At 58.4% G+C, this 210,585-nt stretch carries 209 protein-coding genes, 2 tRNA genes and 1 other RNA gene; 101 read left to right on the top strand and 111 right to left on the bottom strand.

Annotated features, from left to right (window positions below; all coding sequences use genetic code 11):
* Positions 1 to 159: 159 nt before the first annotated feature.
* On the bottom strand, positions 160 to 687 hold the full coding sequence (locus SHIM_RS14555) for a c-type cytochrome (RefSeq protein WP_054003401.1): 528 nt from the start codon (positions 685 to 687) through the stop codon (positions 160 to 162).
* 117 nt (positions 688 to 804) lie between these two features.
* On the opposite strand from SHIM_RS14555, the gene SHIM_RS14550 reads away from it, so the two are divergent.
* On the top strand, positions 805 to 1,638 hold the full coding sequence (locus tag SHIM_RS14550) for a prephenate dehydratase (RefSeq protein ID WP_054003400.1): 834 nt from the start codon (positions 805 to 807) through the stop codon (positions 1,636 to 1,638).
* Between the two features lie 17 nt (positions 1,639 to 1,655).
* On the opposite strand, the gene SHIM_RS14545 is transcribed toward SHIM_RS14550, so the two are convergent.
* Together SHIM_RS14545 and nudC are read right to left on the bottom strand one after the other, a co-directional pair.
* Positions 1,656 to 2,123, bottom strand: a complete 468-nt coding sequence (locus SHIM_RS14545; RefSeq protein ID WP_054003399.1) for a DNA polymerase III subunit gamma/tau — start codon at positions 2,121 to 2,123, stop codon at positions 1,656 to 1,658.
* Positions 2,124 to 2,168: 45 nt separating this feature from the next.
* Positions 2,169 to 3,140, bottom strand: a complete 972-nt coding sequence (gene nudC, locus SHIM_RS14540; protein WP_054003398.1) for an NAD(+) diphosphatase — start codon at positions 3,138 to 3,140, stop codon at positions 2,169 to 2,171.
* A gap of 207 nt (positions 3,141 to 3,347) precedes the next feature.
* Here nudC and SHIM_RS14535 point away from each other — a divergent pair, with 207 nt between their 5' ends.
* The 6 genes from SHIM_RS14535 (at position 3,348) to SHIM_RS14515 (ending at position 11,352) form a co-directional block, all read left to right on the top strand.
* Positions 3,348 to 5,252, top strand: coding sequence for a 5'-nucleotidase C-terminal domain-containing protein (locus SHIM_RS14535; RefSeq protein ID WP_082358410.1), 1,905 nt, complete (start codon positions 3,348 to 3,350; stop codon positions 5,250 to 5,252).
* A 62-nt stretch (positions 5,253 to 5,314) separates the two neighbouring features.
* An RNA gene (gene ffs / locus SHIM_RS19865) (signal recognition particle sRNA small type) lies at positions 5,315 to 5,411 on the top strand.
* 197 nt (positions 5,412 to 5,608) lie between these two features.
* On the top strand, positions 5,609 to 7,546 hold the full coding sequence (locus SHIM_RS14530; RefSeq protein WP_241488879.1) for an extracellular solute-binding protein: 1,938 nt from the start codon (positions 5,609 to 5,611) through the stop codon (positions 7,544 to 7,546).
* A 7-nt stretch (positions 7,547 to 7,553) separates the two neighbouring features.
* Positions 7,554 to 8,639, top strand: coding sequence for a microcin C ABC transporter permease YejB (locus SHIM_RS14525; protein WP_054003396.1), 1,086 nt, complete (start codon positions 7,554 to 7,556; stop codon positions 8,637 to 8,639).
* A complete protein-coding gene (locus SHIM_RS14520) occupies positions 8,639 to 9,757 on the top strand; it encodes an ABC transporter permease (RefSeq protein ID WP_054003395.1) in 1,119 nt (372 codons plus the stop codon). Before SHIM_RS14525 ends, SHIM_RS14520 begins: the two co-directional genes overlap by 1 nt.
* A complete protein-coding gene (locus tag SHIM_RS14515) occupies positions 9,754 to 11,352 on the top strand; it encodes an ABC transporter ATP-binding protein (RefSeq protein WP_054003394.1) in 1,599 nt (532 codons plus the stop codon). Before SHIM_RS14520 ends, SHIM_RS14515 begins: the two co-directional genes overlap by 4 nt.
* 59 nt (positions 11,353 to 11,411) lie before the next feature.
* Here the strand turns inward: SHIM_RS14515 and hemN are convergent, their stop codons facing one another.
* A complete protein-coding gene (gene hemN, locus SHIM_RS14510) occupies positions 11,412 to 12,767 on the bottom strand; it encodes an oxygen-independent coproporphyrinogen III oxidase (RefSeq protein WP_054003415.1) in 1,356 nt (451 codons plus the stop codon).
* Positions 12,768 to 12,825: 58 nt separating this feature from the next.
* Here hemN and fnrL point away from each other — a divergent pair, with 58 nt between their 5' ends.
* Positions 12,826 to 13,578, top strand: coding sequence for a transcriptional regulator FnrL (fnrL, locus tag SHIM_RS14505; protein WP_054003393.1), 753 nt, complete (start codon positions 12,826 to 12,828; stop codon positions 13,576 to 13,578).
* A 106-nt stretch (positions 13,579 to 13,684) separates the two neighbouring features.
* Here the strand turns inward: fnrL and SHIM_RS14500 are convergent, their stop codons facing one another.
* Positions 13,685 to 14,524, bottom strand: coding sequence for a universal stress protein (locus SHIM_RS14500; RefSeq protein ID WP_054003392.1), 840 nt, complete (start codon positions 14,522 to 14,524; stop codon positions 13,685 to 13,687).
* 223 nt (positions 14,525 to 14,747) lie between these two features.
* Here SHIM_RS14500 and ccoN point away from each other — a divergent pair, with 223 nt between their 5' ends.
* The 9 genes from ccoN (at position 14,748) to ccoS (ending at position 23,878) form a co-directional block, all read left to right on the top strand.
* Positions 14,748 to 16,349: a cytochrome-c oxidase, cbb3-type subunit I gene (gene ccoN, locus SHIM_RS14495; RefSeq protein WP_054003391.1), complete on the top strand. Its 1,602-nt coding sequence runs from the start codon at positions 14,748 to 14,750 to the stop codon at positions 16,347 to 16,349.
* 14 nt (positions 16,350 to 16,363) lie between these two features.
* A complete protein-coding gene (ccoO, locus tag SHIM_RS14490; RefSeq protein ID WP_054003390.1) occupies positions 16,364 to 17,092 on the top strand; it encodes a cytochrome-c oxidase, cbb3-type subunit II in 729 nt (242 codons plus the stop codon).
* A gap of 11 nt (positions 17,093 to 17,103) precedes the next feature.
* Entirely contained in the window at positions 17,104 to 17,289 is a 186-nt protein-coding gene (locus tag SHIM_RS14485; protein ID WP_054003389.1) for a CcoQ/FixQ family Cbb3-type cytochrome c oxidase assembly chaperone, read from the top strand.
* Positions 17,286 to 18,152 carry a cytochrome-c oxidase, cbb3-type subunit III gene (gene ccoP / locus SHIM_RS14480; protein ID WP_054003388.1) on the top strand — a complete coding sequence of 289 codons (867 nt, stop codon included), beginning with the start codon at positions 17,286 to 17,288 and terminating at the stop codon, positions 18,150 to 18,152. Before SHIM_RS14485 ends, ccoP begins: the two co-directional genes overlap by 4 nt.
* Before the next feature lie 375 nt (positions 18,153 to 18,527).
* Positions 18,528 to 19,523: an AraC family transcriptional regulator gene (locus SHIM_RS14475; RefSeq protein WP_054003387.1), complete on the top strand. Its 996-nt coding sequence runs from the start codon at positions 18,528 to 18,530 to the stop codon at positions 19,521 to 19,523.
* A 108-nt stretch (positions 19,524 to 19,631) separates the two neighbouring features.
* Positions 19,632 to 21,065 carry a cytochrome c oxidase accessory protein CcoG gene (gene ccoG, locus SHIM_RS14470; protein WP_054003386.1) on the top strand — a complete coding sequence of 478 codons (1,434 nt, stop codon included), beginning with the start codon at positions 19,632 to 19,634 and terminating at the stop codon, positions 21,063 to 21,065.
* On the top strand, positions 21,065 to 21,526 hold the full coding sequence (locus tag SHIM_RS14465; protein ID WP_193749933.1) for a FixH family protein: 462 nt from the start codon (positions 21,065 to 21,067) through the stop codon (positions 21,524 to 21,526). The genes ccoG and SHIM_RS14465 overlap by 1 nt, the downstream gene beginning before the upstream one ends.
* 2 nt (positions 21,527 to 21,528) lie before the next feature.
* Entirely contained in the window at positions 21,529 to 23,715 is a 2,187-nt protein-coding gene (locus SHIM_RS14460; RefSeq protein ID WP_054003384.1) for a heavy metal translocating P-type ATPase, read from the top strand.
* A gap of 4 nt (positions 23,716 to 23,719) precedes the next feature.
* Positions 23,720 to 23,878 (top strand): cbb3-type cytochrome oxidase assembly protein CcoS, encoded by a 159-nt coding sequence (gene ccoS / locus SHIM_RS14455; RefSeq protein ID WP_054003383.1) that lies wholly within the window; start codon positions 23,720 to 23,722, stop codon positions 23,876 to 23,878.
* Between the two features lie 63 nt (positions 23,879 to 23,941).
* Here ccoS and SHIM_RS14450 read toward each other — a convergent pair whose 3' ends face one another.
* Positions 23,942 to 25,261, bottom strand: coding sequence for a D-alanyl-D-alanine carboxypeptidase family protein (locus SHIM_RS14450; protein WP_054003382.1), 1,320 nt, complete (start codon positions 25,259 to 25,261; stop codon positions 23,942 to 23,944).
* Positions 25,262 to 25,553: 292 nt separating this feature from the next.
* Positions 25,554 to 26,255, bottom strand: coding sequence for an HAD family hydrolase (locus tag SHIM_RS14445; protein ID WP_054003381.1), 702 nt, complete (start codon positions 26,253 to 26,255; stop codon positions 25,554 to 25,556).
* 94 nt (positions 26,256 to 26,349) lie between these two features.
* Between SHIM_RS14445 and clpS the strand changes: the two genes are divergently transcribed.
* The 4 genes from clpS to hemF all read left to right on the top strand — a co-directional run bounded on the left by clpS (position 26,350) and on the right by hemF (position 29,515).
* Positions 26,350 to 26,688, top strand: a complete 339-nt coding sequence (gene clpS / locus SHIM_RS14440) for an ATP-dependent Clp protease adapter ClpS (protein WP_054003380.1) — start codon at positions 26,350 to 26,352, stop codon at positions 26,686 to 26,688.
* Between the two features lie 25 nt (positions 26,689 to 26,713).
* A complete protein-coding gene (locus SHIM_RS14435; RefSeq protein ID WP_054003379.1) occupies positions 26,714 to 27,697 on the top strand; it encodes a class I SAM-dependent methyltransferase in 984 nt (327 codons plus the stop codon).
* A 48-nt stretch (positions 27,698 to 27,745) separates the two neighbouring features.
* Entirely contained in the window at positions 27,746 to 28,546 is an 801-nt protein-coding gene (locus SHIM_RS14430; protein ID WP_054003378.1) for an SDR family NAD(P)-dependent oxidoreductase, read from the top strand.
* A 75-nt stretch (positions 28,547 to 28,621) separates the two neighbouring features.
* Positions 28,622 to 29,515, top strand: coding sequence for an oxygen-dependent coproporphyrinogen oxidase (hemF, locus tag SHIM_RS14425; protein WP_054003377.1), 894 nt, complete (start codon positions 28,622 to 28,624; stop codon positions 29,513 to 29,515).
* Positions 29,516 to 29,563: 48 nt separating this feature from the next.
* Here hemF and SHIM_RS14420 read toward each other — a convergent pair whose 3' ends face one another.
* Complete coding sequence (locus SHIM_RS14420) at positions 29,564 to 30,133, bottom strand: hypothetical protein (protein WP_054003376.1); 570 nt, start codon at positions 30,131 to 30,133, stop codon at positions 29,564 to 29,566.
* 103 nt (positions 30,134 to 30,236) lie between these two features.
* On the bottom strand, positions 30,237 to 31,196 hold the full coding sequence (hemC, locus tag SHIM_RS14415; RefSeq protein ID WP_054003375.1) for a hydroxymethylbilane synthase: 960 nt from the start codon (positions 31,194 to 31,196) through the stop codon (positions 30,237 to 30,239).
* A gap of 206 nt (positions 31,197 to 31,402) precedes the next feature.
* Between hemC and hemE the strand changes: the two genes are divergently transcribed.
* On the top strand, positions 31,403 to 32,437 hold the full coding sequence (hemE, locus tag SHIM_RS14410; protein ID WP_054003374.1) for a uroporphyrinogen decarboxylase: 1,035 nt from the start codon (positions 31,403 to 31,405) through the stop codon (positions 32,435 to 32,437).
* A gap of 189 nt (positions 32,438 to 32,626) precedes the next feature.
* Here hemE and SHIM_RS14405 read toward each other — a convergent pair whose 3' ends face one another.
* From SHIM_RS14405 to SHIM_RS14380, 6 genes are read right to left on the bottom strand one after another with little or no spacing between them, the layout of a single operon-like run.
* Positions 32,627 to 33,706 carry a CaiB/BaiF CoA transferase family protein gene (locus tag SHIM_RS14405; RefSeq protein ID WP_054003373.1) on the bottom strand — a complete coding sequence of 360 codons (1,080 nt, stop codon included), beginning with the start codon at positions 33,704 to 33,706 and terminating at the stop codon, positions 32,627 to 32,629.
* A gap of 55 nt (positions 33,707 to 33,761) precedes the next feature.
* Positions 33,762 to 34,586 (bottom strand): SDR family NAD(P)-dependent oxidoreductase, encoded by an 825-nt coding sequence (locus SHIM_RS14400; RefSeq protein WP_241488878.1) that lies wholly within the window; start codon positions 34,584 to 34,586, stop codon positions 33,762 to 33,764.
* A 10-nt stretch (positions 34,587 to 34,596) separates the two neighbouring features.
* A complete protein-coding gene (locus SHIM_RS14395; RefSeq protein ID WP_054003371.1) occupies positions 34,597 to 35,745 on the bottom strand; it encodes an acyl-CoA dehydrogenase family protein in 1,149 nt (382 codons plus the stop codon).
* A 23-nt stretch (positions 35,746 to 35,768) separates the two neighbouring features.
* Positions 35,769 to 36,182 carry a MaoC family dehydratase gene (locus SHIM_RS14390; protein ID WP_054003370.1) on the bottom strand — a complete coding sequence of 138 codons (414 nt, stop codon included), beginning with the start codon at positions 36,180 to 36,182 and terminating at the stop codon, positions 35,769 to 35,771.
* 12 nt (positions 36,183 to 36,194) lie between these two features.
* Positions 36,195 to 36,662 (bottom strand): FAS1-like dehydratase domain-containing protein, encoded by a 468-nt coding sequence (locus tag SHIM_RS14385; protein ID WP_054003369.1) that lies wholly within the window; start codon positions 36,660 to 36,662, stop codon positions 36,195 to 36,197.
* Positions 36,663 to 36,667: 5 nt separating this feature from the next.
* Entirely contained in the window at positions 36,668 to 37,852 is a 1,185-nt protein-coding gene (locus SHIM_RS14380) for a lipid-transfer protein (protein WP_054003368.1), read from the bottom strand.
* A gap of 105 nt (positions 37,853 to 37,957) precedes the next feature.
* On the opposite strand from SHIM_RS14380, the gene SHIM_RS14375 reads away from it, so the two are divergent.
* Positions 37,958 to 38,866, top strand: coding sequence for a LysR family transcriptional regulator (locus SHIM_RS14375; RefSeq protein WP_054003367.1), 909 nt, complete (start codon positions 37,958 to 37,960; stop codon positions 38,864 to 38,866).
* A 3-nt stretch (positions 38,867 to 38,869) separates the two neighbouring features.
* Here the strand turns inward: SHIM_RS14375 and SHIM_RS14370 are convergent, their stop codons facing one another.
* Together SHIM_RS14370 and SHIM_RS14365 are read right to left on the bottom strand one after the other, a co-directional pair.
* Positions 38,870 to 41,458, bottom strand: coding sequence for a hybrid sensor histidine kinase/response regulator (locus SHIM_RS14370; protein WP_054003366.1), 2,589 nt, complete (start codon positions 41,456 to 41,458; stop codon positions 38,870 to 38,872).
* 51 nt (positions 41,459 to 41,509) lie between these two features.
* Positions 41,510 to 42,031, bottom strand: coding sequence for a molybdopterin-dependent oxidoreductase (locus tag SHIM_RS14365; RefSeq protein ID WP_054003365.1), 522 nt, complete (start codon positions 42,029 to 42,031; stop codon positions 41,510 to 41,512).
* Between the two features lie 292 nt (positions 42,032 to 42,323).
* On the opposite strand from SHIM_RS14365, the gene SHIM_RS14360 reads away from it, so the two are divergent.
* Together SHIM_RS14360 and SHIM_RS14355 are read left to right on the top strand one after the other, a co-directional pair.
* Positions 42,324 to 42,935 (top strand): LuxR C-terminal-related transcriptional regulator, encoded by a 612-nt coding sequence (locus SHIM_RS14360; RefSeq protein ID WP_054003364.1) that lies wholly within the window; start codon positions 42,324 to 42,326, stop codon positions 42,933 to 42,935.
* A gap of 128 nt (positions 42,936 to 43,063) precedes the next feature.
* Positions 43,064 to 43,870, top strand: coding sequence for a DUF2092 domain-containing protein (locus SHIM_RS14355; protein WP_054003363.1), 807 nt, complete (start codon positions 43,064 to 43,066; stop codon positions 43,868 to 43,870).
* A gap of 134 nt (positions 43,871 to 44,004) precedes the next feature.
* On the opposite strand, the gene SHIM_RS20430 is transcribed toward SHIM_RS14355, so the two are convergent.
* Positions 44,005 to 44,154: a hypothetical protein gene (locus SHIM_RS20430; RefSeq protein ID WP_193749932.1), complete on the bottom strand. Its 150-nt coding sequence runs from the start codon at positions 44,152 to 44,154 to the stop codon at positions 44,005 to 44,007.
* A gap of 266 nt (positions 44,155 to 44,420) precedes the next feature.
* Here SHIM_RS20430 and SHIM_RS20200 point away from each other — a divergent pair, with 266 nt between their 5' ends.
* The 3 genes from SHIM_RS20200 to SHIM_RS14335 all read left to right on the top strand — a co-directional run bounded on the left by SHIM_RS20200 (position 44,421) and on the right by SHIM_RS14335 (position 47,459).
* Entirely contained in the window at positions 44,421 to 45,158 is a 738-nt protein-coding gene (locus SHIM_RS20200; RefSeq protein WP_152926559.1) for a peptidoglycan-binding domain-containing protein, read from the top strand.
* Positions 45,159 to 45,416: 258 nt separating this feature from the next.
* Positions 45,417 to 46,280, top strand: coding sequence for a lipid A-modifier LpxR family protein (locus SHIM_RS14340; protein WP_241488877.1), 864 nt, complete (start codon positions 45,417 to 45,419; stop codon positions 46,278 to 46,280).
* 108 nt (positions 46,281 to 46,388) lie between these two features.
* On the top strand, positions 46,389 to 47,459 hold the full coding sequence (locus tag SHIM_RS14335) for a Hint domain-containing protein (RefSeq protein ID WP_054003413.1): 1,071 nt from the start codon (positions 46,389 to 46,391) through the stop codon (positions 47,457 to 47,459).
* A gap of 227 nt (positions 47,460 to 47,686) precedes the next feature.
* Here the strand turns inward: SHIM_RS14335 and SHIM_RS14330 are convergent, their stop codons facing one another.
* From SHIM_RS14330 to SHIM_RS14300, 7 genes are all read right to left on the bottom strand, one after another.
* Positions 47,687 to 47,962, bottom strand: coding sequence for a D-lyxose/D-mannose family sugar isomerase (locus SHIM_RS14330; protein WP_054003360.1), 276 nt, complete (start codon positions 47,960 to 47,962; stop codon positions 47,687 to 47,689).
* A 67-nt stretch (positions 47,963 to 48,029) separates the two neighbouring features.
* On the bottom strand, positions 48,030 to 49,052 hold the full coding sequence (locus SHIM_RS14325; protein ID WP_054003359.1) for an ABC transporter ATP-binding protein: 1,023 nt from the start codon (positions 49,050 to 49,052) through the stop codon (positions 48,030 to 48,032).
* Entirely contained in the window at positions 49,052 to 50,317 is a 1,266-nt protein-coding gene (locus SHIM_RS14320) for an MGH1-like glycoside hydrolase domain-containing protein (RefSeq protein WP_054003358.1), read from the bottom strand. The genes SHIM_RS14325 and SHIM_RS14320 overlap by 1 nt, the downstream gene beginning before the upstream one ends.
* Position 50,318: 1 nt before the next feature.
* Positions 50,319 to 51,527, bottom strand: coding sequence for a carbohydrate ABC transporter permease (locus SHIM_RS14315; RefSeq protein ID WP_054003412.1), 1,209 nt, complete (start codon positions 51,525 to 51,527; stop codon positions 50,319 to 50,321).
* A complete protein-coding gene (locus SHIM_RS14310; protein WP_054003357.1) occupies positions 51,527 to 52,771 on the bottom strand; it encodes a carbohydrate ABC transporter permease in 1,245 nt (414 codons plus the stop codon). Before SHIM_RS14310 ends, SHIM_RS14315 begins: the two co-directional genes overlap by 1 nt.
* Positions 52,772 to 52,847: 76 nt before the next feature.
* Positions 52,848 to 54,200: an ABC transporter substrate-binding protein gene (locus SHIM_RS14305; RefSeq protein WP_054003356.1), complete on the bottom strand. Its 1,353-nt coding sequence runs from the start codon at positions 54,198 to 54,200 to the stop codon at positions 52,848 to 52,850.
* A 33-nt stretch (positions 54,201 to 54,233) separates the two neighbouring features.
* A complete protein-coding gene (locus SHIM_RS14300; protein WP_054003355.1) occupies positions 54,234 to 55,334 on the bottom strand; it encodes a LacI family DNA-binding transcriptional regulator in 1,101 nt (366 codons plus the stop codon).
* 445 nt (positions 55,335 to 55,779) lie between these two features.
* Between SHIM_RS14300 and rpsD the strand changes: the two genes are divergently transcribed.
* The 5 genes from rpsD to SHIM_RS14275 all read left to right on the top strand — a co-directional run bounded on the left by rpsD (position 55,780) and on the right by SHIM_RS14275 (position 60,155).
* Complete coding sequence (rpsD, locus tag SHIM_RS14295; RefSeq protein WP_054003354.1) at positions 55,780 to 56,400, top strand: 30S ribosomal protein S4; 621 nt, start codon at positions 55,780 to 55,782, stop codon at positions 56,398 to 56,400.
* Positions 56,401 to 56,620: 220 nt separating this feature from the next.
* The gene (locus SHIM_RS14290; protein ID WP_054003353.1) at positions 56,621 to 57,022 is read left to right on the top strand and encodes a hypothetical protein; all 402 of its coding nucleotides are present in this window, start codon (positions 56,621 to 56,623) and stop codon (positions 57,020 to 57,022) included.
* A 225-nt stretch (positions 57,023 to 57,247) separates the two neighbouring features.
* Positions 57,248 to 58,345: a histidinol-phosphate transaminase gene (hisC, locus tag SHIM_RS14285; protein WP_054003411.1), complete on the top strand. Its 1,098-nt coding sequence runs from the start codon at positions 57,248 to 57,250 to the stop codon at positions 58,343 to 58,345.
* Positions 58,342 to 59,265: a prephenate/arogenate dehydrogenase family protein gene (locus SHIM_RS14280; protein ID WP_054003352.1), complete on the top strand. Its 924-nt coding sequence runs from the start codon at positions 58,342 to 58,344 to the stop codon at positions 59,263 to 59,265. The genes hisC and SHIM_RS14280 overlap by 4 nt, the downstream gene beginning before the upstream one ends.
* Positions 59,262 to 60,155, top strand: coding sequence for an extensin-like domain-containing protein (locus SHIM_RS14275; RefSeq protein ID WP_054003351.1), 894 nt, complete (start codon positions 59,262 to 59,264; stop codon positions 60,153 to 60,155). Before SHIM_RS14280 ends, SHIM_RS14275 begins: the two co-directional genes overlap by 4 nt.
* Here SHIM_RS14275 and SHIM_RS14270 read toward each other — a convergent pair.
* The gene (locus tag SHIM_RS14270) at positions 60,152 to 61,156 is read right to left on the bottom strand and encodes a DUF2125 domain-containing protein (protein ID WP_054003350.1); all 1,005 of its coding nucleotides are present in this window, start codon (positions 61,154 to 61,156) and stop codon (positions 60,152 to 60,154) included. The two genes, SHIM_RS14275 and SHIM_RS14270, sit on opposite strands and share 4 nt — an antisense overlap.
* Before the next feature lie 105 nt (positions 61,157 to 61,261).
* Between SHIM_RS14270 and SHIM_RS14265 the strand changes: the two genes are divergently transcribed.
* The 3 genes from SHIM_RS14265 (at position 61,262) to SHIM_RS14255 (ending at position 65,341) form a co-directional block, all read left to right on the top strand.
* Positions 61,262 to 61,786 (top strand): gamma-glutamylcyclotransferase, encoded by a 525-nt coding sequence (locus tag SHIM_RS14265; RefSeq protein WP_054003349.1) that lies wholly within the window; start codon positions 61,262 to 61,264, stop codon positions 61,784 to 61,786.
* Between the two features lie 93 nt (positions 61,787 to 61,879).
* Complete coding sequence (locus tag SHIM_RS14260; protein ID WP_054003410.1) at positions 61,880 to 63,121, top strand: hypothetical protein; 1,242 nt, start codon at positions 61,880 to 61,882, stop codon at positions 63,119 to 63,121.
* A gap of 3 nt (positions 63,122 to 63,124) precedes the next feature.
* On the top strand, positions 63,125 to 65,341 hold the full coding sequence (locus SHIM_RS14255) for a peptidoglycan -binding protein (RefSeq protein ID WP_054003348.1): 2,217 nt from the start codon (positions 63,125 to 63,127) through the stop codon (positions 65,339 to 65,341).
* 6 nt (positions 65,342 to 65,347) lie between these two features.
* Here SHIM_RS14255 and SHIM_RS14250 read toward each other — a convergent pair whose 3' ends face one another.
* The 3 genes from SHIM_RS14250 to gloB form a co-directional block, all read right to left on the bottom strand.
* Positions 65,348 to 66,310: a M23 family metallopeptidase gene (locus SHIM_RS14250; RefSeq protein ID WP_054003347.1), complete on the bottom strand. Its 963-nt coding sequence runs from the start codon at positions 66,308 to 66,310 to the stop codon at positions 65,348 to 65,350.
* A 2-nt stretch (positions 66,311 to 66,312) separates the two neighbouring features.
* The gene (clpA, locus tag SHIM_RS14245) at positions 66,313 to 68,643 is read right to left on the bottom strand and encodes an ATP-dependent Clp protease ATP-binding subunit ClpA (protein ID WP_054003346.1); all 2,331 of its coding nucleotides are present in this window, start codon (positions 68,641 to 68,643) and stop codon (positions 66,313 to 66,315) included.
* A 172-nt stretch (positions 68,644 to 68,815) separates the two neighbouring features.
* Positions 68,816 to 69,583 (bottom strand): hydroxyacylglutathione hydrolase, encoded by a 768-nt coding sequence (gene gloB / locus SHIM_RS14240; RefSeq protein ID WP_054003345.1) that lies wholly within the window; start codon positions 69,581 to 69,583, stop codon positions 68,816 to 68,818.
* Between the two features lie 62 nt (positions 69,584 to 69,645).
* On the opposite strand from gloB, the gene SHIM_RS14235 reads away from it, so the two are divergent.
* Entirely contained in the window at positions 69,646 to 70,386 is a 741-nt protein-coding gene (locus SHIM_RS14235) for a class I SAM-dependent methyltransferase (RefSeq protein WP_054003344.1), read from the top strand.
* Between the two features lie 28 nt (positions 70,387 to 70,414).
* On the opposite strand, the gene SHIM_RS14230 is transcribed toward SHIM_RS14235, so the two are convergent.
* Together SHIM_RS14230 and SHIM_RS14225 are read right to left on the bottom strand one after the other, a co-directional pair.
* Positions 70,415 to 71,791: a hypothetical protein gene (locus tag SHIM_RS14230; protein WP_054003343.1), complete on the bottom strand. Its 1,377-nt coding sequence runs from the start codon at positions 71,789 to 71,791 to the stop codon at positions 70,415 to 70,417.
* Positions 71,792 to 71,869: 78 nt separating this feature from the next.
* A complete protein-coding gene (locus SHIM_RS14225; RefSeq protein ID WP_054003342.1) occupies positions 71,870 to 73,168 on the bottom strand; it encodes a hypothetical protein in 1,299 nt (432 codons plus the stop codon).
* 403 nt (positions 73,169 to 73,571) lie between these two features.
* On the opposite strand from SHIM_RS14225, the gene SHIM_RS14220 reads away from it, so the two are divergent.
* The 6 genes from SHIM_RS14220 to SHIM_RS14195 all read left to right on the top strand — a co-directional run bounded on the left by SHIM_RS14220 (position 73,572) and on the right by SHIM_RS14195 (position 78,875).
* Positions 73,572 to 74,132, top strand: a complete 561-nt coding sequence (locus SHIM_RS14220; protein WP_054003409.1) for a F0F1 ATP synthase subunit delta — start codon at positions 73,572 to 73,574, stop codon at positions 74,130 to 74,132.
* Positions 74,132 to 75,670, top strand: a complete 1,539-nt coding sequence (gene atpA / locus SHIM_RS14215; RefSeq protein ID WP_054003341.1) for a F0F1 ATP synthase subunit alpha — start codon at positions 74,132 to 74,134, stop codon at positions 75,668 to 75,670. Before SHIM_RS14220 ends, atpA begins: the two co-directional genes overlap by 1 nt.
* A gap of 12 nt (positions 75,671 to 75,682) precedes the next feature.
* Positions 75,683 to 76,555, top strand: coding sequence for a F0F1 ATP synthase subunit gamma (locus tag SHIM_RS14210; RefSeq protein ID WP_054003340.1), 873 nt, complete (start codon positions 75,683 to 75,685; stop codon positions 76,553 to 76,555).
* Between the two features lie 16 nt (positions 76,556 to 76,571).
* A complete protein-coding gene (gene atpD / locus SHIM_RS14205) occupies positions 76,572 to 77,996 on the top strand; it encodes a F0F1 ATP synthase subunit beta (RefSeq protein ID WP_054003339.1) in 1,425 nt (474 codons plus the stop codon).
* Positions 77,997 to 78,007: 11 nt separating this feature from the next.
* The gene (locus SHIM_RS14200; protein ID WP_054003338.1) at positions 78,008 to 78,403 is read left to right on the top strand and encodes a F0F1 ATP synthase subunit epsilon; all 396 of its coding nucleotides are present in this window, start codon (positions 78,008 to 78,010) and stop codon (positions 78,401 to 78,403) included.
* Positions 78,404 to 78,521: 118 nt separating this feature from the next.
* Entirely contained in the window at positions 78,522 to 78,875 is a 354-nt protein-coding gene (locus tag SHIM_RS14195; RefSeq protein ID WP_054003337.1) for an H-type lectin domain-containing protein, read from the top strand.
* 74 nt (positions 78,876 to 78,949) lie between these two features.
* Here the strand turns inward: SHIM_RS14195 and SHIM_RS14190 are convergent, their stop codons facing one another.
* Positions 78,950 to 79,966 (bottom strand): ribose-phosphate pyrophosphokinase, encoded by a 1,017-nt coding sequence (locus SHIM_RS14190; protein ID WP_054003336.1) that lies wholly within the window; start codon positions 79,964 to 79,966, stop codon positions 78,950 to 78,952.
* Between the two features lie 116 nt (positions 79,967 to 80,082).
* Here SHIM_RS14190 and SHIM_RS14185 point away from each other — a divergent pair, with 116 nt between their 5' ends.
* Both SHIM_RS14185 and SHIM_RS14180 read left to right on the top strand, forming a co-directional pair.
* Positions 80,083 to 80,682 carry a 2-hydroxychromene-2-carboxylate isomerase gene (locus SHIM_RS14185; protein WP_054003335.1) on the top strand — a complete coding sequence of 200 codons (600 nt, stop codon included), beginning with the start codon at positions 80,083 to 80,085 and terminating at the stop codon, positions 80,680 to 80,682.
* 3 nt (positions 80,683 to 80,685) lie between these two features.
* Positions 80,686 to 81,483 carry an alpha/beta fold hydrolase gene (locus SHIM_RS14180; RefSeq protein WP_054003334.1) on the top strand — a complete coding sequence of 266 codons (798 nt, stop codon included), beginning with the start codon at positions 80,686 to 80,688 and terminating at the stop codon, positions 81,481 to 81,483.
* Here SHIM_RS14180 and SHIM_RS14175 read toward each other — a convergent pair.
* From SHIM_RS14175 to SHIM_RS14150, 6 genes are all read right to left on the bottom strand, one after another.
* Complete coding sequence (locus SHIM_RS14175; protein WP_054003333.1) at positions 81,480 to 82,526, bottom strand: threonine aldolase family protein; 1,047 nt, start codon at positions 82,524 to 82,526, stop codon at positions 81,480 to 81,482. The two genes, SHIM_RS14180 and SHIM_RS14175, sit on opposite strands and share 4 nt — an antisense overlap.
* A complete protein-coding gene (locus SHIM_RS14170; protein WP_054003332.1) occupies positions 82,526 to 82,999 on the bottom strand; it encodes a YcgN family cysteine cluster protein in 474 nt (157 codons plus the stop codon). The genes SHIM_RS14175 and SHIM_RS14170 overlap by 1 nt, the downstream gene beginning before the upstream one ends.
* Positions 82,996 to 83,928 (bottom strand): bifunctional riboflavin kinase/FAD synthetase, encoded by a 933-nt coding sequence (locus tag SHIM_RS14165; RefSeq protein WP_054003331.1) that lies wholly within the window; start codon positions 83,926 to 83,928, stop codon positions 82,996 to 82,998. Before SHIM_RS14165 ends, SHIM_RS14170 begins: the two co-directional genes overlap by 4 nt.
* 51 nt (positions 83,929 to 83,979) lie before the next feature.
* Positions 83,980 to 84,423, bottom strand: coding sequence for a MaoC family dehydratase (locus SHIM_RS14160; protein ID WP_054003330.1), 444 nt, complete (start codon positions 84,421 to 84,423; stop codon positions 83,980 to 83,982).
* A 122-nt stretch (positions 84,424 to 84,545) separates the two neighbouring features.
* Positions 84,546 to 85,421 carry a TIGR01459 family HAD-type hydrolase gene (locus tag SHIM_RS14155; RefSeq protein ID WP_054003329.1) on the bottom strand — a complete coding sequence of 292 codons (876 nt, stop codon included), beginning with the start codon at positions 85,419 to 85,421 and terminating at the stop codon, positions 84,546 to 84,548.
* A 168-nt stretch (positions 85,422 to 85,589) separates the two neighbouring features.
* Entirely contained in the window at positions 85,590 to 86,318 is a 729-nt protein-coding gene (locus SHIM_RS14150; RefSeq protein ID WP_054003328.1) for a hypothetical protein, read from the bottom strand.
* A gap of 157 nt (positions 86,319 to 86,475) precedes the next feature.
* On the opposite strand from SHIM_RS14150, the gene SHIM_RS14145 reads away from it, so the two are divergent.
* Positions 86,476 to 86,934, top strand: coding sequence for a MarR family winged helix-turn-helix transcriptional regulator (locus tag SHIM_RS14145; RefSeq protein ID WP_054003327.1), 459 nt, complete (start codon positions 86,476 to 86,478; stop codon positions 86,932 to 86,934).
* Positions 86,934 to 87,839, top strand: coding sequence for an alpha/beta hydrolase family protein (locus SHIM_RS14140; RefSeq protein WP_054003326.1), 906 nt, complete (start codon positions 86,934 to 86,936; stop codon positions 87,837 to 87,839). Before SHIM_RS14145 ends, SHIM_RS14140 begins: the two co-directional genes overlap by 1 nt.
* 148 nt (positions 87,840 to 87,987) lie before the next feature.
* Here SHIM_RS14140 and SHIM_RS14135 read toward each other — a convergent pair whose 3' ends face one another.
* Both SHIM_RS14135 and SHIM_RS14130 read right to left on the bottom strand, forming a co-directional pair.
* The gene (locus SHIM_RS14135; protein WP_054003325.1) at positions 87,988 to 88,902 is read right to left on the bottom strand and encodes a manganese-dependent inorganic pyrophosphatase; all 915 of its coding nucleotides are present in this window, start codon (positions 88,900 to 88,902) and stop codon (positions 87,988 to 87,990) included.
* A 118-nt stretch (positions 88,903 to 89,020) separates the two neighbouring features.
* Positions 89,021 to 90,025 (bottom strand): TraB/GumN family protein, encoded by a 1,005-nt coding sequence (locus SHIM_RS14130; protein ID WP_054003324.1) that lies wholly within the window; start codon positions 90,023 to 90,025, stop codon positions 89,021 to 89,023.
* Positions 90,026 to 90,121: 96 nt separating this feature from the next.
* Between SHIM_RS14130 and SHIM_RS14125 the strand changes: the two genes are divergently transcribed.
* Together SHIM_RS14125 and SHIM_RS14120 are read left to right on the top strand one after the other, a co-directional pair.
* Positions 90,122 to 90,784 (top strand): DUF2161 domain-containing phosphodiesterase, encoded by a 663-nt coding sequence (locus SHIM_RS14125; RefSeq protein ID WP_054003323.1) that lies wholly within the window; start codon positions 90,122 to 90,124, stop codon positions 90,782 to 90,784.
* A 72-nt stretch (positions 90,785 to 90,856) separates the two neighbouring features.
* The gene (locus SHIM_RS14120) at positions 90,857 to 91,615 is read left to right on the top strand and encodes an NAD(P)H-dependent oxidoreductase (RefSeq protein ID WP_054003322.1); all 759 of its coding nucleotides are present in this window, start codon (positions 90,857 to 90,859) and stop codon (positions 91,613 to 91,615) included.
* Positions 91,616 to 91,619: 4 nt separating this feature from the next.
* Here SHIM_RS14120 and SHIM_RS14115 read toward each other — a convergent pair whose 3' ends face one another.
* Positions 91,620 to 92,504 (bottom strand): alpha/beta fold hydrolase, encoded by an 885-nt coding sequence (locus SHIM_RS14115; protein ID WP_054003321.1) that lies wholly within the window; start codon positions 92,502 to 92,504, stop codon positions 91,620 to 91,622.
* Between the two features lie 112 nt (positions 92,505 to 92,616).
* On the opposite strand from SHIM_RS14115, the gene SHIM_RS14110 reads away from it, so the two are divergent.
* The 3 genes from SHIM_RS14110 (at position 92,617) to SHIM_RS14100 (ending at position 95,016) form a co-directional block, all read left to right on the top strand.
* Positions 92,617 to 93,264: a sulfotransferase family 2 domain-containing protein gene (locus tag SHIM_RS14110; RefSeq protein WP_054003320.1), complete on the top strand. Its 648-nt coding sequence runs from the start codon at positions 92,617 to 92,619 to the stop codon at positions 93,262 to 93,264.
* An 81-nt stretch (positions 93,265 to 93,345) separates the two neighbouring features.
* Positions 93,346 to 94,323, top strand: a complete 978-nt coding sequence (locus tag SHIM_RS14105) for an oxidoreductase (RefSeq protein ID WP_054003319.1) — start codon at positions 93,346 to 93,348, stop codon at positions 94,321 to 94,323.
* 45 nt (positions 94,324 to 94,368) lie between these two features.
* Positions 94,369 to 95,016: a 2-hydroxychromene-2-carboxylate isomerase gene (locus SHIM_RS14100; protein WP_054003318.1), complete on the top strand. Its 648-nt coding sequence runs from the start codon at positions 94,369 to 94,371 to the stop codon at positions 95,014 to 95,016.
* A 39-nt stretch (positions 95,017 to 95,055) separates the two neighbouring features.
* Here SHIM_RS14100 and SHIM_RS14095 read toward each other — a convergent pair whose 3' ends face one another.
* Positions 95,056 to 95,763: a hypothetical protein gene (locus tag SHIM_RS14095; protein WP_054003317.1), complete on the bottom strand. Its 708-nt coding sequence runs from the start codon at positions 95,761 to 95,763 to the stop codon at positions 95,056 to 95,058.
* Between the two features lie 394 nt (positions 95,764 to 96,157).
* Here SHIM_RS14095 and SHIM_RS14090 point away from each other — a divergent pair, with 394 nt between their 5' ends.
* The 4 genes from SHIM_RS14090 to SHIM_RS14075 all read left to right on the top strand — a co-directional run bounded on the left by SHIM_RS14090 (position 96,158) and on the right by SHIM_RS14075 (position 100,347).
* On the top strand, positions 96,158 to 96,445 hold the full coding sequence (locus tag SHIM_RS14090) for a co-chaperone GroES (protein ID WP_054003316.1): 288 nt from the start codon (positions 96,158 to 96,160) through the stop codon (positions 96,443 to 96,445).
* Positions 96,446 to 96,483: 38 nt separating this feature from the next.
* Positions 96,484 to 98,130, top strand: a complete 1,647-nt coding sequence (gene groL / locus SHIM_RS14085) for a chaperonin GroEL (RefSeq protein WP_054003315.1) — start codon at positions 96,484 to 96,486, stop codon at positions 98,128 to 98,130.
* Between the two features lie 209 nt (positions 98,131 to 98,339).
* Entirely contained in the window at positions 98,340 to 99,431 is a 1,092-nt protein-coding gene (rsgA, locus tag SHIM_RS14080) for a ribosome small subunit-dependent GTPase A (RefSeq protein ID WP_054003314.1), read from the top strand.
* 82 nt (positions 99,432 to 99,513) lie between these two features.
* Positions 99,514 to 100,347 (top strand): DMT family transporter, encoded by an 834-nt coding sequence (locus SHIM_RS14075; protein ID WP_054003313.1) that lies wholly within the window; start codon positions 99,514 to 99,516, stop codon positions 100,345 to 100,347.
* Here SHIM_RS14075 and SHIM_RS14070 read toward each other — a convergent pair.
* A complete protein-coding gene (locus tag SHIM_RS14070; protein ID WP_054003408.1) occupies positions 100,344 to 100,793 on the bottom strand; it encodes an NUDIX domain-containing protein in 450 nt (149 codons plus the stop codon). The two genes, SHIM_RS14075 and SHIM_RS14070, sit on opposite strands and share 4 nt — an antisense overlap.
* 67 nt (positions 100,794 to 100,860) lie before the next feature.
* On the opposite strand from SHIM_RS14070, the gene SHIM_RS14065 reads away from it, so the two are divergent.
* Both SHIM_RS14065 and SHIM_RS14060 read left to right on the top strand, forming a co-directional pair.
* Positions 100,861 to 101,718, top strand: a complete 858-nt coding sequence (locus SHIM_RS14065) for an esterase/lipase family protein (protein WP_241488875.1) — start codon at positions 100,861 to 100,863, stop codon at positions 101,716 to 101,718.
* Between the two features lie 121 nt (positions 101,719 to 101,839).
* Complete coding sequence (locus SHIM_RS14060; RefSeq protein WP_054003312.1) at positions 101,840 to 103,087, top strand: glycerate kinase type-2 family protein; 1,248 nt, start codon at positions 101,840 to 101,842, stop codon at positions 103,085 to 103,087.
* A 14-nt stretch (positions 103,088 to 103,101) separates the two neighbouring features.
* Here SHIM_RS14060 and SHIM_RS14055 read toward each other — a convergent pair whose 3' ends face one another.
* The 3 genes from SHIM_RS14055 to SHIM_RS14045 form a co-directional block, all read right to left on the bottom strand.
* The gene (locus SHIM_RS14055; RefSeq protein ID WP_152926557.1) at positions 103,102 to 104,178 is read right to left on the bottom strand and encodes a 5-(carboxyamino)imidazole ribonucleotide synthase; all 1,077 of its coding nucleotides are present in this window, start codon (positions 104,176 to 104,178) and stop codon (positions 103,102 to 103,104) included.
* Positions 104,171 to 104,662, bottom strand: a complete 492-nt coding sequence (gene purE / locus SHIM_RS14050) for a 5-(carboxyamino)imidazole ribonucleotide mutase (RefSeq protein ID WP_054003310.1) — start codon at positions 104,660 to 104,662, stop codon at positions 104,171 to 104,173. Before purE ends, SHIM_RS14055 begins: the two co-directional genes overlap by 8 nt.
* A gap of 81 nt (positions 104,663 to 104,743) precedes the next feature.
* Positions 104,744 to 104,968: a YdcH family protein gene (locus tag SHIM_RS14045; RefSeq protein ID WP_054003309.1), complete on the bottom strand. Its 225-nt coding sequence runs from the start codon at positions 104,966 to 104,968 to the stop codon at positions 104,744 to 104,746.
* 201 nt (positions 104,969 to 105,169) lie between these two features.
* On the opposite strand from SHIM_RS14045, the gene SHIM_RS14040 reads away from it, so the two are divergent.
* Together SHIM_RS14040 and SHIM_RS14035 are read left to right on the top strand one after the other, a co-directional pair.
* Positions 105,170 to 105,583 (top strand): Hsp20 family protein, encoded by a 414-nt coding sequence (locus SHIM_RS14040; RefSeq protein WP_054003308.1) that lies wholly within the window; start codon positions 105,170 to 105,172, stop codon positions 105,581 to 105,583.
* Positions 105,584 to 105,587: 4 nt separating this feature from the next.
* A complete protein-coding gene (locus tag SHIM_RS14035; protein ID WP_054003307.1) occupies positions 105,588 to 105,830 on the top strand; it encodes a DUF1150 family protein in 243 nt (80 codons plus the stop codon).
* A gap of 103 nt (positions 105,831 to 105,933) precedes the next feature.
* On the opposite strand, the gene SHIM_RS20015 is transcribed toward SHIM_RS14035, so the two are convergent.
* Positions 105,934 to 106,209 carry an Imm27 family immunity protein gene (locus tag SHIM_RS20015; RefSeq protein WP_082358406.1) on the bottom strand — a complete coding sequence of 92 codons (276 nt, stop codon included), beginning with the start codon at positions 106,207 to 106,209 and terminating at the stop codon, positions 105,934 to 105,936.
* A gap of 160 nt (positions 106,210 to 106,369) precedes the next feature.
* On the bottom strand, positions 106,370 to 106,726 hold the full coding sequence (locus tag SHIM_RS14030) for a hypothetical protein (RefSeq protein WP_054003306.1): 357 nt from the start codon (positions 106,724 to 106,726) through the stop codon (positions 106,370 to 106,372).
* Between the two features lie 170 nt (positions 106,727 to 106,896).
* On the opposite strand from SHIM_RS14030, the gene SHIM_RS14025 reads away from it, so the two are divergent.
* The gene (locus SHIM_RS14025) at positions 106,897 to 107,397 is read left to right on the top strand and encodes a fasciclin domain-containing protein (RefSeq protein ID WP_054003305.1); all 501 of its coding nucleotides are present in this window, start codon (positions 106,897 to 106,899) and stop codon (positions 107,395 to 107,397) included.
* A gap of 65 nt (positions 107,398 to 107,462) precedes the next feature.
* Here the strand turns inward: SHIM_RS14025 and SHIM_RS14020 are convergent, their stop codons facing one another.
* The 4 genes from SHIM_RS14020 to trxB form a co-directional block, all read right to left on the bottom strand.
* Positions 107,463 to 109,538: a bifunctional sulfate adenylyltransferase/adenylylsulfate kinase gene (locus SHIM_RS14020; RefSeq protein ID WP_054003304.1), complete on the bottom strand. Its 2,076-nt coding sequence runs from the start codon at positions 109,536 to 109,538 to the stop codon at positions 107,463 to 107,465.
* 118 nt (positions 109,539 to 109,656) lie between these two features.
* On the bottom strand, positions 109,657 to 111,291 hold the full coding sequence (locus tag SHIM_RS14015) for an adenylate/guanylate cyclase domain-containing protein (RefSeq protein ID WP_054003303.1): 1,635 nt from the start codon (positions 111,289 to 111,291) through the stop codon (positions 109,657 to 109,659).
* 133 nt (positions 111,292 to 111,424) lie between these two features.
* Positions 111,425 to 112,765 carry a cytochrome P450 gene (locus tag SHIM_RS14010; RefSeq protein WP_054003302.1) on the bottom strand — a complete coding sequence of 447 codons (1,341 nt, stop codon included), beginning with the start codon at positions 112,763 to 112,765 and terminating at the stop codon, positions 111,425 to 111,427.
* 103 nt (positions 112,766 to 112,868) lie between these two features.
* Positions 112,869 to 113,810 carry a thioredoxin-disulfide reductase gene (gene trxB / locus SHIM_RS14005; RefSeq protein WP_054003301.1) on the bottom strand — a complete coding sequence of 314 codons (942 nt, stop codon included), beginning with the start codon at positions 113,808 to 113,810 and terminating at the stop codon, positions 112,869 to 112,871.
* A 216-nt stretch (positions 113,811 to 114,026) separates the two neighbouring features.
* On the opposite strand from trxB, the gene SHIM_RS14000 reads away from it, so the two are divergent.
* Positions 114,027 to 114,527, top strand: coding sequence for an Lrp/AsnC family transcriptional regulator (locus SHIM_RS14000; RefSeq protein ID WP_054003300.1), 501 nt, complete (start codon positions 114,027 to 114,029; stop codon positions 114,525 to 114,527).
* Positions 114,528 to 114,624: 97 nt separating this feature from the next.
* On the opposite strand, the gene SHIM_RS20425 is transcribed toward SHIM_RS14000, so the two are convergent.
* The 4 genes from SHIM_RS20425 to lgt form a co-directional block, all read right to left on the bottom strand.
* Complete coding sequence (locus SHIM_RS20425; RefSeq protein ID WP_193749931.1) at positions 114,625 to 114,762, bottom strand: hypothetical protein; 138 nt, start codon at positions 114,760 to 114,762, stop codon at positions 114,625 to 114,627.
* 179 nt (positions 114,763 to 114,941) lie between these two features.
* Complete coding sequence (pgeF, locus tag SHIM_RS13995) at positions 114,942 to 115,700, bottom strand: peptidoglycan editing factor PgeF (RefSeq protein ID WP_054003299.1); 759 nt, start codon at positions 115,698 to 115,700, stop codon at positions 114,942 to 114,944.
* Positions 115,697 to 116,752: a class I SAM-dependent methyltransferase gene (locus tag SHIM_RS13990; RefSeq protein ID WP_054003298.1), complete on the bottom strand. Its 1,056-nt coding sequence runs from the start codon at positions 116,750 to 116,752 to the stop codon at positions 115,697 to 115,699. Before SHIM_RS13990 ends, pgeF begins: the two co-directional genes overlap by 4 nt.
* Positions 116,749 to 117,630: a prolipoprotein diacylglyceryl transferase gene (gene lgt, locus SHIM_RS13985; protein WP_054003297.1), complete on the bottom strand. Its 882-nt coding sequence runs from the start codon at positions 117,628 to 117,630 to the stop codon at positions 116,749 to 116,751. Before lgt ends, SHIM_RS13990 begins: the two co-directional genes overlap by 4 nt.
* Positions 117,631 to 117,751: 121 nt before the next feature.
* Here lgt and SHIM_RS13980 point away from each other — a divergent pair, with 121 nt between their 5' ends.
* The 8 genes from SHIM_RS13980 (at position 117,752) to SHIM_RS13945 (ending at position 125,397) form a co-directional block, all read left to right on the top strand.
* On the top strand, positions 117,752 to 117,991 hold the full coding sequence (locus SHIM_RS13980) for an accessory factor UbiK family protein (protein WP_054003296.1): 240 nt from the start codon (positions 117,752 to 117,754) through the stop codon (positions 117,989 to 117,991).
* A 94-nt stretch (positions 117,992 to 118,085) separates the two neighbouring features.
* Complete coding sequence (locus SHIM_RS13975) at positions 118,086 to 118,814, top strand: ABC transporter ATP-binding protein (RefSeq protein WP_054003295.1); 729 nt, start codon at positions 118,086 to 118,088, stop codon at positions 118,812 to 118,814.
* A 4-nt stretch (positions 118,815 to 118,818) separates the two neighbouring features.
* Positions 118,819 to 121,182 (top strand): ABC transporter permease, encoded by a 2,364-nt coding sequence (locus SHIM_RS13970; RefSeq protein ID WP_082358405.1) that lies wholly within the window; start codon positions 118,819 to 118,821, stop codon positions 121,180 to 121,182.
* 5 nt (positions 121,183 to 121,187) lie between these two features.
* Entirely contained in the window at positions 121,188 to 122,423 is a 1,236-nt protein-coding gene (locus SHIM_RS13965) for an efflux RND transporter periplasmic adaptor subunit (RefSeq protein WP_054003293.1), read from the top strand.
* A 342-nt stretch (positions 122,424 to 122,765) separates the two neighbouring features.
* Positions 122,766 to 123,266 carry a YbjN domain-containing protein gene (locus tag SHIM_RS13960; RefSeq protein WP_054003292.1) on the top strand — a complete coding sequence of 167 codons (501 nt, stop codon included), beginning with the start codon at positions 122,766 to 122,768 and terminating at the stop codon, positions 123,264 to 123,266.
* 34 nt (positions 123,267 to 123,300) lie between these two features.
* A complete protein-coding gene (gene proC, locus SHIM_RS13955; protein WP_054003291.1) occupies positions 123,301 to 124,116 on the top strand; it encodes a pyrroline-5-carboxylate reductase in 816 nt (271 codons plus the stop codon).
* Positions 124,109 to 124,447, top strand: coding sequence for a tRNA-binding protein (locus SHIM_RS13950; protein ID WP_054003290.1), 339 nt, complete (start codon positions 124,109 to 124,111; stop codon positions 124,445 to 124,447). Before proC ends, SHIM_RS13950 begins: the two co-directional genes overlap by 8 nt.
* Positions 124,444 to 125,397: a 2-hydroxyacid dehydrogenase gene (locus SHIM_RS13945; RefSeq protein WP_054003289.1), complete on the top strand. Its 954-nt coding sequence runs from the start codon at positions 124,444 to 124,446 to the stop codon at positions 125,395 to 125,397. The genes SHIM_RS13950 and SHIM_RS13945 overlap by 4 nt, the downstream gene beginning before the upstream one ends.
* A gap of 47 nt (positions 125,398 to 125,444) precedes the next feature.
* On the opposite strand, the gene SHIM_RS13940 is transcribed toward SHIM_RS13945, so the two are convergent.
* Entirely contained in the window at positions 125,445 to 126,035 is a 591-nt protein-coding gene (locus SHIM_RS13940; protein ID WP_054003288.1) for a thymidine kinase, read from the bottom strand.
* A 121-nt stretch (positions 126,036 to 126,156) separates the two neighbouring features.
* Positions 126,157 to 126,969 (bottom strand): sulfotransferase family 2 domain-containing protein, encoded by an 813-nt coding sequence (locus tag SHIM_RS13935; protein ID WP_054003287.1) that lies wholly within the window; start codon positions 126,967 to 126,969, stop codon positions 126,157 to 126,159.
* 427 nt (positions 126,970 to 127,396) lie between these two features.
* Here SHIM_RS13935 and SHIM_RS13930 point away from each other — a divergent pair, with 427 nt between their 5' ends.
* Positions 127,397 to 127,855 carry a hypothetical protein gene (locus SHIM_RS13930; protein ID WP_054003407.1) on the top strand — a complete coding sequence of 153 codons (459 nt, stop codon included), beginning with the start codon at positions 127,397 to 127,399 and terminating at the stop codon, positions 127,853 to 127,855.
* Positions 127,856 to 127,932: 77 nt separating this feature from the next.
* Positions 127,933 to 128,748 (top strand): helix-turn-helix transcriptional regulator, encoded by an 816-nt coding sequence (locus SHIM_RS13925; RefSeq protein WP_054003286.1) that lies wholly within the window; start codon positions 127,933 to 127,935, stop codon positions 128,746 to 128,748.
* Positions 128,749 to 129,157: 409 nt separating this feature from the next.
* Here SHIM_RS13925 and SHIM_RS13920 read toward each other — a convergent pair whose 3' ends face one another.
* Together SHIM_RS13920 and SHIM_RS13915 are read right to left on the bottom strand one after the other, a co-directional pair.
* Positions 129,158 to 130,273: a beta-ketoacyl-ACP synthase III gene (locus tag SHIM_RS13920; protein ID WP_054003285.1), complete on the bottom strand. Its 1,116-nt coding sequence runs from the start codon at positions 130,271 to 130,273 to the stop codon at positions 129,158 to 129,160.
* Positions 130,274 to 130,403: 130 nt separating this feature from the next.
* Positions 130,404 to 132,230, bottom strand: a complete 1,827-nt coding sequence (locus SHIM_RS13915) for an ABC transporter ATP-binding protein (protein WP_054003284.1) — start codon at positions 132,228 to 132,230, stop codon at positions 130,404 to 130,406.
* A gap of 186 nt (positions 132,231 to 132,416) precedes the next feature.
* On the opposite strand from SHIM_RS13915, the gene SHIM_RS13910 reads away from it, so the two are divergent.
* Positions 132,417 to 133,613, top strand: coding sequence for a pyridoxal-phosphate-dependent aminotransferase family protein (locus tag SHIM_RS13910; protein ID WP_054003283.1), 1,197 nt, complete (start codon positions 132,417 to 132,419; stop codon positions 133,611 to 133,613).
* On the opposite strand, the gene SHIM_RS20420 is transcribed toward SHIM_RS13910, so the two are convergent.
* Together SHIM_RS20420 and SHIM_RS13905 are read right to left on the bottom strand one after the other, a co-directional pair.
* A complete protein-coding gene (locus SHIM_RS20420; RefSeq protein ID WP_193749930.1) occupies positions 133,610 to 133,780 on the bottom strand; it encodes a hypothetical protein in 171 nt (56 codons plus the stop codon). The two genes, SHIM_RS13910 and SHIM_RS20420, sit on opposite strands and share 4 nt — an antisense overlap.
* A gap of 105 nt (positions 133,781 to 133,885) precedes the next feature.
* Complete coding sequence (locus SHIM_RS13905) at positions 133,886 to 134,989, bottom strand: pyridoxal phosphate-dependent aminotransferase (protein WP_054003282.1); 1,104 nt, start codon at positions 134,987 to 134,989, stop codon at positions 133,886 to 133,888.
* Positions 134,990 to 135,112: 123 nt separating this feature from the next.
* Here SHIM_RS13905 and SHIM_RS13900 point away from each other — a divergent pair, with 123 nt between their 5' ends.
* Complete coding sequence (locus SHIM_RS13900; RefSeq protein ID WP_054003281.1) at positions 135,113 to 135,904, top strand: crotonase/enoyl-CoA hydratase family protein; 792 nt, start codon at positions 135,113 to 135,115, stop codon at positions 135,902 to 135,904.
* A 143-nt stretch (positions 135,905 to 136,047) separates the two neighbouring features.
* Here the strand turns inward: SHIM_RS13900 and SHIM_RS13895 are convergent, their stop codons facing one another.
* The 4 genes from SHIM_RS13895 to SHIM_RS13875 form a co-directional block, all read right to left on the bottom strand.
* Positions 136,048 to 136,374, bottom strand: coding sequence for a DnaJ family domain-containing protein (locus tag SHIM_RS13895; protein WP_054003280.1), 327 nt, complete (start codon positions 136,372 to 136,374; stop codon positions 136,048 to 136,050).
* Positions 136,375 to 137,090: 716 nt separating this feature from the next.
* Positions 137,091 to 140,102 carry a valine--tRNA ligase gene (locus SHIM_RS13885; RefSeq protein ID WP_054003278.1) on the bottom strand — a complete coding sequence of 1,004 codons (3,012 nt, stop codon included), beginning with the start codon at positions 140,100 to 140,102 and terminating at the stop codon, positions 137,091 to 137,093.
* A 277-nt stretch (positions 140,103 to 140,379) separates the two neighbouring features.
* Positions 140,380 to 141,003, bottom strand: coding sequence for an HD domain-containing protein (locus tag SHIM_RS13880; protein ID WP_054003406.1), 624 nt, complete (start codon positions 141,001 to 141,003; stop codon positions 140,380 to 140,382).
* Positions 141,004 to 141,017: 14 nt separating this feature from the next.
* Positions 141,018 to 141,878 (bottom strand): phytanoyl-CoA dioxygenase family protein, encoded by an 861-nt coding sequence (locus SHIM_RS13875; protein ID WP_054003277.1) that lies wholly within the window; start codon positions 141,876 to 141,878, stop codon positions 141,018 to 141,020.
* A 104-nt stretch (positions 141,879 to 141,982) separates the two neighbouring features.
* On the opposite strand from SHIM_RS13875, the gene SHIM_RS13870 reads away from it, so the two are divergent.
* Positions 141,983 to 142,873, top strand: a complete 891-nt coding sequence (locus SHIM_RS13870; protein ID WP_054003276.1) for a LysR family transcriptional regulator — start codon at positions 141,983 to 141,985, stop codon at positions 142,871 to 142,873.
* Here the strand turns inward: SHIM_RS13870 and SHIM_RS13865 are convergent.
* The gene (locus tag SHIM_RS13865; RefSeq protein ID WP_054003405.1) at positions 142,870 to 143,307 is read right to left on the bottom strand and encodes an Lrp/AsnC family transcriptional regulator; all 438 of its coding nucleotides are present in this window, start codon (positions 143,305 to 143,307) and stop codon (positions 142,870 to 142,872) included. The genes SHIM_RS13870 and SHIM_RS13865 overlap by 4 nt on opposite strands.
* A gap of 106 nt (positions 143,308 to 143,413) precedes the next feature.
* Here SHIM_RS13865 and SHIM_RS13860 point away from each other — a divergent pair, with 106 nt between their 5' ends.
* From SHIM_RS13860 to SHIM_RS13850, 3 genes are all read left to right on the top strand, one after another.
* Positions 143,414 to 144,544 (top strand): type III PLP-dependent enzyme, encoded by a 1,131-nt coding sequence (locus SHIM_RS13860; protein ID WP_054003275.1) that lies wholly within the window; start codon positions 143,414 to 143,416, stop codon positions 144,542 to 144,544.
* A gap of 73 nt (positions 144,545 to 144,617) precedes the next feature.
* Positions 144,618 to 146,918 carry a xanthine dehydrogenase family protein molybdopterin-binding subunit gene (locus SHIM_RS13855; RefSeq protein WP_054003274.1) on the top strand — a complete coding sequence of 767 codons (2,301 nt, stop codon included), beginning with the start codon at positions 144,618 to 144,620 and terminating at the stop codon, positions 146,916 to 146,918.
* Positions 146,908 to 147,966: a DUF2235 domain-containing protein gene (locus SHIM_RS13850; protein ID WP_054003273.1), complete on the top strand. Its 1,059-nt coding sequence runs from the start codon at positions 146,908 to 146,910 to the stop codon at positions 147,964 to 147,966. Before SHIM_RS13855 ends, SHIM_RS13850 begins: the two co-directional genes overlap by 11 nt.
* A gap of 37 nt (positions 147,967 to 148,003) precedes the next feature.
* Here SHIM_RS13850 and SHIM_RS13845 read toward each other — a convergent pair whose 3' ends face one another.
* The 8 genes from SHIM_RS13845 to SHIM_RS13810 form a co-directional block, all read right to left on the bottom strand.
* Positions 148,004 to 148,675, bottom strand: coding sequence for a nitroreductase (locus SHIM_RS13845; RefSeq protein WP_054003272.1), 672 nt, complete (start codon positions 148,673 to 148,675; stop codon positions 148,004 to 148,006).
* A gap of 18 nt (positions 148,676 to 148,693) precedes the next feature.
* Positions 148,694 to 149,800 carry a TFIIB-type zinc finger domain-containing protein gene (locus SHIM_RS13840; RefSeq protein WP_054003271.1) on the bottom strand — a complete coding sequence of 369 codons (1,107 nt, stop codon included), beginning with the start codon at positions 149,798 to 149,800 and terminating at the stop codon, positions 148,694 to 148,696.
* A gap of 10 nt (positions 149,801 to 149,810) precedes the next feature.
* A complete protein-coding gene (locus tag SHIM_RS13835; protein ID WP_054003270.1) occupies positions 149,811 to 150,953 on the bottom strand; it encodes an SPFH domain-containing protein in 1,143 nt (380 codons plus the stop codon).
* 24 nt (positions 150,954 to 150,977) lie between these two features.
* Positions 150,978 to 151,907, bottom strand: coding sequence for a DUF2927 domain-containing protein (locus tag SHIM_RS13830; RefSeq protein ID WP_054003269.1), 930 nt, complete (start codon positions 151,905 to 151,907; stop codon positions 150,978 to 150,980).
* Positions 151,904 to 153,103: a toxic anion resistance protein gene (locus tag SHIM_RS13825; RefSeq protein ID WP_054003268.1), complete on the bottom strand. Its 1,200-nt coding sequence runs from the start codon at positions 153,101 to 153,103 to the stop codon at positions 151,904 to 151,906. The genes SHIM_RS13830 and SHIM_RS13825 overlap by 4 nt, the downstream gene beginning before the upstream one ends.
* 29 nt (positions 153,104 to 153,132) lie before the next feature.
* The gene (locus tag SHIM_RS13820; protein WP_054003404.1) at positions 153,133 to 154,014 is read right to left on the bottom strand and encodes a 5-bromo-4-chloroindolyl phosphate hydrolysis family protein; all 882 of its coding nucleotides are present in this window, start codon (positions 154,012 to 154,014) and stop codon (positions 153,133 to 153,135) included.
* Positions 154,015 to 154,222: 208 nt separating this feature from the next.
* Entirely contained in the window at positions 154,223 to 155,050 is an 828-nt protein-coding gene (locus SHIM_RS13815) for a TerC family protein (RefSeq protein ID WP_054003267.1), read from the bottom strand.
* Positions 155,051 to 155,263: 213 nt separating this feature from the next.
* The gene (locus tag SHIM_RS13810; RefSeq protein ID WP_054003266.1) at positions 155,264 to 156,139 is read right to left on the bottom strand and encodes a pseudouridine synthase; all 876 of its coding nucleotides are present in this window, start codon (positions 156,137 to 156,139) and stop codon (positions 155,264 to 155,266) included.
* Between the two features lie 64 nt (positions 156,140 to 156,203).
* Here SHIM_RS13810 and SHIM_RS13805 point away from each other — a divergent pair, with 64 nt between their 5' ends.
* Positions 156,204 to 156,656, top strand: a complete 453-nt coding sequence (locus SHIM_RS13805; RefSeq protein WP_054003265.1) for a nucleoside deaminase — start codon at positions 156,204 to 156,206, stop codon at positions 156,654 to 156,656.
* Here the strand turns inward: SHIM_RS13805 and SHIM_RS13800 are convergent.
* Positions 156,653 to 157,357, bottom strand: coding sequence for a metal-dependent hydrolase (locus SHIM_RS13800; RefSeq protein ID WP_054003264.1), 705 nt, complete (start codon positions 157,355 to 157,357; stop codon positions 156,653 to 156,655). The genes SHIM_RS13805 and SHIM_RS13800 overlap by 4 nt on opposite strands.
* 60 nt (positions 157,358 to 157,417) lie before the next feature.
* On the opposite strand from SHIM_RS13800, the gene SHIM_RS13795 reads away from it, so the two are divergent.
* From SHIM_RS13795 to SHIM_RS13780, 4 genes are all read left to right on the top strand, one after another.
* A complete protein-coding gene (locus tag SHIM_RS13795; protein ID WP_054003263.1) occupies positions 157,418 to 158,071 on the top strand; it encodes a ceramidase domain-containing protein in 654 nt (217 codons plus the stop codon).
* 105 nt (positions 158,072 to 158,176) lie between these two features.
* Positions 158,177 to 158,836, top strand: a complete 660-nt coding sequence (pgsA, locus tag SHIM_RS13790; protein ID WP_054003262.1) for a CDP-diacylglycerol--glycerol-3-phosphate 3-phosphatidyltransferase — start codon at positions 158,177 to 158,179, stop codon at positions 158,834 to 158,836.
* Positions 158,837 to 158,841: 5 nt separating this feature from the next.
* Complete coding sequence (gene moaD / locus SHIM_RS13785) at positions 158,842 to 159,087, top strand: molybdopterin converting factor subunit 1 (protein ID WP_054003261.1); 246 nt, start codon at positions 158,842 to 158,844, stop codon at positions 159,085 to 159,087.
* Positions 159,088 to 159,101: 14 nt separating this feature from the next.
* Entirely contained in the window at positions 159,102 to 159,545 is a 444-nt protein-coding gene (locus SHIM_RS13780; RefSeq protein WP_054003260.1) for a molybdenum cofactor biosynthesis protein MoaE, read from the top strand.
* A 137-nt stretch (positions 159,546 to 159,682) separates the two neighbouring features.
* Here SHIM_RS13780 and SHIM_RS13775 read toward each other — a convergent pair whose 3' ends face one another.
* From SHIM_RS13775 to ubiA, 4 genes are all read right to left on the bottom strand, one after another.
* Entirely contained in the window at positions 159,683 to 161,197 is a 1,515-nt protein-coding gene (locus SHIM_RS13775; protein ID WP_275043955.1) for an amidohydrolase family protein, read from the bottom strand.
* A 105-nt stretch (positions 161,198 to 161,302) separates the two neighbouring features.
* Positions 161,303 to 161,629, bottom strand: a complete 327-nt coding sequence (locus SHIM_RS13770; protein WP_054003258.1) for a hypothetical protein — start codon at positions 161,627 to 161,629, stop codon at positions 161,303 to 161,305.
* On the bottom strand, positions 161,616 to 163,676 hold the full coding sequence (locus SHIM_RS13765; protein ID WP_082358402.1) for an OmpA family protein: 2,061 nt from the start codon (positions 163,674 to 163,676) through the stop codon (positions 161,616 to 161,618). The genes SHIM_RS13770 and SHIM_RS13765 overlap by 14 nt, the downstream gene beginning before the upstream one ends.
* Before the next feature lie 58 nt (positions 163,677 to 163,734).
* On the bottom strand, positions 163,735 to 164,700 hold the full coding sequence (gene ubiA / locus SHIM_RS13760; RefSeq protein WP_054003257.1) for a 4-hydroxybenzoate octaprenyltransferase: 966 nt from the start codon (positions 164,698 to 164,700) through the stop codon (positions 163,735 to 163,737).
* Between the two features lie 12 nt (positions 164,701 to 164,712).
* On the opposite strand from ubiA, the gene SHIM_RS13755 reads away from it, so the two are divergent.
* The 4 genes from SHIM_RS13755 to SHIM_RS13740 all read left to right on the top strand — a co-directional run bounded on the left by SHIM_RS13755 (position 164,713) and on the right by SHIM_RS13740 (position 168,299).
* Entirely contained in the window at positions 164,713 to 165,438 is a 726-nt protein-coding gene (locus tag SHIM_RS13755) for a 16S rRNA (uracil(1498)-N(3))-methyltransferase (protein WP_054003256.1), read from the top strand.
* Positions 165,435 to 166,340, top strand: a complete 906-nt coding sequence (locus tag SHIM_RS13750; protein WP_054003255.1) for a hypothetical protein — start codon at positions 165,435 to 165,437, stop codon at positions 166,338 to 166,340. The genes SHIM_RS13755 and SHIM_RS13750 overlap by 4 nt, the downstream gene beginning before the upstream one ends.
* Entirely contained in the window at positions 166,337 to 166,846 is a 510-nt protein-coding gene (locus SHIM_RS13745; RefSeq protein ID WP_054003254.1) for a hypothetical protein, read from the top strand. The genes SHIM_RS13750 and SHIM_RS13745 overlap by 4 nt, the downstream gene beginning before the upstream one ends.
* Before the next feature lie 82 nt (positions 166,847 to 166,928).
* The gene (locus tag SHIM_RS13740) at positions 166,929 to 168,299 is read left to right on the top strand and encodes a glutamate--cysteine ligase (RefSeq protein WP_054003253.1); all 1,371 of its coding nucleotides are present in this window, start codon (positions 166,929 to 166,931) and stop codon (positions 168,297 to 168,299) included.
* A gap of 175 nt (positions 168,300 to 168,474) precedes the next feature.
* Here the strand turns inward: SHIM_RS13740 and SHIM_RS13735 are convergent, their stop codons facing one another.
* The 3 genes from SHIM_RS13735 to SHIM_RS13725 form a co-directional block, all read right to left on the bottom strand.
* Entirely contained in the window at positions 168,475 to 168,933 is a 459-nt protein-coding gene (locus tag SHIM_RS13735; RefSeq protein WP_446740605.1) for a tRNA (cytidine(34)-2'-O)-methyltransferase, read from the bottom strand.
* A gap of 96 nt (positions 168,934 to 169,029) precedes the next feature.
* The gene (locus tag SHIM_RS13730) at positions 169,030 to 169,542 is read right to left on the bottom strand and encodes a glutathione S-transferase N-terminal domain-containing protein (RefSeq protein WP_054003251.1); all 513 of its coding nucleotides are present in this window, start codon (positions 169,540 to 169,542) and stop codon (positions 169,030 to 169,032) included.
* Positions 169,543 to 169,823: 281 nt separating this feature from the next.
* Positions 169,824 to 173,264, bottom strand: a complete 3,441-nt coding sequence (locus SHIM_RS13725) for a pyruvate carboxylase (protein ID WP_054003250.1) — start codon at positions 173,262 to 173,264, stop codon at positions 169,824 to 169,826.
* Positions 173,265 to 173,546: 282 nt separating this feature from the next.
* Between SHIM_RS13725 and SHIM_RS13720 the strand changes: the two genes are divergently transcribed.
* Positions 173,547 to 174,005 carry a rhodanese-like domain-containing protein gene (locus SHIM_RS13720; protein ID WP_152926554.1) on the top strand — a complete coding sequence of 153 codons (459 nt, stop codon included), beginning with the start codon at positions 173,547 to 173,549 and terminating at the stop codon, positions 174,003 to 174,005.
* A 10-nt stretch (positions 174,006 to 174,015) separates the two neighbouring features.
* On the opposite strand, the gene SHIM_RS13715 is transcribed toward SHIM_RS13720, so the two are convergent.
* The gene (locus tag SHIM_RS13715; protein ID WP_082358401.1) at positions 174,016 to 175,149 is read right to left on the bottom strand and encodes an alpha-hydroxy acid oxidase; all 1,134 of its coding nucleotides are present in this window, start codon (positions 175,147 to 175,149) and stop codon (positions 174,016 to 174,018) included.
* A 102-nt stretch (positions 175,150 to 175,251) separates the two neighbouring features.
* On the opposite strand from SHIM_RS13715, the gene SHIM_RS13710 reads away from it, so the two are divergent.
* Both SHIM_RS13710 and SHIM_RS13705 read left to right on the top strand, forming a co-directional pair.
* Complete coding sequence (locus SHIM_RS13710) at positions 175,252 to 177,687, top strand: ATP-dependent helicase (RefSeq protein WP_054003247.1); 2,436 nt, start codon at positions 175,252 to 175,254, stop codon at positions 177,685 to 177,687.
* A 195-nt stretch (positions 177,688 to 177,882) separates the two neighbouring features.
* On the top strand, positions 177,883 to 178,512 hold the full coding sequence (locus SHIM_RS13705; RefSeq protein WP_054003246.1) for a glutathione S-transferase family protein: 630 nt from the start codon (positions 177,883 to 177,885) through the stop codon (positions 178,510 to 178,512).
* Between the two features lie 459 nt (positions 178,513 to 178,971).
* On the opposite strand, the gene SHIM_RS13700 is transcribed toward SHIM_RS13705, so the two are convergent.
* Positions 178,972 to 179,190, bottom strand: a complete 219-nt coding sequence (locus SHIM_RS13700; RefSeq protein ID WP_054003245.1) for a DUF1127 domain-containing protein — start codon at positions 179,188 to 179,190, stop codon at positions 178,972 to 178,974.
* A gap of 249 nt (positions 179,191 to 179,439) precedes the next feature.
* On the opposite strand from SHIM_RS13700, the gene SHIM_RS13695 reads away from it, so the two are divergent.
* Together SHIM_RS13695 and SHIM_RS13690 are read left to right on the top strand one after the other, a co-directional pair.
* Entirely contained in the window at positions 179,440 to 180,528 is a 1,089-nt protein-coding gene (locus SHIM_RS13695; RefSeq protein WP_054003403.1) for an Mrp/NBP35 family ATP-binding protein, read from the top strand.
* A 187-nt stretch (positions 180,529 to 180,715) separates the two neighbouring features.
* Positions 180,716 to 181,534 carry a DUF2189 domain-containing protein gene (locus tag SHIM_RS13690; protein ID WP_054003244.1) on the top strand — a complete coding sequence of 273 codons (819 nt, stop codon included), beginning with the start codon at positions 180,716 to 180,718 and terminating at the stop codon, positions 181,532 to 181,534.
* A 62-nt stretch (positions 181,535 to 181,596) separates the two neighbouring features.
* Here SHIM_RS13690 and SHIM_RS13685 read toward each other — a convergent pair whose 3' ends face one another.
* The 5 genes from SHIM_RS13685 to ctaD form a co-directional block, all read right to left on the bottom strand.
* Positions 181,597 to 181,908 (bottom strand): EthD family reductase, encoded by a 312-nt coding sequence (locus SHIM_RS13685; protein ID WP_054003243.1) that lies wholly within the window; start codon positions 181,906 to 181,908, stop codon positions 181,597 to 181,599.
* 113 nt (positions 181,909 to 182,021) lie between these two features.
* Positions 182,022 to 182,510 carry a DUF2244 domain-containing protein gene (locus SHIM_RS13680; protein WP_054003242.1) on the bottom strand — a complete coding sequence of 163 codons (489 nt, stop codon included), beginning with the start codon at positions 182,508 to 182,510 and terminating at the stop codon, positions 182,022 to 182,024.
* Between the two features lie 94 nt (positions 182,511 to 182,604).
* Positions 182,605 to 183,228, bottom strand: coding sequence for a class I SAM-dependent methyltransferase (locus tag SHIM_RS13675; protein WP_054003241.1), 624 nt, complete (start codon positions 183,226 to 183,228; stop codon positions 182,605 to 182,607).
* Positions 183,225 to 183,464: a hypothetical protein gene (locus SHIM_RS20195; RefSeq protein ID WP_152926553.1), complete on the bottom strand. Its 240-nt coding sequence runs from the start codon at positions 183,462 to 183,464 to the stop codon at positions 183,225 to 183,227. Before SHIM_RS20195 ends, SHIM_RS13675 begins: the two co-directional genes overlap by 4 nt.
* A gap of 120 nt (positions 183,465 to 183,584) precedes the next feature.
* The gene (gene ctaD / locus SHIM_RS13665; protein ID WP_054003239.1) at positions 183,585 to 185,264 is read right to left on the bottom strand and encodes a cytochrome c oxidase subunit I; all 1,680 of its coding nucleotides are present in this window, start codon (positions 185,262 to 185,264) and stop codon (positions 183,585 to 183,587) included.
* 229 nt (positions 185,265 to 185,493) lie between these two features.
* Between ctaD and SHIM_RS13660 the strand changes: the two genes are divergently transcribed.
* Positions 185,494 to 186,351 carry an isocitrate lyase/PEP mutase family protein gene (locus tag SHIM_RS13660; RefSeq protein ID WP_054003238.1) on the top strand — a complete coding sequence of 286 codons (858 nt, stop codon included), beginning with the start codon at positions 185,494 to 185,496 and terminating at the stop codon, positions 186,349 to 186,351.
* A gap of 123 nt (positions 186,352 to 186,474) precedes the next feature.
* Here the strand turns inward: SHIM_RS13660 and SHIM_RS13655 are convergent, their stop codons facing one another.
* The 3 genes from SHIM_RS13655 to SHIM_RS13645 all read right to left on the bottom strand — a co-directional run bounded on the left by SHIM_RS13655 (position 186,475) and on the right by SHIM_RS13645 (position 188,629).
* Positions 186,475 to 186,936 (bottom strand): c-type cytochrome, encoded by a 462-nt coding sequence (locus tag SHIM_RS13655; protein ID WP_054003237.1) that lies wholly within the window; start codon positions 186,934 to 186,936, stop codon positions 186,475 to 186,477.
* A gap of 255 nt (positions 186,937 to 187,191) precedes the next feature.
* Positions 187,192 to 187,839: a lipoyl(octanoyl) transferase LipB gene (gene lipB / locus SHIM_RS13650; protein WP_054003236.1), complete on the bottom strand. Its 648-nt coding sequence runs from the start codon at positions 187,837 to 187,839 to the stop codon at positions 187,192 to 187,194.
* Between the two features lie 4 nt (positions 187,840 to 187,843).
* A complete protein-coding gene (locus SHIM_RS13645; RefSeq protein ID WP_193749928.1) occupies positions 187,844 to 188,629 on the bottom strand; it encodes a LytTR family DNA-binding domain-containing protein in 786 nt (261 codons plus the stop codon).
* Between the two features lie 95 nt (positions 188,630 to 188,724).
* Here SHIM_RS13645 and SHIM_RS13640 point away from each other — a divergent pair, with 95 nt between their 5' ends.
* A complete protein-coding gene (locus SHIM_RS13640) occupies positions 188,725 to 189,222 on the top strand; it encodes a DUF2306 domain-containing protein (protein ID WP_054003234.1) in 498 nt (165 codons plus the stop codon).
* 69 nt (positions 189,223 to 189,291) lie between these two features.
* Positions 189,292 to 189,378, top strand: a tRNA-Leu gene (locus SHIM_RS13635).
* Between the two features lie 459 nt (positions 189,379 to 189,837).
* Here SHIM_RS13635 and SHIM_RS13625 read toward each other — a convergent pair.
* From SHIM_RS13625 to SHIM_RS13540, 18 genes are all read right to left on the bottom strand, one after another.
* A complete protein-coding gene (locus tag SHIM_RS13625) occupies positions 189,838 to 190,407 on the bottom strand; it encodes a chemotaxis protein CheD (protein ID WP_054003232.1) in 570 nt (189 codons plus the stop codon).
* Positions 190,408 to 190,500: 93 nt separating this feature from the next.
* Positions 190,501 to 192,516 carry a methyl-accepting chemotaxis protein gene (locus SHIM_RS13620; protein WP_054003231.1) on the bottom strand — a complete coding sequence of 672 codons (2,016 nt, stop codon included), beginning with the start codon at positions 192,514 to 192,516 and terminating at the stop codon, positions 190,501 to 190,503.
* A 113-nt stretch (positions 192,517 to 192,629) separates the two neighbouring features.
* The gene (locus tag SHIM_RS13615) at positions 192,630 to 193,829 is read right to left on the bottom strand and encodes a PAS domain-containing protein (protein WP_054003230.1); all 1,200 of its coding nucleotides are present in this window, start codon (positions 193,827 to 193,829) and stop codon (positions 192,630 to 192,632) included.
* Positions 193,830 to 193,852: 23 nt separating this feature from the next.
* Positions 193,853 to 194,197, bottom strand: a complete 345-nt coding sequence (locus SHIM_RS13610) for a hypothetical protein (RefSeq protein WP_054003229.1) — start codon at positions 194,195 to 194,197, stop codon at positions 193,853 to 193,855.
* Positions 194,198 to 194,217: 20 nt separating this feature from the next.
* On the bottom strand, positions 194,218 to 194,604 hold the full coding sequence (locus tag SHIM_RS13605; protein ID WP_054003228.1) for a response regulator: 387 nt from the start codon (positions 194,602 to 194,604) through the stop codon (positions 194,218 to 194,220).
* Positions 194,601 to 195,509: a protein-glutamate O-methyltransferase gene (locus SHIM_RS13600; protein ID WP_054003227.1), complete on the bottom strand. Its 909-nt coding sequence runs from the start codon at positions 195,507 to 195,509 to the stop codon at positions 194,601 to 194,603. The genes SHIM_RS13605 and SHIM_RS13600 overlap by 4 nt, the downstream gene beginning before the upstream one ends.
* Positions 195,506 to 195,976 (bottom strand): chemotaxis protein CheW, encoded by a 471-nt coding sequence (locus SHIM_RS13595; RefSeq protein ID WP_054003226.1) that lies wholly within the window; start codon positions 195,974 to 195,976, stop codon positions 195,506 to 195,508. Before SHIM_RS13595 ends, SHIM_RS13600 begins: the two co-directional genes overlap by 4 nt.
* 1 nt (position 195,977) lies before the next feature.
* On the bottom strand, positions 195,978 to 198,206 hold the full coding sequence (locus SHIM_RS13590; protein ID WP_054003225.1) for a chemotaxis protein CheA: 2,229 nt from the start codon (positions 198,204 to 198,206) through the stop codon (positions 195,978 to 195,980).
* Between the two features lie 13 nt (positions 198,207 to 198,219).
* Entirely contained in the window at positions 198,220 to 198,582 is a 363-nt protein-coding gene (locus SHIM_RS13585) for a response regulator (RefSeq protein WP_054003224.1), read from the bottom strand.
* Positions 198,579 to 198,884, bottom strand: a complete 306-nt coding sequence (locus tag SHIM_RS13580; RefSeq protein WP_054003223.1) for an STAS domain-containing protein — start codon at positions 198,882 to 198,884, stop codon at positions 198,579 to 198,581. The genes SHIM_RS13585 and SHIM_RS13580 overlap by 4 nt, the downstream gene beginning before the upstream one ends.
* 315 nt (positions 198,885 to 199,199) lie before the next feature.
* Positions 199,200 to 199,862 (bottom strand): DsbA family oxidoreductase, encoded by a 663-nt coding sequence (locus SHIM_RS13575; protein WP_054003222.1) that lies wholly within the window; start codon positions 199,860 to 199,862, stop codon positions 199,200 to 199,202.
* Between the two features lie 96 nt (positions 199,863 to 199,958).
* Complete coding sequence (locus SHIM_RS13570) at positions 199,959 to 200,888, bottom strand: AEC family transporter (RefSeq protein WP_054003221.1); 930 nt, start codon at positions 200,886 to 200,888, stop codon at positions 199,959 to 199,961.
* Between the two features lie 30 nt (positions 200,889 to 200,918).
* Positions 200,919 to 201,725, bottom strand: coding sequence for an MBL fold metallo-hydrolase (locus tag SHIM_RS13565; RefSeq protein ID WP_054003220.1), 807 nt, complete (start codon positions 201,723 to 201,725; stop codon positions 200,919 to 200,921).
* Positions 201,722 to 202,528 carry a TatD family hydrolase gene (locus SHIM_RS13560; protein WP_054003219.1) on the bottom strand — a complete coding sequence of 269 codons (807 nt, stop codon included), beginning with the start codon at positions 202,526 to 202,528 and terminating at the stop codon, positions 201,722 to 201,724. The genes SHIM_RS13565 and SHIM_RS13560 overlap by 4 nt, the downstream gene beginning before the upstream one ends.
* 19 nt (positions 202,529 to 202,547) lie before the next feature.
* On the bottom strand, positions 202,548 to 203,696 hold the full coding sequence (locus SHIM_RS13555) for a DNA polymerase III subunit delta' (protein ID WP_054003218.1): 1,149 nt from the start codon (positions 203,694 to 203,696) through the stop codon (positions 202,548 to 202,550).
* A complete protein-coding gene (gene tmk, locus SHIM_RS13550; protein ID WP_054003217.1) occupies positions 203,693 to 204,331 on the bottom strand; it encodes a dTMP kinase in 639 nt (212 codons plus the stop codon). The genes SHIM_RS13555 and tmk overlap by 4 nt, the downstream gene beginning before the upstream one ends.
* A complete protein-coding gene (locus tag SHIM_RS13545) occupies positions 204,328 to 205,509 on the bottom strand; it encodes a D-alanyl-D-alanine carboxypeptidase family protein (protein WP_054003216.1) in 1,182 nt (393 codons plus the stop codon). The genes tmk and SHIM_RS13545 overlap by 4 nt, the downstream gene beginning before the upstream one ends.
* A gap of 27 nt (positions 205,510 to 205,536) precedes the next feature.
* Positions 205,537 to 206,436: an SPOR domain-containing protein gene (locus tag SHIM_RS13540; protein ID WP_054003215.1), complete on the bottom strand. Its 900-nt coding sequence runs from the start codon at positions 206,434 to 206,436 to the stop codon at positions 205,537 to 205,539.
* A 194-nt stretch (positions 206,437 to 206,630) separates the two neighbouring features.
* On the opposite strand from SHIM_RS13540, the gene SHIM_RS13535 reads away from it, so the two are divergent.
* The 6 genes from SHIM_RS13535 to SHIM_RS20190 all read left to right on the top strand — a co-directional run bounded on the left by SHIM_RS13535 (position 206,631) and on the right by SHIM_RS20190 (position 210,569).
* Positions 206,631 to 206,720 (top strand) — tRNA-Ser (locus SHIM_RS13535).
* Between the two features lie 149 nt (positions 206,721 to 206,869).
* Positions 206,870 to 208,042, top strand: coding sequence for a tyrosine-type recombinase/integrase (locus SHIM_RS13530; RefSeq protein WP_054003214.1), 1,173 nt, complete (start codon positions 206,870 to 206,872; stop codon positions 208,040 to 208,042).
* Positions 208,039 to 208,416 carry a hypothetical protein gene (locus SHIM_RS13525; RefSeq protein ID WP_054003213.1) on the top strand — a complete coding sequence of 126 codons (378 nt, stop codon included), beginning with the start codon at positions 208,039 to 208,041 and terminating at the stop codon, positions 208,414 to 208,416. Before SHIM_RS13530 ends, SHIM_RS13525 begins: the two co-directional genes overlap by 4 nt.
* A gap of 359 nt (positions 208,417 to 208,775) precedes the next feature.
* On the top strand, positions 208,776 to 208,988 hold the full coding sequence (locus SHIM_RS13515; RefSeq protein WP_054003402.1) for a MerR family transcriptional regulator: 213 nt from the start codon (positions 208,776 to 208,778) through the stop codon (positions 208,986 to 208,988).
* Positions 208,989 to 209,423: 435 nt separating this feature from the next.
* Positions 209,424 to 210,212, top strand: a complete 789-nt coding sequence (locus SHIM_RS13505) for a hypothetical protein (RefSeq protein WP_054003210.1) — start codon at positions 209,424 to 209,426, stop codon at positions 210,210 to 210,212.
* A gap of 168 nt (positions 210,213 to 210,380) precedes the next feature.
* Complete coding sequence (locus tag SHIM_RS20190; RefSeq protein ID WP_152926551.1) at positions 210,381 to 210,569, top strand: hypothetical protein; 189 nt, start codon at positions 210,381 to 210,383, stop codon at positions 210,567 to 210,569.
* Positions 210,570 to 210,585 lie beyond the last annotated feature (16 nt).

Genomic DNA, 210,585 nt, shown 5'->3' with positions numbered 1-210,585 from the left:
CTCCCTCCCTCCCCCAAAGGCTGAGGCCGACGCATCTGCTGTCTCTTTATGAAAAACTAAGGATGGCCTAACCCTGTGTGAAAATGGCAGGTTGGCTTTTCGGCAACAAAAAAAGGCCGCTGCGGAGCAACGGCCTTTGCAATGCTTTGGCGGGGTAACTTAGCCGCCGATTGTCTGGAGATAGGCAATCAGGTTTGCGCGGTCTGTGGCCTTGCGAAGACCCGAAAAGGACATCTTAGTGCCTGGTGCGTAGCTCTTGGGGTTTGTGAAGAAACCGTCGAGTGCTTCTGCAGACCAGCTGTCGGTCACTGCAACCAATGCGCCGGAGTAGTTAAATCCAGCAACCGATCCGGTTGCTCGGTCCACTACACCAAACAGGTGCGGGCCGGTGGCGTTGACGCCATCTTCGAGTTTGTGGCAGGCGCGGCATTTGCCGAAAACCTTGGCACCTTTGTCAACGTCAGCAGATGCCAGAAGTTCTTCGAGGGTTGGGCCCTCTTCGACTGCGGCGTCGGTGCTTTCGCCGCCTTCTACTTCGATCACATAGGCCTGCTCTGCATGGCCATCGCCGTGGCCCTTGGGGCCGGTGTGGTAAATGCTTTCAGCGGCCCAAGAGCCCAGCAGGAAGATCAGCAGAGCACCGCAAAGTGCGCCCACTACTTTGGTCATTGTCATCGTGTCGAACATGCTACGTTTCCGTCTCGTGGCGTTTGACGCGTATCTATCCGCTTCCCCTTGAAGAACGCAAGGTATAGTTACCGCGACGAAACGCCCCTTGGGGTGGGAAATGGGAAGGAAATGTCGATGGGGACCAACAGGATCGCGTTTCAGGGAGATCTGGGCGCCTATTCGCATGAAGCCTGCCAGCAGGCGCGTCCCGATATGGAAGCCATGTCCTGCGGCACCTTTGAAGAGGTGATCGACGCGGTAAAAAGCGGTGCGGCTGACCTTGCGATGTTGCCGATTGAGAACACGACCTATGGCCGCGTGGCCGACATTCACCGCCTTTTGCCCGAGAGTGGACTGCACATTATTGACGAAGCCTTTGTGCGGGTCCGGATTTGCCTTATGGCGGTGCCTGGTGTGGCGCTGGACGACGTTAAGTCCGTTCGGGCGCATCTTGTGTTGCTGCCGCAATCGGCTGCGTTCCTGAAGACCCATGGAATCGCCGGCATTTCGGCTGCTGACAGCGCTGGCGCGGCGCGGGAATTGGCAGAGGCCGGATCAACCGATCAAGGTGTTTTGGCGTCCGATCTTGCGGCGGAGACCTATGGTCTGAACGTTTTGGCCACCGACATCGAGGACCACGGGCACAACACGACGCGGTTTGTGATCATGTCGCGCGAGCCGGATCTGAGCCGCCGGTCGCATGGCAAGATGATGACCACGTTTGTGTTTGAAGTGCGCAACATTCCAGCCGCGCTTTATAAAGCGATGGGTGGGTTTGCGACCAATGGTGTGAACATGACCAAGCTGGAAAGCTACATGGTTGATGGGTCGTTTACGGCAACCCGGTTTTATGCGGACATCGACGGCCATCCGGACGATCGCAACGTGGCGCTGGCGCTGGATGAACTCAGCTACTTCACCAATCACGTAAAAATTGTGGGTGTTTACCCGTCTGCGCAGGACCGCTGAGGTCGCATTTTGGGTCGTTACACCATGCGGGAGTAGCGGTCTTCCATGTCCCGGCGCAGGTTAGACATGCGCTTGCCCAAACGGGTGTTGAGCGTGCCGCGCGCCAGTTTGAGCGATTGCAGCAGAAGTCTTGCAGAAAGCGTGTTGGCCGTGAAACCGCTCCAGAATTGCAGGCGCGTGCGGGTGCGTGACAGGGCCACAAGTTCGACTTTCATGTCAGATTCGATACCCTGGGTTTTGCCGTGCAGCGCGATTTCATTTGGCCGCTCAAACCCGGTGACTTCGAGATCCACTTCGCGCGCTTTGCCGCGGAATTCAAAGGCGATGCGCCATTTGGCTCCGACACCAGCGCGTGACAAGGAATCCAAGCGTGACACGTCAGCGCCGCGTCGCAGGGCGGATCGTTCGAAAACCTCAAAATCAGTTACCATTTCAAAGACTTGTTCGATTGGTACGTCAATGTCTTCGCGCGCAGTAAATTCCATTTTGGTTGTGTCCCGGCCCCAAGTGTTCGCGGCAGTATTGTTGCCTTAATCGAGCCGGTCCGCAAGCCAGTTGCGCAAAATGAAATGCGCAATCGCACCCTTTCGGGCGGGTTTGAGTACTGGATGTGCACCGGCGAAAGCTTGCATCATCTCTTCGCGGCTGACCCAGATTGCATCTTCGATTTCGTTTTTGTCGATGGTGATATCATCGTTTAACGCAACGCCGGCGCATCCAAACATCAATGAAGACGGATACGGCCAGGGTTGGCTGGCGAGATATGAGACCGGGCCAACGCGGATGCCGGCCTCCTCATAGACTTCGCGGCGCACGGCGGCTTCGAGTGTTTCGCCGGGTTCGACAAAGCCTGCGAGCAGCGAGTACATGCCCTCGGGCCAGCCGGGCGAGCGCCCCATCAGCACGCGGTTGCCGTGTGTGATCAGCATGATCACGACGGGGTCGGTGCGGGGGAAATGCGAGGTGTTGCAGGCTGGGCAGTCACGTTGCCAGCCGCTTTGGACCATACGGCTTTCCTGACCGCAGGCCGCGCAGAACCTGTGGGACCGATGCCAGCCATAGATTGCCTTGGCCGTTGCCGCGAGTTCTGCGTCGCGGGCAGACAGGCGAGCCATCACGCCACGCAATTCGCAGAATGCATGGTCCTCCGGAAGACTAGGGTGGGTTTGAATGCTGGCGTCGAAGAATTGCCCCAAGGTGTCTGCATCCAGATTGTCAGGCTTAAAAGCCGAGACATCGCGCGCAAACAGCGCTTGCCCGGCTTCGTTGAGACCAAGCAGGACAGGAGGCACGTGCATGTCTTCAAATAGAGCGTGATCCAAAGGCAGATGGACAAGGTGTTCTTTGGTTTCTCCCCGACACAGGGGTTTGCCTCGCCAAAGTGCAATCGCGCGGCTCTCCGGCGCCGCTAGAAATGCAGCAATTGCGGTTTTGTCGCCGCGCAGTTCCGCTGCTCTGTTGAGGTCAGAGCCTCCAAATGTAACTGTTTCCGCGTGTTGCATAAATTCCTCCGCACCTGAGGCTTGCCATGTCTTATGGATATGGGCAATCAAAAGCGGGCGAGATTTTTGTTGAGGCGCGTCCTAATGGCCGCCTTATCCTTAATAACCCTTTAAGTTGTGGATTTGATATTTGTTTCGGCTTATACATGCGTCTGTGCTGAGGGGCGCGCTGATAGTTGGAGCCGAAATACGGCTTCTGTTTAAAAAGTGAGGGTCAGTTTGCCTCGTTCTTATGAAGTTGGGACTGCGCCCAAATGCCTAACTGTGCGTTTGCTTGCCACAAGTGATGTACATGCTCAGCTGCTGGCGTACGATTATTTTAGAGAAACGCGCACCGATGGGCCGTCACTGGCCCGCCTAGCTTCGTTGATTCGAGAGCTTCGCGACGAAGCTGATGCGTCGATTCTGGTGGACAATGGTGACTTTCTGCAAGGCGGGCAGATTGCCGAAGTGAGCCTCACTGACGTCTCCGAAATAGGTAACCCGGTTATCAGTGCGATGAACGCCTTGGGGTATGATGCCGTGGGGCTTGGCAATCACGAGTTTGATGTGGACGAACCACTGTTGCGCAAGTCGCTGGAGCTGGCTGAGTTTCCGATTTTATGTTCCAATCTGACATCCACGGATGGCGAAGTCCGGTATCAGGGGCTCTGGCAGAAACGCGTGATTGTTCCGGTTCATGTCCTCACTGACGCGTGTGATGAGACAGTGAAGATTGGGGTTTTCAGTGTTTTGCCGCCGCAAGTCGTAGACTGGGCGGCGGTCCGACTTGCCAGAGGTGTGCGAGCTCGCGATATCGTTGCGACGGCGCGGGAGCAAGCGGCGGCATTGCGGGCCGAAGGGGCCGACATCGTTGTCGCTCTGGCGCATTCCGGGATTACCACTGTTTCAGCAGAGTATATGTCGGAGAATGCCGCACCGGAAGTTGCTGCGCTGGACGACGTTGATGTTGTCGTGGCGGGCCACATACATGAGCGGTTCCCCCGCGAAAGTTATCCGGACAGCGCGGCGATTGATGGCAAACGAGGCAGTCTGCATGGCAAGCCAGCTGTGATGCCCGGAGCAATGGCGGCTTTTCTCGGAAAAATTGACCTCCGGCTTGTGAAGGTCGAAGAGAAAATCGAGGGCGGCCGGACTTGGTGCATCGACGATTATAAATGCGAAACCGTCGCCGGGCGGGCCTGTGTCGAAGATCCGGAGATTGTTGAAGTTTTGCAACCCGCGCAACATGTTGCAATCAAACGGCTTTCCGAGGTCATTGGTCATCTCGCACGGCCTGTCAGTACCCATTTTTCCATGGTCAAAGACGGCTGCGCGACCCGTATTCTGGCGGAAGCCAAGCTTGCGGCTTTGCGCGAGGAGCTGCATGGCACAGCGCATGAACATTTGCCGCTACTGGCCTCCGTTGCACCAACCCGATGCGGCGGGCGGGCCGGTCCGCTCAATTATGTGGACATCGCGCCGGGGCCGCTTCTGGAACGCAGCATCGGACAGATGCAGCCATTCGCAAATTTCATAAGCCTGTTGCGTCTGAACGGAGCCGAATTGGTGGATTGGCTGGACATGGCTGCGAGCCTGTATGCCCAGATGGTGCCAAATCAACCGGACCAATTGCTTTTTGAGCGCGACACGCCGGCCTATAAACGGGAAACTGTCTATGGTGTGTCCTATGAGGTCGACTTGTCTGGACCGGCCCGTTTTTCGCTGGCCGGAGAAGACCTGCGTCCGGAAAAGACGCGCATCCGCAATCTGATGTGGCGAGGCGCACCAGTGCAGCCTACACAGGAATTTTTGCTGGCGACAAATGACTTCAGGGCGGGCGGTGGCGGCAATTTCCCCGGTGTGCGCCCGAGCAAGATCGTGCCGCTGCGGCCGATGCATATGCGCGATGCCTTGGTGAAATATTTGGCGACGGACACCGATTGTTCTGAACAGGTCATCCCTTCTTGGACGTTCGCCAGACTGAAAAATGTCTCAGCTGTGTTTGAGACAGGGGCCGCCGCAATGCAATATTTTGATCGTCAGGATCTGCCGCTCACACCGTTGGGGGCATCCGAGGATGGATTTTTGCGGTTCCGCCTGGATTTGGACAATCCACGTTGGCCGGGATGAGCGCGAAACTGCGCGGTTCTCACCGCTTGCATCCTGATGATGAGGGCACTATATCGACGCTTGAGAGGTTGGCGCGGGCGAGCGCCTCGCCAACCCGGTCAGATCCGGAAGGAAGCAGCCGTAACGAGACCCGCTTGGGTCGTTGTCCAGCCTCTCACCCTTCTTCCCCTGACATTTTTGCGGTGCTTGGTCCGGCTTTGGGCCGGCGATTTGACCATCAGTTCCTGATTGCTTGCCAACACACGGCGTTTTCACGCTGAGTTGACGCAATACGAACTTGAATGTTGCACACCCACGCCTTTAGCTTGAAGACAAAACAAATTGTGTGGATGACCGTGTCCGCAGGGGAGGCTTGAATGTCAGAAAAGACGATCAAAATTGCAGGTCCAATGTTTGACCGACGCGGTGTGCTGCGCGGCATGGGGGCTGCTGGGCTGGCTGTTGGTGCCGGATTGAAAGCCCCCTTGGCCTTCGCCAGCGAGGAAGAAATCATCCGCTCGCACGGATATTCGTTTTATGGCGATCTAAAATACCCCGCTGATTATCCACATTTTGACTATGTGAATCCGAACGCGCCCAAAGGCGGGCAAATCACGCTGAGTGCGCGCGGAACGTTTGACGGGTTCAATCGGTTCGCATGGCGCGGCAATGCGGAATCTGATTCCGGCGTAGTCGCAGAGGCGATGTTCGCGGAGATGCCTTGGGGCGGAGGCGCGCCAGCAGATTCGATCACGGACAGCTATTGTTTGATTGCGCGCGAAGTTGAGTATCCAAAAGACAAAACATGGTGCGTGTTTCACATGCGCGATGACGTGGTGTTTCGCGATGGATCGCCTTTGAGGGCGCAAGACGCGGCCTTTACCCACAACCTATTCCTTGAGCAAGGCATTCGATCTTACTCCCGTGCGGTAAAAGAGCGGATATCCGGTGTGGAAGTGATTGATGATCACACGTTGCGATATACGTTTGCCGACGGGATCTCTCGTCGCTCTCTGATCGGGCAGGTTGGCGGGACGCCGATTTTCTCGGAAGAGTGGTATGAAAAGACGGGAGAACGGCTTGATGAGCCGTCTGTGCTGTCACCGATGGCGTCCGGCCCGTACCAAGTTGGCGACTATGAATTCAACCGCTACGTGGTCTATGAACGCAACCCGAATTATTGGGGCTGGGACCATCCCGCCAACGTCGGGCGGCACAATTTTGATCGCATTCGGGTGGAGTATTTTTCGGATGCCACCGCAGAATTCGAAGCCTTCAAGGCTGGCGTTTACACATTCCGCACCGAAGGTTCGACCAAGCAATGGGCGACGGGGTATAATTTCCCGGCAATCGACCGCGGTGACGTCAAAAAAGAAGCGATCCCGCGCGGCACAGCGCCAAGCAACAGCGGTATCATTTTCAACACAATGCGTGCGCCGTTGGACAACCGGACTGTGCGCCATGCTTTGTCGTTGGCGTTCAATTTCGAATGGACCAAGGAATCGCTGCAGTTTGATTTGACCACACAACGAGATTCGTTTGTGCAGGGTCAGGATTGGGAAGCCAAAGGCGCGCCAGAGGGCGACGAATTGGCCTTCCTGCAATCGCTGGGTGACGTGGTGCCCGCCGAGATGCTGACCGAAGACGTGGTCATGCCGCATACATCCAAGGCGTCGACACCCATTGACCGTCGCAACAAACGTGCCGCGCTTAAGCTGTTTGAAGACGCCGGTTGGACGGTAAACGACGCGGGCCAGATGGTGGATGAAGCGGGCGCGCAGATGTCGCTTGATTTTCTTGTGTTGTCCTCGTGGGACGAAACCCGTCTTGCAAGCATTGACGCATTTGTCAAAACGCTGGCCAATTGGGGCATCAAAGTCAAAGCCGACAAAGTCGACAGTGCGCAGGGCCAGCAACGCTTTTTGGACAAGGACTATGATCTGATCCACACCCGCATCCTGTCCTTCTCGACGGCGAGCACCTCGTTGCGTCAGCTGTTCGGGTCCGAAACTGCGGAAGTGTCGTCCTACAACCCGTCGACGCTGCGCAATGACATGGTGGATGCCATCATCGACAAGGCGCTTGCAGCCACGACGCGGGCCGAAGAAATCACAGCGATGACTGCCTTGGATCGCGCTTTGCGTTATGAGCGGATCATTGTGAACGCGGGTTACGTTCCCGAAGCGTGGGTCGCGTATTACGACATGTTTGAGCGGCCGGAAAACCTGCCGCCTTATGCGGTTGGATTGCTGGATTTCTGGTGGCTCAATCAAGAAAAAGAAGCGGCCCTGAAGGCCTCGGGCGCGTTGAGGTAACTGACTTTTGGGCGCATATATACTTCGAAGACTGTTGCTTGTGATCCCGACGTTGCTTGGGATCATGATACTCAATTTCACGTTGGTGCAATTTGTGCCGGGCGGACCTGTGGAACAGGTGATTGCCCGTGTGCAAGGCGAAGGCGATGTGTTTTCAGGCTTTGCCGGAGGCAATGAGGACGTGGGCGAGGAGACCTTCGGGTCTGACAGCGATTATCTCGGCGCTCGTGGCTTGCCCAAGGAATTCATCGAGGAACTTGAGAAAGAGTTCGGGTTTGACAAGCCACCGCTGGAGCGGTTTTTGCTGATGATGGGCAACTATATGCGGCTCGATTTTGGCGAAAGTTACTTTCGCAAAATCAGCGTGATCGATCTGGTTCTGGAAAAGATGCCCGTGTCGATCACATTGGGGCTTTGGTCGACGTTGCTGGCTTATCTGATATCGATCCCGCTGGGCATCAAAAAGGCGGTCAAAGACGGCACGCCGTTTGACACGTGGACCAGTGGCGCGATCATCGTGGGCTATGCCATCCCCGGGTTTTTGTTTGCCATCATGTTGGTCGTGCTGTTCGCAGGCGGCAGTTATTGGCAGATCTTCCCGCTGCGGGGGCTGACGTCAGACAATTTCGAAGAGCTGACCACGGTTGGCAAGATACTCGATTATGCGTGGCACATCACGTTGCCGATCATCGCGTCGACCATCGCGGCTTTTGCGACGCTGACGCTTTTGACCAAGAACAGCTTTTTGGACGAGATCAAGAAGCACTATGTGATGACCGCTCGAGCCAAGGGTTTGAGCGAAAAGCGCGTGCTTTACGGGCATGTGTTCCGCAATGCGATGTTGATCGTGATTGCGGGTTTTCCTGCGGTTTTCATTGGCGTTTTCTTTGGCGGGTCTGTCTTGATCGAGACGATCTTTTCGCTCGACGGCTTGGGTCGTCTTGCGTTTGAGGCCGCCGTTGCGCGGGATTATCCGGTGATCTTTGGCACGTTGTTTGTGTTTGGCTTGATTGGCCTTGTGGTCGGTATCCTGTCGGATTTGATGTATGTGCTTGTTGATCCGCGCATTGATTTTGAGAAGAGGGCGGGCTGATGGCACTTTCCCCTCTCAATCAACGGCGCTGGAGCAATTTTAAACGCAACCGCCGTGCGCTTTGGTCGTTGGTCATCTTTTGCGTTCTGTTTGGTTTGTCGTTGTTTGCCGAATTGATCGCGAACGACAAGCCCATCATCGTTAGCTACCGCGGTGAGCTGTTTACGCCGGTCTTCAAGTTCTATCCCGAGACCACCTTTGGCGGGGATTTCAAAACCGAGGCGGTTTACAATGATCCGGTCGTGCAATGTTTGATCGCCACGGGTGGCGTTGAGGATTGTTTCGACATTCCTGAGGACATTCTGGAAGGTCTAGATGCTGGCAAATCGCCGGAAGAGTTGGAGCTTGTTGAATATCAAAAAGGCTGGGCGCTTTGGCCGGTCATTCCATACAGCTATGACACGCCAGTGGACCGTCCGGGCGCGGCACCCTTGCCGCCGGATAGTCAAAATTGGCTTGGAACGGACGACCGCAAACGCGATGTGGTTGCGCGGGTGATCTATGGCTTCCGGCTGTCGATATTCTTCACGCTGATTGTGACCGTGTCCGCCAGCTTGATTGGTATTATGGCCGGTGCAGTTCAGGGATACTTTGGCGGCTGGCTGGATTTGATTTTCCAGCGGGTGATCGAGATTTGGGGGGCCACCCCGAGCCTTTATATCATCATCATTATGTTCGCCATTTTGGGTCGAAGTTTCTGGCTGTTGGTCTTTCTTACGGTGTTGTTTGGATGGACATCTTTGGTGGGCGTTGTACGGGCTGAATTTTTGCGGGCGCGCAATCTGGAATATGTGCGCGCAGCCAAAGCGCTGGGTGTGTCCAACAGCGTGATCATGTTCCGCCATATGTTGCCCAACGCCATGGTCGCAACCGTGACGATGCTGCCGTTCATCGTGACCGGCACAATCAGCACGCTGGCGGGGCTCGATTTTCTGGGCTTCGGCCTGCCGTCTTCGTCCCCGAGCCTCGGTGAATTGACGTTACAGGCGAAACAAAACCTACAAGCGCCGTGGTTGGGGTTCACCGCCTTTTTCACCTTTGCGATCATGTTGTCGTTGTTGGTGTTCATATTTGAGGGCGTTCGGGATGCCTTTGACCCAAGAAAGACGTTTTCATGAGTATTCTTGAAGTCAAAGACCTGCGGGTGGCGTTTCAGCAGGACGGCAATCTGATCGAAGCCGTCAAGGGCGTTTCCTTTGCTGTGGACCGTGGTGAGACCGTGGCCTTGGTAGGGGAATCCGGATCAGGCAAGTCGGTGTCCGCCTTGTCGACGGTTTCCTTGTTGCCGGGAAGTGCACGGGTTTCGGGATCCGTAACCTATGACGGTCAGGAAATGGTCGGCGCGAAAGAGACCACTTTGCGCAAGGTGCGCGGCAACGACATCAGCTTTATCTTCCAAGAGCCGATGACGTCTTTGAACCCGCTGCACACGATTGAAAAGCAACTGGGTGAGAGCCTCGCGCTGCACCAAGGGGTTGTTGGCAGCCAGGCGCGCGGTCGCATTCTTGAACTGATGGAGAAAGTCGGCATTCGCGATGCCGAAAGCCGGCTGAGCGCCTATCCGCATCAGCTTTCGGGTGGGCAACGGCAGCGCGTTATGATTGCGATGGCGCTGGCCAACAAGCCGGATGTCTTGATCGCCGATGAGCCGACAACGGCGCTGGATGTGACCATTCAGGCGCAAATCCTTGAACTGCTGGCGGAGTTGAAGGAATCCGAAGGCATGGCGCTTTTGTTTATCACCCATGATTTGGGCATCGTGCGGCGGATCGCGGACAAAGTTTGCGTGATGAAAGACGGTGAGATCGTCGAAGCAGGTCCCGTGGCCGAGATTTTCGCCAACCCGCAACACGCGTATACCCGTGCGTTGCTGAGCGCGCGGGCGTCTGGTGCGCCTGAGCCTGTCGACGAGGCCGCGCCCACGATGGCGAAAACAGATGATCTGCGGGTCTGGTTCCCGATCCAACAAGGTTTTTTGCGCCGCACGGTGGGGCATGTCAAAGCCGTGAACGCCGCGACGATTTCGGTTCGCGCAGGTGAAACTCTTGGTATCGTTGGTGAAAGTGGGTCAGGTAAGACCACTCTGGCGCTGGCAATCATGCGGCTGATCGAGAGTGAGGGGGACATCACGTTTGACGGGGCGGATGTGCGTGCGTGGTCGACCAAACAATTGCGTGCGTTGCGCAAGGACATGCAGATTGTGTTTCAGGATCCCTATGGCAGTTTGAGTCCGCGCATGACTTGCGAACAGGTGATCGCCGAAGGACTGGGCGTGCACGGCAGCCCGGATGGGCGCGACGCGCGCGCGGTGGTGGCTGACGTCATGGAGGAAGTCGGGCTCGATCCGGCGACCATGGACCGGTATCCGCATGAATTTTCAGGCGGGCAGCGGCAGCGTATCGCGATCGCCCGCGCGATGGTCTTGCGGCCCAAGCTGGTGGTGTTGGATGAACCGACCTCGGCGTTGGATATGACGGTGCAGGTGCAGATTGTTGATTTGCTGCGGCGTCTGCAGCGCAAGTATGGCCTTGCGTATTTGTTCATCAGTCACGACCTGCATGTTGTGCGCGCCATGAGCCATAAAATTATGGTGATGAAAGCCGGTGACGTTGTTGAAAGCGGCGAAGCGTCTGCGCTGTTTGACAATCCTCAGACGGAATACACGCGCGAATTGCTGGCGGCAGCACCAGTTGTTGAAGCCATTCCGGTCTGATCCGAAAGAATGGCCGCAGCTGTGTGCTGCGGCCTGTGATGTGCGTCTGTTTTGAAGGATTAGATTGCAGCGCTGTGCTGTGCTTTGCTCATGTCATAGGCGTCAAAGGCGCGGGCGATCATGCGCGTCAGCGGGCGGGCACGGTCCGGAATTGACAGGCCGAAGGCGTCAATCGCCACCATATCCGGGAATTGGGTCGCCACGGTGGAGAACAGGTCACTAAGCCAGCGCTCGGACACGTCAAAGCGGTTTTGTATCTCGGCCCGGTCCACGCGGAAGTCGCACATCAACGCCTCGATTATGCGGCCGCGTACAAGGTCTTCGCCTTTGAAAACGTGCCCGCGTGACGTCGAGAATTTTCCGTCCCGAATGGCGCCGGTATGGGCGGATGTCGCAGGCGCGTTTTGCGCATAGCCCTGTGGGAAGCGGGCGATGGACGACGCCCCCACGGCCAGCAGAACGTCGGCGGCATCGTCTGTATAGCCCTGAAAATTGCGCCGCAAAGTGCCATTGCGTTGGGCAACAGAGAGCCCGTCTGTTTTGGTCGAGAAATGGTCGATGCCAATTTCGTCATAATCATCCCAAAGAAAAAGTTGGCGCGCTGTTTCATAGAGGGCGAGACGTTCTTGCGGCGTCGGCAGTGCGTCGGTCGGGATCATTTGCTGGCGCTTGGCCATCCACGGCACGTGGGCGTAGCCATAAAGAGCCACGCGATCAGGCGAGAGCGACAGCAGCTTTTGCACGCTTTCGGTCATACGAGACTGGGTTTGGTGTGGCAGGCCAAATAGGATATCGGCGTTCACGGACGCGATGTTGTGGGCGCGGATCATATCGACCGCGTCGCGGGTCACGTCATAGCTTTGGACGCGGCCAATTGTTTTCTGGATGTCGTCGTCAAAATCCTGAACGCCAATCGAAGCGCGATTCATACCGGCGGCGGCCAAGGCAGCGATGCGCGGGGCGTCGATTTCATTGGGGTCGATTTCGACCGAGAACTCGCCGTCCTGCGCCATCGGGGCGACGTCAAAAATCGCGCCGGCTAGGTCCTGCATCATGGCGGGGTCCAACAGCGTCGGTGTGCCGCCGCCCCAGTGGAGACGAGAGAAGGTCACACCGTCCGGCAGGTGGGATTTCAGAAGCTTGAGTTCGGTTTTGAGCGTTTCGACATAGGCCGCGACAGGCGACAGCGTCGAGGTGCCCTGTGTGCGGCAAGCGCAGAACCAGCACAGTCGGCGGCAAAACGGCACATGCACGTAAAGCGAAACCTGAGATCCGTCGGGAATTGCCTCGATCCAGCTTGCATAAGTGTCTGGTGTTACGTCATTTTTAAAGTGCGGGGCTGTCGGGTAGCTTGTATAGCGGGGTACTTTCGCGTCAAAGAGACCCAGCTTTGCCAATTGTTTTTCCTGTTCCATAAAATTAGGTATACTCAATGCAAGGGCCAGGAAACTTTGACCCAGATCAAGAGCGAACATGAACGAGATTAACTTAACATCCGCCCAAGTTCCGACTGGGTGTCAAAACTGTGCCATTCGGCATCAGGCCGTCTGTTCGCGCTGCGAGCCGGATGAGTTGGTTCGTCTGGAAGAAATAAAGTATTATCGTACAGTCGAAGCCGGTCAAACGGTGGTTTGGACCGGCGATCGCATGGAATTTGTGGCCTCTGTGGTGACGGGAATTGCGTCGCTCACGCAGACCATGGAAGACGGACGCACCCAAATGGTTGGTCTGCTTTTGCCCGGCGATTTCATCGGCCGTCCAGGGCGTGAATCTGCGGCTTACGATGTCGTTGCTACAACCAATCTTGTTTTGTGCTGCTTCCGCAGAAAACCCTTTGAAAACATGATTTTGCAGACGCCACATGTCGCACAGCGACTGCTTGAGATGACGTTGGATGAGCTGGACGCAGCCCGTGAGTGGATGTTGGTTCTGGGACGCAAGACTGCGCGTGAAAAGATCGCGAGCCTGCTGGCAATTGTGGCCCGACGCAATGCGGCGCTGACACTTCAGGGCACTGAACAGGAACTGCAATTTGATCTGCCTCTGACCCGTGAGGCGATGGCGGATTACCTTGGGCTGACGCTGGAAACTGTGAGCCGCCAAATCTCGGCGCTGAGGCGCGATGAGGTGATTGCGCTGGAAGGCAAACGACATGTGATTGTGCCGGATTACCGGCGCCTGCTGAATGAAGCGGGCGACGATTCGGACGGTGGGATGGTGATCTGAACGAAGCGTTCAGGTTGATTCGAAAAACGCCCGACAGCTTATGCCTCGGACGTTTTTATGTATCTGCATACCGGCGGTATCGCGTCGGTATGCCGTAGGTGCGATTTTAGTGTGCCATAAACACCGGCATTGTCGCCTGCTCCAGCATATTGCGAGTCGCGCCGCCCAAAATGGCCTCGCGGAAACGGGAATGCCCATAGGCGCCCATCACGATCATATCCGCACTTTTGTCATTGGCGTGGCGCAGCAGCACATCTGAGACGCGCGGCTGTGTCTTGGACAGCACGTCGACCTCGACATTTACGCCGTGGCGCGACAGAAATTGCGACAGCAACCCACCCGGATCAGAGCGGTTGAGGCCGTGAACCGGCGGGTCGATGACCACCACATGCACGGCTTCAGCGGTCTTCAGGAAAGGCAACGCGGCACGGGTGGCGACCAGCGCCTCAGCGCTTTCGTTCCAGCCTATGCAGATTGTCTTGGGTGTTGTCACGGGTGCCGGAATGTCTGGCACCATCAAAACTGGCGCTTGGCCTTCAAAAAGAGCAGCCTCGATTGTGGGCTCAAGTTCGGTGCCGTGTTTGGGGCCATACGGTTTGGGTAGAATAACGAGATCGGCGAAGCGGGCGCGTTGCGCCACATGGCGTCCAAGGTCGGCGATCTGGGCCACGCCCGAATCGCAAGCCCATCGCAAGTCGGATGCGCTGAGCACCTTTTTGCAGTTCTTTTCGATAGATTGAGCTTCGGAGCGGGCGCGGTTGAGCATTTCCTGCATCATCATTGCATCCGCACCGGCATAAAAATACCCGTTCTGGCTGCGATCAACGCCCAGGGTGAGGACATCCAAATGGGCATCTTGAGACCCGGCGAGGGCCATGCCTTGTGCAAGTGGAGCGTCGGAGAAATCTGTGTCAGTCAGGACGCAGAGCAAAGATTTATAGGCCATCTTTTTCGTTCCCGTGTTATTAAAGGTGCACGTCAGAGTTAGCTTTGATGCTGTGGACAATCTTCCACCGCGAGCTGGCTTGTCAAATAAGGAATGGATTGTTGGGGCTTCGCCTTGACCCAGATCAAGGTAGGGTCTCCGACAGTCGGCGATTAACAGCTTAGTCTAAATCCGTCCGGGCAGATTAACAAAAAAAGATCCGGGCAAGACAAAGGGACGAAAAATGGTGAATTACTTCAAGCTAATCGTGCTTGGCCTCATCACGCTATTCGCGATGATGGCGGCCAATTTCGCACGGGATTTGGCTTATATGGTGCACGCCTGGATTATTATGGCGGTGTCATTTGGCCTGTTTATCTGGACGTTGCGTGGCATGGGCAAAACGGTCCTGCATCCGCAAGATGAATATATGGATGGCGTGGTCCGATATGGTGTCGTCGCCACCGCATTTTGGGGCGTTGTCGGCTTCTTAGTGGGTGTCGTCATCGCCTTTCAGCTCGCCTTTCCGGTGCTGAATTTTGAATGGGCGCAGGGGTTTGCGAACTTCGGACGCCTAAGACCGCTGCACACGTCAGCGGTGATTTTTGCATTTGGCGGCAACGCTTTGCTTGCCACCTCGTTTTACGTTGTGCAGCGCACCAGCGCGGCGCGGCTTTGGGGCGGCAACCTCGCGTGGTTCGTGTTCTGGGGTTACCAGCTTTTCATTGTTCTGGCGGCGACCGGCTATTTGCTGGGCGGCACGCAGTCCAAGGAATATGCCGAACCTGAATGGTATGTAGATCTGTGGCTGACGGTTGTTTGGGTGGCGTATCTGGCCGTGTTCCTTGGCACAGTCATCAAACGCAAGGAGCCGCACATCTATGTGGCCAACTGGTTCTATCTGTCCTTCATCGTAACCGTGGCGATGCTGCATGTGGTCAACAACCTGACCATTCCTGTATCGATCTGGGGGTCCAAATCGGTGATTGTCTGGGCCGGTGTGCAAGACGCGATGGTGCAGTGGTGGTATGGCCACAACGCAGTTGGCTTCTTCCTGACCGCAGGCTTCCTCGGCATGATGTACTACTTCATCCCGAAACAGGCCGAGCGTCCGGTGTTTTCCTACAAGCTGTCGATCATCCACTTCTGGGCATTGATCTTCTTGTATATCTGGGCCGGTCCGCACCACTTGCATTACACCGCGTTGCCGGATTGGGCTTCGACCCTTGGCATGGTGTTCTCGATTATCCTGTGGATGCCCAGCTGGGGCGGCATGATCAACGGCTTGATGACGCTTTCGGGTGCATGGGACAAGCTGCGCACCGATCCGGTGATCCGTATGATGGTGATCTCGGTTGGTTTCTACGGCATGTCGACCTTTGAGGGTCCGATGATGTCGATCCGCGCGGTGAACTCGCTGTCTCACTACACTGACTGGACCATTGGTCACGTGCACTCCGGTGCGCTTGGTTGGAATGGCATGATCACCTTTGGCGCGCTGTACTATCTGGTGCCGGTTCTGTGGAAACGTGAGCGTCTTTACTCGCTGCAACTTGTGAGCTGGCACTTCTGGCTCGCCACCATCGGTATCGTGCTTTACGCGGCGTCGATGTGGGTGACCGGTATCATGGAAGGCCTGATGTGGCGTGAAGTGGATGCCAACGGCTTCTTGGTGAACTCGTTCGCTGACACCGTTGCTGCGAAGTTCCCGATGTATGTGGTGCGTGGACTGGGTGGGGTCATGTTCCTCGCTGGGGCACTTATCATGTGTTACAACCTGTGGATGACTGTACGGAAAGCGCCGGCCAAAGACGCCAGCCTGTCCGTCGCAGTCCCGGCTGAATAAGGAGGGCCGGAGCAATGGCAATTCTCGACAAACACAAAATCCTCGAGACCAACGCGACCCTCCTGCTGGTGTTCAGCTTTTTGGTTGTGACCATCGGTGGCATCGTGCAAATCGCACCGCTTTTCTGGCTGGAAAACACCATCGAAGAGGTGGAGGGCATGCGCCCTTACACGCCTCTCGAAATGACTGGCCGTGAAATCTACATTCGTGAAGGGTGCTACGTCTGTCACAGTCAGATGATCCGTCCGATGCGCGACGAAGTGGAGCGCTACGGTCACTACTCGCTGGCGGCGGAATCCAAGTGGGATCACCCGTTCCAGTGGGGCTCTAAACGGACGGGTCCTGATCTGGCCCGTGTGGGTGGGCGTTACTCCGATGAGTGGCACATAGACCACATGCGCAATCCGCAGAGTGTGGTGCCGGAATCGGTGATGCCCAAATATGGCTTCCTTGAGAAAAAGAAAATCGATGGGAAATACATCGGTGACCTTTTGAAAGCCAATGCGATTGTCGGTGTGCCTTACACCGAGGACATGATTGCAAGCGCGCAGGCCGACTTTGCTGCGCAGGCTGATCCGGACAGTGACTACGACGGGCTGCTTGAGCGTTACGGTGACAACGTCAACGTGCGCAACTTTGATGGCAATCCGGGAGTGAGTGAACTGGATGCACTTATCGCATACATGCAGATGTTGGGCACGTTGGTTGATTTCTCAACCTTCACGCCGGACGCATCGCGCTAGGAGGGGAGACAATGGAAACATATTCTTTTCTCAGAGAGTTCGCTGATAGCTGGATGTTGCTGTTCTTGTTCGTGTTCTTTCTTGCGATCGTTGCCTGGGTGTTCCGCCCAGGATCGACCAAGGAATACCGCGACACCGCCGACATCCCTTTCCGGCATGACGACAAACCCGCCACGGATAAGGAGGCGAGGCCATGAGCAAACCGTCAAAGAAATTCGACAATGATCCGTCGACAACAGGTCACAGCTGGGACGGCATCGAAGAATTCAACAACCCGCTGCCACGCTGGTGGCTGTGGACCTTCTATGCCTGCATCATCTGGGGTATCGGCTACACCATTGCCTACCCCGCATGGCCTGGCATCAAGGGGGCCACGACCGGAATGTTGGGCTGGTCGACACGCGCCAATGTGGCGGCTGACATCCAGAGCGCCGAAGACAAATTGGCGCCAATCAACGCCAAACTGGAAGCGGCGGAATTGACCCAGATTTCGGCGGATGCCGAGCTTGGGCCGTACGCAACCTCGGCAGGGTCAGCTGTGTTCAAGACATGGTGTGCCCAGTGTCACGGTTCTGGCGCGGCTGGTGCCAAAGGCTATCCTAACTTGCTGGACAACGATTGGCTGTGGGGCGGTGATATTGAGAACATCTATCTCACTGTCAAACACGGGATCCGCAACGAAGAAGACGACGATGCGCGCTATTCCGAGATGCCGGCCTTTGGCGACGACTATCTGGAAGACTCGGCCATCGACGCAGTCGCAAACTATGTGATGTCGCTGTCGGGTGATCCAAAAGATGCGTCTGTTGTTGCAGCGGGCGCCGAGGTCTTTGCCGAAGACTGTGCGTCTTGTCACATGGAAGACGGCACCGGAGATCGGGACCAAGGGGCACCTAACCTTGCGGACGCGATCTGGCTTTATGGTGGCGACTACGACACCATCGTCGAGACGGTTACCTACAGCCGTTATGGCGTGATGCCATCTTGGGGCAATCGCCTGAGCGAAGCGCAAGTGCGGGCCGTGTCTGCCTATGTGCACCAACTGGGTGGCGGCGAATAAAATCGCGCCACAGGGCAAACGATTTGGGCCATCCTTCGGGGTGGCCCTTTTTATTGGAGCGCTGCCGGGTTTGCGTAAAAAAAATGCCAAAAATTAGCAAGATTGACCGAGATCAATGTGGCAGGCGGGAATCAGGATTAAGCTATTGTTAAGAGTTTGCTGCACCTAGGTCTGGTGGCTCTTGGATGCCCTGTTTCAGGGCAATGGTATCGGTCTTTCCGTCCTGTTCGCGCGTTTCCTGGAAGGGCCGATACCCTATTTTCCTCACCCCATTTGAAAACGACTTGCGCATTGTGCCAAATCAATCACGCATTGTGCCATTTTGGCTGCGAGCGTGTCATAGTCGGCGTCGTTGTGACGGTCAGGGGATCATTAATGCAAAAGCAGCCACGTTATCCGATTCAGAAAATGTCGATGCAGATGTTTGAGCTTTTGGGTCTGCCCACCGAAAGGATTTTGCGCCGTGCGGGTATGCCTTATGATTTCATGCAGCACGATCCCCGAGGCATCACGGCGGCGCAGTTTTACGCGATTTGGGATGCCATCGAAGTGGAAACACATGGCCGCGACATCCCGATGCGTTTGGGGCGGGCCTTGGCCAAAGGACCGTTTGCTCCGGCGTTGTTCGCCTTTTCCTGCAGCCCCAACATCGCCGTCGGATTGGAGCGGTTGGCAGTGTTTAAGCCGCTGGTCGCGCCGATCCGGTTGATGATCAGTCAAACCAAGACACAAGTGAAGTTAGAGTTTGCCACCTTGGATCCGGCGTTTGTGATGCCAGACATCATGATTGCATTTGAATTGGTATATTTCCTAGAAATTTGTCGTAATTTCACCGGAGTGGACATCGTTCCCGAGGGCGTGCAGATGCCGCGTTTGCGGGAGGATCAGGGCGATTATGACCGATTTTTCGGACGGCGCGCAGGTGGAGGCGCGGGCCCCAGTTTGACGTTGTCGCGCGCCGATGCGTATCGGCCGTTGATCTCGGAAAATGCCGAACTTTGGGCCGATTTTGAACGGGAATTGACCAAACAGCTGGCCGAGCAGAAGCGCAATACGCCGATGGCACTTCGGGTGCGCAACGCGCTTTTGGAACTGATGCCTGCGGGGCAGGCGTCTGTGGATTCGGTCTGCGCGCGATTGCTGACGAGTCGTCGCAGCCTGCAGCGCCATTTGAGCGCGGAAGGCGAAACGTTTCAGAATGTTTTGGATGCGACGCGGTCGGATTTGTCGATGGTCTATTTGCGGCGCGGCGACATGAGCGTTGAGGAAATCTCCTATTTGTTGGCCTATCGTGATCCCAACAGTTTTTATCGCGCCTTTCACAGTTGGACCGGATTGACGCCCAGTCAGGCGCGACTGGAGGAAGTCTGAAAAACCAGGGCCTTGCTAAAAGTTGACTCAGGGATGTGTGATTTGACACAGGTCAAAGCTACAAAGTGCTAAGATGGGCGAAATACCGCTTAGATTTCATTGCCATGAGTGAGTGATTCCGTGACCACGCCCCCCGAGCCTTCGCTGTATGCGGCCCGCGAGCCGATTTTCCCCAAACGTGTGAAAGGCAGCTTTCGGAGCCTGAAGTGGTACATCATGGCATTCGCGTTGGGCGTTTATTACCTGACGCCGTTGTTGCGTTGGGACAGAGGCCCAAGCCTGCCGGATCAGGCGGTTCTGATCGACCTTGGTAGCCGACGATTTTTCTTTTTCATGATCGAGATCTGGCCTCACGAATTTTATTTCGTGGCGGGTTTGTTGATCATGGCGGGGCTCGGGTTGTTCTTATTCACCTCGGCAGCGGGGCGGGTGTGGTGTGGCTATGCCTGTCCTCAGACAGTCTGGACCGACTTGTTTATTCTGGTGGAGCGTTGGATCGAGGGCGACCGCAACGCGCGTTTGCGTCTGCATCGCCAGAAAAAACTCGATTTCCGCAAGGTGCGCCTGCGGCTGACCAAGTGGATTTCGTGGCTTTTGATCGGGCTTGCGACCGGCGGCGCCTGGGTGTTTTATTTTGCGGATGCGCCAACGTTAGCAAGGGATCTGGTAACCGGGCAAGCGCATCCAGCGGCCTATACCACGATGGCGATCCTGACGCTTACGACTTTTGTTTTTGGCGGGTTTGCGCGCGAGCAGATCTGTATCTACGCCTGTCCATGGCCGCGCATTCAGGCCGCAATGATGGACGAGGATACGCTCACCATCGGGTATCGCGAGTGGCGCGGCGAGCCGCGCAAAGCGCGTGGCGTTGATGAGGACACCCAAGGCGATTGTATCAACTGCATGGCCTGCGTGAACGTGTGCCCTGTGGGCATCGATATTCGCGACGGACAGCAGATGGAATGCATCACCTGCGGTCTGTGCATTGATGCGTGTGACGACATCATGGACAAGATCGGCAAGCCGCGCGGGTTGATCGATTATCTGGCCCTGACGGACGAACCTCGAGAACGCGAAGGCGGCGCTCCGCGCCCGGCCTGGCAGCATATTCTGCGCCCGCGCACGATCCTTTACACGACGCTTTGGTCCGTGGTTGGCATCGCGCTTGTGGTGGCTTTGTTTATGCGGTCAGACATTGAGTTGACGGTGGCGCCCGTGCGCAACCCGACATTTGTGACTTTGTCGGATGGATCTATCCGCAACACTTATGAGGTGCGCCTGCGCAACAAACATGGCGAGGATCGCCCGTTCCGGATTACTGTAAAAGGCGATCTGACCCTGCGTGTTGATCTTGAAGGCACCGCCTATGAAACGGTCACAGTACCTGCTGACCAGATGTTGAATCAGCGGGTCTATGTGGTCGCTCCGAAAGGGTCGGATCCGGCCAACGGCGATTTGACGCCGTTCCGGTTCTGGATCGAGGACATCAGCAACGGTGATCGTGTACACAAAGACACGGTGTTTAATGGAAAGGGCAATTGATGAGCGAACGTAAGTTCACGGGCCGCCATGCCTTGATGGTTTTTGTCGGGGCGTTCAGCATCATTATCGCGGTCAATTTGGCTTTGGCCTATAACGCGGTGGCGACGTTTCCGGGGTTGGAAGTGAAAAACTCCTATGTGGCCAGCCAAGAGTTCAACACAAAGAAAGCGGCGCAGGAAACGCTGGGATGGACCGTTGACGCGCGCGCCAAGGGTGGGCTGTTGATTCTGTCCATTACCGATGCACAGGGCAAACCGGTGCAAGTCAGCGCGCTGGATGCGGTGCTTGGTCGCGCGACCCATGTCAAAGACGACAAACGCCCTGATTTTCAGTTTGATGGCACTGCGTATGTGGCGCGTGAAGAGCTGGAGCCCGGCAACTGGAACATCCGCATGAAAGCGACCGCACTGGATGGCACCGCGTTTGAGCAACGTGTGGTGCTGCGGGTTCAAAAGGGCTGAGCATGACAGCAGCGCTGCGTCCCTCGATTTCTGCCTGTCCGGCCTGTGATGCCGCCCCTGCGGCGGCGGCCTTGGCGGAGGCTGCGCCTTTGCCGGATGCACGGATTGCCTTGTCGGTGCCTTCGGTGCATTGCGCCGCATGTATTGCCACAGTCGAAAGCGCGTTGGCCGCGCATCCGGGCGTGAAATCGGCGCGGGTGAACCTGACGCTGAAGCGGGCTTCGGTTGAGGCGGACGCGGAAATCACCGCAGTGGATCTGGCCAAGGTGTTGGAAGGCGTGGGGTATGAAGCGCATGAGCTGGATGCCGGCACGTTAAGCGCGACGGAGAATGACAAAGCAGGGCGCGATTTGTTGATGCGGCTGGCGGTGGCCGGATTTGCGTCAATGAACGTGATGTTATTGTCTATTTCAGTCTGGTCCGGAGCCGAAGCGGCGACGCGCGATCTGTTCCATTGGATTTCCGCAGCGATTGCCCTGCCGACGATTCTGTTCTCCGGCAAGCCGTTTTATGTCCATGCTTGGGCCGCGCTGAAACACAAACGCCTGAACATGGACGTTCCAATCGTGTTGGCGATTGTTTTGGCGGTGGTGACCTCGCTTTGGGAGACGTCACTGTCGGGCGAGCACGCCTATTTTGACGCGGCTCTGGCGTTGGTGTTTTTCCTGTTGGCGGGGCGGTATCTGGATCACCGCACACGCGCTGTGGCGCGGTCTGCGGCTGAAGAATTGGCGGCGCTTGAAGTGCCGCGCGCCACACGGATAGTCGATGGCGGCCAGGAGACAGTTCAGGTGAGCGCGCTGGCGGTGGGTGATCTGGTGTTGGTGCGGCCTGGTGGGCGGATGCCAGTGGATGGTGAAATCGTCGAAGGACGCAGCGAGTTGGACCGGTCGCTGCTAACGGGCGAAACCCTGCCCGTGTTTGCAGAGCCGGGCCTTGGCGTCAGCGCGGGTGAGGTCAATCTGACAGGACCGTTGGTGGTGCGCGCAACCGCCGTGGGTGAAAAGACGAGCCTTCACCGCATGGCCGATCTGGTGGCCGTAGCCGAAAGTGGGCGGTCCAATTACACGACACTCGCCGATAAGGCGGCGAAGCTTTATGCGCCAGGCGTTCACATCCTGTCGGCGTTGAGTTTTCTGGGGTGGTATCTTTTCACCTTTGATTTGCGCACGGCGCTGAATATTGCGGCTGCGGTTTTGATCATCACGTGTCCCTGTGCACTGGGTCTTGCTGTGCCTGCTGTGACCACGGCCGCTTCGGGACGCCTGTTTCGCAAGGGCATGTTGATCAAACATGCCACCGCGCTTGAGCGCTTGGCGCAAGTTGACACAGTGGTTTTTGACAAGACCGGCACATTGACGGCGGGGACGCCTGAGTTGACGAATGCGGATGCGTTTTCGCAAGAGGAAATGAGCGTTGCATTGGCGTTGGCGATAGGATCATCCCACCCGCTGAGCCAAGCGATTGCAAAGGCCGGGCAAGCGGCGGACATTCGGCCTGCGCGGCTGAGCGAGATCGAAGAGGTTCCGGGTTACGGCACACAAGGGCGGCTGGAAGGCACGCTTGTGCGGCTGGGACGGGCCACTTGGGTTGGCGCGGATGCGCAAGAGCAAACCTCGGCGCATCTGGCAATAGGAGTTGGCCCAGCCAAAGCGTTCCTGTTTGCCGATGCGTTGCGGGCAGGGGCCGAAGAGGCCGTGAGCGCGATAAAGGAAAGTGGTCGCGAGGTTGTTCTGATTTCCGGAGACACGACTGGTGCCGTAGAGGCTTTGGCGAACCGTTTGGGCATTGCCCGTTGGGTGGCAGAAGCGCTGCCAGAAGACAAAGCCCGTCGGGTGCAGGCGATGACAGACAACGGCCAACACGTTTTGATGGTGGGCGATGGCCTGAATGACACGGCGGCGCTGGCAGCAGCGCATGTGTCGATCTCGCCAGCCTCGGCGCTGGATGCTGCTCGGGTGGCGTCCGATATCGTTTTGCTTGGGGGGGACCTGTCGCCCATTCCCGATGCCCTGAGTACATCGAAATCTGCGATCAAACGTATCCGCGAAAATTTTCGCATCGCGACGGTTTATAACATCGTTGCGGTGCCGCTGGCGGTGGCAGGATTGGCGACACCGCTGATTGCTGCCTTGGCGATGTCGTTGTCGTCAATTACAGTCTCTCTGAACGCGCTGCGCTTGAGGTGATCCCATGCAAATCCTTGCTTATCTGATTCCGATATCGCTCTTTTTGGGGGGCGTGGGCCTTGTGGCCTTTGTCTATACCGTGCGTTCGGACCAATACAGCGACCCCGACGGCGACGCGCAGCGTATCCTGTCAGGGCAGTACGACGACAAACCTAAGACGTGAAATGACCGCGCCGAGATCCATGCGATGGCGGAGACGGTCAGAGGTGATCGCAACCGTGGCTGATCAAGATGGGCCGAGCGTGTAGCAGGTGATTTGGCGCGCTTGCAGGCGACGGCAGGCAAGGTCTGCGGTTTCTTGGGTCATGCCCATAAAGTTGGCCTCAAACCCACGTGAGTTTTTCACCACTTTGCGCAAAGAACCATCCAACGTCGACATTTCGGCCAGTGCGGTTTTCAGAAGCATTTTCTCGGCTGCATACCGGCTGCCATACCGTCCGATGTTGATGCCCCAATGGCGCCCGCCTGAGGTGGATATCCTGGTCACAACTTTGGGCTCGGGCGGGGCGGTGGGCGCAGGGTCGACACTGGCAAGAACCACGCCAGATTCTGTTTGCGCGGCCAGCAAAGCGGATTGAATGTCGTGCTCGATAACCTTGGCCTCGGCGACAATGGTCCCTTGGTTGTCCACGGTCACGGGCGCTGTTTTCGGCGCACCAATGCTTCCGGGACGCAGTTTGGGGCGGAGGGATTTCTTGACGGCGGTGGTGACGCGAATGGTTTTCCCAACGCTTTTCGCAGAACCAGTATAGTTGGGCATACTGGGTTTGCGTAGCGCCACGGCAGTGCCGGTGCGGGAGAATCCGAGATCCAAAAGTTCTTTGACACGGGCGTTGCGGGTCGCAGTCGAGCGGCCACCAAAGACAGTCGCAATCACACGTTTGTTGTCTTTTTTTGCAGAGGCCACGAGGTTGAACCCGGCGGCGTTGGTGTAGCCGGTCTTGATCCCGTCAGCACCAGCATAAGCGTTCAGCAACCGGCGGTTGGTGTTGTTCACGGTTGCAATGCCAACGTGAATGGAGCGGCGGTTGAACAGGTGATAATACTCTGGATAGTCGTAAAGCATGTGCCGACCGAGCGTGGTCATGTCCCGCGCAGTGGACAGATGTCCGGATTCGGTCAAGCCGTGTGCGTTTTTGAACGTCGTGTTGGACATCCCCATTGCCTTGGCCGTGCGGTTCATACGGCGGGCAAATTTAGCCTCGGATCCCTCGATGGCCACGCCGATGGCGGTGGCGGCATCGTTGGCGGATTTCACCGCTGCTGCACGGATGAGATACCGTAGCGCGATCCGTTGACCAGTCCGCAACCCAAGCTTGGAGGGCGGCTCAGCTGCAGCGTGTTTGGTGATTAACACTTTTTTGTCCAGTGAGATCTCACCGTTTTCCACCGCCTCAAAGGCGATGTAGAGTGTCATCATTTTGGTCAGAGAGGCGGGGTGCAGGCGGCTGTCGGCGTTGCGGGAATGTAGCACTTTGCCTGAGCGTGCATCGATCACCATCGCCGCATAAGGCGCAGCTAAAGACGCCACAGGCGTCATGCACATGGTCACTACAAGTAGAAAAACACCAAGCCCTGCGCGGGCCGGCCAAATATGCCGAACCTTCAAGAGAACTGCCCTTTTTATCTGCCTCAAGCCGCCGGTTTTCCGGTCTGGCCAATTATTATTGCAGCAAACGTAGCACAGGGTGCGTTTCAAATAAAGTCCATGTTTTCGAAGATTTGCGCGACTGACTTAAAGTTTTAAAAGTTCCTGTCGGCGCGGAAAGGACGAGATTTAGGGAGATGTCGAGTTCAGGCCACTACATCTGCGATGGTTGGCCGCCAAATGACCTGTTTTACCCAATATCAGAAATTAACGCGGGCAGATCACCTAGTCGTTTGATGACGTGAAATCGCTCGGTTTGCTTGGGGGCTGTGTCGGTTTCCAGTGCCCAAGGCACACCATGCGGGACATGCACTGCCCAGCTGCCGACGCTGATGGCAGGCACGATGTCGGAACGCATGCTGTCCCCCACCATCATTGCGTGCGCGGGCCCGTCACCATGTCTGCAAAAGGCGGTTCGGTAGACCGATGGCGTTTTATGGGACACGATTTCTACCCAATCAAACAAATCCCCAAGACCGGATTGCGCCAGCTTGCGTTCCTGATCGATCAGGTCGCCTTTGGTGATCAGCAGTATTTTATGTGTGGAAGCTGCAGCCTCGACCACCTCGGCGGCATCCGGCAACAGGTCGATCGGATGGCGCAGCATGTCGCGTCCGGCGGCCATGAGTTCGCTGATCACGGAGGCAGGAACTTTCTCCTCGGTCACCTCGATGGCGGTTTCAATCATCGAAAGCACAAATCCCTTCACGCCGAAGCCATAGTGCCCGACATTGCGGCGTTCTGCCTCCAAGAGCCGGTGTTCCAGATGTTCTGTGTCGGCATAATCGCGCAAAAGCTCGGCAAAACGGGCCTGCGTCAGGCGAAAGATCCGTTCGGTGTGCCAGAGTGTATCGTCGGCATCAAATGCGATTGTACTGAGATTTTGAGCCATTGTGGGGGTCCGATGGTGCGTCGCCCCTTTTCTACCGCGCGGATCAGTCTATATAAACACGAAACCGGAACCGCGAAACTTGCAACAGGTACAAATGTCTAAGTTCAACTTGGTGATGTCCAACGACAAGGACGATGACGGCGACGTAGGAGTCGCTGTGAAAACGCGTGCGAAAACCAAACGCCCGCCGATGTACAAAGTGCTGTTGCTGAATGACGATTACACGCCAATGGAATTTGTCGTGCATATCCTTGAGCGGTTCTTTGGCATGACTCACGCGCAGGCGTTTGAAATTATGCTGACCGTGCACAAAAAAGGTGTGGCGGTTGTTGGCGTCTTTAGTCATGAGGTTGCGGAAACCAAAGTCACGCAAGTGATGGATTTCGCCCAGCGTCACCAGCACCCGCTGCAATGCACCATGGAAAAGGAGTGATCCGCAGGTCGGATCACAGGAAATCATGTCCACATCCAGATTGACACTTGCTGTGCGAGAGCATGGCCTGACATTGCCGTCCGAAGGGCGGATTGCGGTCTTTGCACCCCGCCTTGACGCGGACCTCAGCGCGTTGGATCGCGCGCGGGTGGAGGTCATTCAACCGCTTAAGCCGGACCATGACGGTTTTGCACAGGCCGGATTTGAGACGGTGATCGAGGAAAGCGACCGGTATTGCGTTGCGGTGGTGTTCTTGCCCCGCGCCAAAGCGCAGGGGCGCGATCTGTTGGCCCGCGCCGCCGCCTGCGCTGATTTTGTCATCGTCGATGGACAAAAGACCGACGGGATCGAGAGTTTCTTGAAGGAATGCCGGAAACGCGCAGACCTCAGCGGGTCGGTGTCCAAGTCGCACGGGCGGATTTTCTGGTTCGAGGGTGGCGATTTTGAAGGCTGGCGCGCGGCAGAAACGCAGGACGCAGGCGAAGGGTTTGTGACCCGCGCCGGAGTGTTCTCCGCAGACGGAATCGATCCGGCCTCACAGGCTCTGGCAGAGGCGTTGCCGCCAAAGTTGGGTCGAGTGGTGGCCGATTTGGGCGCGGGCTGGGGCTACCTTTCGGCGCAAATTCTGAAACGGGACGGCGTTGAAGTGGTGCATCTCGTTGAGGCTGACCATGTTGCGTTGGATTGCGCACGGTTGAACGTGGCCGACGAACGGGCGCAGTTTCATTGGGATGATGTGCGGAGTTTTAAGCCGGGCAGTCGTGTGGACACGGTTGTGATGAACCCGCCTTTTCACACAAGCCGCAGGGCAGAACCCGATCTGGGCGTGCAATTCATTCGTACGGCGGCCAAGGTGTTGGCTCCGTCGGGGCATCTTTGGATGGTGGCCAACCGGCACTTGCCCTATGAGGCGGCGCTGCGGGAAAGTTTTGTTAAAGTGGACGAGGTTGCGGGCGACCGAAGCTTTAAAATATTGCATGCGCAGAGACCATCTCGCGTTAAACGCTAATTCGACGTAAGTTCGTGCGGAATCGCGACGGAGCTATGGGGATCGTTCATGTCATTTTCTATTGCCGGTAAAACGGCGATCATTACGGGATCGGCCAACGGCATTGGCCTTGCCATCGGGCGGCACTTTGTCGATCACGGCGCAAATGTGATGTTCGCGGATATGGACGAAAAAGGTCTGATTGCAGAGTTGGGCGAGCATAGCGATGAAGGCAGCGTGCGGTATTTTGCTGGTGATTTGCGCGAAAAGCTCACAATCAACAATCTGATCTCGGCAACGATCGACGCGTTTGACCAAGTGGACATCCTGATCAATGGCAGCCGGCAAGTGGTCGCGTCTGAAGCGCTTGATCCGGATGACGAAACGGTTGATGCGATGTTACAGCAGAACTTGATGACCTCGCTGAAGCTGTCGCAGATGGTGGCGCGGCGGATGATCAAGCAGGCTGAAGGGCGTGAGGAGGGGCAGGTCGGCTCGATCGTTAACCTCAGTTCCATTGCAGCACAGAGGGCGCATCCGGATTTGTTAGGCTATTCCATTGCAACGGCGGCTCTGGATCAGATGACACGTTCGATGGCGGTGGCACTTGCACCGGAGCGCATCCGTGTGAACTCGGTGGCGTTTGGATCGGTTATGTCCGCCAGCCTGAAGAATACGCTGAAGGAAAACAGCCGCTGTCGCGAAGAGATAGAAGATTGCACACCCTTGGGCCGCATTGCAGCGCCTGGCGAATTGGCCGATGCGGTACAGTTTCTGGCCTCCGAAGGGGCGGGGTTCATGACCGGCCAGATTGTGACGCTGGATGGTGGCCGATCGTTGATCGATCCGGTTTCTACGCCGGCGCATTGACGCGGGGTCTCTCTGCTACTGGCCTGCCGGCGTCGCGCCTGCTAAGCCTTGGGCAAGAGCGGAGTGAGGGGCAAAATGACCAACCAAATGGAAGATGAACGCGCACGTGCGAGCGCTTGGTTCCGCAGCTTGCGTGACGAAATTGTTGCGGTTTTTGAAGGGCTTGAAGACAGTCACGTCGAAGGTCCGTTTTCGGGGTCTCCTGCCGGTCGGTTCGAAGTCACCGAAACAAAGCGTGCGTCAGATGACGGATCAGACGCCGGCGGCGGCTTGATGTCGGTGATGCGCGGCGGGCGTGTTTTCGAAAAAGTTGGCGTCAATGTCTCCACCGTGTATGGCGAGTTGGGAGAGCGCGCGCAGGCGGCGATGGCCGCGCGCAAAGGCATCCCAGGCATGAAAGATGACCCACGGTTTTGGGCGTCGGGTATCAGCCTTGTCGCGCATATGCAGAACCCGCATTGTCCGGCCGTGCACATGAACACGCGCATGTTTTGGACCCCGCATGCGTGGTGGTTCGGCGGTGGATCGGATTTGAACCCCTGTCTGGAGTATGAAGCCGACACCGCGCATTTCCACGGCGTTCAACAGGCGCATTGTGACCGCCACGGCGCGGCGCACTATCCACGCCTGAAGGCGTGGGCGGATGAGTACTTCTATATCCCGCACCGCAAACGCGCGCGCGGCGTTGGTGGCATCTTTTTGGATGATCACAACAGTGGGGATTGGGAAACCGATTTTGCGTTTATTCAGGACATCGGGCGCGCCTTTCTGCCAGCTTTTGTTCCGCTGGTGGAAAACCGTCGTGTGGCGGATTTTGGCGACGCTGAAAAAGACGCGCAACTGGTGCATCGCGGTCTCTATGCGGAATACAATCTTGTGTATGACCGGGGCACCAAATTTGGTCTGGAAACTGGACACGACGCCAACGCGGTGTTGATGAGCCTTCCGCCTATGGCGAAGTGGGTGTGACAAAAAAAGGCGGGCCAGGGCCCGCCTTTGATTGGCTTTGCCTATGATTTAACGTCGTTTTTTGGCCATGCGAATGTCGCGGCACAAGAGGCCATGCGCCAATTCAATTTCATCATGGTCGCCGCGAATCGCGGTGATTTCAGCCGCGCTGTCATTCAGGCGAATGCGCAGGGCCGCTTGTCCTGCAGGCATATCGCTGCGGCGCACATAGATGCTTTTGACTTTGCTCAAGTGAATGCGTCGCACACCTTTTTGGCGGTCTTGGCGGTTGAGCGCAGAAACGATGACCTCACCCTTGGCGGGGTCATAGCGGATTTCGCTGCGGTGGCCGCGCACCGCAAAATGGTAGATCGCCATACCGACCAGAGAGAAACCGATCGATAGCAGTGCTTTGGTTGAATCATTGTCGCCGGCAAAGCTGATGTTGGGCAGGGCCCATTGCACCAGCGCGCCCATTACGAGGGTCAGTCCGACGAAACGCAGGATTGTCTCGCTGCGTCCGGAATGACGAAAGCGCCCGTCGGTTTCGCTAAAACTGTAGCCCGCGTCCACAGGAGCTGCGTTCAATGTGTTCCAGTTGTCGGCACCCAATGTGCCAAGTCGTGTCATCGCGTTCATCAGTCCATCCTCTGTTCACGCCTCGCAGTGAAGGTCGCCGCGAAACATGGCCAAATCGTGATGGGATTGGTGCGGAATGAAGGTAATTAACGTGGCGGAAAGATCAGGACCGCCAGGCGAAGAACCCGTCACCGGCTTGGGCGAGGACGTCGCGCGCCATGGCTTCGCCCAATTCAGCGCCGTCCTCAATGGGGGCGGTGCGGTCATCCGTGATGCTTTCGGACCCATCTGGGCGAAGGACTTCGCCCCGCAAACGCAGGGTCGATCCGTCCAGTTCTGCAAGACCCGCGATTGGGGTCTCGCAAGACCCGTCCAGCGCGGCAAGGAAGGCGCGTTCTGCGGCGAGACGCTGACCTGTCGGCGTGTCGTGCAGGGCTTCGAGAAGGGCCGCGGTGGCGCTGTCGTCGGCGCGACGTTCGATCCCAATGGCGCCTTGGGCGACGGCGGGCAGCATATCCTCGGGCTCGATTGCGGAGGCTGCGACATGCGACATGTCCAAACGGTTCAAACCCGCCATTGCAAGGAACGTACAATCCGCGACACCGGCCGACAGTTTTTTCAATCTTGTCTGTACGTTACCGCGAAATTCCACTGCGTTCAGGTCGGGGCGGAAATGCAACAATTGCGCGCGACGGCGAAGAGACGAGGTGCCGACGGTTGCGCCTTGGGGAAGTCCCGCAAGCGTGGTCACATCAGGGGACACAAAAGCGTCGCGTGTGTCTTCGCGGGGCAGGTAGGTGTCGAGCAACAGGCCTGCGGGCTGCGCAACGGGCATGTCTTTCATGGAGTGCACGGCAATGTCGATGCCGCCAACCAAAAGCGCTTCTTCGATCTCTTTGGTAAAAAGCCCCTTTCCGCCCAATTCCTTGAGCGGTTTGTCTTTGGCTATCAGCTGTGCATTGTCACCTGAGGTGGTGATGACCACGATGTCAAATGCATCTTCGGGCAGATCAAATGCCCCCATCAGACGGCGTCGGGTTTCATAGGCCTGAGCAAGGGCCAGCGGAGAACCACGGGTGCCGATTTTGAGAGGCGAAGCGGGGGAAGGCTTGGTTAAAGTCATGGGAATTGATCTAATCCTGAGCGGGCGGTCTGGCAAGCGCGGATGGGGTTGAGCAGGGTTTTCCAAGTGGGAGCGGACAAAAATGTGGGGTGGCGGGGACAGAGTGTCGCTGTGAAGATGTTTTGATGTGATAGGACATGCAAAAGCCTGCGATTCCTTGATACATGTCAACGAGATGCATTTTTGGCGCACATATGAGGGTGAGCATGACAAAAGAAAAAACAATCCTGCGGGCGTTGGCCGGTGAAACCCTTGAAACGCCACCGATCTGGATGATGCGCCAAGCGGGGCGGTATCTGCCGGAGTATCGTGCGACGCGGGCGCAGGCGGGCGACTTCTTGTCGTTGTGTTATAATCCGCAATTGGCAGCAGAGGTCACATTGCAGCCGATCCGGCGTTATGGCTTTGACGCATCGATCCTGTTCGCTGATATTTTGCTTTTGCCTCAAGCGCTTGGCGCGGATCTGTGGTTTGTGACAGGTGAAGGTCCGCGGTTGTCGACGATTGAATCACAGGCGGATTTTGACAAGCTGAATGGTGTCGGTTCCATTCACGAAACGCTCAATCCGATCTATGAAACCGTGCGAATTTTGCGCCGTGAATTGCCCAAAGAAACCACGCTGATTGGCTTTGCCGGTGCGCCTTGGACGGTGGCGACGTATATGGTGGCGGGGCGTGGCACACCGGATCAGGGGCCGGCCCACAAGCTCAAGGACGAGAACCCCGAAGTGTTCGACCAGATTATTGACCGGATCAGCGAAGGCACTGTGGATTATCTGTCCAAACAAATTGAGGCAGGCGCCGAGGTCGTGAAGCTGTTTGACAGCTGGGCTGGATCGCTCAAGGGCGCGGATTTTGACCGCTATGCGCTTGAACCAACAAAGAAAATCATTGCCGAGCTAAAGGCGCGCCATCCCGATGTGCCAGTGATCGCTTTCCCGCGGGGCGCGGGGGAACGCTATGTCGGGTTTGGCAAGGCGACGGGTGCGGATTGTGTGGCGCTGGATGACGGTGTGACGCCTCAGTGGGCCGCTGCCAACGTGCAAATCGATGGCTGTGTTCAGGGCAACCTGAAATCCAGCCATATGGTGACCGGCGGGCAGGATCTGGTGGATGAAACCCGCAAGATTGTGAAGGCTCTGGGCAACGGGCCGCATATCTTCAATCTGGGCCATGGCATCACGCCGGACGCGGATCCGGAAAATGTGCAGTTGATGATTGATACGGTGCGCGAGCGTTAACCACGTTTTTCCAACGTCGGTATCGCGTCAGTATCACGACAGTTTTGCGGAGGTGCGCCAAAGGCGCGCCTCCGTTTTCGTTAAGGGACCGCGCGTTGTGGCTTATGGCATTGAGGGGGCCAGCCCCCGTCCCGCCGCTGGCGGGACACCCCCGGGATATTTGAGGCAAAAGGAAGCGTTGGGTCGGCGCTAGATCGCGTTCAGATCGCGGAGGATCTCGTCCGTATGTTCGCCGCGTTTTGGGGCAGGGGGGATGGCTGCTGTTTGCCCGTCAAAGCGCGGGGCGGGGGCGGCTTGTAGGTGTCCGTTGGGGGTTTGCCATATGTTACGGGCTGCGGTGTGCGGTGCTTCGGCAGCTTCCTTGGGGGAGAGCACGGTGGCGACGCAGGCGTCGGAGCCTTCAAAGAGCGCTTCCCAGTGGCTGCGCGGTTGGCTGAGGAAGAGGTCGGTGAGGCGGGTGGTGAGCTTGGGCCAGAGCGCCTTGTCGTGCTGGCGGGTAAACTCGCGGTCGTCTGTCAGGTCGAGTTTGGCGAGGAACGCGGCGTAGAATTGTGGCTCCAGACATTGCACGGAGAGGTAGCCGCCGTCGGCGCAGGCATAACTGCGGGACCAGTGGGGGCCGTCGAGCAGAGATGTGCCGCGTTCCGTGGCGAGGCCGCCGGCCTGTTTCAGGGCCATCAGCAGGGTCATCATATGTGCGGAGCCGTCGACGATGGCGGCGTCAACAACGGTGCCTTGGCCGGTGCGTTGCGCGTTAAGGATGCCGGAGAGGATGCCGATGACGAGGTAGAGCGCGCCGCCGCCGATGTCGCCAACCAGCGTGGCGGGGGTGATCGGTGGCGAACCGGGTTCGGACGCGTAGTGCAATGCGCCGGATTGGGCGATGTAGTTGAGGTCGTGGCCTGCGGTTTGCGCACGCGGTCCGGTTTGGCCCCAGCCTGTCATGCGGCCATATACGAGGTGCGGGTTGTCTGACTGCAGGTCTTCGGGGCCGAGGCCAAGGCGTTCCATCACACCGGGGCGGAAGCCCTCGATCAGCCCATCAGCGGTGGCGATGAGTTTTTTGGCGGTCGCAAGGTCGTCGGGATCTTTGAGGTCGAGCGCAATCGAACGTTTGCCACGGTCCAGCACGGATTGATCCGCGGTGATCGCCGCGCCGCCTTTGCGGTGGATGGTGATGACGTCTGCGCCAAGGTCCGCCAGGTGCATGGCGGCGAAGGGGCCGGGGCCGAGGCCCTCGATTTCGATGATGCGGATGCCTTGGAGCATGGGAGATGTCCTTGAGGGAAGGGCGTGGCCCGACCTTGGCGGCCGGGCGCGTGGGTCAGAGGCCGTTCAGCCCGCCGCCGACGGTGAGAACCTGCGCGGAGACATAATTGCTTTCGGGACAGCACATCAAATAGACGCCGTCGGCGGCTTCTTCTGGTGTGCCGGGGCGGCCGAGAGGGATCACCGCAGCCGCGCCGGCGGCCATTTTCTTGGGGATGCCGATGCCGACTGTGTTGCCGTCGATCTCTATGGTTTTCTTTTCATCGGTGCCCTCGGTCAGGCGGGTTTCGATGAAACCAAAGGCCACGGCGTTCACGCAGACCTTTAGGCGGCCCCATTCCTTGGCCATGGTCTTGGTCAGGCCGAGAACCGCGGATTTTGCCGAGGAATAGTTGGCTTGGCCAAAGTTGCCGCCGGTGCCCGCGATGGAGGAGATATTGACCACCTTGCGGAAGACTTCCTGACCGGCCTCTGCCTCTTGTTTGGCCGCGCCTTTGATAAAGCCGGAGGCCGCGCGCAGGATACGAAAGGGGGCTTTGACGTGCACGTCCATCATGGCGTCAAACATGTCGTCGGTCATGTGGCCGATTTGGGCGTCCCATGTGTAGCCCGCGTTGTTGACGATGATGTCGATGGAGTTCCATTTTTCCACGCCTGCGCCGATGAACCGTTCGGCAAAACCGTCTTCGGTCACTGAGCCGACCACGGCGATGGCGGTGCCACCGGCGGCGGTGATTTCATCAACTACGGCTTGGGCGGGACCTTTGCTCAGATCATTGAGGACAACGTTGGCGCCTTCGGCGGCGAGTTTCAGAGCAACAGCGCGGCCGATGCCGTTGCCTGCGCCGGTGACATAGGCGGTTTTGCCGGTGAGTTTCATCAGGGTGTCCTCAGTCCAAGTCGAGCGATCGGGCGATCACTTCTTTCATGATTTCATTGGTGCCGCCGTAGATTTTCTGTACGCGGGCGTCGGTATAAAGTTCGCTGATCGGATATTCGGACATGTAGCCATAACCGCCGTGCAGTTGCAGGCATTCGTCGACGATTTCGCATTGGGTTTGCGTGCCCCACCACTTGGCCATCGCGGCTTTCTCCGGCGTCAGTTTGCCGTCGTCCAATTCCGCGAGGCATTGGTCACAAAACGCGGCCAGCAGTTCGATTTTGGTGGCGGCTTCGGCGAGTTTGAAACGGGTGTTCTGAAAATCCATCACGCGCTGACCAAACGCTTTGCGTTCCTTCACATAGGCCAGTGTGTGCTCGAGCGCGCATTGCGAAGACCCGAGCGCCATATAGCCAAGGATCAAACGTTCCCACGGAAGTTGCTTCATCAGCTGGATAAAACCCTGGCCTTCTTCGGTGCCGATCAGATTGGTGAGCGGTACGCGTACGTCCTGGAAAGACAGCTCGGCGGTGTCGTTGCGCTTCATACCCATTTTCTTGAGGCAGCGGCCGACCTCAAAGCCTTCGAGCCCTTCGGTTTCGACCACCACAAGCGACACGCCACGTCCCTTGGCAGAGGGGTCGGTTTTCGCGACCAGCACGATCAGATCGGCAGAGCCGCCGTTGGTGATGAAGGTTTTGGAGCCGTTGATCAGGTATTCGTTGCCGTCGCGGATGGCGGTGGTTTTGACCGCTTGCAGGTCTGAGCCGGTGCCGGGTTCGGTCATGGCGATGGCGGCAACTTTGTCACCCGATGCAAGGCCCGGCAGCCAGCGGGTCTTTTGTTCTTCGGTGCCAAAGGAGGTGATGTAATGCGCGGCGATGTTGTGAACGGACACGCCCCAACCGCTGTCGCCGGCTTTGGTTTGTTCAAGGAAAGTCACAGCATCGAAATGGCGCGACAGGCCGAGGCCGCCGTATTCTTCGGGGAAAGTGGCACCAAGGATGCCGAGCTCGCCGGCCTTCTTCCAAAGCGATTTGGGGACAGCGCCGGCTTTGGTCCAGGCGTCTTTGTTGGGGGTGATTTCCTCGTCAAAGAAGCGTTTGACGGTGCTGGCGAAGGCTTGCTGGTCTTCTTGCATCCACATGTGATTGGGCATGTTGGGCGTCCTTTGAATGGCGGTTAGACAGCGATGATCGCTTCGCCTTTGAGGGTTTGGGTGCCGTCGTCGATATGGGCTGCGAGTTTCAAGGTCAGCAGCGTTTCGCCGTCTTCTTCGCGGCGGTCTGTGACCTCGCCTGTGCAGTCGACAATCGCGCCCACCGGTGTGAGCGCGGTGAACCGCGTGTCGAGGTGGCGGACGTTGGCTTGGCCAGCAAAGTTGGTCACGAGGCGGCCGAGCTGCGCCATCGACAACATGCCGTGGGCAAAGACGTCGTCCATGCCAGCCTTCTTGGCGAAGTCCAGATCGATGTGGATCGGATTATGATCGCCAGAGGCACCTGCATAAAGCGCAAGCGATTTGCGGGTGACGGGGCCGAATTTGTGATCGGGGATCATGTCGCCGATTTGGGCGTTTTGAGGTGTAATTGTCATGGTCTGTCTCCCTTAGCCCAGCCGGTGAATGATGCCGCGGGTGGCGGTTACAATCGGGCCGCGCTCGGCGTGGGTGATACGGGTGGTGACATGGGCGATCTCAAGCTTGCCGCCTTTAGGGTCGGAAAAGCCTGTGACCTCGTTTTGCACCGACACAGTGTCGCCTGCGTACATCGGGCCGTGATAGTCGTAGGCCTCGGTGCCGTGCAGCAGCACGCGCAGGTCGCCGTTGATCAGCGTGAGCAGATCGGGCTGGTCTTGGCGGGCGGCTTTTTGCCCTGCAAAAGTGCCAACGACAACGGCGTAAGTGGCTGGGGCCAGAACATCGGGGTGGCCTGCGGCCTGAGCGGCGTCGGCGTCCAGATGCACGGGGTCGGCCTCGCCGATGGTTTCGGCAAAGAAGGCAATAGCGCCGCGTTCGAGTGTGACCTCGACGGGTGGCGTCACGTGGCCTTCGGTGGATCGGTCAAAAATTCCCATAACGTTTATGCTGCCTGATAAAGGGTCACGACGCAGGCGCCGCCTAGACCAAGATTGTGTTGCAGTGCGGTCTTGGCGCCGTCGACCTGACGGGCGTCGGCTGTGCCGCGCAGTTGGTGGGTGAGCTCATAACATTGTGCCAGACCGGTCGCGCCAAGCGGGTGGCCTTTGGACAGCAGACCGCCGGACGGGTTGGTAACATATTTGCCGCCATAGGTGTTGTCGCCATCCGCGATAAATTTCTGCGCGGTGCCTTCGGGCGTCAGGCCCAAGCCTTCGTACGTGATCAGCTCATTATGCGCGAAACAGTCGTGCAGCTCGACCACATCCACGTCGGCGATGTCGATGCCGGATTGGTCCTGCACCTGTTTGGCGGCCTCGGCGGTCATGTCGTAGCCGACGACCTGCATCATGTCGCGCGCCTCAAAGGTCGACGCATAGTCAGTGGTCATGGCTTGTGCTTTGATGCGCACGGTTTGGTCGATGCCATGTTTGGCGGCGAAGCTTTCAGAGCAGAGGATCGCGGCGGCGCCGCCGCAAGTGGGCGGGCAGGCCATGAGGCGGGTCATGACGCCATCCCACATGACGGGGGCTGCCATGACCTGATCGGCGGTGATTTCCTGATTAAACAGCGCCAGCGGATTGTTGGATGCGTGGCGGGAGGCCTTGGCGCGGATCTTGGCGAAATCGGTCAGCTCTGTGCCGTGCTTCTCCATATGCGACTTTCCGGCGCCGCCGAAGTAGCGCAAAGCCAAGGGAACTTGTGAATTGCCAACAAGGTCGTCGCAGGCCGCATCAAAATCATCAAACGGTGTCGGGCGGTCGGTCCAGTGGCTGCCAAGCGCGCCGGGCTGCATTTGCTCAAACCCTACGGCCAGCACGCAGTCTACGACGCCGTGTTCGATCGCTTGGCGTGCCAGAAACAGCGCGGTGGAGCCGGTGGAGCAGTTGTTGTTCACATTCACAATCGGAATGCCGGTCATGCCCACGTGATAGAGCGCTTTTTGTCCGCAAGTGCTGTCGCCGTAGACATAGCCTGCGTAGGCTTGCTGCACGTCGGCGTAACTCAGTCCCGCGTCTTTGAGAGCGGCGCCAATCGCGGTGGCACCCATGGCGTCGTAACTGTCGGATGCGCCCGGTTTGGCGAATTTGATCATGCCGACACCGGCAACGATGGCCTCAGTGGTCATGTGATGTCCTCCCTGATGTTGCGCGGAGTATCGGCTTGACGGGGGTATCTGGCAAATTCAATGTGAGCGTAAGGTATTCCATTTGTGAATACATGGAGGGACGACATGAACCTAACGAAGTTGCGCTATGTCGTGGCCGTGGACCGCCATTCTGCGATCACAGCGGCGGCACGCGCGCTGAACGTGACGCAATCCGCCGTGACCAAGGCGGTGGCTGATGTGGAGCAGGAGGTCGGCGCGGCTTTGTTTGACCGGCACGCGCGCGGCGTGGCGGCGACGGCGGCAGGGCGGGCGTTCATTGATCGGGCGGCGCGCATTCTGGCGGACATGGATCAGCTTGTGGCGGATGTTGGCGCAGGGCGGGAGAGTCGTGAGCAGGTGTTGCGCATCGGGGTGAGTTCAAGCTCGCTCGAAGGCTTGATGAGCCGCGCGATTTGGGCGCTTGTCGGGGCGCATCCCGAGGTGCGGGTGCAGATGCGTGGCGCACCGTTTGAAGCGGCGGTGCAGTTGTTCCGGCAGGGTGATCTGGATGCCATTGTCGGACCGGCGCGTCCCTTGATGGCGGAGGCAGGCGTGCGGTGCGATCCATTGCCGCCACTGGTGGCACAGTTTTACGTCAGGCGGGGGCATCCGTTGGCGGGGCGATTGGTGACGGCAGAAGAGGTGGCCGCTTTCCCGCTGATTGTGCCGGAATTGCGGGGGCCCTATGCGGATCCGATCCAACATTTGATGCAGCAAATCGACGGTGATCCGGCGCGGCGGCTGCATATCATGGAGGATTTCACCATGGCGGCTGGCCTGATCGAGCGCAGCGAGGCCATTGGCGTGGTGGTGGACAGTTATGCCAGGAGCCGACAGTTTCGGTCGCGGTTTGATGTGCTGGACTACGGCCTGCAAGAGCCGTTGCCGATGGCCGTGGCGTATCGCAGCAGCGGACGGCAGGATCGAGCGTTGGGCTGGTTTCGCAAGGCGGTTCAGGATTATCCGCCCACGTCCGACGGACCGTTGCCGTAGCGTTCAGGCGGCGGGGGCGAGGGAGGTCAACGCGGATTTGGTATCGCCCCAAATGGCGGGCAGTTGGTCCAGATGGTGGCGGGTGTCGGTTTCATTCTTGGCGTTGGCGCTGGCCTCGGCTTGCAGCAGCGTTTGGCGCAAGTGGGCTGCGCCGAAAACGGCAGCGCTTCCGGCGACGGTGTGCAGACGCGTCGCGATGGCGCCCAATGCATCGTCCTGCAAGGGCGCGGTTTCGGCGATCAGCGCCTCTGCCTCTGCGATAAAGCGGGTCAACAAACGGCCAAAGATGGCGTCGCCCATACCGTCGCGGTTGGCGGCCAGTTGGATGGTATCGATCAGCGGCGCGGTCTTGGCCTGCGGCGGCATCTGCATATCGGCCATCGCGCCGCGCATTTCCTGAAGGCTGAGCGGTTTGGGCAGAAATCCGTTCATGCCAGCGGCGATAAATCGGTCCCGTTCCTGCGGTTGGATGTTGGCTGATACGGCGATGATCGGGACATTCCGGCTGGCACCGTTGCCGCAACGAATGGCGCGCGTCGCTTGTAGCCCATCCATGCCGGGCATGGTGATGTCCATGAGAATGAGATCAAACGGGGTCTGCGCTGCCTGGTCAACGCCGGCTTGCCCGTCTGCGGCCGGGACGACGGTATGGCCGTCCTTTTCCAGCAGTTCAGTGGCCACTTCGCGGTTGATCGCGTTGTCCTCGACCAGAAGGACAGACATGCGCGCGGCGACGGCGTCTTCTTGTGATGAAGTCTTCGCGGTGCCTGGGGCGCGACCCTGTTCCATCGGCAGGCGGACCCAGAACGTTGCGCCTTCGCCCGGTGCCGTTTCCACGCCGATAGTGCCGCCCAGTCCCTGAACGATCCGGCGTGTGATGCCAAGGCCAAGGCCGGTGCCGCCTATGGCGCGGCCAAAAGATGTGTCGGAGGTGACAAAATCGTCAAACACATTGGCAACGTCATTGGGGGAGATGCCGATGCCGGTGTCGATCACACGGAATTCGATTATTGGCTTGTCACCCTCGAGGTCAGGCAGTTTTTCGATCTCTACCGTCACGCAGCCGTCGGGAGTGAACTTGATGGCGTTGCCCAGCAGGTTGAGAAGCACTTGTTCCAGTGCGGAGCGGTCGGTGCGGCCCCAAGGCATCGGCGCGCCGACCCAGTGCCAGTGCAATTCGGTGCCCTGATTGCCCGCCTGCCCGGATTGGCTGTCGATCAGTTCTGACAACAGCGCGTTGAGATCCGTGCTCGCGATGTCGAATTCGAGTTTGCCGGCCTGAAAGCGGGCAATGTCGAGCACGCTGTCGACATGGCGCATCAAGAGCCGGCCGGAAATGTCCATATTGCGCAAATATCGGGTTTGAGCCGAGGTCAGATCGGTGTCAGCCAGAAGGGTAAGATTGCCAAGCACCCCGTTGAGAGGTGTCCGGATTTCGTGGCTCATCATCGTGAGAAATTCGGCTTTGGCGCGCTCGCCCGCAAGCGCACGGTCGCGCGTTTCGAGCAATTCGTTTTCAGCAGAGACGCGTTTGGAGATGTCGTGAAGAAACGCGATGAACAGTTCTTGCTGGCCGTCATCAGCACGGTTGATCGACAGCTCAATAGGGAACAATTCGCCGCTTGCCCGTTTGGCGGTGAGGGTCACGCGCCCTTTGCCCTCGATGGTATCGGCCTCCCGATTCCGGATACGTTCGGCTGCGGCCATGTGGGTCTGTAGCATGTGGTCAGGTGATACCATTTCGATGATTTGACGTCCGCGCACCTCTTCAAAGCTGTAGCCCAAAATGCGTTCGGCTGCAGCGTTGAATTCCAGCACGCGACCGGTCAGGTCAGTCACGAGAACAGCATCCAAGGACGTTGTCAGGATTGTCTGCATGCGCTGATTTGCCTGTGCCAGCGCGATGCCACGGGCGCGGGATTTCCGGTAGATGGACAGCACGTAAACGGTGAGCGCGGCAAGCGTAACGAAGAGCGACAGGGCCAGCCCAGCCAACTGTTGCAGCATCGTCGAAATCGCCGCGCGATTTGCGTCTCCGGTCAAGGCAAAGAAAGTCAGGCCGCTGATGGACAGCGTGCGCGTGGTTTCGCGCAGATCTGCGGCGCGGCGGTCAAGCAGAGGCAGGGCCGCCACGAGATTGGCGTCCGATCCGTCGATCACCGGCACTGTGTCTTGCAAAATGTCCCATGTTCGGGCCAGCGCGTCGGGAAATTCAGTGATCTGATCCACCTGCCGGTAATACGGCGAGGTGCGCAGCGTGTTTACCCGACTGTAAAGGATGTCGAAACGCAACCGCAGGTAGCTAAGGTCTTTGTCTGACGAAAACAGGGCGTCGTTGACGGCGTTTTGAAAGTCGCTGGCTTCAACTTCGACTTGCGACAGAGACCAGCCGACGTTGTCTGATGCCTCGGGTTTGACGCCATCGAAATTGGAAATGACACGATAGGAAAGCGCCGCAGTCAAAACGATTAGCACCATGGCGCATAGGACAAGCGCGAAGCCAACAAGTCGGCGGGGATAGTTGGGGGCAGTGCTCGAAAGCGATGCGCGCAGCGACGAAATCGGAGTCGCGTGAGTGGCCGAAGACGTCATGTCATCAGATCCGAAAAGGCCAAGGGCGCGCGCAAAAACATGGGTGGAAGGTTAGTCTACGAGCTCAAGCCTGTCGAGTTGCCAGACACTGCGGGAATAGACCAAAGAGGTCTGGTAGTCAGTAGACGAATCGTAGGGGTAGATAATCCAAAGCGGGCCTTTATCGCGGCGGTGCATTGGCTCCCCGTTCATTTCATAGGCGAGGATGGGAGCCATTTCCCGTAAATCGGAGACCGGCATTTCGACCGCATAGTCGTTGATGGCCAAAGCCCGCAGCGTGCTGCTCGAACTCCCCAGTTCATCGAGCAGCAACGCTAGCGGTACACCCGTGAACACATGAACCCCTTCCGTCCATATGGTCGATGTCGACACCGTCTCTGCTGGCAATGCGCGCAGCATGTCGATGTCGAACTGAACCGTCTCGTCAGCGTTCTTGGCGCCGATTTTGCCTGACACGGTCAGAATGACGCTTCCGGAAGGTGCCGCCGGGGCGTCGTCGGCCGCTAGGGCCGTCGTGAGTGGTAGCAGCAGGCAAAATACGAAAGACACGGCAGTGCGAATTACGAAAGTCATGTCTTATTGTCCTGTTAGCTTACCTCGTTATTGCAGATGTTAGGCCACAACTGCACCGAGCAAAAGGATAGTTGCCTATCCATAAGGATAGGTTTTGCGTTCAGACGTGATGGAAATCAAAGTCACCGCGCACCGAAAATGGAAAACTTCGGTGGATGTTGCTGAGGCTTTTGGTATTCGGCCCACATGAAGTACACTAGAGATTGCCACCTGTGTCAGGTTAGGGAAACCCTGCCTTGCACCCCGGCGCCTGACGTGGGCAGTTGGAGGGGTAGATCAAAGGAAGTTCGTCGTGTTGATCCTCATCGCAGATGATCATGATTTGTTGCGAGACACGCTTGTTGCCTATGTGCAGACGGCGGGTGGAATCGACGTTCTAACTGCGCCGACTTTGGATCAGGCCATGGCCGTTATTCACAACGATGGACCGTTTGATCTTGTGCTGCTGGATTACAATATGCCCGGCATGAACCGGCTGGCGGGATTGCGGCGGGTGCTGGACCTGCCGGATGGACCCCGCGTGGCGTTGATTTCCGGCGAGGCGCCGCGGGCGGTGGTGCAGGAAGCCATCGACGCCGGAGCCGCGGGATTTGTGCCAAAAACGCTGCCGGCCAAGTCGTTGGTAAACGCCATCCGGTTTATGGCGGCGGGAGAACAGTTTGTCCCGCTTGACCTGTTGGCGCCGGCGGAACCCTCGACCCATCCGATGGCGAAGCATCTGACAAAACGAGAGTTGCAGGTTTTGGGGGGGCTGACCAACGGCAAGTCCAACAAAGAAATTGCCCGCGATCTTGGTCTTTCTGAGCCGACTGTGAAGCTGCACGTGAAAAACTTGTATCGTAAAGTAGGTGCTTCAAACCGCACGCAGGCGGCGCTTTTGGCGCGGGAAGCAAAGTTGTTCTAATTTTTCCCCCCATCAAAGGTTTGGGAACAGACGCGCATGCGGCTAGGGTTGGGTAACAGAAAGCCGTCGCCGGGCCGAGTCGCCTACATTTTCCGGCAGCGGATCCAGTTTTTAGAACAGGAGATTTCATGCGTCGGTTTTATGCTAAATGGTTGCTCGCTTTTGTTTTGGCGTTAAGCGCGGGGGCGGGCTTTGCGCAAGAAGCTCAGGAAGACGGTGGCGAGCCCGCCGATCCTTCGATGATGCGGCTCGATCCGCGCGCGATCGACATTGTCGAAAGTGTTGCCACGGTCCTGACGGCGCACGAGACGTTGGCGGTTAACTGGTTGGTGTCATATGATCAGGTGATTGACGGACGCGAAAAGATGACCCTTTTTCGCAGTGGGCGCACGATGATGGTGCGTCCGGACAAGTACTATGCCTATGTCGAGCAAGAAGAAGGGCTGCGGGAGTTCTTTTTCGATGGGTACGGGCTGACAGTGCATTTGCCTGAGTTGAACGCCTACACGCATATGCCGTATTTCGGCACGTTTGACGAGCTTACGAAAGCCGTGCGGGATGAGCACTCCGAAAGCCTTCCGGTCTGGAAAGTTTTTGTACCTGATTTTGCGGATCAGTTTTTGGGGGACATTACGGCTGCGGCCTATTTGGGGATCAAACGGGTCGCTGGAATAGAGGTGCACCACGTGGCCATGTCCAGTTATCAAGAAGACTTGCAAATGTGGATCACCACTGATCCGGTGAACCCTGTTCTCAAAATGATCGTTGGCACAAACCCTTATGAACAGGGGTGGCCGCAATATCGGGCGTATTTCAGTGATTGGGATTTTGCGCCGGAAATCGCCGAAGACAGTTTCACATTTTATCCGGACGATGAGGATGACCGATTGGTGTGGCCCAAGCGCAATAGTGATGTGACTGAGGGGGAGAATTAAGATGCGACGTCTGTTTGGATTTTTCCTGAGTTTTGTCATTGCCCTAACGCAAACGCCGGTGCCGTTTCTGTCTGGGTTTTCGGGGCCAGATGCGGCCTATGCACAGGCGCGGCGTGCCGGTGCGGGCGGCGGATTTAGCCGACAACCGACCGCGCGCCCCGGCGCGGCACGGACGCGACCGGCCATTCAGGCGCCAAGGGCGCGGCCGACGCCGTCCATTCAACCACGGCCTTCTGCGCCAAGCGCACGGCCATCGCGGCCTGCGACGCAACCAAGCCGGCCATCCACGCGGCCAAGTCAGCCGTCCACACGGCCGAGCCAGCCGTCAACACGGCCGAACCAGCCGTCCACGCGCCCGAGTCAGCCGTCCACACGGCCAAGCCAACCGGGAACGCGACCGGATCGTCCAGCGACATTGCCAAGCTTGCCAGGCAGCGGAGCGAGACCGCCGAGCACACGGCCGCCAGGCGTTAGACCGCCAGGTGAGCGCCCCGCTGGGTCCCGTCCGCCCGGCAACCGTCCACCTGGCACTCGGCCTCCGCCCTCACAATTGCCTGAATTCGGCAAGCCGGTGCGGCCACCCAAGCCGCCGGGATGGCGCCCGCCGGGGCACCGTCCGCCGGGATGGCGTCCGCCACATTATAACCCGCCCTACTATCGTCCGCCGCATTGGCATTGGGGCAGCTATTATTGGTATCCGGGTTGGGGATGGTATTTCACTGCTATCGTGGCAGGTTCGACGCTTGTCTATGTGACCTCTCTTCCGGACAAAAACTGTGAGAAGGTCAAAGACGGTTCTGAGACGCTCTATCTGTGTGATGGGGTGCTGTATCGTCCGACCTATCATGACGACACACAGGTCTATGAGGTTGTCACACCAACCGATGAGGAGGGTGCTGCTCAAGCCGAAACCATGCTCGGATTGTCGTTGACTTCGCCGATGACACGCGGACCTGCGGTGCGGGAATTGCAGACGCTGTTGGGTGGCTATGACTATGACGTCGGGGCCGTTGATGGTGTCTTTGGCCGGTCGACCGAAGCCGCGCTTTTGTGGCTGCAGTATGACTATGAGCTGGAGCAAACCGGTGCGGTAGACGAGCCCACGGCGCAGTTGCTGGGCATTTTGCCGCCGGATGAAGCGGAGACTTCTGAGGGTGATGCGGCCACGGCCGAGACAGCCGAAGGTGAGGAGGCTGAAGCGACGGAGGCGTCGGAAGGCGAACCGGACGCCGAAGCCGAGCCTGATCCCGCACCAGAAAGCGAAGAAGGCAGCAGCGCAGGAGATTGACGTCACGCGACTTTGAAAACCTATCAGGAGGGCGGTCACAGCGATGCGGGCCGCCCTCTTCATTTTGATCGCAGGTGTGGCGTGGTTGCACTAGCGGTGAACACGTCCAGCGGGTAGAGTCCGCAAGCTTGGTGGGGGCCAGAGCTGGGACGATTTGAGTTTATGGGCCGATTTGCCTCCACCGTTTTGGGCGCGCTTTGTATGTGCGCCTCCTATTTTCCAGCCTCTTTGCCTGCAGTGGCCGAAGACGGAGCGACCGTGCCTGTTTCAGAGGCGCGCGAGCGGCTCGGATTTGGCAATCTTTTTGTCAATGACGCGCTTGGCGACGGATACGACCGTTGGCGCAGCGGATCTTATAGCACGTCGCGCGTTTGGGGACGCGGCTGGGATGGGGCCTTGCCAGAAGAATTTGGCGATATTCTCGAGCTGCGGATTGGCGGCGAGATCATTTCACCTGCAAACCTTGTGGCGCCAGCGCCGGGCGATCGCCGGTGGGCGGGGTCGCTGTTTGTCGGGCTGCACACACATTTCCAGCGCGGGGGCACAGAATTTGCCTTGGGAGGCGATCTTGTCGCGATAGGCCCGATGACGCGGCTCGATCAGTTGCAAGGGGGTCTGCATGACTTGGTCGGCATTGATGGGCCGTCGGATGCCGTCCGGGCCGCACAGATTGGGGATCAGATTATCCCGCGATTTGTGGGCGAGATCGGACGCGATTTGAAAGTGGGCGAGCGGGGCACACTGCGTCCGTTTATGGAGCTGCGCGCGGGCGACGAAACCCTGGCGCGGGCCGGGTTTGATGTGACAATTGGCCAGTTCGGTCAGGGTGAACTTTTGGTGCGCGATTGGGTCACAGGGCACCGGTATCGGACCATTCGCAATCACCAAAAAAGCGTGTCTTTTGTTGCGGGTGCAGACATCGCCAAGGTCTTTGACAGCGTCTACTTGCCGAGCAGCGACGGCTATCAGCTGAGTGACGAGCGCAGCCGCGTGCGCGCGGGCATTCATGTGCGCGGTGAGGCGTATCACGTGTTTTACGGGGTAAGCTGGTTGAGCAAGGAATTTAAAGGTCAGAGCGACGATCAGTTGGTCGGTGCAATCAAGCTGGACTTTAACTTCTGAGGCTAAACGGTATCAGCCAATCACTTTTTTTAAATTCGGGCTAGGCACGTCGAATCGGCTTTGTTAACCTGTCGTTAATAAAAAAACTAAATGGCAGGTTATCGGGCAATGAAAACGGGCTTTCGTGGCACGTTCGTCATCTCCTGGTCGCAAACAGAAGTAGATGGTCTTAGGGCCGCACCGGTACAAACGCTGGAAACAGGCGTGGTGTGGTCGTGGACTGGGGATGCCGTCCAAGTGGACGGCTCCGGCACGCTTTTGCGTCTCGACCATGGGGAAGAAGGGACAAATATACGAAAACGGGCGGCGCGCATTGTGCGCCGTTTGGTAGGCGCAGCTGTAACCGGGGATGGGACATCAGTTGACCTTGGACATCTGGAGGGAGACGATCCGCTCATGGAGGGCGGTTTTGTCGTCACCGACGGAACGCACAGCTTTACTGCGACAGTGATCGAGGTGCCGGGCAGTGCACCTTTGTTGATGTTTTTGGACGAGCTTCCGCCAAAAGGGCGTGAGCTTTGGGTTGTGCATCATTCTATGGAAGCGCTTGAAACGCGCGCGCCGGGAACGGCGGGCGCCGGGGTGATTTGTTTCACACCGGGCACTATGATTGCGACCCCTGAAGGGCCACGTCGTATCGAGGATTTGCGGGAAGGCGATCGTGTGCAAACCCGCGACAACGGTGCGCAGGATGTTCAGTGGATTGGCAGCCGGCGTATGACCGGCGCGCGTTTGTTCGCGATGCCAAAGCTGCGGCCAATTCGCATTCGCGCGGGCGCGCTGGGCATTGATCGTCCGGACGAAGAACTGCTGGTTTCACCTGATCACCGTATGTTGGTGCGCGGGGCGGCGGCACGGGCGTTGTTTAATACAAATGAAGTCCTGGTAGCGGCGCGAGATCTGGTGAACGGGTCAAGCGTGGCGGTGGATCATGCGCTGCGGGAGGTGACATATGTGCACCTGTTGTTGCCAGGACACGAGATCCTGTGGGCCAATGGGGTTGAGAGCGAAAGTTTTCATCCGGCAAACGCCGCTATGGAGTCGCTTGCGGACAGTGATCGTGCACGGCTGTTGGAGAAGCTGCCGGAGTTGGAGATCAATCCGCACACCTATGGACCCTATGCGCGCCGAAATCTGACTGCGAGCGAGGCGGCGATACTGATGCACGACGCGGCCTGAGAATGTCGCAGTGTTAGAATGCAAAATGTCCTGATCCAACGGATCGGGGCGTTTTTTTGATGGCTTACGACTGCCGAAGATGGCGTGTTGGTTTGTCTAGGGAGCCATGCAGGAGCAGAGAATGGCAGGTTTGAGCCCAGATTTCCCATTTTCTGTATGACTGCGAACGGCCGCTTTTCGGAAAATCATGACTTTTCCAATATCGACCTGATCTAAAAGATAGATGCCTAGCTCAGCCAGTCACGATTGTTGCTGACAAGCAGAGGCGTCTGATCCGTATCTTCCATGAGGGTCACGCTGTCCCCTGGAGCAAGGCGCAGTATCTCGCCCGCAGCACAGGCATGCCGGATACCGTCACACCAGACTGTCCTGCCTTGGGCCACCGCGAAGCCACTTGCGTCATCGAAACCAAAAGCTCGACCACCCCGCAAGCCGTTGCGCAGTTCGAACAGGAACAGGCCCATCTCTTCGATGTTGCCCGTTTCGCAGTTGGTGATATCCACCGACAGCGGGAGGCGACCACATGTTTGGCTTTTCCCCAGCAGATCTGTTGGTTTTGAGGAGTGGAGGTCAGGGGGTCTTGAACGCGTGCCCCTCCGCATCGAAGTAGTGAAGATGAGTATTGTGGAACCGCAGACCAATTCTGTCCCCCGGCTTGAGGGGCGTGTCGCCATTAATCCGGAACGTCACTTGTCCGGCTTTGCCGCAATCCATGACCACGAACGTGTCGGCACCCAAGTATTCCAGCACGTCGACGGTTCCGTCAATAACTGCGGAGCCGTCAGGCGCCTGCTCGATATGTTCGGGGCGAATGCCAATGTGGCGAGTGCCATCGGGCATTCCCGTGAGCTCTACGTTTGAAACGTCTATCAGGTTCATGCGAGGGGACCCAATAAACTGCGCGACAAACAGGTTCGCAGGGTTCTCGTAAAGATCGCGCGGCGTGCCGATTTGCGCGACTTTGCCTGCCTCAAGCACGACGATCCGATCCGCCAGCGTCATGGCTTCGATCTGATCATGGGTCACGTAGATCATCGTGGATTTGAGCGACTGGTGAAGCTTGGCAATTTCGTAGCGCATTTCCACTCGAAGGGCGGCGTCTAGGTTTGACAGGGGTTCATCGAACAGGAACGCCGTGGGGTCACGTACAATGGACCGCCCGATGGCCACGCGCTGGCGTTGCCCGCCGGAGAGGTCCTTTGGTCTGCGGTCCATATAGGAATCCAGCTTCAGAACCTTGGCTGCAGCATCTACTTTTTCGGCCACTTCCGCCGCCGGAAGCCCAGCGGACTTGAGCGGGAAGCCCACGTTATCGCGCACCGACATATGCGGATAAAGTGCATACGACTGAAACACCATTGCAAGGCCGCGTTTGCTCGGCGGTTCCGCTGTGGCATCGCGACCTGAAATCATGATCTGGCCGCGCGATGTTTCTTCAAGCCCTGCAATCATGCGCAGGAGCGTTGATTTTCCGCAGCCAGATGGCCCAACGAAGATGATGAATTCCCCTTCGGCGATATCTAGATCTACACCTTTGATGACCTGAACGTCGCCGAACCACTTTTCGACTGCTTTGAGGGTGATTGATGACATCAGGCGGCCCCCCTTTGGGATTGCAGATCGTCCCCGGCCCAGCCGAGCCAGACGGCGGCGGTCCATGTAAAGGTGCCCCCGCCGGCGGGCGTGCCGTCATGTGGGTGATAGTATTCAGCAAAGCCGTTTTGCTGCATCAGTGTCGCGGTGTCTGAGCGGATACGCTGTGCGAGCGCTGTCACGCCTTGTTCTTCCATGCCCGACCCCACCAGATAGTTCATGATCGGCCAGGTTGGCCCTCGCCAGTAGCGCAGGGGTTCAAAGCCATCTGCGTCCGGATCGAAACTGGAAATGGCGTAGGTCACATTTTCGACCATTCGAGTGACCTCCGGCAAGGCGGCGGCGTTGTTGATGCCGCCGTACCAGCACAGCGCCGAGGCGTTGGAGAGCACGCCGTTGAAGTTTCCCGCACGGGTGTCGCGGCTGTCGTAGGCTTGAAGATCCTCGTTCCAGAGGGTTTTTGCCCCGTCCTCAAGGATCGCTATCCAATCTTCGATTTCGGTCACGTCGTGGCCAAACTTGCGGCCCATGTCGATCATATCGCGTTGGGCGCGCAACAAGGTGAAGGTCATCGTTGGATCGGCGACGCGAAACGGGTTGATGTCGCGCAGTTTCGCCTGATCCCAGTTCACCGACACGCCCAGTTGCACCAATTTGAGATAGCGGTCGTAATCATATTTCGTTGGGCGCATGGCCGGATCGACGTGGGATGTATCGCGGCGGGTGTATTCGCCGACGTCTGACGCATCGATCGCCTTCATCGGGCCATCCCAGTCGGGCGCATTGTCTCGACCTGCCTCCCACGGGTGGGTGACGCAGACGGCGCCACTGTCCAGCCGCCACTCCATGAACCAGCGATGCCAGGCGTTGAGTTTGGGCCACATCGCGCGGGCGCGTGGTTCTCCGCTCGGGTCCATCTTTAGCATTTTCGCCATGAAGGTTGCGGCGACGGGTGGCTGACTGATTCCAGAGGACGCGATTGGCCCGCGGCCAGACCAGACGTCCGGCCCGGGAAAATAGCCGGGATCAGAGCGGTGAAAGAGGATGTGTGGCACCATGCCGTCCTCCCATTGGCCCGACAGCAGCGTCTCCAATTCAGTCCAGCCACGATCGGCGTCGAAGGTCGTGAACCCCCAAGCGGCAAACGCGCTGTCCCAATTCCATTGGTAGGGATAAAGCCCGTGGGTCGGCAGGGTATATCCGCCCTTGTCGTTCATGCGCAGTATGTCGCGGGCCTGCTCGTGCAGATTTGTTTGGTCCATCATTTTATCCCTTCACCGACCCTGCGGTCAGCCCTTTCGTCATAAAGCGTTCCAATCCGAGGAAGATCACCATGATCGGCACCGTCGCGATGACGGCGCCTGCCATCAGGTGCTGGCGCGGAATTTCAGATGAGTTGAGCGACGCGATCCCCCGGGTCAGGGTAAATTTCGACGGGTCGTCCAGCAGCATAAACGCGAGCAGGAATTCGTTCCACGCGATCATGAAAACGTAGAGGGACACCGACGCCATCGCAGGCAAAGACAGGGGCAAAGTGATTTTCCAGATCACCTTGAGGCGCGAAAGCCCGTCCATCAGGCCTGCTTCTTCGACCTCTGCGGGAAGCCCGCGAAAATAGCCTTGCAGCATGTACAGCGCCACAGGAATTGTTGTGACTGGATAGATCATAACGATGCCACCAATCGTGTTGCGCAGCCCAGTCATCGAGTAGGCGATGTAGATCGGCAACGCGAGAACGATCATCGGCACCATGTAGATCAACAGGATCGCGCGTGAGAACGCGGCCCGCCCCCGGAACCGCAGTCTGGCCACGGCATAGGCACCAGGCACCGCGAACAGCAGCGTGATGAATACAGTCAGAACTGAAATAACGAATGAGTTGAGCAGATAGGTGCCGAAGTTGAACTGGTTGAACAGTTCTTCGTAAGACCGAAACAGCTCCCAGCCTTTGGACAGCTCGATACTAAAATCGAGCGGGTTTTGCATCAGCTCTGACTGGTTCTTCAGACTGGTAAGGACCATCACGTAAAACGGTATCAAGACGATTGCGGTGAAGAAGATGTAGCCAAAGCCAGAAAGAAACCGGATCACCGCCGCCTCGAACACGTGGCGGTTGTTTGCGCCCAGTGCCATGTCGTCAAGGATGATCCAGAGCCCGAGGACGGAAAACCCGGCTGCGGCCAGTGCCCCAATCACGCCCGAGAATACCGAAACGGTTTCAGCGATGACCAACGGGCCGTAGCCGAGATAACAGGCGATTGCGACGAGCATCGCCGCACCCATCGGTTTCCATTTTGGTCCCGGCAGGCACGCCAACCCAAGAGCGGCACCCCAAACCAGAGAACCCAGCAGGCTCGGACGGAAGGCTTCGCCGGTGGCAAAACTGAGAGAAACGGCGACGGTTGTGGCGATCAGAAACGTCCACAGAATTCCGATGATAACAGCGGTCACAGAGCCTTGGCGCAGCATGGTCATCATAGCCCTTCCTCGCGGCTGATGAAGCGGAAGAAGAACGCCGAGAACAGCAGTAGGCAGCCAAAGATCACGACGGCCACTGCCGCCCCCGCCCCGATATTGGAAATCGCAAAGGCCTGTTCATAGACGTTCACAGTCAAAGTCCGTGTTCCGGCATTGCCACCGGTCAGCAGGAAAATGTCGTCGAATTTGTTGAACGTCCAGATGAAGCGCAACAGGAACAGCACCGACAGAATGCCCAGCAATTGTGGCACAGACAAATACCAGAACTGCTGGAACGGGGACGCGCCGTCCATGTCGGCGGCCTCGTACATATCTGTATCAATCGACTGCATCCGCGCCAGAATGAACAGGAACGACAGCGGGAAATAGCGCCAGATTTCAAAGACCGTCACCATGATCAGTGCAAGCGGTCGCTGTCCAAAGAAATTGATGGATTGTTGCGTCACGCCCATTTGGATCAACAGCGCGTTGGCCGAGCCCGAGAAGGGATCGAACAGGATCACCCACGCAAAGGCCACTGCGATAACTGGAGAGACGTAGGGAAACAGATAAAGACCGCGCAGGATGCCCTGCCCACGGAAGGTCTTGTTCAGCAAAAGAGCGGCGAACAACCCAAAAAGGAGCGCGCCAATGGTTCCGAACACAGTGTAAAAAAGCGTAGTCCACAGCACTGTCCAGAATTCCTCGCCGTTGAAGATGCGTGCGAAATTATCGAGCGTGAACGTGGCGTTTGTCATCACATTCGACGAGCGGCCTTTAATATCAGGGTCGATGTCCTGAGGTCTAATCCCTGAGTCCAGATAGGCCTGTGCAACAATCACCGGCACCAACAGCGTTTCGCGATAGCCGCCTTCCCAGTCGCCAAGATCACAAGCGAAGGCATCGCCATCCAGAGTGCAGCGCGGGTCAACTTCTGTCACGGTAAGCCCAGCGGGGATCGTGTCTCGGAAAGACACTCCGGAGATGGGTTGATCCTTGGACGAATTGCGCAGGCGATACCGGATCGTGGCTTCGTCGCCCGCAACTTCCGGATTGCCGCGCAGGTCTTCTCGCAACACCACTTCAGGCGGGCGCAGGTCAGCCAGCGAGACTGGTTTCACGCTGATCCAGAAGATCGCGAGCAGTGGCAATATGACGACAAGGGCGACGATGCTGATCGTCGGCAACAGAAGACCCCACGCCAGTCGCGCTTCAAGACGCGCAAGGGGGCCGGTGCCCTTAGGGGGGACAGCAGCAGTCATGACGGAATGCTCCGGTTTGGTCGTATGAGGAAGCGCGGCGACACGTGGCCGCCGCGCAATTTTGGATCAGCGAAGTTTAATCAATCGCTGCAATCGCGTCGTTCAGTGCGGCGACAGTCGCCGGACCATCACGCTCACCATCGACATATTCACGCACCAGACGGTTGATCACCATGCTGTTGATGATCTTGGATGCGGCTGCCAATTGACCATCAGCCACGCCCCAACGCTGCGCCACGTCCAGACCGCCAACGATCTCCTCGATCATTGCCGCATCATAGAGGTTACCCAACGGCGCTTTGCGGTCTACACCAACGTCCAATGTCGCCCAAAGGTCGGCGAACTGCGTTGGATTGCCGGCCGTGCCGCGACGCACAGGGAACTTGCCCTCTGGCGCAATGGCAAGCGTCTGCCCATAGCCTTCGTTCATCGAATAGGCCACGAACTCCATCGCCGCATCAGTCTGTGCATCAGACGAGATACCAAAATAGCGGATGTCACCCCATGCCGCGCCATCAGCGTTGGACGGGCCCGCAAAGTTAGTTACGATACCTGTGGCAGCCGCCAGATCACGCGATGTCGGATCGTCATTGATCGTGGGTGGAGCGCTGTCACGCAGACCAGCCAGTTCATCAAGGATGAACGGTGACCAAATAATCATCGCCGCATTGCCCGAGAAGTAAAGTGTACGGGACTGATCCCAGTAAAGCTCACCTTCCGGAGATGCGTCCACGATGGCCTTATAGAATTCCAAGACTTCAATCGTCTTGGCTTCGTCCAGCGGCTGAACGCCATCTGCGCCCACAGGAGACACACCGTTGGCGAGGAACACATGCTCAAGCACTTGGCTCATGAAGCTTTCGTCGATCTTGGTCGGTGCAACGAAGCCATACATTTCAGGCGGGTTGTGCAAGGCTTCTAGCGCAGCGATGACATTGGCGTAGCTGTTTGGTGGCTCAAGGCCCGCCTCTTGGAACTTGTCAGCGCGGTACACGACCATCTGCGTCCAGCCATCAACCGGAACTGAGGCATAGCCGCCGTTTGAGGCCGCCATGTTCAACGCGCCGGGTGCAAAAGTATCAGCACCAAGGCCCTCGATGACATCAGTAGCAGCATCGGTATCCAGAATACCGTCCTCGGCCCAAGGCAGGGCATATTGCAGCGGGTGATAGATCACGTCAGGCAAATCGCCAGCAGCAAAAGCAGCCGTTGCACGGGTGCCAAGGTCGCTTTCGGTGACCGGGATCACCTCAACGGTGTGGCCTGACGCAGCGGCGAAATCAGCCGCCATCTGTTCCTGGCGCGCCAACCGCTCTGGCTGTTCTTCCGTTGTCCAGAAGCGCAACTCATCCGCACTTGCGGTCATTGCTGTAAGGGCAAGCGCTGTCGCGGCACCCGTCAACATGATGGATTTCGAGTTAAGATTCATTGTATTCCTCCCTTTTAAATCTCTATTTTCGTCTCAGTCCAACAACGCGATCCGCGCGGTCAGTTCTGTCGATGTAAGGAGCGGTGGTCCGGTAGACCCTCGCTCCTGTAGCGTTGCAGGAACAAGCTCCCGCAGCGTTTCAATGTCCTCACCGCCTATGCGGCGGATCAAGAGATTGCTCAGCCTACGGCCCGATGCGGTGTGATCGACGGCGAATGTCGTAAGTTGCGGCGTCACCATCCCGCCCTCAGGAATTCCGTCATACCCGATCAGGGACAGGTCAGCCCCGATCGTCAGCCCCAGATCGGCCGCGGTGCGATACACGCCGAGCGCTGCCATATCGACAGCGCAAACGATTGCCGTTGGCGGCGTGTCGGTGCTCAGCATTACGAGGCTTGCCGCCTCACCGCCTTCAATCGACATTGCGTCAGATTTCACATGCGCGGGGTCAGTCGTGAGACCAGCCTCTTTCATGCCCGCCAAAAATCCCTCAAGACGCAGGGCGGAATAGTTATACTGCACGCCGCCGTTAATGAATCCGATCCGGACGTGACCAAGCTTCACCAGATGCCGGACCGCATCGCGCATGGCGTCTTCACCAAGAATGTCATGCCAGGCACATCCGGCGGGATCGTGGCACCGTCCATACAAAACGAACGGGACGTCTGCATCGCGTAAGACAGTCACACGTGGATCATGGCGCAGCGTGCGCGGCAGGATAAAACCGTCGGCCTTGCGATCCTTGATCAGTGTTTTGATCGTGTCGATCGTCGCTTCGGGGCTGTCGGCTGTTGCGATCGTCATCGTCCAGCCTTCATCGCTTGCGCCCTGCGACAGGCCCGCAAGGAACGCTGCCAGAAACGGTCGGTGCGCGTCGTGGTCGGACAGCTGAACAACGAGGCCAAGCGACTTCGTTCGACCGGTGCGGATCGCCTGCGCATAGCTCAGGGGCTGATAGCCCATTTTCTCTGACATGCGCTGCACACGCAGCCGCGTACTTTCGGAAATATCGCTGTAGTTGTTCAGGGCACGCGACACGGTCGACTTCGTCAACCCAAGCGCATCAGAGACGTCTGAAATCGTCACACGCGAGCGTACACTCGTCCCTTCCTGCTGATCTATGCGTCTATTCATTTCGCTCCCCGAATCAAACTTGAGTTCCGAAACCGGTTTCGGCAAGGGTTTTGTTAAGTGATGCTCGAAGCGCACGAAACAGGGATGCGTCGCCGACGTGATGGTTTGAAGCCAGGCGAGGGCGAAAGAGACGTCGTTGTAAGCAACCCGTCTAACGCGCCTTACGCGTCATTTGCGTACAATCAAAACGACCCTTGGCACGGATCCAGCCTAGGTCTGATCCGTCCGCACGGCTGACATACCCAAGGGCAGGCGCTTTTGCGTCTCCCCCTTGGGTCGGCGCGGTGGTGCCGCGATTGAAATAAACCCCGCTTGACTCCCCCGCAAACGGGCGTATAAGCGCGGCTTCATTGGTGTTGGTGGCCCTCGCAAGAGGTTGCCTGTCATGTCGGCAAAATCCGGCAAGAGGACAACGCCCTTCTAAACCTTAAGAAGGAGAACAGCCGTGACTAAACGTACGTCTGCCAAACATAAAATTGACCGTCGCATGGGCGAAAACATCTGGGGCCGTCCTAAATCCCCAGTTAATCGTCGCGAATATGGCCCCGGCCAGCACGGTCAGCGCCGCAAAGGCAAGATTTCCGATTTCGGTACACAGTTGCGCGCCAAGCAGAAGCTTAAAGGCTACTACGGCGACCTGACCGAAAAACAGTTCCGTCGCATCTATGGCGAAGCCGAGCGTGTTAAAGGCGATACTGGTGAAAACCTGATCGGCCTGCTGGAGCGTCGTCTGGACGCGGTTGTGTACCGTGCCAAATTCGTTCCAACCGTTTTCGCAGCCCGTCAGTTTGTAAACCACGGCCACGTTCTGGTGAACGGCAAGCGCGTGAACATCGCGTCTTACCGCGTTTCCGAAGGCGACGTGATCGAAGTGCGCGAAAAGTCCAAACAGATGGTTGTTCTGCTGGAAGCTGTTCAGCTGACAGAGCGCGACGTGCCTGACTACATCGATGCGGATCACTCCAAAATGAAAGCGACTTTCGTGCGCGCACCTGGCCTGTCTGATGTACCGTACCCGGTTCAGATGGAGCCAAACCTGGTGGTTGAATTCTACGCGAAGAACTAATCTTCGCCGACATACCAAAGAGTTTTGCAAAACCCGCTGCCGCCGCGCAGCGGGTTTTCTTTTTGGCGAGGTGCGCCGTATGGCGGGGGGGGAAAACTGCCTACAACTCTAAGGGAAACGCGCAAAATTAACGAAAAATAAACCGCGGGATGCGCGAAATGCGGTTGGGGATTGGGCAAGAACTGCCTGCGTTCATTTCTGATTGGAAAGGTAAGATCGGATGGCAGTTACATTGCAACCAAATATGGTGTCGACCGCCCAGCAGCCGCGTGTGGTCGTTCTGACGTCTGTACAAAGCGCCATGGTGACGGCAGCTTTGACGAAATATGGCAGCAGGGACACCGGCAAAGTCGAGCAACCGGCCGTCAAGAAAGCCACGCACGAGGCAGATGCCCGTGAAGAGCAGGCGCTTGGCAACGAAGTGTCGGGTCAGTCGTTTGGCGCGGCGCAGCAGCGCGCGCTTGGGGCGCAGACGCTGGATGCATCGGTGATGACGATGATCACCACAGCTATCGCCCAGTTTGAGAGCGGCGGCGGCGGCGACTTTGCGCAGGTTATGATGGCAGAGCTTGAGGCCAACGGAGTGGACAGCACCAAGTCCTTCATCGATTTTTACGCCTGAGCGCACACAAGTCTGAAGACAGGCGGCAGGAGTGCGGATGATTGTTGTCGACCTATGGTTGGGTTTTGCTGTGGCAGGACCCTCTTTTGGCTATTTCTGCGGGTCTGCGCGACACGATGCATGGCCAAACGTTGCCTCAAGGGCGCATATTGGCGCAATGGGTCGCTGGTGGCTTTTCAATGGTGCACCGCACAGCTAAACACCTCTGCGTAAGTGGAGGATGTTATGTCAGTGATTTCGCCGCAGCCGGGCATTATGGATATCGACCTTTATGTCGGCGGCTCTTCAACGGTGGAAGGCGTGACCGATGTGGTCAAGCTGTCGTCCAACGAAAACCCTCTTGGATCGTCGGATGTGGTTAAAGTGGCCCACGCCAAAACCAGCCACAACCTGCATCGCTATCCGGCGACGGATCATGCCGGACTGCGGGCGGCGATTGCGGATGTGCATGGGCTGGACGCGGAGCGCATCATTTGCGGTGTTGGCAGCGATGAGGTGTTGCAGTTTGTGACGCAGGCATTTGCCGGCGAAGGCGATGAGATCGTTTATCCCGAGCACGGGTTTTCGATGTATCCTATTTTGGCCAAAATGGTTGGCGCCAAACCGGTTGCCGTGCCCGAGCGCGAACGCACCGTGGATGTGGACGCCATGTTGGCGGCCTGTACGAAAAAGACCAAAATAATGTTCATTGCCAATCCGGGAAACCCGACTGGCACGATGATTGGTGGCAACGAAGTGGCGCGGCTGGCGGATGGCCTGCCGAAAGGCTGCATTCTGGTACATGACGGCGCCTATACCGAATACGTCGAAGGCTTTGACGGCGGGGCATCCTTGGTCGAGTCGCGCAGCAACGTGGTGATGACGCGCACGTTCTCCAAGATTTACGGGCTTGGCGGATTGCGGGTTGGTTGGGGCTATGCCCCGAAAGAAATTATCGACGTGCTCAATCGGGTGCGCCAGCCGTTTAACCTGTCAAATATCCAGATGGATGTGGCTGAGGCGGCGGTGCGCGATCAAGAGTGGGTCGCGAAGTGCCGGACCGAAAATGCGCGTATGCGGGCGTGGCTTGCTGAGGCGCTTGCGGAAAACGGCGTGCCGTCTGACACTTCGACCAGCAACTTTATTCTTGCGCGGTTTGCGGATCAGGCCGAGGCGGAGGCCTGTGATAATCACCTCAAGGGTGAGGGGCTGCTGGTACGGCGGGTGGCGGGCTATGGTCTGCCCAATTGCCTGCGGATCACGGTGGGCGATGAACCGGCCTGTCGTCGGGTGGCGCATGCTGTCAAAAACTTCAAAGCCGAGTATCACGGCGGGTCCAAGTGAGCGCGCCGGTTTACGAAAAAGTCGCCCTGATCGGGCTGGGGCTGATTGCGTCATCGATGTTTTGGGCCATAAAGCGCGGCGGGTTGGCTGGCGAGGTTACCGGCTTTGCGAAATCTGCGGAAAGCCGCGAGACGGCACGCCGGATCGGTCTGTGTGACACTGTTTGTGACAGTGTGGCGGACGCCGTGGAAGGCGCGGACCTGATTGTTTTATGCGTGCCTGTGGGCGCGATGGATTCTGTTGCGGCAGAGATTGCGCCTGCGTTGAAGCAAGGCGCGACGGTCACGGATGTAGGCTCGGTCAAGCGCAGCGTGATTGACGCCGTGGCACCGCATTTGCCGGACGGCGTGCATTTTGTGCCAGCGCACCCGCTGGCAGGCACGGAACACTCCGGTCCCGAAAGCGGGTTTGCCGAGCTGTTTGACAACAGGTGGTGCCTGTTGGTGCCTGTGGAAGGCAGTGATCCGGCGGCAGTTGCGAAGCTGCGTCTGTTCTGGGAAGGCATCGGTGCCAATGTTGATGAAATGGCGGCGGATCACCATGATTTGGTGTTGGCTGTCACCAGCCATGCGCCGCACCTGATTGCTTATACGATGGTGGGTGTGGCGGATGATCTGCGCCGTGTGACCGATAGCGAAGTAATCAAATATTCCGCTGCGGGGTTTCGTGATTTCACGCGGATCGCGGCGTCGGACCCGACGATGTGGCGGGATGTGTTTCTCAATAACAAAGACGCCACGCTGGAAATCCTTGGGCGCTTTACCGAAGAGCTGTTTGCCCTGCAACGTGCGATCAGAACCGGCGATGGCGAACATTTGCACGACTATTTCAGCCGCACGCGCGCCATCCGGCGAGGCATCATCGAAGCGGGGCAGGATACGGCCGCGCCGAACTTTGGCCGCGAGGGTGGCAGCCGGTGACCCTGCGCGGTGTCATAGGGCTGGCTATTGCTGCGGCTGTAATCGCCATGGGCGGCATCGCAGCCGCCAATGCACCAAAATCCAGTCTGCGACCCGTTACACGCGAACATGTGTACCCTGTGGCGTTGCCGGCATTGGCGCCTGAACGGTCATTGCGACCTGTGCAACGTCCGGCGCGGATCGAACGCGCAGGCAGGAAAACGTCCCGTGCTGCGGAGGCTGCGGCGGCTGTTCCCACCGCAAAGTCCACGCCGAAACGTGCTGAGCCCAAAGTCACCCAAACGGCGATGGCGTCGGGACGGGATGGCGCAGAAAATGACACGGCGACACAGCGCAAAAGGCGCAAACGGTTGCCTGAGGGCATGAGTTACCTGTGCAAAAGCCGCAATATCATTGGCACATCCCATGCGCCGGTGCCGGGAAAACTGGCAGGTTGCGGTATTAAATCCGGCGCGATCAAGGTCTATCAAGTCAGCGACGTTGGCCTGAGCACGCCGGCGGTGATGACCTGTGACACGGCGTTTGCTTTGCAGCGATGGGTCGACAGTGGCGTAGCGGATGCGGTCAAGCATTTTGGCGGCGGTGTTGCCAAGTTGAAGGTGGCGGCGGGGTATTCCTGTCGTACCCGCAACAACCGCAAGGGCGCCAAAATCAGCGAACATGGCAAGGGGAAAGCCATTGATATTTCAGCGCTTTACACCAAAAGTGGCGACGAAATCTCGGTTCTGAACGATTGGGGCAAAGGCAAAAAAGGCCGGATGCTCAAAGAGATGCATCGCAGCGCTTGCGGGCCGTTTGGCACGGTTCTTGGCCCCAACGCCGACCGTCACCATCGCGACCATTTCCATTTTGACGTCGCGCGCCATCGCGGCGGGCCATACTGTCGTTAACGCAGCACGAGGCGCGGTGCCGGACCGATTGGGATCGGGCCAAAGCGGGTCGCGCCGCCTTTGAAGCTTAGCGGAATATCGATTTGCGCGCTGTTGCCTGACAGGCCAGCGACAAAAGTGAGCGCCTGTTCCAGCGTATCCAGAACGGCGGGGGCGAAATTTTCGTTGGCGCGGGCGACGGCGATCATGTCGCGCCAGTTCACCAACCGGATTGTGATCTTGCCGGTTGGATACCCTAGATTGTCGATGCGAACGGCGCCGGCGGCGTTGAATTTAAGATCCCCCCAGACGATGTCAGCGCGTTTCAGATCAAGGGCTGTGGGCTGAGGACGGGAGTCCTCGATCGCGGTCAGATCCCATGGACGGGAGAAGGTTGCCTCCAGATCGGCTTGAAACACCTCAAAGCTGCGCGGCAGATCGACGTCAGTGGGCACAAGGAAGGCAGCAGGCGGTGCGAGATCTTGGGCGCGCAAGGCGAGTCGGTAGGTGGCGCTGGGCGTGTCGCTGTTGTCGGGGGCGGGTTGTCGAAGCAGGGCGAGGTCGATGCCTGACGCGGTCAATTGCCAGTCCAGCGAAGAGGTCAGCGCCAGCGTGTCGATGTCGAGGTTGACGCGTTCCACCGTCAAATCAGAACCGGGTTCCACAACCAGAGACGCCTGCATGGTTTCGGTTTGGACGGTGAGTTTCTCGGAGGGCACAGCCAGCGTCTGGTCATTGGGCCAGGTCGCGATCAGGTGGTGCGGCTTGTAAGTCAGCGCAAACAGTTGAAAAAACGGTGCCTGCCACGCCACGCCGGTGTCGGGATCGGCCAGCGTGATGTTGTCGAAAGTGGCGTCGACGCGATAGGGGAAGCCTTTGATTGTCAAATCGTCATAGCCCGCCACCCAACCGTCGGCGCGACGGTCCTCAAACCATGTGGCAAAGCCGGTGCTAGCGCCACGTGAGCCGACAAACCACAGACCGGTTACGGCCAGCGCAACAAGCACCAGAAGTCTTGCCATCCATCTTGTTGTCCACTGGATCATCGCGCGCACCCTTTTCGTCGTCCTGTGTTTGGTGTTTAACCCGACCGCAGACAGGGAACCAGCAAAAGGCGCAATGGGCAGATGTGGGTATTCGGATACGGGTCGCTGTTGTGGAATCCCGGTTTTGAGGTCAGCGAACAGGCGGTTGGCACTTTGCACGGCTGGCACCGCAGTTTTTGCATGCGATCGATCCATCATCGCGGCACCGATGACCACCCCGGTCTGGTTCTGGCGCTGGACGCCGAGGCAAGCGCGCACTGTCAGGGTGTGGCGTTGAAAGTGGCCGCCGGGCAGGAGGCAGCAACGCTGGAATACCTGCGCGAGCGTGAACTGGTGAGCTCGGCCTATTTGGAAGAAACCCTTCCTGTTGTGCTGAGGGACGGTCGCGCTGTGGCGGCTGTGACTTATGTGATTGACCCCCACCATGTGCAGTACTGCCACCTGCATCTGGAAGAGCAGGCGCGCATTATTTCGACCGCCGTTGGCGGGCGCGGGCCAAACACGGAATACCTTTACAACACTGCCAGTCATTTGACCGAATTGGGCATAGAAGATGCGGACTTGGACTGGTTGTCGCTGCGTGTGCGCGAATTGGTGGCGACTTGAAGTAACGTCATGTGGCAGAGCTGAAATTTCTTGGCAGCGCGGGTGCTTGCCAGTAGGGTGGCGCCAGAAAAACAAGTGTCAGGACATGGGCTCATGGAGCAACCGGACCGTCAAGTCGAGCCGAAATTCAAAAGACCTGTAACCCAGATCCTTTACATGCTGGTCGTGTTGGGTGCGACCGGGTTGGGTGCATCCCTTGCGTTGCCAAGCGTGCTCGATGTGTTCCTGTCCAATGTCTATTTGAACGGGTTTATCTTTGTCGTCTTTTTGATTGGGGTATTAGCCACTTTCGGACAAGTGCTGTCATTGACGTCGTCGATCCGCTGGATCGAGGGATTTGTCGGGCTGCGGGATAATTATGACGTAAACGCGCCGCCCAAGTTGTTGGCGCCTTTGGCGGCTTTGCTGCGGGAGCGCGGCGCAAACGGGCAGATCAGCGCGTCCTCGACACGGTCTATTTTGGATTCGGTGGCGACGCGGATCGATGAAGGGCGCGAAATCACCAGATACCTCGTCAACACGCTGATTTTCCTAGGGCTTTTGGGGACGTTTTACGGGTTGGCGACCACGGTTCCGGCCGTTGTGGACACGATCAAGAGCCTCGGTTTGGCGGAAGGCGAAAGCAGCGCTGATGTTGTAGGACGCCTTTTGGATGGTTTGGAAAGCCAACTGGGCGGCATGGGTACAGCCTTTGCATCCTCGCTCTTGGGCCTGACGGGATCCTTGATTGTTGGTTTGCTTGAACTGTTTGCCGGCCATGGGCAGAACCGGTTTTACCGTGAGTTGGAAGAATGGTTGAGTTCGATCACGCGGGTCGGCTTTAGCTCGGGCGAAGGCGAGGGCGGCGACATTCACGTTCTGGGCGCGGCCTTTGAACATATGTCGTCTCAGCTTGATGTTTTGCGTGAAACCATGGTGGCCACGGCGCAAGAGCGCAACGAAGGCGGCGGATCGATGAACGAGCTGGTGGAGGCCATTCACCGCATGACCGACCGGATTGAAACGCAAGCGCCGGCCACGCAGGTTCTGCTGCGCGTGGCTGAGGGACAGGAACAGCTGATCCATCAGCTTGCAGCGCGGGGCGAAGACAGTGATGGCGGCGTGGATGCCGAAAGCCGGATGCGCTTGCGGTCGATCGACGTGCAAATGTTGCGGATATTGGAAGAAATCAGCGCGGGGCGTCAGGAAAGCATGGCGGAGTTGCGCACCGATCTGGCAGCGTTAAACCGCAACGTGCGGCAGTTGGGGCGCGTTCAGGACGGTGGCAAGGCCAGGCCGGTTGGCAAGGTCCGTCGGCGCGAACCGCCTGCGGGTGGCGGCGGGCAGGAGAGCTAAGCTATGGCCCTCAGTCGCCGCACGGGACAACGGTTCCAAGCCTCGATCTGGCCCGGTTTCGTGGACGCGATGACCGGGCTTTTGCTTGTGCTGATGTTTGTGCTGACGATCTTTATGATTGTGCAGTTCGTGTTGAGCGAGACCATCACCGGACAGGAGACCGAATTGGATGCGCTTCAATCCGAGGTGGCTGCATTGGCGGACGCTTTGGGGCTGGAACGCACGCGCACCACGGACCTCGAAGGCGAGTTGGGTGGGTTACAGTCAACATTGAGCGACACGCAATCGGCCTTGGTGGAACGCGATGCGTTGATTGCTTCGTTGACGGCGTCACGGGATCGGCAGGCGGCGGATCTGGATGCGGCACAAACCGCAATCACATCGTTTGAAGCTCAGGTTGCGGCATTGTTGGCGGATCAAGACAGGGCTGCGGGCGATATCGCCGCGCTTGAAGGCGCGCGAGATGCGTTGTCCGATGAGCGTGATGCTTTGAACCTTGCGTTGGCGCAGGCGCGAGGCGAGGTCGACGCGCAAGTTGAGCAAGCGCGGTTGGCGGCGGCCGAGGCGGACGCGATGCAGGCGTTGATCGAGAGTTTGCGCTCGGAAGTGACTGAGGGCGAGATCCAGATTGGAGATCTGGAAGGGCAGTTGTCAGATGAGGAGCGCGCCCGTCTGTTGCAAGCCGCAGCGGCAGAGGAATTGCGCACCCGATTGGAAAATGCTGACGCCGAGCTGACCGCGATGACCTTGGCGCTGGAGCAGCAGCGACAAGAGGCGGAAGACACGTTGACGTTGTTGGCCGCAGCGAAGGCAGCAGAGGACGACCTTGAGATCAAACTGGCGGCGGCGTTGGTTGAAGGACAGGACGTTGGCGCCGATCTGGCGGATACGGTGCTAAAATTGGCCGCGGTTGAAACGGAGCTTGAAACACGCGGCAGCGAATTGGCGTCGACAAAAGCCGAGCTGGCTGCGGCATTGTTGGGCGTGGAGAAAAGCAAATCCACCGTTGCGGAATTGTTGACGCAACTTGCGTCGGCAGAGGCGGCGCGCGCCGGGGCAGAGGCGCAGGTCGGACAGACCTCTGGCGATCTGGCGGTGCTTGAGGCGAAACTGGCCGAGGCTTTGCAGGCGAAACTGGCAGAGGAAAGCCGGGCGAGCGATGCCGAGGCAACGCGGGACGGGTTGCAAGATGTTGTGGCCACGCTTGAGGAGCAACTTGCAGCGGCGGTGGCCGCACGTGAGGCGGCGGAAGTTGCAGTGCAGTCGGCCGAGGACAATGGCAGTTCCCTGCGGGAACGGCTGGCGACGGCCTTGGCAGCAAAACTGACGGCGGAAAACGCGCTTGGCGATACGGGCGAGGTGCGTGAGCAACTGGCGGCGGCTTTGGCGGCAAAGCAGGCAGCGGAACTGGCTGAGCAGAATGCGATGACCGAGGCGGAGCGACGCGACGCGCTTTTGGCTGAGGCCAACAAGACGTTGGCGTCGGAGGAGGCCAAATCCGCGGAAAGCCTGCGCAAAGTGGAGGCGCTCAATCAGCAGATTGCGGCGTTGCGCACGCAGTTGGGCAGCTTGCAGGCGTTGCTGGATGATTATGCGGACCGCGATGTGGCCGCGCAGGTTCAGATGGAATCGCTTGGTTCGGACCTGAATGCTGCGCTGGCGCGGGCGGCAGCGGAAGAGCGCAAACGGCGTTTGTTGGAAGAAGCGGAAACGGCACGGCTTGAGGCGGAGAAAGCGGAACTTGAAGCGCAAACGCAGGATCTGGCGCAATATCGGTCGGAGTTTTTTGGCCGGTTGCGCAGCCTGTTGGGCGCGCAGGAAGGCGTGCGTATCGTTGGGGACCGGTTTGTGTTTTCGTCGGAAGTGTTGTTCCCGCCAGGTGGCGCGGACCTGTCGTTTGAAGGCGAGGCCGAGGTGGCGAAAGTCGCGGGCATTCTGTTGAACGTGATCGACGACATTCCGGAGGAAATCGACTGGGTGCTGCGTGTGGACGGGCACACGGACGATGTGCCAATTTTGGGCGGAACCTTTGCCGACAACTGGGAGCTCAGCCAGGCACGGGCGTTGTCAGTGGTGCGCTATTTGATTGACGCATTGGGATTGCCACCAGAGCGGCTCGCGGCCAACGGGTTTGGGGAATTCCAACCGTTGGATCGAACCGATAGCGCCGAGGCACGGGCGCGCAACCGGCGGATCGAGTTGAAGTTTACCGAGAAATAGGCGCCGTTAATTGACCGTCAAAGACGTCGTGGTCTGATCCAGAATTCGGCCTTCGCGCAGGAGTTTGATGTCTCCGGCATAGGTGCCTTTGGGCCAGCCGCGTTTTGGCGTGCGTTTGCCAGCCGCGCGGAAATACTGGGCCTGTTGTTTTTCGAGTGTCACGGATGTCGACAGTATTTCGCCCTTGGGGCCAGTGATTGTGATGTCCAAAATGTCGCCCGGGCGGCTGCCAAAGCCGAAGGCGAACACCACCATCGCGTCTGCGTCAAACCTAATTTCGGCGCGTCCTGCGGCGCCGGATTTTACGTCGGTGTAGTCGGGAACGCCGGTATCAAATCCCGCTCGGATCAGACCGCCGGGGACATATGCCAGTGGGTCGCCCCAAAGGGAATTCCCGCTTTCGCCGCATGTGTCCGCAGAGGCGTCTGGCGAAAACGGATCAACAACCCGGCCCTTGTGGCGCACCGAGATATGCAGATGTGGGAATTGTGTGCGGCCTGAGAGGCCGACATGGCCCAAGACCTGACCGGTGGCGACCACCTGCCCAGCAGCAACCTGTACCGAGCCTTGTTTGAGGTGGCAATATTGGGTTTCCCAACCGTCCCCGTGGTCGACGACCAGCCCGTTTCCGCAGTCGCGCCCTTTGACATAGTCGGCGTTTTCTTTGGTCAGAAGCTGGTCGCGCATGTCGTTGCGCGTGCCTTTGACCACGCCTGCTGCAGCGGCAAGTACGTCAACGCCCAAGGCCATGTCCTCCAAAGTGGGTAAGGCGAAATCCGTGCCTTTGTGGCCGTCATAGCTGAGCGGGCCACAGGAAAAATCGAGGAAGCCATCGGTGGAATTGTGATCGACGTAGTTCTGGATGTAGCAGGTTTCGCCCACGTCGCAATCAACGGGGGTCTGTAAAACAGGCGCGCCCGCGACCGGAAAGGCCGCGAGCGCGCAAAAAGTAGCCAGCGTCAGACGCACTGTCAGTCGGCGGTCAGCAGTGGTGGCTTGTCGCCGGAGATGCGGCGTTTTTCTGGGCCGGACATGTCCAGCACCAGCTTGCCATCCTTGACCTTGACCTTAACAAGCCCACCCTTGGCGAGTTTGCCAAACAGCAGTTCCTCGGCCAGAGGCTTCTTGATGTGTTCCTGAATGACACGGCCCAGCGGGCGTGCACCCATTTTTTCGTCATACCCTTCGTTGCCAAGCCATTCTGCGGCCTTGGGCGTCAATTCGATGGTGACGTTGCGGTCCAGAAGCTGCACCTCAAGCTGCATGACGAATTTCTCGACCACCTGCATGATGACCTCTTTGGGCAGCGGCGCAAAGGAGATCACCGCATCCAGACGGTTGCGGAACTCGGGCGTAAAGGTGCGTTCGATCGCGGCGGTGTCTTCGCCTTCGCGGCGGTCGCGACCAAAGCCGATCGCGGATTTGGCTTGTTCAACGGCCCCCGCGTTGGAGGTCATGATCAAAACCACGTTGCGGAAGTTCACGGTTCGGCCGTTGTGATCGGTCAACTCGCCGTGGTCCATCACTTGCAAAAGGATGTTGAACACATCGGGGTGGGCTTTTTCGATCTCATCAAGCAAAAGGACGCAGTGCGGATGTTGATCCACGCCGTCGGTCAATAAGCCACCCTGATCAAAGCCAACATAGCCGGGAGGGGCACCGATCAGGCGGGAGACCGCGTGTTTTTCCATGTACTCGGACATGTCAAAGCGCAGCAGTTCCACACCCAGCGTATCCGCCAGCTGTTTCGCCACCTCGGTTTTGCCAACACCGGTTGGACCGGCGAAGAGATAGTTGCCGATGGGCTTTTCAGGCTCGCGCAGACCGGCGCGGGCCAGTTTGATCGCGGAGCTGAGGGATTCAATCGCCTTGTTTTGACCAAACACCACGCGCTTGAGAGATTTCTCCAGATCTTTGAGAACCTCGGCGTCGTCTTTGGACACGCTTTTAGGTGGAATACGCGCGATCTTGGCCACCACAGCTTCGATCTCTTTCACGCCAATTGTTTTGCGGCGTTTGGAGGCGGCTACGAGATGTTGCGCCGCGCCGGCCTCGTCGATGACGTCGATGGCTTTGTCGGGCAGTTTGCGGTCGTTGATGTAGCGCGCGGCCAGTTCCACAGAGGTCTTGATCGCATCGGCGGTGTATTTCACGCCGTGGTGCGCCTCAAAGTATTCTTTCAGGCCTTTGAGGATCTTGATGGAGTCCTCAACAGTCGGCTCACTCACGTCGATTTTCTGGAAACGACGCGACAGGGCGCGGTCTTTTTCAAAATGCTGACGGAATTCTTTGTAAGTGGTGGAGCCCATGGTGCGCAGCTTGCCGCCCTGCAATGCAGGTTTCAGCAGGTTGGACGCATCCATTGCGCCGCCTGATGTGGCGCCAGCGCCAATTACCGTGTGAATCTCGTCGATGAACAGAACCGAGTCGGGGTGCTCTTCGAGTTCGGTGACCACCGCCTTTAGGCGTTCCTCAAAATCGCCGCGATAGCGGGTGCCAGCAAGGAGCGCGCCCATATCGAGCGAGAAGATCGTGGTCTTAGACAATACCTCGGGCGTTTCGCCCTGAACGATTTTGCGCGCGAGACCTTCTGCGATAGCGGTTTTGCCAACGCCGGGATCGCCCACCAAGAGCGGGTTGTTCTTGCGTCGGCGGCACAGCACCTGAATGCAACGCTCAACCTCGGAATCGCGGCCGATCAACGGGTCAACGTCCCCCTTGCCGGCCTTGACGTTCAGGTCGACGCAGTATTTCGCCAGCGCGCTGTCTTTGGGTTCCTCTTCAGCGACACCTTCAAAGTTGGGCGTGCTGGTTTGGTCTTCTTCCGCGCCGGACAAGGGGCGCGGTTCGCCAAAGGCGGGATTTTTGGCGACGCCATGGGCAATGTAGTTCACCGCATCATAGCGCGTCATGTCCTGCTCTTGCAGGAAATAGGCGGCGTTGGATTCGCGTTCGGCAAAGATTGCAACAAGCACGTTGGCGCCGGTCACTTCGGTGCGGCCGGAGCTTTGCACGTGGATCGCTGCGCGCTGAATGACCCGCTGGAAAGCGGCCGTGGGCACAGCCTCGGAGCCCTCAATGTCGGTCACCAGATTGGACAGGTCATCGTCAATGAACTCGACAAGGTTCTGGCGCAACTCCTCGAGGTCGACGCTACAGGCCTTTAGCACGCGCACGGCGTCAGGCTCGTCCATTAGGGCGAGGAGAAGATGTTCAAGCGTAGCGAACTCGTGCTTGCGCTGATTGGCAAGCGCGAGGGCTGCGTGGATGGTTTGTTCGAGCGAATTCGAAAATGACGGCACTGTGGTTCTGCTCCCTCCGGTGCGTGAAACTGCGAAGTCAAAGGTGTCTTCGCATCCAGTATAGGGTTGTTACGTTAAAGTTTGGTCGATTGGTCGCTGTCTTCAAGGACTTTCTGCAATTTTAACCATAGAAAAAGACTGCACGGTTTCGTGAAGTGCTGTTTTTCAGGGTTTAAAAGCTGTCTTTGCGACGTCGGATTTCGGCAAAAACCTCTGTGGGTGCGGCGCCTTGCATGCCTACGACGGCTTGAACGGCAGGGTCATGGCCGCGCAAAAACGGATTTGTCGCCAATTCGTCAGACAACAGCGAAGGCACGGTGGGAATATTTTTTTCGCGATCAGAGCGAATCTTGTCGATGCGCATTTTCAGCGCTGGGTTGTCGGGATCAACCGTGATCGCAAAGCGCGCGTTGGATTCGGTATATTCGTGGCCTGAGCAAACAATCGTTTCAGGCGGCAGGGCGGCGAGTTTGGCGAGGCTGTCAAACATCACTTCGGGCGGGCCTTCAAACAGACGACCACAGCCGAGCGCCATCAGGCTGTCGGCGGTGAACACGGCGCCCGTGGCGGGGAAATAGAACGCGATGTGGCCCATTGTGTGGCCCGACACATCGATGATCTGCGCCGCTTCGCCACCGATTGTGACGCTGTCGCCTTCGGTCACGGAGATGTCCAGCGGGGGCAGGCGGCCTGCGTCGGCGGTGGCGCCGACCACTTTGGCGGGGTGTTGTGCCAGCACATCCGCCAAGCCGTCGACATGGTCCCAGTGATGGTGGGTCAAAAGCACATGGCTTAGCGTCCAGCCCCGGTCAGACAGCGTGTCCAAAATCGGTCCGGGTTCGGGGGCGTCCACCAGCGCGGTGTCGCCGCTCTTGTCGTCGTGAATCAAAAATGCGTAGTTGTCGGACAGGCACGGAATGGTCACGATCTGGAGGGGCATGGAATTTCGCCTTGTGATTGCTATGTTAGCTCTAAGATTTGCCGATTGGAGGCGCGGTTGCAATGCATCTTGATGTACAGGATCTACGCAATTTCTATTATCGCAGCACGTTAGGTCGGGCGGCGCAAAAGGCTGTGCGCGACGAAATGCTGGAACTTTGGCCTGAGGCGAAGGGGATGACGGTTGCCGGGTTCGGCTTTGCCGTGCCGCTTTTGCGTCCGTATTTGTCCAGCGCGCGGCGTGTGATCGGCTTGATGCCTGCACCGCAGGGCGTGATGCCTTGGCCTGCAGGCATGCCCAATGTGTCGGTGCTGTGCGGAGAAACGCTGTGGCCGATCGAGACCGGGCACCTGGACCGGTTGGTGATCATGCACGGACTGGAAACCAGCGACCGGCCATCTGATGTTTTGGTCGAGGCCAACCGCGTGCTTGGACCTGGAGGCAAGGCGCTTTTTGTTGTGCCGCATCGGTCGGGCCTGTGGTCGCGCAGTGACACGACGCCGTTTGGCTATGGCAGGCCGTATTCTACCAGTCAGCTGGAAACCCAGTTGCGCGCGCATGGGTTTATGCCGGAAAGGCATCGCGCAACCTTGTATCAACCCCCGTCGCACAAGCGATTTTGGCGCAAAACCGGTCGGATGCTTGAAGGGTTGGGAAAGACGATATCACCGGTGATGGCGGGCGGTGTGCTTTTGGTGGAGGCCAGCAAAAGGGTGCAGGCGCCAACGGGGCCTGGATTGCGCGAAGCGGCCAAAAAACCACTGCGCGTTTTCGCACCCGCGCCTGAAGTGTCTCCGGCCTAAGGGGTGGTGCTTTGGGACTCGTTGCCGGTCAGGACCCAGGGGCGGTCCATAGAGCGGCGGCGGTGACCGTGAGGCTAGCACCACTGTCGGCAAAGTTGCCGTCAAAGTCGTTCCAGAGATGCGCCACAAGAGTGTCCCCGACATAGACGTTGTCGACATGCGGCATGTTTGCGTCCGGATCAAATGGCTGGGCTTCGACACGGACGTCGCCCTCCAACCCGTCCGGCACCACCAGATCGAAGCTGTCGCCGCTGCCGTTGAAGTAGATGTTGGCTGGCGAGGCGGTGGCCATGTCGTCGTTGGTGACCACGAGGGTGTAGGTGTCGTCGCCGCCGGAGTGGAATTCGTCGACAAGCTGGCCCATGCGCATGATGTAGGTGTCGTTGCCCTCCCCACCCGAGAGCCGCAAAAAGGATTCTCCGCTGACGGCATCATAGGCGATGAAGCTGTCGTTGCCCTGACCGCCTTCCAGGGTGACATCGCCACGTGCGTCCTCGATTACGAAGGTATCGTCGCCCTGGCCGCCGTATAGGTTGGCCTCAAATGTGTCGGGGTCGCGGTCGTCATCATGGGCCAAGGTGAAGGTGTCGTCGCCATCGCCGCCAAGGACCGAGGCCTGACCTTGGCTGATGGTGGCGTGGTCGTCGCCGTCGCCCAAAAGAACGAAGGCAGACACATCAGTGTGCAAGTTAACTGTGTCGTTTCCGTCCAGCGTGGCAAACAGCCCGCCGTTTGCGGGCGTCAGGGCGTCAGCGCCAGCCGATCCCAGGTCGGCCAACAGCGGATCGTCCGTCAGTGTGCCGTCGTCCTGAAGGCGAGTGCTGAATTCGCCGATTTCCAACGTGCTCAGATCGATGTCGGCGAGACCATGCAGGCGGATCGTGAAATCCAGCGGATCGGCGCTTTCGGTGGAGCCGGGCATCGTGATGTGCAGGTCGAGAAAGCTGCCATCTTCTGCCGATGCTGCGCTGATATCGAGCAGGTTTTCATGCCAGGGGCCCACTTCGAGATCAAAGAGGTCGAGCCGAAGGGCATCCTCTGTCGGATCAAAGTCGGTGATTTCGATGTCAAAGGGGCGGTCAACGTCGTGGTGGCTTGGATCCTCGATAAAGAAGACGTCGGAGCCTGCGCCACCAGTCAGGGTGATCGGGTCGTTTTCCGCACTGGAATAGTCATGGCCCACGCGAATAAAATCATCGCCGGCGCCGGCGTCGATATGCTCTCCGGCTTGAGAATAGATGGTGTCGTCCCCTGAAGTGCCGACTACGTCTGGGTCTGGGTCCGGTGTGGGCTCATCGCCGGGGTCGATATCGTCATCGCTGCCGCCGGAGTCGTCGGCCATGCCGTCTACAACTGCAAAACTGCCGGCGATGCCGAGAAAAGAGAACAGAAGGATCAGGTTCATGCGACGTACTCTCTAACTACTCTAAAAATGCTAAGCCATCGGGATCTTGTTGACCACCTGCATTTCCCCCATGGCGGGTTAGGCCGCAGTTGCGATCGGCAGGATTTCGAATTTTCCGCTGTCCAGAGTGATGCGGTTTTCTTCGTCCAGATTGATAAGTTTCATCACCAGTGTGTCACCAACATAGACGTCGTCGCGCTGAACAACAGACCCGAGACTGGCGTCATAGCGTGGTGGCAGGTTTTCAATCCGCACCGAGTCCGCGAGATCGGCCGGCAGGGTGAGTTGAAAGCGGTCCTCAAAGTCCCAGACCACAGTAGACGGATTGCTGTTCTGCATCTGATCAGGGTCAACCGTCATAGAGTAGACATCGGCACCGCCAAATTGATCGTCGGACACATTGATGCCTTGGGCGAACAGATAGGTGTCGTCGCCTTCGCTGCCATCAATGCGCAAGCGAGTGTCTTCGTCGATCTCTACGCTGCGGGCGTCGATGGTGTCATCGCCTGCGCCGCCGTTCACAACCACCGAGCCGCTGTCGTGGTCGATGATAATCGTGTCGTCGCCGCGGGTGCCGCGCAGATCGAGATCGCCGACGTCACCCTGTACCATTTCGGTGGTTGAGTCGTTGGGGGCGGGCTCTGTATCTCCGGGTGCCTCGTCATCCTCGTGAGAGGCGTTCGCGTCGGCCAAATAGATGCTGTCGGGGTTCACGGTTGAGATGCCATCAAGGCGCACCACAAAATCGCGCGCCGATTCGGGGCCGGTATCGGGATCAAACACGGTGACGCGCACATCGACGTAGCTGCCATCGTCGGCGGGTTCCAAAGTGAAATCCTGTGGCGTTTCTGTACTGGTGCCAGGGGCGTCTGAGACGACTTCGAGTGTCAGCACGTCTTCGGTGTCGTCAAAATCGGAAATGATCACATCAAAGGGGCGGCTGTCGCCGTCGCGATGCGGGTATTCGGCCACAAAAGTGTCCGCGCCATCACCACCAATGGCGAGAATCGGATTGTCCGAGTTTGGGTGTAGCAAGAGCGTGTCGTCGCCCTCGGTACCGGTGACCCTGTCGTAGCCGCCGTCGGCCGGGTCTTCTTCTGTGTCATCGTGGTCAGGTACGTGTTCATAGTCACCCGATCCCTGATCGACATCGCCTGCATCCGGCAGTGCGCTGCCATCATAGATGTCGTCATCGGGGACGTTGCTGTCCTGCGGGTCAGCAGGCAGCGGCAAAGAGCCAGTCAAATTTTGCTCTGCCTCATCGGCCTCGGTTGCGTCATCGGCGGCGTCGATGTCTATGTCGTCTCCGCCAACGGCCCCGCCAAGCAGAGCGGCTGCGCCCAGCCCCAAGATAGAGAGAATGATGATCGTGCTCATGCTGCACCTGAATTCTGGTTCCGATTTGATTTCATTTCCGGATATCGGCAATTGGTATCCAAATGGATAACGGCGCCGAAGGTATTTCGGGGTCAAATGTAGTTTGGCGTCGTTCGGCACGCCGAATATGCGGGCTTTGAGCAGCGGGAATCGCGGAAAAAGAGGATTTTACAGGCATTTTTTTTCCCCAAGGTCACAGGCAAAGGGTCGCACCATGGCTAACCCCTTAAAAACAGAAGGTTTTGTGCGAATTTCGATTATATCGAACGTAGTTGATAGCTGAGCAAGCGTCTGCTACACCCGCCTCGGATTTGCCGCCTTGTCATGGACAGGGCAAGAAACGTCCTCGTAGCGTGCATACAATTGTATGCTGCAATCGAGGCCAGAAAGCGGAAGGGTGGACGTGTCCGAACCAGCTTCGATCTCCTCCGGCATTGCCAAACGCTATGCCGCCGCGGTCTTTGAGATCGCATCCGAGAACAAGGCGCTTACCAAGTTGGAAAGCGGTCTTGACGATCTCAGCGCAGCATTGGACGAAAGCGCCGAACTGCGTGATCTGATCAATTCGCCTCTGGTGAGCCGCAATGAGCAGGGCAACGCCATCGCAGCCGTCGCGAAAACCATGAAATTGCAGCCCGTGCTGGTAAATGTTCTGGGCCTGATGGCCGAGAAGCGTCGCCTGTTCGTGCTGCCTCAGCTGATTGAACAGCTGCGCGCCATGATTGCAGACCACAAAGGCGAAGTAACCGCCGATGTGACATCTGCCAAAGCATTGACCAAAACCCAAAGCGACAAGCTGGCGAAAACGCTGGCAGCCCGTGTGGGGAAAGACGTCAAGATCAACGCGACCGTCGACAAAAGCCTTGTTGGCGGTCTTGTAGTTAAAGTGGGCTCGAAGATGATCGATACGTCGATCCGCTCCAAGCTCTCTTCCCTCCAGAATGCAATGAAAGAGGTCGGATAATGGGTATCCAAGCAGCCGAAATATCTGCGATCCTTAAGGAGCAGATTAAAAACTTTGGCCAGGAGGCCGATGTGGCCGAAGTCGGTCGTGTGCTTTCCGTCGGTGACGGTATCGCGCGCGTCTACGGCCTGGACAATGTCCAAGCCGGTGAGATGGTTGAATTCCCTGGTGGTATTCAAGGCATGGCGCTGAACCTGGAAAGCGACAACGTAGGTGTCGTGATCTTTGGTTCGGATCAGCACATCAAGGAAGGTGACACTGTTAAGCGCACCAACTCCATCGTGGACGTGCCGATTGGCGAAGGCCTGCTGGGTCGCGTTGTTGACGGTCTGGGCAACCCGATTGACGGCAAAGGTCCGATCGTATCGGAGACTCGTGGTGTTGCTGACGTTAAAGCACCGGGCATTATCCCGCGTAAATCGGTTCACGAACCGATGGCAACCGGCCTGAAGTCGGTCGACGCGATGATCCCGATTGGCCGTGGCCAACGTGAATTGATCATTGGTGACCGTCAGACCGGCAAAACTGCTGTGGCTCTGGACGCGATCCTGAACCAGAAGTCTTACAACGAAGCCGCTGGCGACGACGAAAGCAAGAAGCTGTACTGTGTGTACGTTGCGATCGGTCAGAAGCGTTCGACTGTTGCTCAGCTGGTTAAGAAACTCGAAGAGTCCGGCGCGATGGAATATTCCGTTGTTGTTGCTGCGACCGCTTCCGAGCCTGCGCCTTTGCAGTTTCTGGCGCCTTACGCCGCGACTGCGATGGCCGAGTATTTCCGTGACAACGGTCGGCACGCCCTGATCATCTATGATGATCTCTCCAAGCAAGCGGTTGCGTATCGTCAGATGTCCCTGCTGCTGCGTCGTCCACCCGGACGTGAAGCTTATCCTGGTGACGTTTTCTATCTTCACTCACGCCTGCTGGAGCGTTCGGCCAAGCTGAACGAAGATTTCGGTGCTGGCTCGCTTACCGCGCTGCCGATCATTGAAACCCAAGGTGGCGACGTTTCCGCGTTTATTCCAACCAACGTGATTTCGATCACCGACGGTCAGATCTTCCTGGAAACCGAACTGTTCTACCAAGGTATCCGTCCTGCTGTGAACACCGGTCTGTCGGTGTCGCGCGTTGGCTCCTCGGCTCAGACCTCGGCGATGTCGTCGGTTGCTGGTCCGGTGAAACTGTCGCTGGCTCAGTATCGTGAGATGGCTGCGTTTGCTCAGTTCGGTTCCGACCTCGATGCCGCGACCCAGCAGCTGCTGAACCGTGGTGCGCGTCTTACTGAGCTGATGAAACAGCCACAGTATTCGCCACTGACCAACGCTGAAATCGTCTGCGTCATCTTTGCAGGTGTGAACGGTTATCTGGACGGTATCGACGTGGCCGACGTTGGCCGCTTTGAGCAAGCTATGTTGACGCATCTGCGCGCCAACAATTCTGACTTGCTTAAGTGGATCACCGACGAAGATCCTAAGATCAAGGGCGATGCTGCAGACAAAGTTAAAGCTGCGCTGGACGCTTTCGCCGCTGACTTCGCGTAAGGGGTTCGGACAATGCCTAGTCTGAAGGACCTAAAAAACAGGATCGAGAGTGTGAAAAACACTCGGAAGATCACAAAAGCCATGCAGATGGTTGCCGCGGCGAAACTTCGCCGCGCGCAGGAAGCTGCTGAGCAGTCACGACCCTACACAGAACGGTTTAACGCCGTGATGGGTGGGCTGGCGGCCTCGGTTGGCACCTCTGACTCTGCGCCGAAACTGCTGTCCGGTACCGGAAGCGATCAGACCCACCTGTTGGTGGTTATGACTGCGGAACGGGGCCTGTGCGGTGGCTTCAACGCAAACATTTCGAAGTTGGCGCGTGCGAAAGCTGCGGAACTTAAGGCTGCGGGCAAGACTGTGAAAGTCCTGACCGTTGGCAAGAAGGGCCGCGACGCGATCAAACGTGACTTGGGTGATGACTTTGTTGGCCACGTTGACCTGACTGAGGTCAAGCGCGTGGGTTATGACAATGCTCAGGGCATCGCCCGCGACGTACTTGACCGTTTTGACGCGGGTGAGTTCGACGTGGCAACGATCTTCTTCTCGGAGTTCGTTAATGTTGTGACGCAGATCCCGACCGCACAGCAAATCATCCCGGCTGCTTTTGAAACGGAAGCGGATGGGGCGAGCACTCTGTATGACTACGAGCCCAGCGAAGAGGCCATTCTGGCTGACTTGCTGCCGCGCGGCGTCGCGACGCAGATTTTCGCAGCACTGCTGGAAAACGGCGCCTCGGAGCAAGGTGCGCGGATGTCCGCAATGGACAACGCGACCCGCAACGCGGGTGACATGATCGACAAACTGACCATCCAGTATAACCGCTCGCGTCAGGCTGTGATCACCAACGAGCTTATTGAAATCATCTCGGGCGCGGAAGCGCTCTAAGAACTGGAGACGAAACATGGCTAACGCAAAAGGCAAGGTGACCCAGATCATCGGCGCCGTTGTGGACGTGCAGTTCGAAGATGCTCTGCCAGAGATCTTGAACGCACTGAACACTGAAAACAACGGTAAGAAACTGGTACTGGAAGTAGCCCAGCACCTTGGTGAAAACACCGTTCGTACCATCGCAATGGACGCGACCGAAGGTCTCGTCCGTGGCCAACATGTTGAAGACACAGGCGCCCCAATCGCCGTGCCCGTTGGCACAGGTACTTTGGGCCGCATCCTGAACGTGACCGGTGATCCGGTTGACGAAAAAGGCCCTGTGAAATCGACAGAAAAACGCGCCATTCACGGCGACGCACCTGCGTTTGAAGATCAGTCCACCGCGACTGAAATTCTGACAACTGGTATTAAGGTGATCGACTTGCTCGCGCCTTACACCAAGGGTGGTAAAATTGGTCTGTTCGGCGGTGCCGGCGTTGGTAAGACCGTTTTGATCATGGAACTGATCAACAACATTGCGAAGGTGCACTCCGGTGTGTCTGTGTTCGCCGGTGTTGGTGAGCGGACCCGTGAAGGGAACGACCTGTACCACGAAATGATCGAATCCGAAGTTATCGTTCCTGACGATCTGGAGAAATCCAAGATTGCTCTGGTTTACGGTCAGATGAACGAGCCTCCCGGTGCGCGTATGCGGATCGCCCTGTCCGGCCTGACACTGGCCGAGCAGTTCCGTGATGACACGGGTTCGGACGTTCTGTTCTTCGTGGACAACATCTTCCGCTTTACACAAGCCGGTTCCGAAGTTTCGGCCCTGTTGGGTCGTATTCCTTCGGCTGTGGGTTACCAGCCAACACTGGCAACCGACATGGGTGCGATGCAGGAACGGATTACCTCGACCAAATCCGGTTCGATTACATCGGTTCAGGCCGTGTATGTGCCTGCGGATGACCTTACCGACCCTGCACCTGCGACCTCGTTTGCACACTTGGATGCGACAACCGTTCTGGATCGTGCGATCTCGGAAAAAGGTATCTATCCTGCTGTGGATCCGCTTGGCTCGACCTCGCGTCTGCTTGATCCGCTGATCATTGGCGAAGAGCATTATAAAGTCGCCAACGACGTTCAGCAGATCCTTCAGCGTTACAAGTCGCTGCAAGACATCATCGCCATCCTCGGCATGGACGAACTGTCCGAGGAAGACAAACTGACCGTGGCACGTGCGCGTAAGATCGAGCGCTTCCTGTCTCAGCCGTTTGACGTGGCGAAAGTCTTCACCGGTTCTGACGGTGTTCAGGTTCCGCTGGAAAACACAATCTCGTCGTTCAAAGCCGTTGTGGCTGGCGAATACGACCACCTCCCCGAAGCGGCCTTCTACATGGTTGGCGGCATCGAGGACGTGATCGCCAAAGCCGAGAAAATGGCTGCTGAAGCGGCCTAAGGAGGCCCGTAATGGCAACTGAGATGCAATTTGACCTGGTGAGCCCTGAGCGGAGCCTTGCTTCGCTCCAGGCAACCTCCGTGCAGATCCCTGGTGCTGACGGTGATCTCACCGCAATGCCGGGCCATGCGCCTTTGCTTACGTCGCTGCGCCCTGGCGTTGTGAAAGTGCAGACCGCGCAGGGTGAGAAAGATTATGTTGTGACCCGCGGTTTCGCGGAAGTTTCGGCAGAGTCGATTTCGGTGATCGCGGAATTTGCACATGACGGCGACGAAGTAACCAAAGCTGACCTTGAAGACGTGCTGGCTGGCGCGCGCAAGGCTGTTGAGGATGCGTCTGCTGACGACAAAGATGCTGCGGAAAAGTTCCTTTCGGATCTTGAGCAGCTCTTGGCGAACATGGTCTGATCCGACTCTGATCGGACAAAAATAGAGGCTCCGCCCCCGTGGCGGGGCCTTATTTTTTTAAGAAGTGCAGATTTTTTTGTTGCGCATTGGTGTGAGGTTACACACATTAGGTTCCGGAATGAGACGACTTAGAAATCACCACATTGGCATTGATCAGGGCGACGAGACGCTTTTTTCGGATTTTGAATCCGACGGCGAGATGTGGACAGGGGATGGCCCACGTGACCGGCGCAGGCTGATCAAGTTTTCCGGCCGATACCGGACCCCGCCTACAGTGCAGGTGGCCTTGTCGCTTTGGGACATGGATGCAGAACACAACATCCGCGCCGAAGTTGTCGCGGAAGAGGTCACCAACCTTGGGTTTCATCTGGTGTTTCGCACTTGGGGCGACAGCCGTATCGCACGGGTTCGGATGAGCTGGATGGCCATTGGTGAGTTGGCGCATGCTGAGGATTGGGCGATCGACGATTGATGCGCGGCCTTGCGCATTGCCAGAAAAAAGCCGCGCTCAAGAGCGCGGCTTTTTCGTTTTGCGGTGTCGTGTGATTACTTGTTGAACAAGCCTTCGTAACTGGCTTCAAGCGTTTCGGTCTCAAACAGCGAGCTGACGGACGTACCGTTAGCGATGTTCAGGATCGCTTGGGCAAACAGCGGTGCCGTTGGGATGATGCGGATGTTTGGTGTGTCCAGAACCGGCTGAGTGGCCTCGATCGAGTCGGTGATGCAAAGCGACTTCATCACCGAGCCTTTGATGCGTTCAACAGCCGGACCGGACAGAACGCCGTGCGTGATGTAGCTGTGCACTTCAGTGGCGCCGTGTTCCATCAGGACTTCGGCGGCTTTACAAAGCGTGCCTGCGGTGTCGCAAATGTCGTCCACGATGATACACTTTTTGCCTTCGACGTTGCCGATCACGGTCATTTCTGCGATTTCGCCAGCTTTCTCACGACGTTTGTCCACAATCGAGAGCGGCGCGCCGATGCGTTTCGCAAGCTCGCGTGCGCGGGCAACGCCGCCGACGTCGGGCGAGATCACCATGACATCGTCGAGGCTGTCCGCAAACTGGGCCTGAATGTCGAGCGCGAAAATCGGCGAGGCGTAAAGGTTGTCGACCGGAATGTCGAAGAAACCCTGAATTTGCGCAGCGTGCAGATCCATGGTCAGGACCCGTTCGATGCCAGCTTCGACCATCATGTTGGCGACCAGCTTGGCAGTGATCGGGGTCCGGGCCTTGGTGCGGCGGTCCTGACGGGCATAGCCGAAATAGGGGATCACAGCGGTGATGCGCGACGCCGAAGACCGGCGCAGGGCGTCGGACATGATCAGCAGTTCCATCAGGTTGTCGTTGGCAGGACGCGACGTCGACTGGATGATGAACATGTCCTCGCCGCGCACGTTTTCAAAAACTTCGACAAAGATCTCTTGATCGTTGAAGCGTTCCACGCGGGCATCGACCAGATCAACCGGTTTGCCGCGGTGAAGTGCCATACGGCGGGTGATGGCATTTGCGAGCGGCATGTTCGAGCTGCCGGTCATCAGTTTGGGTTCAAGAAGTGTGGCCATGATGGGGTCCCCAGAGTGGTGCAGAGTGTGGCGCAGGTGACAGATTCGTGACGTTGCCAACCGCTTAGCATGGCCCTAGGGTCTCGCAAAGCATCGAGGCGCGGCGGGAGGGCCAAATGGCACATATCGACTATTATTTTGCGACAATTTCTCCATACACATACCTTGCGGGAACGCGGTTGGAGGAAATCGCCACCAAACATGGCGCAACCATCACTTATAAACCGTTGGATATCATCTCGCAGTTTGGCCGGACCGGCGGCACGCCGCCCAAGGATCGTCACGCGAGCCGTCAGGAATATCGCGCGCAGGAACTGGTGCGGCAGGCCAAAAAGCTGGACATGCCATTCAACCTGAAACCCGCGCATTGGCCGACCAATATGGCGCCGTCCTCTTATGCCTTTATCGCCGCGCAAAATGTCGGTGGCGGTGATCTTGGCGCCTTGGCGCACGGCATCACGCGGGCCTGCTGGGTCGAAGAAAAGAACGTGGCGGACGACGCAGTTATTCGTGACTGCCTGCAAGCGGCAGGCTTTGATCCGGATCTGGCCGACAGCGGTTTGCTGGAAGGGGCGGAAACCTATGCCAAGAACCTAGAGGACGCGGTTGCGGCTGGCGCCTTTGGTGCACCTTTTTATGTTGTAGACGACGGTGCCCGTTTTTGGGGACAGGATCGCCTGGAAGATCTGGATCTGCATCTGGCGGGCAAACTCTAGGGCATGTCTTTGGACTTTGACGGTAAGACGTACTGGCGCAGGCTGGGCGAAGGCGCTCGGCCTGCGTTGGCGTTGCATTGCAACCTTGGACATTCGGGCGCTTTTCGCGGGATCGGCGCCGAGCTCGGTGATCTTTTGACGATTCAGGCGCCGGATATGCCGGGACATGGGCGCAGCGATGCTTATCAGGCCGGCACCTTGGCTGGGCAGTTCATGCTGGACGCCATTCTGGAAAAACTGGACGGGCCGGTAGATGTCATTGGCCACAGCTATGGTGGTCTGTTGGGGCTGCGGTTGGCAATTGAACGGCCGGAAATGGTGCGTTCGTTGTCGCTGTTTGAGCCTGTGACGATGTTGGCGGCCAAAGACAGAGCACCAGAGGAAGTTGCCAAGAACGACGCGCATATGTCGAAAGTCATCGCCTTGTACGAGGCGGGCGATCCAGAAGGCGCAGTGCGGATGTTTGTGGAAGAATGGGGGGATGGCACGCCCTGGGAGCAGCTGAATGCCGAAACTCGCGCGACGTTTGCTCGGCAGGTACCAGTTGTTGTCGCATCACAAAAGGATGTGCTGGAAGACATCGGTCAAGTGATGCCGCGGCTCGGCCAAGTTGCCGTGCCATGTGTGGTGATGGATGGGGCGCTGTCGCCTCCGATCATGAAACCCGCCTGTGATGGCTTGGCTGCGATGGTAAAGAACGGACGACGGGCGACGATTGCTGGCGCTGGTCATATGGGCGCGATCACCCATGCCCGCGCCGTGGCTGCAGAAGTGCGCCAAACAATCGGCGCTGCAGCTTAGCCTTTCACGATATCCAGAAACTGGTTGATCTGATCGGTCGTGATCGACCAGTCGCAGACCAGACGCGCCTCGACCATCTCGTTTGGATCGTCGCCCTCAAGGCTGCCGGACCAGATGTGATACTCCGCGCCAGCGGCAAACAGGCGTTTGTGTGCGGCCCGTGGCATGGCGACAAACAGCATGTTGGCTTGGGGCGGGTACACAAAGCTGACGCCATCTATTGCCTGCAGGCCTCCTGCCAGATGCGCGGCGTTGGCGTTGGCCTGAGTCGCGGCGTTAATCCACGCATTGTCAGCCAGATAGCCCTTCATTTGTGCCGAGAGGAAACGGTGTTTGGAAAACAGGTGCGCCCCGCGTTTGCGGCGCAGTTCAAATTCCCAAGCGTGTTTGGGGTCAAAGAAGATCACCGCCTCAACGCCGATGCAGCCGTTCTTGGTGCCGCCAAAGGAGACGACGTCTACGCCGGCCTTCCACGTCATTTCGGCCGGTGTACAGCCAAGCGCCATCATCGCGTTGGTGAACCGCGCGCCGTCCAGATGAACCGGCAGGTCGTGGGATTTGGCGACATCGCACAGCGCGGTGAGTTCGTCGAGCGTGTAGATTGTGCCGCGTTCGGTGACCTGCGTGATCGACACGGGGCCACGTTGTGGACCATGCACGCCACGGGTTTCCTCGGCTTCGACGGCCGCGCGCAATTCAGCCGCGGTCATCTTGTCATCTTGTCCCACAAGCGTGAGTTTTGCGCCTCCGGAATAGAATTCGGGGGCGTTGCATTCGTCTTCGTGGATGTGGGCCACGGAGGCGCAAAACACGGTTTCCCAAGGCTTGGTCAATGTTGCCAAAGCCAGCGAATTGGCGGCAGTGCCAGTGGCCACGAGATAAACGGCAGCCTCTGGCGCCTCAAACACATCGCGGATCTGGGTGCGGACTTCGTCCATGATCGCATCCGCGCCGTAAGCCATGGCAAAGTCTTGGTTTGCCTCGGTCATGGCCTGCAGGACCTGTGGCAACGCGGGGCCGGAATTGTCGGAGGCAAAATGCATTAGAGAGGTTCCTCGATGATGTGGTCTTCCCAGTCGTCTTCGGGCGTTTCAAACTCGGATACTGTCATTTGATAAACCGACACGCCAGCCTCGTGCACGCTTTCGGCGCGGCCGGAAACCAGCGGGTGCCAGTCATATAGTGGCTTGCCTTCCCATAGCAGGCGATAGGCGCAGGTTTGCGGCATCCAGTAGGCGTGGTCGTCCAGATTTGACGGTTTGAGAACGATGCATTCAGGCACAAACTGGTGGCGGATCGGATATTGGGTGCAGCGGCAGGTTTCGTCATCCAACATGCGACAGGCGACGCGGGTCAGGTGGACCTTGCCGGTGTCTGCATCCTCAAGCTTGTTGAGGCAGCATTTGCCGCAGCCGTCACACAGCGCTTCCCACTCTTTCTTGGATAGGTCAGCGAGTTTCTTCTTTTCCCAAAACCGAGGTTTCAGCTTGTCGCGTTCGATGGGGTCGCGGCTCATAGTGCGGCCAGGATGTCGCGGCACTGCGCGCAATCACGGTCCATTTGAGCGATCAGGGCATCGAGGCCGTCGAATTTCTGCTCTGGGCGCAGATAGTCGACCAAAGCGACCGACAGCGTTGCGCCGTAAAGGTCGCCGGAGAAGTCAAAAAGGAAGGTTTCAATGTTGGCAGTATTGGTGCCAAACATCGGGCGTACGCCTATGGACGACGCGCCGTGATAGCTGCCCGCATGGGGGCCGTCGAGCACATCAACCAGCACGGCATAGACGCCGTGTTTGGGTTGGTGCAGCCCGTCGATGGACATGTTGGCTGTCGGAAATCCAAGATCACGGCCGCGCTGTTCGCCACCAATCACCGGACCGTCGATGCGGTGCCAGTGGCCGAGCATTTTGGCTGCGTCGCGGGGGCGGCCATCGGTGAGGGCGGTGCGAATCGACGTGGACGACACTTGACCATCGTCAGCCTGAACGAGTGGAGCAATGGTGACGCCGAAGCCGAGGTCTTTCCCAAAGGTTTCAAGATCTTGTGCGGTTCCGGCTCTTCCTTTGCCAAAGCAGAAATCAGCGCCGACGACCACATGCGACAGGCCCAAACCATCGGCGATTACATCGCGGGCGAACTCTTCTGGCGTGAGGCTGGAGAGAGTGGTGTTAAAGGGCAATTCGTAAAGCCGTTTGACGCCGAGTTTTTCCAGCCGGTGCGCGCGGGTTTCTGCGCTGGTGAGGCGAAACGCAGGCGCGTCGGGGGCAAAGTATTCTCGGGGATGCGGTTCGAACGTCATGATGCCCAAAGGGGCGTCCGGTGCGGCCTTGCGGGCAAGGTCGATCACCGATTGATGGCCGATATGCACGCCGTCAAAGTTGCCGATAGCAACTGAGGCGTCTTTGTCCTCGGGGGCAACGTATTTGTAGTCTCGAATGATCCGCATAGGCTCGGCGTAGCGGGTTGCAAAGCGTCATGCAAGAGGTTGGATGTATCGTCAGTCCAGCTTGCGCGATGGGGCCAGCACGGTAGCCTCGCCTGCCAGAACCTTTTTGCCATCAACAGAGCAGGCGCAGTCCATGCGAACGCGGCGTTTGGCCATGTCGATGTCGGTTACAGTGACCTCGGCCAAAACGGTTTCGTTTGGGCGCACGGGGGCGAGGAATTTCAGGCTTTGGCCCATGTAAATCGTGCCATGGCCGGGAAGTTGTTCGCCGATGACAGCCGAGATCAGGCCAGCGGTCAGCATTCCGTGTGCGATGCGGCCGCCGAACATTGATTCCTCGGCGTACTCGTCGTCCAAATGCACGGGATTGTGGTCCGTTGAAACCGCTGCAAACATCTCAATATCCTGATCGGTCACGGTCTTGCGCACATAACGAGTCATGCCGACTTCGAGGTCTTCGATAAAGATGGTTCCGCGTGGCAAGTTGTCCAACATGGGGCCTCCGAGGCTTCGATTGCGGCCCGCAATGAAGGGGCTTTGGTAATTTTAAGACCGTATTCGATCACGACTGGCAACTTTATTACTTCGCAGTCGCAGAAAATCAAGTGTTTTTTGGGTCAGCGCAGTTGACCAATGGAGAACTGCGGAGAGACATTTTCTGTTTCGATATAATTACTTAGGGCGGATGGGTCCGGTTGGTGCGTCGTTTTGGTTTCTGTGGCGGCGAGGCCGCCGGTGATGAAGAGGGAATCGATGTCTTCGCCCATTGCACCAATGATGTCGGTCTGGGGGCCGTCTCCGATGCCGAGAATGGCATGGGACGGTATCGATTTTCCTAACGCGGTCAGGCGACGGCGCGCGAGATCGTAGATCGGTGGATGAGGCTTGCCAAAGTAGAGGCTTTCGCCGCCCATTTCCGTATAGAGCCGCGCCAATGCGCCGGCGCACCATTCCCGAACTTCGCCGCGGTCGACAACGATGTCGGGATTGGCGCACAGCAGCTTCATGCCCTTGGTTTTGGCATAGAGAAAATCCGCGCGGTTCACATCGGGATCGGCCATTGGATCAAACGGGCCGCAACAGACGATGCCTTCGGCCTCGGTCAGCGCAACGCGCTGAATGTTTGTAGGGTTATCCAATATATCCAGTGGCTTAAAGAAGTCGGCGTCGCGTTCTGCTTCGCCCATGAAGTAGACTTTTTCGCCCACGGCACCCTGATACATGGCAGAGCGCGCGCTGTCGCCGGAAGTGGCGATGGTGTCATAAGCGTCGGTTGGCACACCGAAGTCCAGCATCTGTTGTGCGACGCTGGCGCGGGGGCGGGGTGAGTTGGTCACAAGCACCACAACGCCACCTTTGGCACGGTATTCTTGCAGCGCGGCGACGGCGTCTGGATAGGCCGTAATGCCGTTGTGTACGCATCCCCAAAGATCAACGAACAGGGCGTCGTAACGGTCGGAAATCTCGGAAAGGGCGGAGATGATCTGGGTCATTGGGCTGTCCTGTGCGCGGGCGTTTTGCTTGGCTGATGTATGGCAGGGGTGCGGGGGCGGTGCCAGTGGTTTTGCGCCAAAACGGCTATCGGCAACGCGTCGGTATTGCGTCGGTATCGCGGGAGTGTCGATTTCGCGAAAACGTCGATGCCGCAGCGCAGCAGGAAATCAGTCGCGGCGGCGGCGGTTCAGCACACGGCGCATTAGACCAGCGATGGTTTTGAACGGCTCAATCCTGTCATAGAATTTCAGCGCGTGAATGTCGGTGCGCGAACTGCGTTGCCCCGCGAGGTTAGGTGTCGCCAGCCGGAATTCAGTGCCGGGAACCTTGGTGCGCACCATATTGAAAGCGGCATCAAAGAACATGGAGCCCCCATCGGGGTGACCAGAGGGGCGATTGCGCACGGCAACAAGGTAGTCGTGGAACGCCTGAATGTTTTCGCGGCCCTGAATCGCCCAGAATTGCACCCCAAGCGTGCCGTCGTGCCAGTGGATCAAGCCCGTGTGGCCCGTAGGCGGCGTTTCGGGTTCCAGATAGCCGAGAAGGGCGATGGTCCAGGGGTGCTTTTGCAGATCAGAAAGAACGGCAGCGACGGCGTCCGGCGCCACGTCCAGCAGGTGCAGGTCGTCTTCGCAAATCAGCACGCGGTCGTGGCCGATTTCCAGCGCTTCGGCCAGCACGCGGGTTTGCGAGATCATGTTGCCGAGCGAGCCAAGGGAGGGGAACTCCCCTTTGTCGGTGGGCCGCGTGGCGGCAAAAAACGTGACGTGGTCGTTGGGAATTGCGACGCCGGTGCGGGCGAACTCCTGCGTGGTTTCGGCGCGGCGGTCAGCACGGTTTGGCAGGTTCACGATATAAACGTGATCGAACCAGTCAAAGAGGTCGGAGAAGCTCATTGGTGTTCCTGCCATTGCGTGTGTGGCCTTGTCGATAGAGGCACTGTGTGGCGATCAAATGTCAAGGATTGGGTGACGGAACGTCATCGGGATTAGAGCTTGCGCGACTCGGTAGTTCGTGTGCGAACTAAATTGAGGTAATTCGGATGCGAACAACATGAAGCGATCGCCCAAGATATTCTATTTGATGAACCGGGCTTATGCCGCGCTGGCGCGGGCGGCGGATCGGCGTACCAAGGCCGAGGCAGAGCTGTCGTTGGCACAGCATGGTGTGTTGTTTGCCCTGTCGATGAATGACGGGCTGACGGCGGGCCATCTGGCCAAAATGCTGTCGATGGGCAAACCCAGTGTCAGCGGGATGATTGACCGGATGGCGGAGCGCAACTTGGTGCGGCGCGAGAAAGACGCAACGGACGGACGCATGGTGCGGGTGTTTTTGCAAGCGCAGGGCGCGGCGGTAATCGCGCGCACCAATCCGGTGGTCAAAGAGATGAACGCGGCGCTGTTGGCGCCATTCTCGGACGAAGAACAAGACGTGATCGGACGGTTTCTGAAACATCTGGCGGAGAACGCCGAGGATGTTTTGGCCCAGACCGCCAAGGAGGAGAGCGAGTGATGTTGGATGGTACGGATGTTGAGGGCGTGACCTCGGAAGAGATTGTGTTTGATGCCGAAGATGGTTGGACGCTGGCGGGCAGCCTGTTTCGCGGGCGGGAGCCGAAGATGGCGATCATGATTTCGGCGGGCACAGGGTTTCCGAGGCGGTTTTATCGCCATGCGGCGGCGTGGTTTGCCGCGCAGGGCGCGGTGGTGCTGACCTATGATTTTCGCGGGATTGGTGACAGTGGTGCCGAGGATCTGGCCAACTGCGGCATTGATTACCCGCACTGGGGCCAGTTGGATATGACGGCCGCGCTTGAGCGGTTGGCGAAGGCCGCGCCGGGTTTGCCGGTGATGACGGTGGGCCATTCGATTGGCGGGCAATTTGTGGGGTTCATGAAGAACGGCGACAAAATCGCGCGCAACGCTTTTGTGTCGGTCGGCAGTGGCCATTGGGGCGTGCATCACAAGCTGCGCATTCCGTTGGAGCTGTTTTTCTGGTGGGGCTTTGGCGCGATGGAACTGGCGCGGTTCGGGTTCGTGCGCGGCGGTGGGCTGTGGGCCGGAGAGGCGCTGCCGCCCGGTGTGTTCAAGACATGGCGCCGATGGAGCGGGCGGCGGAGCTACCTTTTGCCGGATTTGGCGTCAGGGAAATATGACCACCGGTTTGACCAGCCGCAGGCGCCGATTTGTGCATGGGTGTTTCCCGATGATGGGATCGCGACGCCGACGGCGTGCAGCGACACGTTGGGGCACTATCGGCATGCCGAGAAGCATCTGGTGGTGCGCACGCCCGAAGAATTGGGTGCCAAACGCGTGGGCCACGAAGGGGCGTTCCGCAAAGGGCGCGAGGCTTTGTGGGGCGAGATTTGGGAGTGGTTTGAAAGGGGCGCTTTGCCGGACGGGGCAGTGAAGAAGTAGGGCGAGACTTTGAGACCTTGTCCGAACGACAGGGCGGGCTGCGCCAGCCCAGACAGGCGCAGCCCTTTGACCTCAACAAACGCGTTTGAGCAAAAGAAAAAGCCGGCCACGTTGCAGGGCCGGCTTTTCTTTTTGGGTCAGATCAGGCTCAGACTTTGAGGTTTGGAATGATCTGTTTTTTGCGGCTTACAACGCCGGGCAATACAATCGCGTCGCCGTCTGCAGTGACGTCAAAGGATTTTGCCGCAACCGATTTTACCAGATCGTTTGGCACCAAGAGCGTGCTTTCCTCGTTCAGGATGTCGACAACGAACAGCAGGACCTGATCGACGCCGTCCTCGGATGCAACCGTGGTCATGGTGTCCATCAGCGAGGCTTTGCGGTCGAGCACGGTGGCGGGCGATGTGGTTTCCAGAACAGAGACGCGGAATTTGGTGCCGTCGACTTCGTATTCTTTGGAGTCCATGCGCAGCAGTTCGGCGTCGGCAAAAGACGACACATCCGATTTCGCAGCGAACATTTCGGCTGCGTAGGATGGCATGTCGATCCCAAGATCAACGGCCAGTTTTTCGCACACCGCGCGGTCGTGGTCTGTGGTGGTGGGCGAGCGGAATTCCAGCGTATCAGACAAGATGCAGGTCAGCATGGTGCCTTTGATCCAGTCGGGCATGTCGATGTCACCCATCAGGTCATACATGATGGTCGCGGTGCAGGCCACGGGGCGGATCGCGATGTCGATCGGGCCTTTGGTTTTCAGGCCGCCAACCAGCGCGTGGTGGTCGATGATGGCGCGGATGTCTGCGTCGTTGATCGAGGCGGGCAGTTCAGCCGGGTTGTTGGTGTCGACGATGACAACCGGTGCACCGGCCTCAACATCGGAAATGATTGCAGGCTTGGGCAGGTCCCAGCGCTCAAGCAGCCATGCGGCTTCGGTGTTGGGCTCACCCAGAAGCTTGGCTTCGGCGGCGGTGCCATGAACTTCGTTCAGATACCAGGCCCAGATGATCGGGGAGCCGGTGGAATCGGTGTCGGGGGATTTGTGGCCAAAAACCTGCGTGGTCATGATGGGAGTCCTCAAAACAATACAAAAGGGCGGATTTGGGCGCGTTATAGGCCCGCGCAACCGCTTTGTCACGCAGGCATGCTGCGCTGCGACATTGCTGCGCTTATGCGCGGATCGATCAGCGCAGCGGCAGGCGCGACACGGTGTAGCCCGCGGTCTCAAGAAGGCGCAAAAGGCCGGCTTCGCCCGGCATGTGCAACGCGCCGACCGCGACGATTGAGGCGGTTGTGACCAGCTCTGGGATCAGCCGATCCGCCCATTGGCGGTTGCGTTTCTCAATCAGCTCGGCCTGCACCTCGGCCAGTAGGGCGGCGAGGTCGCGGGCGGTGGCATCGTCTTTGGCGCGGGCCAGCGCCATGTGGCGGCCAAGGTCCCATATCAGTTGGATTTCTTCCTGCTCATAAAGCGCGATCATTGCGGGAAACTGGGTCGTCGTGTCTTCAAACAGATCAAGTTCCAAAGACCAGATCATTTCCTTGACTTGCACGTCCAGCGGGTCGCTGGCGAGGATGGCGAGCAGGCCTTCTGTGCTGTCCAGCGAGTCCGTCGGAAGGTCAAGGTCGTGCGCCATTTGTTCGATCATGTGATCGAGACCTTTACTGCCCGCAGCAATTTCAGCCATGGCGCAGGGCGGCATGGCGAGTGTCAGGCCCAAAAACCACGGCTGGTAGCGTGCAGCCATAAAAGGCGGGATGCCGCGGCTTTGCAGTTCTGACGAAAGCGTGGCCCAATGGGCGTCCCCCAGACGGTCGATCAGGCTGTCGCCCTGCTCGATCAGAAAAACGTCGGGGTTCTCGACAAGGTGTCTCTGAAATGCAGACTGCGCGGGGGTGGTGAGTTCCAGCAGAACCTGACTGGCGGCAACGTCCATCGCAAGCAGGGTGTCGATGGTGTCGGCGTGTTTGGGGTGGGAAATGTGCAATGTTCCGACAAGCGTCGAGGTGACACCATCCTTTTCGACCTGCCAAAGCGTGCCTGTGTTGTAAGGCACTTGCGCCGCGCGGGCACGCAGGTCGGTTTGCGTGCTATTGGGCAGTTGCAAGAACGCGTCGGGGCCCTCGCAGGCCGCGTGCAGTGTGGTGGCGAAGAGCGTGAAAGCGAGAGCAGAGAGCAACGTGCGCATGAGTGGACCTTTGTCAGTTTGGCGCGAGGGTAGCAGGCAGAGGAGCGGGAGCAAGCGGGCGTTTGCAGCGGCGCGCAAAAACGCTAGGTGTGGGGCATGAGCGATCTGAAAGAAACCGCGCTTTATGCGCCCGTGAAGGCCTGGCTGGAGGCGCGTGAATTTGAGGTGAAGGCCGAGTTGGGCGCAGCGGATGTTGTGGCCTGTCGGGATGGCGAGGATCCGATTATCGTTGAGTTGAAGTTGCAGTTTTCGCTGACGTTGTTGCAACAGGCGGTGGCGCGGCAGGCGATCACGGATGCGGTTTATGTCGCGGTGCCGCGCTGGAAGGGGCGTGTGGGGTATAAAGCGTTCAAGGCCAATGTCGGGCTGTGCCGACGGCTTGGGTTGGGTGTTCTGAGTGTGCGGCTGCAGGACGGCGCCGTCGAAGTGCACGCCGATCCGGGACCGTTTCAGCCGCGCAAATCGAAGCTGCGTAAGGCGCGGTTGCTGGCGGCGTTTTCACGGCTTGAGGGCGACCCAAACGTTGGCGGCACGCGGGGCGCGCGGGTGACGGTGTACCGTCAGGACGCGATAAAATGCGCAACGTTTCTGGAAGGCAACGGGGCCAGTCGCGGACAGGATGTGGCCAAAGGCGCGGGCGTTAAGCGTGCGACGACTGTGATGCGGGACAATCATTATGGCTGGTTTGAGAAAGTTCAGACCGGCGTCTACATGCTCAGCGAAGCAGGCGTTGCGGCTTTGGCCGACAGGTCGGCGTAGCGCGGCGGAGGGTGCCGATGGGGGCCAGCCCCCAAACCCCCGGGATATTTGAGGCAAGAGGAAGATGAGGCAATGGGCACAGTTCTGGTTGTAAGCGCACATCCATCAGAAGGCAGTTTTACCAACGCGTGGGCCGAGGCCAGCGTGGCGGCGGCGCAGGCGGCAGGGCATGAGGTTTTACGCTCTGACCTCTGTGCGATGGGGTTTGATGCGGTGGAGCGCGCCGCGCATTACGGTGCGTCCAGCAGCGGTGTTTTTGATCCGCTCAAGGCGCAGGAGGCCGCCGGGCAGGCAGGAGACTTGCCGCTGGAGGTTGCTGGCGAAGTGGCCAAGGTGCAGGCGGCAGACCGGATCATCCTGCATTTCCCGATCTGGTGGTTCGCGCCGCCAGCTGTGATCAAAGGCTGGTGTGATCGGGTTTTGGTGCAGGGCGTGTTGCACTCGGTAGATCAACGGTTCGATGCCGGAATGTGTCGCGACATGTCTGTTTTGTTTTGCGTTAGCACGGGGGCCAGCGCGGCGGAGTGCGGCCAGGACGGCAAAGAAGGCGATCTGGCATTGCAGCTGTGGCCGTTGGCGCAGACGTTTCGCTATCTTGGCATGCAGGTGCTTGAACCCGTCGCAGTGCATGGGGTGCACGGCTATCACGAGGGCGCGGACGAGGCGGCTTTGCAAGCCCAACTGGGGCAGCTGATTGCGGCACAGACCGATGTGATTGCGGCGTGGGATAACCAGCCGCGCATCGCGTTTAACAGCGACGGCGACTTTGACGACGCTGGACGACTTAAGCCCGGTGCGCCGAGTTATTCAGCCTTTGTGCGGCACGCGTGACGGCCTAACGGCCGGACGTCGTGATGAAACTGTCCGCAATGTCCACAATCTGTGGCGCCAGTTTTGGCGTGATGATGTGGCCCATCCCCGCAATCCGGTGGAACGGACAATTGGGGATGGTGGCGGCGATTTCGGCGCCAAGTTCCACTGGAATAAGCGCGTCGTCTTCGCCGTGGATGACCTGACAGGGCAATGTGGCCTTGGCCAGCGCGGGGCGGCGGTCCGAAGCGTCAATGACGGCAAGGACTTGGCGGTTGATGCCGTCGGCGTCCACGCCGCGACTGTAAGCCAGTTCCGCCTCGGCGCGAATTTCGTCCTCTGTCATCGGGAAGCCCGGGCTGCCGTTGGTGGCGTGTTCTTCGATCCAGCCTGCGACGTATCTGTCTTTGCCAACAGGCCGTGACAGCAGGGCGGGCAGCATGGTCGCGGCTTGGTCGGAGCCGATCAGAGGCCGCGCGGCGGTCATGACGATGGTGGCAGAGCGCAGGCGGTCGGCGTGATCAGTCACCAGATACTGGGCGATGGCGCCGCCCATCGAGATGCCAAAGATATGCGCGGTTTTGATGTCGAGCGCATCCATCAGGCCGGTCACGTCGCGGGCCATGTCAGGCAGGGTGTAGGCGGCGGTGATCGGTTCACCCGCGGCGGCGCGGGCCAGAATGTCATCGGCGTCGCCGGGGGCGTCGGGGTGCGGGCAGCGTTGTGACAGGCCGACGTCGCGGTTGTCAAAACGAACGACATAGTAGCCGCGGGCGGCGAGGCCTTCGTAAAGCTCGGACGGCCAATGGATCATTTGCGAGCCGAGGCCACGGATCAGCACAATCGGGGGGCCATCCTTGGGGCCGTGAGTTTCGTATTCCAGTGAAATGCCGTTGGCGGTGATCTGCATTTGTCTCTCCCCGTGTTGGGCGCACAGTATCGCTTTGGCGAGGCTTGTAAATGCGGTTGCTAAAACTGTCTCTTGGTTGACGGGAAGGTGCCGGATTGCAATTGTGCGGCCCATGTTGTCACGCGCCCACAAGACCATCTTTGTGCATATTCCCAAGACCGGTGGGCAGAGCGTGGCCACGGCGTTTCTTGGCGATCTTGGCCTGAGTTGGGAGGAACGCGGCGCGTTGTTGATGCGGCACGGCGCAGCAGGACAGCCGGAACGTTTGGCGCATTTGTTTGCGCGTGAATATGTCGAGTTGGGATTTGTGTCGCAGGCTGAGTTTGACGCATTTACCAAGTTTGCAGTGATCCGGCATCCCTATGCGCGGATGGTGTCGGAATATGTCTATCGCATGGGGGCTGTTGACTGGGTCGCGCAATATGTGCCGGTACTGCAATCGCGGCGGTTTGAAGCGTTTCTGCAGCAGGATTTTGAAGATCCGTTGAGCGATTATGCCCGCCATTTTGCGCCGCAGGTGGATTATGTGATGGACGCCAGCGGCGCCTTGATGGTGGATTATTTGGTGGATCAGGCGGATCTGGTGGGAGGGATTGCGCCGATTTTTCGCGAGATATTTGGCCACGAGGTGACCTTGCCACGCCGTAACATCAAACGTGAGGCACCGGGGTTTACCGCAGAGGCGTTGACCCGGGCGCAAAAGGATTTGATCTGGGCGCGGCATCGCGATGATTTTGAAGCCTTTGGCTTTGAGCGCTGAGATTGGCGCGATCTGCAATTGTTTTGCAGGTTTTTCGGACTCAGGTCATGCCCAACAATAATTGGTAACACGGAGAGTGACATGGCGAAATCTGACCAGATACCGGTGGAACATGGCTTTGGCGCGCGGCCGGATGCGGCAGATGTTGTTGCGGCGATCGACCTGAGCGGCAAGACGGCGGTGGTGACTGGCGGCTATAGCGGCTTGGGGCTGGAAACGGTGCGCGCTTTGGCAGGGCGCGGGGCGAAGGTTGTCGTGCCGGTGCGCACGCCGGAGAAAGCCGAGGCGGCGCTAACGGGTGTTGCCGGTGATGTGATGGCTTTGCCGATGGATCTGGCGGACATCACGTCGGTCGCGCGGTTTGCCGGCGAGGTGGCGGGGGCGCTGCCCAAGCTGGATTTGTTGATCAACAATGCAGGCATCATGGCCTGTCCGATGGAGCGCGTCGGGCCGGGTTGGGAAAGCCAGTTTGGCGTGTGTCACATGGGGCATTTCGCGCTGACCCAGGCGATGATGGGTTTGCTGAGTGCAGCAGAGGCACCGCGGGTGGTATCGTTGTCGTCGACCGGTCACAAGCTGTCGCCGATACGCTGGGATGATATTCAGTATGAAACGTCCGACTATGACAAATGGCAGGCCTATGGGCAGGCCAAGACTGCCAATGCGCTGTTTGCCAACGCGCTGTCGCGGCGTTTGAAAGTGACCGACGGGTTGGCGTTCTCGGTGCATCCGGGTGGGATTTTCACGCCGCTCCAGCGGCATCTGCCAAAAGAAGAGATGATCGCGCTGGGCTGGCTTGGGGAAGATGGCGAGCCATCAGAGTTGGCCAAACAGGGGTTTAAGTCGCCTGAGCAGGGGGCGGCGACGTCCTTGTGGGCGGCGACTTCGCCACTGTTGGAAGGCAAGGCGGGGGTCTATTGCGAGGACTGCAATATTGCCGTGCCGACCGATCCCGACAGCCCGACCGCGCGGTATTTCGGGGTGGATGACCACGCCACGGATGACGAGGCGGCAGAGCGGCTTTGGGCGGTCAGTGAGGTCTTGCTGAACGCGGCTTAGGTGGTTCGCGTTTGAAATTCGGGTGCGTGGTGATAGCGTCCCCGAATGACTTTGCGAGACATTGAATATTTCTACTCAACACATTCGGCCTTTGCCTATCTCGGAGCCAAAAAGTTGGCGGAGATTTGCGAAGCGCACGATTGTCGTCTGATCCATCGTCCGTTCGCATTGTCACCTGTGGTCGAGGCCGCTGGTGGGTTGTCTTTTGCAGGACGCACGCAGGCGCATGTGGATTATTTCTTTGGCCGCGAGATTGAACGCTGGGCGGAATATCGCGGGGTGCCGGTGATCGCGCATCGCCCGACGTATCATGACAACGCGCTGCATCTGTCGAGCGGTATGTTGATTGCCGCAGAGCAGGCGGGGCTGGATGTGGATGCGCTGTCGTTTGCGATGTTGCAGGGGCATTGGCGTGATGACACTGATCTGGCGAACCCCGAGGATTTGGCACGGGTTGCAGAGACTGTGGGCGTGGATGCCGCGCCGTTGATAATGACGGCGATGACGCCGAATGTGCAGGCGGTGTTTGAGGAAAACACCCAGGAGGCGCTGGCGCGTGGAGTGTTTGGCTCACCGACCTACTTCGTGGACGGCGATATGTTTTACGGACAGGACCATCTGGAGTTGGTGGAGCGGGCTGTGGCGCAGCCGTTTGCAGTGAGCAGCTTCAAGAACCCGCCGGTGGACGGGTGACATAGAAGAGCGCTCGCAAGACGCCCCCCCCCCGATGTGTCAGGCGAAAAGATCCGGCGTGTCGGTGTCGCGGGTCAGGCTATCCTTTTGCACGTCGTTCGGTGCTCTGAGCAGAGCCTCCCGCACGGATTTTGCGAAGGTTGGTGACACGTCTTCAATGTGTGGCAACAGGGCGACAGCGGCGGTCATGTCTTTGGCAGTGAGACGCGAGATTGCCTCGTCAATATCGTCGTCGCCATAGTCCTGTCCGATCATCTCCATCAGGAAGCTCAGTGCACTGGCGTCGCGCGTGGCGCAGGGACCGCAGAGGAGGTAGGTGATCTGTGTTTCGTTTTGTGCGAGGGGCAGGGCGTTTAAGCAGGCTTCGGCAATGGCGTGTTGGTTGCCGACCCACCACTGTTCCTGTGCGGTCAGCAGCGCTTGTTGCGCGGCGTCTTCAAGGCTGGGGTCGGGGTAGTAGCGGCCGTGTTCGTAGGCGCTTTCGATGCCGTGGGCCGTGCATCTGAGGATGTGGGCGAAGAAGTTGAGGTTGATGAAATCACGCGGGGCGATCCGCCAGAGGATTGGTAGGGCAGCGAAGGTGACGGGGTAGAGCGTATCCTGATGGTGCAGCTTTTCCCAATAGAGGTCGTCGGCGAGGTCTTGGTCCCAGGCTTGGGAGAGCTGTGAGAGGATGGGGGAGATGTCTTCGCGGTCGTAGGGGCCGTATAGATTGGGCCAGATCGGATGGTTCAGAGGGATGGTCATAGTGCGCCTGATGGTTTTTGTGGGGAGAATGAAGAATTGGCGGGTTGGGTCAATGGGGGAAAGGCGTAGGTGGCGTCTTGGGATGGCCCGGAATAGGCCGCAGGCCCCGGGTCGCGCCCGACCCTCCCCACGGGAGGGCGCATTGCGTCGTTTCAACCGGTGCAAAGGGCAGTGAGCTTGGCGATGTCATTGCGTCACGGCATCTTTGGGAGCAGCGCCCACCCAGGGTCGGGCGCTCCCCTCAGCAAAAATCTTCCCTCTCGCCGTTGACTCCTCCTGAAACTGTGCCTACCTGTTTCGCCGTTAGCACTCGACAAGAGTGAGTGCTAATCGCTCCGTTGGCCAAAGAATGGCCGGGGCGATGGGAGAAACTTTGAGTGAAGGAACCTCGAAGATGGCATTTACACCGCTGCACGATCGCGTGCTTGTTCGCCGCGTTGAAAGCGATGAGAAAACCGCTGGCGGATTGATCATCCCCGAAAGCGCAAAAGAAAAACCAGCCGAAGGCGAAATCGTATCCGTAGGCGCTGGCCTGCGTGACGATGCCGGCAAGCGCGTCGATCTCGACGTCAAAGCAGGCGACAAAGTCCTGTTCGGCAAATGGTCCGGCACCGAAGTCACCGTTGACGGTGAAGAGCTGCTGATCATGAAAGAATCCGACATCATGGGCATCATCGCCTGATCGTCTGACGACAAAAATTCCAATTAGGAGCAAACAAAATGGCAAAAGACGTCAAGTTTGATACCGATGCCCGCAACGCAATGCTGCGCGGCGTGAACGTTCTGGCCGATGCGGTCAAAGTGACCCTCGGCCCCAAAGGCCGTAACGTGGTTCTGGACAAATCGTTCGGCGCACCACGCATCACCAAAGACGGTGTATCTGTCGCCAAAGAGATCGAGCTGGAAGACAAGTTCGAGAACATGGGCGCACAGATGGTGAAGGAAGTTGCTTCCCGCACCAACGACGAAGCAGGCGACGGCACAACAACCGCGACTGTTCTGGCACAAGCCATCGTCAAAGAAGGCCTCAAGCAGGTTGCTGCTGGTCTGAACCCAATGGATCTGAAGCGCGGCATCGACCTCGCGACTGCCAAAGTGGTTGAAGGCATTGTTGCATCGGCTCCCGAAGTCAAAGACAGCGACGAAGTTGCGCAGGTTGGCACCATCTCCGCCAACGGCGAAGAAGCCATCGGCCAGCAGATCGCAGACGCGATGCAGAAAGTTGGCAACGAAGGCGTTATCACTGTTGAAGAGAACAAAGGTCTGGAAACAGAAACCGATGTTGTTGAAGGCATGCAGTTCGACCGCGGCTACCTGTCGCCGTACTTTGTGACCAACGCTGACAAGATGATCGCCGATCTGGACGATTGCATGGTTCTGTTGCACGAGAAGAAGCTTTCTTCGCTGCAATCCATGGTTCCGCTGCTTGAGCAAGTTATCCAGTCCCAGAAGCCTCTGTTGATCATTGCAGAAGATGTCGAAGGCGAAGCCCTGGCAACTTTGGTTGTGAACAAACTGCGCGGCGGCCTGAAAATTGCTGCTGTTAAGGCACCTGGTTTCGGCGATCGCCGCAAAGCCATGCTGCAGGACATCGCGATCCTCACCGGCGGTCAGGTTATCTCCGAAGATCTGGGCATGAAGCTTGAGTCCGTGACTATGGACATGCTGGGCACAGCCAAGAAAATCGAAATCACCAAAGACGAAACAACCATCGTTGACGGTGCTGGCGAGAAAGCCGAGATCGAAGCACGTGTTGCCCAGATCCGCACGCAGATCGAAGACACGTCTTCCGACTACGACCGTGAGAAGCTGCAAGAGCGCGTTGCCAAACTGGCAGGCGGTGTTGCTGTTATCCGTGTTGGCGGCATGACCGAAGTCGAAGTGAAAGAGCGCAAAGATCGTGTTGACGATGCTCTGAATGCGACCCGCGCTGCTGTGCAAGAAGGCGTGATCGTTGGTGGTGGTGTTGCTCTGGTTCAGGCCGGCAAAGCATTGGCTGATCTGAAAGGCGCAAACGCTGATCAGGACGCTGGTATCGTGATCGTGCGCAAAGCCATCGAATCGCCTTTGCGTCAGATCGCTGAGAACGCCGGTGTTGACGGTGCGGTTGTTGCGGGCAAAGTCCGTGAATCCGATGACCTGACATTTGGCTTCAACGCTCAGACCGAAGAATATGGCGACATGTTCGCATTCGGCGTGATCGATCCGGCCAAAGTGGCACGTACAGCTCTGGAAGATGCAGCCTCCATCGCGGGTCTGTTGATCACCACCGAAGCTATGGTTGCCGACAAGCCTGCCAAAGACGGCGGCGCTGCAGGCGGCATGCCTGACATGGGCGGCATGGGCGGCATGGGCGGCATGATGTAATCACAACTCCCGTCAGGGATTGTGATGCGTCAGGCGATAGGCCCGTTAGGGCCAATGTCACAAAAGCCTAAGCCAGAATGATAGAGGGCCGCCTTCGGGCGGCCCTTTTTGTTAATTCCATGGGTGGTGAGGGCCGAGCCAGAAACCCTTAGGTTGACACCTGCGCCGCGCGGGGCCTTATGTGAAGCCAACACAGAAAGGCCCCTGTTATGGTGCGCGACTACTCACAGTTTATGTCCGGCGCAGATTCGTCAAAGGCAGAAAAACCGGCATTAAGCGGGTTGCAACTGTTGGGTTGGCAGGCATTTTTTGCATCGCAAGTGGACGCGGATGCGTTGACCGAAACCCCGCCTGTGCGCGTAACCGAAGTGCACAAGTCCGGCGCCAATGTGAAAGGTGACGGCTTTGACGGGCTGATCCCGCCGGGGCTGGAGCTTGCCGTGGGCGACTGGCTGCTGTTTGACGAGGCGCTGCCGACGCACAGCGTTTTGTTGGAGCGCAAAAGCCTGTTCAAGCGCCGTGCGGCGGGGCATGCGAAACACTATCAGCTGATCGCGGCCAATGTGGACACAGTGTTTGTGGTGACCTCGTGTAATGCGGATTTTAATGTCGCACGTCTTGAACGCTTCATTGCGTTGGCGTTTGAAAGTGAGGTCGCGCCAGTGATCGTGCTGACCAAAGCCGATTTATGCGACGACACGCAGCCCTTTATCGACGAGGCGCAGGCGATTTCAGATCGGGTGCCGGTAATTGCTCTCGATGCCAAAGAGGGCGACGTGGCGGGCGCGCTGGCCGAGTGGAGCGCGCCGGGGCAAACGATTGCTTTTCTGGGTACATCGGGCGTCGGCAAATCGACCTTGGTCAACGCGCTGTTTGGTCAGGAAAAGGCGGCCACCAAAGACATCCGCGAAGACGATGCGCGGGGACGTCACACCACAACCGCGCGGCAGTTGCATTTCACCGAAGACGGGCTGGGTGTGTTGGACACGCCGGGCATGCGCGAGTTGCAGTTGGCGGATGCCGAGGCCGGTATTGCCGATCTGTTTTCAGACGTTGTCGAGTTGGCGGCAGAGTGCAAGTTCAACGATTGCGCCCATGAGACCGAGCCGGGCTGCAAGATCCGCGCGGCGATTGACGCCGGCACGTTGGACGCGGCGCGGCTGGAACGGTGGCGCAAGTTGGCTGCCGAAGAGCGCCACAACACAGCAACTCTGGCCGAGCGCCGCGCACAGCAAAAAGATTTTGGCAAGATGATCAAAACCGTGACCAAGGTCCACAAAGGTCGCAAAGGGCGGCGTTAAGTCGGAGTGTTGCCGGTGATCGCCGAATTGTGAGGGATCAGGCCGCTTGTCAGTCGGGGCGCCGCGTGCCACCAACTGTGCCATGAAATTACTGCTTTTAACCGCTTTGACGATGGTTGCGTTTGCGGCCAATTCCGTTTTGAACCGTGCTGGCGTCGCTGGCCAAGGCATGGACCCGCTGGCGTTCGGTGTGATCCGGTTGGCGTCCGGCGCAGCAGCTTTGGCGGCGATTGTGCTCTGGCAAAGACGAGGATTCGCGCTTGGCGGCGTTGGCCGTGGGGTCGCTGTTGTGGCTTTGCTGGCCTACATATTCGGATTTTCAGTGGCGTATCGGGGCCTAGACGCGGGGCTTGGCGCGCTGTTGTTGTTTGGGGTGGTGCAGGTGACAATGTTTGGCGGCGCGCTGTTTGCGCGCGAAGAGATACCGACAACGCGTTGGGTTGGCGCGGCGGTGGCATTGGCGGGTCTGATTATGCTGTTGTGGCCGTCCGGGTCAGTGAGAGTGCCGGTCGGCGCGGCGTTGGCGATGGGTATCGCGGGCTTAGGCTGGGGCGTTTACTCGTTGCAAGGACGGCGGGAGAGCGACGCGACACAGGCGACCGCGATGAACTTTATCCTCGCGGCCCCGCTGGCTTTGATGGTCTGGCTGGCGCAGGGTGCGGGTGGCGAGTTTGCTGTGGCCGGTGTGGCCCTGGCGGTGGTGTCGGGCGTGATCACATCAGGATTGGGCTATGCTTTGTGGTATGCGATTTTGCCAAACTTGGGCGCGGCGCGGGCCGGAGTGGCGCAATTGAGTGTGCCGGTGATCGCCATGGCCGGTGGCATGATCTTTTTGGCTGAGCCAGTAACCTGGCGGTTTGTGGGGTCGGCTTCGCTGGTGATTGCCGGGGTTCTGATTTCAATGCGGCGGGTTTAGCGGTCGGGCCTGATCAGCAATTCCAACGGGTCATAGAGCAGCGTGTCCCCCCAAGCCGCGTCGGGCAAGCTGTCGGGTTTGAAAGCAAGCGTTGCCATTTCCGCGCGCGAGAAAAAGCGGCGTTCCGTGACGATGCCTTCGGGGTCGCGCCAAGTGTCTGAGAGCGTGCCCACAAGGATGGTGCAGCGGAAATATATATCCACCTGATGGAACCCCAGGTCGGGGTCGTGAAATTCGTTGATCAGGCAGGGCGCGCCGACGTCCACAGTTAGCCCTGTTTCCTCATGCACTTCGCGGATCAGCGTGTCTGGCAGGCTATTGTGTTTCTCCACTCCGCCGCCGGGGGCGCACCAGAGGTCGCTTTGCGCGGCCGGATACGCGTTCACCAGTAGCAGTTTCTCATCATGCAGGATCAGCGCGCGAGCGGCGAGGCGGGGGGATGACATGGCGGGCTTTCGCAAAGAGGCGTTTATTTCCCTTTTGTAATCGCGTTGCATTGCCTATCTCAAGCACATGACACGTTTGGCACTTATACTGACCTTGGGGTTTGGCCTGTTGGCGGGGACCGGCGCGGCGCGCGCGGAATGCGTTGTGCTGTTGCATGGGCTGGCGCGCACCGACAACAGTTTTGTTGTGATGCAGCTCGCGTTGGAGCGGTTGGGGTTTACCGTGGTGCGGCAAAGCTACCCCTCGACCGAGGACGTGATCGGCTCATTGGCGCAGCAAGCTTTGCCAGAGGCCGTGGCGCAATGCGGCGACAAGGGGCTCAACATTGTGTCGCATTCCATGGGGGGCATTCTGACCCGCGTATGGTTGGCACAAAATAAACCTGAAAACCTGCACCGTGTTGTGATGCTGGCGCCGCCAAACCAGGGGTCCGAGCTCGTCGATGAGATGCGCAGCCTTGAGACATTTCGCATTTTGAATGGTCCGGCGGGAATGCAGTTGGCCACCGACGGCCTGCCTGCGCAATTGCCAGCGGTGAATTTCGAACTGGGTGTGATTGCGGGGGATCGATCGATCAACCCGTTGTTTTCCGCGCTGATTGAAGGGCCGGACGACGGCAAAGTCAGCGTTGAAAGCACCAAGGTTGACGGTATGGCGGATCACATCGTTTTGCCGGTCACGCATACTTTTATGATGAACAACCCGATGGTTATCACGCAGGTGCGCCATTTTCTCGTGGGCGGGGCGTTTGATCACGACCTGAAATGGGGCGACGCGGAGCAAACCTTGCGGGAATTGGAAGTGTTCATGGAAGGCCAGTGTACCAACGGCGTGTGCCTTGATGTGCCGGAGGGGAACGACACGTGGGAGGACTTTTGGAACCGTTTCTGGACTGGTGACAAAAGCAGCGAAGAAGATGAGTGACCTACCGCCAATAGGAGCAGAGGGGCTTTGGCCTCATGGATTTCACGACCGGCGGTATGACATTTGTGCGGAGCCGTCTGAGTTTTATGGCGGCTGAGCGGTTCATGGTGGGAGCGGAGAATTGAAGCAAGATCCTGAGAGTTTTTTGCGCGACTTGTTTGCGCGTGCGGTGGCTGTTGCGGACCCAATGGCGGCTTTGCCCGCTGTGTTGTCGGCCAAACCCGAGGGGCGGGTTGTTGTCGTGGGCGCCGGTAAGGCCAGCGCGCGTATGGCGGAGGCCTTGGAAAGCGCTTGGGGCCCGTGTGAGGGGCTGGTGATCACGCGCTATGGCTATGAGCGGCCTTGCGCGGGTATCCGCATTGCCTCGGCGGCGCATCCGGTGCCGGATGCGGCTGGCGAGGAGGCAACGCTGGAGATGTTGGATCTGGTGCGTGGGCTGGGGTCGGATGACACGGTGATCTGCCTGATTTCAGGTGGGGCGTCGTCTCTGCTGACAGCGCCGGTGCCGGGGGTGACGCTGGACGAACTCAAGCAGGTGAACGCTGATTTGCTGGCGTCGGGTGCGCCGATTTCGGCGATGAACGCGTTGCGCAAACATCTGTGTCAGGCCAAAGGCGGGCAGTTGGCGGCGGCGGCCTATCCGGCCAAAGTCGTGAGCTATTTGATTTCTGATGTGCCCGGCGATGATCCGGGCATGATCGGATCTGGCCCCACGGTGGCGGAGCCGGAAACACTGGACGCGGCTTTGACCGCGCTGGCAGCGTTTGACGTGACATTGCCGCCTCATGTGGAGGCGGCGGCGCGGGCGCATGGTGGTGGTGTGACGCCGCAGGACGCCCGTTTGTCCACCACGCAGAACATTTTGTTTGCCTCGCCTCGCCAGTCCTTGGCGGCGGCACAAGAGGTGGCCGAGGCCGCGGGCGTGCCGGTCGAAATCCTTGGCGATGCGTTGGAGGGCGAAGCGCGGGACGTGGCACAGCTGCAGGCCTCGTTGGCGATTGCCAAGATGCAGGCCGCAAAAGGCCCGCTGGTGATTTTGTCGGGCGGCGAGTTGACCGTGACGCGGCGCGGCGACGGTGTTGGCGGCCCAAACGCCGAGTTCGCGTTGGCGCTGGCGGTTGCGCTAGAAGGCGCCAAAGGGATCTATGCGCTGGCCTGTGACACGGACGGCGTTGATGGTGCCGCCGAGGTGGCCGGCGCGGTGGTGGGGCCTGCGACGTTGGCAATTGCACAGGCGAAAGGCGTGGATGCGGAGCAGGCGCTCGCGAACAATGATGCGCACAGCTTTTTCGAGAAAATCGATGCGCAGGTGGTGACCGGACCGACGCTCACAAATGTGAACGATTTTCGCGCCTTATTGGTGTTGTAAGGCAGAGGCAAAGGTCAGGCGGATTTCGGCGATACCCGGTTCACATGTCCCATCTTGCGGCCCGGTTTGGTGTCGGCCTTGCCATAAAGATGCACGGCAGCGGCAGGTTCCGCGAGCAGATCCGGCAGGCGGTCCATGTCGTCGCCGATCAGGTTTTCCATGACAACGTTGTTCACCCGTTGGCCATCGCCCAAAGGCAGGCCTGCGACAGCGCGAATGTGTTGCTCAAACTGGTCGATGGTGCAGCCGTTCTGGGTCCAGTGGCCTGAATTGTGCACGCGCGGGGCGATTTCATTCACGATCAAGCCCTGTGGCGTCACGAAAAGCTCGACGCCCATCACGCCCACATAGTTCAGCGCATTCAGGATCTTACCTGCGAGCAGAACAGCATCCATGCGCTGGCTGCCAGACATGCGAGCAGGCACGGTTGTGGTGGCAAGGATGCCGTCTTTGTGCACATTTTCGCCGGGGTCAAAGCAGGAGACCTGCCCGTCAACCGACCGGGCGGCAATCACGGAAATTTCGTGAGAGAAGTCGACGAAGCCTTCGAGCAGGGCGGGGGCGCCAGCCATATCGGTGAGCGCTTGCGCCGCGTCGTCAGCAGATTTGAGGCGGGCCTGACCTTTGCCGTCATAGCCAAAACGGCGGGTTTTCAGGATCGCGGGGGCGCCGACCTGAGACACGGCAGCGGTCATGCTGGCCGCGTCATCCACGGTGGCAAAAGGTGCCGTCGTCAGACCCAAATCGCGCAGAAATGTCTTTTCCGTCAGGCGGTCCTGAGACACCCGCAACGCGTCGCGGTTGGGGTGGATCGGACGCAGGGCTTCGAGGATGTCGAGCGCCTCTGTCGGGATGTTTTCGAATTCGTAGGTAATAACGTCGACGGTCCCGGCAAAAGCGCGCAGAGCGTCGGCGTTGTCATAACCTGCGGTGGTGACCTGATCGGCCACCCGACCGGCGGGCGGGTTGGCGCCGGGTTCAAAGATGTGGGTTTTGTAGCCCAGACGGGAGGCGGCCACAGAGAGCATGCGGCCAAGCTGGCCGCCGCCGAGGATGCCGATGGTGGCGTTGGGCGCAAGTGGTTTAGTCATCTTGGGGCTCATCAGGAATAGAGGCGGACAGTGCATCGCGCCACGCATCCAAGCGGGCAGCAAGATCGGTATCTTGCAACGCAAGGATGCCCGCAGCCATGAGGCCTGCGTTGGCGGCTCCGGCGGCACCGATGGCCATGGTGGCAACCGGGAAGCCTTTGGGCATCTGCACGATGGAATAGAGGCTGTCGACACCTGAAAGAGCGCGGGTCTGCACGGGCACGCCGATCACCGGCACACGGGTTTTGGAGGCCATCATGCCGGGCAGGTGGGCCGCGCCACCGGCGCCCGCGATGATGACTTGCAGGCCGCGACCGGCGGCCTCTTTGCCGTAGGTCCAAAGGCGGTCAGGCGTGCGGTGTGCGGAGACGATTTTCTTCTCGTAGGTGATGCCAAGCTCATCGAGGAGGATGGCGGCCTCTTTCATAGTGGGCCAGTCCGATTGGCTGCCCATGATGATGCCGACCTGTGGTGTGTCCGTCATGTCCGGTTCCCGCGTGTGAAATCCCAAGAATTATGGGCGGTTTATATCGGGTTTGGCGGGTTCTGCAATGCGGCGGCCGCGTCAGGCGATAATGTCTGGCGTCAGGCGGTCTTCGATGCGTGAAATGATGTCTTTCAGACGCAGTTTTTGCTTTTTAAAACGCTGGATTGTCAGCTGGTCGCCTGTGCCGCGATCAACCAGCGCGTGGATGGCGTTATCCAGATCGCGGTGTTCTTGCTTGAAGACTTCAAGCTCAACCCGCAGCACGTCATCGGTTTTCATCGACAGATCGCCGGAGTCGCTCATCCTGGGCATCCTTGTTCTTGATTTGGTACAAACATAGTCGCTCGCGCGCCATGTGCAAAGCGCCAGAAGCGCGCGGGTGGCATTTGTATGCCGAGTGCCGCTGGGTCTTGCTTTGCATGGTGCGCAGCCCCATATTATTCACTGCGCCGGTTGCCAGAAAGGGATGGGCGCGTGACTGTCGCTTTGCACAAGGACGTGTCGATGAGCAAACATACTTTGGGGGCTTACCCCCACATGCTGGGGTTTGAACAACTCGAGCGGCTTTTGGAACGCACCGCCAAGACGGGCAACGAAGGCTATCCTCCGTTCAATATCGAACAGACATCGGATTTTTCGTATCGCATCACGCTGGCGGTGGCCGGTTTTGCCGAAGACGATCTGAGCATCACGGTTGAAGATCGACAGTTGGTGATCCGAGGTCGGCAAAGCGATGACAGCGAGGGGCGTGTTTTCCTGCACCGCGGTATCGCGGCACGTCAGTTTCAACGCAGTTTTGTGTTGGCGGACGGTGTCGATGTGGGTGAAGCGGCAATTGAAAACGGCCTGTTGCATGTCGATCTGACGCGGGCCAAGCCCGAGACAGTGGTGCAAACAATCCAGATAAAGAAGGGGTAGAGCGATGTATGACGCATATGAATTTGAAACAGACGAGTTTACCGGCCACGTGGCAGACCGGATCGTGTACGTCCGCCCAGTAGAGATCGCGGATCTGCCTGTGGAAGTTCAGGATCAGGTTGAGGATGGCGAAACGCTTTATGCGGTGCATGACGCCGATGGCGAACGACTGGCGTTGGTGAAAGACCGAAAGCTGGCGTTTATGCTGGCGCGCGATCACGATTACTCGCCGGTGGCGGTGCATTAAGCGCTGTTAAAGCGGCTAAAATGGGAACCCATCGCGAGGGATCGCGGTGGGTTTTGTTGTTTTGGGGGGGATGGCTGGTATGCGGACGAAGCTCCCGTTCGGTTCATAGACCGTATTTGGTCTGTGCCAATATTAATGGCACTGGCGAAAGCAGTTTTGGCCCACCGCCATGCATTTGTGATTGCGGGAACGTTAATTCCCAGTAGGTGCCATCAAGGGGGTCAACAAGCAATCGGTCCCAGCCATCATCAGATGCTGAAACCTGTTGTAAATCTTCGCGCATACGTCTCTCGATCTCGAGTTCAGTTTGGTCTGCGACGATTGATGAACCTTGTTTGACCCAAGACCCTGCCAATGGTTTTTTAGGTGAGTTTGTCATGGTGAGACTTTGCCGAACGCGTCACCAAATGGCAACGCGATGTCCAATAGCGAATGTCAATTTGGGCTCAAAACGGGCCTTCGATGCTGTATCTAAGTCGTCGCTTGTCCTTTGTTTTCGAGCGGTTTGGGGGCAATCCTTTGGCGGAAGCTTTACGTCGTCACTCCAACTCCAGTGCAACCACGCCTTCGGACCAGCCATCCAAATTGCACCGCGACCGCACATAAACCGTGGTGACGCCCTCCGGCACCGCGACGCCCGACTGAGACCGCGTGAACGGTTGCTCGTTGACGTGTGGATGCGCCAGCACGCGGGTGGTCAGCACTGTGCCGTCCGCCAATTCAACGCGCCAGCCGTCGGCGTAGTGGTCCCAGCCGGTATCGGGGTGCACAAGCGTCACGTCAAAGCGCCATGTGCCGCCCTGCTGACTGGCGCGGGCGTCGGTGATCTGCGGGGCATCGGCGTGGACCGAAACGGTTGCCAGTAAGTACAGGCTTAGGGCAATGAAATGTTTCATGTTTTGAGTGTGCCACAGCGGGGGAATATTGCGAACACATTGTGATAACGGTTTTGTCATGCCTTTATTATCAAACACTTAAGCGAAATTTGACGGTGGCCCGCATTGAGCGATTGATCTGAAACTGGAGGGGGCGCGTAGCTTTTGCATGTTCACATGAGGAGATAGACATGCAGAGACGTAGCTTTATTGGAATGGTAACAGGACTTGCTCTGGCAGCGACGAGCTTCGGAGCCGCGATGGCCGGAAATCAGTCCAAAATGGACATCGTGGACACCGCGGTCGGCGCCGGAAGTTTTGGCACTTTGGTTGCGGCTGTGCAGGCTGCAGGTCTGGTGGACACCCTGAAGGGAGAAGGTCCCTTTACCGTGTTTGCTCCGACAGATGAGGCCTTCGCGGCCCTGCCGGACGGCACCGTAGAGATGCTCTTGATGCCCGAAAACAAAGATAAGCTGGTGGCGATTTTGACCTATCACGTGGTGTCCGGCGAAGTCATGGCTGCAGATATCGCGGGCAAAAAAGCAATGGTGCCGACGGTTCAGGGCAGCGAGATCGCAGTTGATGCCATGCAAGGGGTGATGATCAACGACGCCACTGTGGTGGCCGCGGATGTTGTCGCGTCCAACGGCGTCATCCATGTGATCGATAAAGTGTTGATCCCCGAAGGTTGATCATTTTGAGACAACAAAAAAGGCGCGGTGTAACCCGCGCCTTTTCTAATTCTAACAGTCAGGTTTTAGCCCGAGATCAGACCCATGCTTTCGAGCTTCAGGATCACCTGATGCGCGCAGTTGTCGACGTCGACGTTTTCGGTCTCAACCGACAGCTCAGGGTTCGCGGGCACATCGTAGGGGTCGGAGATGCCCGTGAACTCTTTGATTTTGCCTTCGCGCGCCAGTTTGTAGAGGCCTTTGCGGTCACGGCGCTCGCACTCGTCGATCGAGGTCGCAACGTGCACTTCGACAAAAGCACCAAAGGCTTCGACGTCTTCACGCACGGCGCGGCGGGTGGTGGCATAAGGCGCGATGGGCGCACAGATGGCGATGCCGCCGTTTTTGGTGATCTCGGACGCAACATAGCCGATACGACGGATGTTGAGGTCACGGTGCTCTTTAGAGAAGCCCAGTTCGCTCGACAGGTTTTTGCGCACGATGTCACCATCCAGAAGCGTGACCGGACGGCCGCCCATTTCCATCAGCTTGACCATCAGAGCGTTGGCGATGGTGGATTTGCCGGAGCCGGAGAAGCCGGTGAAGAACACGGTGAAACCCTGCTGGGCGCGTGGCGGCTTGGTTTTGCGCAGCTCTGTCACAACTTCGGGGAAAGAGAACCACTCGGGGATTTCCAGACCTTCGGCCAGACGGCGACGTAGTTCAGTGCCGGAGATGTTCAGGATGGTGACGTCGTCTTTGTCCTGAATTTCGTCCACTGGCTCGTATTGTGCGCGTTCTTGCACCCAAACCATGTGTTTGAAGTCGACCATTGTGATGCCGATTTCTTCCTCATGGGCGCGGAACAGGTCCTGCGCGTCATATGGGCCGTAGAAGTCTTCGCCAGCAGAGTTTTTGCCGGGTCCGGCGTGGTCGCGGCCAACGATGAAGTGGGTGCAACCGTGGTTGGCGCGGATCAAACCATGCCAAACAGCTTCGCGTGGGCCAGCCATACGCATGGCAAGGTTCAGAAGGGACATCGACGTGGTCGACTGTGGGTATTTGTCCAACACGGCCTCGTAGCAGCGCACGCGGGTGAAGTGGTCGACGTCGCCCGGTTTGGTCAAGCCGACAACAGGGTGGATCAGCAGGTTGGCCTGCGCTTCTTTGGCGGCGCGGAACGTCAGCTCCTGGTGCGCGCGGTGCAGCGGGTTGCGGGTTTGGAATGCAACCACTTTGCGCCAGCCCATCTTGCGGAAGTAGGCGCGCAGTTCGTTTGGTGTGTCGCGACGGGCGCGGAAATCATAGTGCACAGGTTGCTGAATGCCGGTGACAGGGCCGCCGAGGTACACTTTGCCCGCTTGGTTGTGCAGGTAGTTAACCGCTGGGTGGGCGTCGTCGTCAGCACCGAAGACCTTTTCGGCTTCGCGGGCTTTGTTCGGCACCCAATTGTCGGTCACAGTCATGGTGGCGAGAATCACGCCTTCCTGATCGCGCAGGGCAATGTCCTGACCGGCCTCAAGGTTTGCAGCGAAGTCTTCGGACACATCCAGGTTGATCGGCATTGGCCAGAGAGCGCCGCTTTCCAAACGCATGTTCTCGATAACGCCGTCGTAGTCCGCCTCGGTCAAAAAGCCTTTGAGCGGATTGAAGCCGCCATTCATCAGCAGTTCGAGGTCACAGATCTGGCGCGGGGTCAAATCCAAGCTGACCAATTCGCCAGCTTCGACTTTGAGTTTTTGCGCGCTTTCATACGACACATACAGCTCGGGGATTGGTGCAAGGTTGTTTTGCATAGGATGAGTCCTGTGTTTGATGGGGGAGAGACCGCTTGCGGTGCCGGTTAGTTCTGCGTGAAGGGCGTTATATTCGGCCAGTTTGCGGTCAAGAAATTGGTCGGTGAGCCGCATTTTTTCTGCGGCTCCACGAGAGGTCAGCGTGTAGGCAAATCGCTGACGTTTGTCTGGGCCGGCACGGTCGCTGATCGAAATATGACCAGCGTCAGCGGCGGCGCGGAGTTGTCCGTTCAGAAGGCCGAGAGAGATGCCAAGTGCCGCCGCGGTCGCGCGCTGGCTGGCACCGGGGGCGGTGTCCAGTTGGCGCAGAAGTCGGAAGAGCAGATCTTCTTCGTCCGGGGTGGGTTTGGTAACAATGTCGGTCATCAACGAAACTCAAAGTGTGTTCACACGTGAACGCAATACACGAAAAATCCGGTTTGGGAAGCTTTTTTCTGCAGGTGCATAGCGATTTTGCGTCCAGTGCAACGCTTCTAATACGGGGTTAAATTTCTGGGGCCGCTGGTTCTGGCTGCAGAATCTGAGGCAGTCTGGCTGCTTTGGTGACGGGCAAGGCGTCCATCGGCTCTGCCACGCCGCGCAGGTCAAGCTGTACAAAAGCTAGATGGTCGGTGTCGTATCCTGCGGTCCTGAGGAGGTCCTTCGAAATCAGGGCCTCGACCGCCAACTCCTTGGTTTTCCCCTCAAGGCGCGATGTGGCATTCACCGTGTCACCGATGATTGTGCGTGGGGCGTTGTCGGCGGCACCAATTTCGCCCATCACCAGTGTGCCAAGGTGCAGCCCCATGCCGATAGCGACAGGCGCGGCTTTCTCGGCTTTGAGTGTTTGATTGAAGGTGGCAAGTGCAGCGCCGATACCAGCGGCAGCATCCAGCGCCGCTTGAGCGGATTCGCCCTCGTTGCCCTTTTCAAAAACCGCCAGCAGGCCGTCGCCCAGATATTTGTCCACAGTGCCGCCTGCACCAGTGATCGACGGGACAATGGCATCAAAGAACCGGTTGAGCAAAAACACCACATCATACGGCAATTGTCCGGTGGTGCGGGCGGTAAAGCTGCGCATGTCCAGAAACAGGATCGCCATGCGGCGCTCTTCGCCAAGGCTTTGGTGCGCGCGGGCGCGACGTCCGTCGGAACGAAAGACCTGCAACACAGTGGCCGGTTCGGTTGGGCGCAACTGACAGGCAAGGCGGGCATTGGGGGGCGCGTTCACGGCCGCAAGGCTTGCGGCTTCTTCGGGGGAAGGCGGGTGCAGCAGGTCGGCGCCGTCTTCGATGATAACGCGACACGTGGTGCAGCGCCCGCGCCCGCCACAAAGGGCCATGTGGTCCACGCCGTTCGCGCGAGACATCTCCAGGAGAGTCATGCCGCGCTGGCCTTTGATTTCTGGGCCAGACACATAGCGGATCGGCACAGCGCCTCTGCGGATCACATAGCGGCGTGTCAGGTGGGTGATGAGGGTCAGGGCAACAATCGCCGCAAAAATCAGCAAGTTGCGGTTGGTGGCCTCTAACAGGACGCCGAATTGTTCGGGGGACAACCAGTTGTAACGCTCGGCCAGTGCTGGGAATGTTTCAGGATCGCTCAGCAGCGCTTTTTGCGCGCGGCCCTGGATCATGAAACCGGTGAGGGCCCATGCGGGGATCAGAGTGGCAAGGCTGATGAGAAGAGGTAGGAATTTGCGCCACCAACTTTGCGCGCGCAGCCAGAAATGCAGCCCCATACAGCCGTGGGTCCAAGTGATGAGAAGCAGAAGCGCCTGATTCCACCCGCTGGCGCTGTCCCAAATCAATCCGACGAGATAGCCCATCCGGTCGTTCAGGCCAAAAAAATCGTTGGCCATGCGGGTGTGAACGATATGGGCGGTCAGAAACAGCGGTATCAGGATGCCAAGGATGATCTGAAACGCCTCCCAAGTTGGCATTTTCAGAGTGCGCCGTCGGGCGAGGCGATAAAGCGCCAGCCCCATGTGCGTGAAGAGCGCGCCATACAGTAGAGCGGTGCCAAGCACAGAGCGGTGCACAGCTTGGCGAATGTCCTGAAACGACTCCATGATTTCAAGCGAGAAGATACCCAGCCCGATATTGAGGAAGTGAAAGAACACGTATGTGAACAGGATCAATCCGGAGAGAATTCGCGCGCGTGTGCGCCAGTTCCCTTTCCAAAGAGAGGAGCTGCCTGATGTTGCCAATGTCTTGTCCTGTTGCCTTTGGCTTAGAGAGTGGCGGCACGAGGGAGGTGGGTCAAGGCGCGGATCACTGTGCGCGTTTGCGCAGAACCACCGGAAGGCCACCTTTTGGTTGCGGAATGGGCACGCGGATCCAGTTAACGGGGGTTTGGTCAGACCGCTCGATACGATGGGTTTTAAGGAGCGCGGCCAGGAAGATCTTTACCTGCATGGTGGCGAAATGCAGACCGATGCATTTATGCGCGCCACCGCCAAACGGAGCCCAAGCGTATTTATGAGTGCGGTCTTCCTGGCGGTCCGGTCCAAAGCGGTCCGGGTCAAATTGTTCGGGTTCGGTCCAGTATTCGGGGGACATCATGACGGTGCCTGGCGTGGCGGAAACCCACGTTCCCGCTGGAATAATGTGTCCCTGCCATTCAAAATCGCGCACGGCACGGCGGGGGATCAGAGGCACAGGTGGCAAAAGACGCAGGGCTTCTTTCAACACAAGATCGGTGGCCTGCATGGATGCCAAGCCCGTGTCGTCAATTGGGCCCGCTGGCAGGGCGTCGACCTCGGTGATTATTCTGTCCTGCCAGTCTGGATAGGTTGCAAGCGCCCAAGCAACTTTGGTTAGGGCGGAGGCGGTGGTGTCATGCGCGGCCATCATCAGAAAGTTGAAATGGTCGACGAGGTCGTCGGCATTCCAGCTGTTGCCGTCCTCATCTGCAGCCAGCACCATTTGGGAGAAAAAGTCGTCACCTGGGGCGGCGCGGCGCTCGGGTATCATCATGGCGAAATTTTGTGTCAACGTGGCACGGGCGGCCATGCCGCGCGCCATTTTGGTGAATGGCACCGGTTTGCGGATCACGGACGTCGCGGCGGCGACTTCGGCACGGAAGGCACTGGACAGCATGTCTGCGCGCGGGTCATCCAGATCAAGTCCCATGAAGACAGCCGCACCCATGCGCAGCGTCATGTCCTTGATCGCAGGGAAGAATTTGAACTGGTTGTCCGTTTTCCAGCCCGTCAGGAGCGTGGCCGTCGCCGTTTCGAGCCGGGCGCGGTAGGCATCCATGACAGGCTTGCGGAACGCCGCCTGCATGATGCGGCGATGCGCACGGTGGTCGTCAAAGTCGCGCAACATCAGGCCGCCGGGAAACAGCCTGTGCAACATGTCCCAACCTTCGTAGGAGGAGAAGAGTTTCTGCGTGTCCCCAAGGATGAATTCGAGCGCATCTGCACTGCCAAGCGAGACCCGCCACTGGCCGAGAACTTTGACTTTATAGACGGGGCCGTAGGTTGCCGCCGCGCCCATGTGCAAGCCGATCGGGTCGCGCAAAAGGTCAAGCGTGTGGCCGACCACCGGCGTCAGGGGCGGGTGGGGGATGTCGTTTAAGGAGAGTGATTTGGCGGCTGTTGCGGGCAAAGGCTGGCTCCGGATGATGTGCGGGAACGCTACGGCTTTGGCACCTGTGCTGGCAACCGACAGTTGCGTCGGTTGCCAGAATTTTTTCAGATCACGTCAGATGTTATTCGTGTTCCGCGATGAATTTTTCGGCGTCCAGCGCGGCCATGCAGCCCATGCCAGCGGAGGTCACGGCCTGACGATAAATGTGATCGGTCAAATCGCCCGCAGCGAAAACGCCAGGAATGGACGTGCGGGTGGAGCCGGGCTCAACGGTCACGTAGCCGCCGTTGTGCAGCTCCAGCTGTTCTGAAACCAGCTCACTCGCAGGCGCGTGGCCGATGGCGATAAAGACGCCTGCCGCGGGGATTTCGGTGATCTCGCCAGTTGTTGTGTGTTTGACCTTCACGCCAGTCACGCCTTTGGGCACATCGGTGCCGACAACCTCTTCTAGTTCGTGGAACCAAAGGGTTTCGATTTTCTCGTGTTTGAACAGGCGGTCCTGCAGGATTTTCTCTGCGCGCAACTCGTCGCGGCGGTGGATCAACGTGACCTTGGACGCAAATTTTGTGAGGAACAGCGCCTCTTCGACAGCGGTGTTGCCGCCGCCGACAACCACGATTTCCTGACCGCGGTAAAAGAAGCCGTCACAAGTGGCGCAAGCGGATACGCCGAAGCCTTTGAAGGCTTCTTCGCTGTCTAGACCAAGCCACTTGGCGCGTGCACCGGTGCAAAGGATTACGGCGTCGGCTGTGTAAAGCGTGCCGCTGTCGCCTTTGGCCTTGAAGGGACGCTCGGACAGATCGAGGTCAGTGATGATGTCGCCGACGATTTCGCAACCCATGGCACGGGCGTGTTCTTCCATCTTCATCATCAGCTCGGGGCCTTGGACCTCGACAAACGACGGATAGTTTTCGACTTCAGTGGTGGTGGTCAACTGGCCGCCGGGCTCAAGGCCCTGCACAAGAACAGGTTCCAACATGGCGCGGCTGGCATAGACGCCTGCGGTGTAACCTGCGGGGCCGGAGCCGATGATCAGAACCTTGGTGTGTTTCGTGTCGGCCATGAGGCACCCTTTTGAAATGTGTTTGCGAGTCCGATAGCGGATATAGCGGCCCCTTGCCCATAGGAAAAGGCCTTGGTCGGTTTCAGGAACACACGGTCTCGCGATCTGCCTTTGGGCGGGATATTGCAAAAGGATATTGCGCAGATGCGAAACATTATTGCGCGTTGGCGCGGCAGTGGTATAAGAACCGCAAACCTTAGGGAGTGACGTTTTCACATGGCTGGACACCGGCTCGATCCGATTGATCGCAAAATTCTCGCTGAATTGCAGGCCGACGGCCGGATGACCAACGTAGAACTCGCCAAGCGAGTCGGTATTTCGGCGCCGCCATGCCTGCGCCGTGTGCGCACATTGGAAGAGGCGGGCTACATTCGCGGCTATCACGCGGATGTGGACAGCCGTGAGTTGGGCTTTGAAGTGCAGGTTTTCGCAATGGTCGGATTGGTCAGCCAAGCCGAGGCGGATCTGAGTGCCTTTGAGGAGCGCTGCCGCAATTGGCCTTTGGTTCGTGAGTGTCACATGCTGAATGGTGAGGTGGATTTCATCCTCAAGTGTGTTGCGCCGGACCTGAGCACGTTTCAGACCTTTTTGACTGAAGACCTAACCAGTGCGGACAATGTTGCGAGCGTGAAGACGTCATTGGTAATCCGTGGGGCAAAAGATGCACCCGGGGTTCCGTTTGAAGTGCTTGAAGAACGATTGAGCCGCGACGCCTGAGACGATACCGCGCATCGCGCTATGCAAGGTATCCCAAGACAAAAAAGGCCGCCCAAAGAGGGCGGCTTTTTTGCGAAATGTCTTGGGTTGCGAAGGCTTAGGCCGCTTTGGCGAAGCCTTCGGCGGTGCGCTTGGCGATGAACGCTGCGCGGCGTGCACCGCGCGCCCATGGCATGGCCGGTGCGTCTGCTTTGGATGCGGCTACGACCGATTTGATAAAGCGTTGGTTTCTCATGTCTGCTCTCCGTGGCTGTCGGCCCTTCTTGCGGGGCCAGTTTGTTTCCGTGTTGAGAACAATTTCGCCTCAGATTGGGGCGGAGATGGGGCAAGATTGGTCAGATTTAAGGAAAATACCAAACCAAATTTTAGGCAATCTGTCTCAATTGTGGCGCTGCGCGGGGAAAATGCCTGAATTTACAGGCGGATCACGGAAATCAGGCGGCCATAATCTGCTTCGCGCGCATGTGTCGTCCGGCGGTATGAGTAAAAGCGGCCGGCGTCAGCGTAGGTACAATGGCGTGTCCATTCCGCAGCGCCGATTCCAGCAGTTCGCAGTCGGTGAAGCCCGTAGCTTGGTAAGTCAAATTGCATCCGGTCGCCTTCGCCTTGGGCGAAAAAGCGACTGTTTTCGGGGGTATGCGCGATAAAGGCGTCCAGAAACTCTGGGCCGACTTCGTAGGCGGCTTGTGAAATGGAGGGGCCGATCACGGCTTTGGTGTTGGCGCGGGTGGCCCCCAGATCTTCCATAGCGTCCAGTGTTGCCTCCAGCACGCCGTCCAAAGCGCCGCGCCAGCCAGCGTGGGTCGCGCCCACGACGCCAGCTTCTGTGTCGGCAAACAGGACGGGTTGGCAATCAGCGGTCAGAACCGCAAGGGCAAGGCCCGGCGTGGCTGTGACAAGGGCGTCTGCTTTGGGGCGGGCACCGTTTTGCGGCTCGGTGATGGTCTGAACGTCGGCGGAGTGCACCTGATAAAGGTGGGCCATATGCGTGAGAGGCACGTTCATGGCCTCGGCCACGCGGGATCGGTTGATGGTGACGATCTCGGATTGGTCTGTGCTGCCCATGCCGCAGTTCAGCCCGGAAAACACGCCAGACGAGGCCCCCCCGCGACGCGTGAAAAACCCGTGACGCACGGGGCCAAGCAAGTCGGACGTGAGGATTTCCAGTGTCATGTGAGGCATCCAGGCGGAGGGGGTGCGCCTTTGGGAAAGAGCGCAAGAACCATGAACAGGTTTCCCATTTCCTGTGGATGCGTCAAGCGCCGATGCGCTGCGATGTGTGATTTCAGCGCTTCGCCGCTAAGATGGGACGCCAATGATTGGGCGCGCTGGGTGATGCCAAGGCGTTCGAGGAACACACCTTGCGGTGTCAGGTCCGCGTGGGCACATGGTGCGGCTTTGGCAAGGGCTTCGAAATCCACATGGGCCGTTAAATCGGCGGTACCGGGTGCTGCGAGCGGATCGGCAGGTGCATGATTTTGCAAGGCCTGCAGCGTGTCACCAAGCGAGGTCCAGCCACCATAGTCAATCAGCAGGGCCACGCCGCCGTGAGTCTGTATGGATGCGCCGATCCGGTCACACACGGCAAGCGCTGGGGCGCAGGTTTCGACGATCTGGTCAGGCACTGTATCCGCAAGGCGGTGTTCGAGGTCCGGCTGTGGCAATTCGGGGCCCAATGCAAAGGTCAGCGCGCCGTCGCGAAAGGTGATCATGCGTTCATGCCAACCAGTGTCGGCGCGCAGGAACTGACGGATCGGCAGGGCGTCAAAAAACTCGTTGGCGACAAGAAACAGTGGTTGGGCAGGCAGCGTGTCGATGCTGCTGTGCCAAGTGGCGTCTCCGACCAGTTCTTGCTGTTTGGCACGCAGGGTGGGCGAGGCTTCGGCCAGATGTACCTTGGCGGCGGCGTGAAAGCCGGGAACCTGACGGGTGGCGCGCAGGATGTCGGCCATCAACGTGCCCCGACCGGGACCAAGTTCTGCCAGCGTGAAGGGCGAAGGGGCGCCCTGATCAAGCCAAGCTTGGGCCAGCGCGAGGCCGATAAGTTCGCCAAACATCTGCGAAATCTCAGGCGCAGTGGTGAAATCGCCGGCGGCACCCAAGGGGTCGCGTGTGGTGTAGTAGCCGTGCTCGGGATGCAGCAGCGCTTCGGTCATGAAATCAGCGACTGTCATCGGTCCGTGCGCTTCGATCCGGGCCAGCAGATGCGGTGTCAGGGCGCTCACGCCGGTTTGGCCCGCGCGATCAGGTACACCCCTAGAAGGATCATCGGCAGGGACAGCAACTGACCCATGGTGAGACCATAGCTGCCAAGTTGCAGGGCGAGGCCGAGCGGATTGCCTTCGGTCACAAAATGCGCGTCGGGTTGGCGGAAGAATTCAACGATGAAGCGCGCGAGGCCGTAGCCGGCAAAGAAGGTGCCGGTGAGCAGGCCGGGGGTTTTGAAACCGTTGCGGCGCCATGCTAGCCAGAGCAATAGCGCGCCAAGGATCAGACCCTCCATCACAGCTTCATAGAGTTGCGATGGATGGCGCGCGCAGAGGCCAAGAAGCTGACCGCAATCCTGCGCTGCATGGCCCGGGAAAACCACGCCCCACGCAACGTCGGTTTGGCGGCCCCAGAGTTCGGCATTGATGAAATTGGCGATGCGGCCCAGCAGAAGGCCCGGCCAGATGCCCAGCACCATCGCGTCCGCAACGCGCAGTTTGTTGAGTTTGTGGGCGCTGGTGTAGATCCACGCCGCGACGACAACCCCCAGCATGCCACCATGAAACGCCATACCGCCTTGCCAGATTTGTAGGATTTCAGCGGGATTGGCGGCGTAATACGTCGGTTTGTAAAACAGCACATAGCCAAGCCGGCCGCCAAGAATTACGCCGAGAATCACCCATGTGAGCAGGTCTTCGATCTGGCGCGGATTGATGGGGGCCTCGTCGTTGGGCCACAAGCGCTGAGCGCGGACAGCGGCCACAACGATGCGCCAGCCGAGCAGAATGCCGACGATATAGGCCAGCGCGTACCAGCGCAGGGCGAACTCCATGCCAAAGGCTGAAATCGAAAATATCTCTGGCGAGATATCGGGGAAGATAATGGATGCGCGCATGGGACCTCACCTGTTGGGGCATAAGTGGGCGCGCAGGGTGGTCAAAGTCAAGGTGGGCAAACGATCTTGTGTCGCCGTCCAACCCGCCCCATATAGGGTTCAGCCAAAAGCGGAGAGATCAATGCAAACCCGTAACAAGTTTATGGACGACATGTCCCAGCTGATGACCAATGCAATGGGCGTGGCCCAAGGCGCAAAGGACGAAGCGGAAAACGCGATGAAATCGATGATGGACCGCTGGTTGGCGGATCGCGATTTTGTCACCCGCGAAGAATTTGACGCTGTGCGGGGAATGGCCCAGAAAGCACGCGAAGAAAACGAGGCGCTCAAGGCGCGCATCGAGGCGCTTGAAAACAAGTAAGTGGTTTTGATCAGGTGTGTTGTACCTGATACTTTGCGACACATGGACAGGGCCGCGCTTGCGGCCTAGTCTCCTTTAGCGAGAAGGAGACGTCATGTCGGATCGCAAGACGCAGCCCCCACGCACCACATTCAGAACCCGTGGCTTGACCAAGGTCTATGGGGAAGGCGCAGCCGCTGTTCACGCGTTGCGCGGGGTGGATCTGGAAGTTCCTGAAGGTGAAATCGTTGTGTTGTTGGGCCCCTCGGGGTCCGGCAAGTCGACGCTTTTGAATATCCTTGGTGGCTTGGACCGGGCAAGCGACGGCGAGGCCTTTTTCCAAGACCAGAACCTGAGTGAGATGAGTGATCGCGCGTTGACGATGTATCGACGCGACCACGTTGGGTTTGTCTTTCAATTTTACAATCTGATGCCGTCGTTGACCGCGTTTGAGAACGTCGAGCTGGTCACCGAAATTGCCGAGAACCCGATGGAGGCGGACCGCGCCTTGCAGTTGGTGGGGCTGGGCGAACGGGTGAACCACTTTCCAGCGCAAATGTCGGGAGGGGAGCAACAACGTGTGGCGATTGCGCGCGCGGTTGCCAAGAATCCAACGGTGCTGTTTTGTGATGAACCCACGGGCGCGCTCGATAGCGCGACAGGGCGGGCCGTGTTGCATGTGATCAACGACATCAACCGCGAACTCGGTGCAACGGTGATGATTGTGACCCATGCGGCGGCGACTGCGCAGATGGCACATAGGGTCATTCATTTTGCCGATGGTGCCATCCGGTCAGTGACTGAGAACGACACCCGAGTTAGTCCTGACGAGATCGCGTGGTGATCTGATGCGGGCGCTTGATCGGAAACTTTTGCGGGATATGTGGCGCATCAAGGGGCAAGCGGGGGCGATTGCTGTCGTGGTTGCCGTCGGTGTTCTGTTGCAGGTGATGATGTCAGGCATGATTTCGTCGCTCGAGGAAACGCGGGCAACCTATTATGAGCGCTATCGGTTGGCGGATGTGTTTGCACCTGTGACACGCGCGCCGCAAAAGATGCTGACGCGGCTTGCGGAAATTCCGGGTGTGGCCGCTGTGGAAGGTCGCGTACAGGGCGGGGCTTTGGTGGATATTGTCGGGCAGGACTTGCCCGTGAGAGCACAAGTTCTGAGCCTGCCGGAGTGGCGCAATCCCTGGCTGAATGATGTGTATCTGTCGGAGGGGCAGCGACCGCGGATCGGGCGCACGGATGAAGTGCTTTTGCTGCGCAGTTTTGCGCGGGCGCATGATCTGGCGTTGGGCGATGTTTTGTCGGCGACACTTTATGGCAGCAAGCGCACCTTCCGCATTGTGGGGATCGCGCAATCGCCGGAGTTTCTGTTCACAACGGCCCCCGGAGAGTTGGTGCCTGACGATGCGCGCTTTGCCGTGCTGTGGTTGAACGCCGAAGCGTTGGAGGCTGCGTTTGATTTGAAGGGCGCCTTTAACGAAGCGCTGTTGTCATTGGAGCGTGGCGCGGACGTCGCGCCTGTTCTGACCGCTGTGGATTCGTTGTTGGATCGTTACGGCGGGCTGGGGGCATATGCGCTTGAGGATCAAGTCAGCAATCGGTTTCTGAGTGAGGAAATCAAGGGATTGAAGGCGACGTCCAAAGCGGTGCCGCCCATTTTCATGGGGGTCGCGGCGTTTTTGTTGTACATCGTCGTGAGCCGAATGGTCAGCGCAGAACGCGAGCAGATCGGTTTGATCAAGGCGTTTGGCTATACGGACACAGAGGTTTCGCTGCACTACTTCAAACTTGTGGTGAGTATTGCTCTTGCAGGTGCGGCGCTTGGCTGTTTGGGCGGGGTCTGGGCGGGGCGCGCGTTGGCGGGGCTTTATCAAGCGCTGTATCATTTGCCGTTTCTGGTGTTCCGTGTTGACCCGTCGAGTTTCGCATCAGGGGTTTTGATTTCGGTTTTGGCGGCAGTTGTGGGCGGCGTGTCGGTGTTGCGGCAGGTTTTTGCCCTGACACCTGCTGTGGCGATGCGCCCACCGGCGCCTGCGGATTATTCCAAGTCAGGCGCGCTCACTGCGGCGCTTAAGACTTGGCTGGATCAGCCGAGCCGCATGGTGCTTCGTCGGGTGTTGCGCAATCCGGGGCGCATTTTTGGCGCGGTGATTGGTATCGCCGCGGGCATGGGGCTGAGTTCGGCGCAAATGTCGGTGATGTCTGGGTTCAACGATGTGCTGGACACGACCTATGGTGTGATTGACCGCTCAGATGTGGCTGTGACGTTTTTTGAGCAAATGCCGGACAAGACGGCGTTTGATCTGGCGCATTTGCCCGGTGTCATCGAGGTGGAGCCGATACGAGCCGTGGGGGCCGTCCTGCGCAATGGCACCGAAAGCTATCGCGGGTCAGTGACGGGGCTTGTGGAAAACGCGCGACTGAATCGCGCCGTGGATGCGGATCATGCCGATATTGCGATGCCTGACAACGGCATTGTGCTGGCAAAATCTCTGGCAGACACGCTGGGCATTGGCGCGGGCGACACGGTGTCGGTGGACGTTCTAGAGGGCCGGCGGCCGGTGTTGGAATTGCGCGTCGCTCGGATTGCCGAGACTTTGATGGGGGCGCCGGCGTTTATGCACATTGAGGCTCTCAACCGTGCGCTGGGCGAGCCTGGACGGATATCGGGCGCCTACATGCGGGTTGATGCAGGCGCCTATCCGGCGTTGTTTTCTGCCCTGAAAGATGTGCCCAGTGTTGCCGGTGTTACCCGCAAAAATGATGCCCGTGCGGCGATGAAGAAGTTGATGGACGAAGGTGCGGGCACCATGCGCTATGTCATGGCGCTGATTGCGGGCGTGATTACCTTTGGCATTGTTTACAACAGTGCGCGCATCAGTTTTGGTGAGCAATCACGCGACCTTGCCAGTTTGCGGGTCATGGGGTTCACCCAAGGCGAAGCGGCGTTCATTTTGCTTGGGGAGCTGGCAATCGTGGTCTTGCTGGCGCTGCCGATCGGGGTGCTATTGGGCTATGGATTATCGTATCTGGTGGCTGCTGGGTTCAGCACCGATCTGTACCAGATCCCGACGGGGTTCCGCCCTGAAGCCTTTGGCGTCGCGGGAACAGCAGTGGTTATGGCCGCGTTGATCAGCGGGTGGCTGGTAAAGCGCGAAATCGAGCGGGTCGACCTTGTGGCGACCCTGAAGACGAGAGAGTGAGCGGGATGGCTAAGAAGAGGCAATCGCGGCGAGTTGTGACGGTGACAGCGGCTTTGGTGATCGCAGCAGCGCTTGGCGCGGCGTTTTGGCCCAAGCCCATGCCGGTGGATCTGGGCGAGGTGACGCGCGGTCCATTGGTGGTCACGGTCGATGAAGAAGCCCGCACTCAGGTGCGCGATCCCTATGTGGTGTCCACGCCCATCGCAGGGCGCTTGATGCGCGTGGCGTTGGAACCCGGCGATTTTGTCGAAGCCGGAAAAACCGTGGTGGCGCAGATGCTGCCGACCAATCCGGCCGCGCTGGATATCCGCACGCGCGAGCAGGCAAACGCCTCGATCGCGGCGGCTGAGGCCGCGTTGCGCGTGGCGGAGGCAGATGTAAACAAGGCATTGGCGGATCGCGATTTGGCCGAAGAGGACGTGAAGCGCGCCCGCGCTTTGTTCAAGCAGGACACCATATCGAAGGCTGCATTGGACCGTGCGGAGGGCACCTGGCGGTCCGTTCAGGCCATCGTCGATACCGCGCGCGCCGCGATTTCAATGCGGGTTGCGGACCTCAATAACGCCAAGGCGCGGTTGATCGGATTTGATGATCAGGGGCTGTATCAGGCCGCGCCCGGTGCGGACAGCAAGCCGATTTCGCTGCCATCCCCGATCACCGGGCGGGTGCTGCGTATCATTCAAAAAAGTGAAACCACGCTTGGGGCTGGTGCGCCCATTCTTGAAGTCGGTGACACCGCAAGTGATCTGGAAGTGGTGGTAGAATTGCTGTCCACTGATGCCGTTCGGGTGGATGTTGGAAATCGGGTCATCATCACCAATTGGGGTGGGGCCGGCGATTTGGCGGGCGAGGTCGAGCGGATTGATCCTTGGGGGTTTACCAAACACTCCGCGCTGGGCGTTGAAGAGCAACGGGTGAACGCCGTAATCCAATTCACCGGCGATCCTGAGCAATGGCGCACATTGGGCCATGGATTTCGGGTTGAGGCCCGAATCGTGGTCTGGGACGTAGAGGATGCGCTGATCGCGCCCTCCAGCGCCTTGTTTCGACAAAATGGTCGCTGGATGGTGTTTGTCGCCCAAGCAGATGGCGCTGCGGTGTTACGCGAGGTGCGGGTTGGCCGCAACAACGGGCTGAATGCGCAGATTTTGGAGGGGCTTGAGGCCGGGGAAAACGTGGTGCTCTACCCTTCCGCCGGGCTGACCGATGGCGCAAAAATAGTGCAACGCGCAGCAAACTGATCCTGACGGGCAGGTGGTGTGTGGTTGGCGACGTGGGCACATCTGTGTCTCAAGTGGCTTTAGAGCAATGCGGGGGAGCCCGTAATTTTTATACAATCAGCGAGGAATTAGGTCTCGCGCGGAGCTGGCTTGCGAGGGGCAGGTCACGCCTGCGTCTTGTGCTGAATTCAGTTTAATCCACAACTTATTGCGTTATCCACAGATATTTTGCTTTACAGAGGACAGCCACCGCACCACGATATGTTGTAAGAGCCGTGGCAGTCGCCACAGGGTCTAGAGCAGGCACCAAGCGCTAGGGGCGCTGCCGATCCCCAAGCGCAACAGCAAAAACGAGGTGGCGCTATGGCATTGTCCGAACAGTTTTTTGACGACGACCTCCATCCTATCGACATCGTGGAGCACATCGCGACGCACTACGATTGGAACTTTGATCGTATCGCTGATGACCAGATCGCAATGGCCGTAGAAGGCCAGTGGAAGACCTATTCGATCACGCTGGCGTGGTCGGCGTACGATGAAACACTTCGCCTGGTATGTTCCTTTGAAAATGAGCCACCAGAAGAGAAGCTGCCGCAGCTCTTTGAGGCGCTTAACGCTGTGAACGACGAGTGCTGGGCGGGTGCATTCACATACTGGCAGAAGCAACAGTTGATGATCTATCGTTATGGTTTGGTGCTGACTGGTGGTCAGGTTGCAAGCCCCGAGCAGATCGACACCTTGATCCGTCTGGCCGTCGAAGCCTGTGAGCGATTTTACCCGGCGTTCCAGCTTGTGGTCTGGGGAGACCGCAAGGTTGAGGATGCGATGCAGGTAGCCATTGCAGAGGCCTACGGGCGGGCGTAACACTTTCCCCCGAACGAAATTGAGGGGAAATTTCATGGACATGAAAGACGTGGCAGCGAACGGGCTGGTCCTGCTGGGATGTGGCAAGATGGGCTCGGCGATGTTGCAGGGCTGGTTGGCAGACGGGCTGCCCGCGACGTCGGTTTGGGTTCAGGATCCGTTTCCCAACGATTTTGTCAAAGGCGCCGGAGTTCATGTAAACACCGACCTGCCGAAATCACCCGCGATAGTGCTGATTGCTGTGAAGCCCCAGATGATGGCAGATGCTTTGCCAACTTTGGCGGCAATGGGCAATGGCGAGACATTGTTTGTGTCGGTGGCCGCCGGCATTTCGATCGCAACGTATGAGGACATGTTGGGGGCGCAGACACCAATCGTGCGCGCGATGCCGAACACTCCGGCGGCGGTTGGCAAAGGGATTTCCGCGATTATTGGCAACACTCTCGCAGGAGCGGAAGGTCTGGACGCAGCGGAGGGCTTGTTGCGCGCTGTGGGGCAGGTTGTGCGATTGGAGCGCGAAACCCAGATTGATGCGGTCACAGGGGTTAGCGGTTCTGGTCCGGCGTATGTCTTTCATTTGATTGAGACTTTGGCGGCAGCTGGCGAGGCGCAAGGGTTGCCGGCGGAGTTGTCGATGGCGTTGGCCAAAGCCACCGTCGCGGGCGCTGGAGCTTTGGCTGAGGCGGCTGATGAGACGCCGGAGCAACTGAGGATCAATGTGACAAGCCCGAATGGCACAACCCAAGCAGGGCTTAAGGAATTGATGGACCCGGCGGACGGTTTGCCTCCATTGATGTTGCGCACAGTCGGCGCCGCAACGTTGCGCAGTCAGGAGTTGTCCAATGGCTGAGATCGACTTTGACGCGTTTTTGAAGGTCGATATCCGTGTGGGGACGGTGACCCGTGCCGAGCCTTATCCTGAGGCGCGTAAGCCTGCGATCAAGCTGTGGGTGGATTTTGGCGGCGACATTGGTGAGCGCAAAAGCTCGGCCCAGATCACCAAACACTATGAGCCCGAGCAGTTGATTGGCAAACAAGTGATGGCCGTGGTGAATTTCCCGCCGCGCCAGATTGGCAAGTTCATGAGCGAAATCTTGGTGCTTGGATTGCCGGATGCGGATGGGGAAATTGTTTTGATTGGACCTGACAAAGATGTGCCCGCTGGAGGGCGAATGCATTGAAAAAATTATATATTACACGCCCTTTACCAGAGCAGGTGGAAGAGGCGGCGAGAAAAGACTTTGATGTGGTTTTGCGGCGCAACAATAGCCCGCTGAGCCAGGGTGATATGCGTCATGCGCTGCGCGAATACGATGTGATCCTGCCAACGTTGGGCGATATGTTTGACGCGCAGGTTTTTGCGGACGTGCCCGCGCCGCGCTGTAAACTGCTGGCCAATTTTGGCGTCGGTTTCAACCACATAGACGTTGCGGCGGCGCGTGCTGCGGGGGTTGAGGTGACCAACACGCCGGGGGCGGTGACCGACGCGACGGCGGACATTGCGATGACGCTCATGCTGATGAGTGCGCGGCGCGCGGCTGAGGGCGATCGGTTGGTGCGGTCGGGTAAATGGAGCGGGTGGCATCCGACGCAAATGCTGGGCATGCATCTGTCGCGCAAGACCGTGGCGATTGCGGGCATGGGGCGCATTGGTCAAGCCATTGCGCAGCGGTGCTTCTTTGGCTTTGGGATGAAGGTACTTTATTGGAATCGCTCAAAAAAACCGATGGAAATTGAGGTTGAGCGGGTCGAGGATCTGAGTGAAATGGCGGCCGTGGCCGACGTTGTTGTGGCGGCTGTTCCTGGCGGACCGGAGACGCACCATCTGTTTGATGCGGATGTGTTCAACGCCATGCAACCGCATGCGCATTTCATCAACATTTCGCGCGGTGAAGTGGTTGATGAACAAGCGCTTATTGCGGCACTGCAGGACAAGGTTATTGGCGGTGCGGGTCTGGATGTCTATGAGTTTGAACCCCAAGTGCCGGACGCATTGAAGGCGTTGGACACCGTCACTCTGTTGCCGCATCTGGGCACGGCGACGTCTGAGGTGCGCACCCAAATGGGGATGATGGCGATCGACAATCTGCGGGCGTTTGCGCGCGGTGAGACACCGCCCAACAGGGTGTAAAACCGCGGTCGGTATCGCGTCGGTATTGCGACTGTATTGCGACAGTGTCAGCCGAGCGGTTGATCGCCCATCGCATCGCGCCAATGACGGCGGCACAGAGACACGTAGGTTTCGTTGCCGCCGATCTGAACCTGCGCCCCTTCGCGCAGGGCATTGCCGTTCTCGTCCTGGCGCACGACCATCGTGGCTTTCTTTCCGCAATGGCAAATGGTGCGAACCTCACGCATTTCATCAGACAGCGCCAGAAGCGCGGCTGAGCCGGGGAAAAGGTGCCCCTGAAAATCAACGCGCAGGCCGTAGCACATCACCGGCACCTTGAGATCATCAACTGCGCGGGCCAATTGCCAGACCTGTTCCTGGGTCAGGAATTGCGCCTCGTCGATGAAAACGCAGGCAAAGTTTTCTTCGGTGGTTTGCACCCGAATGCGTTCAAAAAGATCGGTTGTGCCGTCAAATGTATCCGCGTCCTCGGAAATGCCGATGCGCGAGGCGATTTTGCCCGCGCCAGCGCGTTTGTCGAATTGCGCGGTCAGCAAATAGGTCGACATGCCGCGTTCACGATAATTGTGGGCGGCTTGCAATAGCACCGTCGATTTGCCGGCGTTCATGGTGGAGTAGTGAAAATAGAGCTTGGCCAAGAAAGTACCTGTGGGTCGAGTGTGGCGGTCTGGGCGATTGCATCGCCGGTTTGCCATTTTCTAACTGTCTCTCGCCAAAAATACCACTGGCGGAGGGCATCTTGTTGCGATCATTTGGGCCTTAAGCCGCAGAACGCCAATCAAAGCTCAGTACGTTCCCTGATTGCGGCAGGAGTGGGTCATCCAGAGAAAACGGGCAAAGCGGATCTGAAGGCGATCCCTGATCCCGAGGCAGATCTTTTCCGTGCAACAGCCTGTAGGGCAGCCGTTCGAAATCTTCGGAGAACAAGCGATTCACGATCTCAAGGCCCTCTGGCGTGTATTTGTTCAAATAGCGATACGTGGTCTGGGTAAAAGCGTGCGGCGAGATGAGCGCACCCTCAAATTGAACATTCGCGATCATTTCGTTGGCTGGCTTGGCACCCAATTTGGCGCAAATTTGTGCAAAAGAGGCTTCGAACGTTTCCAAAAAACCGACGTAGTCAACAGCGGGCGTTCCTTCGATGAGCATGTGACGATAAAGCGGATGGCCTGCAGGCATGGGCAACCCAGCTTCGTGCAGGTCCGACAGATGCTGCAGGAAAGCCAAAAAGCCTTGATTGAGCACAAAGAGCTCGGCGCGAATTTCTTTGGCAGAAAGATATTCGGGCGGGTTTTTGGCCAGTCTTTTCTTGCGCTGCATGAAGCCCGAGTACATGCGGTCGTAAGGATTGCGCACGAGGGTGGCGCGTTGAAGCTTAGGCGACGCGTCCGGCAGTTGGGCCGCCTGATCCAGAGGAATGTGTTTGTCGACATGGGCGCCGATAATTTGGTTGAAGTGGCGAAACGACGGCGCGCGTTTGGTGTCCAATTCGACCAAGCGTCGCTTGACGGTGGTTGAGCCGCATTTCCAAGGCAAAAGCCAGACAAAGGGCGGTGTGTCGCTGACAATCATCTCGGGTCCATCGCCAAGCGCGCCTATCGCATAGGTTGATATTACCTACCTAATATAACGGTAATGGCGTTTCGTCGAGCGGTGTCGAATTTTTGGGCAATTAGGGAAAACTCTGCTGACAACAAAACGGGGCGGAAATTAACCAATTTCCGCCCCGCCCCAGCGCTGAGGGTGCACTTCCCGTCCCTTAAAGGCTTTGACCTTTTGGGGATGGATGAGACGGTCCGTGCGGCCGGGTGGGCTGCGGGGCACCGATGGACAGATCGATACGTGCCTAAGTCAGCCCCTTTGCTTTAAACTTTTAACTCGTCACTCCGGATATGTGCATCCGGTCTTTTTCAAATGACAAATTTCGGTTAAGTCTTTAATGGGAAAAGACTTGGCAAATTCCCCCAAAACAGGGGCGCCGGAAAACGGAGCGCGCGTGATGAGTGTTGTAGGCAGCTATCTCAAGAAACACACCGAGGCCTTGGTTAAGGACGTGGGTATTGAGGCAGCATGTGAGTTGAGCGGTAAATCAAAGGCCACATTGGGGCGGTATTATTCGTCCCATGATGAGCATCTGGATCGGTTTATGCCGATTGATGCGGTGGCTGCGCTTGAGGAGGCGGCGTCTTATCCGCATGTGACATCGGCCTTGGCCGAGCTGAAAGGCAGCACGCTCAACCATGATCAACGTCGGCGCAATTCCGATGACAAGGGCGGTGTTAACGCAGATGTTATCGCCCTGAGTCAGCGGTTCGCGGTGTTGATGGGCGAATATGGCCAATCCATCGAGGACGGGATCATCACTGTGACCGAAGCAAAGCGGCTGTTGCGGGAAACCGTGGCTTTGCAGCAAGTTCTGGTCGACATGAAGCTGCACCTTGAGGAGGAAACGGTCTGAGCACGCCGCCGCGAACTGAACGGCGACCGCTGTTTCAGGCGGAGCGCCTAACACCAGAGCTTTTGCACCAGTTTCTGGTGGATCTGGAATCCACCAAAAGTTCATCCGAAGTCTGGGCCCTGATTGTGGGCGTCGGGCGGGATTTGAACCTGCCGTTTGTGGATTTTGTCACGGCTGACAATTATGAGGATTGGAAGCGTACATTGTTTGTACGCACGTCCTATGATTCCAGCTGGTTGAATGACCTGAACGCAGACCCGGATGTGGTTAAGTGGTCTTATTTTCGAACACACGTGATACACCACCTGACACCTTTGGCCACCGGGGTGGAGTTTATCGACGACTATATGCACATCCCGGAAGCGCGGTATGAGGTTCTCAAGGAGGCAGCGCGCCGCGGAATGCGGGCCGGGTTTTCGATTCCGCTGCGGACGCATGCGCCGCCGCAGGCCTCGATGATTACGTTTTCAGGCGATCACACCAAACGCGAGATGCGGCGCATTATCCAGACCCATGGCTGGGTGTTGAACTCGGTCGCGATGATGGGGTTTCAACGCTATATGACACATTTTTCCGCGGAGTTTGTGGATCGAAACCGGATATCGGAAAAGCAGCGTGAGCTTTTGGAGATGATCGGTGCAGGGCTGCAGGACAAGGTGATCGCAGAACGGCTTGGGGTCACGGTCTCGGCGGTGCGACAGCGTATGAACAATATTCTGGCGAAGACCGGCTTGGCCAATCGCGCCGATCTGGCGGCGTTGGCGATGAGTGTCGGGTTGGTGCCTGATCCGTTGAGCCGCTCGAATGCAAGCGATCCAGTGATTTTGGTGGAAATGGGCGTCGCGCCCCAGGGCAAAGGGCGGTTTCGGCGCCGTGATCCGCGAGATCATTGAGTGCGGTCGCATAGGTGCGGGCGGCCGAAAATAAGGGTGCCCCGGAAAAACCGAGACACCCTCACGTCATAAAAGGACATACAAGAACACATGCACGGGTGTGCAATAGACAACCCTCCGTACGGGACTGCACAGAGTAGAAGGGAGTTGTGGAGCAATTCCAAAACCTAAACTGACGTCACAGGCTACCTGGGGAAGTAGCGCGGCGAGACGAAAGCACCTTCCAAGGTTAATGGTAGCGCAGGAACGTAAACGAGTCTGTGACAGTCGAATGCAAACCCACGCCTCTTGCACTGTCAATTAAGGCAGGTATTGAGGATTTAACTACATATAATGGCAGTTATTGCGCCAAGGCTGGTCGCAAATACCGACTCGCTGTTTCTTCGGGTACGAGCCGGTGCTGAGGGTTTTAGTGCCGACGCACCAGAACAGATCCAACCGAATATCCGGCGCCGAATGAGCAGATCATGCCATATTCTCCGGGCTGCAAATCATCAGAAAATTTGGAAAATGCGATGATTGATCCGGCTGACGAGGTGTTGGCGTAATCCTGCAAGATGTTGGGTTGTTCGCCGGTTTCGGGGGTGCGGCCCATGACCTTTTTGCCAATGAAATCGTTCATCGACTTGTTGGCCTGATGCAGCCAGAGACGGCGCACGTCGGAGATGCCCTCGGCCTCGAGGTGGTTGAGCATATGGGCGGACACCATCGGCACAACTTCTTTGAACACCTTGCGGCCGTTCTGCATGAACTGCATGTCGCGACGGTCGTCGACTCCATCGGGGCGCGAGCGCCGCAGGAAGCCGAGGTTGTTGCGGATATTGTTGGAGAATTTTGTAGCGCAGCGGGTCGAGATGATCTCAAAATAGTCGCCCTTGGCGTCCTCGCTGCGTTCGATCACGGTTGCGGTGGCCACGTCGCCAAAGATGAAGTGGCAGTCGCGGTCGCGCCATTCCAAATGGCCGGAGCAGATTTCCGGGTTCACAACAATCGCGCGGCGCACGGAGCCGGAACGCACCATGTCGGCGGCGGCCTGAATGCCAAAGGTGGCCGAGGAACAGGCAACGTTCATGTCAAAGGCAAAGCCACCTGCGCCCAGTTCCTGTTGAATTTCAATGGCCACGGCGGGATAGGCACGTTCCATATTGGAGGCGGCGCAAATCACCAGATCGATGTCAGAGCCTTCGAGGCCAGCCTGCGTCAGTGCCTTGGTGCAAGCGTCCACAGCCATCTCGGTCATGACACCGGGTTCATCGTCGCCGCGTTGGCGCAACAGAGGGTGCATGACGTCGGGGTCCAGAACGCCGGATTTGTCCAGCACGTGGCGCTGCTCAATGCCGGAGGCCTTGAAAATGAATTCACTCGAGGAATGTGGCACGGGGTCCATGTCGCCCGCTGCAATCGCATCTGCGTTTTGCGCGTTCACCTTGTCGGCATAGGCGTTGAAGCTCTCGACCAGCTCGTCGTTGGTGATGACTTGATCGGGGGTAAAGACACCGGAACCGGTGATGGCTGGCTGGAACATGGATCACTCTTGCTGTTCTTGTGGCGCGCAGCTAGCACCCAAACCCCCCTGAAGGTCAAGAGTTTACTCTAGGTCAGTCAAGGGGCGACGGGCAGAATGGACGGGCAGAATGGGCGGGAAGGTTGGCCAATCAGTTGCGCATCAAGCCTGCGAACAGGCGACCGAAAAGGCCGGGGCGACGTTCATTGTCCGCTGTGTCCACGGAGGCCACAGGGGTCAGAGCCTGCTGCTCGGCGGTGACACCTTCGGTGGAAAATTGCAGCCGGTGCAATTCAGCGTAGACGCCGCCGCGGGCGAGCAATTCTTTGTGTGGGCCTTGGTCCACCACTTCGCCTTTGTCCATGACCACAATTTTGTCGGCCTCGCGCACGGTTGATAGGCGGTGGGCAATGACCAATGTGGTGCGGCCTTTGGACAGCCGATCCAAAGCCTTTTGCACAACCGTTTCGGATTTGGTGTCCAGCGCGGACGTCGCCTCGTCCAGCAACAGGATCGGTGTGTCGCGCAACAGTGCGCGGGCGATCACGACGCGTTGGCGTTGGCCGCCAGACAGGTTTGATCCGCGCGGGCCGACTTCGGTGTCCAGACCGTTGGCCAGCTTGGGTAGGAAGTCAGAGACATGCGCCGCATCGAGCACTGTTTTCAGATTCTCATCCGAGACATCCTCGCGTCCGAGCAGAATGTTTTCGCGCACGGTTTCGTCAAACAGCAGCGCCTCTTGGGAGACCACAGAGAACATATTGCGCAGGCCGTGCAGTGTGAGGTCGCGGTTGTTCACACCTTGGATAGTGATTTTGCCGGATTGCGGATCCACAAGGCGCGTGAGCACGTTGAAGATTGTGGATTTACCGGCGCCGGATGCGCCGACGATTGCCGTGGTCTTGCCAGCTTCGGCGGTGAAGCTCGTGCCCTGAAGCACAGGTGTTCCGCCGTAGGCCAATTTGATGTCTGAGAGCGTGATTTCCGGCACGCCTTCCGGCGTGGGTTTGGGTTTGGCCGGGTCAGCGATTGTCGGCTTAAGGTCCATCAATTCCTTGAGGCGTTCGATTGCGGCGGCAGCGACCTGCCAGAGGCCGGTGACGCCTGCAAGCCGGCGCAGCGGTTCAAACATCATGCCGACAGCGGTGAAGAAGGCCATAAACTCGCCAACAGTCTTCTCGCCAGACACGATTTCGGATCCGCCATACAACAGCACGCAGAACACGCCGAGGCCGGCGGTGAAATCAACCATGCCCGAAATCGAGGAGGTGCCTGCGGTGGCTTTGATCTGCGCTTTGACCAGAGCTTTGGTGTCGCGCCGGAACCGATCCGATTGGTATTTTTCAAGACGGTTGAGCTTGGTTGGCACGATGCCGTGGAAGATTTCATCCAAACGGGTGGAGATATCTGCGCCAAGGTCGCGGGCCTCGCGCGCACGGCGGCGCACGAAACGTTGTGCGCCCAACGCGGGCAACACCAGAAGCGGCATACCGACGAAGGCCACCAGCGTCCAGAGCCAGTCGATGCTGACCGCGACACCGATCAGAGACAAGAGCGCGATCACGTCACGGCCCGCACCGGTGATGAAGGCGGCCCAGACGCCATTGATGGATTGCACGTCAGCTTGCACACGCTGGATCAGGTGGCCGGGGGGGTGGGTTTGGTGAAAAGCGTTGTCCTGCACCATGAGGTTGCTCACCAATCCGATGCGCAGGTCGGCACCGGATTTTTGCGACACAAAGGCCAGCAGGATCTTGTGCAGCACGCTGGTCACGCCACGCAGCACAAAGATGCCGCCAAAAATCAGGCTGACCGACAAAAGCGCGCCCGTGTCGCCGCTGGCGAAAGCGGTGTCAAACATCGGCTTCATCATGTAGCTAAAGGCGCCCAGAGAGCCGCCTTCGAGGGCCATGAGAATTGCCGCGGCAAGCAGGAACCACTTGTATTTTTTGAGGTATCCGGTCCAAAGCCAGCGCATAAGCGGCCAGGCTTTGGTCTCAGGGAGGGCCTGTTGCGTGTCCACAGTCGGGGCCTTTGATAGTGTCCGTTGATGCCCGTTTATCGTGCAGGCGGCTATGAGGCCAGAACAAAGTCATGGTGTGCGGATTGACGCCGCTGCCTTTGGGCGTAGTGTCGGCCTGCTACGGATCAGGAGACTTTCACAATGACGCTTGCCAACGGTCAGACGTATCTTGCCATTCCCGGACCATCGGTGATGCCGGAGGCGGTGTTGCGCGCCATGCATCGCAGCGCACCCAACATCTATGAGGGCGAGCTGATCGACATGACGTATGGGCTGTTGCCGGACCTTAAGATGGTGGCGGGCACGGCGCACAATGTGGCGATCTACCTTGGCAATGGGCATGCGAGCTGGGAGGCGGCATTGGCCAACGTGATTGCGCCCGGCGACAAAGTTTTGGTGCCAGCCGCCGGTCGGTTCGGCCACGGCTGGGGCGAAATGGCGACAGGTCTGGGCGCGGATACGGAAGTGATCGATTTTGGCCGCAGCAGCCCGATTGATCCGGCACGGGTTGCGGAGCGTTTGGCGGCGGACAAGGACCACAGCATCAAAGCAGTGTTGGCAGTACATGTGGACACGTCAAGTTCCGCTAAATCCGACATTGCGGCTTTGCGGGCGGCGATGGACGCGGTGGGGCATCCGGCTTTGTTGATGGTGGACTGTATTGCATCGCTGGGCTGTGACCGGTTCGAGATGGACGCTTGGGGCGTCGATGTGATGGTGGCGGCCAGCCAAAAAGGGTTGATGGTACCGCCGGGCATGGCCTTTGTGTTTTTCAACGAAAAAGCGGCGGGCGTGCGCTCGGAAATGGCGCGGGTAAGTCGGTATTGGGACTGGCAGCCGCGCGCAAATCCGGAGCTTTATTACGAGCTGTTTTGCGGCACTGCTCCGACGCATCACCTTTATGGGCTGAGGGTGGCGCTTGATATGATCAAGGCCGAAGGTCTTGAGGCGGTCTGGGCGCGGCATGAGACATTGGCGCGGATGATCTGGGCTGCAGGAGGCGCGTGGGGCGCGGGTGGGCCGTTCGCGTTGAACATGCCCGACGTAGCGGCGCGCAGTCACGCAGTCACAGCGCTGCAGATTGGCAAGGAAAACGGCACGCGGTTGCGGCGTTGGTGTCAGGATCAGGCGGGGCTTACGCTGGGCATTGGCCTTGGCATGAGCACTGAGGAGGATCCAAAGGGTGACGGGTTCTTCCGGTTTGGCCATATGGGTCATGTGAACGCGCAGATGATCCTGGGGCTGTTGGCGACGGTGCAGACCGGAATGCGTTTCCTCGACATTCCGCACGGCGCGGGCGCATTGGAAGCGGCGGCGGATGTGATTGCGGCCGGCTAGCGGCGGGCGAGGCGACTGATGCCTTGGTTCAGGAGCCAGCCTGTCAACAGCACCCAGCCAAAGCCGAAGAAGGCCCAAATGGCAGCGAAAATCCACAAGAGGTTGACCAGCCCCAACACAAGGCAGGTGGTGGTGTAGTTTTCGACGGGTCGGACCGGTCTGGCCATGGCGCACTCCTTGGTGAGGAGTGTAGCGTGGAAACCAGATCGCGCGATGCCACAATTTTGTGAGGGGTTGCTCTCGCGTGTTTGCATCCCAAGGTTGGGGGCGGTTTAGTCCAGCTCTGCCAGAACCTCTTCTAATGCCTCATCAAACAGCGCCAGCGCGTCGGCCGGGCCGCAGCTGAGCCGGATGCAGCGGTTTTGCGGCGCCACAAAGGGCATGCGCACAAAGACGCCCCGCGCCACCAGACCGTCGAGAATAGCTTTGGCATATGTGCCGTCGCGCCCGCAGTCGATGGCGACAAAGTTGGTGGCCGATGGCAGCGCCTTGAGGCCGTACTTCTCGGAAATGCTCGCGATGGTATCGCGTGCCTCGGCCACTTTGGCTTGTGTTTGCGCCAACCAGTCGGCGTCTTGCAGCGCCGCCAAGGCACCCGCTTGTGCGGCGCGGTTCAGGCCGAAGTGGTTGCGGATTTTCTCAAAGGCGCGGATGAAATGTGCCTCGCCGAGCGCATAACCTATGCGCGCGCCGGCCATGCCGTAGCCCTTGGAAAACGTCCGCATGCGGATCACGCGGTCGTCGTTTATGTCAACCGGCGCAGCGGTGCCCTCTGGGGCGAGCTCAATATAAGCCTCGTCAATCAACAGCACGCATCCCTCGGGGATGTTGTCCAGCTGCGCGACGATGTCGGCGCCGGTGGCCCAGCTGCCCATCGGGTTGTCGGGGTTGGCGTAGTACACCAGTTTGGCGTCGACCTCGGCGGCTTTGGCCAAGAGAGCTGGAAGGTCTTCGGCATCATCACGATAGGGCACAGTGTGCAGCGTGCCGCCAAAACCGGCGACGTGATAGTTGAATGTCGGATAGGCGCCTTGTGAGGTCACGACCGTGTCCCCGGCTTCGACCAAAAGGCGCACGAGATAGCCAAGCAGCCCATCGATGCCTTCGCCCACCACGATGTTTTGCGGTGTGACGTCGTGAAACTCGGCGAGTGCGTGGCGCAGGTCGTAGCTTTCGGGATCCGCATACATCCAGATATCGGAGGCCGCTTTCGTCATCGCCTCAATCGCCTTGGGCGAAGGACCAAATATGTTTTCATTTGCACCCAGACGGGCAGCAAAGGGGCGCGACATCGCGCGTTCCTGCGCCTCGGGGCCAACAAAGGGCACCGTGGCGGGCAGGGACAGGGCGAGTTTTGTGTATCGAGGTGTGCTCATGACCGTTAAGTGCCGCAACGGCGGGCGTCGGGCAAGATAAAATGCCCTCACGTCAGGGTGGATTTCCTTGAAGCGGTGGCGAGAGTAGGCTGCAACAAACCTGATCTTAGGAGGAGGCTGCCCATGGCCCGCGTATCAATCGAAGTCGAAAACCACATCGCTCGTGTCACCCTGACCCGTGCCGACAAGATGAACGCGCTGGACCCGGCGATGTTGGAGGCGATTGCCGAAGCGGGCGAAAGCCTGATGGAACGTGACGATGTGCGCGTTGTGGTATTGTCGGGCGAAGGCGCATCGTTCTGTGCCGGTCTGGACGTGATGAGCTTTGGCGCGATGGCGGGTGGTAGTCCTGATGATCTGCTGATGCCGCGCACCTATGGCAACGCGAACCTGTTCCAGCAGGTGCCACTGGTGTGGCGCAAGTTGCCGATGCCGGTGATTTGTGCGCTTCAGGGGGTGGCTTATGGCGGGGGCTTTCAGATCGCGCTGGGCGCGGATGTGCGGTTCGCGGCACCGGGCACCAAGTTTTCGATCATGGAAATGAAATGGGGCATCGTGCCGGACATGGGCGGCATGGCCTTGTTGCCGCATCTGGCGCGGTCCGATGTGATCCGCCGCCTCACGTATACAGCGCAGTCGTTTGTGGCTGAACAGGCGCTGGAATGGGGGCTGGTGAGCGAGATCGTGGACGATCCGCTGGCGGCGGCCATGGAGTTGGCTGAAGAGATCGCGGGCAAGAGCCCGACAGCCATTCGCGCGGCCAAGGCGTTGATCGGATTTGCCGAGGACAACATGGACGATCCCGACGCTGTTTTGCTGGAGGAAAGCCGTTTGCAAGCGACCCTGATTGGCAAGGCGCATCAGATGGAAGTCATTGCGGCCAATATGCAAAAGCGTCCGGCCAAGTTTGACTGAAGACACTCAAAGAAAAGCGCACCAAGCGTCATATGGGCGTGGGTGCGGGTCATAAGCCGAGGCCGTCAGCAGAAATGCGACGGCCTTTTTCCTTTGAGAGGTAGCGCTGTGCCAATCCATCAGGAGCGGCGGGCTTGGCTGGGTTACTTCATGAAGTTCAAATAAGCTTCACGTTCGATGTTGTAGGCCAACTCCAGTTTGGTGATCTCCGTCACCAGTGATCGTTTCGCTTCGGGGTTGATTTCCTGTGCGAGGCGGCTGCGGGCGGCTTCGATTTGCTCTTTGAGCGGTGCCGGTGATTTGGGCACACCCAAGCCAGCCTTAATGGTTTGGCTGACCGACGCGCCGCCGCCTGGGATTATGTGTGTTCTCCGCAACGGTTTGCCCGCGCCGGAGAGGTTATTAAGCTGACCCTCAGCTTGCGCTTTGAGGATCTGCCGTTCGATGAGTGCGTTCATGGAGATTGTCATGTCAGTGAGTTAGGTGTGAAACGCGTGGGTTTCAAAGGTCTTAGCACCCGTTCGGCAAGAACTTGCACAGGCGTTTGGCGAGACCCAAAAGCCGGTTCATCCAAGCGGATTGGTGAACGGTTTTTGATGGCGCCGTCCGGTGGAAAGACCGCGGATTTCGGGGTTTTGAGACACAAGAGAGGGGAATTGCGTGTTGCGACCAGCGCAATTAATTAACTGAAAAGTTACCAATTTTCGCAAAAATAATTGCCTGCCCATTTTGTATGTCTGGAAATTTTAGAATTGCGGCCACAACCGACCACAGCAGCCGAGTTCTGTCGTGGCGCTACAACTGTGACATTGTGCCCTTGATCCGAAAACCGCCGATGACGGGCGCAAATTTGCTGAACATATTTACGTGCCTAGCAGGGCGTGTGGCGTGCGCAGAAAGGTTCAAAGTCGTGTGGGATTTTGACGTATTGTCGGTGTGATAGGCGAACCTTACTTCAAAAAAATCCGGCAGGCTTTGCACTCGACGTTGTATTCCAATGCATGCAACGAAATGCCCGCCATCGACGCCTTCCTCTCTACAGGATCAAGGATTTTTAAGCGCCTCACGGGGGCCGTCCAAGCGTTTCCTGAAGCAGAGTTTGCCGGATCTGGCGTTCGGTGAGTGCGTTAAACGAATGTGCCAAACCAAGCGCTATGGTTTGGCACGTTTTTTTGCTTAGGCGGGCCTAGTCCAGCTCGGCGAGTTTGTTCAAAGCGGCCTGAATTTTGGCCTCTTCTTCTTCGCGAGCGGCGAGGTTTGCGCGGGCTTCGGCAACCACTTCATCCGGCGCGGAGGCGACGAATTTCGGGTTATTGAGGCGGCCACGCAGACCACCAAGTTCCTTGGCCAGTTTGCCCAAGCCTTTCTCAAGGCGCGCTTTCTCGGCATCGATGTCGATGATGTCGGCCAGTGGCAGACCCAAGGTGGCGCCGTCCACGGCGACTGTGGCGGTGCCTTTGGGGAAGGCGTCGACCTCGGTCATGGACACCACGCGGGCGATCTTGAAGATGAGCGCTTCGTTGCTCTTAAGCGCCGCGCGGTTTTGGTCGGTAATCTGGCTGACCACTACGTCGATTTTGGCGCCCGCGTTGACGCCCATCTGGGCACGCACCGAGCGGATCTGATCGATCACAGAGATCACCCAGTTCATTTCGCGGTCGGCATCGGCATTGACGAAATCCGCCGCGGTGTAGGTCGGCCAATCGGCGTGCACCAGCATCTTTTCACGGTCGCCCAACTCGCCCCAAAGCTCTTCGGTGATGAAGGGCATGATGGGGTGCAGCATGATCAGGCACTGATCAATCACCCAGCGCATGGTGGCCTTGGTTTCGGCCACAGCTGCGGCGTCTTCCGCGCCAAACAACGGCTTGGAGAATTCCACGTACCAGTCGCAGACCTTGCCCCAGACAAAGGCGTAAAGCCCGTTGGCGGCGTCGTTGAAGCGGAAGCTTTCGAGTGCGGCGTCGACCTCTTCGCGGACTTTGGCGGTTTCGCCGATGATCCAGAGGTTGGCGGTTTGTGTCAGTTGCTCGCCGGACCACGCGGTCACGTTGTCTTCAAACACGCCGTTCATTTCGGCAAAACGCGCGGCGTTCCAGAGCTTGGTGCCAAAGTTGCGGTAGCCCGCGATGCGCTGCATGTCGAGTTTCAACACGCCACCCAAAGCCGCCATAGCCGCCGAGGAGAAGCGCAGCGCGTCGGCGCCGTATTCGTCGATGATTTCCAGCGGGTCCATGACGTTGCCGGTGGATTTGGACATCTTCTTGCCCTTGGCGTCGCGCACGAGGCCATGCAGGTAGACGGTGTCGAACGGGATCTGATCAACCACGGCAAGCTGCATCATCATCATGCGGGCGACCCAGAAGAACAGGATGTCCTGCCCGGTGACGAGTGTCGAGGTTGGGAAGTATTTTTGCATCTCGGCGGTGTCTTCTGGCCAGCCCAGGGTGCCAATGGGCCAGAGGCCGGAAGAGAACCAAGTGTCGAGGACGTCGGGGTCGCGGTTCAGGTTAATCGGATCTGACTTGTAGGCTGCGAAGATAATCGCATTCGTTTCAGCATCCCGCTGGCCGTATGTTTCTTCAGAGTCGTGGTATAAGCTCTGATAGTGAGCACGCGCCATTTCGACCGCTTCTGCGTCAGTGGAGGCGCAGAACGCAGTTTCGTCCGGCCCGTACCAAACCGGAATCTGATGCCCCCACCAGAGCTGGCGCGAGATGCACCACGGCTCGATGTTTTCAAGCCAGTGGTAATAGGTTTTCTCGCCCGACTCCGGCAGGATTTTCACGGTGCCGTCGCGCACAGCGTCCAGCGCGGGGCCGACAATCTTGTCGGTTTCCACAAACCACTGATCCGTCAGCATCGGCTCGATCACCACTTTGGAACGGTCACCAAAGGGCTGCATGACGGGTTTGTTTTCCACGTAAGGCACGGTCTGTGTGACCTCGGACGTGTTGCCGTCCTCATCCTTGACCGTGGTGGTCTCGGTGGTCATCACCGCGAGGCCTTCGTCGGTGATTTGCTGAACCACCAGTTTGCGCGCCTCAAAGCGGTCCAGACCACGGATGTCGTCGGGCACGAGGTTCACGGCGTCAGCTTCTTGAACGCTCAGCGTCTTCTCACCCTTGGCCACAGCCATGGCGATGGTCGCAGCAGCATCATAGCTGTCGCCATCCGCACGCATTGCGCCTTTGGTGTCCATCAGGCGATACATCGGGATGCCGCCGCGTTTGGCGACTTGGTAGTCGTTGAAGTCATGCGCGCCGGTGATCTTCACAGCGCCGGAGCCGAAGTCTTTGTCCGGATAGTCGTCGGTAATGATCGGGATCAGGCGGCGGTGTTCTTTGGGGCCAACCGGAATTTCGACCAGTTTGCCTACGATGGGCACGTAACGTTCGTCCGAGGGGTGCACAGCCACCGCGCCGTCGCCCAACATGGTCTCGGGGCGCGTGGTGGCGATGGAGATATAGTCGCGCTCTTCCTCAAGCGTGACGTTGCCGTCTTCGTCTTTCTCGACATAAGTATAGGTCGCGCCGCCAGCGAGCGGGTATTTGAAATGCCACATGTGGCCCGCGACTTCGATGTTTTCGACTTCGAGGTCGGAGATTGCGGTTTCAAAATGCGGGTCCCAATTCACGAGGCGTTTGCCGCGATAGATGAGGCCTTTGTTGTACATCTCGACAAAGACCTTGAGCACGGCGTCGTGGAAGTTGCCGCCAGCCACGTCAGCAGGCGCGCCGGGCGCGCCGGACATGGTGAAGGCTTCGCGGTCCCAATCACATGACGCGCCAAGGCGCTTGAGCTGGTTGATGATGGTGCCGCCGGACTCGGCTTTCCAGTCCCAGACTTTTTCAAGGAATTTTTCGCGGCCCAATTCGGCACGGGAAGGCTGTTGGGTCTCGGCCAGCTTGCGCTCGACAACCATCTGGGTGGCGATCCCCGCGTGGTCGGTGCCCGGCTGCCAGAGGGTGTCAAATCCCTGCATGCGTTTCCAGCGCATCAGAATGTCCTGAAGCGTGTTGTTAAACGCGTGACCGATGTGCAGAACGCCAGTGACGTTTGGCGGCGGGATCATGATGCAATAGGTGGACGCACCTGGTTTGGCATTCGCGCCTGCGGTGAAGCAGCCTGCTTTTTCCCAAGCGTCATAAAGCCGGCCTTCGGCCTCGGCTGCGTTGAAGGTTTTTTCCATCGCCATCGGTCTTGATCCCTTTATCCGGTCGCGCCTGTCTCTAGCGAAAGCAGAGCCAAAGGGGAAGCGCGAAGGGCGGGGTTTGAGAGCAAGATTGCTGAAGTGACGCTTTCGCAGGGAAGATAGGTGGAAATTGGCTGGTCACCGGAGCCCGCCAAGGCGGTAGGGGGATGTTAACCCTACTGTGAGATAAGGGGCTTGCGGAAGACTGGGGAGTCTAAGCAAAACCAAAGTGCCGTCCGATCCTGAAATATGGATCAGGCGGCATTTCTTGTTTGTGGCCTTATGCCGCCCGCGCGGCGGCGGTGGCAGGGTCCGTGAGTGGCGCGCGGGTGCCCGATTGGATCACGTCCGGATCATAGGCTTGCCTGTCGAAAACTTCGCGCACCATCGGGGCGAAAAATTCTATCGGCAAGGTCGCGTAGTCCGGATCGAAACTGGCCTGATCCCAGCGTTCACAGAAGACTTCGTTGTCGGCGAAATAGGGATGGCCGCGGTGGCGGTCGCGCTTGTTTTGGTCAAAGCCGTCAAGGTGTTGACCGTAGTAGACCATCTGAAAGTCGCCGTGGGTTTGCACAACCCAAGTGCATTGCTCGCGCACAAAAGGTTTGAGGATCGTGGCGGCATATTCGTCGTGATTGTAGGGCGCATAGATGTCGCCGATGTCGTGCAGCAAGGCCGCAACCACCCAATCGATGTCGGCGCCGTCATTCCAAGCCCGTGTGGCGGATTGCAGCGAATGGCCCAAGCGGGTGATCTGATAGCCCGTGAGGCTTTCGTCCAGATCCACCAGTGCCTTGAGCAGGCGGTCCGCGGTGTGTTTTGTGTGGTCGATTTCCAGCGCATTGAGGAATTCGTATTCGTCTTTGGTGCCGTCTTTCATCTGGGTGAAGTCGACGTGGTCCATTTTTGGCGTGTCCGTCATCCGTAAAGCCTTTTTGTATCTTTGCTGCCTTTCATCAGGGCGGCTGCCTGAGCTTTCCTGATTTCCTCGTAGAGGTCCAGTGTGGCCGGCGCAAAAAGGTCTTTGGGCGGCGCTAGGTGGATGAAGTTGCCGATGCGATCAACGCCGCGCACCAGCATGGCATAGTCTTTGTCAGCCACTTCCTGCGCGATTTCGGGTTTGATGTAGCGGATGACAAAGCCGATGCGGCGGTCGTCAGACTGATTTGGGCCGGAGCCGTGGATTGTCAGGCCGTGGTGCAGGGACATCTGCCCAGCCTGCAGTTCAATCGCGGTTTTGTCTTCGGGGGCGATGTCCACGACGACTTCTTGACCGCGCGACAACAAATTGTCTTCGCCGTGGGTGTCGGCATGCGGCAGGATCGGGTTCTTGTGACTGGCGTGCACAAAATCCATACAGCCGGAGGCCGTTGTGGCGGGCGAAAGCGCGATCCAAGCTGTGACCAGACCGTCCACCGCATCCAACCCCCAATAGGTCAGGTCCTGATGCATCGACACAAACGACTTTGTCTGAGGTTCCTTGATGAAGAACTCGGCGCTCCAGACAAGGATATTGGGGCCGAGCACGCCTTCGACGATGTCCAACACGCGGGGGTCCGCCGCAAGGCGCGCGGCCATGGGCATGACCACGTGGGAATTTACCCGTTTGTAGCTGTTGATTGGCAGTGGCAGGCCAACGTCGAGCCAATCCTTTTCGATGGTTTCCAATTCGGCGCGCCACTCGGCGGCTTCCGCAGGTGACATCAGGTCAAGCGGGAAGAGATAGCCGTCGTCCCAGTATTGGGTCTGTTGGGTCTTGGATAGGTCAGATTGCAACATCGGAGGTGTCCTGTGAGGTTCGTGGTCCGACCTTAAAGTTAGGGGACGCGATCGCAGCATGATGGTTCTGGACGAGCAGGCTAAGTTTTACTTATGCTGATGATATGACAAGTCGTGTTCCATCGCTGAACTGGCTGCGGGTATTTGAAGCTGCGGCGCGCACCGAAAGCTTTGCGCGGGCGGCGGAGCAGTTGCACATGTCACCAGCCGCAGTGAGTCAGCAGGTCAAAAGCCTTGAGGAGCGTCTTGGCGCGCCGTTGTTTGTGCGCAAAGCGCATGCTGTGACCCTGACCGAGGCCGGGCGGGCCTATCTGGCGCCGGTGCAACAATCGTTGATGACCTTGGAGGAGGCGACCGAGGGCTTGTTCGGCCGCACGCAAGAGCAGGCGCTGTATCTCAATTGCGTGTTGATTTTTGCCCATGGGATTTTGGCACAGGGGCTGGCGGAATTTGAGGCGGCGCATCCGGGGGTGTCGGTGGTGATGAGCACCGGCAATTCGGGGCGAGATTTCCAGCAGGGATTTAGCGATCTCCAGATTATTTTTGGCAATCCGCATGCGTATGGTGCGGAAAGTGACCGGATCATGGGGGAGTGGCTTTATCCCGTGGGACTGCCGGACGTTGCGGCACAGATCACACAGCCTGCGGATCTGTTGGACTGGCCCTTGATCGAAGTGGGCACGCACCGCAGCGGTTGGCGTCATGTTCTGGAAGAGGTCAAGGTCATGCCAGGCGCTGCGCGAATGGTGTTTGCTGACAGCACAGTGATGGCGATGGCGATGGCGCAGGCCGGGCGAGGGATTGCCTTGGCGCGGTCCCCCGCCAGCAATGACGGGATGACGGGCGCCGGACTGGTGCCGTGCCTTGAGGGTCTCAAGGTACGCGGCAGTCAGGCCTATCATCTGGTTTATGACGATCTGCGCGCGCTGCGTCCGCCCGCGCGGAGATTTCGTGATTGGATTTTGGGCTGGGTGGCCACGCAGGGATGGGACTAGGCGCGGGGACGGTCCAGTCGCGTTGAGAGGTGGATCAGGCTTTCCGAGCTTTTGACGCCCTGCGCTTCGCCGATGCGGTCAAGTGTGTCGTCCAGTTCCGAGGTGCTGTCAGCGGCGAGCTGCACAATCAGGTCCACACGACCGGAGCAGGTATGCACGGTTTCAACCGCCGGCAGCGATTTCAGCTTTTGCAGCACGGCAGGACCGGCGCGCACCTCGATGGACAAAAGCGCCGTAGCGCGAATGCGCGGGCGGGCGATGTCACCAAGGCGCAGCGTGTAAGCGGCAATGGCACCTGTGTTTTCCAGCCGGTCAAGACGGGCCTGCACAGTTGTGCGCGCCAAGTTGAGTTTGCGCGCCAAAGTGGCCACAGGCGCTCGGGCGTTTTCTGACAGCAGAGCAAGAAGTTTTTGGTCCGTTTCGTCAAGTTGCATGAGTATCTCGTCGATTCGTTTGCCTAGGTCCGCTATTTTATCCTTTTGACGCGTGAAATCGACGACAAAGCCGCTCAATCTTGCAAGAAAAAGCGAGAGGCAGGACATGCGCAATCAACCGGCTTTGTGGCCGTCACCGAATTGGCACTTGCCAAAGTTTCAACCGGACGCGCCGGTTTTGTATTTCGCGCCCGAGATTTTACAGGCCACGGCAAAGCGGTTCTTGAATGGGTTTGACGGGCTGGTGACCTATGCAGTGAAGGCCAATGATCACGAGGCGGTTCTGCACAATCTGGTGAATGCTGGCATTGTGGCGTTCGATGTGGCGTCTCCGTTGGAAATGGCGCGGGTGCGGCGGGCGATGGCGGATGCGGTGCTGCACTATCATAACCCCGTGCGATCACGTTCCGAGATTTCCGAAGCAGTGGGACATGGCATTGCCAGCTGGTCGGTGGATTGCCTTCGTGAGTTGGCAAAGCTGGCGGATGTGCCGCGTAGTGATACCGAGATTGCGGTGCGATTGCGACTGCCTGTGGCTGGTGCGGCCTATGATTTTGGCGAGAAGTTTGGCGCCGATCCGGCAGAAGCCGTTGAGCTTTTGAAGGCGGCACGTGAAATGGGGTTTGCGACGTCGATCACATTTCATCCCGGCACCCAGTGTGCCGACCCCGAAGCCTGGGCCGTTTATGTCGGTGTGGCCGCTGATGTGGCCCGTCAGGCCGGGGTGGCGTTAAAACGGCTGAACGTCGGCGGCGGGTTTGCGGCGCATCGCAGCGGCGCGGCACCGGATATAGACGCGATTTTTCAACGCATTGCGGACGAAGTGCGCGCAGTTTTTGACGAGGATGCGCCGGATTTGGTTTGTGAGCCAGGGCGCGCGATGGTGGCTGAAGCCTTTACGCTGGCGTTGCGCGTGAAGGCAGTAAGAGGGGAGGCGGTGTTCCTAAATGACGGCGCATATGGGGCATTGACCGAGTTGCGCGACATTGGCCTGCCGGATCGGGTGCAGGTGTTGCGATCAGACGGGGCAAATGTCGATGGAGATCTGGTGCCGCGCGTGGTGTTTGGGCCGACGTGTGACAGCCTTGATCGGTTGCCGGATTTGATGCCGTTGCCCGTCGGAATCGCAGAAGAAGACTACGTTTTGATCCGCGCGATGGGGGCGTATTCAGCGTCGATTTCGACCGGGTTTAACGGTTATGGTCGGCAAGAGATTGTAACTGTCGCGACGTTGTGAAGCGCAACACCACTGGACACCGCAAATGTGGGCGCTACTGTCCCCGTCGTCACACGTGCGCGGAGAGTCAGCCATGGAAAAATTCGGGAAAAGCCAACCGGTCAAACGGTTCGAAGACACACGGTTCCTGACCGGTGCAGGGCAATATGTGGATGACATTGCGCCGGAGGGGGCGTTGCACGCCTATTTTCTACGCTCGCCGGTGGCGCATGCAGAGATTACAGAACTGGATGTAAGCGACGCGCGCGAAGCAGACGGCGTGGCTGTGGTGCTGACGCAAGAGGATTTGCTGGCGGCCGGTATGGACGCAACGCTGGAAGGCACGCAGGTGCAAAACCGCGATGGGTCCAAAGGGGCAGGACCGGAGCGGCCTTTGCTGGCGACGGGGCGTGTGCGCTACGTCGGTGAGCCGCTGGCGGTGATCGTCGCAGAGACCATGGATCAGGCGCGTGACGCTGCCGAGATGATCATGTTTGATTATGACGATCTTGACGCACATATCGACTTGGCACGGGGCGGTGCGCAGTTGCATGGCGAAGCGCCGGAGAACCTCGCGTTTGACTGGGGTTTGGGCGATGAGGCGGCGACTGAGGCCGCGTTTCAGGCGGCCGCACATGTGGTGAGCCTTGAAGTCGGCGACAACCGTGTGATCGTGAATGCGATGGAGCCACGGGGCGCCTTTGCCGAATGGGGCGAGGATGGCCGTGTGCACGTGGCCATTAACGGTCAAGGCGTTTGGGGACCAAAGGCACAGATCGCCCGGATGCTTGCAATTGATCCGGAGCAGGTGAAGGTCACCAACCCCGACACGGGCGGCGGTTTTGGCATGAAAGCCATGATGTATAATGAGGCCGGCGTGATTGCGCATGCTGCCAAAGAAGCGGGTAAGCCGGTGCGCTGGATCGCGGATCGCACGGAATCGATGTTGTCGGACAACGCAGGGCGCGATCTGACATCGACGGTGGAAATGGCGTTTGACGCGGACCTGAAGGCGACAGCATATCGCGTGCTGAGCGTGGCCAACATGGGCGCCTATAACTCGCAGTTTGCCCAAGCCATTCAGACGCAGCTTTTCAGCCGCGTGTTGATGGGCGTGTATGATGTGCAGACCACGTGGCTGCAGGTGGACGGCGTCTATACCAACTCGACGCCGGTGGATGCTTATCGCGGGGCGGGGCGACCCGAGGCGATTTATGTGCTGGAACGTCTGATGGACCGGGCTGCGCGGGAATTGGGAGTTTCGGGCTCTGAGTTGCGACGACGCAATTTTATTCCCAAGGCGGCGTTCCCGTATAAAACCACAACGGATGAGACCTATGACGTGGGTGATTTTGATCGGGTGCTGGATCGGGCTGAGGCGTTTGCCGACCTGAGCGGGTTTGGTGCACGCAAGGCGGCGTCTGAGGCGGCGGGCAAGCTGCGCGGCGTCGGGTTGTGTTATTATATCGAGAGCATTTTGGGCGATCCGAGTGAAAGCGCGCGGGTGGAATTCAACGAGGATGGCACCGCGTCGATTTTTGTTGGTACACAGTCCAATGGGCAGGGCCATGAAACGGTTTATGCGCAATTCCTGAGCGATCAGACTGGCATTCCGGTGGACTTGATCGAAGTGGTGCAGGGCGACAGTGACCGCATCAAGCAGGGCGGTGGCACTGGCGGGTCGCGGTCTGTCACTGTGCAGAACACCGCGACGCTGGCGACGGTGTCCACGATGATCACGGCCTTCACACAATATTTGGCCGACAAGATGGGTGTGAATGAGGCCGACGTGTCGTTTGACGACGAACAGTTCCGCGCGGAGGGGTCGAACTTGCACCCAACCATGCTTGAAGCGGCAGAAATGGCGCGCGCGGACGGGCGCGATGATTTGCTGGTGCATGAAGAACGCACAACGCTGCCGGCGCGCAGTTTCCCCAACGGGGCGCATTTTGCGGAGGTAGAAATTGATCCCGAGACCGGTCAGGTCACGATGGATCGTTACAACGTCGTGGATGATTTCGGCAACCTTATCAATCCGATGCTTGCCGAGGGTCAGGTGCATGGCGGTGTCGCGCAGGGCGCAGGTCAGGCCTTGATGGAGCATGTGGTGTTTGACGAGGACGGTCAGTTGTTGACCGCAACCTTTATGGATTACGCGATGCCGCGCGCCAGCGATATGCCGATGATCGGCTTTACCACCGAGGCCGTGCCGTCGACGGCGAACATCATGGGCATGAAAGGCTGTGGCGAAGCGGGCACCGTGGGGGCAATGGCGGCTGTGGCCAACGCAGTACAGGATGCGCTTTGGGACCGCGGAGTGCGTCAGGCTGACATGCCGTTTACCCCGCTGCGGGTCTGGGAAATGCTGCGCGAAGCCGCGCCCGATGCTGCGTAAACGCTTTTGGAATTGGCTGCGCGGCGGACCCCGTGCAGACCATTCCAAAGTCACCGCGCGGCGCGGGGCGGTTACCCATGTTCTTATTCTGGACGGCACAATGTCGAGCCTGCGCGCTGGTGAGGAAACCAACGCGGGGCTGACATATCGTTTGTTGCAGGAGATGCGGCCTGACGTGTCGCTTTACTATGAGGCGGGCGTGCAATGGCCTGGCTGGCGGCAGACACTGGACGTGATGATGGGGCGTGGGATCAACCGGCAAATCCGGCGGGCTTATGGCTATCTGGCGAGCCGCTATCGTCCCGGTGATCGCATATTCCTGATGGGATATTCGCGTGGCGCTTTTGCCGTTCGGTCGTTGGCAGGTGTGATTGACCGCGTCGGCTTGTTGCGGGCGGAGTGCGCGACGGAGCGCAACATCCGCACCGCGTATCGCCACTATGAATTGACGCCGGACAGCGACGTGGTTGGTACCTTTGCCGAGGCGCATTGCCATGAAGACGTTGCGGTTGAGATGATCGGTGTCTGGGACACGGTCAAAGCGCTGGGCGCGCGATTGCCGCTTTTGTGGCGCCTTACGGAGAAGCGGCACGCGTTTCACAACCACCACCTGAGCCCCGTCGTGCGCCATGGATTTCAGGCGCTGGCGCTGGATGAAACGCGGTCGGTGTTCGCGCCGGAGATGTGGGAATGCCCCGACATGTGGGACGGGCGGGTGGAACAGGTCTGGTTTCGCGGCGCGCATGGCGACGTGGGCGGGCAGCTTCACGGGTTTGCGGCGGCCCGTCCCCTGGGGAATATCTCGCTTGTCTGGATGCTGGAGCGGCTGGAAAGCTGTGATGTGGCTTTGCCTGAAGGGTGGCAGGAGCGGATCGTGTGCGACGCAGAAGTGCCAATGTTGGGCACCTGGCGGCGTTGGGGTAAGTTTTTCTGGATCCGTAAACGCCGGATTGCCGGACGGGATCGCAGCGAAAGTTTACATGAAAGTGCGAAACCCTTTGTGGCGGCGGGCGATGTAAAAGCGCGGGTTGTGGGCGACTTGCGCTAAGACGGCGCGTTTGAGACACGCCCCAAGCGACTGACGACTAGTCTTTCCACTCGACAAATTCGTCCAGCTCGGCGCGATCGGTGCGGAACTGGTTTATGTTGGCCTGATCATCCGGATAGCCAAACGAAATAGCCGCCAGCACTTTGCGATCGTCGGGGATGGCGAATTGCGTGCGCACGGCGTCGGAGAACAGCGACAAAGCGGCCTGTGGCACGGTGCCGAGGCCTTGGGCCTGTGCCGACAGACAAAAGGCCGTGATAAAGCCGCCGCAATCGAGAACACCATAGGGTCCGAGTTCTTCGGGGCAGGTGATCACCGCCACATGGGGGGCGCCAAACAGGGTGTAGTTTTCCCGCATTTGCGCGGCACGCCCTTCGCGGTCTCTGCGACCAATGCCGACAGCCTCGTATAGCTGCATGCCGCAGGTGCGGCGCCTTTGCAGGTGGGCGCCTGTGTAGGTCGCGGGAAAGGGATAGTCGGGCGCTGGTTTACCATTATCAAAGGCGCTTGCCATCGTGTCGCGGAAGGCGTCGGTCTGCGCACCGGAGGCCACAATCACTTTCCACGGTTGGGCGTTGCACCAACTGGGCGCGCGGCCAGCGTCACGCAGAACTTGTTCGATCACATCTCGGGGGACCGGATCCTTGCGGAAGGCGCGACAGGAAAATCGGCTGTTGAGCAGCTCTTGGAGGGCGGAATGCGGGGTCATCGGGTCGTCCCAAGTCTTTTATTGGTTTTGGGCGATGATATAGCCAATTGCAGCGGCGGCAAGCAATCCGAGCGTGACAGCGATCGCAATCTTGATCGCGGAATAGGGTCTTTCGCCCTGAACACGTCCGGTTTGTCCATTGACCACAAAGCGATAGGTCTTGCCGCGGTATTTGTACGCTGCCATCCAAACCGGCAAAAGAATGTGCTTGAAAGTCACGTCATTCACGGCTGTGGAGATGTGGTGAATGCGCTGTCGGTCGCCGCCGATGTCAAAGGCCACGTCGCGACGGATCACGGCGTCCATATGGGCGCGGGCTTCGTCATAGCCGTCTTGAAGTTCGACGCTGTAGCCCTCGGCCTGAAACCCTGCGAGGAATTCAGGCGAGTAGGGTTCCAGCTTGGACAGGTCCCATGGTTGCAATGCGTCTGTGTAGCGTTTTGGAAGCGCACGGGAGGCCAGCACCAGCACGTCGTCAAACCAGCGTTTGACGCGGCCCGCGGCAGGACGCCAGCGGATTTTCTGTACTTGGCGCTGCTCGGGTTTGCCGTCACGCATCACGGTTTCGGTGACGTAATAGACAGTGCCACGCTCGCCCTGATAACGGGATTTGGTGTCTGCGTCATAGGTCCAGTAAGGCACGTAGACGCCGTTCATCTTGCGCCCTTTGCGGGCGTAGTCGGCCAGTCCGTTGGGCGCAAACCAGAGCTTGCCAAGCCATGTGTTCATGGCGTCATGGGCGGTGCGTTCCGCAAGCTGGAACGGCAGCACAGCGCGTGGTTTGATTTGGCGATGCGTGCCGGTGTCGACCACCACAGGCGTGGCGCAGAACGGGCATTCGGTGGCGTGGGTGTCGCCCTCAAACACCACATGCGCGGCGCAGTTCGGGCAGGAGCTGGCGCGGGTTTCGACCATCTCGGCGGCGGGCAGTTGTTCGGCCAGTGCCGCCTTGAAATCAAGCTCGGCAATCGCGGCGTCGCGGTCGCCTTGCTCCGTCGCTTCCTCATGGCCGCAATGATCGCAGACCAGCTTGGCCTGTTTGGGGGCAAAGCGATAGTCCGCACCGCAATTGGGACAGGGGAAGCGGGTGGTTTCTTGGGGTGCAGGGGGCGGTAAATCTGTCACTTTGTTGGCCTTAAGCCCCCGGAGGTGGTGGTGGTAGGATGGTAAAGAGTTGAGCGAGTTCTGCCACGTCTTCGGCGTGTTTCCAGCCGTCTTGGCCGGCGGTCCAGACAAGGGTTTCGCGGGTCAGTTCACCAGCCGCAGCCATGCGACCCAGAGCGGCCTTGGAGAACGGGCCTTTGGTGACCCCGTTCTCGGCGATGTGCCAGACGTGTTCAACCGGAGGCGGCGGGGGCGGTGCTGCGGCGGCTTGCGGTGCAGGAGCCGCGGCGGGGGCGGCGCCCCACGGGCCCACTTGGGGCTGTGCATTTTGCGCGGCCATCTGTTGCGCCATCGCCATGCCCATCCCCATGCCAAGGCCCGCACCCATGCCAGAGTTGGGCGTCTGCGCAGCGGCAGTCAAGGCTTCGGCTGCGGAAAACTGTGTGTAGGCGCCAAGGTCGCCGACGATGCCCATTGATGTGCGCTTGTCCATCGCGGCCTCAACCGCAGGCGGAAGCGAGATGTTTTCGATGTAAAGCTCGGGGATCGAGAGGCCGTATTCAGCCAATGTGCCTGAGATTTCAGCCGCAACCAGCTTGCCCAAATCGGCGGTGTTGGCGGCCATGTCCAACACTGGAATGCCCGAGGACGCAATCACACGGGAGAATTCTTGCACGATGATATTGCGGATCTGATAGCTGATCTCGTCCATGGTGAATTCGCCGTCGGTGCCGACGATTTCGGTCAGGAAGCGTGCAGGGTCGACAACACGGATCGCATAGGTGCCATAGGCGCGCAGGCGCACGGGACCAAATTCAGGGTCACGCGCCATGATCGGGTTTTTGGTGCCCCATTTCAGATCGGCAAAGCGCGTGGTGTTGACGTAGTAGATCTCGGATTTAAACGGGCTTTTGAAGCCGTGATCCCAGTGCTGCAACGTGGTCATTACCGGCATGTTGTTGGTTTCCAACATATAAAGACCGGGGGTGAACACGTCGGCGAGTTGGCCTTCGTGGACAAACACGGCAGCCTGACCTTCGCGGACCGTCAGCTTGGCACCGTATTTGATTTCGTGGCCTTCACGCTCGAACCGCCAGACCAGCGTGTCGCGGGTGTCGTCCACCCAGTGGATGACGTCGATGAATTCACCGGTGAGAAAGTCGAAGATACCCATGTGGCGGTTCCTTTCGAAGAAAAATCAGTAAACGCGGCCCGTCTGTTCACGGGCCAAGATGTAAATGATGGGGCGGGCTTCGTCCACGGTCATGCCCGCGGTGAGGCGGGGATCATAAAGCATGTTCAGAAGCATTTCGTCATGTGTGGTTAGCAGTGCAAATTCGTCGTCGTCGTTAAAAATCGACGGGCGGGCCTTCTGGTAATCGTTGGGCAGGCCGAGGCCTTGGGCGATTTCTTCGTGCAGACAAGACTTGCGCAAAAGATCGGGTTGTTCGGCGCGGATGAGCGCCACGGCAGTGTCATAGTGATGCCCGGGCTCGGAGGTGGAGAAGGTGGTTACGAAACACAAAAAGTCGCGCGGGATGTTCAGGAACAGATTGCGAGTCGACGGAGACGCGTTGGGCAGAAGGGCGTCGATGCGGGCGGCCAGCGTTTCGCGGTCATCCTGGCCCATCACCAGCACTTGAAAATTCGCCCGCGTCGCGTTTTGCGAAATTCTGTGGCCGGTTGCCGTCGCAAGACGCGGCACCAGCGCGTCCAGCGCAGCGCGGTCCTTGGCAATCATGTCCGCAGTTGCCGACGGACCAAATTCGAGGCTGATGCGCACAGGGCGGTTCCACCGGCGCAGATCTGAGGCCTGCCCCTTTTGGCTGATGCCGCTGTTGCGCGCGTATTCCTCAAAAAAGGCGATGTTTTCAAAATTGCGCCCCAGCATGTCGGGCGTAAAAGGCGTGTCCGGTCCGCCGCCATCAACCCGCAGCAAGCCGCGCGCCTGATGATCCTGTTGCAGATGCACATAGTAGTTGCGCAGGGATTGGCTGGCTTCGGAGACTGTTGGTTTGGCAGGGATTGTTTGCGCCGTGCCTGTGCCTCTGGCCGTGTCGATGGTGTCGCAGGCGGCCAGAGCGGCCGCCAACGACAGGGTCAAAGCTATGCGACGGGCTGCCTTCACGCGCCGGGCACGGCGGTCGCGGCAGAGTCGCCCAGACCAGTTTTGCGGGCCTTTGCCGAGGCCAGCGTGTCGCGCAGTTCGGCTTCCATCTTTTTCATGTCCTCTTCGGCGGCGGCGCGTTTGGCTTTGCCGTCGTCCGCGATTTGAAGCGACTCGTTGATGGTGGCGATCAGGTCGGCGTTGGCCTGTTTCACGGCTTCGATGTCAAACACACCGCGTTCCATTTCCTCGCGCACAACCTTGTTGGTTTCACGCAAGTTCTTGGCATTGGCAGTCAACAGCTCGTTGGTCAAATCGTTGGCGTCGCGCACGGCGGCCGCCGCTTCGGCCGAACGCTGAATGGTCACAGCCTGCGCCAGCTGGGTTTCCCAAAGCGGCACGGTGTTGACCAGCGTCGAGTTGATCTTGGTGACCAGCGACTTGTCATTTTCCTGCACGAGGCGAATGGACGGCAGCGATTGCATGGTGACCTGACGGGTCAGTTTGAGGTCGTGCACGCGGCGTTCCAGATCGTCACGCGCAGCGCGCAGATCCCGCAGTTCCTGCGCCTTCATGACCTGAGCGTTTTCATCCGCAGCCTGCACTTCGGCTTCTTTGGCTGGAATGGTTTCGGTATCAAGCTCGGCGATTTTTGCCTCACCCGCAGCGATATAGAGCGCCAGTTCGTCATAAAACGCGAGGGTTTTGTCATAGAGCACATCGAGCGACTTGATGTCTTTGAGCAGCGTGTGTTCGTGGCCCAGCAGATTGTCGGTGACCTTGTCGATCTGATCCTGCACTTCCTCAAAACGAGCGGTGAACTGGGCAAACGGCGCGGCGCGGCCCAGCAGTTTTTCCCAGAACGAGCGCTTGCGGCGCACGTCGAGTTCGGAGACCGAGAAGCCACGGATCGTGGTGACGATGTCGCGCAGGCTGTCACCGGCGGGACCGACGTCCTTGTTCCGCACATCCTGCAGCATGGCTTGTGAAATGGTTTGCAATTCCGACTGCGCGGCGGAGCCAAATGACACAATCGAGTTGGTGTTGGACATGTCCAGCTCGGCCATGCGCTTGGTGATCTCGGCAGAGACCGGCGCGTCCGCTTCGGCCAAAGGCACAATTGCAGTGGCTTCGGTTGGCTCGGGCAGGATCACGGCGGAAACCTGTTCGACTTCGGCCAGCGCGGCCTCGGCTTTTTGGCGGGTGGTGTCAGACATAGTGGTCCCTCTCCTATGGAGTTTTGACGTCAGTTGTGGTGCACGCCTTCGCGGGCAAGCCGCTCGCGCAGCACGTCGATTTCAATGTTCAGATCGCCCTTGTCATCCAGAAGCAGCTTTTGGTTGCGGGCGGCAAAATTTTCCTCGAGATCATCCAGCAGGGCTTCGTATTCGATGCGGGCCTCGGGATTGCGGGTGCGGCTGTAAAGATCGGCAAACTTGACCGTCGCGTCTTTGGCGCCCAGCAAATAGACGCCCAGATAGCGTCGTGCCGACGACAAGTCGCGGGGGTCGTTTTCCACCGTGCGAAACAAGGCGCGGGCGGCTTGTTGGAACTGCGCAACGCGGCCTTCTAGTGCGCGGTCGCCGGAGCGTTTGATAGCGTCTTCCATGGCGCGAAGGTGCTCTTCGGCATCTTCTACGGCGCGGGCGACGCGGTCGGTTTGATGAAGGTTCACACCTTCCATGCCCTTGTCGCGCAGCGGGTCAGGGCCAAAGGCAAAAAGATGTAAGCAAAACCCGACAACGGCAAAGATCGCCGCCTCGACCAGCCCGTGACCGGCGAAGCCAGCCAGTGCGAGGCCGCCACCGGTCAACACTGCGCCCAGAATTTTTCGGGGCAGGGCCGGGCGCCGGGCAACTTTGCGGGCGTCATAGGCGTCGTGCGCTTCTTGGCCGGAGCGCGTCAGCCATGCGGCCAGCAACAGAACACCCAAAGCGCTGAGGTATTGCGCCATGACGACAGGCTCAGACGTGAACGCCTTCCAGATCAGCGGCAGTGGCGCGATAAACAGCAGGTTTACCCGTCCCCCGGCCCTAGAGCGGCGCGCGTTCTGAAAGGCTTCCGCCTGTGGGGTTGATCCCCCAGTTTGCCCATCGGGGCTGTATTTTCCACCAAATTTCTGAGCCATCATGCGCCTCCGGTGACCGTCACATAGAGGATCAGGATGACAAGAAGAACAAAGGATAATTTTTGCAATCCGGTTTCAGACATGACTGTTTCGACCCTCTTAACCCACTTTGAAATCTAGGAACTCTGCCGCACCGTGGCTAGGGGGAAGATTCCTGACCGCGCCGCAGGACGGGCTGGCACTTGCTGGCCTGCCCGCCTGAGTCGGTTCAATGTGTTCCGCCGTCTTGTTCAGCTGAGCGTTCTGCCGCCAGTTTGCGGGCGTAGCCTGATTGCAGGATCTCCACGACAAACAGCACGGCCACCGAGAAGTAGAAGGTGGTCTTGGACATCGGGATAACTTCGTAGCCGAAGAATTTGAGCGCCAACGCCGGATCATGCATGGCGTGGGCGGCGGCCTGACCAGCTTCGCCCAACAGCACCACACCGACGATCAGCAGGATAAAGAGGCCCAGCACCTCGTACATGCGGTTTTTCTTGAGGAACTCGGTTACCCCGTCCGCCAAAAGCAACATAGCCGCGCCGGACAAAAGAATGGCTGTGGCCAGGATCGGGAACACATCGGTGATCGCGAGGGCGGAAAGCACTGAGTCAAAAGAGAAAACAAGGTTCATTGCGACGATCAGCATCACCACTTGGACCGCGGATTTGCGGCCCTTGTGATTGACGTCAGTGCCCAGATGCTCAAGCGACAGCATATGGCTGATCTCCTTGACGGCGGTATACATCAGGAAAATCCCGCCAATGATAAAGATCACCGTAGCAAAGTTCACGCCACCTTCGATCAGGCCGCCTTCGGCGAAGACCACAAACGGTTCGGCCATGGCGTCAATCAGTTGGATCATGGTGAACAAGAGCACCACCCGCAGGGCCACGGCTATGATGATGCCCCAAAAGCGTACGGCCTTTTGCTTCGCGACCGGCGCACGTTGGCTTTCGATCGAGATGTAAAGCAAGTTGTCAAACCCAAGCACCGCCTGCAAAAAGCAGAGCATCAGCAAATCGGTGAGGTTTCCCAAAGTCAGAAGGTCGGCCATCGCGCGTGTCCCCGTTGGTTTTTATGCGTTTTTTGGCTCAATACCGCATGACGAGTGACAAACAAATGAAATTCGTACCGCCAAATTCCCCGCAGGCGACGTTTAAGGAGAAACTTATGGGAGGGGCGACAGCATGCTGTCGCAGGGGCAACGCCCCTTCAGGCTCAAAGCGGCGCTTTGAGCCATGTTCAGTTGGTAGGAGAGGGAGGGGGGCTATTTGCGGCGACGTGTCGGTGTGGGGCGGGACTCAGGCGGTACAGCGCCATCCAAGCCAAGTTGATCGCGCACCACACGGCGACGCAATTCTTCGACGGCGCCGGCCTTGAGGTTTCCAAGCTGGAAGGGGCCATAGCTAACGCGGATCAACCGGTTCACGGACAGGCCAATGGTCTCCATGGCGCGGCGAATTTCACGGTTCTTGCCTTCGCGCAGGCCCACAGACACCCATGCGTTTGCGCCTTGTTGGCGGTCCAGCGTCAGCTCCATCGGTTGGAACTTTTCGCCGTCCACCACGATACCCCTTCGCAGCGGAGCAAAGGTATCCTCGGTCGGGCGGCCATTGACGCGCACGCGGTATTTGCGCAGCCAGCCGGTTTCCGGCAACTCAAGCTTGCGTTTGACGCCGCCGTCATTGGTTAACAGCAAAAGACCTTCGGAGTTGATGTCGAGCCGACCCACCGTCATCACGCGCGGCAGTTCGGGTGGCAATTTGTCAAAGATCGTCGTGCGGCCTTTTTCGTCGCTGTTTGTGGTCACCAGTCCAAGGGGTTTGTGATAGAGCCAGATGCGCTCGGGCTCGGGTTCGGCAATCGGTTTGCCATCCACCAGGATGCGGGCCTTGTCGGTCACGTTCAGTGCGGGGCTGTCGATCACCTTGCCATTCACGCTGACCCGACCGGCGCCAATCATGCGCTCGGCTTCGCGGCGCGAAGCCACACCAGCGCGGGCCAGAACTTTGGCAATGCGGTCGCCTTCGGGCGTGGCGCCGTCCGGTGTGGCCGGTGCATTGCGCGCAGATTTCTGAGGGCGCGCCGAAGATCGAGCGGCGGGCTTGGAGGACGGGCCGGGTTTTGTGGGTTTGCGGTTCATGGGGTTCCTCTAGCGGCATTTGAGGGATTGCGAAAGGGGGCGCGAGCGGGCATCACCTAGCCCCATGACGTTCAAGAGCCATATGGCGCAGGCTTTGTCTGAGGCGCGCAAAGCCGCCACGCGGGGCGAAGTGCCAGTGGGTGCCGTGATTGTGTCCCCTGACGGGGCGGTGGTTGCGGCGGCGGGCAACCGCACGCGCGAGCTGAGCGATCCGACAGCGCATGCCGAAGTTCTGGCGATCCGCGCCGCCTGTGCCGCTTTTGGCAGCGAGCGGCTTGCGGGGCATGACTTATACGTGACGCTGGAGCCTTGTCCGATGTGTGCCAGCGCGATCAGTCAGGCGCGGATTGCGCGGGTGTATTATGGCGCATCTGACCCCAAGTCCGGCGGTGTCGCGCAGGGACCGCGCGTATTCTCCCATTCGCAAAGCCATCATGTGCCCGAGGTTTATGACGGCATCGCCTCTGACGAAGCCGAAGCGATGCTAAAGGAATTCTTTGCCGCCAAACGCCCCTAGATCGCTGCGATTTCAATGGCTTGCATCAGCTGTGGCTCGACCACATCCACGCCGGGCAACCCGTCAATCAAATCCAGTGCGGACTGTTCCAGAATCGGAAAAGTGCCGTAGTGGCACGGGATCACCGTTTTGAAGTTGAAATAACGTTTGGCGGCATAGGCGGCGCCGCGCATGTCCATGGTGAAATGCCCGCCCGCAGAGAGGATGCCAATGTCGGGTTTGTAGTAGTCCGCCATCCAATCCATGTCGGCCATGATATCGGTGTCGCCCGACAGATAAACAGTGTGGCCTTCGGCCTGCAGCATAAACCCGACTTCGGTGCCGCCAGTGCGGGGACCGGTATCGGTGCCAAAGGTGGAGCTATGTGACGCTGGCACCATCGACAGTTTGACAGTCTCGCTCAATGCCACGGTGCCGCCCTTGTTAAACCCAACGGTTTCAATGCCTTCGTGCTCTGACCAATAGCCCATCAGATCATATTGTCCCACCACCGGAATGTTCAATTTGCGTGCCAGAGGCAGCATGTCGGCAACGTGGTCAAAATGCGCGTGGGTTAGGATCAGGTGCGTGGCGCCCGATGTTGCGGCGTCGTGTTGATCTTCGCTCAATACCGGATTGCCGGTGAGCCAAGGGTCAAGCAACAGCACAAGGTCGCCGGTCTCGATGCGAAAAGAGCCATGGCCCATCCAGATGATTTTCATGCTGTTTCTCCTGATGCTTTGGGACAAGACTAACACGGGCAGGAAAGATGGGAAGAGTGCATGGATTGGACGCGCTATATCGACGCCTATTGTGAGCGGTCGGGGCCCGAGTATTGGGCTGAACCTGTCAATGCGGTGACGAACGCGGCCTTTGTGATCGCGGCGCTGATTATGTGGCGGCGGGTGCAGGGACCGGGTTTGGGATTGGCGCGGGCGCTTTGCGTCATTCTCGGGTTGATCGGGGTGGGCAGTTTTCTGTTTCACACCCATGCGGTGGTCTGGGCCGCGGTGGCGGATACAACGCCGATTGCCGCTTATGTTTTGCTCTATATTTTTGCGGCCAACCGCGACTACTGGGGTCTGTCCAACGTTTGGGCTTTCGGGGCGACGCTGCTATTTTTTCCCTTTGCTTACCTCACGATGCCGATGTTTGAGGCTCTGCCTGTTTTGGGTGTTTCTGCGGGATATCTACCGGTGCCGGCGATGATTGCGCTTTATGCAGTGGCCTTGCGTAAGCGTTTGCCAGAGGTCTCAAAAGGATTGGCCATTGGCGTGGTGATCCTGATGGTTTCGCTGATGATGCGATCATTGGATGCGCGTGTTTGCGAGGCGGTTCCGCTGGGTACGCGCTTTTTGTGGCACATTCTGAACGCGGTCATGCTGGGATGGATGATCGAGGTTTACCGGCGTCACGTAGTGGGTCAAAAAAGCTGAGCTGGGTCCAACAGGTGAAACATTTGGCCTGATGGGGACGTGACAAAGAGCGACAGGGCCATGGATGGGGTTTTCGCGCGAACCAAAAGAGCATAGGAAGTCAGTATGAACTGGAATGTGCCCAATATGCTGTCGGTTTTGCGGCTTGCCGCCGCGCCGATGATCGCTGTGATGTTTCTTTACTTCACAAGACCTTACGCCGATTGGTTTGCGCTTTGCTTGTTCCTGATCGCCTCTGTCACCGATTGGTTTGACGGGTATTTGGCGCGACTGTGGAAGCAGGAAACCCGACTTGGCGCGATGATCGACCCGATTGCGGACAAGGCGATGGTGGTGATCGCGTTGATGGTGATTGTGGGCTACTCGTCGATGTCACCCTGGCTGGTGCTTCCGGCGACTTTGATCCTGTTCCGCGAAGTGTTTGTCAGCGGGTTGCGCGAATTTCTGGGCGATGTCGCTGGCACGTTGAAAGTCACCAAACTCGCAAAATGGAAGACCGCGACGCAGATGGTGGCCATTGCTGTTTTGTTCGGGCAAGGCGTGTTTGAACATTACCTCGGCATGTCGGCATGGGGCATGGATCAGGCGATGGTCGATCAGGTGATGACCGGCGCCGTTGAGGACACGCAAGGGCTGTTGTGGAAACACGCGGGCATGGTCTGGACCGGATGGATCGGGTTGGTGTTGCTGTGGGTCGCGGCGGCGCTAACAGCGATCACCGGGTATGACTATTTCCGCAAAGCTTTGCCGCATCTGAAGGATTGAGCACGATGGATGTTTTGTATTTTGCATGGGTGCGCGAGCGGATCGGTGTTCCGAAGGAAGTCGTTGAAACACAAGCAAAAACCGTGACTGATCTGGTCGAGGAATTGCGCGGGCGCGAAGAGCGTTACGCTGCCGCGTTTGCGGATTTGAGCGCGCTTCGGGTGGCCGTGGATCAGGAGCTGACCGAGTTTGACGCCTCACTTGAGGGCGCACGGGAAGTGGCGTTTTTCCCGCCGATGACCGGTGGCTAAAGAGGGTTTCCGTCATGAAAATCGCAGTTCAGTCTGAGCCGTTTGATCTGGGTGCCGAGGCCAGCGCCTTTGCCAGCGGGCATCGCGACATGGGTGCAATTGTGACCTTTACCGGTGTCGTGCGGGATCTGGCACGGGGTGATTTGGACCGCATGGTGATCGAACACTATCCCGGCATGACGCTGAAAGCGTTGGAAAAAATCGCGAATGAGGCGCGGGAACGTTGGAGCCTTGGGGATGTGTTGGTCATTCACCGCTATGGTGATCTGGCACCGGGTGAGATGATCATGATGGTTGCCACGGCGTCTCCGCATCGCAAAGATGCCTTTGAGGCGGCGGAATTTTTGATGGATTACCTCAAATCCCGCGCGCCGTTCTGGAAAAAAGAGATCACTTCTGACGGGGCCGACTGGGTGGCCGCCAAGGATGAGGATGAGGACGCGCTGAACCGCTGGTGAGCGGAGGTCGTCGAATCTAGGTTAACCTTTTGGCGTTGGGTAAAACGCCCGTCTGTATTGCGGCTGCAAAGCGTCGGTATTGCGTCGGTGCGATTTTCAAGCCGCGCAGGTGTGAAGGCAACGCGCGATGCAAAAGGTTATTGGACAACCTCGCGGCGGACGGGAAGGCCGGCGTCGGCGTTTAAAACCATTTCTCCGTCACGGACTGCGAAGCGACCATTGACCAGAACAGAGTGGACGCCGGAGGCGGGCTGATTGGCGTTCTCAAACGTGGCGTTGTCGGTGATAGTGGCCGGATCAAACACCACGAGATCAGCGTCCATGCCGATCTGCACACGGCCTTTGCTGCGCATTTGGGGCACGAAATCTTCGAGCGTTTGGGCCGGCAGCAATGACATTTTGCGAATGGCTTCGGAGAGAGAAATCAACCCGCGCTCGCGCACATAGGAACGTAAAACCTTGGCATAGGTGCCCGAACTGCGAGGATGGCTGAAGACGTTGTCAGGCAGGGGCCATGCGTCGCCTGTGTAGGTTTTGATCGCGCCTGCATCGTCAAAGTAGGACCAGAACACCGCATCGGATCCGATACTGGTTGATGGGTGGGTGACCGATGCATCCAGAAGCGCCAGCTTGTCGGGTTCGGATTCATCCAGGAAGTGCCAGACGATAAAGGTGCCCGGATTGTTGGCTTGGTAGTCGGCAAGTTCGTCTTCTGTCATCCGATCGGCGCCAAGCTGGAAGTTTTCGGAGGAGCTGTCCACGCGTTCGCGCCAGTCGTCGCCGGAGAACATGGCGGCACCAACCACAGTGCTGGCTGCGCCGTAAGGGTAGGCTTCAACCGTGATATTGATGCCTTGGGCTTGCGCTTTCTCGACCAGATCAAGGGTGGCGTGAATGTCGGACAGAGACGAGCTGTTGATGTGGCAGATATGCATGTGCGCGCCCGTGAGAGCTGCGTTGGCGATCAATTCCTTGATGGCCTCAAACGATCCCTGAGGTTCGAGGTTTGAGGCATAGCGCACGTGGGTGAAAGTCGCGACATCGTAGTCTGCGGCAAGTTCCGAAAGGGCGAAGTATTCTTTTTGACCATATCCGGGCGCATAGCCTGCATTGATTCCGATGCCGATAGCGCCTTCCTTGAGGCCGGTTTCAACGAGATCCAGAATGCGCGCGGTTTGCAGCGGGTCGGCGATCTGGAACTTCCAGTCATTTTGAGCCTGCGCGTCCTGAAAGTAAGCGGAAGTGGCCTGAGGCTCGGTGTTGGAGAACGTGGCGATGCGTGAGAATGTCCAAGCGGCGGATGCGCCATAATTTAGCGGCGTTTGTTGCACCTGCATCGCGGAATACCAGTCGCCGATTGGCAGCACACCACTTTCAAGCTCCATCACCGTGGTGACTCCCTGCATGGCCTGCATGCGCATATCGCCAAGTGCCATGCCGTGGGCGTGCAAATCGATAAAGCCCGGCGCAACCACCATGCCGGAGGCGTCGATGACGGTTTCGCCTTGCAAGTCAAATTCAGAAATCGCGGCGATGTGGCCATCGGATATGGCGACATTGCGCACTGCATCAAGGCCGCTGTCCGGGTCAATAACGCGGCCATTGAGAATGACGGTTTCATACGAGTTTGCGCTGGCCATGCTTGCAACCAAAGCAAGCGGTAGAATGCTAAAATACTTCAAACGATCACTCCTTAACCTGACTGGCGAGGAGAGTATCGAAATTTTCTTTACATGCTAATCACATTTTCGGGCAAGTCAGCCCGCGTTCATGCGCTCTAGGTGCGCGCGCATTTCTTCGGCCTCTTGGCGGGCATCGCGCAGCCCGTCCATGGCGGCGCGCAGCTCGGCTTCGGTCTGGGTAAGCTGATTGGTCAGCTCGGCCTCGCGCTGTTGCAGGTAGGTGATCGCCTGATCGCGGGTCTCTTCCGCTTCGTGCAACTCTTGGCTCATGCGCTCAAGTTGATCCACGTCAGCTTGCGCCACGCGGGTGAAACGGTGCACCAGCCAATTGGCAAACCACCCCATTGAGAAGGCCACAAACAGGATGACGGCTGTTGTCAGGATGAAGTCAATTCTGGTCATTGGTCGTCTCCTCGCCCGCGGCGTCTGGGTCCGCTGTTTCGGCGTTGTCTGCGTCTGCCTCACTGTCGGTGTCGGCTTCTTGGGCCTCGGAGTCAACGGCCTGGCCATCAGTTTCTGTAGGTGTTTGTGCCTGCCCGTCGGGTGAATTGGCTGTCTCCGGCTCCGATGTGGCGGTGTCGGACGCGTCGGTCGCTGCGTCGGCCTCGGCGTCGCCTTCGGCTTGTTCTTCGGCCTCGGGCACGACTTGCACAAATTCGATCCGGCGATTGGCCTCGCGGCCTTCTTGCGTCTCGTTGTCGGCAATCGGTTGGCTTTCACCATACCCAATGGCAACGAAGCCTTTGGTCAGGATGCGGCGGTCTTGCAAGGCGGTCAGAACGGATTGGGCACGGGTTTGGCTGAGCGCTTGGTTCATCGACTCGCGCCCCTGGCTGTCGGTGTGGCCTTGGATTTCCAGCTGCAGGTCAGGGCAGTCGGCGATTTTGATCGCGATGGAGTCCAAAACGTCGGCGGCGGATGCGTCCAGCGTGCCCGAACCGGGTTCAAACACAATTTTGTTTTCCTTGGCGAAGCCCTGAATGTCGGCGATGCATTCTTCGACCGTGGGCAAGGCCGCGAGCGGGTCAAGTTCCTCGAGATAAAGCACATCAATCGAGAAGTGGTCTGTGGAGGAGAGTTTGTCCGCAAGGATTTGGGCGATACGGGCGTTGGCCTCCAGATCGCCGGTGCGGCCGGTTATGGCCAGCGATTCCGGTGTTACCATCAGCGAGCCGTTGTGCAGTTGCGCCAGTGCATCCAGACCGGCCATCACCCGGAACGGCCAGCTTTGCGGCAAGGTGTCGTCAAGGCGGGCCGCCATGTAAACCTGTTCGCTGCCAAAGCGGGCGTGGGCGTAGCTTTCGGTTGTGGTGCGAGAGATTTCATTGGAGAGGCGACCGCGCAGTTGAACCAAACCTTCGGGGCTGAGGGTGGCGTTGAATTCCGGCGTGGTGCCTTCGGCCATAGCTTCGGGCGTGGCAGGCAGTGTCGCGCTGAGCGCAAAGACGTCTGGCAAGCCGCTTTCGACTTCGCCGACAACTTTGTCAAACAGCGCGGGATCGGTGCCTTGCGCGGCAATAAGGGTGATGTCGGCATCGGAGAAGGTCACAGAGCCTTGGCCTAATTCGGCAAGACCTTTGATCGCGGTTTCCACGGCGTCGGCCCATGTCGGTGACGGAACACCCAAGCCAATCGTACAAATGCTGCGCCCCGGCGGGAGGCCGGCGTCGCGGGCAGCCGTTAGGATCATGGTGCGGGCGCGGTCTGTGTCTGCCGAGCAGGCGTCAAACTTTGCGCCAGCCTCGTCGATCAGGAACCGCAGTGTGAACGGTGTGATAACCGGACGTGGCGCCGAGATGTTGAGGTTCACATCAACCGTCGCTGGCGCCGTGCGCACCAGTTTTGCAGACAGCTGTTGGCGATCTTCGGGGCTGTTGGCCATTGCTGTGATGCTGACCTGTCCGGCCTCTACCGAGATTTTGGAGCGGGGCAGGTCGCGCAGGGCCTCGATAGCGTAGTCGAGGCTTTGCGCCCAAGCCACAGGAGCGTCATAGGCGGCAGTTTCCAGAAGGTCGGTGACGTCGCGGGTGCCGACGAGTTTGGTAATGTCGCGCAGGATGGCGGCACGATCGCTGCTTTCAGGCACGAGGCCAATCAGAGAAATGCCTGCGTCATTGCGCAGAATTTCAACGGAAAAGCGCGGCGGCGCGATGTCGGCAGTGGCGACCACCTGCATGTTGTCGATCACCCGCGCCGCATCAACGATGCGACCAGCGGCGGTCATGGCGCGAAACCGTGCGGCCTCGGTCGGGGCGGTGCCGGCAAGGAAGACATTGAGGCCTTCGGCGTGCACATCAGCCCAGTCTTGGCCATCCAGCGAGAGTTCTCGTTTGACGGCCTCTCGGGAGCTGTCTTCGATCAGGTCAGCGGAGAGGCTTGCGGCCACAACAGAGAGCAACGCTGCAGTGGCGAAGGTGGCGCAGACAATAAGGAGGGAAGAAAGTCGCATTCGTGCCGGCAGTCATGAAAGGTTGCAGAGTGATACGCCGAGACGCGCGCGCTTGCAATCACAGGAATAGGGCAATTGCAAAAAACGCGACGGCGAGAAGTCCGGTGTCGCGATTGGACCGGAACAGCATCAGCAGACGGTCAGGGTCTTCGGTTTTCAGCATCCGAAGTTGCCATTGCATGTGCCAGCCCATGACCACAGGGCCGATAAGGGCGACAACAAGGGCCAGCTTGGAGGCTGTGATGCCGGCCATGATGACCGCGATACCAATTAGGGAGACGGTGGCGATCAAAAAGAATTGAAGCCATTGCGGGGTTTTCTCGGCAAACAGGCGTGCGGTGGATTTCACGCCGATCAAAGCGTCGTCTTCGGTGTCCTGATGGGCATAAATGGTGTCGTAGAACAGGGTCCATGCGATGCCGCCAAGATAGAGCACAACCGCAGGTGCCTGAAGCTGACCGGTGTGGGCCGTCCATGCCAGAAGCGCCCCCCAGTTAAACGCAATGCCCAAAAAGACCTGCGGCCACCAGGTGAAGCGCTTGGCGAACGGATAGACCGCAACTGGCGCAAGCGAGACGATGCCAAGCACGATGGCTTGGGTGTTGAAGCTGAGCAGGATGGCCAGCGCGATGAGAGCCTGAAGACCCATCCAGACAGCGGCCTGTCTGGCGCTGACTTGGCCTGAAGGGATCGGGCGGGAGCGTGTACGTTCGACCTTGGCGTCATAGTCGCGGTCGGTGATGTCGTTCCATGTGCAGCCAGCGCCGCGCATCAAAAAGGCGCCAAGCGCGCAGCCCACGGCGATCCAGAGGTCATGCCAGCTGGCGGTGCCGTCTGACAGCATGGCCAGAGCGAGGCCCATCCAGCACGGCAGCAACAGAAGCCATGTGCCAATCGGACGGTCCGCGCGCGAGAGGCGCAGGTAGGGGCGGGAGAAAGCGGGCGCGAGGTGGTCCACCCAATTGCCTTTGACGGCGTCGGAAACCTGACCTTGGGGCTCTGGCGTTGTGGGCGTGTCGGCCATATGTAGGATTCCATGAAACAGGCAAAAGTCAGATTGTATGTAGAGCAGGGGCTGGGGGAAGGGCAAACCATTCCTCTCGCGCGCGATCAGGCGCATTACCTGTTTGGTGTGATGCGCATGGCGGTGGGCGATCCGGTGCTGCTGTTTAATGGTCGCGATGGCGAGTGGCGCTGTGAGGTGGCTTTTGCTGGCAAGCGCGGCGGTGAGTTGGTGTGTCGTGAACAGACCAAACCGTTGCAGATGCCGCCGGATTTGTGGCTGCTGTTTGCGCCGATCAAGAAAGCGCGAACGGATTTCATCGTGGAAAAAGCCGCCGAGATGGGGGCCGCGAAGATTGTGCCGGTGCAGACTGAGTTCACCAATTCCGAGCGCATCCGGCAAGACCGTTTGCAAGCGCACGCGGTCGAGGCCGCGGAGCAATGCGGCGGGACGTATGTGCCTGAGGTTGCAGAGCTTACCAAGCTTGAGCGGCTGTTGGCGGAGTGGCCCGAGGGGCGGCAGCTGATGTTTTGTGATGAGGCGGAGGTGGGCGCGGCCAAGCGGCTGGCGGCATCCTCTGCGAAACAATGGGCGATCCTGATCGGGCCGGAAGGTGGATTTTCTGAGGTGGAACGAGCGAAGCTGAAAGCCTTGCCGTTTGCCCATGTCGTCAGCCTCGGGCCGCGGATATTGCGGGCGGATACGGCAGCTGTGGCAGCAATGACGCTGTGGCAGCAGGCATTGGGGGATTGGGGATGAGCGGTGAAGCGGTGACTGCACGCCTTTATGTAATTGTTGCGAAGTACGCGCCGACCGCGGTTGTTTTCCGACGCGGCCCAACCCGACATTTCCAAATGTTGCTTTGGGACCTCAAGACGGACCGGATCACGCCGGGCCAATGGTTGAAACACCGCGTTTACACGGAGAATGCAGATCTTTCCCCTGATGGTCGCTTCCTGATTTACAATGCCGCCACCTATAGCCCAAACCACCAATTAGGTGGTGGCTATGTCGCGATTTCCAAACCTCCGTTTTTCACAGCGCTTGCGCTCTACCCGACGCCGGAATTCGAAGAAGGTGGGTGTTTTTTCCTAGGCAATCGACGGTTTTGGGTTGGCTCGTCGGCAGAAGATCTCGGCAAGGGGCTGCTGCTAAGGTCCAATGGGTTGAGGCGTGTCCCGCGGTTTCCCGAAACCCTGTTGCGAAAGAACATTGAGGATTGGCCTTTTGCACGGCGTGACGGTTGGACCAATGTCGCCATGAGCGTGACCAAAGGAGAGGACGGTCGTCTTCTTCGCCGGAACTGGACGATGGATAAGGGATTGGGCGAGGGGTTCACATTGACCCAAATGAGGACACAGATGCTTTCCTATAAGATCGCTGATCTGAGGGCGAAATATCCTTGGCAGAGCTTCGAATTGCATAGTCGGGACGGTGTTCTTGAACTGCATGCGGAGTGGGCGGACGTTTGGCGCAATGATGTCTTGTTCGCGCGAGAAGGCTGCCTGTTTCGCATGCGGGCAGGTGAAAAGCCTAGTTTGGTTGCGAACCTGAACGCGAATAAGTTCGTGAGTGTTCGGGCGCCCTATGCGGGTCTGCAAACAGCGCGTCGCGAGCGCAACGATCCAAAGTGGTATTCTCTAAGAGGAGAGGTACATTGAGTTTCATACGACCGGAGGCGCGGGTCGCCATTGTCAAATGGCGCGAAGTATTGGTGGGTCTTGTGGTGCTGCTGCTTGGTCTGTGGTGGGCCAGCGGCGGCGGTATTTTGCGCTGGATCGGTTTTGCGGTGTTAATCGCGGGGATTGCGCTGATTGTCAGTGGTATTCAGCGGGCGCGGTTCCGGCGTGGCACGGGTGGGCCAGGCGTGGTGCAGGTGGTCGAGGGCGAGGTCGCCTATTTCGGGCCGCTCAATGGCGGCAGTGTGGCTGTGCGGGCCTTGAGCCGTCTGGTGCTGGATGGGCGGTCCAATCCTGCGGTTTGGGCGCTGTATCAGCCCGGTCGTCCGCAGCTTCACATCCCTGTGAACGCTGAAGATGGCGAGGCTTTGTTTGACGCTTTCGCCAGTCTGCCGGGGTTAAAAACCGAACAAATGTTGGCGAGATTGCAGGACGTGAAAGCAGAGCCGGTTCTGATCTGGGCGAAGGATGATCGGCGATTGAGCTAACTGTGCATCAGAGCACATTGACAGTCTCGACAAATCGGCTCACGACTGATTGTCACGACATTTTTTGCAGCGGAGCGAGCGCATGTCCATTCCCCAGTCCGGCGGCGGCCCGATTGAGCATCACGACCAGTTGGCAGAATACTTGTCCTCGGGCTGCAAGCCCAAAGATGAGTGGCGTATTGGCACGGAGCACGAGAAGTTCGGCTATTGCAAAGAGACGCTGCAACCGTTGCCGTATGAAGGCGAGCGGTCGATTTTGGCTGTGCTGCAAGGGCTGCGCGACGGGCATGGCTGGGCGCCGCTGGAAGAAGGCGGCAAGCTGATCGGGCTGGAAAAAGACGGCGCCAATGTGAGCCTTGAGCCGGGTGGGCAGCTGGAGCTGTCTGGTGCACCGCTTGAGACCATTCACCAGACCTGTGACGAGGTGAACGAGCACCTGCAGGATGTGAAGGACATTGCTGACAAGATTGGCGTCGGCTTTATCGGGCTTGGCGCCGCGCCGGAATGGTCGCACGAACAGATGCCGGTGATGCCCAAAGGGCGGTATCGGTTGATGACCGATTACATGGATCGCGTCGGCACCATGGGCAAGGTGATGATGTATCGCACCTGTACCGTGCAGGTGAACCTCGATTTCGCCTCTGAGCCTGACATGGTGCAAAAATTGCGCGTGGCGTTGGCCCTGCAACCGGTGGCCAATGCGCTTTTTGCCAATTCGCCGTTTCTGGATGGCAAACCCAACGGAATGAAGTCCACCCGCGGGCTGGTGTGGCGGCATCTGGATGACGCGCGCACAGGCATGTTGCCGTTTGTGTTTGAAGACGGCTTTGGCTTTGAGCGTTGGGTGCAATACGCGCTCGATGTGCCGATGTATTTTGTCTATCGCGACGGCAAATACATCGATGCGCTGGGCATGAGTTTCCGTGATTTCCTCAAGGGTGAGCTGCCGGCGTTGCCGGGTGAAATGCCCACGCTGAGCGATTGGGCCGACCATTTGACGACGGCCTTCCCCGAGGCGCGGATCAAGAAATACATGGAGATGCGTGGCGCAGACGGCGGACCTTGGCGGCGGCTTTGCGCGTTGCCGGCGTTCTGGGTTGGTCTGATGTATGATCAATCCTCGCTTGATGCCGCTTGGGATCTGGCGAAAGGCTGGGACGCCGAGACGCGCGAGGCGCTGCGGGTGGCGGCCAGCGAAGACGGGCTTCAGGCCGAAGTGAACGGCATTAAGATGCACGATCTGGCACGTGATGTACTGGCGATTTCCGAAGCAGGCCTGAAAGCGCGCGCGCGGCCCGGTGCGGGTGGTCTGGTGCCGGACGAGACACATTTCCTGAACGCGCTGAAAGACAGCATCGAAAGCGGTAAAGTGCCAGCAGACGAATTGCTGGAGCGCTACCACGGCGATTGGAATGGCGATCTGAGCAAGATTTACGGCGAATACAGCTATTGATCGGGCGCCGTTGTCACGCATGCGGATAGGCGGTAGCGCCTGTTGCGCCGTCTTTGACGGCTTACGCGATCGCGCGGGTGCTGGATTTGGTGGGTTTGAAGGCCCAATTGAAACGGGCGTGATGGCGGCTTGGGGACTTTGCAGGCACTGCCTACCATCTCGCCAATGGCTGCTTTCAACCGCCCAGCTGAGAACGCATAGCTTGATAGACAACTGCTGTGGCCACATTTGCCAAATTGAGTGATCGGACACGCGAATCGAGCATGGGCAATTTGAACGTTCGATCCTCCATCCCATTCAGGATCGCCAATGGCAGGCCTTTGGATTCACACCCGAACACCAAATAGGCATCCTGTTGATAGTCAGGATCGTAGACGGATTGGGCCCCGTGTTCTTCGAAGAAGTATAAGCTTTGGGAGCATGGCCTGCGTTCATCCAGAAAACTTTGCCAACTGTCGTATTCGCTGAGATGAACATATTTCCAGTAGTCCGTTCCGGCCCGCCGCACTGCTTTCTCATCAAGGGAAAACCCGTAAGGTTTGATCAAAATCAGCTCTAGGTTCAACGCAACGCACGTCCGTCCAATAGCGCCTGTATTGTACGGAATTTCGGGTGTTACCAACACAATTTTCATGCTCGGATCAGACATAGGTTGTGTGGACTTTCATAGTTGAGGGCGCGGCAAGCGTAATGCATCGCACATTCATTCTCGCAAATTGAGTTCGGAAAGCTAACGGTTTTCAAGGAATTGGTGAGCCTCAAGAAGTGTTGTGGCGAGCCGGTCAAAAAAGCCCGGAACGTCAATGTCTATGAGGCTTGAAGGAGCCTGTTCGTCTTGAGAATTGAGACTTTCGGTGCGCCTCACATGAAAAAGCGTGGTCGGAGTGGCGAGCAATTCCCTATAGCTCGCGCCTGTTCCATGCTTGAGTACGTTGATTGCGAGATAGTATTCATGGAACCTACCGGCGAGGTCAGTGTGTCCGGCTTCCAAAAGCGCTGCTCTTAATTTTCGTGAAAACGGACCTCGTTTGAAGTGGTGCTGCATGCGCGCCTCGAAAAGAGTGAAGATATCAACCGCAGCCAATTCAAGCGCGACATTCGCCGCGCGAAGGTCTTCAACTTGAGCTTCGGATGCGGTCTGCCCTTCCAAATGTTCCCGAACTTGCAAAATTCTATCTGTGGACACCGTTGCTTTGGCCTGCGCCGCCGCAATCAGGTCCGGTACATTCTGTGAAGTTTCCATTGTTCATTCTCCGTAGGTCCCCCCCCCCTTTAAGCTAAGCAGCTAGGAATGATAGTGGCAGGAAGGATTCCTTGTAGCCGCATGGAAATCATTCGCAGGAACAGATGCTCAGGGGTGGCCATTCGTCGCGCTGCAGCATCCGCCAAAACGGGCTCAAACCGGACATTCGCTGTTTCACCGCAAACGGGCGCTCTTCATTGCGAAAAGAAAAACGCCACCGGTGGTCTCCGGCGGCGTTTTCATGTCTAGCGAACCAATCGTGGACCGAAATCCCGAAAGTATTACTCCAGTTCGATCAGCAGGTCCTTGGCGTCGATCTGACCGCCCGGGCCGACGTGTACGGCTTTGACCGTGGCGTCGTGTTCGGCGTGGATGCCGGTTTCCATTTTCATCGCCTCAATCGTCAAAAGCATGTCGCCTTCTTTGAGCTCTTGACCGACGGTCACGGCAACCGAGGCGACAACACCGGGCATCGGCGCGCCGATGTGGTTTTTGTTGCCCACTTCGGCTTTGGGACGTGCGGCCGTTGACGATTTCACCAGACGGTTTGGCACGCGGATCACGCGGGGTTGGCCGTTGAGTTCGAAGAAGACTTTGACCTCGCCGTTCTCGTCGGTTTCGCCAATCGCCTGAAGGCGGATTTCCAATGTCTTGCCGGGGTCGATTTCGGCGGTGATTTCCTCGCCGGGTTCCATCCCATAAAAGAACGCGCGGGTCGGCAGGGCACGCACGGGCCCGTATTGGCGATGGCGGCCCATGTAGTCGAGGAAGACCTTGGGATACATCAGGTAGCCATTGAGATCTTCGTTATCGACCTCAAACCCGTTGAGTTCGGCGGAGAGTTCGGCGCGGGTGGCTTCGATGTCCACGGGAGCGAGATGCTTGCCGGGACGCTCAAGGTTGGGCTTTTCGCCCTTAAGCACCTTGTCGATGATCGCAGACGGGAAGCCGCCGTGGGGCTGGCCCAAGTTGCCGCGCATCATGTCCACAACCGAGTCGGGGAAGGACAGGTCGGTATCTGGGTTTTCGACCTCTTCGCGGGTGAGGCCTTGGGAGACCATCATCAGGGCCATGTCGCCGACCACTTTGGACGACGGCGTCACTTTGACGATATCGCCGAACATCTGGTTCACATCGGCGTAGGTCTGCGCGACCTCGTGCCACTTTTCCTCAAGGCCAAGGCTGCGGGCCTGAGCTTTGAGATTGGTGAACTGACCGCCGGGCATTTCGTGCAGATAGACCTCGGAGGCAGGCGCGGCGAGGCCGCTTTCAAACGCGGTATATTGGGCGCGTACGCCTTCCCAATATTCAGACAGTTCGCGCACGGCTTTGATATCAAGGCCGGTGTCACGGTCGGTGTTGCGCGTGGCCTCGACAATGGAGCCGAGGCAAGGCTGTGAGGTGCCGCCCGAGAAGGCATCCATGGCGGCGTCAACGGCATCTACGCCAGCATCTGCGGCGGCGAGAATGGTTGCGCCGGCAATGCCCGAGGTGTCGTGGGTGTGGAAGTGGATTGGCAGGCCGACTTCTTCCTTGAGCGCTTTGATCAAGACGCGGGCGGAGGCGGGTTTCATCAGGCCGGCCATATCCTTGAGGCCAAGGATGTGGGCGCCTGCGGCCTCAAGATCTTTGGCCATCGAGACATAATAGTTGATGTCGTATTTGGCGCGGTTTGGATCAAGCAAATCGCCAGTGTAGCAGATCGTGCCTTCGCAGACCTTGCCGGATTCAACCACAGCATCCATCGCGACGCGCATGTTTTCCACCCAGTTGAGGCTGTCAAACACGCGGAATACGTCGACGCCGGTTTCGGCGGCTTGGCGGACAAATTCCTGCACCACGTTGTCGGGATAGTTGGTGTAGCCGACGCCGTTTGAGGCGCGCAGCAACATCTGTGTCATCAGATTGGGCATCGCCACACGCAGATCGCGCAGACGCTGCCATGGGCATTCCTGCAAGAAGCGGTAAGCCACATCAAAGGTCGCGCCGCCCCAGCATTCCACTGAGAACAGCTGCGGCAGGTTGGCGGCGTAAGTCGGCGCCGCCTTGATCATGTCGATCGAGCGCATGCGGGTGGCGAGCAAGGATTGGTGGCCGTCGCGCATGGTGGTGTCGGTCAAGAGCAGTTGTTTCTGCGCTTTCATCCAATCGGCCACAGCTTGCGGGCCTTTGTCCTCAAGCAGGTTGCGCGTTCCGTAGGCCGGTTCGGCTTTTTTGGCGGGCGCAATGGGGGTCTTGAGATCTGTGGCAGGTGCCGGACGGTCGGTGGTTTCAGGATGGCCGTTAACGGTGATGTCGGCGATGTAGGTCAGAACCTTGGTGCCGCGGTCGCGCCGTTTGGCGAATTTAAAGAGTTCCGGCGTCTGGTCGATGAAGGTTGTGGTGTACTGGTTGTTCAGAAACGTCGGGTGTTTCAGCAGGTTTTCGACAAAAGAGATATTGGTCGACACGCCGCGCACTCGGAATTCGCGCAGGGCGCGGTCCATACGTTTGATCGCCTTTTCCGGTGTTTGGGCGTGGGCCGTGACTTTGGTCAGCAGCGAGTCATAAAAACGGGTGATGACGCCGCCCGCATAAGCCGTGCCGCCATCGAGTCGGATGCCCATGCCAGTGGCCGAACGATACGCGGTGATGCGGCCATAGTCGGGGATAAAGTTGTTCTGTGGATCCTCGGTGGTGACACGGGTTTGCAGCGCGTGACCGTTGAGGCGGATGTCGTACTGGCTGGATTTGCCGGTGGCCTCGGCCAGTGATTTGCCTTCGGCGATCAGGATCTGGGCCTGAACGATGTCGATGCCGGTGACTTCTTCGGTGACGGTGTGTTCGACCTGCACGCGGGGGTTCACTTCGATGAAGTAGAACTTGCCGGTTTCCATATCCATCAGGAATTCGACGGTGCCGGCGCATTCGTAGTTCACATGGGCGCAGATTTTGCGTCCCAGTTCACAGATTTCTTCGCGCTGTGCCTCAGAGAGATAAGGCGCGGGCGCGCGTTCAACGACCTTTTGGTTGCGACGCTGAACGGAACAGTCGCGTTCATAGAGGTGGTAGATGTTGCCTTGCTGGTCGCCAAGGATCTGCACCTCGACGTGGCGGGCGCGGGTGATCATCTTTTCCAGATAGCCTTCGCCGTTGCCAAAAGCAGCTTCGGCTTCGCGACGGCCTTCCAGGACTTTCTCCTCAACGTCATCTTCGGAGAAAATAGGCCGCATGCCACGGCCACCGCCGCCCCAAGAGGCTTTAAGCATCAGAGGGTAGCCAACTTCGGCGGCTTCTTTCTTGATCGCGTCCATGTCGTCGCCGAGCACTTCGGTGGCAGGGATGACGGGCACGCCAGCCTCAACCGCGACCTTGCGGGCTGACGCCTTGTCGCCAAGGGCGCGCATGGTGGCGGCTTTGGGGCCGATGAAGGTGATGTTATTGGCGGCGCAGGCATCCACGAAGTCGGGGTTTTCTGACAGGAGGCCGTAACCCGGATGGATCGCGTCAGCGCCACATTCTTTGGCGACGCGGATGATTTCATCGATGCTGAGATAAGCGGCCACTGGGCCCATGCCTTCGCCGATGCGATAGGCTTCGTCGGCTTTGAAGCGATGCAGACCAAGTTTGTCTTCTTCGGCAAAGACCGCGACGGTCTTTTTGCCCATCTCGTTGGCGGCGCGCATGACGCGGATGGCAATTTCGCCGCGGTTGGCGATCAGGATTTTCTGAAAATCGGGCATCGGCAGGCTTCCCCTTTTGTGGCTCTGTCGGTGTTTGAGCGAATTGCTAGCCGTTCGCCGCGATGCAGCGCAATACCCAGAGGCCGGTATTTGTAAGATTTGTGTTACATTTGAAAGCGAGCCCACAGTGTCAGCGATAACATTCTGGCGGCGAGACTGAATCGTGCTGAAATTCGTTGGTTTGGGTACTATTGTGACTTGGTCGATCTTGTCGCAGGTGATTGTCTTGCGCCCGAATGCGCTGCGTGGCAAAAAGTCATACGCAATAATTGGAATGTGTTCATGCTGACTCGTCGTGTTTTTGTTATGGCTGCTGCTGCTTTGGGTTTGCCGATTGGCGCGCGTGCGCAGGTGAAAACTTTGAGTGCCGGAGAGGCCAGCAAAGCGCTCGCGACTGGTGATTTGATTTTGATTGATGTGCGAACGCCTCAGGAATGGCAGGAGACTGGCGTGGCCGAAGGCGCTTGGTTGCTGGATATGCGGCATCAGGATTTTGGGGGTTGGTTGATGGCCGCGATTGAGCGCAACCCCGGACGCAAGGTGGCGATCATCTGCCGGACCGGCAATCGCACGGGCCGCTTGATGCAAGCCCTGGCGCAAAACGGCATCGAGGGTGTTCTGGATGTAACCGAAGGTATGGTCGGTGGGCCCCGCGGAACGGGCTGGATTCCGTTGGGATTACCAGTGGTGACGGCGCAGGTGGCGTTTGACGCAATGCCGAAGGATTTGACGGCAGAGTAATCTGCCTGGGCTAGGTCACCAGTGCGGCGGGCACGTCCCCAAACGTCCTTGCACCAAGTTGACCCATATTGGCCTCAAGATCTTTGGACAGGATATCCAGTAGATGCGCCGGGCCTTTTTCGCCCAATGCGCATAGCGCGTAGTGAAAGCCGCGCCCCATGAAAACAAAGTTGGCGCCCAAAGCCAGCGCGCGCAAAATGTCCAATCCGGTTTCAAAGCCGCTGTCGACGATGAGCGGCAGGTCAGTGACCGCGCGAATGGCGGGCAGTACCTCGATGGGGGCGGGGGCGGCATCAAATTGGCGGCCCGCGTGGTTGGAGAGCCAAAGCGCGTCAACGCCAGTGGCCGTGAGGCGTTTTGCATCATCGGCGCGCAACACGCCTTTGACGACCAGCGGGCCGTCCCAATGATCGCGCAGCCAAGTGAAGTAATCCCAATCCGGTGACGTGCGCAGCAGATAGCCTGCATGAGCGGTGGAGCTGAGGCCGCTGACCTCTTCGGCATAGTCGTCAATCAGCTTCATACGGGGCATGCCGGCGCGGGCGGTGGCCAAAGCCCAAGCCGGACGCATTGCCACTTGCGCCAGCAAGCGGGGGGTCAAACGGGGGGGCGTTGTCAGGCCCGAGCGCACCTGACGTTCGCGGCGGCTGGCGATGGGCACGTCCACCGTTAGGACTAAGGTGGAAAACCCTGCGGCCTTGGCGCGGGACAGAAGGTCTTTGCGGATGCCTTCGTCGCGGGGCGGGTAAAGTTGGAACCACGCGTTTTCGCCAATGTGCGGTGCCATCTCCTCGGGGGTTTTGGTCGCGACAGTCGAGATGCAATATGGCACGTTTGCCGTCGCGGCGGCGCGGGCGAGGGAAAATTCGGCGTCAGGCCACATCAGGCCGGACATGCCTATCGGGGCCATGCCGACCGGCAGCGGATAGCGCTGACCCAAAAGCGTGGTTGTGGTGTCCGGTGTGATGTCGCCGTGCAGAATCGAGGGATTGAACAGGATCTCGTCCAGCTTGGCGCGGTTGCGGGCCTTGGTGCGTTCGTCACCTGTGGCGCTGTCGAGATACTCCCATACGAATTTGGGGATTCGGCGTTGTGTTTTGGCACGCAGATCGCTGAGCGCGGGGTATGAGCTGTGTAAATCCATGGCGTGAGTTTCGCCGTGTGGCAGCAATTGTCCAGCATTTCCACGCCAAGTGAACATAAAGAGAACTTCCCATCGTCGATTTGGCGCTGTAGATTGCCGCGCATGAGCAGTTTTGACGACGAATTCGCCGCCTTTGAAGGCGCATCCCTGTCGGCCCGCGCGATGATGGCGCGGCCGATGCCATACCTGAACGAGCTGAACCCCGCGCAACGCGAAGCGGTGGAGCAATTGGACGGGCCTGTTTTGATGCTGGCGGGGGCTGGCACGGGCAAGACCAAGGCGCTGACGGCGCGGATTGTGCATCTTCTCAACATGAACAAGGCGCGGCCAAACGAGATTTTGGCGGTGACGTTTACCAACAAGGCCGCCAAGGAGATGAAGACCCGCGTTGGCAACATGTTGGGCCATCAGATCGAGGGAATTCAGTGGTTGGGCACGTTCCACGCGATTTGTGTGAAGCTATTGCGGCGGCATGCGGAACTGGTCGGGCTGAAGAGCAATTTCACTATTCTGGACACAGACGATCAGCTGCGGCTGCTCAAGCAGTTGGTGTCAGCCGCCAATATTGACGACAAACGCTGGCCGGCGCGTCAGTTGGCGTCGTTGGTTGATGGCTGGAAGAACAAGGCGCTGACGCCGGAGAAGCTGTCGGCGGCGGATGCGGGGGCTTATAACCATCGCGGCGGCGAGCTTTATGCGCAGTATCAGGTGCGCTTGAAAGAGCTGAATGCCTGTGACTTTGGCGATTTGCTGCTGCATGTGGTGACAATTTTTCAACAACACCCCGATGTGCTGGCGCAGTATCAGCGCTGGTTCCGCTATATTCTGGTCGACGAGTATCAGGATACCAACGTCGCGCAGTATCTGTGGCTGCGGCTGTTGGCGCAGGGGCACAAGAACATCTGTTGTGTGGGCGATGACGACCAGTCGATTTACGGCTGGCGCGGGGCCGAGGTGGGCAACATCCTGCGGTTTGAGAAAGATTTCGAGGGCGCGCATGTGGTGCGGCTGGAGCAGAATTACCGCTCGACAGGCAATATTCTGGCGGCGGCGAGTTCGGTCATTCGCGGCAATGAAAACCGGCTTGGCAAGGAATTGTGGACCGAGGCGGAAGACGGCGAGAAGGTGCGTCTGATCGGCCATTGGGACGGCGAAGAAGAAGCGCGCTGGGTCGGGGAAGAAATTGAAGCGATGCAGCGCGGCACGCGTGGAATGGAGCGCAAGTCGCTGGAAGATATGGCAATTCTAGTGCGCGCGAGCCACCAGATGCGCGCCTTTGAGGACCGGTTCCTGACGATTGGCCTGCCGTATCGGGTGATTGGCGGGCCGCGGTTTTACGAGCGGCTCGAAATTCGCGATGCGATGGCCTATTTCCGGCTGGTGGTGTCGTCTGAAGATGATCTGGCGTTTGAGCGGATTGTGAACACGCCCAAACGTGGGCTGGGCAATGTGGCGCAGCAAAAGATCCAGACCTGCGCACGGGCCAATGGGGTGAGCCTTTTGGAAGGCGCGCGGATTCTGCTTGAGGAAAAGGGCATCGGCGGCAAAGGGGCCAAAGAGCTGGCGATCTTGCTGGATGGCGTGGCGCGTTGGCAACGGCAGGGGCGCGCGCCAGTGATTGAGGTCGCTCTGGATGACGATGCGGTGATTGACGATGGGGCCACGGTGCAGGCGACACGCTTGCAGGAAGGTGCGCCCGAGCTTGGACATGTGGAACTGGCACAAGTCATTTTGGATGAGTCGGGCTATACCGCCATGTGGCAGAACGACAAAACGCCTGAAGCGCCGGGACGGTTGGAAAACCTGAAGGAATTGGTCAAAGCGTTGGAAAGCTTTGATAATCTTCAAGGGTTTTTGGAGCACGTCAGCCTGATCATGGATCGGGATGACAACAACGACGGCGAGAAAGTCACCATAATGACCCTGCACGGCGCCAAGGGGCTGGAGTTCCCAGCGGTGTTTTTGCCGGGCTGGGAAGACGGTCTGTTTCCAAGCCAGCGGTCGATGGACGAAAGCGGGCTGAAGGGACTCGAGGAAGAGCGACGACTGGCCTATGTCGGCATCACGCGGGCCGAAGAGGTCTGCACGATTTCTTTCGCGGGCAATCGGCGCGTGTTTGGGCAATGGCAGAGCCAGATGCCCAGTCGGTTTATTGATGAGCTGAGCGAAGAGAATATCGAGGTGCTGACGCCGCCGGGTCTGTATGGGCATACCGGTGGAGGCGGAGGCGGAGGCATGTCGTCGGGGCTTGAGGCGAAAGTTGCGGACGCGAATGTCTATAATTCGCCCGGTTGGAAGCGGATGCAATCGCGCAGCGGGCAATATGGCACCAGCCAACCCAAGGAAAGCAAAGCGGCGGCGATTGATTTGACAGCGGTGAGCAGTTTCACCGTTGATGATCGGGTGTTTCACCAAAAATTCGGTTATGGCGTTGTGACCGATATCGAGGGTGACAAGCTGACCGTGAAATTCGAAAAAGCGGGCGAGAAAAAAGTTGTCGCACGATTTGTAACGGCACCGGATGATGTTCCATTCTGAGTGCGGTTTTTGATGGGTGGATTGGGGCTTTGCCCCCGCGCCAGCAAGCTGACGCTCCCCCCAGGATACTTTTGGCAAGAGGAAGCGGCGGGTGTGCTCTGCATGCCGAGGCTTTGACGAGGCGTCAGCTTGCGGTGATCCGATTGACAGACTGCCACTTGCGGCGTTGGCTGGAACCAACCAGAGGAGGCCTTCATGATCTTTTACGACTGTTCCACAGCGCCCAGCCCGCGGCGCGCACGCATGTTCATTGCTGAAAAAGGCGTTGATGTGGAGGTTCAGCAGGTGGATTTGCGCAACGATGCGCACCGGAAACCCGAATTTTTGGCAATCAACCCCCATGGCACCGTTCCGGTTCTTGTGACCGATGAAGGTGCACCGCTGACTGAAAACATCGCCATTGCGGGCTATTTGGAAGCGATGTGCCCAGAGCCGCCGTTAATGGGCGTGACACCTGACGAAAAAGGCAAAGTTTTGATGTGGAACGCGATCTGCGAGTTTCACGCCGGAATGGCGATCGCAGAAGCTTTGCGCAATTCGACGCCTGCTCTGAAGGGGCGGGCGTTGCCGGGGGCAGTGGATTACGCGCAGATTCCGGCGTTGGCGGAGCGGGGCATTCTGCGGCTGGGACGGTTCTTTGACACGTTGGAGGTGCGGCTTAAGGAAAGTGCGTTCCTTGCGGGGGGTGATTTCACGATGGCCGATATCACGGGGTTTGTATTCTGCGATTTTGCGCGGATCGTGAAGCAGGGGATTCCGGAGGAAAATGCGGCCTCGCAGGCGTGGTTTGAGCGTGTGAAGGCGCGGCCGAGCGCTGGGCTTTGACGCTTTAAAAAAATAGGGGAGCTGGCCCCGAAAACAGCCTTGAAAAAAAAGAAACGGCGGCGCCAGGGAGGAGGAAGGCGCCGCCGTTCTTGTGTCAGGACATCCCAGGGAGGAGGAGAGGGAGGCCCCGATTACGGTGGGCCGGATCGGCCCGATGTTGGTAGCGCGACGACACCAGGGAGGAGGAGAGGTGTCGCCGCTCTAGTTTCAAAGGTCCCAGGGAGGAGGAGAGGAACCTTTGATCCCGTTGGGCCATGTGGCCCGATGTTCTGGTGCGACGACGCCAGGGAGGAGGAGAGGCGCCGTCGCTCTAGTCACAAGACCTCCAGGGAGGAGGAGAGGAGATCTTGATCCCGGTTGGGCCTGTTGGCCCGGTGTTCTTTGCGGTGACGTCAGGGAGGAGGAGAGACATCACCGCTGAATTGGAAAGCCTGAGGGAGGAGCGGCTTTCCGAAATTTTTAGTGTTCGCGGCTGGCCTCAGTGGCCAGGCGACGGATCATCGAGCGGTTCAAACCCAGATCAGCGAGATCGCGATCAGACAGGTTCATCAGCTCTGTGTACGTTTCGCGGTACACGCGGTGTTGGCGCCATTTCTCTGCGAGGTTCGAAAGCAGAACCGAGAGGCCGCGGGCTTCGGTGGCGGTTGCCACTGTGTTTGTGTTTGTTACATATGCCATCTTGATACCTCGAGCATCGTGCGGTGTTCGTTTCGTTTCGTCTTGATGATGGTGATATAGGGTGTTGCTGCGACTGCACAATACCCGGCTGTGCAAGGCAGCTATGCGTCTGTGGAATAGGGACGTGGCGTCACTTCGAAAAACGCAACAAAATAGGCAAGATACGGAAAACAAAGGTCTATTTGTGAAGGAAATGTAAAAAAGAGCATGCCTAAAAAGTATGCTGCAATGCAGAAAGTGAGGAAAATGGTGGCGGTAACAAAAGAGTCAGTGCTTGCGACGTTACGTCGGATCTCTCTGCCGGATGGCGGGGATCTTGTGTCGCATGATTTTGTGCGGGCGCTTTCCGTAACGGAAGGTGTGGTGCGGTTTGTGATCGAGGCGCCAAACGCGGAGATCGCGCAGAAAATGGGACCGTTGCGCCAGGCGGCCGAGGATTTGGTGGCATCAATGGATGGCGTCAATGAGGTGTCTGTGGTGTTGACCGCGCATTCGGGCGGGCAGGCAGCGCCTGCTGCGGCCCCTGCCGCGCCGCCGAGCCTGAAAATTGGCGGGCATCCCAAGCCGCAGGCCGGCCCGATGAAGGTGGCCGGTGTGGATCGCATTCTGGCGGTTGGATCCGGCAAGGGGGGCGTCGGCAAATCCACGGTGTCGTCCAACCTTGCGGTGGCGTTGGCCAAGCAAGGGCGCAAGGTCGGTTTGCTGGACGCAGACATCTATGGGCCAAGCCAGCCGCGTATGATGGGCGTGAACAAACGCCCCGCATCGCCGGATGGCAAAACAATCCTGCCGCTGCACGCGCATGGCGTCACGATCATGTCGCTTGGGTTCATGCTGGAGGAGGACAAGCCGGTGGTCTGGCGCGGGCCGATGTTGATGGGCGCGTTGCAGCAGATGCTGACGCAGGTGCAGTGGGGCGATCTGGACGTGTTGATCGTTGATCTGCCGCCCGGCACGGGCGACGTGCAGTTGACGCTGTGTCAGAAGACAGAACTGACAGGCGCAATCGTGGTGAGCACGCCGCAGGATGTGGCGCTTTTGGATGCGCGCAAAGCGTTGGGCATGTTTGATCAGCTTAAGACGCCGGTGTTGGGCCTGATCGAAAACATGAGCCTGTTTCATTGCCCGAAGTGTGGACACGAATCTCACATCTTTGGCCATGGCGGAGTGGCGACGGAGGCCGAGAAGATTGGTGTGCCTCTGCTGGGGGCCTTGCCGATTGATCTGGACACACGGCTGGCAGGCGACGGCGGCACGCCGATTGCCGCAGGCGACAGCGACATGGCGCAGGCGTATGCGCGGATTGCTGAAGGGCTGGTGCGTGGGGGCATGGCCTAAACACGGGCAACAGAACACAGTGAAGGGGCGCCAAAGGGTGCCCCTTTTTTTGTGTGCGCTTACTTACCCGACGGGCTTGCTCTTGAACCCTTGTCAGCGCACCCTTTGACCTGAGGAGAGTGGCGTCGTTGCCGCAGCGTTTGTTGGCAAGCGCAACCGACGGCGCGACCTGCAAGGAGGTGCGCCCATGACATCCAAACCCGAGAACTCCGAGACCGCCGCAGCAGAGACACCTGCGCCACCGGCATTGCCGCAGGTTGGACAGGTAAGCGCCAGCGATATTGTCTTTGCCCTTAGGGCTGGCGTGGCTGATTTTCTGGCGCGCCCGATCATGAGCGGCTTTTTTGGCCTGTTCTATGCGGTGTTCGGATTGCTTTTTGTCTGGAGCCTGCTGTGGCTTGGGCAAATATGGATGATCATTCCAGCCATCATCGGCTTTCCACTGGTGGCGCCATTTGCGGCGGCGGGGCTGTATGAGATGTCGCGCCGCATGCAAGCGGGCGAGTCCTTCGGCTGGGCGGATATCCTCACCGTGATGGCCAATCAGCGCAAACGTGAGATGGGCTGGATGGCTTTTGTCACTTTGTTCATTTTCTGGGTGTGGATTTATCAGATACGGTTGTGGCTGGCGATCATCCTCAAAGATGTGTCGTTCTCGGGCTTTGACGGGTTTGTGACAGCCGTCTTTTTCACGCCGGAAGGTTGGACTTTCCTTGCCGTTGGCACCTGCGCAGGGGCCTTCTTGTCGGCGGCGCTGTTTTCGGTGACGGTTATTGCGATGCCGATGCTGCTTGATCGACAGATCGATTTTGTGTCCGCCATGATCACATCGGTGCGTGCGGTTATGGAAAATCCGCTGGTCATGCTGTGTTGGGCAGCGATCGTGTCGGTGACCATTTTGCTTTCGCTCGTGCCGGCGTTTTTGGGGCTGGTCGTAACGCTGCCAGTACTGGGTCACACCACATGGCATCTTTATCAGCGGATTGTGCCGGCAGATACAAAGTAGCCTGCCCTTGTGTGGGCGGATTTTAGTTTGGCGTGGGGACGGGCATCCCGTCCCCGTTTTGATCAGCCGAGCACTTCGCCGATCATCACTGTGGGGCGGATGTTCGTGAAGTTTGGCACGTCCGCCATCACCGGGCCGGAAGCTGCCATGGCCGCATCCATTGAGGGTTGATCCGGAAAAACGATCGTCGCGATGACATGGTAGGGCGCGGGCACGTCGGGGCCGCCGCCGCCGAGGCCTTTGCTGGCCTGAGCAGAGGTGATGTGCGGGCCCATGTGTTCGGCCACAAGGGCCATATGGGTTGTCGCATAGTAGTCGTGATCAAAAGTGGTGCCTTCGGCAACGGGGTAGAGTACTTGCATTGAAACGGGCATGGTGTCCTCCGTGAATGACCGGTCCTTAGGGACAGTGTAACGGTGCGGCGCATGATTGCGGGGAAAATCGTCGGCAGCGACGCGGCGGCAGGGGGCTTCGGAAGGTGAGGGCCTTATTGGCGGCGCTTTAGGAAATCGCAGAGTTCGGTGAAAAGGATCTTGCGCTCGTCTTCTGACAGGAAGGCGCCGATTTCCACAGTGCGGCCGTTTCCCGAAAGCGTCACGTAGTGAGGCACCGGCCCGCCGGTGACGTGCATGTCCGCTTGTGCCCAATAGACGTTGCACTCCCAGGTTTGAGTTTTGCCCTTGGACGGGCTGTGTACGAGGTGCAGGGTGTCATTTTTCAGGCGTAGCTCTTCGACGACATCCCCGTCTTTGTAAGAGCGCTCCAGCCCCCACCAGAGTGCGGCGATCATCGCAAGGATGAAGGGCAGGATGGTCCAGAAGAAGACGGTGCCCAGAAGCCCGTAAAGCGGGATGGTGCCCATCGTGAAGGCGAAGAGGATCATCGCTGCAAAGCCGCGACGGGGCAGCGAGCGGTGCGGCCACAGGATCAGGACCGGTTTGTCGGGCGCGGGCGTGTCTGTCCAGCGGTGCGGCATTAGGCGGATCTTTCGAAGGGGAGGGGCCAGCCCCTCTTGCCCTGCGGGCAATTCACCCCGGGATATTTGTGGCAAAAGGAAGAGGGGGTGGGTGTCATTGAGCAGCGGTCCTGTTTGTGGCGAGCAGGATGTGGTGGCCGTAGGTGGTGGGATCATCGGCAGCGTGAGTGACGGTTTCAAAGCCGAGACGGGTCAGTGTGAATATGTATTCGTCGGGGTGCAGCGAGGCGTGATAGACGGTTTCGCCAGCGACGGTGCCGGTGACCTCGCCTTCGCTGTGGCCGATGGTCAGCAGCAGATTGCCGCCGGGGGCAGTGAGCGCGGCGAGGCGCGGCAGCAGGGCGCGTTGTTCTGCGACGGAAAGGTGGAAAGTGCCGTCCCAGCTGAGCACGGCGTCGAAGGTGCCTGTGAGCGTGAGATTGGTGAGATCCATCTCGAGGAATGTTGCCTCAGGGACATGAGTGCGGGCCAGTGCGATCATCGCCGGGCTGGCATCAACGCCGGTCAGGAGGTGCCTAAGGTTTGCGATATATTGACCGATCGGGCGGGCTGAGCCGCAGCCGAGGTCCAGCACGCGGGCTGGGGTGGGCAGGCCGGCCAGAAGGCGGTCGATCCATGGGCGCTCGTGCAGGTCCTTGTTGCGGCTTGTATCCCATTGGGTGGCAACGCGGTCGTAGGTGGCGTTGGTTTGGGACTTGATTACGGTAAGGTTGGTCATGGGAAAAGAATGCGCTGAAAGCGTGGGAGAAAAAAGTGATGACCAAAAATTATGATCGCGTTTTGAAAGCCATGAGTTTGTGCTTGATTGAGATAAGGGCGAACGAGAATCTGAAAAAGGCACAGATTTACGCGGATGTTTTTCACAATGTGCCCGGTTGCATCCAGGCAGGCCTGACCGAGGCGGTGATTATAGAGCGGGCGCTCGACATCGCGGAGCGGCACAAAGCCCGTCATATCTTTGAAAGGTACTTTTAGGCGCGCTGGTCATCTTTCGCGTTCGCAAGGGTGGGAAAGAAAGAGGCCCCGGGGCAGTGGTGCGCCGGGGCCTCTTTGATTTTGGTATGAGACCGCTCTTTAGTGCGAGTGGCCTTTGTCCCAGTCTTCCTGCTTTGGCAGGATTTCAAAGGTGTGCTCCGGGGGCGGGCAAGGAAGTGTCCACTCCAGAGTGTCAGCGTATTCGTTCCAGTAGTTGTTCTCGGTCACTTTCGCGCCGCGCAGCAGTGAGTAGATCACGATGCCGAAGAAGAACACAAAAGACGCGAACGACAGGAATGCGCCGTAGGAGCTGATCTTGTTCCAGTAAGCGAAAGCTTCCGGATAATCGATGTAGCGCCGTGGCATGCCCTGACGACCCAAGAAGTGCTGTGGGAAGAAGGTCAGGTTTGCACCGATGAAGAAGGTCCAGAAGTGCAGCTTGCCGGCCCACTCAGGATACATACGACCCGTCATCTTGCCGAAGTAGAAGTAGATCCCGGCGAAGATGGCAAAGACAGCGCCCAAGCTCATCACGTAGTGGAAGTGCGCAACCACGTAGTAGGTGTCGTGGTAGTAGCGGTCCACAGCGGCTTGTGACAGCACGATGCCGGTTACACCGCCTGCGGTGAACAGGAACAGGAAGCCAAACGCCCAGAGCATTGGGGTTTTGAACTCAATCGAGCCGCCCCACATGGTGGCGATCCAGCTGAAGATCTTGACCCCTGTCGGGACCGCAATGACCATCGTGGCAAGCATAAAGTAGGACTGCTGTGTCAGCGACATGCCTACGGTGTACATGTGGTGCGCCCACACGACGAAGCCCAGAGCACCAATCGCGATGATCGCCCAAACCATTGGCAGGTAGCCAAAGACCGGCTTGCGCGAGAAGGTCGCGATCACGTGCGAGATGATACCAAAGCCCGGCAGGATCACGATGTAAACTTCGGGGTGACCAAAGAACCACAGGATGTGCTGATAGAGGATCGGATCACCGCCACCGGCAGGATCAAAGAAGGTTGTGCCGAAGTTACGGTCGGTCAGCAACATGGTGATGGCGCCAGCCAGCACCGGCAGAGCCAGCAGGATTAGCCATGCGGTCACGAAGATCGACCAAGAGAACAGCGGCACTTTGAAGAGCGTCATGCCCGGTGCGCGCATGTTCAGGAAGGTGGTGATCATGTTGATCGCGCCCAAAATCGACGAGGCACCAGAAACGTGCACCGCGAAGATGGCGAGGTCCATGGACATGCCGCCTTCGGATGTGGACAGCGGCGGATAAAGCACCCAGCCGACGCCGGAGCCCAACTGACCGTTGCCACCTGGTGCAAGCATCGAAGCCACACCCAGCGATGTACCAGCCACATAAAGCCAGAACGACAGGTTGTTCATGCGAGGGAAGGCCATATCCGGCGCACCGATTTGCAGTGGCATGAAGTAGTTGCCAAAGCCGCCGAAGAGCGCGGGGATCACCACGAAGAACATCATCAACACACCGTGGTAGGTGATCAGAACGTTCCAGAGGTGGCCGTTTGGAGTACAGGGCCCGTCGCCTGCGCCGAGGCTCAGGAAGCGTGCGCCTTCCAGACACATATACTGAACGCCGGGCTCCATGAGCTCCATGCGCATCAGAACGGTGAAGAATACCGCGATGAAACCGGCCAGCGCGGACACGACCAGATATAGCAGGCCGATGTCTTTGTGGTTGGTGGACATGAACCAGCGAGTGAAGAAGCTGCGCTCGTCATGATGTTCGTGGCCTTGAATGGCTGCGTCTGCCATGCCTCGCCTCCTGTTGATACATTTCTGGGGCGCGCGGATTCTTGCCGACACCCATTCCGGGCTGTTTTTAGGGACTACGGAGCGCAGTCGCAATCTCCGTATTTGACGCAGATCAAAAAAAAGTGTCGCACCCCACCGGAGTTCGGTCAATTTACAAGGTGTCGCAGGGGGCTTGTGTTCTTTATTTGTTCTGATTTGATGGCGGCAAGGGCATGTTACGGAGGACAAAATGGGTGAGAATGGCGAAATGCAAAGGGCCGGATCGGCCCGATTCCAAGAAATGCATAAAATGGGCGCGGGTTTTGTGATGCCCAACCCATGGGATGCAGGGTCGGCGCGGATACTGGAGCAGATGGGATTCGCGGCGTTGGCCACAACCAGCGCGGGATGCGCGGTGAGTGCAGGATATCGCGACGGGGTGGCGGCTGTGTCGCGGGCAATGATTCTTGAAAACGCGGCGGCGATTGTGGCGGCAGTTGATGTGCCGGTCTCGGCAGACCTTGAGGATGGCTTCGGGCCTGCGCCTGAGGTTTGCGCGGAAACCGTGCGGCTGGCGGCTGGCGTCGGTTTGGCGGGGGGCTCAATCGAGGATGTGACTGGCGGGCCGGACGGCGGCGTTTACGAGATTGCAGAAGCGGCGGACCGCGTCGCGGCGGCGGTAGAGGCGGCGCAGGAGGTTGGGTTTGTTTTGACGGCGCGGTCGGAGAACTATCTTGTCGGGCGGCCTGACCTGAGAGACACGATTGCGCGATTGCAGGCTTACGGTGAGGCGGGTGCGGATGTTCTTTATGCACCGGCGTTGCCCGATCTGGATGCGATCAGGACGGTTTGTGCCGAAGTTGATAAGCCGGTGAACGTTGTGATGGGGCTGCGGGCGCCATTGTATTCGGTGACTGAGCTACAAGAGGCGGGCGTGGCGCGGATCAGCGTGGGCGGGTCGATGGCGCGGGCTGCTTATGGTGCGCTGCAGCGCGCCGCGGCCGAAATTTTAGGGCAGGGGTCGTTTGGGTATGCCGCAGAGGCGATGCCGGGTGCGGAGCTGATGGGTATGATGCGTGGGGATGCCTTAGACAAACGGGACCTGTGACTGCGTAAGCGGTCTGTTCTATCCAAAGTAGCGCGCTGTGCGCTTCACCGAAAAGAATGAAGCCCACCGCAGGGTATCTGCGATGGGCGCGGTATCTTGGGTGCGGTCGAAATGCTAACTTAGTTAGTCGGAGGTGGTGCTTTCGGTTGTGTCCTCAGCCGCAGCATCCTCGGCAGGCATTTCCGGACCAACCGAAATCAGGAAGGCCACGACATCTTCGCCGCCTTTTTTGAGCTTGTAGCTCATCTTGGATTTGGCTGCGAAGCCTTGGCCGGACAGCCATTTTTTTGGATCAGCGGAGTAGGCTACCAACTCTTCGGCGGTCCAGACGAACCCGGCCGCGTTGGCATCCATCAGGCCGGGGCCGTATTTGAAGTCTTCGGAACCAGCGACGCGGCCAACCACGCCATAAAGGTTGGGGCCGGTTTTACCGCCCTTTAAGAGCACGTTGCCTTCGGTATCAGCGATGGTGTGGCAGGCTTTGCATTTGTTGAAGCCTTTTTTGCCGGCCTCAGCATCGCCTTCGGCAAATGCCGGGGCGGAGAGGGCGAGTGTTGCAGCAGCGATTGCAAATACGGATTTCATGTCTCTGACCTTTTAAGCTGGAAAAATGGTTCGTCGCGGTCCTGTGGCGTACAGTTTAACAGGCAAACGTCCGAATGAACGCGAAAAAAAGCGAAGGCGACAATCTGTCCGCCCTCGGTAAGGATTTTCGGAGTGTAACACAAAAAACCGAACGCCAGAAAAAGCGCACTTTGATCGTTGCGCCCCTGTTTGGGCCGCCTTCGTGGGCCTCTGAGGTTGGCGGAGGTGACCGCAGGTTGGGAGGAAACCAGAGTCTCAGGAAAACCGTTCGGCAAAAGTTTTTTGCAGCGCACTGTCGAGATCATCCATCGTCACCGGCAGACCCATATCCACCAGAGATGTCACCCCGTAGTCGGTGATGCCGCAGGGTACAATGCCGTCAAAATGGCTGAGGTCTGGCTCGACGTTGATCGAGATGCCGTGGAAGCTGATCCATTTGCGCAGACGGATACCGATGGCGGCGATTTTGTCTTCGGCTTTTTGACCGGTGGCGGTCAACGGTTTGTCGTCGCGTTCGACCCATACACCAACTCGGCCATCGCGGATTTCACCCCGCAGATTGAATTCAGCCAACGTTGCGATCACCCATTTTTCAAGCATCTGCACAAAACAACGCACATCTTTGCCGCGCTTGTTGAGATCCAGCATGACATACGCCACGCGTTGACCCGGACCGTGATAGGTATACTGGCCACCGCGTTTGGAAGTGTAGACAGGGAAACGGTCGGGATCTTTGAGGTCTTCGATGCGGGCAGAGGTGCCCGCGGTGTAGAGCGGTGGGTGTTCCACCAGCCAAATGCATTCGTCTGCCTCACCGCAGTGAATGGCTGCTGCGCGGGCCTCCATGAAGGTCACGGCGGTGTCGTAGTCGGTCAGACCGTCGGTGATGATCCATTCCACCATGGGGTTACTCCGGTATTAGTCCTGCATCTTTGACCGCTGAGACATAAGTGCGGCTGACGGGAATGTCACGTCCGTCAGTTAGACGCAGCATTAAGCGACCGTTTTCGCGGCGCGGTCCCGCAACAGCGGCGCGTGCCACCCAGTGAGATCGGTGCACTTGCAGGCCGTCTACGCCGGTCGCCAGTTCGATGGCGTCGCTCAGGCGCATGAGGACCAGATCGCTGCCGTTGGGGGTTGTGACCTCAACATAATGATCTGTCGCGCTGAGCGACAGAAGCGGGCCGCGTTTTTCCGGCGGAAGGCGGCGTAGAAGGGCATCGGCAGGGCGGGGCGTTTGCGGTGTGTCGTCAGGGGTTTCGTCCAGGCGGTCAAAAGCGACAAAGGCGAGAGTGACGATCAGAGAGATCACGCCGACATTGGCAAACGTGCCGAGCAGATGTTCTGGATCCAGAGGCGAAATGCCAAAGATCTCACGATTGATGGCCGCAAGGATCGCCGTCAGCACGATACCCACGCACAAACCGGCCACAAGCGTCGCCACAAGGTCCGGAAGGCGCGGACGCAGAGCGCAGTGCGCGAAGGTCCCGACGCCAGAGCCGATAAAGAAAGCCGAAGCCGAGAGAAGGATCCAATAGATCAGGCGCGGCAGGGGCGACAGGTGGTCGATGGTTCCGAATGGACCGGACAAGCCCGCAATCAGGCCCACGGCCAAGACGCCAATCCAGACTTTGGGGCTGGTCAGCAGGCGCTGCAATTCGCGCTTCGCCAAGTGCAGAGGCGTGTCGGTCACGCGATTTTCCTTCGGTTCACGCAATGGCGCTGGGCCGGAGCGGGGGAGGTTGCCATCAGATGTCGTGACATTTGTTTACGCAAGGATAGGTCTGAATGGCAACGTTAACTCCATTGATTGAGGCGTCTTTCGCCACGCATGTGCATGTGGCTGCCGCCGTGCTCGCAACTTGTTTGGCGCCGGTTCAAATCATTCGGCGCCAGCGCGGGGCGTGGCATAAGAGGCTGGGCTATGGTTGGGTGTTGGCGATGGGCGTGACCGCGGGGTCTTCTTTTTGGATCACAGGTTTTGAGGTGATGGGGCCGTTTTCACCCATCCACCTCTTGTCGGTTTTGACTTTTCTGGGACTGAGGAGCGGCCTGCGCGCCGCTTGGGCAGGGGATTTTCAGGGGCACGCAGCGGCGATGCGCGGAATGGCGTTTTGGGCGCTGGGAATCGCGGGCGCGCTGACGCTTTTGCCGGGCCGGATTATGCACAAAGTGCTGTTTGCGCAGGTCGAGATGAGCGTCGCGACGGGTGTGATTGCGGCCTTGGTGATCGCGCTGTTTCTGATGGCGTGGAGACGGCGGCGCGAACCCGCCAACAAAATGTGAAATCGATGAATTTTTCGCTTCACTTCCCTGCAAAGGGTGGGTATTAGCCCCTCACCCACCAGGGCAAGTGCGGTCGTGGCGGAATTGGTAGACGCGCAGCGTTGAGGTCGCTGTGGGGTAACACCCGTGGAAGTTCGAGTCTTCTCGACCGCACCAAATCTTTCTGAACAGTGATGGATTTTGAAACGTCCGCCGGCAGGCAGGGCGTTTTTTTGTTGCGCGGCCATTGTTCAGGCATTTCGTCGGGTTGGTTTTCTTATGGATCAAGTATGGCGCTGTTTTCTTTGGCGCGGAAATCACCTCTTCAGAAATAAGAGCAGCGACTGATGTGGCGTTTGGCGGCGGTGCAGGGAAACGTGTACAAATCGCCTGCAAAGCGGATCTGGGGCAAAGAACTCAAAATTACGTTACGGGGCACAATCGGCGACGCCAACGTGGAGGAGTTGATCTTGGCCGCGCCGACGCAGTCGGTCGGCTGTCCGGCTGGGTTCGCGAACCCAGCCAGGCTTCAGTGATCCCGATCTTGCGTGACAAACGCGGCGTTTGTTGATGCCAATGCACAAAAGAAAAGGGCCGCCCAAAGGCAGCCCGAATCGAAAGTCCTGAACGTGGATGCTAGAACAGTTGAACGTCGCCGGAGTTTTCTTCGAGCCGAACTGCGCGGCGGCGGTCGGAGGCGCGGCTGGTTTCATCCATGACAGCGCTGGTTTCGTTCATGAAACGGCGTTGGATTCTGCCGCCTGCAGGCCAGAAGCGAATGTTTCGGCCGCGTTGCCCGCCAAGACAGCAATCCACCAGATTAAAGCCTTCGTTGTGGACAAACCACATTGCGAACTCGGCATTCTTGGCGCCGATGTCGATGCGGCTGTTGAACATTTTGGAGCCGCCGAGCAGTTTGACCTGAATTCGGTCACGGCTGGCACCGGATTGGATTAGGCCGTTCACCAACAGTTCCATTGCGTGCACACCTTCTTGCACCGCACCGCGCGAATTGGGATCGTTTCCGGGCAGAAGGAAGTGGTTCATACCGCCGATGCCGGCAACCTCATCCCACATGCAGGCGGCGACACAGCTGCCCAGCATTGTGGTGAGAACAAGGTCCTGATCCTTTGAGACTTGCACATCCCCTTGCAGCAAAGCTTGCGTGCGAAACCCTTTGAGGGCTTGGGAGTTGTTCTGGCTCATTGGGTCACACTCGTTTCAGCGGAGTTGGGTGTGCGGCACGGGCGTTTGTCTGTGCCGCAGAAAAGGAAGATGGGTGGCGGGCTTCGGCCATGATCAAAAGTCCGACCAGCTGTCGGTGTCGTAGGCGACTTGGCTGCGAGAGTTGCGCGAGGCAAATTCGAGCGTTGGCTGCGCTGGCTTGGTCTGGATTTCTTCTTCCGGCGGTTCTTCGAAGAGGTCGACTTCGCCGATCGCGGGCTCTTGTTCCGATGCTTGAGGTTCATCAACGGGGGAGAAGTCTGTGGCGACGGTGTCAGCAGCTCCCCAAGTGTCATGGGAGTCCACAGCCTCAGCTGGGGAGTCTGCGGCGAGGTCTTCGTCCCAACTCTGGATCGCTGCTTCGCTTTCGATGCCGTTGAGCGTGAAGGAGGCCAAAGTTTGGGTCAAACGGCCGGCTTCTTCGCTGAGAGTCCGGCTGGCGGCCGAGGATTCCTCGATCATTGCGGCATTGCGCTGTGTGACGCGGTCGAGCTCGGTCACGTTCTCCTTGATCTCGATAAGGTTGTTGGCCTGATCGCGGGAGCCTGTGGCAATCTGCGACACCAGTTCGGAGGCGTGGTTAATGCCATCGATGATGTCATGCAGTGCGCTGCCTGCTTCGTGAACAAGACGGCTGCCGTTGGTCACCTGTTCACCGGAGCGGGTGATCAATTCCTTGATTTCATTGGCGCTAGAGGAGGCTCGTTGTGCGAGAGCGCGGACCTCGGAAGCCACAACCGCAAAGCCACGACCTGCTTCGCCGGCACGTGCGGCCTCGACACCGGCATTGAGAGCCAGAAGGTTGGTCTGGAAGGCGATGTCATCAATCACGCCGATGATGGCTCGGATTTGCTCGGAAGAGGCTTCGATATTCTTCATAGCGTCGACTGTTTGGTCGACAACGTTGCCGCCGGCCTGGGCCTGTTCGCGGTTTTCCAGGATACGCTTGTTGGCGTCCGCTGCACGCTCGGCCGTGTTTTCGACCGAGGTAGACAGGGTTTCGATGGCCGCTGCGGATTCTTCGAGAGTGACGGCCTGGGCCTCCGATCGCTTGGATTGGTCGATAACAACCTCGGCGATTTCTTGCGAACTGTTGCGTACGTTCTCCGCAGTTGACGTGGCCGTGGTCAGGATATTGCGCAGATTGGTCACGACCTGATTGAAGTCATTGAGGATGGCGATCTGGTCCTGATCTCCGCCGTCGAATTGGCCAGTGTCAACCGTGCGGTCGACACGACCATCGGCCAAATCGGATAGACCAGCAGCGAGTGCGCGGTAGATTTCATGCTGTTGGGCATCAACCTTTTCGCGGGCGCTGCGCAGATGTTCTTCTTCGGCCAAGCGGTCACGGAACACAGCGAGACGCTGCGCCATAGCACCGACTTCGTCGCCGCGGTCCTGATTGGGAATTTCAGTGTCAAAGTCATGATTGGCGACTTTGTCCATGGCTTCGCTTATTGCCAGCATCGGCTTGATGGCCAAGCGCCCCACAAGCCAAATCAACAAGGCCATGGCCAGACTACCGGCGATAAAGCTTGCAACTGCTGCCATCAATTGCTCGCGCAGGGCTTTGGCAAAAATCGGCGCCATATCCCATGCGAACACGATGGTTCCGGCTGTCTTTGCGCCAGCCAGACCCGTGAGCGCTGTACCGTGCAGGGCGTAGTCTGAGGTTCGTTCCAACGTGCTGGCACTGTTCTCGGTAAGCTTGGACTGGAAAGTCTTCAGAAGTGGGGTGAGGGTGGAAACCGCCGCGTCGTCCGCAAAAACCGTGACGAGCTCTTCTTTGGATGCGCCATAAATGGACACCGCATGGATGTCGGGATAGCGCGGAAGGCCTACTTTGAGAACGGCTTGCAGCGCAGCGCTGTCACCAGCAGTGACGAGATCAGAGATTTGCCCGGCGACCGCGCCGGACATCAGTTCAGCGATCTCTTCCTGCGTGGATTTGAGGGATGAGACGCGCTGCTTGTATTGACCGAGGAAGCCAACAGCGACGGCGAAAACGACAATAGCGCCAACCAGAAAGGCAAGTTTTGTCTGAATCCCGAAAGTGGCGGGCCGGACGCGAGGGGTGTTGGAGACGGACATTACGTTTCCCTTTCGATGTCAAAGATCACACATGCTGCGGTGTCAAAGACACTGGCGGTACATAAGTGGCAAAGCTCATGAGCGTTGGGTTAAGCGGTTGGTGCTTTTTCCAGCTAGAAGGCGCTCATTTTTTGTTGGATTTGAGAGGCCTTTGCAGAGAGTTCCGCGAGGCTTGTGTCGGTGTCGTCATGGAATGCCTGCAGCCGTTCGATGATACCGTCCAGACCACTGTCGACTTCGCGCATACGACCGCTTTCCACTTTGCAAAGCAATTTGACGACGTCGAGCCCGTTGATGCGGCGGCGCAGGCTGCGGCAAATGTCGGGGATCGATTTTCCAGCCAATGCGATTTCACGGATACGCTGCTGGCAGATGGATTCAAGGCGGGCGTGATGATCGACCAGCAAGTCGAGCTGTCCGCCGCCGGTCTGGGTCTCGTTTTCCCGCTCGAAGGCTTCGCTCAAGAGCTGGGAAAACTGCTGTGCTGTGCGGCCATGAGACACCGCTTTGTCCATATCAGCCAGAGCGCCGGTCTCATCGCCATAAAGGCGGCCCAAAAGCTCGTACATTTCCTGCGCCATCGCGTCATAGTTTTGCGATATGGTGCCGAGTGCAGCCCCTGCGCCTTCCAGCCGGCCTGCCAGAATGCGCAAATTGACAGGTTCGCCGCGCACCCGCTTGAAGCCAGTCTCGATGTTCTTGGCCAATTGGCGCATGTCGGTGGCCAACCCGAGGATTTCATCCATCAGCGCGAAGAACGCTTCGTTTTTGGGCGAGACGATGTTGCGGTTTTTAAACTCGGCATTCAGCACAACTTCGCTGAAGGCCTCGATGTTGGAAAAGCCATTTTCTTGCAGTTGCTCCAGAAGCCAATTGGCGCTGTCTTCGGGTGACTTTCTGTCGGCTTCCATCACCAACATCTCTTCGTACAGACCTTTTGCGAGATCAAAGTATTCAGTTTCGGGATGGATGCGGGCCGACATGTACCCGTTTTCGGTCAAGGAGACGACGGCCAATACCCAATAGTAATTGTCGTTCGCGGTGCGATTTTTGACATAGGCGCAGATAGGTTTGCCAGCTTTGAGTGTCTCCCACATGAGGTAGAACACGCCTTTGGGCATGTCGCCATGGCGCACGATTTTGTGGGGCGCGTTGAGCAACTGATCCGCAGAATATTCTGCAATGTTGCAGAAGTCAGTCCCGGCAAAGGTGATAACGCCGCGCGGATCGGTGGCAGAGGTCAGGACCGCCTCGCGCGGAACAGACCGTTCTTCGGATCCACGGGCAGGAGTGATTTTCGAGATCGCGTTCATGTCTGTCTCCAGAGTCAATTCGGTCAAAACAGGTTTACTTCGCCAGACACGTCAGGCGTGACAGACACGGCTGCAGCATCGGTCATGCGCGACTTCAGGTAGTCCAGGCGAATGGTCTCACTGAGATCACGGGTGTCGAGTTCGGGGCCGGAGCCGATCATTGCCGCCATTTTACGCAGCAGCACAGATACGTCGTCCAAGTGCTGAAAAAGAGCGTCCACCCGTTGCAAATCACGGATTTTGGATTGGTTTGCATGCGTCAGGTCGAGCTGGCTGGTCAGTGCGTCAAGCGCGCGCGCGACCGTGGCCATCTCAGAGACATCCTCAGCGATGGTCACCAACAAATCAGAGGTGGATCTTGTGGTCATTCTTCGTCCCCGGGCATCGCTTAGAGCGCGCCCACTACTTTTTCGATACAGGCTTTGATTTGGGCGGTCTGGAACGGCTTCTTGATGAAGTTGTTCATGCCAAGCTGAGCGCCTTGGTTGATGGTCGCCGGATCGGCACGGCCCGTAATCAGGATAAAACCGGTGCGTGCGATGGGCTTGTGCGAGCGGATCGCATGAAGGAGTTGAAGCCCATCCATTTCCGGCATGTTGTAATCGGACAGCACCAAGTGAACCGGTTTGGTTGCGAGGCTGCTCCACGCGGATTTACCATTATTTTCAGTGCGGTAGTTCACAATGCCGATTTCATCCAAAGCTTGGGTGATCAGGCCGCGGCTGGTGGACATGTCGTCTACGACCAGGACGTGAAGTTTGTCTTTCAGGCTCATACTGCGTTCCCCAAATGAGTGGATGTGCCATTTTTGGCTGTTTTTTGGTGGGCAGGTGTCACTTGGAAGACGCCGCGACCCACAGTGTTGAAACGCGAGGTGTTGTCAGCGTCTATACCTTCGGAGTGACCGATATAGAGCAAGCCCTGTGCGTTTAGGTTTTCGGCGAACCGGCGCCAAAGAGTGCTTTGGGTGGGGACGTCGAAATAGATTGCCACATTGCGGCAGATGATGACGTCAAACGCGCCGGTGAAGGGCCAAGGGCCGTGCAAGTTCAGCTGACGGAACGCGATAAGGTCGCGGGCTGGCTGGGTGACTGACATCTGGTCAGATTGGCCCTTAACCGGCTGAAAGTACTGCTTCGCTTGATGGTCGGGAAGCGTTGTGAGGCTGGCGCTGGAGTAGATACCGCGCTTGGCTCGGGCGAGAATTTCCAGATCGATGTCGGATGCCAGGATTTTCAAATCCAGTGTGTGTGCTTCGGGGCACAAATCCAACAGGTGGAAAGCCAGTCCGTAGGGTTCTTCTCCGCTGGAGCAGCCAGCAGACCAAATCCGCACGCGCGCACCCTGTTTCGCTGCGGCCACCAGTTTGGGCAGCGTTTCGTCCGCGAGATGCGCGAAGTGATGCTCCTCGCGGTTAAAACGCGTCATGTTGGTGGTGTAGGCGGTGACAAACTGCGTGGTTTCTTCGCCGGCGGTGCCGTCTTCGAGGCGTTTGCAATACTCCGAAACCGAGGTCATCCCCGTGGCGCGCATGCGTTTTGCAAGGCGTGCGGCCACCATCGCACGTTTGTGCGGTTGAAGGTCGATACCTGTCATGCTGCGAACAAGGCTGGCAATGCGGGCGAAATCCCCGTCACTGATGGTCCCGTCGTCCAGTGTATGCCCTTTGGTTTGTGTCATGCTGCGACCAAGTTGTCCTGTGGCATAATTTGGTGCACATCAATGGCGCGCACGATGGTGTCGTCCATTGTGTAAACGCCGCGGATGAAAGCAGCGGTCCGAGCCGAGGAAACCTCGGGGGTGGGCTGCATATCGGCCTGGTTCACGGTCAGGATGTTGCTGACGGCGTCGACCAGAAAGCCGACGCTTTTCTTATCGATGTGGGCGATGATGATCACCGAACGCGATTCCGGCACGGTTTTGCCGAGGCCGAGGCGCAACGACAGATCCATCACCGGCAGCACGGCGCCGCGCAGGTTCATCATACCGACGACATATTCAGGCGCGTGAGGCAGCGTCGTGGTGCTGGTCCAGCCACGAATTTCGAGAACGTGGCCGATGTTGAGGCAAAATGCCTGCTCACCGATGGTAAAGGAAACGATCTCAATGCGGTCTTCGGTCTGTTCTTCAGTGGTTTGGTCAGACATATCAGGCTACCTCTGCGTGTTCTTGACCCTTGAGCAAGCTCAGCTGGCTCTTGCCTGCGGCAGGGATCATTTGGTCTGTGTCGACAATCAGGGCAATTTTACCGTTGCCAAGAATGGTGGCGGCGGCGATGCCGGGGATGGATTGATAGTTTTGCTCCAGCCCTTTGATCACGACCTCGCGTTGTTCGATGATGTTGTCCACGGCCAGCGCGGAACGGCGGCCGCTTTCGCCCTCGATGAGCAAGAGGGCTTGGTTGTCCAAGTTGGACAATTGGCGGCGGAAGCCGAGCGCTTCGCCCAGATCCACGATGGGCAGAATTTCACCCCCCATCGAAAGGCCACGATCGCCTTCGCAGAATTCATGCACGTTGGCCTGACCAGGTTGCAGCGTTTCGCGCAGGGCCACGGTTGGCACTACGAGCGATTCACCCTCGATGGTGACAAGCATGCCTTCCATTACTGCCAAAGTCAGAGGCAGCGAAATGGTCATCGACGTGCCTTTGCCCGGTTCGGACTGAAGATTGATGCGGCCCCCAAGAGCCTGAATTTCGCTGCGAACCACGTCCAGACCAACGCCACGTCCGGACAGTTCGGAAATGGAATCGGCGGTGGAAAATCCGGGGCGGAACAACAGGTTGTCGATGTCGGAGTCGGTCAGATCGTCCTCTGGACGCACCAAACCCTTACTTTCGGCGATTTTGCGGACCTTTACGCGGTTGATGCCAGCGCCGTCGTCAGACAGCGAGATCACCACCCGACCAGAGCGGTGGGCCGCCTCGAGTTTGATCGTGCCTTGGGCCGGTTTGCCCGCCTTGATGCGGTCTTCGGCGGTTTCCAGTCCGTGGTCTACCGAGTTGCGGATCATGTGCGTCAGCGGTTCGACCAAACGCTCAGTCACGGTCTTGTCGACCTCGGTGCTGTCCCCGATCATCAGCATTCGGGCGTCCTTGCCGGCGGTGCGAGACGATTCACGCACGATGCGCGACATACGCTGGAACAGGCCGCGCACAGGTTGCGCACGAATGGCCATAACGCTTTCTTGCAACACGCCCGACAGAGTCTTGAGCTGGCCGATGGCCTCGCTTACGGAACTGTTGGCAGAGACCGGCAGTTCGTTCATCGACTGGCGCAACATGGCTTCGCTGATCACCAGCTCCCCCACGAGGTTGATAAGGCGGTCGACACGGTCCAGATCTACGCGGATCGTGCTGTTGCGCGGTTCAGACTTTTTTCCGGTGGCAGGTTTCGCTTCTACCACTTTGATAGCGGGTTTTGCAGCAGGTTGCGGAGCGGTCTGCGCCGTCGCGTCGACCGCTGTGTCGGCCTCATCAGGCGCGGGTGCTTCGTCTGCCAAGGTTGGAAGAGCGAGTTCCGGCAGGTCGGTGTCCGCGGCTTTTTCCACGACTGTGGTCGAGATTTCCAACACGCACTGGCTTTCGACAAATTCGAAAACTTCGCGAATGTCGTCTTCTTCGACGCCGTCGTTCGGGATCAGTTGCAATGTCCAACTCAGGGCTGAGAGGGCGTCGCCGGCCTCGGCCAAGGCGAGAACGTTGCCGGTATCGGCGGAGACGGTTACGTCTCCGAGGTCCGCGAGGGCGCGGAATAGCAGGGCGGGGTCATGGCCTCGCGAATAGAGGCCGGGATCGGCTGAGAATTCGATTGAGAAGGCGTTGATGCCGTCGCCGGTGGGCAGGGGATCTGCCATCGGTGGGGCAGGGTCTGCCTCGAGATCCAGTGATGGAGGCAGATCGAAGTCGGGAAGGGGGCCAAAATCGTTGTCGCCACCAATGTCGAGAGTGAGCGGCATGAAATCCGCGGAATCAACCTCGACTTCGTCTGCGCCGCCATTTTCCGGCGGGGACACCTGTTTCAGGTCCGCAAGAATAGAGGCACCGGCGTCTTCGGCGATGTCGTTGTCGTCGCGTGCGGCATCCACCAGATCGTTGAGGTGATCAAACGAGGAAAACATCAGGGCGATCAGCGCCGGATCCGCTTCTATTTTTTCGGACCGCAGGTCTTCGAGTACATTTTCGAAGGCATGCGCAAAGTTGATGAGCCGATCCAGCCCAAAGGCGCCACCGCCACCCTTGATCGAGTGGACCGAGCGGAACATAGCGTTGATCGTTTCGGCGTCGCCATTGCCATTCTGGAGGTCGTCCAGACCTGTGGAGAGAACCTCCATCAGGTCGTCGCATTCCTCAAAGAACATATCGCGGAGATCGGACATCAAAGGTCTCCTTTCAGACAACCAAGCGGTTGATCACCGCCACAAGTTTATCGGCATCAAATGGCTTAACGATCCAGCCCGTTGCACCGGCATCGCGGGCACGCTGTTTCAGCGCGTCGCCGTTTTCAGTGGTCAGCACGAGGATTGGCAGAGAGGCATATTCCGGCTTCTTGCGGACCCCTTCGATCAGGCCAAATCCGTCAAGGCGAGGCATGTTGATATCGGTGATCACCAGGTCGGGCGCGGCGTCGGGCAGAACTTCGAGTCCTTCGACACCGTCCTCGGCCAGATCCACGTCCATCCCCGCTTCGGTCAGGGCCGTTTCCAGCATCGCCCGCATCGTGCGGGAATCATCAATTGCCAAGATTTTTGTCATTCTGTGGTTCCCTCTTGGAAGAGTGCGGTTTGTTGCAGGCCTAGGCAGGACACCCCGGCAACAAATTTTTCAGACATATTTTGAATGGCGAACGGGACGTCTGCGTCAGCCCACTCCGCGTACGCGGCCAAAAGGAGTTCAGCCCCCGCGCCGCCAAGGTGATCGCAGTCCTGTGCATTCAGGTTGACCGGTTTGCCGCGAAGCGCCTCGATCAGGGGACGCAAGGCGGTTGCGTGCGAATGGTCTAGTGTTTTTGGCAGGTCAATTTGGCCTGCTGTGGTCGTTGGGTCTGGTGAGGGCATGTCGGGTAACATTCACTTAAAAAGTTCGGGCTTCATATTGGAACCTAGGCACACTCCCTTAACACCGCGTTACTGATCTCTCGGTATCGAGGGAGTATGCTCTTCGTGATTGAAAATATTACGTAAATTGGGCTTTCAGTAGGTCACATCCACGAGTCGTGGAACAGATCCTTTGACCGAAGCAGAGCCTAGGATACGCGCCGCATCACCCCGTTGAGGTGCTGAAACCCCCGCGTGGCGCGAATCCTTTGGTGCCCCACCTGCGGGGCTCTGTAATTCTGGAAGTGACTTTGAACCTAAGTGGGTTCAATCCGCTTAGCTGGCGGGGACTTGGCGAGGTTGCGCGGCCATGTGGCGTAAAACCTGCGAGAAGACGTCGACACCTTGCGCGCCGGACGTGGCCTGTTGCGCGTCAAATACCATGGTTGGCACGCCAGAGACACCGCGAGACGTCCAGAAGGTTTCTTTCTCGCGCACGGATTCGGCAAAGCGTCCGTCGGTCAGAACTGCGTGGGCTTCGTCTTTGTCCAAGCCGATTTCACCGGCAACGTCCACAAGGATGTCGGTGTTGCTGACATCACGGCGATGGGTGAAGTAGGCGTCAAAGAGGGCAAGTTTCATGTCCTGAGCCTTGCCGGCCTCGGCGGCCCAATGGATCAGTTGATGGGCGGAAAACGTGTTGTAGATACGGCTTTCGTCGGACCATGAGAAAGTGAAGTCGAGGTCTTCGCCCAGATCGGAAAGCCGCGTGCGGGCTTCTTGGGATTGTTCTGCCGAGGAGCCGTATTTGCGCATGATGTGATCGCGGATGTTTTCACCTTCGGTCTCCATGTCTGGGTTCAGTTCAAACGGGTGCCAGTAGGTTTCGATGGCAATGCCGGTTGCTTCAGAAGCTTTGAGGAGCTGGCGATAGCCAATTATGCACCAAGGGCAGACGACGTCGGAGACGATATCAACGCGGATTGGATCTTGGGACATGGCACTGGCTCCTGTTCAGCATGAAGTGCCAAAATGGGACGTTGCACGGGGGCGCGCAAGTCACCGTTCCGCGAGGTCACTTGCCACAAGGGCTCGTTAGGGCAGGACCCCGAGCCACATCCAGACTGTGACCACCGAGAACGCGGTGCCGATCAGAACGGTGGAGGCAGCAACGCGCATGGCGCGGCCATACATGTTGGCAAAGAGATAGGCGTTGATGCCGGGCGCCATGGAGGCGGTCACAATGGCGGAGCGCATGTTGTCCGCTGAAATTTCGGACCAAGTGCCAAAGGCAAATGTCAGGGCGGGGTGAAGGCCGAGAGACACAAAGCAGCAAAACAGAATTGTGCGCATGTCACCTTCGGGGCGGTAGCGGTATAAAACGCCCCCCATTCCAAAGAGCGCAGCGGGCAGCGCGGAAGCGGCCAGCAGGTTGACGGCGTGGGTCACGGGGCCGGGAACAGGAACGTTTCCAAGGTTCACAATAAACCCAAGGCCGATGCCAAGGATCAAAGCGTTGGAGAACATCGCCTTGAGCACGGTCGGCACGATCTTGGCTTTGGAGGTGTGACGGGCCCGCATGACTTCCATCACGGCAATACCAAGGCCGTAGCAGAAAGGAGCGTGGATCGAGATGATGGCGTAGTTCCCGGTGAGGCTGTCGGCGCCGTAGGCACGCTCCATGATTGCCAGACCAAGCAGGAGGGAATTGGAGAAAAGGCACACAAAACCGATGGCCGTGGCGTCTTCCCAATCACGGCCAAAGAACACTTTGGCGCCGATCATGCCGGTGGCAAAACAAAGGAAAGCGGCGGCATAGTAGCTGCCCATCAAACCGAGGTTGAATTCGGCGGCGAGATCAAGGTTTGAGATAGCGCGAAACAGCAGGACGGGCACAGCGAAGTTAGTGGCGTAGCGCATCAACCCATCGACGTTGGATTGGCTGAAAAACCCTCGCCATGCGGCGAGGTAGCCAAAGCCGATGATCAGGAAGACCGGCAAGATCACAGAGATCAGCGTCTGCATGGGGCTGTGCTTTCTGTGGACCTCCGGCAGTCAGAGATCGTAGGTGATTTTCATCCCGTCAAAGGCAGGGGTGATGTGATCCGCGGTTTCGGCCTCTAGCGTGGCGTAGTCCAGATCGATGTGCATGTTTGTCAGCACGGCGCGTTCGGGTTTCGTGCGGTCGATCCAGTCCAGCGTTTTTTCAAGGTGTGCATGGGTCGGATGCGGCGTACGGCGCAGCGCGTCGACAATAAAACACTTCATGCCGTCAAGCTTGGGCCAGGCCTCGTCATAGATTTCGGCTACATCGGGCATATAGACCACGTCGTTTATTCGAAACGCCAGCGCGTCGATGCTGCCGTGGTCCACACGGATGGGCGTGAATGTTATGTCGCCGCCCGGGCCGGAAATGGTGAAATCCTTGCTTTCGTCGATCGTCAGCATTTCAAGGATTGGCGGGTAGGGACTGTCTTTGGGTTGCGCAAAAGCATAGCCGAACCGGCTTATCAGATCGTTTTGGGTGGCCCCATCTGCCCAGACGGGAATACGCGCGCGCATGTTGAAGACGATCATGCGCAGATCATCAATGCCGTGGATGTGGTCGGCGTGGTTGTGGGTGTAGACCACCGCATCAAGCCGGCCCGTGCCTTCACCCAGTAGCTGGTCACGCATGTCAGGTGAGGTGTCCACAAGCACAGTTGTTGTGCCTTCAGCGGTTTTACGCTCGATCAGCATTGAGCAGCGGCGGCGGCGGTTCTTTGGATTTTCAGGGTCGCAATCGCCCCAATGGCCACCAAGACGCGGCACGCCACCGGAGCTGCCGCAGCCGAGGATGGTGAAGGTCAGCTTGGCGCTCATGCGGCGGCTGCCGTCAATTTGGCTTTGGAAAACAGCCGGTCAAAATTGGCCTGTGTCTGTGCCGCGAAATCAGCGTATTCCATGCCAAAGACGTCTGCCCCGACGCGGGCGGTTTTTTCGACATAAGACGGCTCATTTCGCTTGCCGCGATAGGGGGGGGGCGCAAGGTAGGGTGCGTCGGTTTCCACCAAAATGCGATCCATAGGCGCGGCGGCGAAGATATCACGTACTTCCTGACTGCGCGGGAAGGCGGCGATGCCGGACATCGACAGGTAGAAGCCGAGGTCGAGCATCTTGCGGGCCAGTTCCGGACCAGAACTGTAGCAATGCATGACGCAGGAATAAGCGCCTTTGTTAAATTCATCCGTCAGGATTTCGGCCATGTCGTCATCGGCGTCACGGCTGTGGATGATCAGCGGCAGGCCGGTTTCTCGAGCGGCTTCGCAATGGATGCGCAGGGAGGTTTGTTGGATCTCCATGCTGTCGGCGGTGTAGTGATAATCCAGACCGGTTTCACCAATGCCGACAAATTTTGGATGCTGCGCCAGCGCGATCAGCTCGTCCACAGAGGCCAGCGGCTCTTCGGCGGCGCTCATCGGATGGGTGCCGGCGGCGTAGAAAACCGGTGCGTGCGCTTCGGCGATGGCGCGCACCGCGGGTTCGTTCTTGAGACGCGTGCAAATCGTAACCATGCGGGTCACACCGACGTCAGCGGCGCGGGCGATGAAATCGTCCAACTGGCCATCGAAATCGGGAAAGTCGAGGTGGCAGTGGCTGTCGGTGATCTGCGGAAAGTCGGTCATGTGGCCCTCAGGCAGCGTTTTAGGCGCTTGCGGTTTTCTGAATCTTGAAAACCGTATCAAGCACAAGCGCGGCAGGGTCAAGGTTGACCGCTTTGCCGTGGCGGGTGCGGTCGGTAATTTCCTGCGCGAGATTGGCCCAAGCACGGGCTTTGTGCGGATTGGGCGAAAGGCGCATCAGCAATTCGGCCTCGCCCGGTACAATTTCGGTTTCGGGTGCTTGGCCAAGCGCGCCGGTGCGCGCAATACGGGAGACAAAGATGTCTAGAAGTGTGAGCAGTAGATCAAATTGCGCATCCGCCCCACGTGTGGCGGCGGCTTCGGCCAGTTTCAGCGCGCGTTGGCGGTCAAACTGCGGCATGGAGGCAAAGAGCGCAGCGAGTTCCTGATACATGGCGAGGCCACCCAATTGGGTAACGCGCATCGCCTCTCCGACGGAGCCGGCGGACAGCTCAGATAGCGCGGGCGTGTCGTCAGCGGCGTGGCCGGCCTGTTCCATTGCGGCGTGCATGTCCTCGGGTGAGAGCGGGCTAAAACGCAGCTCGCGACAGCGGGAGCGGATGGTTGGCAAGAGTCGTGAAGGTTGGTGCGAAATCAGCAGCATCGTGGTGCGTTCCGGCGGCTCTTCCAACATCTTTAGAAGTGCGTTGGCGGCGTTGACGTTCATCTCGTCTGCGCTGTCGACAATCACCACGCGGCGGCCGCCGTCGGCGGCGGACATGTGCAAGAAGGACGCCATCTCGCGGACGTCGTTGACGCGGATGTCGGCGGCGAATTTGCTGTCTTGGCGGGACTTTTCCCGTGCGCTGTCGGTGCTGCCTGCAAAGCCGCGACGTAGCAGAAAAAGGCCGGGTTCGGACAAGGCGAGAATGCGGTGGCAGACGGGATGATCGGGATCAACGGACAGGGTGTCGTAGGGTTGTGGGTCACCAAAGAGGCCACCGCCGTCGTCAGCAGGCAAGGTCAGCAAAAATCGGGCGATGCGCCATGCGAACGTGGCTTTGCCGACCCCTTGCGGACCGGTCATCAACCACCCGTGATGCAGGCGGCTGGAGTTCACGGCGGTGAGAAAGTCTTCTTCGGCGTTTGTTTGGCCAAAGATGTGGCGTGTTTCGCGCGGATGTGGTGCGCCCGGAATGCGGTCGGGTTCTGGCGTGGCGTCCTCGCTCACGAGAGGTGCTCCGCCACGCTGTCGGTGACACGCCGCGACACATCTTGGGGTGTGCCAGTGCCGTTGATGACACAAAATCGGTCAGAGAATTCACGGGACAGGGCAAGAAAGCCCGCGCGCATCTGGTCTTGCAACGCCTGACCAAAGTCCTCGAAACGTTCTTCTGCCGTCTGGCGGGATTTGGCGCGGGAGAGGCCTTCGGCGGGATCCATGTCGATCAGGATCGTCAGATCCGGCTCACGTCCGATCATCAGGTCATGCAGCTGATCTACCACGCCGCGCAGGTCGCCGCGAGACAGACCCTGATACATGCGGGTGCTATCCGCAAATCGGTCGCAGATCACGATCTTGCCAGCCGCCAAGGCGGGCAGAATTGTGCGTTCCAGATGGTCGCGACGCGCTGCGGTGAAGAGCAGGATTTCGGTTTCGGCGGACCAGCGGTCTGGATCGCCCTCAAGCACAAGTGCGCGGATTTCTTCGGCTCCAGTTGAGCCACCGGGCTCACGTGTCAGCACCACGTCATGACCTCGTGCGCGCAGGTGTTCTGCTAGCAAGCGGGCCTGCGTGGATTTTCCAGAGCCGTCGATGCCTTCAAAGGTGATGAAAGATCCGCCGGGGATTGTCTTGGATGTCACTGCGTCGCCTCTGTTTGGGCGGAACCACCAATGCCGAAACGCGCGGCCAGCACGCTGGTTGCGGTGCTGATACGCACGCCAAAGCCGCCTTCGGGCACGTCGGCCTCGGCCACAAGCGGAATGCGCATTTCAGGCAGGTCTTCGGGCGTCAGGACCAATTCTGCCAAAGGTGCACCTTTGGTGACGGGGGCCTGAATGGGACCACTGTAGATCACTTCGCCTTTGACCTTGCCCTGTGCCAGAACCGGTAGCAGAACGGTGATGTCTTCGGCGGGCACCAGACCGACGCGCGCGAATTTGCCCATCCAGACGTTGGCTTCCGCGATGCGCTCGCCTTCGCGGGCGAGGGTGGTTTCGGAGAATTGGCGGAAGGCCCAGCTGACCATTTGTTCGGCCACCTCGGCGCGGTCCCTTTCGCTTTCGAGCCCTGTGAAAGAAAAAATCACCCGGCGGTTGCCTTGTTTTGCGGATCCCACAAGGCCGTAACCCGCTTCTTGGGTGTGGCCGGTCTTCAGGCCATCCGCACCGATATTGAGCCGCAGCAATGGGTTGCGGTTGCGAACATTGGACGGCGCACGACCGTCAAAAGCAAATTCCGTTTCGGAAAACATCGGATAGAACTCGGGGAACTCGGAGATCAACAGATTGGCCAGCAAGGCCAGATCGCGCATCGACATGCGGTGTCCGGGGGCGGGCCAGCCATTGGAATTGGCAAAAGTGGAGTTGGTCATGCCCATCTGATGCGCGCGGCGGGTCATCAGGCGCGCAAAGCCGGATTCAGTGCCGTCCGGGCTGAGCGTTTCGGCAAGCACGGCACAGGCATCATTTCCTGACAAAACGATGATACCGCGCAGCAGGTCTTCGACAGTCACACGATCTGTGGTGTCCAAAAACATCGTGGACCCACCGTAGCTCATGGCATGTTGCGACACGGGCAGCGTTTCTTGCATGGCCAAACGCCCGTCACGCACGGCCTCAAACGCCATGAAGAGCGTCATCAGTTTGGACATGGAGGCGGGCGGCAGCGCCTCATCGGCGTTTTTGGCCAGAAGCACGGTGCCGGTTGTCTGATCCATCACAAATGCCGCGCGGGCGCGCGTTTCAAATGCGTGCACCTGGGCGGAGGTCAAAACAAGCGCCAGGCCAACGGCCATCAGTCGGGGCAGGAAAGGACGCATGAGAGTGGCTCCTTAAAGCAGTATTGATCAGTTGGTCACGGCGTAGGCGTCGGTGAAACCGGTGCCATGCACAGTTTTGGTCATCGATTTGAGGCCAGCCTTGGTGGTGGCCGGACCCACGATGACGCGCCAGAAGGTTTTGGACCCTGATGTGGTTTTCTTGATCAACGGGGTCAGGCCAGCGGCCTTCATCTGTTTCGCGGCGTTGTCGGCGTTGGATTCCACTGAGAAGATGCCGATTTGCACATAAGGTTTGGCAAGCGAACTGGAGGCCGGTTTAGGCGCGACCTCAGATTGGGCGGCGGGCGTTGGTGCCGGTGCTGCGACGGGTGCCGTGCTTGCCTCGGCTGCGGCGATGGCCGCAGAAGCAGCCGCAATCGGCTCAAGTGGGGCTTCTTCGACGTCGGCCACCTCGGCGGTGCCGTCGGTTTCACTCATCTCCGGCTCTGGCGCAACTTCCTCGCGGCGCAGAGCGGTCATGTTCAGTTCGACAGGCTGGCCCGCAAGCAGACCAAGTGCCTCGGCGGCATCGGACGAGACCTGAATGCGGGGGCCGGGAATTTCGCGTTCGCGGCGGAACAAGGCGCCAATCACGAATTTACCGTTCGCCTGATTGCGAATGATGACGCGTTCCGGCGAGTTCACATCCGGGTGTGCAGCCCAAACGCCGCCTAATGACGGGCGCCCATCCCAAAGACCTGCCTCAGAAACGGCGAATACCTCAGGGGCTTCGACATCGCGTTCAACAAGTTTTGTTGTGTTTGAACTGTTTGGAGCGCTGGATTCATTTGATGTTGTGTCCGGCCCATTGCCGAAATTGAATCCTTCGCCTTCTGCGCAGGCGCTCATGAGCAGGCCGAGGGCCAACATAGCCGTGCCTGTCTTCAACAACCGCCGTGTGCCGGTCTGTGGTGATTGATCCGCCATGAACTGCCTCTCGCCTGCAATCAATTTTTTGCTTTTGCCATTGTTTTGGAGCGCGGATGCGTCCCATCAACGAACATTTGCACAGAGTGTAGCCCGATGCGCGCTTTATGGAAAGTGTGCGTGGCGGCGACGAGCGGAAAATTGAAGGAAAACGGGTTGCGTCTAATTTTTCAGGCGATTAGGGATGTGGCGTCGGAGAAGTGGCAGAGTGGTCGAATGCACCGGTCTTGAAAACCGACGAGGGTTAACGCCCTCCGTGGGTTCGAATCCCACCTTCTCCGCCATCTTATATTTTGTTCGATTTGAATGGGCCGCTTTTAGCGGCCTTTTCCATTTGATTTCATGATTTTAAATGTGTTTCCGGTTTTTGTTGGGTTTCTTTCGATAGTGCTCGCATCGTTTCCTTGGGTGGTACGAAATGTGGTGTTTTTGAATGGCGCTTTCTGGAAAGCTGACAAAGAAACTTGTCGAAAATCTCGGCGCTGGGCGACATCGCGATGGCAATGGCTTGTATCTGGTAGTTGATCCCTCAGGTGCGCGACGCTGGATCGTGCGGGTGGTGGTGAAAGGGCAGAAGAACAAAAAGGGCGCACCTCTGAGAACGGACTTTGGTTTGGGCGGAGCTGATATTGTAACGCTGAACCAGGCGAGAGAACGCGCGTTGGAATATCGGCGCATGGCCAAGCAAGAGCTGAACCCGAGGTTTAAAGCCCGACAAGAGGTGCCTTTCGAAGACGTGGCACAGCACGTCCATATTGACCGCATGCCAACCTGGAAGAACGCCAAACACGGGGCGCAGTGGATAAATACGTTGCGGGATTATGCTTTCCCCAAGATAGGCCGTATGCCGGTCGATAGTATCGATCAGCCCGAAGTGCTGATGCGTTTGTCACCGATTTGGACGGAAAAGCACGAAACGGCACGGCGGTTGTCGCAACGGATTAAGATTGTGCTGGATGTGGCAAAGTCGAAGGGTTTCCGATCAGGAGAGAACCCGGTCACGGCAATCAAAGATGCGCAGGTTTTGCCTAAGGTAAAGGCAAAGCCCAAGCATCATATGGCGATGCGCTGGCAATTCGTTCCGGATTTCTATGCGAATCTGAAAGCCAAAAACGCAATGTCGGCTAAGGCGCTGATGTTCACTTGCTTGACGGGATCAAGAACCGGCGAAGTTTTGGGGTTGCGGTGGGCAGAGTTGGATTTTGAAGAACGCCTGTGGATCTGCCCACCTGAGCTGATGAAAACTGGCGTGGAACATCGTGTGCCGCTTACAGATGAGATGCTGGTCAACATTGAGCCGCTGAAGGCTATGCAATCGGAATATGTGTTTGAGGGCCAGAAGCGCCATCAGCCGCTTTCCAATATGTCGATGCTGATGCTTTTGCGTCGCATGAAGGTGGAAGGGGTCACTGTGCATGGGTTTCGGTCCACGTTCCGGGACTGGGCGTCCGAGGAAGCCAACGCACCACGAGCGGTGGCTGAAAAGAGTTTGGCACATTCCGTGGGTTCTGAAGTGGAGCGGGCATATGCACAGTCTGACCTGTTGGAAAAGCGCCGCGAATTGATGCGCATGTGGTCGCAATTCGTAACATCCCGGAACAAATGAAAGCACACCGCTTGATTGAGATCCAATTTAACGAGCCTGAATTTTTGTCGCTGGAGCTGTTCGGTGTGGCTCTAAGTGAACCGTCGGAGAAAGCGCGACTGCGAGCAATCGAGGTGATGCGCCAGGAAGTGACAAGCTTGGGCCTTGGGAGCTTCCCAATGGGGCCGGGTCATAAGAGAAGCCCGAATTTTGTTCTGTGGGTCGCGGAAACATCGCAGGCTCGATACGAGGCGGCGCACGAATATTCTCAGATTTTGCAGCGGTGTGAGGCCAAGAACGAACGGAAACTCAATATTGCGGAGCATGTTGGAAAGCTGGTTTGGGATTCCAAAAAAAAGGTTCCAAGGAGTGCAGGTTCCTGGTGGTATTCTTGAGCAAGTTCGAGTTGAGGCAAAGGCTCTGGGAATTAGGGGAGGGGTCGACAAAGACACGGTTCGCAATATTTGGAATTGCTACCGCGGCGTGGTGCACTTGGGGATGGCAATGGACTCTTGCGAAGATAACCCAAACTCTGGGTGGCATGTACTGCATCTGGCCGAAGATAGGCAAAATGCGCTTAGTGGAAACTGCCCCAGGGGCACTGAGAAGCCCTACGTTGATTCTGATTGTCAGCTTTCTTTTCCTATTTATCAATATTTTGGGGTCGCAGGTTTGCAAATCGGGGACTGCCTGTAATCATAAGATCGGACCACTTCATTCGTTGTAAATGAACGCAACGAAAGGAAAGTCAGCCGTGTCTAAACCCTTTGAGAATGACCGAAACTATGTACTGGGTGATCCCGAGCTGGAACTGTTTGGTGGGCGCGAAAAGCTCGCGCAATGGCGGCACAAAAGTACGGGGCCGGCCTATTACAAAATCGGGCGAAGGGTGGTCTATCGCGGATCCAACTTAAACGCTTGGCTTGAAGCCAACCTTGTTGATCCCAATGCGGGCTCAGCGAGCTGATGCGAGAGTGTCGTAGAAGTGGTTATTCCCAAGGCGCTGGGCGTAGCGGGATCGGCGGTGGCATATGAGCCGGTCTTACAAAGGCATTAAGCTAAAGAAGAACCGCGTCTATTTGGGCGAAGATCTGCAGAAGGTGTTTATTGTGTCCGCAAACACAATCTCCAATTGGATCAAAACAGGTCTGCAACCATCCGATGACAAGCGGCCCTATGTCTTCCGGGGTGGGCAGGTCACTTCATTCCTGAAGGCACGGCGGGAACGAACCAAGATAGAACTTAGACCCGGCGAGTTCAATTGCACTGGATGCAAGTCGGCCGTCTTTCCCGATGTTGAAACGCTGGGTCTACGCGTTGTCACCAACGGCGCGATCATGGCATTCGGGTATTGCTGCGAATGCGGATGCCACGTCCGAAAGTTCATTTCTGAGGCGAAGGAATGAGGGCAGATCCCGGTGGTATTTGGATTTGCGAGGAAAATGTTTCCGACGGCTGGTGGCGCGCAAATGATCGTATCCTGTACCAATGGCAGTTTAATGCAGGCTACCTTGCAGAGCAAACCATCGATCAGCATCTGGCAGCCATCCGGTTCATGGAAGATGTACTGGAGGGAAAGCCCTTTGAGCGCCTTAAGGTCCGTGACGTAGGTCTGGTCCGAGATGTCCTAAAGGCTGCATTGGCAGCAAAGGCGGAGGTTCAAAAATCAAAATCAACGGCGGCGCACCAGGCGTCGCAGATTATGGGGTTTCTCGAGCGGCTGATCAAACAGGATGGCTACAAACGTCTGCCTGCTGATCTGCCGGGAAGTATTAAATTGCCTAAGGCGGCCTATGCCAAGGCCATGCCCAAGAACGACAAAGCCTATCCGTCGATTGAAGAGGCCGAAGATCTTTTATTGGCAATGCCCCGCTTGTCAGTTGCGCAGAAACGGGCGCGCGCGATGGTTGCGATTGCTTATCTTGGAGCACTGCGGGCGGACACTGTCACGTCTCTGCGCATATGTCATTTTGATTCCGAATACAGACAGATCTTGCAGGATGCAGATCTGTCCCGAACCAAAAATGGAAAGAGCCTAAGGATCGACTGGTTCCCAATATCTGACTCGTTCTTGGCGGCGGTTAAGGACTGGATTGAAGGACTGGAGGGTGCTGGATTGGCTGGGCAAGATGCGCTGTTTCCAAGCCTCCGCATGCTTCAGCATCGAAAGGACCTGAAAACCTCCAATTGATCGCCTATTGAGCCCATGGCATCAAAGGATGAAGTCTCAAAGGCCTTCGCGAGTGCCTGCCGTGACATTAAGGTGAAGTATAATCCGCATTCAGTCAAAGACACTATAGCAGCTGAGCGGGACCGCAGACCTCTCACGGATCGCCAGCGCAGGGCTTGGGCGCACAACATGGGCCATGACAGTGAGGCGACCACACAAAAGTATTACGGAGTGATTGGCGATGATGAGCGTCGTGCGGTGTTTCAGGACATTGGAGACGCCAAGGCTGCCGCACCACCCGCCATATCCGACGAACAGAAAATCACACTGGTTGATAAGTGTCCGTCATCAGATAATTTGAGACAGATGGCAGTTTGACTTTGAGAGGTCATCG

It is taken from the genome of Shimia sp. SK013 (assembly GCF_001292625.1).
GTDB lineage: Bacteria > Pseudomonadota > Alphaproteobacteria > Rhodobacterales > Rhodobacteraceae > Shimia.
The sequence above is the reverse complement of the archived record's forward strand: the minus strand, read 5'-3'. Positions and strand labels throughout refer to the sequence as shown.

Bases quoted from the DNA above. Each gene is read 5' to 3' on its own strand.
- SHIM_RS14165 (WP_054003331.1), bottom strand. From the start codon at position 83,928: ATGCGGATCATTCGAGACTACAAATACGTTGCCCCCGAGGACAAAGAC.
- SHIM_RS13800 (WP_054003264.1), bottom strand. From the start codon at position 157,357: ATGAAAATCATCTGGATGGGCCATGGCTCTTTTCGCATCGAGACCGGC.
- lgt (WP_054003297.1), bottom strand. From the start codon at position 117,630: ATGCGCGCATCCATTATCTTCCCCGATATCTCGCCAGAGATATTTTCG.
- SHIM_RS14550 (WP_054003400.1), top strand. From the start codon at position 805: ATGGGGACCAACAGGATCGCGTTTCAGGGAGATCTGGGCGCCTATTCG.
- SHIM_RS14020 (WP_054003304.1), bottom strand. From the start codon at position 109,538: ATGACCGACATTGTTACCAAACCCACCCCGGACGAAGAAGATCTGCTC.
- fnrL (WP_054003393.1), top strand. From the start codon at position 12,826: ATGAACGAGATTAACTTAACATCCGCCCAAGTTCCGACTGGGTGTCAA.
- SHIM_RS14325 (WP_054003359.1), bottom strand. From the start codon at position 49,052: ATGTCATCAATCACCCTCAAAGCAGTCGAAAAGTGGTTCGGCGACGTT.
- SHIM_RS14100 (WP_054003318.1), top strand. From the start codon at position 94,369: ATGACTTTGCGAGACATTGAATATTTCTACTCAACACATTCGGCCTTT.
- gloB (WP_054003345.1), bottom strand. From the start codon at position 69,583: ATGCCCCTCCAGATCGTGACCATTCCGTGCCTGTCCGACAACTACGCA.
- SHIM_RS13910 (WP_054003283.1), top strand. From the start codon at position 132,417: ATGACGCTTGCCAACGGTCAGACGTATCTTGCCATTCCCGGACCATCG.
- SHIM_RS13710 (WP_054003247.1), top strand. From the start codon at position 175,252: ATGAGCAGTTTTGACGACGAATTCGCCGCCTTTGAAGGCGCATCCCTG.
- SHIM_RS14445 (WP_054003381.1), bottom strand. From the start codon at position 26,255: ATGGCTCAAAATCTCAGTACAATCGCATTTGATGCCGACGATACACTC.
- SHIM_RS14320 (WP_054003358.1), bottom strand. From the start codon at position 50,317: ATGATGGACCAAACAAATCTGCACGAGCAGGCCCGCGACATACTGCGC.
- SHIM_RS14435 (WP_054003379.1), top strand. From the start codon at position 26,714: ATGTCCACATCCAGATTGACACTTGCTGTGCGAGAGCATGGCCTGACA.
- pgeF (WP_054003299.1), bottom strand. From the start codon at position 115,700: ATGACACTGGAAATCCTCACGTCCGACTTGCTTGGCCCCGTGCGTCAC.
- SHIM_RS13590 (WP_054003225.1), bottom strand. From the start codon at position 198,206: ATGTCCGATCTCCGCGATATGTTCTTTGAGGAATGCGACGACCTGATG.
- ccoO (WP_054003390.1), top strand. From the start codon at position 16,364: ATGGCAATTCTCGACAAACACAAAATCCTCGAGACCAACGCGACCCTC.
- SHIM_RS13655 (WP_054003237.1), bottom strand. From the start codon at position 186,936: ATGAAATCCGTATTTGCAATCGCTGCTGCAACACTCGCCCTCTCCGCC.
- SHIM_RS13835 (WP_054003270.1), bottom strand. From the start codon at position 150,953: ATGGGTATCTTCGACTTTCTCACCGGTGAATTCATCGACGTCATCCAC.
- SHIM_RS14120 (WP_054003322.1), top strand. From the start codon at position 90,857: ATGGGCACAGTTCTGGTTGTAAGCGCACATCCATCAGAAGGCAGTTTT.
- SHIM_RS14055 (WP_152926557.1), bottom strand. From the start codon at position 104,178: ATGACTAAACCACTTGCGCCCAACGCCACCATCGGCATCCTCGGCGGC.
- SHIM_RS14475 (WP_054003387.1), top strand. From the start codon at position 18,528: ATGCAAAAGCAGCCACGTTATCCGATTCAGAAAATGTCGATGCAGATG.
- SHIM_RS14500 (WP_054003392.1), bottom strand. From the start codon at position 14,524: ATGGCCTATAAATCTTTGCTCTGCGTCCTGACTGACACAGATTTCTCC.
- SHIM_RS14430 (WP_054003378.1), top strand. From the start codon at position 27,746: ATGTCATTTTCTATTGCCGGTAAAACGGCGATCATTACGGGATCGGCC.
- lipB (WP_054003236.1), bottom strand. From the start codon at position 187,839: ATGGTGGAATGGATCATCACCGACGGTCTGACCGACTACGACACCGCC.
- SHIM_RS13780 (WP_054003260.1), top strand. From the start codon at position 159,102: ATGAAAATCGCAGTTCAGTCTGAGCCGTTTGATCTGGGTGCCGAGGCC.
- SHIM_RS14260 (WP_054003410.1), top strand. From the start codon at position 61,880: ATGGAGCAACCGGACCGTCAAGTCGAGCCGAAATTCAAAAGACCTGTA.
- SHIM_RS14030 (WP_054003306.1), bottom strand. From the start codon at position 106,726: ATGAAACATTTCATTGCCCTAAGCCTGTACTTACTGGCAACCGTTTCG.
- SHIM_RS13625 (WP_054003232.1), bottom strand. From the start codon at position 190,407: ATGAGCCAGAACAACTCCCAAGCCCTCAAAGGGTTTCGCACGCAAGCT.
- SHIM_RS13930 (WP_054003407.1), top strand. From the start codon at position 127,397: ATGAGTGTTGTAGGCAGCTATCTCAAGAAACACACCGAGGCCTTGGTT.
- SHIM_RS14180 (WP_054003334.1), top strand. From the start codon at position 80,686: ATGTCTTTGGACTTTGACGGTAAGACGTACTGGCGCAGGCTGGGCGAA.
- SHIM_RS14230 (WP_054003343.1), bottom strand. From the start codon at position 71,791: ATGAACCTGATCCTTCTGTTCTCTTTTCTCGGCATCGCCGGCAGTTTT.
- atpA (WP_054003341.1), top strand. From the start codon at position 74,132: ATGGGTATCCAAGCAGCCGAAATATCTGCGATCCTTAAGGAGCAGATT.
- SHIM_RS13585 (WP_054003224.1), bottom strand. From the start codon at position 198,582: ATGACAAAAATCTTGGCAATTGATGATTCCCGCACGATGCGGGCGATG.
- SHIM_RS13880 (WP_054003406.1), bottom strand. From the start codon at position 141,003: ATGGACCACGTCGACTTCACCCAGATGAAAGACGGCACCAAAGACGAA.
- SHIM_RS14185 (WP_054003335.1), top strand. From the start codon at position 80,083: ATGGCACATATCGACTATTATTTTGCGACAATTTCTCCATACACATAC.
- SHIM_RS13715 (WP_082358401.1), bottom strand. From the start codon at position 175,149: ATGGATTTACACAGCTCATACCCCGCGCTCAGCGATCTGCGTGCCAAA.
- SHIM_RS13980 (WP_054003296.1), top strand. From the start codon at position 117,752: ATGCAAACCCGTAACAAGTTTATGGACGACATGTCCCAGCTGATGACC.
- SHIM_RS14390 (WP_054003370.1), bottom strand. From the start codon at position 36,182: ATGACAATTACACCTCAAAACGCCCAAATCGGCGACATGATCCCCGAT.
- SHIM_RS14130 (WP_054003324.1), bottom strand. From the start codon at position 90,025: ATGCGCACGTTGCTCTCTGCTCTCGCTTTCACGCTCTTCGCCACCACA.
- SHIM_RS13575 (WP_054003222.1), bottom strand. From the start codon at position 199,862: ATGTCCCAAGATCCAATCCGCGTTGATATCGTCTCCGACGTCGTCTGC.
- SHIM_RS20015 (WP_082358406.1), bottom strand. From the start codon at position 106,209: ATGACAAACTCACCTAAAAAACCATTGGCAGGGTCTTGGGTCAAACAA.
- SHIM_RS13560 (WP_054003219.1), bottom strand. From the start codon at position 202,528: ATGACCGACTTTCCGCAGATCACCGACAGCCACTGCCACCTCGACTTT.
- SHIM_RS13960 (WP_054003292.1), top strand. From the start codon at position 122,766: ATGGCATTGTCCGAACAGTTTTTTGACGACGACCTCCATCCTATCGAC.
- SHIM_RS13690 (WP_054003244.1), top strand. From the start codon at position 180,716: ATGACATCCAAACCCGAGAACTCCGAGACCGCCGCAGCAGAGACACCT.
- SHIM_RS14105 (WP_054003319.1), top strand. From the start codon at position 93,346: ATGGCGAAATCTGACCAGATACCGGTGGAACATGGCTTTGGCGCGCGG.
- SHIM_RS14115 (WP_054003321.1), bottom strand. From the start codon at position 92,504: ATGCAGATCACCGCCAACGGCATTTCACTGGAATACGAAACTCACGGC.
- SHIM_RS13700 (WP_054003245.1), bottom strand. From the start codon at position 179,190: ATGGCATATGTAACAAACACAAACACAGTGGCAACCGCCACCGAAGCC.
- SHIM_RS13905 (WP_054003282.1), bottom strand. From the start codon at position 134,989: ATGAGCACACCTCGATACACAAAACTCGCCCTGTCCCTGCCCGCCACG.
- SHIM_RS13640 (WP_054003234.1), top strand. From the start codon at position 188,725: ATGGCAACGTTAACTCCATTGATTGAGGCGTCTTTCGCCACGCATGTG.
- SHIM_RS13820 (WP_054003404.1), bottom strand. From the start codon at position 154,014: ATGGCTCAGAAATTTGGTGGAAAATACAGCCCCGATGGGCAAACTGGG.
- SHIM_RS14420 (WP_054003376.1), bottom strand. From the start codon at position 30,133: ATGAACGCGATGACACGACTTGGCACATTGGGTGCCGACAACTGGAAC.
- purE (WP_054003310.1), bottom strand. From the start codon at position 104,662: ATGACGGACACACCACAGGTCGGCATCATCATGGGCAGCCAATCGGAC.
- SHIM_RS13950 (WP_054003290.1), top strand. From the start codon at position 124,109: ATGGCTGAGATCGACTTTGACGCGTTTTTGAAGGTCGATATCCGTGTG.
- SHIM_RS14545 (WP_054003399.1), bottom strand. From the start codon at position 2,123: ATGGAATTTACTGCGCGCGAAGACATTGACGTACCAATCGAACAAGTC.
- SHIM_RS13815 (WP_054003267.1), bottom strand. From the start codon at position 155,050: ATGGCCGACCTTCTGACTTTGGGAAACCTCACCGATTTGCTGATGCTC.
- SHIM_RS14145 (WP_054003327.1), top strand. From the start codon at position 86,476: ATGAAGCGATCGCCCAAGATATTCTATTTGATGAACCGGGCTTATGCC.
- SHIM_RS13850 (WP_054003273.1), top strand. From the start codon at position 146,908: ATGCTGCGTAAACGCTTTTGGAATTGGCTGCGCGGCGGACCCCGTGCA.
- SHIM_RS13530 (WP_054003214.1), top strand. From the start codon at position 206,870: ATGGCGCTTTCTGGAAAGCTGACAAAGAAACTTGTCGAAAATCTCGGC.
- atpD (WP_054003339.1), top strand. From the start codon at position 76,572: ATGGCTAACGCAAAAGGCAAGGTGACCCAGATCATCGGCGCCGTTGTG.
- SHIM_RS13770 (WP_054003258.1), bottom strand. From the start codon at position 161,629: ATGACCAGAATTGACTTCATCCTGACAACAGCCGTCATCCTGTTTGTG.
- SHIM_RS13915 (WP_054003284.1), bottom strand. From the start codon at position 132,230: ATGCGCTGGCTTTGGACCGGATACCTCAAAAAATACAAGTGGTTCCTG.
- SHIM_RS14335 (WP_054003413.1), top strand. From the start codon at position 46,389: ATGAAAACGGGCTTTCGTGGCACGTTCGTCATCTCCTGGTCGCAAACA.
- SHIM_RS13725 (WP_054003250.1), bottom strand. From the start codon at position 173,264: ATGCCCGATTTTCAGAAAATCCTGATCGCCAACCGCGGCGAAATTGCC.
- SHIM_RS14520 (WP_054003395.1), top strand. From the start codon at position 8,639: ATGGCACTTTCCCCTCTCAATCAACGGCGCTGGAGCAATTTTAAACGC.
- SHIM_RS13595 (WP_054003226.1), bottom strand. From the start codon at position 195,976: ATGTCTGACCAAACCACTGAAGAACAGACCGAAGACCGCATTGAGATC.
- SHIM_RS13570 (WP_054003221.1), bottom strand. From the start codon at position 200,888: ATGCAGACGCTGATCTCTGTGATCTTGCCGGTCTTCCTGATCATCGGC.
- SHIM_RS14095 (WP_054003317.1), bottom strand. From the start codon at position 95,763: ATGACCATCCCTCTGAACCATCCGATCTGGCCCAATCTATACGGCCCC.
- SHIM_RS14395 (WP_054003371.1), bottom strand. From the start codon at position 35,745: ATGCCCAATCACATGTGGATGCAAGAAGACCAGCAAGCCTTCGCCAGC.
- SHIM_RS13920 (WP_054003285.1), bottom strand. From the start codon at position 130,273: ATGTTCCAGCCAGCCATCACCGGTTCCGGTGTCTTTACCCCCGATCAA.
- SHIM_RS14225 (WP_054003342.1), bottom strand. From the start codon at position 73,168: ATGAGCACGATCATCATTCTCTCTATCTTGGGGCTGGGCGCAGCCGCT.
- SHIM_RS13540 (WP_054003215.1), bottom strand. From the start codon at position 206,436: ATGGCGGATCAATCACCACAGACCGGCACACGGCGGTTGTTGAAGACA.
- ubiA (WP_054003257.1), bottom strand. From the start codon at position 164,700: ATGGCCGACACGCCCACAACGCCAGAGCCCCAAGGTCAGGTTTCCGAC.
- SHIM_RS14310 (WP_054003357.1), bottom strand. From the start codon at position 52,771: ATGACTGCTGCTGTCCCCCCTAAGGGCACCGGCCCCCTTGCGCGTCTT.
- SHIM_RS14375 (WP_054003367.1), top strand. From the start codon at position 37,958: ATGAACCTAACGAAGTTGCGCTATGTCGTGGCCGTGGACCGCCATTCT.
- SHIM_RS14290 (WP_054003353.1), top strand. From the start codon at position 56,621: ATGGCAGTTACATTGCAACCAAATATGGTGTCGACCGCCCAGCAGCCG.
- SHIM_RS14355 (WP_054003363.1), top strand. From the start codon at position 43,064: ATGCGTCGGTTTTATGCTAAATGGTTGCTCGCTTTTGTTTTGGCGTTA.
- SHIM_RS14065 (WP_241488875.1), top strand. From the start codon at position 100,861: ATGACACGTTTGGCACTTATACTGACCTTGGGGTTTGGCCTGTTGGCG.
- SHIM_RS13615 (WP_054003230.1), bottom strand. From the start codon at position 193,829: ATGAACGCGATCTCGAAAATCACTCCTGCCCGTGGATCCGAAGAACGG.
- hisC (WP_054003411.1), top strand. From the start codon at position 57,248: ATGTCAGTGATTTCGCCGCAGCCGGGCATTATGGATATCGACCTTTAT.
- SHIM_RS14400 (WP_241488878.1), bottom strand. From the start codon at position 34,586: ATGAAACTCACCGGCAAAACCGCCTATGTCACCGGCGCAGGCAACGGC.
- hemN (WP_054003415.1), bottom strand. From the start codon at position 12,767: ATGGAACAGGAAAAACAATTGGCAAAGCTGGGTCTCTTTGACGCGAAA.
- SHIM_RS14235 (WP_054003344.1), top strand. From the start codon at position 69,646: ATGCATCTTGATGTACAGGATCTACGCAATTTCTATTATCGCAGCACG.
- ccoP (WP_054003388.1), top strand. From the start codon at position 17,286: ATGAGCAAACCGTCAAAGAAATTCGACAATGATCCGTCGACAACAGGT.
- SHIM_RS13620 (WP_054003231.1), bottom strand. From the start codon at position 192,516: ATGTCCGTCTCCAACACCCCTCGCGTCCGGCCCGCCACTTTCGGGATT.
- SHIM_RS14485 (WP_054003389.1), top strand. From the start codon at position 17,104: ATGGAAACATATTCTTTTCTCAGAGAGTTCGCTGATAGCTGGATGTTG.
- SHIM_RS14255 (WP_054003348.1), top strand. From the start codon at position 63,125: ATGGCCCTCAGTCGCCGCACGGGACAACGGTTCCAAGCCTCGATCTGG.
- SHIM_RS13860 (WP_054003275.1), top strand. From the start codon at position 143,414: ATGCGCAATCAACCGGCTTTGTGGCCGTCACCGAATTGGCACTTGCCA.
- hemC (WP_054003375.1), bottom strand. From the start codon at position 31,196: ATGACTTTAACCAAGCCTTCCCCCGCTTCGCCTCTCAAAATCGGCACC.
- SHIM_RS14000 (WP_054003300.1), top strand. From the start codon at position 114,027: ATGGCTGGACACCGGCTCGATCCGATTGATCGCAAAATTCTCGCTGAA.
- SHIM_RS20190 (WP_152926551.1), top strand. From the start codon at position 210,381: ATGGGCCATGACAGTGAGGCGACCACACAAAAGTATTACGGAGTGATT.
- SHIM_RS20425 (WP_193749931.1), bottom strand. From the start codon at position 114,762: ATGAGAAACCAACGCTTTATCAAATCGGTCGTAGCCGCATCCAAAGCA.
- SHIM_RS13825 (WP_054003268.1), bottom strand. From the start codon at position 153,103: ATGTCTGACACCACCCGCCAAAAAGCCGAGGCCGCGCTGGCCGAAGTC.
- SHIM_RS13580 (WP_054003223.1), bottom strand. From the start codon at position 198,884: ATGCCCTCACCAGACCCAACGACCACAGCAGGCCAAATTGACCTGCCA.
- SHIM_RS13895 (WP_054003280.1), bottom strand. From the start codon at position 136,374: ATGACAATCTCCATGAACGCACTCATCGAACGGCAGATCCTCAAAGCG.
- SHIM_RS14380 (WP_054003368.1), bottom strand. From the start codon at position 37,852: ATGACCACTGAGGCCATCGTTGCCGGTGTCGGCATGATCAAATTCGCC.
- SHIM_RS13735 (WP_446740605.1), bottom strand. From the start codon at position 168,933: ATGAAAATTGTGTTGGTAACACCCGAAATTCCGTACAATACAGGCGCT.
- SHIM_RS14110 (WP_054003320.1), top strand. From the start codon at position 92,617: ATGTTGTCACGCGCCCACAAGACCATCTTTGTGCATATTCCCAAGACC.
- SHIM_RS14070 (WP_054003408.1), bottom strand. From the start codon at position 100,793: ATGTCATCCCCCCGCCTCGCCGCTCGCGCGCTGATCCTGCATGATGAG.
- SHIM_RS14170 (WP_054003332.1), bottom strand. From the start codon at position 82,999: ATGAGCCGCGACCCCATCGAACGCGACAAGCTGAAACCTCGGTTTTGG.
- SHIM_RS13795 (WP_054003263.1), top strand. From the start codon at position 157,418: ATGGATTGGACGCGCTATATCGACGCCTATTGTGAGCGGTCGGGGCCC.
- SHIM_RS13680 (WP_054003242.1), bottom strand. From the start codon at position 182,510: ATGCCGCACCGCTGGACAGACACGCCCGCGCCCGACAAACCGGTCCTG.
- groL (WP_054003315.1), top strand. From the start codon at position 96,484: ATGGCAAAAGACGTCAAGTTTGATACCGATGCCCGCAACGCAATGCTG.
- SHIM_RS14075 (WP_054003313.1), top strand. From the start codon at position 99,514: ATGAAATTACTGCTTTTAACCGCTTTGACGATGGTTGCGTTTGCGGCC.
- SHIM_RS14460 (WP_054003384.1), top strand. From the start codon at position 21,529: ATGACAGCAGCGCTGCGTCCCTCGATTTCTGCCTGTCCGGCCTGTGAT.
- SHIM_RS13845 (WP_054003272.1), bottom strand. From the start codon at position 148,675: ATGACCCCGCATTCCGCCCTCCAAGAGCTGCTCAACAGCCGATTTTCC.
- ccoS (WP_054003383.1), top strand. From the start codon at position 23,720: ATGCAAATCCTTGCTTATCTGATTCCGATATCGCTCTTTTTGGGGGGC.
- moaD (WP_054003261.1), top strand. From the start codon at position 158,842: ATGGATGTTTTGTATTTTGCATGGGTGCGCGAGCGGATCGGTGTTCCG.
- SHIM_RS13975 (WP_054003295.1), top strand. From the start codon at position 118,086: ATGTCGGATCGCAAGACGCAGCCCCCACGCACCACATTCAGAACCCGT.
- hemF (WP_054003377.1), top strand. From the start codon at position 28,622: ATGACCAACCAAATGGAAGATGAACGCGCACGTGCGAGCGCTTGGTTC.
- SHIM_RS13755 (WP_054003256.1), top strand. From the start codon at position 164,713: ATGAAACAGGCAAAAGTCAGATTGTATGTAGAGCAGGGGCTGGGGGAA.
- SHIM_RS13900 (WP_054003281.1), top strand. From the start codon at position 135,113: ATGGCCCGCGTATCAATCGAAGTCGAAAACCACATCGCTCGTGTCACC.
- SHIM_RS14150 (WP_054003328.1), bottom strand. From the start codon at position 86,318: ATGAGCTTCTCCGACCTCTTTGACTGGTTCGATCACGTTTATATCGTG.
- SHIM_RS13885 (WP_054003278.1), bottom strand. From the start codon at position 140,102: ATGGCGATGGAAAAAACCTTCAACGCAGCCGAGGCCGAAGGCCGGCTT.
- SHIM_RS14200 (WP_054003338.1), top strand. From the start codon at position 78,008: ATGGCAACTGAGATGCAATTTGACCTGGTGAGCCCTGAGCGGAGCCTT.
- SHIM_RS13605 (WP_054003228.1), bottom strand. From the start codon at position 194,604: ATGAGCCTGAAAGACAAACTTCACGTCCTGGTCGTAGACGACATGTCC.
- SHIM_RS14365 (WP_054003365.1), bottom strand. From the start codon at position 42,031: ATGACTTTCGTAATTCGCACTGCCGTGTCTTTCGTATTTTGCCTGCTG.
- SHIM_RS13875 (WP_054003277.1), bottom strand. From the start codon at position 141,878: ATGTTGCAATCTGACCTATCCAAGACCCAACAGACCCAATACTGGGAC.
- SHIM_RS14035 (WP_054003307.1), top strand. From the start codon at position 105,588: ATGTATGACGCATATGAATTTGAAACAGACGAGTTTACCGGCCACGTG.
- SHIM_RS14135 (WP_054003325.1), bottom strand. From the start codon at position 88,902: ATGACCACGCAGGTTTTTGGCCACAAATCCCCCGACACCGATTCCACC.
- SHIM_RS14515 (WP_054003394.1), top strand. From the start codon at position 9,754: ATGAGTATTCTTGAAGTCAAAGACCTGCGGGTGGCGTTTCAGCAGGAC.
- SHIM_RS14045 (WP_054003309.1), bottom strand. From the start codon at position 104,968: ATGAGCGACTCCGGCGATCTGTCGATGAAAACCGATGACGTGCTGCGG.
- hemE (WP_054003374.1), top strand. From the start codon at position 31,403: ATGACAAAAGAAAAAACAATCCTGCGGGCGTTGGCCGGTGAAACCCTT.
- SHIM_RS14370 (WP_054003366.1), bottom strand. From the start codon at position 41,458: ATGACGTCTTCGGCCACTCACGCGACTCCGATTTCGTCGCTGCGCGCA.
- SHIM_RS14195 (WP_054003337.1), top strand. From the start codon at position 78,522: ATGAGACGACTTAGAAATCACCACATTGGCATTGATCAGGGCGACGAG.
- proC (WP_054003291.1), top strand. From the start codon at position 123,301: ATGGACATGAAAGACGTGGCAGCGAACGGGCTGGTCCTGCTGGGATGT.
- SHIM_RS20430 (WP_193749932.1), bottom strand. From the start codon at position 44,154: ATGGCCGGCTTGGTTGCGTCGCAGGCCGCGATGGCCGTGCGCTTGGCG.
- SHIM_RS14300 (WP_054003355.1), bottom strand. From the start codon at position 55,334: ATGAATAGACGCATAGATCAGCAGGAAGGGACGAGTGTACGCTCGCGT.
- SHIM_RS14315 (WP_054003412.1), bottom strand. From the start codon at position 51,527: ATGACCATGCTGCGCCAAGGCTCTGTGACCGCTGTTATCATCGGAATT.
- ctaD (WP_054003239.1), bottom strand. From the start codon at position 185,264: ATGGCAGACGCAGCCATTCAAGGCCACGAACATCATGACGAGCGCAGC.
- SHIM_RS14530 (WP_241488879.1), top strand. From the start codon at position 5,609: ATGTCAGAAAAGACGATCAAAATTGCAGGTCCAATGTTTGACCGACGC.
- SHIM_RS13505 (WP_054003210.1), top strand. From the start codon at position 209,424: ATGAGGGCAGATCCCGGTGGTATTTGGATTTGCGAGGAAAATGTTTCC.
- SHIM_RS14305 (WP_054003356.1), bottom strand. From the start codon at position 54,200: ATGAATCTTAACTCGAAATCCATCATGTTGACGGGTGCCGCGACAGCG.
- pgsA (WP_054003262.1), top strand. From the start codon at position 158,177: ATGAACTGGAATGTGCCCAATATGCTGTCGGTTTTGCGGCTTGCCGCC.
- SHIM_RS14450 (WP_054003382.1), bottom strand. From the start codon at position 25,261: ATGTGCATGACGCCTGTGGCGTCTTTAGCTGCGCCTTATGCGGCGATG.
- SHIM_RS14555 (WP_054003401.1), bottom strand. From the start codon at position 687: ATGTTCGACACGATGACAATGACCAAAGTAGTGGGCGCACTTTGCGGT.
- SHIM_RS13750 (WP_054003255.1), top strand. From the start codon at position 165,435: ATGAGCGGTGAAGCGGTGACTGCACGCCTTTATGTAATTGTTGCGAAG.
- SHIM_RS13565 (WP_054003220.1), bottom strand. From the start codon at position 201,725: ATGAGCGCCAAGCTGACCTTCACCATCCTCGGCTGCGGCAGCTCCGGT.
- SHIM_RS13970 (WP_082358405.1), top strand. From the start codon at position 118,819: ATGCGGGCGCTTGATCGGAAACTTTTGCGGGATATGTGGCGCATCAAG.
- SHIM_RS20195 (WP_152926553.1), bottom strand. From the start codon at position 183,464: ATGACGGGCTTTGTGCCGCTCCGCGATGTCGAGCGCCCGCTCTATAAT.
- SHIM_RS13660 (WP_054003238.1), top strand. From the start codon at position 185,494: ATGGGTGAGAATGGCGAAATGCAAAGGGCCGGATCGGCCCGATTCCAA.
- SHIM_RS14405 (WP_054003373.1), bottom strand. From the start codon at position 33,706: ATGCTCCAAGGCATCCGCATCATCGAAATCGAGGGCCTCGGCCCCGGC.
- SHIM_RS13600 (WP_054003227.1), bottom strand. From the start codon at position 195,509: ATGACACAAACCAAAGGGCATACACTGGACGACGGGACCATCAGTGAC.
- SHIM_RS14190 (WP_054003336.1), bottom strand. From the start codon at position 79,966: ATGGCCACACTTCTTGAACCCAAACTGATGACCGGCAGCTCGAACATG.
- SHIM_RS13675 (WP_054003241.1), bottom strand. From the start codon at position 183,228: ATGACCAACCTTACCGTAATCAAGTCCCAAACCAACGCCACCTACGAC.
- SHIM_RS14025 (WP_054003305.1), top strand. From the start codon at position 106,897: ATGCAGAGACGTAGCTTTATTGGAATGGTAACAGGACTTGCTCTGGCA.
- SHIM_RS13810 (WP_054003266.1), bottom strand. From the start codon at position 156,139: ATGAACCGCAAACCCACAAAACCCGGCCCGTCCTCCAAGCCCGCCGCT.
- SHIM_RS14465 (WP_193749933.1), top strand. From the start codon at position 21,065: ATGAGCGAACGTAAGTTCACGGGCCGCCATGCCTTGATGGTTTTTGTC.
- SHIM_RS13730 (WP_054003251.1), bottom strand. From the start codon at position 169,542: ATGGAAACTTCACAGAATGTACCGGACCTGATTGCGGCGGCGCAGGCC.
- SHIM_RS14155 (WP_054003329.1), bottom strand. From the start codon at position 85,421: ATGACCCAGATCATCTCCGCCCTTTCCGAGATTTCCGACCGTTACGAC.
- SHIM_RS14265 (WP_054003349.1), top strand. From the start codon at position 61,262: ATGTGGGTATTCGGATACGGGTCGCTGTTGTGGAATCCCGGTTTTGAG.
- SHIM_RS13545 (WP_054003216.1), bottom strand. From the start codon at position 205,509: ATGCGTCCTTTCCTGCCCCGACTGATGGCCGTTGGCCTGGCGCTTGTT.
- SHIM_RS14160 (WP_054003330.1), bottom strand. From the start codon at position 84,423: ATGTTGGACAACTTGCCACGCGGAACCATCTTTATCGAAGACCTCGAA.
- ccoN (WP_054003391.1), top strand. From the start codon at position 14,748: ATGGTGAATTACTTCAAGCTAATCGTGCTTGGCCTCATCACGCTATTC.
- SHIM_RS14040 (WP_054003308.1), top strand. From the start codon at position 105,170: ATGAGCAAACATACTTTGGGGGCTTACCCCCACATGCTGGGGTTTGAA.
- SHIM_RS13935 (WP_054003287.1), bottom strand. From the start codon at position 126,969: ATGATTGTCAGCGACACACCGCCCTTTGTCTGGCTTTTGCCTTGGAAA.
- SHIM_RS14140 (WP_054003326.1), top strand. From the start codon at position 86,934: ATGTTGGATGGTACGGATGTTGAGGGCGTGACCTCGGAAGAGATTGTG.
- SHIM_RS14385 (WP_054003369.1), bottom strand. From the start codon at position 36,662: ATGGGAATTTTTGACCGATCCACCGAAGGCCACGTGACGCCACCCGTC.
- SHIM_RS14090 (WP_054003316.1), top strand. From the start codon at position 96,158: ATGGCATTTACACCGCTGCACGATCGCGTGCTTGTTCGCCGCGTTGAA.
- SHIM_RS13610 (WP_054003229.1), bottom strand. From the start codon at position 194,197: ATGACCACAAGATCCACCTCTGATTTGTTGGTGACCATCGCTGAGGAT.
- SHIM_RS13965 (WP_054003293.1), top strand. From the start codon at position 121,188: ATGGCTAAGAAGAGGCAATCGCGGCGAGTTGTGACGGTGACAGCGGCT.
- SHIM_RS13765 (WP_082358402.1), bottom strand. From the start codon at position 163,676: ATGCGACTTTCTTCCCTCCTTATTGTCTGCGCCACCTTCGCCACTGCA.
- SHIM_RS13705 (WP_054003246.1), top strand. From the start codon at position 177,883: ATGATCTTTTACGACTGTTCCACAGCGCCCAGCCCGCGGCGCGCACGC.
- SHIM_RS14210 (WP_054003340.1), top strand. From the start codon at position 75,683: ATGCCTAGTCTGAAGGACCTAAAAAACAGGATCGAGAGTGTGAAAAAC.
- SHIM_RS13870 (WP_054003276.1), top strand. From the start codon at position 141,983: ATGACAAGTCGTGTTCCATCGCTGAACTGGCTGCGGGTATTTGAAGCT.
- SHIM_RS14270 (WP_054003350.1), bottom strand. From the start codon at position 61,156: ATGGCAAGACTTCTGGTGCTTGTTGCGCTGGCCGTAACCGGTCTGTGG.
- rsgA (WP_054003314.1), top strand. From the start codon at position 98,340: ATGGTGCGCGACTACTCACAGTTTATGTCCGGCGCAGATTCGTCAAAG.
- SHIM_RS13805 (WP_054003265.1), top strand. From the start codon at position 156,204: ATGACGTTCAAGAGCCATATGGCGCAGGCTTTGTCTGAGGCGCGCAAA.
- SHIM_RS13855 (WP_054003274.1), top strand. From the start codon at position 144,618: ATGGAAAAATTCGGGAAAAGCCAACCGGTCAAACGGTTCGAAGACACA.
- SHIM_RS14175 (WP_054003333.1), bottom strand. From the start codon at position 82,526: ATGCATTTTGCCTCCGACAATTCCGGCCCCGCGTTGCCACAGGTCCTG.
- SHIM_RS20420 (WP_193749930.1), bottom strand. From the start codon at position 133,780: ATGGCCAGACCGGTCCGACCCGTCGAAAACTACACCACCACCTGCCTT.
- nudC (WP_054003398.1), bottom strand. From the start codon at position 3,140: ATGCAACACGCGGAAACAGTTACATTTGGAGGCTCTGACCTCAACAGA.
- SHIM_RS14125 (WP_054003323.1), top strand. From the start codon at position 90,122: ATGAGCGATCTGAAAGAAACCGCGCTTTATGCGCCCGTGAAGGCCTGG.
- clpS (WP_054003380.1), top strand. From the start codon at position 26,350: ATGTCTAAGTTCAACTTGGTGATGTCCAACGACAAGGACGATGACGGC.
- SHIM_RS13525 (WP_054003213.1), top strand. From the start codon at position 208,039: ATGAAAGCACACCGCTTGATTGAGATCCAATTTAACGAGCCTGAATTT.
- SHIM_RS13720 (WP_152926554.1), top strand. From the start codon at position 173,547: ATGCTGACTCGTCGTGTTTTTGTTATGGCTGCTGCTGCTTTGGGTTTG.
- SHIM_RS13740 (WP_054003253.1), top strand. From the start codon at position 166,929: ATGTCCATTCCCCAGTCCGGCGGCGGCCCGATTGAGCATCACGACCAG.
- SHIM_RS13865 (WP_054003405.1), bottom strand. From the start codon at position 143,307: ATGCAACTTGACGAAACGGACCAAAAACTTCTTGCTCTGCTGTCAGAA.
- SHIM_RS13685 (WP_054003243.1), bottom strand. From the start codon at position 181,908: ATGCCCGTTTCAATGCAAGTACTCTACCCCGTTGCCGAAGGCACCACT.
- trxB (WP_054003301.1), bottom strand. From the start codon at position 113,810: ATGGCCGACACGAAACACACCAAGGTTCTGATCATCGGCTCCGGCCCC.